Origin of the sequence: Microbacterium sp. As-52 (genome assembly GCF_049949185.1) — a bacterium.
GTDB lineage: Bacteria > Actinomycetota > Actinomycetes > Actinomycetales > Microbacteriaceae > Microbacterium > Microbacterium maritypicum_A.
Map to the genome: position 1 here is coordinate 2,258,613 of NZ_CP188171.1, position 221,027 is coordinate 2,479,639.

General features: G+C 69.2%; 223 protein-coding genes, 1 tRNA gene and 1 riboswitch (2 of these 225 cut by a window edge). Of the genes, 125 read left to right on the plus strand and 99 right to left on the minus strand.

All coding sequences use genetic code 11. The features are described 5' to 3' along the window. Both ACLFA2_RS10785 and ACLFA2_RS10790 read left to right on the plus strand, forming a co-directional pair. Positions 1-553 carry the 3' portion of an MSCRAMM family protein gene (locus ACLFA2_RS10785; protein WP_426621279.1) on the plus strand. 1,475 nt of this gene lie to the left of the window's left edge, so only the last 553 of its 2,028 coding nucleotides appear in the window; the start codon falls outside the window, past its left edge; it ends in the stop codon at positions 551-553. A 141-nt stretch (positions 554-694) separates the two neighbouring features. After that, positions 695-1,129 carry a hypothetical protein gene (locus tag ACLFA2_RS10790; RefSeq protein ID WP_021198213.1) on the plus strand — a complete coding sequence of 145 codons (435 nt, stop codon included), beginning with the start codon at positions 695-697 and terminating at the stop codon, positions 1,127-1,129. 92 nt (positions 1,130-1,221) lie between these two features. On the opposite strand, the gene ACLFA2_RS10795 is transcribed toward ACLFA2_RS10790, so the two are convergent. Next, positions 1,222-2,031 carry a Cof-type HAD-IIB family hydrolase gene (locus tag ACLFA2_RS10795; RefSeq protein WP_426621280.1) on the minus strand — a complete coding sequence of 270 codons (810 nt, stop codon included), beginning with the start codon at positions 2,029-2,031 and terminating at the stop codon, positions 1,222-1,224. 11 nt (positions 2,032-2,042) lie between these two features. Beyond that, positions 2,043-2,903, minus strand: a complete 861-nt coding sequence (locus ACLFA2_RS10800; RefSeq protein ID WP_426621281.1) for an exodeoxyribonuclease III — start codon at positions 2,901-2,903, stop codon at positions 2,043-2,045. 182 nt (positions 2,904-3,085) lie between these two features. On the opposite strand from ACLFA2_RS10800, the gene pyrE reads away from it, so the two are divergent. Further along, positions 3,086-3,646: an orotate phosphoribosyltransferase gene (gene pyrE, locus ACLFA2_RS10805; protein ID WP_021198216.1), complete on the plus strand. Its 561-nt coding sequence runs from the start codon at positions 3,086-3,088 to the stop codon at positions 3,644-3,646. Further along, complete coding sequence (locus ACLFA2_RS10810; RefSeq protein ID WP_426621282.1) at positions 3,643-4,545, plus strand: ROK family protein; 903 nt, start codon at positions 3,643-3,645, stop codon at positions 4,543-4,545. Before pyrE ends, ACLFA2_RS10810 begins: the two co-directional genes overlap by 4 nt. 23 nt (positions 4,546-4,568) lie before the next feature. Here the strand turns inward: ACLFA2_RS10810 and ACLFA2_RS10815 are convergent, their stop codons facing one another. From ACLFA2_RS10815 to ACLFA2_RS10830, 4 genes are all read right to left on the minus strand, one after another. Next, the gene (locus tag ACLFA2_RS10815; protein WP_021198218.1) at positions 4,569-4,904 is read right to left on the minus strand and encodes a hypothetical protein; all 336 of its coding nucleotides are present in this window, start codon (positions 4,902-4,904) and stop codon (positions 4,569-4,571) included. A gap of 4 nt (positions 4,905-4,908) precedes the next feature. After that, complete coding sequence (locus tag ACLFA2_RS10820; RefSeq protein WP_426621283.1) at positions 4,909-5,148, minus strand: hypothetical protein; 240 nt, start codon at positions 5,146-5,148, stop codon at positions 4,909-4,911. Between the two features lie 136 nt (positions 5,149-5,284). After that, on the minus strand, positions 5,285-6,433 hold the full coding sequence (locus ACLFA2_RS10825; RefSeq protein WP_426621284.1) for an MFS transporter: 1,149 nt from the start codon (positions 6,431-6,433) through the stop codon (positions 5,285-5,287). Further along, positions 6,430-7,332 (minus strand): MurR/RpiR family transcriptional regulator, encoded by a 903-nt coding sequence (locus ACLFA2_RS10830; protein ID WP_029259436.1) that lies wholly within the window; start codon positions 7,330-7,332, stop codon positions 6,430-6,432. The genes ACLFA2_RS10825 and ACLFA2_RS10830 overlap by 4 nt, the downstream gene beginning before the upstream one ends. Before the next feature lie 165 nt (positions 7,333-7,497). Here ACLFA2_RS10830 and ACLFA2_RS10835 point away from each other — a divergent pair, with 165 nt between their 5' ends. The 9 genes from ACLFA2_RS10835 to ACLFA2_RS10875 all read left to right on the plus strand — a co-directional run bounded on the left by ACLFA2_RS10835 (position 7,498) and on the right by ACLFA2_RS10875 (position 17,431). Beyond that, positions 7,498-9,045 carry an ABC transporter substrate-binding protein gene (locus ACLFA2_RS10835; protein ID WP_021198222.1) on the plus strand — a complete coding sequence of 516 codons (1,548 nt, stop codon included), beginning with the start codon at positions 7,498-7,500 and terminating at the stop codon, positions 9,043-9,045. Between the two features lie 66 nt (positions 9,046-9,111). Further along, positions 9,112-10,083, plus strand: a complete 972-nt coding sequence (locus ACLFA2_RS10840; protein ID WP_021198223.1) for an ABC transporter permease — start codon at positions 9,112-9,114, stop codon at positions 10,081-10,083. Beyond that, positions 10,080-10,967 carry an ABC transporter permease gene (locus ACLFA2_RS10845; RefSeq protein ID WP_021198224.1) on the plus strand — a complete coding sequence of 296 codons (888 nt, stop codon included), beginning with the start codon at positions 10,080-10,082 and terminating at the stop codon, positions 10,965-10,967. The genes ACLFA2_RS10840 and ACLFA2_RS10845 overlap by 4 nt, the downstream gene beginning before the upstream one ends. Further along, positions 10,964-11,887, plus strand: coding sequence for an N-acetylmuramic acid 6-phosphate etherase (gene murQ / locus ACLFA2_RS10850; protein WP_426621285.1), 924 nt, complete (start codon positions 10,964-10,966; stop codon positions 11,885-11,887). The genes ACLFA2_RS10845 and murQ overlap by 4 nt, the downstream gene beginning before the upstream one ends. Further along, positions 11,869-13,059 carry an anhydro-N-acetylmuramic acid kinase gene (locus tag ACLFA2_RS10855; RefSeq protein ID WP_029259438.1) on the plus strand — a complete coding sequence of 397 codons (1,191 nt, stop codon included), beginning with the start codon at positions 11,869-11,871 and terminating at the stop codon, positions 13,057-13,059. Before murQ ends, ACLFA2_RS10855 begins: the two co-directional genes overlap by 19 nt. Further along, positions 13,056-13,559, plus strand: a complete 504-nt coding sequence (locus ACLFA2_RS10860) for an N-acetyltransferase family protein (RefSeq protein ID WP_426621286.1) — start codon at positions 13,056-13,058, stop codon at positions 13,557-13,559. The genes ACLFA2_RS10855 and ACLFA2_RS10860 overlap by 4 nt, the downstream gene beginning before the upstream one ends. A gap of 13 nt (positions 13,560-13,572) precedes the next feature. Then, positions 13,573-14,706, plus strand: coding sequence for a dipeptide epimerase (locus ACLFA2_RS10865; RefSeq protein ID WP_426621287.1), 1,134 nt, complete (start codon positions 13,573-13,575; stop codon positions 14,704-14,706). Further along, entirely contained in the window at positions 14,703-15,806 is a 1,104-nt protein-coding gene (locus ACLFA2_RS10870) for a serine hydrolase domain-containing protein (protein ID WP_167255315.1), read from the plus strand. Before ACLFA2_RS10865 ends, ACLFA2_RS10870 begins: the two co-directional genes overlap by 4 nt. Further along, positions 15,803-17,431, plus strand: coding sequence for an ABC transporter ATP-binding protein (locus ACLFA2_RS10875; protein ID WP_029266335.1), 1,629 nt, complete (start codon positions 15,803-15,805; stop codon positions 17,429-17,431). The genes ACLFA2_RS10870 and ACLFA2_RS10875 overlap by 4 nt, the downstream gene beginning before the upstream one ends. Positions 17,432-17,471: 40 nt before the next feature. Here ACLFA2_RS10875 and ACLFA2_RS10880 read toward each other — a convergent pair whose 3' ends face one another. From ACLFA2_RS10880 to ACLFA2_RS10900, 5 genes are read right to left on the minus strand one after another with little or no spacing between them, the layout of a single operon-like run. Next, positions 17,472-17,639 (minus strand): hypothetical protein, encoded by a 168-nt coding sequence (locus ACLFA2_RS10880; protein ID WP_021198231.1) that lies wholly within the window; start codon positions 17,637-17,639, stop codon positions 17,472-17,474. After that, entirely contained in the window at positions 17,636-18,214 is a 579-nt protein-coding gene (locus ACLFA2_RS10885; RefSeq protein WP_347123766.1) for a YdeI/OmpD-associated family protein, read from the minus strand. Before ACLFA2_RS10885 ends, ACLFA2_RS10880 begins: the two co-directional genes overlap by 4 nt. A 3-nt stretch (positions 18,215-18,217) precedes the next feature. Then, complete coding sequence (locus tag ACLFA2_RS10890; RefSeq protein ID WP_021198233.1) at positions 18,218-19,030, minus strand: HAD-IIA family hydrolase; 813 nt, start codon at positions 19,028-19,030, stop codon at positions 18,218-18,220. A gap of 54 nt (positions 19,031-19,084) precedes the next feature. After that, on the minus strand, positions 19,085-19,717 hold the full coding sequence (locus ACLFA2_RS10895) for a metal-dependent transcriptional regulator (protein ID WP_029259444.1): 633 nt from the start codon (positions 19,715-19,717) through the stop codon (positions 19,085-19,087). A gap of 9 nt (positions 19,718-19,726) precedes the next feature. Further along, entirely contained in the window at positions 19,727-20,383 is a 657-nt protein-coding gene (locus ACLFA2_RS10900) for a TetR/AcrR family transcriptional regulator (RefSeq protein WP_021198235.1), read from the minus strand. Positions 20,384-20,466: 83 nt separating this feature from the next. On the opposite strand from ACLFA2_RS10900, the gene ACLFA2_RS10905 reads away from it, so the two are divergent. Both ACLFA2_RS10905 and ACLFA2_RS10910 read left to right on the plus strand, forming a co-directional pair. Continuing rightward, the gene (locus tag ACLFA2_RS10905; RefSeq protein ID WP_426621288.1) at positions 20,467-22,080 is read left to right on the plus strand and encodes an amidohydrolase; all 1,614 of its coding nucleotides are present in this window, start codon (positions 20,467-20,469) and stop codon (positions 22,078-22,080) included. An 82-nt stretch (positions 22,081-22,162) separates the two neighbouring features. Further along, positions 22,163-23,608, plus strand: coding sequence for a Na+/H+ antiporter NhaC family protein (locus ACLFA2_RS10910; protein WP_292776722.1), 1,446 nt, complete (start codon positions 22,163-22,165; stop codon positions 23,606-23,608). A gap of 31 nt (positions 23,609-23,639) precedes the next feature. Here ACLFA2_RS10910 and ACLFA2_RS10915 read toward each other — a convergent pair whose 3' ends face one another. Continuing rightward, complete coding sequence (locus tag ACLFA2_RS10915) at positions 23,640-23,939, minus strand: hypothetical protein (RefSeq protein WP_021198238.1); 300 nt, start codon at positions 23,937-23,939, stop codon at positions 23,640-23,642. A 19-nt stretch (positions 23,940-23,958) separates the two neighbouring features. Beyond that, entirely contained in the window at positions 23,959-25,227 is a 1,269-nt protein-coding gene (locus ACLFA2_RS10920; protein ID WP_167256177.1) for an Nramp family divalent metal transporter, read from the minus strand. Positions 25,228-25,379: 152 nt separating this feature from the next. Between ACLFA2_RS10920 and ACLFA2_RS10925 the strand changes: the two genes are divergently transcribed. Then, complete coding sequence (locus ACLFA2_RS10925) at positions 25,380-26,060, plus strand: TrmH family RNA methyltransferase (protein WP_426621289.1); 681 nt, start codon at positions 25,380-25,382, stop codon at positions 26,058-26,060. Between the two features lie 27 nt (positions 26,061-26,087). Here ACLFA2_RS10925 and ACLFA2_RS10930 read toward each other — a convergent pair whose 3' ends face one another. Together ACLFA2_RS10930 and ACLFA2_RS10935 are read right to left on the minus strand one after the other, a co-directional pair. Next, positions 26,088-26,465, minus strand: a complete 378-nt coding sequence (locus ACLFA2_RS10930) for a hypothetical protein (protein ID WP_031206665.1) — start codon at positions 26,463-26,465, stop codon at positions 26,088-26,090. 140 nt (positions 26,466-26,605) lie between these two features. Continuing rightward, entirely contained in the window at positions 26,606-27,928 is a 1,323-nt protein-coding gene (locus tag ACLFA2_RS10935) for an MATE family efflux transporter (RefSeq protein WP_426621290.1), read from the minus strand. A gap of 106 nt (positions 27,929-28,034) precedes the next feature. On the opposite strand from ACLFA2_RS10935, the gene ACLFA2_RS10940 reads away from it, so the two are divergent. The 4 genes from ACLFA2_RS10940 to ACLFA2_RS10955 all read left to right on the plus strand — a co-directional run bounded on the left by ACLFA2_RS10940 (position 28,035) and on the right by ACLFA2_RS10955 (position 32,140). Then, positions 28,035-28,586, plus strand: a complete 552-nt coding sequence (locus ACLFA2_RS10940; RefSeq protein ID WP_426621291.1) for a DUF1992 domain-containing protein — start codon at positions 28,035-28,037, stop codon at positions 28,584-28,586. A gap of 82 nt (positions 28,587-28,668) precedes the next feature. Continuing rightward, positions 28,669-30,633 carry a M13 family metallopeptidase gene (locus tag ACLFA2_RS10945; protein WP_426621292.1) on the plus strand — a complete coding sequence of 655 codons (1,965 nt, stop codon included), beginning with the start codon at positions 28,669-28,671 and terminating at the stop codon, positions 30,631-30,633. A gap of 110 nt (positions 30,634-30,743) precedes the next feature. Further along, positions 30,744-31,709: a serine hydrolase gene (locus ACLFA2_RS10950; protein ID WP_136024119.1), complete on the plus strand. Its 966-nt coding sequence runs from the start codon at positions 30,744-30,746 to the stop codon at positions 31,707-31,709. 29 nt (positions 31,710-31,738) lie between these two features. Then, the gene (locus ACLFA2_RS10955) at positions 31,739-32,140 is read left to right on the plus strand and encodes a hypothetical protein (protein WP_426621293.1); all 402 of its coding nucleotides are present in this window, start codon (positions 31,739-31,741) and stop codon (positions 32,138-32,140) included. An 18-nt stretch (positions 32,141-32,158) separates the two neighbouring features. On the opposite strand, the gene ACLFA2_RS10960 is transcribed toward ACLFA2_RS10955, so the two are convergent. After that, the gene (locus tag ACLFA2_RS10960; protein ID WP_081859788.1) at positions 32,159-33,598 is read right to left on the minus strand and encodes an MFS transporter; all 1,440 of its coding nucleotides are present in this window, start codon (positions 33,596-33,598) and stop codon (positions 32,159-32,161) included. Between the two features lie 100 nt (positions 33,599-33,698). Between ACLFA2_RS10960 and ACLFA2_RS10965 the strand changes: the two genes are divergently transcribed. Further along, entirely contained in the window at positions 33,699-34,388 is a 690-nt protein-coding gene (locus ACLFA2_RS10965; RefSeq protein WP_029258551.1) for a GNAT family N-acetyltransferase, read from the plus strand. A gap of 40 nt (positions 34,389-34,428) precedes the next feature. Here the strand turns inward: ACLFA2_RS10965 and ACLFA2_RS10970 are convergent, their stop codons facing one another. Next, complete coding sequence (locus tag ACLFA2_RS10970) at positions 34,429-35,898, minus strand: peptide MFS transporter (protein ID WP_426621294.1); 1,470 nt, start codon at positions 35,896-35,898, stop codon at positions 34,429-34,431. A 115-nt stretch (positions 35,899-36,013) separates the two neighbouring features. On the opposite strand from ACLFA2_RS10970, the gene ACLFA2_RS10975 reads away from it, so the two are divergent. Beyond that, a complete protein-coding gene (locus ACLFA2_RS10975; RefSeq protein ID WP_029258549.1) occupies positions 36,014-37,399 on the plus strand; it encodes a glycine--tRNA ligase in 1,386 nt (461 codons plus the stop codon). A gap of 49 nt (positions 37,400-37,448) precedes the next feature. On the opposite strand, the gene ACLFA2_RS10980 is transcribed toward ACLFA2_RS10975, so the two are convergent. Continuing rightward, the gene (locus ACLFA2_RS10980; protein WP_426621295.1) at positions 37,449-38,408 is read right to left on the minus strand and encodes a helix-turn-helix transcriptional regulator; all 960 of its coding nucleotides are present in this window, start codon (positions 38,406-38,408) and stop codon (positions 37,449-37,451) included. A gap of 68 nt (positions 38,409-38,476) precedes the next feature. Between ACLFA2_RS10980 and ACLFA2_RS10985 the strand changes: the two genes are divergently transcribed. Continuing rightward, entirely contained in the window at positions 38,477-39,625 is a 1,149-nt protein-coding gene (locus tag ACLFA2_RS10985) for an epoxide hydrolase family protein (RefSeq protein WP_426621296.1), read from the plus strand. 129 nt (positions 39,626-39,754) lie between these two features. Here ACLFA2_RS10985 and ACLFA2_RS10990 read toward each other — a convergent pair whose 3' ends face one another. From ACLFA2_RS10990 to ACLFA2_RS11005, 4 genes are all read right to left on the minus strand, one after another. Beyond that, on the minus strand, positions 39,755-40,180 hold the full coding sequence (locus ACLFA2_RS10990; protein ID WP_426621297.1) for a DUF1801 domain-containing protein: 426 nt from the start codon (positions 40,178-40,180) through the stop codon (positions 39,755-39,757). Next, positions 40,177-40,749 (minus strand): HhH-GPD-type base excision DNA repair protein, encoded by a 573-nt coding sequence (locus ACLFA2_RS10995; protein WP_426621298.1) that lies wholly within the window; start codon positions 40,747-40,749, stop codon positions 40,177-40,179. The genes ACLFA2_RS10990 and ACLFA2_RS10995 overlap by 4 nt, the downstream gene beginning before the upstream one ends. A gap of 14 nt (positions 40,750-40,763) precedes the next feature. Then, positions 40,764-41,540, minus strand: a complete 777-nt coding sequence (locus ACLFA2_RS11000; protein WP_426621299.1) for a class I SAM-dependent DNA methyltransferase — start codon at positions 41,538-41,540, stop codon at positions 40,764-40,766. 66 nt (positions 41,541-41,606) lie between these two features. Further along, the gene (locus ACLFA2_RS11005; protein ID WP_426621300.1) at positions 41,607-42,902 is read right to left on the minus strand and encodes a glutamyl-tRNA reductase; all 1,296 of its coding nucleotides are present in this window, start codon (positions 42,900-42,902) and stop codon (positions 41,607-41,609) included. A gap of 87 nt (positions 42,903-42,989) precedes the next feature. Here ACLFA2_RS11005 and hemE point away from each other — a divergent pair, with 87 nt between their 5' ends. Further along, a complete protein-coding gene (gene hemE / locus ACLFA2_RS11010) occupies positions 42,990-44,012 on the plus strand; it encodes a uroporphyrinogen decarboxylase (RefSeq protein WP_029267869.1) in 1,023 nt (340 codons plus the stop codon). Positions 44,013-44,014: 2 nt separating this feature from the next. Here hemE and ACLFA2_RS11015 read toward each other — a convergent pair whose 3' ends face one another. Next, a complete protein-coding gene (locus ACLFA2_RS11015; RefSeq protein ID WP_426621301.1) occupies positions 44,015-44,917 on the minus strand; it encodes an NAD(P)H-binding protein in 903 nt (300 codons plus the stop codon). A 67-nt stretch (positions 44,918-44,984) separates the two neighbouring features. On the opposite strand from ACLFA2_RS11015, the gene ACLFA2_RS11020 reads away from it, so the two are divergent. The 10 genes from ACLFA2_RS11020 to hemL all read left to right on the plus strand — a co-directional run bounded on the left by ACLFA2_RS11020 (position 44,985) and on the right by hemL (position 53,127). Beyond that, positions 44,985-45,317 carry a metalloregulator ArsR/SmtB family transcription factor gene (locus ACLFA2_RS11020; protein ID WP_426621302.1) on the plus strand — a complete coding sequence of 111 codons (333 nt, stop codon included), beginning with the start codon at positions 44,985-44,987 and terminating at the stop codon, positions 45,315-45,317. A 46-nt stretch (positions 45,318-45,363) separates the two neighbouring features. Continuing rightward, positions 45,364-46,965: a protoporphyrinogen/coproporphyrinogen oxidase gene (locus ACLFA2_RS11025; protein WP_426621303.1), complete on the plus strand. Its 1,602-nt coding sequence runs from the start codon at positions 45,364-45,366 to the stop codon at positions 46,963-46,965. Between the two features lie 162 nt (positions 46,966-47,127). Beyond that, entirely contained in the window at positions 47,128-47,586 is a 459-nt protein-coding gene (locus tag ACLFA2_RS11030) for a hypothetical protein (protein WP_426621304.1), read from the plus strand. Position 47,587: 1 nt separating this feature from the next. Further along, the gene (locus ACLFA2_RS11035; RefSeq protein ID WP_021198266.1) at positions 47,588-47,995 is read left to right on the plus strand and encodes a phage holin family protein; all 408 of its coding nucleotides are present in this window, start codon (positions 47,588-47,590) and stop codon (positions 47,993-47,995) included. After that, positions 47,982-48,254: a hypothetical protein gene (locus ACLFA2_RS11040; protein WP_021198267.1), complete on the plus strand. Its 273-nt coding sequence runs from the start codon at positions 47,982-47,984 to the stop codon at positions 48,252-48,254. The genes ACLFA2_RS11035 and ACLFA2_RS11040 overlap by 14 nt, the downstream gene beginning before the upstream one ends. 79 nt (positions 48,255-48,333) lie before the next feature. Beyond that, positions 48,334-49,014 carry a hydrogen peroxide-dependent heme synthase gene (gene hemQ / locus ACLFA2_RS11045; RefSeq protein WP_021198268.1) on the plus strand — a complete coding sequence of 227 codons (681 nt, stop codon included), beginning with the start codon at positions 48,334-48,336 and terminating at the stop codon, positions 49,012-49,014. A 4-nt stretch (positions 49,015-49,018) separates the two neighbouring features. After that, positions 49,019-50,014 (plus strand): hydroxymethylbilane synthase, encoded by a 996-nt coding sequence (gene hemC / locus ACLFA2_RS11050; RefSeq protein ID WP_426621305.1) that lies wholly within the window; start codon positions 49,019-49,021, stop codon positions 50,012-50,014. Beyond that, positions 50,011-50,808: a uroporphyrinogen-III synthase gene (locus ACLFA2_RS11055; protein ID WP_021198270.1), complete on the plus strand. Its 798-nt coding sequence runs from the start codon at positions 50,011-50,013 to the stop codon at positions 50,806-50,808. The genes hemC and ACLFA2_RS11055 overlap by 4 nt, the downstream gene beginning before the upstream one ends. Further along, a complete protein-coding gene (gene hemB, locus ACLFA2_RS11060) occupies positions 50,805-51,782 on the plus strand; it encodes a porphobilinogen synthase (protein WP_426621306.1) in 978 nt (325 codons plus the stop codon). The genes ACLFA2_RS11055 and hemB overlap by 4 nt, the downstream gene beginning before the upstream one ends. A gap of 22 nt (positions 51,783-51,804) precedes the next feature. Next, a complete protein-coding gene (gene hemL / locus ACLFA2_RS11065; RefSeq protein ID WP_167255348.1) occupies positions 51,805-53,127 on the plus strand; it encodes a glutamate-1-semialdehyde 2,1-aminomutase in 1,323 nt (440 codons plus the stop codon). Between the two features lie 12 nt (positions 53,128-53,139). Here the strand turns inward: hemL and ACLFA2_RS11070 are convergent, their stop codons facing one another. Next, the gene (locus ACLFA2_RS11070) at positions 53,140-54,609 is read right to left on the minus strand and encodes a DUF222 domain-containing protein (protein ID WP_426621307.1); all 1,470 of its coding nucleotides are present in this window, start codon (positions 54,607-54,609) and stop codon (positions 53,140-53,142) included. Between the two features lie 134 nt (positions 54,610-54,743). On the opposite strand from ACLFA2_RS11070, the gene ACLFA2_RS11075 reads away from it, so the two are divergent. Further along, positions 54,744-55,193 carry a hypothetical protein gene (locus ACLFA2_RS11075; protein WP_021198274.1) on the plus strand — a complete coding sequence of 150 codons (450 nt, stop codon included), beginning with the start codon at positions 54,744-54,746 and terminating at the stop codon, positions 55,191-55,193. A gap of 103 nt (positions 55,194-55,296) precedes the next feature. Here the strand turns inward: ACLFA2_RS11075 and ACLFA2_RS11080 are convergent, their stop codons facing one another. After that, entirely contained in the window at positions 55,297-57,351 is a 2,055-nt protein-coding gene (locus tag ACLFA2_RS11080) for an ATP-binding cassette domain-containing protein (protein WP_426621308.1), read from the minus strand. 113 nt (positions 57,352-57,464) lie between these two features. Between ACLFA2_RS11080 and ACLFA2_RS11085 the strand changes: the two genes are divergently transcribed. From ACLFA2_RS11085 to ACLFA2_RS11095, 3 genes are all read left to right on the plus strand, one after another. Further along, the gene (locus tag ACLFA2_RS11085; RefSeq protein WP_426621309.1) at positions 57,465-58,526 is read left to right on the plus strand and encodes an enoyl-CoA hydratase/isomerase family protein; all 1,062 of its coding nucleotides are present in this window, start codon (positions 57,465-57,467) and stop codon (positions 58,524-58,526) included. Positions 58,527-58,733: 207 nt separating this feature from the next. After that, positions 58,734-60,461 carry an ABC transporter ATP-binding protein gene (locus ACLFA2_RS11090; protein WP_426621310.1) on the plus strand — a complete coding sequence of 576 codons (1,728 nt, stop codon included), beginning with the start codon at positions 58,734-58,736 and terminating at the stop codon, positions 60,459-60,461. Then, positions 60,458-62,722: an ABC transporter ATP-binding protein gene (locus ACLFA2_RS11095; protein ID WP_426621311.1), complete on the plus strand. Its 2,265-nt coding sequence runs from the start codon at positions 60,458-60,460 to the stop codon at positions 62,720-62,722. The genes ACLFA2_RS11090 and ACLFA2_RS11095 overlap by 4 nt, the downstream gene beginning before the upstream one ends. Before the next feature lie 117 nt (positions 62,723-62,839). Here the strand turns inward: ACLFA2_RS11095 and ACLFA2_RS11100 are convergent, their stop codons facing one another. Continuing rightward, on the minus strand, positions 62,840-64,471 hold the full coding sequence (locus ACLFA2_RS11100) for a D-alanyl-D-alanine carboxypeptidase family protein (RefSeq protein ID WP_426621312.1): 1,632 nt from the start codon (positions 64,469-64,471) through the stop codon (positions 62,840-62,842). A gap of 82 nt (positions 64,472-64,553) precedes the next feature. Further along, a riboswitch (TPP riboswitch) is annotated at positions 64,554-64,663 on the plus strand. On the opposite strand from ACLFA2_RS11100, the gene ACLFA2_RS11105 reads away from it, so the two are divergent. From ACLFA2_RS11105 to ACLFA2_RS11115, 3 genes are all read left to right on the plus strand, one after another. Next, positions 64,656-65,312, plus strand: a complete 657-nt coding sequence (locus tag ACLFA2_RS11105) for an ECF transporter S component (protein WP_021198280.1) — start codon at positions 64,656-64,658, stop codon at positions 65,310-65,312. It overlaps the preceding riboswitch by 8 nt. Continuing rightward, on the plus strand, positions 65,309-66,778 hold the full coding sequence (locus ACLFA2_RS11110; protein WP_399553084.1) for an ABC transporter ATP-binding protein: 1,470 nt from the start codon (positions 65,309-65,311) through the stop codon (positions 66,776-66,778). The genes ACLFA2_RS11105 and ACLFA2_RS11110 overlap by 4 nt, the downstream gene beginning before the upstream one ends. Further along, complete coding sequence (locus ACLFA2_RS11115) at positions 66,775-67,554, plus strand: energy-coupling factor transporter transmembrane component T family protein (protein ID WP_136024085.1); 780 nt, start codon at positions 66,775-66,777, stop codon at positions 67,552-67,554. Before ACLFA2_RS11110 ends, ACLFA2_RS11115 begins: the two co-directional genes overlap by 4 nt. Positions 67,555-67,560: 6 nt before the next feature. On the opposite strand, the gene ACLFA2_RS11120 is transcribed toward ACLFA2_RS11115, so the two are convergent. The 6 genes from ACLFA2_RS11120 to ACLFA2_RS11145 all read right to left on the minus strand — a co-directional run bounded on the left by ACLFA2_RS11120 (position 67,561) and on the right by ACLFA2_RS11145 (position 71,253). Next, positions 67,561-67,911 (minus strand): CHY zinc finger protein, encoded by a 351-nt coding sequence (locus ACLFA2_RS11120; protein ID WP_136024083.1) that lies wholly within the window; start codon positions 67,909-67,911, stop codon positions 67,561-67,563. Further along, entirely contained in the window at positions 67,908-68,633 is a 726-nt protein-coding gene (locus ACLFA2_RS11125) for a phosphotransferase (RefSeq protein WP_401123355.1), read from the minus strand. Before ACLFA2_RS11125 ends, ACLFA2_RS11120 begins: the two co-directional genes overlap by 4 nt. Before the next feature lie 65 nt (positions 68,634-68,698). Then, positions 68,699-69,637 (minus strand): cytochrome c oxidase assembly protein, encoded by a 939-nt coding sequence (locus tag ACLFA2_RS11130; protein WP_426621313.1) that lies wholly within the window; start codon positions 69,635-69,637, stop codon positions 68,699-68,701. Beyond that, positions 69,634-70,170 carry a signal peptidase II gene (locus ACLFA2_RS11135; protein WP_401123353.1) on the minus strand — a complete coding sequence of 179 codons (537 nt, stop codon included), beginning with the start codon at positions 70,168-70,170 and terminating at the stop codon, positions 69,634-69,636. Before ACLFA2_RS11135 ends, ACLFA2_RS11130 begins: the two co-directional genes overlap by 4 nt. After that, entirely contained in the window at positions 70,160-70,615 is a 456-nt protein-coding gene (locus ACLFA2_RS11140; RefSeq protein ID WP_426621314.1) for a hypothetical protein, read from the minus strand. The genes ACLFA2_RS11135 and ACLFA2_RS11140 overlap by 11 nt, the downstream gene beginning before the upstream one ends. Before the next feature lie 245 nt (positions 70,616-70,860). Next, positions 70,861-71,253: a hypothetical protein gene (locus tag ACLFA2_RS11145; RefSeq protein ID WP_426621315.1), complete on the minus strand. Its 393-nt coding sequence runs from the start codon at positions 71,251-71,253 to the stop codon at positions 70,861-70,863. Between the two features lie 226 nt (positions 71,254-71,479). Here ACLFA2_RS11145 and ACLFA2_RS11150 point away from each other — a divergent pair, with 226 nt between their 5' ends. Together ACLFA2_RS11150 and ACLFA2_RS11155 are read left to right on the plus strand one after the other, a co-directional pair. After that, on the plus strand, positions 71,480-72,238 hold the full coding sequence (locus ACLFA2_RS11150) for an SDR family NAD(P)-dependent oxidoreductase (RefSeq protein ID WP_021198289.1): 759 nt from the start codon (positions 71,480-71,482) through the stop codon (positions 72,236-72,238). A gap of 46 nt (positions 72,239-72,284) precedes the next feature. Continuing rightward, positions 72,285-73,115 (plus strand): SDR family oxidoreductase, encoded by an 831-nt coding sequence (locus tag ACLFA2_RS11155; protein ID WP_021198290.1) that lies wholly within the window; start codon positions 72,285-72,287, stop codon positions 73,113-73,115. Positions 73,116-73,286: 171 nt separating this feature from the next. Here ACLFA2_RS11155 and ACLFA2_RS11160 read toward each other — a convergent pair whose 3' ends face one another. The 4 genes from ACLFA2_RS11160 to ACLFA2_RS11175 all read right to left on the minus strand — a co-directional run bounded on the left by ACLFA2_RS11160 (position 73,287) and on the right by ACLFA2_RS11175 (position 76,070). After that, positions 73,287-74,045, minus strand: coding sequence for a sulfite exporter TauE/SafE family protein (locus ACLFA2_RS11160; RefSeq protein WP_426621316.1), 759 nt, complete (start codon positions 74,043-74,045; stop codon positions 73,287-73,289). Next, complete coding sequence (locus tag ACLFA2_RS11165; RefSeq protein ID WP_426621317.1) at positions 74,042-74,629, minus strand: ankyrin repeat domain-containing protein; 588 nt, start codon at positions 74,627-74,629, stop codon at positions 74,042-74,044. Before ACLFA2_RS11165 ends, ACLFA2_RS11160 begins: the two co-directional genes overlap by 4 nt. Before the next feature lie 179 nt (positions 74,630-74,808). After that, entirely contained in the window at positions 74,809-75,447 is a 639-nt protein-coding gene (locus ACLFA2_RS11170; RefSeq protein ID WP_021198293.1) for a bifunctional 4-hydroxy-2-oxoglutarate aldolase/2-dehydro-3-deoxy-phosphogluconate aldolase, read from the minus strand. Positions 75,448-75,509: 62 nt separating this feature from the next. Then, positions 75,510-76,070 carry a ribosomal protein L7/L12 gene (locus ACLFA2_RS11175; protein ID WP_426621318.1) on the minus strand — a complete coding sequence of 187 codons (561 nt, stop codon included), beginning with the start codon at positions 76,068-76,070 and terminating at the stop codon, positions 75,510-75,512. 71 nt (positions 76,071-76,141) lie between these two features. Between ACLFA2_RS11175 and rlmN the strand changes: the two genes are divergently transcribed. Then, complete coding sequence (gene rlmN / locus ACLFA2_RS11180) at positions 76,142-77,443, plus strand: 23S rRNA (adenine(2503)-C(2))-methyltransferase RlmN (RefSeq protein WP_029267826.1); 1,302 nt, start codon at positions 76,142-76,144, stop codon at positions 77,441-77,443. Here rlmN and ACLFA2_RS11185 read toward each other — a convergent pair. Next, complete coding sequence (locus tag ACLFA2_RS11185; protein ID WP_021198296.1) at positions 77,392-78,015, minus strand: NAD(P)H-dependent oxidoreductase; 624 nt, start codon at positions 78,013-78,015, stop codon at positions 77,392-77,394. The genes rlmN and ACLFA2_RS11185 overlap by 52 nt on opposite strands. Positions 78,016-78,080: 65 nt before the next feature. On the opposite strand from ACLFA2_RS11185, the gene ACLFA2_RS11190 reads away from it, so the two are divergent. Further along, positions 78,081-78,653: a TetR/AcrR family transcriptional regulator gene (locus ACLFA2_RS11190; protein WP_021198297.1), complete on the plus strand. Its 573-nt coding sequence runs from the start codon at positions 78,081-78,083 to the stop codon at positions 78,651-78,653. An 86-nt stretch (positions 78,654-78,739) separates the two neighbouring features. Continuing rightward, positions 78,740-80,380 (plus strand): DUF4407 domain-containing protein, encoded by a 1,641-nt coding sequence (locus ACLFA2_RS11195; RefSeq protein WP_021198298.1) that lies wholly within the window; start codon positions 78,740-78,742, stop codon positions 80,378-80,380. 40 nt (positions 80,381-80,420) lie between these two features. On the opposite strand, the gene ACLFA2_RS11200 is transcribed toward ACLFA2_RS11195, so the two are convergent. Beyond that, on the minus strand, positions 80,421-80,729 hold the full coding sequence (locus ACLFA2_RS11200) for a hypothetical protein (RefSeq protein ID WP_426621319.1): 309 nt from the start codon (positions 80,727-80,729) through the stop codon (positions 80,421-80,423). Positions 80,730-80,841: 112 nt separating this feature from the next. Between ACLFA2_RS11200 and ACLFA2_RS11205 the strand changes: the two genes are divergently transcribed. From ACLFA2_RS11205 to ACLFA2_RS11215, 3 genes are read left to right on the plus strand one after another with little or no spacing between them, the layout of a single operon-like run. Then, entirely contained in the window at positions 80,842-82,254 is a 1,413-nt protein-coding gene (locus ACLFA2_RS11205) for a PLP-dependent aminotransferase family protein (protein ID WP_029258515.1), read from the plus strand. Between the two features lie 10 nt (positions 82,255-82,264). After that, positions 82,265-82,774 carry a hypothetical protein gene (locus ACLFA2_RS11210; protein ID WP_401123334.1) on the plus strand — a complete coding sequence of 170 codons (510 nt, stop codon included), beginning with the start codon at positions 82,265-82,267 and terminating at the stop codon, positions 82,772-82,774. 52 nt (positions 82,775-82,826) lie between these two features. Further along, positions 82,827-83,840 (plus strand): aldo/keto reductase family protein, encoded by a 1,014-nt coding sequence (locus tag ACLFA2_RS11215; RefSeq protein WP_029267814.1) that lies wholly within the window; start codon positions 82,827-82,829, stop codon positions 83,838-83,840. A 102-nt stretch (positions 83,841-83,942) separates the two neighbouring features. On the opposite strand, the gene ACLFA2_RS11220 is transcribed toward ACLFA2_RS11215, so the two are convergent. From ACLFA2_RS11220 to ACLFA2_RS11235, 4 genes are all read right to left on the minus strand, one after another. After that, the gene (locus tag ACLFA2_RS11220) at positions 83,943-84,863 is read right to left on the minus strand and encodes a carbohydrate ABC transporter permease (protein ID WP_021198303.1); all 921 of its coding nucleotides are present in this window, start codon (positions 84,861-84,863) and stop codon (positions 83,943-83,945) included. Then, a complete protein-coding gene (locus ACLFA2_RS11225; RefSeq protein WP_021198304.1) occupies positions 84,860-85,822 on the minus strand; it encodes a carbohydrate ABC transporter permease in 963 nt (320 codons plus the stop codon). The genes ACLFA2_RS11220 and ACLFA2_RS11225 overlap by 4 nt, the downstream gene beginning before the upstream one ends. Before the next feature lie 3 nt (positions 85,823-85,825). Further along, a complete protein-coding gene (locus ACLFA2_RS11230; RefSeq protein ID WP_036331671.1) occupies positions 85,826-87,136 on the minus strand; it encodes an ABC transporter substrate-binding protein in 1,311 nt (436 codons plus the stop codon). A 71-nt stretch (positions 87,137-87,207) separates the two neighbouring features. Then, positions 87,208-88,443, minus strand: a complete 1,236-nt coding sequence (locus ACLFA2_RS11235) for an aminotransferase class V-fold PLP-dependent enzyme (protein WP_426621320.1) — start codon at positions 88,441-88,443, stop codon at positions 87,208-87,210. 165 nt (positions 88,444-88,608) lie between these two features. Here ACLFA2_RS11235 and ACLFA2_RS11240 point away from each other — a divergent pair, with 165 nt between their 5' ends. Next, positions 88,609-89,292 (plus strand): FadR/GntR family transcriptional regulator, encoded by a 684-nt coding sequence (locus tag ACLFA2_RS11240; RefSeq protein WP_021198307.1) that lies wholly within the window; start codon positions 88,609-88,611, stop codon positions 89,290-89,292. Between the two features lie 19 nt (positions 89,293-89,311). Here the strand turns inward: ACLFA2_RS11240 and ACLFA2_RS11245 are convergent, their stop codons facing one another. The 7 genes from ACLFA2_RS11245 to ACLFA2_RS11275 form a co-directional block, all read right to left on the minus strand. Further along, complete coding sequence (locus ACLFA2_RS11245) at positions 89,312-89,827, minus strand: glycine cleavage system protein R (protein ID WP_426621321.1); 516 nt, start codon at positions 89,825-89,827, stop codon at positions 89,312-89,314. A 31-nt stretch (positions 89,828-89,858) separates the two neighbouring features. Further along, positions 89,859-90,935, minus strand: coding sequence for a hypothetical protein (locus ACLFA2_RS11250; RefSeq protein WP_322955201.1), 1,077 nt, complete (start codon positions 90,933-90,935; stop codon positions 89,859-89,861). Between the two features lie 71 nt (positions 90,936-91,006). Beyond that, the gene (locus ACLFA2_RS11255; protein ID WP_426621322.1) at positions 91,007-92,065 is read right to left on the minus strand and encodes a PLP-dependent cysteine synthase family protein; all 1,059 of its coding nucleotides are present in this window, start codon (positions 92,063-92,065) and stop codon (positions 91,007-91,009) included. A gap of 42 nt (positions 92,066-92,107) precedes the next feature. After that, positions 92,108-92,464, minus strand: a complete 357-nt coding sequence (locus ACLFA2_RS11260; protein ID WP_029267801.1) for a cupin domain-containing protein — start codon at positions 92,462-92,464, stop codon at positions 92,108-92,110. Between the two features lie 43 nt (positions 92,465-92,507). Next, complete coding sequence (locus ACLFA2_RS11265) at positions 92,508-93,320, minus strand: GntR family transcriptional regulator (RefSeq protein WP_426621323.1); 813 nt, start codon at positions 93,318-93,320, stop codon at positions 92,508-92,510. Next, positions 93,320-93,724 carry a D-ribose pyranase gene (gene rbsD / locus ACLFA2_RS11270; protein WP_021198313.1) on the minus strand — a complete coding sequence of 135 codons (405 nt, stop codon included), beginning with the start codon at positions 93,722-93,724 and terminating at the stop codon, positions 93,320-93,322. The genes ACLFA2_RS11265 and rbsD overlap by 1 nt, the downstream gene beginning before the upstream one ends. A gap of 37 nt (positions 93,725-93,761) precedes the next feature. Next, positions 93,762-94,736, minus strand: a complete 975-nt coding sequence (locus ACLFA2_RS11275; protein ID WP_021198314.1) for a ribokinase — start codon at positions 94,734-94,736, stop codon at positions 93,762-93,764. Between the two features lie 118 nt (positions 94,737-94,854). Here ACLFA2_RS11275 and ACLFA2_RS11280 point away from each other — a divergent pair, with 118 nt between their 5' ends. Then, entirely contained in the window at positions 94,855-95,517 is a 663-nt protein-coding gene (locus tag ACLFA2_RS11280; protein WP_426621324.1) for a transaldolase family protein, read from the plus strand. Between the two features lie 28 nt (positions 95,518-95,545). Here the strand turns inward: ACLFA2_RS11280 and ACLFA2_RS11285 are convergent, their stop codons facing one another. Continuing rightward, the gene (locus ACLFA2_RS11285; RefSeq protein WP_021198316.1) at positions 95,546-96,223 is read right to left on the minus strand and encodes a FadR/GntR family transcriptional regulator; all 678 of its coding nucleotides are present in this window, start codon (positions 96,221-96,223) and stop codon (positions 95,546-95,548) included. Positions 96,224-96,269: 46 nt separating this feature from the next. Here ACLFA2_RS11285 and ACLFA2_RS11290 point away from each other — a divergent pair, with 46 nt between their 5' ends. After that, positions 96,270-97,244: an amidohydrolase family protein gene (locus ACLFA2_RS11290; RefSeq protein ID WP_426621325.1), complete on the plus strand. Its 975-nt coding sequence runs from the start codon at positions 96,270-96,272 to the stop codon at positions 97,242-97,244. Between the two features lie 169 nt (positions 97,245-97,413). Here ACLFA2_RS11290 and ACLFA2_RS11295 read toward each other — a convergent pair whose 3' ends face one another. Further along, entirely contained in the window at positions 97,414-98,178 is a 765-nt protein-coding gene (locus ACLFA2_RS11295) for an SDR family NAD(P)-dependent oxidoreductase (RefSeq protein ID WP_426621326.1), read from the minus strand. Then, positions 98,160-99,020, minus strand: coding sequence for a fumarylacetoacetate hydrolase family protein (locus tag ACLFA2_RS11300; protein WP_426621327.1), 861 nt, complete (start codon positions 99,018-99,020; stop codon positions 98,160-98,162). The genes ACLFA2_RS11295 and ACLFA2_RS11300 overlap by 19 nt, the downstream gene beginning before the upstream one ends. A 124-nt stretch (positions 99,021-99,144) precedes the next feature. Here ACLFA2_RS11300 and ACLFA2_RS11305 point away from each other — a divergent pair, with 124 nt between their 5' ends. Genes ACLFA2_RS11305 through ACLFA2_RS11315 form a run of 3 tightly spaced genes read left to right on the plus strand, consistent with a single transcriptional unit; the run spans position 99,145 to position 101,880 of the window. Then, entirely contained in the window at positions 99,145-100,440 is a 1,296-nt protein-coding gene (locus tag ACLFA2_RS11305; protein ID WP_029258499.1) for an L-fuconate dehydratase, read from the plus strand. Beyond that, the gene (locus ACLFA2_RS11310; protein ID WP_426621328.1) at positions 100,427-101,413 is read left to right on the plus strand and encodes an aldo/keto reductase; all 987 of its coding nucleotides are present in this window, start codon (positions 100,427-100,429) and stop codon (positions 101,411-101,413) included. Before ACLFA2_RS11305 ends, ACLFA2_RS11310 begins: the two co-directional genes overlap by 14 nt. Positions 101,414-101,460: 47 nt before the next feature. Beyond that, a complete protein-coding gene (locus ACLFA2_RS11315) occupies positions 101,461-101,880 on the plus strand; it encodes an RbsD/FucU family protein (protein WP_021198322.1) in 420 nt (139 codons plus the stop codon). A gap of 129 nt (positions 101,881-102,009) precedes the next feature. Here the strand turns inward: ACLFA2_RS11315 and ACLFA2_RS11320 are convergent, their stop codons facing one another. Beyond that, the gene (locus ACLFA2_RS11320; RefSeq protein ID WP_426621329.1) at positions 102,010-103,011 is read right to left on the minus strand and encodes a LacI family DNA-binding transcriptional regulator; all 1,002 of its coding nucleotides are present in this window, start codon (positions 103,009-103,011) and stop codon (positions 102,010-102,012) included. Between the two features lie 211 nt (positions 103,012-103,222). Here ACLFA2_RS11320 and ACLFA2_RS11325 point away from each other — a divergent pair, with 211 nt between their 5' ends. From ACLFA2_RS11325 to ACLFA2_RS11340, 4 genes are all read left to right on the plus strand, one after another. Beyond that, complete coding sequence (locus ACLFA2_RS11325) at positions 103,223-104,092, plus strand: sugar phosphate isomerase/epimerase family protein (protein WP_021198324.1); 870 nt, start codon at positions 103,223-103,225, stop codon at positions 104,090-104,092. Between the two features lie 188 nt (positions 104,093-104,280). Beyond that, positions 104,281-105,783 carry a sugar ABC transporter ATP-binding protein gene (locus ACLFA2_RS11330; RefSeq protein WP_021198325.1) on the plus strand — a complete coding sequence of 501 codons (1,503 nt, stop codon included), beginning with the start codon at positions 104,281-104,283 and terminating at the stop codon, positions 105,781-105,783. Beyond that, positions 105,783-106,817 (plus strand): ABC transporter permease, encoded by a 1,035-nt coding sequence (locus tag ACLFA2_RS11335; RefSeq protein WP_029258495.1) that lies wholly within the window; start codon positions 105,783-105,785, stop codon positions 106,815-106,817. Before ACLFA2_RS11330 ends, ACLFA2_RS11335 begins: the two co-directional genes overlap by 1 nt. A gap of 155 nt (positions 106,818-106,972) precedes the next feature. Beyond that, a complete protein-coding gene (locus ACLFA2_RS11340; protein ID WP_021198327.1) occupies positions 106,973-107,974 on the plus strand; it encodes an ABC transporter substrate-binding protein in 1,002 nt (333 codons plus the stop codon). 292 nt (positions 107,975-108,266) lie between these two features. Here the strand turns inward: ACLFA2_RS11340 and ACLFA2_RS11345 are convergent, their stop codons facing one another. From ACLFA2_RS11345 to ACLFA2_RS11375, 7 genes are all read right to left on the minus strand, one after another. Continuing rightward, positions 108,267-108,563: a putative quinol monooxygenase gene (locus tag ACLFA2_RS11345; RefSeq protein ID WP_426621330.1), complete on the minus strand. Its 297-nt coding sequence runs from the start codon at positions 108,561-108,563 to the stop codon at positions 108,267-108,269. 82 nt (positions 108,564-108,645) lie between these two features. Beyond that, a complete protein-coding gene (locus ACLFA2_RS11350) occupies positions 108,646-109,617 on the minus strand; it encodes a phosphotriesterase family protein (protein WP_426621331.1) in 972 nt (323 codons plus the stop codon). After that, entirely contained in the window at positions 109,617-110,576 is a 960-nt protein-coding gene (locus ACLFA2_RS11355; protein ID WP_136024036.1) for a shikimate dehydrogenase family protein, read from the minus strand. The genes ACLFA2_RS11350 and ACLFA2_RS11355 overlap by 1 nt, the downstream gene beginning before the upstream one ends. After that, positions 110,573-111,580: a phosphoglycerate dehydrogenase gene (locus ACLFA2_RS11360; protein ID WP_167255386.1), complete on the minus strand. Its 1,008-nt coding sequence runs from the start codon at positions 111,578-111,580 to the stop codon at positions 110,573-110,575. Before ACLFA2_RS11360 ends, ACLFA2_RS11355 begins: the two co-directional genes overlap by 4 nt. Continuing rightward, positions 111,556-113,046 (minus strand): xylulokinase, encoded by a 1,491-nt coding sequence (gene xylB / locus ACLFA2_RS11365; protein ID WP_426621332.1) that lies wholly within the window; start codon positions 113,044-113,046, stop codon positions 111,556-111,558. The genes ACLFA2_RS11360 and xylB overlap by 25 nt, the downstream gene beginning before the upstream one ends. A 9-nt stretch (positions 113,047-113,055) precedes the next feature. Beyond that, a complete protein-coding gene (locus ACLFA2_RS11370; RefSeq protein WP_021200322.1) occupies positions 113,056-113,631 on the minus strand; it encodes a glucose-6-phosphate isomerase family protein in 576 nt (191 codons plus the stop codon). A 331-nt stretch (positions 113,632-113,962) separates the two neighbouring features. Beyond that, on the minus strand, positions 113,963-114,499 hold the full coding sequence (locus ACLFA2_RS11375) for a CGNR zinc finger domain-containing protein (RefSeq protein ID WP_021200323.1): 537 nt from the start codon (positions 114,497-114,499) through the stop codon (positions 113,963-113,965). A gap of 39 nt (positions 114,500-114,538) precedes the next feature. Here ACLFA2_RS11375 and ACLFA2_RS11380 point away from each other — a divergent pair, with 39 nt between their 5' ends. From ACLFA2_RS11380 to ACLFA2_RS11405, 6 genes are all read left to right on the plus strand, one after another. Beyond that, the gene (locus ACLFA2_RS11380; protein WP_426621333.1) at positions 114,539-115,591 is read left to right on the plus strand and encodes an EamA family transporter; all 1,053 of its coding nucleotides are present in this window, start codon (positions 114,539-114,541) and stop codon (positions 115,589-115,591) included. 34 nt (positions 115,592-115,625) lie between these two features. Further along, positions 115,626-116,333 (plus strand): GntR family transcriptional regulator, encoded by a 708-nt coding sequence (locus ACLFA2_RS11385; RefSeq protein ID WP_426621334.1) that lies wholly within the window; start codon positions 115,626-115,628, stop codon positions 116,331-116,333. Continuing rightward, positions 116,330-117,856, plus strand: a complete 1,527-nt coding sequence (locus tag ACLFA2_RS11390; RefSeq protein WP_426621335.1) for an MmgE/PrpD family protein — start codon at positions 116,330-116,332, stop codon at positions 117,854-117,856. The genes ACLFA2_RS11385 and ACLFA2_RS11390 overlap by 4 nt, the downstream gene beginning before the upstream one ends. Then, positions 117,856-118,758: a methylisocitrate lyase gene (prpB, locus tag ACLFA2_RS11395; RefSeq protein ID WP_029267764.1), complete on the plus strand. Its 903-nt coding sequence runs from the start codon at positions 117,856-117,858 to the stop codon at positions 118,756-118,758. Before ACLFA2_RS11390 ends, prpB begins: the two co-directional genes overlap by 1 nt. A gap of 2 nt (positions 118,759-118,760) precedes the next feature. Beyond that, positions 118,761-119,894: a bifunctional 2-methylcitrate synthase/citrate synthase gene (locus tag ACLFA2_RS11400; protein WP_021200328.1), complete on the plus strand. Its 1,134-nt coding sequence runs from the start codon at positions 118,761-118,763 to the stop codon at positions 119,892-119,894. Positions 119,895-120,065: 171 nt separating this feature from the next. Next, positions 120,066-121,553 carry an MFS transporter gene (locus ACLFA2_RS11405; RefSeq protein ID WP_347123656.1) on the plus strand — a complete coding sequence of 496 codons (1,488 nt, stop codon included), beginning with the start codon at positions 120,066-120,068 and terminating at the stop codon, positions 121,551-121,553. Positions 121,554-121,593: 40 nt separating this feature from the next. Here ACLFA2_RS11405 and ACLFA2_RS11410 read toward each other — a convergent pair whose 3' ends face one another. Beyond that, positions 121,594-122,259, minus strand: a complete 666-nt coding sequence (locus tag ACLFA2_RS11410) for a type 1 glutamine amidotransferase domain-containing protein (RefSeq protein ID WP_021200330.1) — start codon at positions 122,257-122,259, stop codon at positions 121,594-121,596. A 95-nt stretch (positions 122,260-122,354) separates the two neighbouring features. Between ACLFA2_RS11410 and ACLFA2_RS11415 the strand changes: the two genes are divergently transcribed. Continuing rightward, positions 122,355-123,248 carry a LysR family transcriptional regulator gene (locus ACLFA2_RS11415; protein ID WP_029259508.1) on the plus strand — a complete coding sequence of 298 codons (894 nt, stop codon included), beginning with the start codon at positions 122,355-122,357 and terminating at the stop codon, positions 123,246-123,248. Between the two features lie 24 nt (positions 123,249-123,272). Here ACLFA2_RS11415 and ACLFA2_RS11420 read toward each other — a convergent pair whose 3' ends face one another. Continuing rightward, complete coding sequence (locus ACLFA2_RS11420; RefSeq protein ID WP_031207567.1) at positions 123,273-123,857, minus strand: antibiotic biosynthesis monooxygenase; 585 nt, start codon at positions 123,855-123,857, stop codon at positions 123,273-123,275. A 417-nt stretch (positions 123,858-124,274) separates the two neighbouring features. On the opposite strand from ACLFA2_RS11420, the gene ACLFA2_RS11425 reads away from it, so the two are divergent. From ACLFA2_RS11425 to ACLFA2_RS11440, 4 genes are read left to right on the plus strand one after another with little or no spacing between them, the layout of a single operon-like run. Further along, positions 124,275-125,777 (plus strand): CoA-acylating methylmalonate-semialdehyde dehydrogenase, encoded by a 1,503-nt coding sequence (locus ACLFA2_RS11425; RefSeq protein ID WP_029259510.1) that lies wholly within the window; start codon positions 124,275-124,277, stop codon positions 125,775-125,777. 28 nt (positions 125,778-125,805) lie between these two features. Further along, the gene (locus ACLFA2_RS11430; RefSeq protein ID WP_029259511.1) at positions 125,806-127,011 is read left to right on the plus strand and encodes an acyl-CoA dehydrogenase family protein; all 1,206 of its coding nucleotides are present in this window, start codon (positions 125,806-125,808) and stop codon (positions 127,009-127,011) included. Further along, positions 127,008-127,913, plus strand: a complete 906-nt coding sequence (mmsB, locus tag ACLFA2_RS11435; protein WP_426621336.1) for a 3-hydroxyisobutyrate dehydrogenase — start codon at positions 127,008-127,010, stop codon at positions 127,911-127,913. The genes ACLFA2_RS11430 and mmsB overlap by 4 nt, the downstream gene beginning before the upstream one ends. A gap of 28 nt (positions 127,914-127,941) precedes the next feature. Then, a complete protein-coding gene (locus ACLFA2_RS11440) occupies positions 127,942-128,718 on the plus strand; it encodes an enoyl-CoA hydratase-related protein (protein WP_292764835.1) in 777 nt (258 codons plus the stop codon). A 100-nt stretch (positions 128,719-128,818) separates the two neighbouring features. Here the strand turns inward: ACLFA2_RS11440 and ACLFA2_RS11445 are convergent, their stop codons facing one another. The 3 genes from ACLFA2_RS11445 to ACLFA2_RS11455 are packed head-to-tail and all read right to left on the minus strand — an operon-like array spanning position 128,819 to position 130,267. Beyond that, a complete protein-coding gene (locus tag ACLFA2_RS11445; protein WP_426621337.1) occupies positions 128,819-129,262 on the minus strand; it encodes a YdeI/OmpD-associated family protein in 444 nt (147 codons plus the stop codon). Further along, complete coding sequence (locus ACLFA2_RS11450) at positions 129,259-129,729, minus strand: SRPBCC family protein (protein ID WP_426621338.1); 471 nt, start codon at positions 129,727-129,729, stop codon at positions 129,259-129,261. Before ACLFA2_RS11450 ends, ACLFA2_RS11445 begins: the two co-directional genes overlap by 4 nt. A 1-nt stretch (position 129,730) precedes the next feature. After that, the gene (locus tag ACLFA2_RS11455; protein ID WP_029267750.1) at positions 129,731-130,267 is read right to left on the minus strand and encodes a MarR family winged helix-turn-helix transcriptional regulator; all 537 of its coding nucleotides are present in this window, start codon (positions 130,265-130,267) and stop codon (positions 129,731-129,733) included. A 139-nt stretch (positions 130,268-130,406) separates the two neighbouring features. Between ACLFA2_RS11455 and ACLFA2_RS11460 the strand changes: the two genes are divergently transcribed. From ACLFA2_RS11460 to ACLFA2_RS11475, 4 genes are read left to right on the plus strand one after another with little or no spacing between them, the layout of a single operon-like run. Beyond that, on the plus strand, positions 130,407-131,183 hold the full coding sequence (locus ACLFA2_RS11460; RefSeq protein ID WP_021200340.1) for an electron transfer flavoprotein subunit beta/FixA family protein: 777 nt from the start codon (positions 130,407-130,409) through the stop codon (positions 131,181-131,183). Between the two features lies 1 nt (position 131,184). Next, on the plus strand, positions 131,185-132,156 hold the full coding sequence (locus tag ACLFA2_RS11465) for an electron transfer flavoprotein subunit alpha/FixB family protein (protein ID WP_029267748.1): 972 nt from the start codon (positions 131,185-131,187) through the stop codon (positions 132,154-132,156). 2 nt (positions 132,157-132,158) lie between these two features. Then, positions 132,159-133,853: a cytochrome b/b6 domain-containing protein gene (locus ACLFA2_RS11470; RefSeq protein WP_426621339.1), complete on the plus strand. Its 1,695-nt coding sequence runs from the start codon at positions 132,159-132,161 to the stop codon at positions 133,851-133,853. Positions 133,854-133,886: 33 nt separating this feature from the next. After that, on the plus strand, positions 133,887-135,038 hold the full coding sequence (locus ACLFA2_RS11475) for an acetyl-CoA C-acetyltransferase (protein WP_426621340.1): 1,152 nt from the start codon (positions 133,887-133,889) through the stop codon (positions 135,036-135,038). 82 nt (positions 135,039-135,120) lie between these two features. Here ACLFA2_RS11475 and ACLFA2_RS11480 read toward each other — a convergent pair whose 3' ends face one another. Then, positions 135,121-135,630 carry a GNAT family N-acetyltransferase gene (locus ACLFA2_RS11480; RefSeq protein ID WP_029267742.1) on the minus strand — a complete coding sequence of 170 codons (510 nt, stop codon included), beginning with the start codon at positions 135,628-135,630 and terminating at the stop codon, positions 135,121-135,123. Positions 135,631-135,761: 131 nt separating this feature from the next. On the opposite strand from ACLFA2_RS11480, the gene ACLFA2_RS11485 reads away from it, so the two are divergent. From ACLFA2_RS11485 to rocD, 10 genes are all read left to right on the plus strand, one after another. Beyond that, positions 135,762-136,322: an acyl-CoA thioesterase gene (locus tag ACLFA2_RS11485; protein WP_021200345.1), complete on the plus strand. Its 561-nt coding sequence runs from the start codon at positions 135,762-135,764 to the stop codon at positions 136,320-136,322. 133 nt (positions 136,323-136,455) lie between these two features. Next, positions 136,456-136,836, plus strand: coding sequence for a hypothetical protein (locus ACLFA2_RS11490; protein WP_426621341.1), 381 nt, complete (start codon positions 136,456-136,458; stop codon positions 136,834-136,836). Positions 136,837-137,034: 198 nt separating this feature from the next. Beyond that, on the plus strand, positions 137,035-138,588 hold the full coding sequence (locus tag ACLFA2_RS11495; protein ID WP_426621342.1) for a Re/Si-specific NAD(P)(+) transhydrogenase subunit alpha: 1,554 nt from the start codon (positions 137,035-137,037) through the stop codon (positions 138,586-138,588). Then, positions 138,585-139,982 (plus strand): Re/Si-specific NAD(P)(+) transhydrogenase subunit beta, encoded by a 1,398-nt coding sequence (gene pntB, locus ACLFA2_RS11500; RefSeq protein WP_021200348.1) that lies wholly within the window; start codon positions 138,585-138,587, stop codon positions 139,980-139,982. Before ACLFA2_RS11495 ends, pntB begins: the two co-directional genes overlap by 4 nt. A gap of 103 nt (positions 139,983-140,085) precedes the next feature. After that, positions 140,086-143,736, plus strand: a complete 3,651-nt coding sequence (locus ACLFA2_RS11505) for a proline dehydrogenase family protein (RefSeq protein WP_426621343.1) — start codon at positions 140,086-140,088, stop codon at positions 143,734-143,736. An 81-nt stretch (positions 143,737-143,817) separates the two neighbouring features. After that, entirely contained in the window at positions 143,818-144,252 is a 435-nt protein-coding gene (locus tag ACLFA2_RS11510) for a hypothetical protein (protein WP_347123640.1), read from the plus strand. Next, a complete protein-coding gene (locus tag ACLFA2_RS11515) occupies positions 144,252-144,482 on the plus strand; it encodes a helix-turn-helix transcriptional regulator (protein WP_021200351.1) in 231 nt (76 codons plus the stop codon). Before ACLFA2_RS11510 ends, ACLFA2_RS11515 begins: the two co-directional genes overlap by 1 nt. Further along, complete coding sequence (locus tag ACLFA2_RS11520) at positions 144,479-145,492, plus strand: NAD(P)-dependent alcohol dehydrogenase (RefSeq protein WP_347123638.1); 1,014 nt, start codon at positions 144,479-144,481, stop codon at positions 145,490-145,492. The genes ACLFA2_RS11515 and ACLFA2_RS11520 overlap by 4 nt, the downstream gene beginning before the upstream one ends. 401 nt (positions 145,493-145,893) lie before the next feature. Then, positions 145,894-146,772, plus strand: a complete 879-nt coding sequence (ddaH, locus tag ACLFA2_RS11525) for a dimethylargininase (protein ID WP_021200304.1) — start codon at positions 145,894-145,896, stop codon at positions 146,770-146,772. Next, positions 146,769-148,010, plus strand: a complete 1,242-nt coding sequence (rocD, locus tag ACLFA2_RS11530) for an ornithine--oxo-acid transaminase (RefSeq protein WP_021200303.1) — start codon at positions 146,769-146,771, stop codon at positions 148,008-148,010. The genes ddaH and rocD overlap by 4 nt, the downstream gene beginning before the upstream one ends. A 114-nt stretch (positions 148,011-148,124) precedes the next feature. On the opposite strand, the gene ACLFA2_RS11535 is transcribed toward rocD, so the two are convergent. From ACLFA2_RS11535 to ACLFA2_RS11545, 3 genes are all read right to left on the minus strand, one after another. Then, complete coding sequence (locus tag ACLFA2_RS11535) at positions 148,125-148,412, minus strand: hypothetical protein (RefSeq protein WP_021200302.1); 288 nt, start codon at positions 148,410-148,412, stop codon at positions 148,125-148,127. Between the two features lie 63 nt (positions 148,413-148,475). Beyond that, complete coding sequence (locus tag ACLFA2_RS11540) at positions 148,476-149,810, minus strand: MFS transporter (protein ID WP_031207541.1); 1,335 nt, start codon at positions 149,808-149,810, stop codon at positions 148,476-148,478. A 5-nt stretch (positions 149,811-149,815) separates the two neighbouring features. Further along, on the minus strand, positions 149,816-150,256 hold the full coding sequence (locus ACLFA2_RS11545) for a MarR family winged helix-turn-helix transcriptional regulator (RefSeq protein WP_021200300.1): 441 nt from the start codon (positions 150,254-150,256) through the stop codon (positions 149,816-149,818). Positions 150,257-150,315: 59 nt separating this feature from the next. Here ACLFA2_RS11545 and ACLFA2_RS11550 point away from each other — a divergent pair, with 59 nt between their 5' ends. From ACLFA2_RS11550 to ACLFA2_RS11570, 5 genes are all read left to right on the plus strand, one after another. Further along, a complete protein-coding gene (locus ACLFA2_RS11550; RefSeq protein ID WP_021200299.1) occupies positions 150,316-151,053 on the plus strand; it encodes a copper homeostasis protein CutC in 738 nt (245 codons plus the stop codon). A gap of 55 nt (positions 151,054-151,108) precedes the next feature. Further along, positions 151,109-151,960 (plus strand): alpha/beta fold hydrolase, encoded by an 852-nt coding sequence (locus ACLFA2_RS11555; protein WP_021200298.1) that lies wholly within the window; start codon positions 151,109-151,111, stop codon positions 151,958-151,960. Between the two features lie 212 nt (positions 151,961-152,172). Next, positions 152,173-152,964 (plus strand): DUF1684 domain-containing protein, encoded by a 792-nt coding sequence (locus tag ACLFA2_RS11560; RefSeq protein ID WP_231494475.1) that lies wholly within the window; start codon positions 152,173-152,175, stop codon positions 152,962-152,964. Positions 152,965-153,001: 37 nt separating this feature from the next. Continuing rightward, the gene (locus ACLFA2_RS11565; RefSeq protein WP_029259853.1) at positions 153,002-154,051 is read left to right on the plus strand and encodes a lipoate--protein ligase family protein; all 1,050 of its coding nucleotides are present in this window, start codon (positions 153,002-153,004) and stop codon (positions 154,049-154,051) included. A 59-nt stretch (positions 154,052-154,110) separates the two neighbouring features. Next, a complete protein-coding gene (locus tag ACLFA2_RS11570) occupies positions 154,111-155,076 on the plus strand; it encodes a DNA-methyltransferase (RefSeq protein WP_040569761.1) in 966 nt (321 codons plus the stop codon). A 9-nt stretch (positions 155,077-155,085) separates the two neighbouring features. On the opposite strand, the gene ACLFA2_RS11575 is transcribed toward ACLFA2_RS11570, so the two are convergent. Next, positions 155,086-155,655 carry a TetR/AcrR family transcriptional regulator gene (locus ACLFA2_RS11575; protein WP_021200294.1) on the minus strand — a complete coding sequence of 190 codons (570 nt, stop codon included), beginning with the start codon at positions 155,653-155,655 and terminating at the stop codon, positions 155,086-155,088. A gap of 171 nt (positions 155,656-155,826) precedes the next feature. Here ACLFA2_RS11575 and ACLFA2_RS11580 point away from each other — a divergent pair, with 171 nt between their 5' ends. The 3 genes from ACLFA2_RS11580 to ACLFA2_RS11590 are packed head-to-tail and all read left to right on the plus strand — an operon-like array spanning position 155,827 to position 159,409. Continuing rightward, positions 155,827-157,134: an MFS transporter gene (locus ACLFA2_RS11580; RefSeq protein WP_021200293.1), complete on the plus strand. Its 1,308-nt coding sequence runs from the start codon at positions 155,827-155,829 to the stop codon at positions 157,132-157,134. Positions 157,135-157,163: 29 nt separating this feature from the next. Next, a complete protein-coding gene (locus tag ACLFA2_RS11585; RefSeq protein ID WP_031207538.1) occupies positions 157,164-158,675 on the plus strand; it encodes a carboxylesterase/lipase family protein in 1,512 nt (503 codons plus the stop codon). Continuing rightward, the gene (locus tag ACLFA2_RS11590) at positions 158,672-159,409 is read left to right on the plus strand and encodes a phosphatase PAP2 family protein (protein WP_426621344.1); all 738 of its coding nucleotides are present in this window, start codon (positions 158,672-158,674) and stop codon (positions 159,407-159,409) included. The genes ACLFA2_RS11585 and ACLFA2_RS11590 overlap by 4 nt, the downstream gene beginning before the upstream one ends. Positions 159,410-159,482: 73 nt before the next feature. Here the strand turns inward: ACLFA2_RS11590 and ACLFA2_RS11595 are convergent, their stop codons facing one another. From ACLFA2_RS11595 to ACLFA2_RS11605, 3 genes are read right to left on the minus strand one after another with little or no spacing between them, the layout of a single operon-like run. Further along, positions 159,483-159,830: a cupin domain-containing protein gene (locus ACLFA2_RS11595; RefSeq protein ID WP_315071851.1), complete on the minus strand. Its 348-nt coding sequence runs from the start codon at positions 159,828-159,830 to the stop codon at positions 159,483-159,485. Beyond that, positions 159,827-161,230 carry an NAD(P)/FAD-dependent oxidoreductase gene (locus tag ACLFA2_RS11600; RefSeq protein ID WP_426621345.1) on the minus strand — a complete coding sequence of 468 codons (1,404 nt, stop codon included), beginning with the start codon at positions 161,228-161,230 and terminating at the stop codon, positions 159,827-159,829. Before ACLFA2_RS11600 ends, ACLFA2_RS11595 begins: the two co-directional genes overlap by 4 nt. Before the next feature lie 49 nt (positions 161,231-161,279). Beyond that, positions 161,280-161,747, minus strand: a complete 468-nt coding sequence (locus ACLFA2_RS11605; protein WP_021200288.1) for an Lrp/AsnC family transcriptional regulator — start codon at positions 161,745-161,747, stop codon at positions 161,280-161,282. Positions 161,748-161,846: 99 nt separating this feature from the next. Here ACLFA2_RS11605 and ACLFA2_RS11610 point away from each other — a divergent pair, with 99 nt between their 5' ends. Continuing rightward, a complete protein-coding gene (locus ACLFA2_RS11610) occupies positions 161,847-163,298 on the plus strand; it encodes a gamma-aminobutyraldehyde dehydrogenase (RefSeq protein WP_426621346.1) in 1,452 nt (483 codons plus the stop codon). Between the two features lie 80 nt (positions 163,299-163,378). On the opposite strand, the gene ACLFA2_RS11615 is transcribed toward ACLFA2_RS11610, so the two are convergent. After that, the gene (locus ACLFA2_RS11615) at positions 163,379-163,903 is read right to left on the minus strand and encodes a GNAT family N-acetyltransferase (protein WP_347123632.1); all 525 of its coding nucleotides are present in this window, start codon (positions 163,901-163,903) and stop codon (positions 163,379-163,381) included. 52 nt (positions 163,904-163,955) lie between these two features. After that, a complete protein-coding gene (locus tag ACLFA2_RS11620) occupies positions 163,956-164,735 on the minus strand; it encodes a M23 family metallopeptidase (RefSeq protein ID WP_136023991.1) in 780 nt (259 codons plus the stop codon). Positions 164,736-165,475: 740 nt separating this feature from the next. On the opposite strand from ACLFA2_RS11620, the gene ACLFA2_RS11625 reads away from it, so the two are divergent. From ACLFA2_RS11625 to ACLFA2_RS11640, 4 genes are all read left to right on the plus strand, one after another. Next, positions 165,476-167,008, plus strand: coding sequence for a DUF222 domain-containing protein (locus tag ACLFA2_RS11625; protein WP_426621347.1), 1,533 nt, complete (start codon positions 165,476-165,478; stop codon positions 167,006-167,008). Positions 167,009-167,263: 255 nt separating this feature from the next. Next, positions 167,264-168,412 carry an ROK family transcriptional regulator gene (locus tag ACLFA2_RS11630; RefSeq protein ID WP_021200282.1) on the plus strand — a complete coding sequence of 383 codons (1,149 nt, stop codon included), beginning with the start codon at positions 167,264-167,266 and terminating at the stop codon, positions 168,410-168,412. An 89-nt stretch (positions 168,413-168,501) separates the two neighbouring features. Further along, a complete protein-coding gene (locus ACLFA2_RS11635) occupies positions 168,502-169,449 on the plus strand; it encodes a polysaccharide deacetylase family protein (RefSeq protein ID WP_426621348.1) in 948 nt (315 codons plus the stop codon). Continuing rightward, a complete protein-coding gene (locus ACLFA2_RS11640) occupies positions 169,446-170,783 on the plus strand; it encodes an MFS transporter (RefSeq protein ID WP_426621349.1) in 1,338 nt (445 codons plus the stop codon). Before ACLFA2_RS11635 ends, ACLFA2_RS11640 begins: the two co-directional genes overlap by 4 nt. A 3-nt stretch (positions 170,784-170,786) precedes the next feature. Here the strand turns inward: ACLFA2_RS11640 and galE are convergent, their stop codons facing one another. The 3 genes from galE to galT are packed head-to-tail and all read right to left on the minus strand — an operon-like array spanning position 170,787 to position 174,209. Then, positions 170,787-171,767, minus strand: coding sequence for a UDP-glucose 4-epimerase GalE (galE, locus tag ACLFA2_RS11645; RefSeq protein ID WP_021200024.1), 981 nt, complete (start codon positions 171,765-171,767; stop codon positions 170,787-170,789). 49 nt (positions 171,768-171,816) lie between these two features. Then, positions 171,817-173,010, minus strand: coding sequence for a galactokinase (galK, locus tag ACLFA2_RS11650; RefSeq protein WP_021200023.1), 1,194 nt, complete (start codon positions 173,008-173,010; stop codon positions 171,817-171,819). After that, the gene (galT, locus tag ACLFA2_RS11655; RefSeq protein WP_426621350.1) at positions 173,007-174,209 is read right to left on the minus strand and encodes a galactose-1-phosphate uridylyltransferase; all 1,203 of its coding nucleotides are present in this window, start codon (positions 174,207-174,209) and stop codon (positions 173,007-173,009) included. The genes galK and galT overlap by 4 nt, the downstream gene beginning before the upstream one ends. A 185-nt stretch (positions 174,210-174,394) precedes the next feature. Between galT and ACLFA2_RS11660 the strand changes: the two genes are divergently transcribed. The 5 genes from ACLFA2_RS11660 (at position 174,395) to ACLFA2_RS11680 (ending at position 180,142) form a co-directional block, all read left to right on the plus strand. Then, on the plus strand, positions 174,395-175,351 hold the full coding sequence (locus ACLFA2_RS11660; protein WP_426621351.1) for a LacI family DNA-binding transcriptional regulator: 957 nt from the start codon (positions 174,395-174,397) through the stop codon (positions 175,349-175,351). A gap of 241 nt (positions 175,352-175,592) precedes the next feature. Beyond that, positions 175,593-176,870: a dihydrodipicolinate synthase family protein gene (locus tag ACLFA2_RS11665; protein ID WP_426621352.1), complete on the plus strand. Its 1,278-nt coding sequence runs from the start codon at positions 175,593-175,595 to the stop codon at positions 176,868-176,870. Beyond that, complete coding sequence (locus tag ACLFA2_RS11670) at positions 176,867-177,799, plus strand: sugar phosphate isomerase/epimerase family protein (protein ID WP_426621353.1); 933 nt, start codon at positions 176,867-176,869, stop codon at positions 177,797-177,799. Before ACLFA2_RS11665 ends, ACLFA2_RS11670 begins: the two co-directional genes overlap by 4 nt. Before the next feature lie 142 nt (positions 177,800-177,941). Next, positions 177,942-179,012, plus strand: coding sequence for a LacI family DNA-binding transcriptional regulator (locus ACLFA2_RS11675; protein ID WP_084487349.1), 1,071 nt, complete (start codon positions 177,942-177,944; stop codon positions 179,010-179,012). Beyond that, entirely contained in the window at positions 179,009-180,142 is a 1,134-nt protein-coding gene (locus ACLFA2_RS11680) for a glycerate kinase (RefSeq protein ID WP_021200017.1), read from the plus strand. The genes ACLFA2_RS11675 and ACLFA2_RS11680 overlap by 4 nt, the downstream gene beginning before the upstream one ends. 81 nt (positions 180,143-180,223) lie before the next feature. On the opposite strand, the gene pgm is transcribed toward ACLFA2_RS11680, so the two are convergent. After that, positions 180,224-181,867, minus strand: coding sequence for a phosphoglucomutase (alpha-D-glucose-1,6-bisphosphate-dependent) (gene pgm, locus ACLFA2_RS11685; protein WP_426621354.1), 1,644 nt, complete (start codon positions 181,865-181,867; stop codon positions 180,224-180,226). Between the two features lie 79 nt (positions 181,868-181,946). On the opposite strand from pgm, the gene pheA reads away from it, so the two are divergent. Beyond that, positions 181,947-182,897, plus strand: coding sequence for a prephenate dehydratase (pheA, locus tag ACLFA2_RS11690; RefSeq protein ID WP_029259873.1), 951 nt, complete (start codon positions 181,947-181,949; stop codon positions 182,895-182,897). An 83-nt stretch (positions 182,898-182,980) separates the two neighbouring features. Here the strand turns inward: pheA and ACLFA2_RS11695 are convergent, their stop codons facing one another. Together ACLFA2_RS11695 and ACLFA2_RS11700 are read right to left on the minus strand one after the other, a co-directional pair. Then, positions 182,981-183,190, minus strand: a complete 210-nt coding sequence (locus ACLFA2_RS11695) for a hypothetical protein (protein WP_021200014.1) — start codon at positions 183,188-183,190, stop codon at positions 182,981-182,983. Positions 183,191-183,315: 125 nt separating this feature from the next. Further along, the gene (locus ACLFA2_RS11700; RefSeq protein WP_426621355.1) at positions 183,316-184,362 is read right to left on the minus strand and encodes an LLM class flavin-dependent oxidoreductase; all 1,047 of its coding nucleotides are present in this window, start codon (positions 184,360-184,362) and stop codon (positions 183,316-183,318) included. A 53-nt stretch (positions 184,363-184,415) separates the two neighbouring features. On the opposite strand from ACLFA2_RS11700, the gene ACLFA2_RS11705 reads away from it, so the two are divergent. After that, complete coding sequence (locus ACLFA2_RS11705) at positions 184,416-186,146, plus strand: cation:proton antiporter (RefSeq protein ID WP_426621356.1); 1,731 nt, start codon at positions 184,416-184,418, stop codon at positions 186,144-186,146. Between the two features lie 82 nt (positions 186,147-186,228). Here ACLFA2_RS11705 and ACLFA2_RS11710 read toward each other — a convergent pair whose 3' ends face one another. The 5 genes from ACLFA2_RS11710 to ACLFA2_RS11730 all read right to left on the minus strand — a co-directional run bounded on the left by ACLFA2_RS11710 (position 186,229) and on the right by ACLFA2_RS11730 (position 190,138). Next, positions 186,229-187,653: a dicarboxylate/amino acid:cation symporter gene (locus ACLFA2_RS11710; RefSeq protein ID WP_021201319.1), complete on the minus strand. Its 1,425-nt coding sequence runs from the start codon at positions 187,651-187,653 to the stop codon at positions 186,229-186,231. Between the two features lie 214 nt (positions 187,654-187,867). After that, positions 187,868-188,104, minus strand: a complete 237-nt coding sequence (locus ACLFA2_RS11715; RefSeq protein WP_021201318.1) for a helix-turn-helix domain-containing protein — start codon at positions 188,102-188,104, stop codon at positions 187,868-187,870. Beyond that, the gene (locus ACLFA2_RS11720; RefSeq protein ID WP_029259877.1) at positions 188,101-188,874 is read right to left on the minus strand and encodes a hypothetical protein; all 774 of its coding nucleotides are present in this window, start codon (positions 188,872-188,874) and stop codon (positions 188,101-188,103) included. Before ACLFA2_RS11720 ends, ACLFA2_RS11715 begins: the two co-directional genes overlap by 4 nt. Continuing rightward, the gene (locus ACLFA2_RS11725) at positions 188,874-189,521 is read right to left on the minus strand and encodes a hypothetical protein (protein WP_029259878.1); all 648 of its coding nucleotides are present in this window, start codon (positions 189,519-189,521) and stop codon (positions 188,874-188,876) included. Before ACLFA2_RS11725 ends, ACLFA2_RS11720 begins: the two co-directional genes overlap by 1 nt. Beyond that, a complete protein-coding gene (locus ACLFA2_RS11730) occupies positions 189,521-190,138 on the minus strand; it encodes a hypothetical protein (protein WP_426621357.1) in 618 nt (205 codons plus the stop codon). Before ACLFA2_RS11730 ends, ACLFA2_RS11725 begins: the two co-directional genes overlap by 1 nt. Before the next feature lie 232 nt (positions 190,139-190,370). On the opposite strand from ACLFA2_RS11730, the gene ACLFA2_RS11735 reads away from it, so the two are divergent. From ACLFA2_RS11735 to ACLFA2_RS11750, 4 genes are all read left to right on the plus strand, one after another. Continuing rightward, positions 190,371-192,905, plus strand: coding sequence for an ATP-dependent Clp protease ATP-binding subunit (locus ACLFA2_RS11735; protein WP_021201314.1), 2,535 nt, complete (start codon positions 190,371-190,373; stop codon positions 192,903-192,905). 98 nt (positions 192,906-193,003) lie between these two features. After that, on the plus strand, positions 193,004-193,504 hold the full coding sequence (locus tag ACLFA2_RS11740) for an amino-acid N-acetyltransferase (protein WP_021201313.1): 501 nt from the start codon (positions 193,004-193,006) through the stop codon (positions 193,502-193,504). A 68-nt stretch (positions 193,505-193,572) separates the two neighbouring features. Next, on the plus strand, positions 193,573-194,223 hold the full coding sequence (locus tag ACLFA2_RS11745; protein ID WP_021201312.1) for a hypothetical protein: 651 nt from the start codon (positions 193,573-193,575) through the stop codon (positions 194,221-194,223). A gap of 352 nt (positions 194,224-194,575) precedes the next feature. Continuing rightward, positions 194,576-194,986 carry a hypothetical protein gene (locus tag ACLFA2_RS11750; RefSeq protein WP_021201311.1) on the plus strand — a complete coding sequence of 137 codons (411 nt, stop codon included), beginning with the start codon at positions 194,576-194,578 and terminating at the stop codon, positions 194,984-194,986. A 28-nt stretch (positions 194,987-195,014) separates the two neighbouring features. Here ACLFA2_RS11750 and radA read toward each other — a convergent pair whose 3' ends face one another. Beyond that, positions 195,015-196,382 (minus strand): DNA repair protein RadA, encoded by a 1,368-nt coding sequence (gene radA, locus ACLFA2_RS11755; protein ID WP_021201310.1) that lies wholly within the window; start codon positions 196,380-196,382, stop codon positions 195,015-195,017. A gap of 100 nt (positions 196,383-196,482) precedes the next feature. Between radA and ACLFA2_RS11760 the strand changes: the two genes are divergently transcribed. Genes ACLFA2_RS11760 through cydC form a run of 5 tightly spaced genes read left to right on the plus strand, consistent with a single transcriptional unit; the run spans position 196,483 to position 202,987 of the window. Further along, positions 196,483-197,202 carry a helix-turn-helix transcriptional regulator gene (locus tag ACLFA2_RS11760; protein ID WP_021201309.1) on the plus strand — a complete coding sequence of 240 codons (720 nt, stop codon included), beginning with the start codon at positions 196,483-196,485 and terminating at the stop codon, positions 197,200-197,202. After that, positions 197,189-198,604: a cytochrome ubiquinol oxidase subunit I gene (locus ACLFA2_RS11765; protein ID WP_021201308.1), complete on the plus strand. Its 1,416-nt coding sequence runs from the start codon at positions 197,189-197,191 to the stop codon at positions 198,602-198,604. Before ACLFA2_RS11760 ends, ACLFA2_RS11765 begins: the two co-directional genes overlap by 14 nt. A 14-nt stretch (positions 198,605-198,618) precedes the next feature. Next, entirely contained in the window at positions 198,619-199,647 is a 1,029-nt protein-coding gene (gene cydB / locus ACLFA2_RS11770; RefSeq protein WP_029267678.1) for a cytochrome d ubiquinol oxidase subunit II, read from the plus strand. After that, entirely contained in the window at positions 199,644-201,302 is a 1,659-nt protein-coding gene (gene cydD, locus ACLFA2_RS11775; protein WP_426621358.1) for a thiol reductant ABC exporter subunit CydD, read from the plus strand. Before cydB ends, cydD begins: the two co-directional genes overlap by 4 nt. Next, on the plus strand, positions 201,299-202,987 hold the full coding sequence (cydC, locus tag ACLFA2_RS11780; protein WP_021201305.1) for a thiol reductant ABC exporter subunit CydC: 1,689 nt from the start codon (positions 201,299-201,301) through the stop codon (positions 202,985-202,987). Before cydD ends, cydC begins: the two co-directional genes overlap by 4 nt. Positions 202,988-203,032: 45 nt before the next feature. On the opposite strand, the gene ACLFA2_RS11785 is transcribed toward cydC, so the two are convergent. Next, positions 203,033-203,809: a hypothetical protein gene (locus tag ACLFA2_RS11785; RefSeq protein WP_021201304.1), complete on the minus strand. Its 777-nt coding sequence runs from the start codon at positions 203,807-203,809 to the stop codon at positions 203,033-203,035. Between the two features lie 132 nt (positions 203,810-203,941). On the opposite strand from ACLFA2_RS11785, the gene ACLFA2_RS11790 reads away from it, so the two are divergent. Both ACLFA2_RS11790 and ACLFA2_RS11795 read left to right on the plus strand, forming a co-directional pair. Continuing rightward, on the plus strand, positions 203,942-204,988 hold the full coding sequence (locus tag ACLFA2_RS11790) for a hypothetical protein (protein WP_021201303.1): 1,047 nt from the start codon (positions 203,942-203,944) through the stop codon (positions 204,986-204,988). 63 nt (positions 204,989-205,051) lie between these two features. Next, positions 205,052-205,142 (plus strand) — tRNA-Ser (locus ACLFA2_RS11795). 111 nt (positions 205,143-205,253) lie between these two features. Here the strand turns inward: ACLFA2_RS11795 and ACLFA2_RS11800 are convergent. From ACLFA2_RS11800 to ACLFA2_RS11810, 3 genes are all read right to left on the minus strand, one after another. Next, positions 205,254-205,658, minus strand: a complete 405-nt coding sequence (locus ACLFA2_RS11800) for a PIN domain-containing protein (RefSeq protein WP_021201302.1) — start codon at positions 205,656-205,658, stop codon at positions 205,254-205,256. Next, entirely contained in the window at positions 205,655-205,909 is a 255-nt protein-coding gene (locus ACLFA2_RS11805) for a type II toxin-antitoxin system VapB family antitoxin (protein WP_021201301.1), read from the minus strand. The genes ACLFA2_RS11800 and ACLFA2_RS11805 overlap by 4 nt, the downstream gene beginning before the upstream one ends. Positions 205,910-206,024: 115 nt before the next feature. Then, positions 206,025-206,966, minus strand: coding sequence for a LysR family transcriptional regulator (locus tag ACLFA2_RS11810; RefSeq protein ID WP_021201300.1), 942 nt, complete (start codon positions 206,964-206,966; stop codon positions 206,025-206,027). 122 nt (positions 206,967-207,088) lie between these two features. Here ACLFA2_RS11810 and ACLFA2_RS11815 point away from each other — a divergent pair, with 122 nt between their 5' ends. Both ACLFA2_RS11815 and ACLFA2_RS11820 read left to right on the plus strand, forming a co-directional pair. Continuing rightward, positions 207,089-208,093, plus strand: coding sequence for a DUF1852 domain-containing protein (locus ACLFA2_RS11815; RefSeq protein ID WP_021201299.1), 1,005 nt, complete (start codon positions 207,089-207,091; stop codon positions 208,091-208,093). Between the two features lie 20 nt (positions 208,094-208,113). Continuing rightward, positions 208,114-209,151, plus strand: coding sequence for a methionine synthase (locus ACLFA2_RS11820; RefSeq protein ID WP_426622471.1), 1,038 nt, complete (start codon positions 208,114-208,116; stop codon positions 209,149-209,151). Positions 209,152-209,185: 34 nt separating this feature from the next. On the opposite strand, the gene ACLFA2_RS11825 is transcribed toward ACLFA2_RS11820, so the two are convergent. Further along, positions 209,186-209,347, minus strand: a complete 162-nt coding sequence (locus ACLFA2_RS11825) for a hypothetical protein (protein ID WP_167255440.1) — start codon at positions 209,345-209,347, stop codon at positions 209,186-209,188. Positions 209,348-209,560: 213 nt separating this feature from the next. After that, a complete protein-coding gene (locus ACLFA2_RS11830) occupies positions 209,561-210,505 on the minus strand; it encodes an NAD-dependent epimerase/dehydratase family protein (RefSeq protein ID WP_426621359.1) in 945 nt (314 codons plus the stop codon). An 80-nt stretch (positions 210,506-210,585) separates the two neighbouring features. On the opposite strand from ACLFA2_RS11830, the gene ACLFA2_RS11835 reads away from it, so the two are divergent. The 3 genes from ACLFA2_RS11835 (at position 210,586) to ACLFA2_RS11845 (ending at position 212,974) form a co-directional block, all read left to right on the plus strand. Continuing rightward, positions 210,586-211,218, plus strand: a complete 633-nt coding sequence (locus ACLFA2_RS11835) for a TetR/AcrR family transcriptional regulator (RefSeq protein WP_297555572.1) — start codon at positions 210,586-210,588, stop codon at positions 211,216-211,218. Beyond that, a complete protein-coding gene (locus ACLFA2_RS11840) occupies positions 211,215-211,898 on the plus strand; it encodes a type 1 glutamine amidotransferase domain-containing protein (RefSeq protein ID WP_426621360.1) in 684 nt (227 codons plus the stop codon). The genes ACLFA2_RS11835 and ACLFA2_RS11840 overlap by 4 nt, the downstream gene beginning before the upstream one ends. A gap of 65 nt (positions 211,899-211,963) precedes the next feature. Beyond that, positions 211,964-212,974, plus strand: a complete 1,011-nt coding sequence (locus ACLFA2_RS11845) for an alpha/beta fold hydrolase (RefSeq protein ID WP_426621361.1) — start codon at positions 211,964-211,966, stop codon at positions 212,972-212,974. Positions 212,975-213,005: 31 nt separating this feature from the next. Here ACLFA2_RS11845 and ACLFA2_RS11850 read toward each other — a convergent pair whose 3' ends face one another. Continuing rightward, a complete protein-coding gene (locus tag ACLFA2_RS11850) occupies positions 213,006-214,049 on the minus strand; it encodes a hypothetical protein (protein WP_426621362.1) in 1,044 nt (347 codons plus the stop codon). A gap of 59 nt (positions 214,050-214,108) precedes the next feature. Here ACLFA2_RS11850 and ACLFA2_RS11855 point away from each other — a divergent pair, with 59 nt between their 5' ends. Further along, entirely contained in the window at positions 214,109-214,633 is a 525-nt protein-coding gene (locus ACLFA2_RS11855) for a hypothetical protein (RefSeq protein ID WP_426621363.1), read from the plus strand. 87 nt (positions 214,634-214,720) lie between these two features. Continuing rightward, positions 214,721-215,017 carry a hypothetical protein gene (locus ACLFA2_RS11860; RefSeq protein ID WP_021201290.1) on the plus strand — a complete coding sequence of 99 codons (297 nt, stop codon included), beginning with the start codon at positions 214,721-214,723 and terminating at the stop codon, positions 215,015-215,017. 141 nt (positions 215,018-215,158) lie between these two features. On the opposite strand, the gene ACLFA2_RS11865 is transcribed toward ACLFA2_RS11860, so the two are convergent. From ACLFA2_RS11865 to ACLFA2_RS11875, 3 genes are all read right to left on the minus strand, one after another. Next, a complete protein-coding gene (locus tag ACLFA2_RS11865; protein ID WP_426621364.1) occupies positions 215,159-215,389 on the minus strand; it encodes a hypothetical protein in 231 nt (76 codons plus the stop codon). A gap of 126 nt (positions 215,390-215,515) precedes the next feature. Further along, a complete protein-coding gene (locus ACLFA2_RS11870; protein ID WP_240750580.1) occupies positions 215,516-215,791 on the minus strand; it encodes a hypothetical protein in 276 nt (91 codons plus the stop codon). 291 nt (positions 215,792-216,082) lie between these two features. Then, positions 216,083-217,483, minus strand: a complete 1,401-nt coding sequence (locus tag ACLFA2_RS11875; protein WP_029259899.1) for a threonine/serine ThrE exporter family protein — start codon at positions 217,481-217,483, stop codon at positions 216,083-216,085. A 138-nt stretch (positions 217,484-217,621) separates the two neighbouring features. Between ACLFA2_RS11875 and ACLFA2_RS11880 the strand changes: the two genes are divergently transcribed. The 3 genes from ACLFA2_RS11880 (at position 217,622) to ACLFA2_RS11890 (ending at position 218,811) form a co-directional block, all read left to right on the plus strand. Further along, positions 217,622-217,972 (plus strand): hypothetical protein, encoded by a 351-nt coding sequence (locus tag ACLFA2_RS11880; RefSeq protein WP_021201286.1) that lies wholly within the window; start codon positions 217,622-217,624, stop codon positions 217,970-217,972. 63 nt (positions 217,973-218,035) lie between these two features. After that, on the plus strand, positions 218,036-218,290 hold the full coding sequence (locus tag ACLFA2_RS11885) for a hypothetical protein (RefSeq protein WP_021201285.1): 255 nt from the start codon (positions 218,036-218,038) through the stop codon (positions 218,288-218,290). Between the two features lie 32 nt (positions 218,291-218,322). Then, positions 218,323-218,811: a BLUF domain-containing protein gene (locus ACLFA2_RS11890; protein ID WP_240750582.1), complete on the plus strand. Its 489-nt coding sequence runs from the start codon at positions 218,323-218,325 to the stop codon at positions 218,809-218,811. 126 nt (positions 218,812-218,937) lie between these two features. Here the strand turns inward: ACLFA2_RS11890 and ACLFA2_RS11895 are convergent, their stop codons facing one another. Further along, on the minus strand, positions 218,938-219,555 hold the full coding sequence (locus tag ACLFA2_RS11895; protein WP_021201283.1) for a TetR/AcrR family transcriptional regulator: 618 nt from the start codon (positions 219,553-219,555) through the stop codon (positions 218,938-218,940). Positions 219,556-219,580: 25 nt separating this feature from the next. Beyond that, on the minus strand, positions 219,581-221,027 hold the 3' portion of the coding sequence (locus ACLFA2_RS11900) for a YhgE/Pip family protein (RefSeq protein ID WP_426621365.1). Its footprint extends 734 nt past the window's final position; 1,447 of the gene's 2,181 nt are visible here — the last part of the coding sequence; its start codon lies off the right edge, out of view; the stop codon is at positions 219,581-219,583.

A 221,027-nucleotide genomic window follows, 5' to 3' on the forward strand; every position in this document is an offset into this window, starting at 1 on the left:
GACCGCGCAGCCTCAGTTCTACGACGGCGTCGCCACGGCGGCGCAGGCGACTCCCGTCGTCGTGACCGTGGGCGCTCCCGTGTCGGGGATCGACTTCACCCTCGTCGCGGTCGCGAATCCTGAGCCGCAGCCGGGGCCCGCCCTCGCGCTCGGCGCAGGATCGATCCGCGCCGGGAATGACATCACCATCTCGGGCACGGGGTTCACGCCGGGAGCGACGATCGCATTCGAGCTGCACTCCGACCCGATCGCGCTCGGGACGCTGACTGCCGACGCGGACGGTGCACTTCAGGGCACGTTGCGTATTCCTGCGAACGTACCGGCCGGTGCGCACACCTTGGTGGCGCTGTCAGGCACGACGGTGATCTCCCGCACGGCGCTGACCGTCACCGCGGCAGCGGGGACGGGTGGTCAGGCCGGAGGAGCCGCGGCGGCACCGGGCGCAGGGCTGGCCACCACCGGTCTCGAGGCTCCGATCGCGATCGTGGTGATCGGCGTCGTCCTGGCCATGATGGGTGGGCTGCTCGTGCGGCGTCGCCGCGTCGAGAGCTGAGACTCAGCCGGGAACCGTCTCGATCACCGGTGATCCGAGAGCGGCACCACCGGCACTCGGACAGCGTGGAGGCGCGATGATTCGCGGGACGGGGCATTCCTTGTGAACGAGCAACGTGTGTCTGAATGGGTAGCACAAAGCGTGGCGAGGATCGACCCGGCGACACGTCTGTTCGTGGTCGACCACCTGGACGAGATCCTCGGCGAGACCCCCGATGGTGGGTTCGATATCCAAGCGAGCCTTGAGGTGTTGTCGTCGTGCGACCGGAGGCTGCCGTCGGGAATGGAAGCACGTCTCGCTCTTCCCTGGGGAGACAGCGTCACGCTGGAAACGGAGCTGCCGTCGCTGGACAGGGTTCCGGTTCTGGACCCGTACGAGCCGCCGTCCCTCTATGTTTTCTCCCGTGAATACTGGGCCATGCCGAACGACCGAGAAGAGCATCGGTGCCCGTATGACGGAAACCCGTGGGGAGATGCCTACGCGGTCGAGTATGTGTGCGGTCGTTCGCCTCGAGAGCGAGATCTCGATTGGGAGTTCACGAGAACGGTCTGGGTGCGCCCGAGAGAAACACCCTGAGCCTCGAGATCGAGAAGTGATCCGTCGCCATGGATCTCGGCGGCCAGGCTCAGGCACGGGCCCGAGGCGATGACCAGTCGGGCAACATCGTGTCAGTCGAGCAGCCGCTCGATCACTCGTGCCACACCGTCGTCGTCGTTCGAGGTGGTCGTCTCGTCGGCTGCGTCCTTCACCGGAGGTTCGGCGTCGGCCATCGCGACCCCGTGACCTGCCCAGCGGAGCATCTCGACGTCGTTGAGCGCATCGCCGAAGGCCACCACGTCGGCGCGGTCGATGCCGAGGTGGTCGCAGAGCCGGGCGAGGCCCGTCGCCTTGGTGACGCCCTCGGCCATGACCTCGACGAACGGGGCTCCGGAGAGCGTGGCCTCGAAGCCGGTGAGTCCGAGTGAGCGCACCACGTCGAACAGCGCGTCGGGCGCGAGCTCGGGGTGTCGGATCACGAACTTCAGGCTGGGAGCGGCGAGCACCTGCTCCAGAGGCACGCCGCCCATGGTCGCAGGGTCGCGTTTGTGGTCGGCGAGAGCGGCGATCGCGGCGTAGCCGTCTTGTGCCACGAACGTCTCGCCGGCGTCGCGCACGCTTGCGAACAGCAGGCCGGGGATGCTCGCGCGCAGAGCCTCGGCCAGCGTGCGGATCGTGTCAGCGGGAAGCTCTTCGGCGAACAGCATCCGCCCGTCGTCGAGGCGCACCGCGTACGCGCCGTTGCTGCACAGCGCCCAGCCGTCGAACCCGGCATCCGCCGCGATGGCCCGCAGCCCGATCGGCTGACGGGCGGTGACCGGCACGACGTGGATGCCACGGGCGCGCGCGGCGTCGAGAGCCGCGCGGGTGCGTGGGGTGACGGTCGATGTCGAATCGAGAAGGGTGCCGTCGAGATCGGTGGCGATCAGGCGCACACTCATGGGGTCGACATTCAGGAGAAGATCATCGGCATGTCGTCGTCGTCATCGGCGCCGCCGGTTCCGAGACGGCGGCTATCGAGGTCGACGACGACGGGAACGTGATCACTGGGCTGCTCGCCCTTGCGCTCGTCGCGGTGGATGGACGCGCCCTGCACGGCCTCGGCCAGCGTGCGCGAGCCGAGCACGAAGTCGATGCGCACGCCCTCGTTGCGCGGGAACTTCAGGCGCTGATAGTCCCAATAGGTGAAGCCTTCGGGGATCAGCGGGCGCACGACGTCGGTCACCCCGGCATCCTGGAACGCGAAGAACGCGTCGCGCTCCTGCGGAGAGACATGGGTGGACCGGCCGATCACGATGTCGGGATCGCCGTTGTCGACGTCGAACGGAATGATGTTGAAGTCGCCGACCAGGGCCAGCGGCAGGTCGGGGTTCGCCGACAGCTCGGCGGCCGTCGACTTCTTCAGCTGCTCCAACCAATGCAGCTTGTAGAGATAGTGCGGGTCTTCGAGGGAGCGGCCGTTGGGCACGTACAGGCTCCACACCCGAACCCCGTCGACCATCACGCCGAGCGCGCGGGCCTCGAGCGGAGCATCCGGCCCCTCATGCCCCTTCGCGAAGCCCGGCATGCCCTCGAACGACGTGCGCACATCGGTGACGGGCAGGCGGCTCGCGATCGCGACGCCGTTCCACTGATTCAGGCCGTGCACCTCGACGTGGTAGCCGGCCTCTTCGAACGGCCCGTAGGGGAACTGCTCGGGCTTGCACTTGATCTCCTGCATCGCCAGCACATCGATGTCTTCTCGGACGGCGAACTCGACGGTGCGGGTGACGCGGGCGCGGATGGAGTTGACGTTCCAGGTGGCCAAGCGCATGCCTCCAGCCTAGTTGCGAGATCCGACACACGAGCCCGCGCTGGGTCCGTCGCCCGCGACCTGTATGGCGGTCACCTGCATGACCGCCGGACGGATGCATGAGCCGCAAGGCCGGGAGTTCATGCATCCGGTCAAACCTCATGCCTCCGCGCAGTGCGTCCCAGGCTTCTACACTGGATGCCGTGACCGCACTCGACGCAGACCGCCAGACACTCCTCGACCTCATCAAGGACGAGGCGGTGTTCCACGGCGACTTCACCCTCTCCAGCGGCAAGAAGGCGACGTACTACGTCGACATGCGCAAGCTCACGCTGGACCACCGTGCCGCTCCCGCGATCGGCCGCATCATGCTCGACCTGATCGGCGACCTCGATGTCGTGGCCGTCGGCGGGCTCACGCTCGGCGCCGACCCGATCGCGAACTCGGTGCTGCACGCCTCGGTCGCTGCCGGCACTCCGCTCGACGCGTTCGTCGTGCGCAAGGAGCCGAAGGACCACGGCCGCGGCCGCCAGATCGAAGGCGCCGATGTCAAGGGCAAGCGCGTCGTCGTGCTCGAAGACACTTCGACCACCGGGCAGTCGGCGCTCAAGGCCGTCGAAGCCCTGCGCAAGGAAGGCGCCGAGATCGTCGCCGTCGCCGTGATCGTCGACCGCAAGACCGGTGCGCAGGCGGCGATCGAAGCCGAGGGCCTCGAGTGGCGCGCGGCCTTCGACCTCGACGATCTCGGACTCGACCCGCAGTGACCCGCTACGCCCTGGCCGTCGACGTCGGCGGCACCAAGATGGAGGCCGCGCTCGTCGCGGAGGACGGCGTGCTCGTCGAGGGCAGCCGGAGCCGGCAGGCGACCGGCCGCGAAGCGACACTCGCGTCGCTCGACGCCTCGGTGGTCGCGATCGTCGAACATGCTCTCGCGGCTCTGCCCGCGGACGCCCTGCTCGTCGGAGCGGGAGTCGGCAGCGCCGGCCCCATCGACCGCACCGCCGGCGCGATCATGCCCGTGAACATGCCTCTGGCGCGTGGTTTCAGGCTCGAGGAGTCGGTCCGTGCGGCGGCATCCACGGTCATGGGGAGCGACGTGCCCACCGTGCTCGGTCACGACGGTGGTGCACTCGCGCTCGCCGAGTCGTGGCTCGGGGCCACGCAGGGGGCCGGTGCCTCGCTGTCGATCGTCGTCTCGACGGGGGTCGGCGGGGGATTCGTTGCGAACGGCGCATATATTCCCGGCGCGACCGGCAATGCCGGCCACCTCGGTCAGGTGCGCCGCGAGGGCGGTCTGACGCTCGAGGAGATCGCCTCGGGGCCGGCGAGCGCAGCCTGGGCGCAGCGGCAGGGATGGACAGGCGCCACGGGTGAAGACCTCGCACGGGATGCGGCTGCCGGTGACCTCGTCGCGCGGGCGGCGATCGAACGTTCGGCGCGCGAGGTGGGAGAGGCTCTCGCGGATGCCGCCACCCTCGTCGACCTCGACGTGGTCGCCATCGGCGGCGGATTCTCGCGGGTGTCGGCGGACTACATCGACCTCGTGCAGCAGGCTCTGACCGGCAGCGCGGCGCATGAGTACTCGCGTCGCACCCGGGTCGTGCGCTCGGGGCTCGGTGACGAGGGGCCGCTCATCGGCGCCGCCGCCCTCGTGCTGCGGTAGGGAGGTCCGTCCGCACGCGCTGATCAGCCGCGCGCCGCGAGCAGATGTCGTGGTGGTCCTTCGAGGCGGGCGACGGAGATCTTGAGGTCGGTGACGTCGGCGGCCACAGCGTCGATGCGGGCACTGAGCTTCTCATCGACGGCGTCGATGCGAGCCGTCAGCTTCTCGTCGACGGCATCGATGCGTGCGCTGAGCTTCTCGTCGACGGCGTCGATGCGGTCGGTCAGCTTCTGCTCCACCGTGTCGAAGCGGTCGTCGACCCGGCGGACCATCCAGGCGCCGGCGGCGAAGAGGCTGGTGCCGAGGGTGAGCACGATGCCGATGGCGCTGAGGACGATCGTGAGGGTCTCGGTGGTCACGGTCTCATCCTCTTCCCGTGGTGAGCAGGTGTCGTGGGGGTCCTTCGAGGCGGGCGACGGAGATCTTGAGGTCGGTGACGTCGGCGGCCACAGCGTCGATGCGGGCACTGAGCTTCTCGTCGACCGCGTCGATCCTGTCGTCGATGCGGCGGACCATCCAGGTGCCGGCGGCGAAGAGGCCCGTGGTGATCGTCAGCGCGACGCCGATCGCGCTGAGGACGATCGTGAGGACCTCGGTGGACACGCGCGCTCTCCTTTACTGCCGATGGGTGTGCTGCGGATAGGTATGTCAGCGAGGTTACGCCGCAGTCGCCCCTGTGTGCGCCGGTATTCCAGCATCTGTGAAGAGGCTGCCGGCGCCGCGAGATGTGGAGAGGAGGTCAGTCCGCAGCAGGTGTCGGCCGGGGCGATCGTGCGGCGACCAGCACGAGCATCGGGACGAGCGCGCACAGGGCGGCGGACACGAGGAACGTCGTGCTCGATGCCGGGTCTCGACCGATCAGGAGGATCAGGGCGGGCACGAAGGTGCCGCCCACGGCTCCGCACGCGACGAGGGCGCCGGTCACCGCGGCGCTGCGAGCGGGGTCGAGGTGGTCGAGCGCGAGGCCCAGGATGAGCCCGTAGCTCGGGGCGAGGAGCACGACCACGGCGGCCAATGCGACGAGTGCCCCCGCGGGTGCGGACGCCACCAGCAGTCCTGCGACCGCCATCAGGATCGCGGCGGCGCCCGTGGCGGTGATGAGGATCGCGATCGGTGACACGGAGAGACGGCGCAGGGCCGCCGCGCCGAAGCGACCGACGGCCATCAGCGTCCAGAACGCCGAGGTCCCCAGCGCGGCGAGGCCTGGGTCGACCCCGAGGATCCGCTCGGGGATCACGGCCGACCAGCCGGAGAGCACGGTCTCGACGCCGACGTAGAGGGGGAGGGCGACGGCGAACGGCAGGAGCACGAGCAGCCCGCGGACGTCGCGGCGCGCGGGAGCCGCGGTGCGGGCATCCGGCGACACCGACCCCGTGAGCATCGCGATCGTGAGCAGCGGAACGATCGCCAGGATGCCGAGCGTCGCACGCACACCCGAGCCGGCGGCGACGATCAGCGGGGTGACGGCGGCGCAGACGGCCACCGTGCCGAGCAGTGCGCTGAGCAGACCCGTCGCGCTGCCGACCGACAGGGACTTCGCGGCGACCGACCCGGAGGCCTCGACCAACCCGAACCCGAACCCGGCGACGACAGCCGCGGCGATGAACACGGCGGGCGTGCCGGCCAGGGCCACGGCCACGATCGCGGCGGCCTGGAGGGCGCTGCCGAGCATCAACGCGGTGCGCGGAGGCCGGCGCATCAGGAGCGGACTCGACGCCAGCACCCCGACCAGGAGCCCGGCGAACAGCGCGGGCACGGCGGCGCTGAGGTCGGCCGCGATCGTCCGCTCGGCGGAGGGGAGGATGGCGGGAACGAACGCGGCCGTGACCCCGAGACCCGCGAAGGCGGTGAACAGTCCCGTCCGCGCGCGTAGGATCCCGTCGGTCACGCCCCCGCCGTCCGCACGCGGTGCACGGCGGCGAACGTGTCGCGCAGCGCCTCCATCGAGCGGTCGTAGTTCGACTGGGCGACGCCGATGAAGATGCAGTCGACGACCATGAGCTGGGCGATGCGGCTGCCCAGGGCGCCGGAGCGGAAGCCGGTCTCGCGGGCGGCCGTCGTCAGCACGATGTCGGCCTGATCGGCCAGCGGGGCGCCGGCATGGTTCGTGATCGCGATGGTGGTCGCCCCGGCCTGCCGGGCGAGGAGCAGGAACTCGATCGTGTCGGTGGTGGCGCCGGTGTGCGACACCGCGATCGCGACATTGCCGGGGCCGAGCGTCGCCGCCGAGGTCCATGCCGCGTGCGGGTCCGACCACTCCAGCGCCGTGCGTCCGATACGGGTGAGCTTGCGCTGCAGGTCGAGTCCGACGATGGAGCTCGCGCCCACACCGAAGATGTCGACCCTGGTCGACGAGGTGATGGCGTCGACCGAGGCCCGCAGCGAGTCGGTGTCGAGCACCTTGGCGGTGTCGGCGAGGGAGAGCGTCTCGGCGAGCGACACCTTCGCGACGATGTCGGTCAGGGTGTCGTTGCGGTCGATGTCGCCGGAGACGGCGGGGAGCGCGGCCGTGTCGAAGGTCTCGCGCTCGACGTCGCGCAGCACGTGGTTGCGCAGCTCGCGCACGTGCTCGTATCCGAGGCGTTTGCAGAACCGCACGACCGAGGTGGTCGAGGTGTCGCAGCGCTGGGCGAGCTCGGCGACGGAGAGGCCGGCGGTGCCCGCGGGGTCGGCGAGGAACAGATCGGCGATGCGCTGTTCACTCGGACGCAGTTCGGGGCGGAGCGCGCGCATGCGGACGAGGACGGGGTGTGCGCCGGCATCGTCGCGGGCGGCTTCATGAGGCATGGGATCTCCGATCGCTGTTCATAACAGTAGAGGAACTTCTGTTACATCTGTAGTGACCTTCGTGTACTTTTGGTACCAACCACGACCGACGACGTTCACGGGGCGGCAGGCAACAGCGCCTGACCCGACGCCACGGCGGCGCGTCACATTCAGGAGGATCCAGCAATGAGCACAGCACGCTGGGCGTCACTCGGCGCTCTCACGGCGACGGGCCTCGCCTTCGCCCTCGTCATCACCGGGTGTTCCGCACCCGCATCCGACCCGAAGCCCTCCGAGGGCGCGGCGGGCGGCGACCTCGTCATCGGCGTCACCAGCGACCCGGACACCCTGTTCCCCTGGAAGGCCACCCAGTTCCAGGCCGTCAATGTGCTGCAGAACCTGTACGGCACGCTGACCGAGTTCGACGAGGACCTCAACGTGGTCCCCGGCCTCGCCGAGTCGTGGGACGTCTCCGAAGACGGCCTCACCCTGACCTTCCACCTGCGCGAGGGCGTCACGTTCGCCGACGGGAGCACGTTCGGCTCCGAAGACGTGAAGTACTCGCTCGACGCGATCGCGGCCGAGGCCACCGCAGCCGTCGCGCGCAGCTCGCTCGCCTCCGTCACCGCGGTCGAGGCCACCGACGAGAAGACCGTCACCCTCACCCTCAGCGCTCCCGACGCCGCGCTCCCCGCGAACCTCGCCGTGATCAACATGGCGATGCTGTCCTCGGACGACACCGAAGAGGGGCTGAACACCACGCCGAACGGCACCGGTCCCTTCATCCTCGACGACCGCAAGGCGAGCCAGTCGATCACGCTCGCCAAGAACGAGGACTACTGGGGAGACACCGCGCTGCTCGACACGGTCGAGTTCCGCGTGATCCCCGACGAGTCGTCGATCGTCTCGGCGATGCAGTCCGGCAACGTGCAGCTGGCCGTGTTCGACGACCCGCTGGTCGCGCAGACCGCCGAGGGTGCCAATGTGGAGGTCGCCACGACCCCGCAGCTGAGCTACCACGCGCTGCAGCTGAACGCCACGCGCGGCGACCTCACCGACGTCAACGTGCGCCTCGCGATCCAGTGCGCGATCGACCGTCAGGAGGTGCTCGACACCGCTGCCCTCGGCGAGGGCGAGGTCACCGGCCCGATCACGTCGCCCGCGTACAAGTCGGACCCGGATGCCCGTCCGTGCCCCGAGCGCGACCTCGACAAGGCCGCCGAGTACCTGAAGAAGGCGGGCAAGGAAGACGGCGTCACCATCAAGACGATCGTCTCGCAGGGGGAGTACGCCACCTCGGTCAACGAGGCGCAGAACCTCAAGGCCCAGCTGGCGGACGCGAACATCACGCTCGACCTCGAGGTGCTCGAGTCCGGCGCGTTCGTCGACCGCTGGATCGCGGCCGACTTCGACGCGGCGGTCGCGCTCAACGGCGGTCGCCCCGACCCCGACGGCATGTACGGCCGGTATTTCACGAGCACCGGAAACCTGAACAAGGTCGCCGGCTACTCCTCGCCCGAGCTCGACGCACTGTTCGCCGAGGGCCGCCAGACGGCCGACCCGGACAAGCGGAAGGACATCTACGCGCAGGTCTCGGAGAACCTCGAGGACAACGCCGCGTGGATCTGGCTGTTCACGAGCTACACCTACACGGCGACCGCGTCGACCGTCGACGGCTTCGTCCCGATGGTGAACGGCTCGCTGCAGTACCTGCGGACCACCTCCATCAAGTAGCGGATCGAGGGGGCGCGGCCACCCCGCGCCCCCTCCCTCCCCGACGACAGGCACCCACACACGCGCATGTTCAGACAGCTCCTCCGCAACAGCGTGCTGCGACGCATCCTCGCAGCCCTCGGCACGCTCCTCGGCGTCGCCATCTTCGTCTTCCTGATGCTGCGCGCCATCCCCGGCGACCAGATCAGCTCCGGCCTCGGCACCGAGGCGGCCGCTCTCACGCCCTCGCAGCGCGCCGCCCTCGAGTCCTACTACGGCCTCGACCAGCCGCTCGTCGTGCAGTTCTTCTCGTGGCTGGGCAACATCTTCACCGGCAACCTCGGCTTCTCGTCCCGGGCGCAGACGAGCGTCCTCGACCTCACCGCCGCCGCCCTCCCCGTGACGTTCGAGCTGGCGATCTTCTCGATCGTGATCGCGCTGGCCATCGGCATCCCGCTCGGCATGCTCTCCGCCTCGAAGCCCGACTCGTTCCGCGACGGCGTCGGACAGGTCGTCGGCCTCGCCGGTCTCTCCATCCCCGCGTTCCTGCTCGGCACGGCACTCCTGGCGATCCTCGCCTCGTCGTTCGGCTTCAACCCGAACGGCCAGGCCTACGCCACGCTGTTCGAGGATCCGCTGCTGAACCTCCAGCAGATGCTGCTGCCCTCGATCGTGCTCGGCTTCGGCATCGCCGCACCGATCATGCGCACCACCCGCACGGCCGTGCTCGAGATCCGCTCCAACGACTTCATCCGCACCGCCAGGGCGAAGGGCGTCCCTCCGCGTCGCCTGCAGGTGCGCCACGTGCTCGGCAACGCTCTCGTGCCCATCGTCACGATGACCGGCCTGCAGTTCGGCTACCTCCTCGGCGGTGCCGTCGTGGTCGAGCAGATCTTCTCGCTCCCCGGCATCGGACGCCAGGTGCTGCTCGGCATCCAGCAGAAGGAGTACGCGCTCGTGCAGAGCACCGTGCTCGTGATCGCGCTCGCCTTCGTCATCGTCAACCTGCTCACCGACCTGCTGTACCGGGTCATCGATCCTCGGGTGCGTGCCGCATGACCGACATCTCTCAGACCCCGGCCCTCGCCCCCGGCGGCGGGCGCACCATGGAGCGCGTGCGTCTCCTGCTGCGCAGCCGCAGCGGACTCACCGGCCTCATCATCGTGGTCCTGCTCGCCGTGCTCAGCCTCGTCTCGGCGTTCGGCCTGCTGCCCTTCGACCCGCTCGCGCAGGACCCGCCGTCCCGCCTGCAGCCGCCGTCGGCCGTGCACTGGTTCGGCACCGATCAGTTCGGGCGCGACGTGTTCTCCCGCGTCGCCGCCGGCGTCGCCAACTCGGCGTTGATCTCGGTCGTCGCCGTGGCCTTTGCGACCGTGGTCGGCACCGTCTGCGGACTCATCGCCGGGTTCTACCGCGGCTTCTCCGACGGGGCGATCACCGCGGTCACGAACGTGCTGTTCGCCTTCCCACCGCTGCTGCTCGCGCTCTCGCTGGCTTCGGTGTTCGAGCGCAACTGGTTCACCATCGCCGTGGCCATCGCGATCGTCTACGTGCCGATCTTCATCCGCGTCACCCGCGGGCCCGTGCTGTCGCTGCGCGAGGTCGAGTACGTCAAGGCCGCCAAGAGCACCGGCCAGAGCCGCATGGCGACCATGTTCCGCCACGTGCTGCCGAACATCACGTCGATCATCATCGTGCAGGTCACGCTCTCGCTCTCGTGGGCTGTGCTCACCGAGGCCTCGCTGAGCTTCCTCGGACTCGGCACGCCGCCGCCCGCACCCTCGCTCGGTTCGATGATCTTCGAGGCGCGCACGCTCGTCACGATCGCCCCGTGGACCATGATCGCGCCCGGCGTGATCGTGGTGCTGCTCGTCGTCGGACTGAACCTGCTCGGCGACGGGCTGCGCGACAGCCTCGATCCCCGGAACAGAGGAAAGCGATGACCATGGAGGATCTCGGCGGACTGGCCACGGAGGCCAGCGATCCCCGCTATGCGGAGCTCGACCTCATGAGCGTCGCCGAACTCGCGCAGACCATGAACGAGGCGGATGCCACGGTGCCCGCCGCGGTGCAGCGCGCCCTCCCGCAGATCGTGCCCGCGATCGAGGCGACGGCCGATCGCATGGCGCAGGGCGGACGCCTGGTCTACGTCGGCGCGGGCACCCCCGGCCGCATCGGCGTGCTCGACGCCTCGGAGTGCCCGCCCACCTTCAGCACTCCGCCCGAGCTGGTGTTCGCGATCATGGCCGGAGGGCCGGGCGCGATCGTGAACCCCGTCGAGGGAGCAGAGGACGACGCGGAAGCGGGCGCAGCGGCCATCGATGCCGCGGGCATCGGTCCGCTCGACACCGTGATCGGGATCGCCTCGAGCGGACGCACGCCCTACGTGATCGCCGCCGTCCGTCGGGCGCGCGAACGCGGTGCCCTCAGCATCGGTCTCTCCTGCAACGTCGGGACCGCCCTGAGCGCGGCGGCGGAGCACGGGATCGAGGTCGAGGTCGGCCCCGAGGTGCTCTCCGGCTCCACGCGGCTCAAGTCGGGTACGGCCCAGAAGCTCGTGCTCAACATGTTCTCGACCATCTCGATGGTGCGGAACGGCAAGGCCTACGGCAACCTGATGGTGGACGTGAAGGCCACCAACCACAAGCTCCGCGAGCGGGCGATCCGAATGGTGCAGACCATCGCGGATGTCGATCGGGGCGCGGCGAAGGCGGCACTGGAGGCGACCTCATACGACGTGAAGCTCGCGTCGATCATGATCCGCCGCGGCGAGGACCTCGCTGCGGCCACCGCACGACTGGACGCGGCCGACGGTCGGCTGCGCACTGCACTGGAGGAGAACAGATGCGCGTCCTCGGACTGATCTCCGGCACCTCGCACGACGGGATCGATGCCGCCGTCGTCGACTTCACGACCAGTGGCGGCTTCACTGCCCACGGCGTGGATCTGCACGGCACGGTGCTCGCGGCGACGAGCGTGCCCTACGCCCCCGAGCTGCGGGCGCGCCTGATCGCTGCGCTGCCACCGGCGCAGACCACGCTCGCCGAGGTGGCGGAGCTCGACACCCTCATCGGGCAGGCGTTCGCCGCGGTCGCGGCCGACATCGCGGCAGAGGTCGGTGGTGTCGATGCCGTGTGCTCGCACGGGCAGACCGTCTACCACTGGGTCGACGGCGCGCACGCGCTGGGCACCCTGCAGATCGGGCAGCCGGCCTGGATCGCCGAGAAGGTCGGCGCCCCCGTGGTCTCCGACATCCGCATCCGCGACATCACGGTCGGCGGCCACGGCGCCCCGCTGGTGTCGTTCCTCGACGAGCTGCTGCTGCGTTCGCGCGCCGGGGTCTCTGCAGCCCTCAACCTGGGCGGCATCTCGAACATGACCGTGGTGCGGCAGGACGGCCTGGTCGCGTACGACATCGGCCCCGCGAACGCACTGGTCGACGCGGTCATCGTCGAGCACGACCTCAACCCGCTCGGCTACGACGACGACGCCGCGATCGCCCGCACCGGTCAGGTCGACGAGGCGCTGCTGGCTGCTCTGCTCGACGACCCGTACTACGCTCTCACCCCGCCCAAGAGCACGGGCAAGGAGCACTTCCACCTCGGCTACGTGCACGAGCACCTCGCCGCGCAGAACCGGGAGATCCCGGTCGCCGATGTGGTGCGCACCCTCACCGAGCTCACGGTCCGCACGGTCGCGCGGGACGTGGAGGCCGCCGGCATCGGGTTCCTCGCCGTGTCGGGCGGCGGATGCCGCAACCCGCTGATCCTCGACGGACTGCGCGCCGCGCTGCCGGACACCGAGGTCGTGCTGGCCGACGAGCTGGGCGCCGCGGCCGACAGCAAGGAGGCGATCCTCCTCGCTCTCATCGGCTGGTCCACGATGCACGGCGTCCCCGCGATCGTCCCCGGCGGCACCGGAGCGCGCGAGCCGCGCATCCTCGGCACCATCACGCCCGGTGTCGGACCGCTGCAGATGCCCGAACCCGTCGCCTCCATCGACTCCCTCGTGCTCACGGAGGCCGCGGCATCGTGAGCCTCCAGGTGCGCCCCGCCACCCCGGACGACCTGTCCGGGGTGCTCGAGGTGTTCCTCGCGTGCTGGCGGGAGAGCTACCGGGGTGTTCTCCCCGACGCGGGGATCGACGCGATGACCGATGAGCGTGCCGAGGCCCTGTGGCGCCGGGTGCTCGCCGAACCGGTCGGCGTCGTGCTCGTGGCCGTCCGCGACGGCGGGATCGTCGGGATCACCCGGTACGCCGCGACCACTGCCGACGACGGGCGGATCGACGGGGCCGTGCACTCCCTGTACGTCTCGTCACGCGCCCATGGCGGTGGGATCGGCGGTGCGCTACTGGCGCAGGCGACCGCAGACCTGCGGGACGCCGGCGCCGAGGCCGCAACGCTGTGGGTGTTCGCGGCGAACGCGCCGTCGATCGGCTTCTACGAGGCGAAGGGCTGGCACCCCGACGGCGCCACCCGCACGCAGCCGGAGTTCGGTGAGCCCGAACAGCGCATGCGCAAGGAGTGGGCATGAGCGGAGTCCTGAGATGAGTGCCGTGGAGCGCATCCGCGTGCTCCGCGTCCCGTCGCCCCTGGTGCGTCCGTTCGTCACGGCGGTGCGGCAGACGGAGCACCTCGACGTCGTGCTCGTCGAGGTGAGCGACGTCGACGGTCGTCGAGGATACGGCGAAGCCGCCGTGAGCTGGCGCGTGACGGGGGAGAGTCCGCCGAGCGTTGCCGCCGTGGTGGCAGGGCCCCTCGCCGAGGTCGTGCTCGGACGGAACGCCGGTGACCCCGGGATCGCCGCCGACATCGCCCGTGCGGTGTGGGGCAATGCCGCGGCCCGCAGCGCGGTCGAGTGCGCCGTCGCCGACCTCGCCGCCCAGCAGCGCGGACTCCCGCTTGCGCAGAGCCTCGCGAGCGCACCGGCGCCCGCGCGCATCGGCACCGACATGACCCTGTCCGCGGGCGAGCCGTCCGCGCTGGCAGCCGTTTCCGAGGAGCACGTCGCCGCGGGCTTCGGATGCCTCAAGATCAAGGCGTCCGCTGCGCACGACACGATCGCCGGGCTCCGGGCCGTGCGTGCCGCGGTCGGGCCTGGCATCACGCTGCGCGTCGACGCCAACCAGGCCTGGGATGTCGAGACCGCGATCCGGGTGATCCGGTCCGCCGAAGACGAGGGGCTCGGGCTCGAACTCGTCGAGCAGCCGGTCGCGGCGCACGACCTCGACGCGCTCGCCGCGGTCACGGCCGCCGTCGGCACGCCGATCATGGCCGACGAGTCGGTGCGCACGGCGCGGGATGTCCGGGTCGTCGCCGACCGTGGTGCCGCAGACCTCGTGAACATCAAGCTCGCCAAGACCGGCGGCCTGGCCGAGGCCTTCGTTGCGGCAGAAGTCGCCCGCACAGCGGGTCTGGGCGTGGTGATCGGCTGCATGATGGAATCGCACGTCGGCGTGACGGCCGCCGCCCACCTGGCCGCCGCTGTCGCCCCCGACGTGGTGCACGACCTGGATGCCGCGTTGTGGCTGCGGAGCTCGCCCGTGGTGGGTGGCGTGGCGCTGTCCGGAGACATGCTGGAACCCGGATCGGGCACCGGACTGGGCATCACCACCCTCGCATCCGATACCCGGCCCGACACCCTCGTCGACCTCGTCGACCGCTCGGAGGTGCGCGCATGACCGCCGCCGTTGCCGTCACCGCTGTTCTGGCGACGGATGCCGCGCCGCGGGGCGCCGTCGCCGGTGTCGTGACCGATGCGGGCCGTGACGTCGCCGCGGGTGGTCTGGCGGACCTCGCCGGAACCCCGATGACCACCGAGACCGCCTTCGACATCGCCTCGGTGTCGAAGGTCGCCGCGACGACGACCGCGATCCTGCGACTGGTCAGCCGCGGTGACCTCGGCTTCGACGACCCGGTCGACCGTTTCGTGCCCGGCGCCGCCTGCGCCCCGGGCACGACCGTGCGCCATCTGCTCCAGCACCGTGCAGGACTCTGGGAGTGGCAGCCGCTCTACCTCGACCGCGAGCACGCCGGTGATGCCGCTGCGGCCGCCGACGCCCTCCCGCTGCGCTACGGCCTCGACGAAGGTCGTCATTACTCCGACCTCGGGTTCATGCTCCTCGGCCGCATCGTCGCGGCGGTCACCGGACTGCCCCTGGATGCCGCGGTGCGCGAACTGGTGACCGCGCCCCTCGGCCTCGATCACACCGGGTACGGACCCGTCGACCGCCCCGTCGCCTCGTCCGCCGTGGGCGACGCCGCCGAGCGTCGCATGGTCGCGACCGGAGAGCCGTATCCGATCCTCACCGTCGACAAGGACTTCGCCTGGCGTGACGGCGAGATCGCCGGCGTCGCGAACGACGGCAACTGCTTCCATGCGTTCGGGGGCGTCTCCGGTCACGCCGGGCTGTTCAGCACCGTCGATGACCTGCTGACCCTGGGGGCGGCGCTCGCCGCTCCGGAGCGGCATCCGGAGCTGTGGGGGCCGGATGCGGTCGCCGAACTGTTCCGGGACGGACCGGATGCCGCGCAGGCGCTGGGCTGGCGCAGCGAGACGATCGCCGTCTCCGGGCGGCCGACCCGCATGGTCTGGCACCCGGGATTCACAGGCTGCGCCCTCGGGCTCGTTCCGGGAACGGGAGCAGCCGCCGTGCTGCTGACCAACCGCCTGTTCGCGGTCACACCCGCACCGACCGATCTGCTGTGGCGCGCCGCGCTTCCCGCACTCCTCGACGACCACGAACCTCTCCGCGAAAACGAAGGAACGAGAACACCATGAGCACCACCGAGCCCGTGCTGAGCATCAGCGGCCTCGCCGTCGCCTTCCGGACCGGTTCCGAGCTGGTCACCGCGATCAGCGACGTGAACATCGACATCGCCGCCGGTGAGACGGTCGCGATCGTGGGCGAGTCGGGGTCGGGCAAGTCGACCACCGCGGCTGCGGTCAACCGTCTGCTCCCCGAGAACGGGGTGATCACGGCCGGCAGCATCCGCTTCGACGGGCGCGAGCTGACCGACCTGCCCGAGAACGCGATGATCTCCCTGCGCGGCGCCGGGATCGGCCTCGTGCCGCAGGACCCGATGTCGAACCTCAATCCGCTCATGCGCGTGGGCGAGCAGATCGGCGAGGCGCTCGAGGTGCACGGCCACACACACGGCGATGCCACGAAGGCGCGGGTCGTCGAGCTGCTCGAGATGGTGGGGATCGCGGATGCCGCGCAGCGCGCCCACCAGTACCCGCACGAGTTCTCCGGCGGCATGCGCCAGCGCGTGCTGATCGCGATGGGTCTGGCCTGCAAGCCGCGCCTGCTGATCGCGGACGAGCCCACCTCCGCCCTCGATGTGACCGTGCAGCGACGCATCCTGGACCAGCTCGACACGCTCACCGACGAGCTCGGCACCGCGGTGTTCCTGATCACGCACGACCTGGCCCTCGCCGCCGAGCGCGCCGACCGCATCGTCGTGATGTTCCGCGGCCGCGTCGTCGAGGAGGGCACCTCGGCGCAGGTGCTCGGCGCCCCGCAGCACGAGTACACCCGGCAGCTGCTCGCCGCGGCCCCGAGCCTCGCCTCGCGCCGGGATGCGCTGCCGCAGCGCGAGGCCGCCACGGGCACGCCCTTCGTCGAGATCCGGAACCTCCGCAAGGAGTTCGCCCTCCGCGCGCCCAAGGCCGGGGAGCCGCAGACCTTCACGGCCGTCGACGGCGTCAGCTTCGAGATCCGCCGCGGCACCACGGTGTCGATCGTGGGAGAGTCGGGCTCCGGCAAGTCCACCACCGCGAACATGGTGCTCGGGCTCGAAGACGCCACGTCCGGCTCGATCCTGTTCGACGGGCTCGACCTCACCACGCTCCGCCGCAAGGAGCTGTTCGCCCTGCGTCGTCGTGTGCAGCCGGTGTTCCAGAATCCCTACGCCTCGCTCGACCCGCGCTACACGATCGAGCAGTCGATCGCCGAGCCGTTGCGCGTGCACCGCATCGGCACCACGGCCTCGCGTCACGCGCGCGTGCTCGAGCTGTTGGAGCAGGTCGCGCTGCCGGCCGCCATGGCCGAGCGCCTGCCGCACGAGCTCTCGGGCGGACAGCGTCAGCGTGTGGCGATCGCCCGGGCCCTGGCGCTCGAACCCGAGCTCGTGGTGCTCGACGAGGCGGTGTCGGCGCTCGACGTGCTGGTGCAGGCGCAGATCCTCGACCTGCTCGCCGATCTGCAGAAGCGCCTGGGCCTGAGCTACCTCTTCATCAGCCATGACCTCGCCGTGGTGCGGATGATCTCCGACGACGTGCACGTCATGCAGCGCGGTGTCGTGGTCGAGAGCGGCACGCCCGAGCGCATCTTCGACGCCCCGCAGCACCCGTACACGCGCGAGCTGCTGGCCGCGATCCCCGGGGCTTCGCTGGCGTCCTGACAGAGTTCCGATCCCGCGAGGTTCTCCGGCGGCCGCAGGCTCAGCGTCTGCGGTCGTCGTCGTCCCAGGGGCCTTCCCACCAGCCGGCGCGCCCGTCGTCCGAGCCGCCGCGTCCTCGACGCGAGCGCACGAACTGCACGATGAACACCGTCAGCGAGCTGAGCAGGATGAGGAAGACGACGAGGAACAGCAGGTCGTTCTGGTTCACGGGCGTTTCCCCTCCGCGGCATCCGCCACGATCTTCGCGATGCGGGCCGACCGGGTCTCCGGGCGTTTGGCCATCGCGATGTGCGTGAGGCCGAACTTCTTGACCGACTTCGGGAACGCGTCCCAGTTTTCGCGCGCGGCGGGGACGGCATCGAGCGCGGCGGCGAACTCCTCGGGTTCGATCCCGGCCTCCGGTCCGTCGAGAACCGTCCAGGAGCCGTTCGCCTTCGCCACCTCGAGCACACGGATGCCAGCGGGAGCCAGCAGCCCCTCGGCCTCGAGCTCCGCGATGCGCGCCTTGTTCGTGGCCGCCCAGCCGCTGCCGGGACGACGAGGAGAGAACCACTGACCGTTGGCGCGGTCGCCCGTGCCGTCGTCGAACACGCGCACCGGGCCGTCGATCCATCCGAAGCAGAGTGCCTGCCGCACGGCGTCCTCGTAGCCGACGCCGTCGGACGATCCGCGCACGCTGAGCAGCCAGACGCCCGCCGTGCGCTCATGGTTCTCCGCGAGCCAGGCGCGCCAGGCCGCGGCATCAGCCGCTCTGAGCCGTTCGCCGTCGTCGAGCGCGCCCATGGGCTACTTCTTGGTCTTCACCGTCGTGATCGTCTCGGTGATCCGCGGCAGCAGGTCGGCCACCGACTGCACGATCTCGTCGGGGCGGAACGGGTACTTCTCGATCTCGGCCTGATCGCTGATGCCGGTGAGTACCAGCACCGTGTGCAGGCCGGCCTCGATGCCGGCGACCACGTCGGTGTCCATGCGGTCGCCGATCATGCCGGTGCGCTTCGAGTGCGCGCCGATCTTGTTCAACGCCGAACGGAACATCATCGGGTTCGGCTTGCCGACGACGTACGGCTCCTTGCCGGTGGCCTTGGTGATGAGGGCGGCGATCGCTCCGGTGGCGGGGAGCGGTCCGTCGGTGCTCGGGCCCGTGGCATCGGGGTTCGTGACGATGAAGCGCGCGCCGCCGATGATGAGGCGGATGGCCTTGGTGATCGCCTCGAACGAGTAGTTGCGCGTCTCGCCGACGACCACGAAATCGGGGTTCGTCTCGGTCATGATGAAGCCGGCATCGTGCAGGGCGGTGAGGATGCCGGCCTCGCCGATCACGAACGCCGAGCCGCCGGGGAGCTGCTGCTTCAGGAAGTCGGCGGTCGCGAGCGCCGAGGTCCAGATGCGCTCCTCGGGCACGTGCAGCCCGCTGATGCGCAGGCGTGCCGACAGGTCGCGCGCGGTGAAGATCGAGTTGTTCGTGAGCACCAGGTACGGGATGCCCGCGCTCTCCCAGCCGGCGAGCAGTTCGGAGGCTCCGGGGATGGCGTCGTTCTCATGGACGAGCACGCCGTCCATGTCGGTCAGCCAGCATTCGATGTCGTCACGTTGTGCCATGAGCACAGCCTAGAGGCCGGAGGTGACGCGCACCTGACCGTGTTGCGGCGGTGGCTAGGCGCTCAGCCAGACCACCTGGGCCGCGCCATCGGGCAACGCCGCTTCCGTGCCGTCGATCTCGGCCCCGGATGCCGTGACCGTCACGGTCGACGCGACCGCCAGTCCGAGTGCTTCGAGGGCTCGGAGCAGCTCGGGGTCGCGGTCGTCGACCCGCAGCACCTGTCCCGTGTGCCCGACCGGCGCGTCGGCGAGCAGCACGAACGGTACGCGCTCGATGCGACCGTCGGCGTCGGGGATCGCGTCGCCGTGCGGATCGAAGCGGGGGCGTCCCAGGCGCGCGTCGATGCCTTCGAGCAGTCGGTCGCTGATGGTGTGCTCGAGCACCTCGGCCTCGTCGTGCACCTCGTCCCAGCCGTAGTCGAACTCCTGCACCAGCCAGGTCTCGATCAGGCGGTGTCGGCGCACCATCGCGAGGGCGCGCGCCGTGCCCGTGTCCGTCAGCCGCACCGCGCCGTAGGGCACGTGCGAGACGAGGCCGGCGGCGGCGAGCTTCTTCACCATCTCGGTGACGGACGACGGCGCGATGCCGAGCTTCGCGGCGAGCACCGAGGGAGTGATCGGTGCGTCCTGCCACTCGGTGTGCGCGTAGACGGTCTTCAGATAATCGTCAGCTGCCGGGGATGCCACCGGTCCAGCCTACGTGGTGCTGTCGCGCGCCCACGCGGTGAGTCCGTGGATGAGTGCCCGCACCCCGATCTCGAACGTGCGGCGGGCGGGGTCCGTGCTGAGCTGCGCCCTGGCGGCCTCGGCCTCGGCGAACGTCGGGAAATCCGGCGCGAGTGCACCCGGGGCCATGTTGTCTGCGGGCGCGAGGGCATCCAGGGCGGAGCCGATGATGAACGACTCCAGCGCCACGATGGCGTCCACGATGGTGACGGTCGGCCAGCCGTCGTCCGCGAGCAGGCGTGCGATCTGCTCGTAGTCGGCGAACGAGCCCTCGTCGGCATCGATCGGTGAGGTCGCCAGCATCACCATGGCCTCGGGGGCGGCGATCGCGGCGTCGCGGTAGCTGTGGGCCCAGGTGAGCAGTGCCTCCTCGACGGACATCTCGTGTCGCACGGGGGAGATGAGCGCGCGGCTGACCTGCCCGCGCATGGCCCGGATCACGGCGTCGCGGTTCGCGAAGTGGTGGTAGAGCGCCGAGGTGCGAACGCCCAGGGATTCCGCGAGCGCGGTCATCGTGAACTGGCGCGGTGTGCGCTGCGCGCTGAGGGCGAACGCGGCCTTCAGGATGCGCTCCTCGGTGAGCACCCGGGTCGACGGTCGGCCGACGCTGCGCGGAGATTTCGTCATCGTGCTCGATTCTGCTCGGGCGTCTGGTATTTTATTGAAACTCTTTCAATACCGAAGGATCCAATACCGACGAAGGTACAGCCATGACCGGTTTCGACGCCGACACCATTGTCACCGGCGCGCACGTGGTGACGATGGACCCGCGCCGCCCGTACGCCACCGCCTTCGCGGTGCGCGACGGTCGCTTCCTCGCCGTGGGCGACGACGCCCTGGTCCGCGAGCTGCGCGGGCCGCGCACCGTCGTGCGCGACCTCGGCGGCGCGACCGTGACCCCTGGCCTCATCGACGCGCACCTGCATCCGATCCAGGGGATCGAGCTGACGGCCGGGATCGACCTGGGCGGTCTGACCACCGGCGCGGCGCTGCTGACGGCGCTGCGCGCCGAGGCCGATCGTGCGCTCGCCGAAGATGCCGACCCGTGGGTGCGCGGCTGGAATCTCGACTACGACGTGTTCCACGAGCTGCCCATGACGGCGGAGGCGATCCAGGATGCGGTGCGCGGACTCCCCGCGCTGTTGATCGTGTTCGACGGCCACACCGCCCTCGCCAGTCGTGCCGGACTCGAGCGTGCGGGCATCACCCGCGCACGCGAGTTCGAGGACTCGTCCTGCGTCGTCGTCGATGCCGACGGCCGCCCGACCGGGGAACTGCGCGAGCTCGGCGCCTATGAGCCCGTGCGACTGAGCGCCCCGGCACTGACCCGCGATCAGACCCTCGCGGTCGGCCATGATCTGCTGCGCGGCCTGCGCGACTCCGGCCTCACCGGCGGCACGATCATGGATGGCGGCTTCGCCACGCTCGCACTGCTCGACGCTCTGGAGCAGGGGCCGGGGCTGCCGATCCGCATCGTCTCGGCCATCGACCACGAGCCGGGCTTCGACGAGGATCGGACCGCCGCGAACCTCGCGATGCGCGACCGCCGTGGTGACCGGTGGCGCGGGGGCGTGGTCAAGCTCTACGCCGACGGCGTGGTCGAGACCGGCACCGCCTGGCTGCACGAACCCGACAGCGCGGGCGCGGGCCTGGAGCCGTTCTGGAAGGACGTGGCCGCCTATGCCCGCACCGTGCGCAGATACGCCGAGGCCGGATTCCAGGTGGCGACGCACGCGATCGGCGACCGGGCCGTCGGGGAAGTCGTCGACGCCTATCTCGCGGCCGGGGTGCGCGGCGCCGCAGGAGCTCCGCACCGCATCGAGCACCTCGAGACCACGACCGACCGCGACGTGGCCCGTATCGCCGCAGCCGGGATCACCGCCTCGATGCAGCCCCTGCACATGCAGTGGCGCAAGGCCGACGGCTCGGATGACTGGTCGAGCAGGCTCGGGCCCGTGCGTGCGGCTCGCGCCTGGCGTGTGCGCGACTACTGGGAGGCCGGGGCGCCCCTCGCCCTCGGGTCGGACTGGCCCATCGCGCAGAACGATGCCCGCATCGGCCTCGCGTGGTCGATGCTGCGCCGCCGCCCGGGCGACCCCGACGCCCCGGTCTTCGAGCCCGACCAGGTGCTCACCCCGTACCAGGCGCTGCACGGATACACCGTCGGCGCCGCCCGGGCCCAGGGAGATGCCGACCTCGGCTGCATCGCCCCCGGGTTCCGGGCCGACTACGCCGTGTGGGCGGAGAACCCGCTGCACGTCTCCCCGGACGACCTCCCCGACCTCCCCGTGCAGGGGACCGTCGTCGGTGGCACCGAGCCCTGACCCCGGGCTCGACCACACCCTCCCGCACCTTCCCGCGCTCTCCCTTCGGATTCGTACCCCCCTTCACACTGAGGTGACTCCCATGCCTGAATTCGGCGCTCTCGCGCTCCTCCCGATCGTGGTGATCCTGATCGTCGCGGTCGCCACCAGACGCACCCTCTTCGCCCTGTTCTGCGGCACCGTCGCCGGAGCACTGATCCTCGGCGGCTGGGGCGGCTTCGACGTCTGGGTCGAATACACCGGAAAAGCCCTCTCCAACGAGACGGCGCAGTGGCTGCTGCTGATCGTCGCGCTGTTCGGCATCCTGATGATGCTGTTCGAGAAGTCCGGCATCGTGACCGACTTCGCGAACTGGGCCGAGCGGTTCGTCACCTCCCGCCGCAAGTCGATGGTGCTGACGTTCCTGTTGTCGGTCGTGCTGTTCGTCGACGACTACCTGAACGTGCTCACCACGGGCACGTCGATGAAGCAGGTCACCGACCGCTACCGGGTGCCGCGCACGCAGCTCGGCGCGATCATGAAGATGACGGCCGCGCCGATCGCCGTCCTGATCCCGGTCTCGACGTGGGCGCTGTTCTTCTCCGGACTGTTCGAGGCGCAGGGGGTCACGGTCGGAGGCACCGGGTTCGGTGCCTACCTGCAGGCGATCCCCTTCATCTTCTTCGGCTGGGCGGCTCTCGCCGTCGCGCTTCTCATGAGCATCGGCTGGCTACCGAAGCTCGGCGCGATCAAGCGTGACGCGATCCGGGCGGAGCGGGACGGCGACGTCTTCCCGCTCGGCACCACCGACGACGAGCGACGGGCCGAAGGCGCGGCGCTCCTGGCCGAGCTGAAGGTCGACGACCCCGACGGCTCGACCGCGCAGCGTGTCGCGACGGCGCTCGCGACCTCGACCGAGACCGACCGCAAGCCGCAGCCGTGGGGTTTCCTGATCGCCATGGCCGTGCTCGTCGGAGTGACGATCGCGACGAACGCCAACGTCGTCGCCGGCACCGCCGCGTCTCTCGCCGTGACGATCGTGATCGTGCTCGTGCAGCGCCGACTCCGCATCCGTGGGGTGCTGGATGCCGCGCTCGAGGGCATCGAGAGCATGCTGTTCGTGATGATCCTGACGGTCCTCGCGTTCATGGTGCAGGAGATGAACATCACCCTGCAGCTGGCCGAGTTCGTGATCCAGGTCACCGAGCCCGTGCTCACCCCGGCGCTGCTGCCGGCGATCGTGTTCGCGGTGTGCGGCATCTATGCGTACGCGACCGGGTCGTTCTGGGATCTCGCCGCGGTGATCACCCCGGTCGTGCTCCCGCTGGCGCTCGCGCTCGGTGCCGATCCGATCCTCGCGGGCGCCGCGGTGTTCTCCGGGGCGGCGTTGGGCAGCACCACCTGCCTCTACGGCGACGGCATCATCCTCGCGTCGCGATCGATCGGCATCAAGCCGATCAACCTCATGCTCGCGATCCTGCCCTATGCGGGCATCGCCGCGGGGCTGTCGTTCGTGCTCTACCTGGTGACGGGCTTCGTCACGGCGTAGACGGGGCGGCTCGGTTCGCGATGGCGACGAGTCAGTTCGCGACGGCGACGAGGATGCCGAACGCGGCCTGACCGGCGAAGAACAGGATGAGGAATCCGAGGAGGGCGGCGGCCAGCGAGAGCCGGCCGTCGAACCCTTCGATCTCGGTCATCCCGATCTTGCGTGCTCGGAACGCCAGGACGAGGGTGGCGACGCCGAGTGCGAGCTGGACCCACGGGCTGGCGAGGCCGATGACGTTCGGGAACGCGATCAGCACGCCGCCGATCACGCCCGTCGCGAAGCCGATCCAGGTGAGGATGCGGACGTTGCGACGGGCGTTCTCGGCAGACATGCTTCGAGCCTATCCGGGCTCACGCTCCCGTCAGCACCAGCCAGAGCAGGGCACCGTTGAGCGCGATCAGCAGCACGGAGGCGACGACCCCCGCAGCCGTCGTCCATCGCCGGTTGACCCAGGTCCCGAGCGTGCGCCGCTGCGCGGTGAGCACGACCAGGGGGATCAGCGCGAACGGGATGCCGAACGAGAGCACCACTTGGCTCAGGACCAGGGCGAGCGTGGGGTCGAAGCCGATGCCCAGGATCACGAGCGCGGGGATCAGCGTCACGAGTCGACGAGCAAGCAGAGGGATGCGCACGTGCAGCAGGCCGTGCATGATCTCCGCTCCTGCATAGGCGCCCACCGAGGTCGATGCCAGTCCCGAGGCGAGCAGTCCCACGGCGAAGAAGGTCGCCACGACCGGCCCGAGTCCGGCGGCGAGCGCGGCATGCGCGCCCTCCAGTGAGTCGGTCCCCTCGACGCCGGCGAGATTCGCGGCGGCGAGCAGCAGGATGCAGAGGTTCACGGACCCGGCGATCACCATGGCGATCGAGACGTCCCATCGGGTGGCCGTGAGCAGGCGGCGGATGCGCGAGGTCTCGGTGCGCACGGCCTCGTCGCCGGCATGGGAGGTCGTGGCGCCGAAGCGGTCACGGGCCAGCGAGGAGTGCGCGTAGATCGCGTGCGGCATGATCGTCGCGCCGAGGATCGACGCGGCCAGCAGGACCGACCCGGTGTCTTCGAAACGGGGGACCATTCCGCCGAGCACGCCTGCCGGGTCCGGCGGGGCCACGAAGACGCCGGCGACGAATCCGATCGTGATGATCGCCATGAGGCCGATGATCACGAACTCGAACGGGCGGGCGCCGCGCCGGCTCTGCACTGTGAGCAGGATCATCGAGACGGCACCGGTGATCAGGCCGCCGAGCAGCAGCGGCACATCGAACAACAGGTTCAGTGCCACGGCGCCGCCGATGACCTCGGCCAGGTCGGTGGCCATCGCGACGAGCTCGGCCTGCAGCCAGTACGCGCGGCGTGCCCACCGGTGCTTGAGTCGCGCCCCCAGCACCTCGGGAAGACTCTGCCCGGTGACGACGCCCAGTTTCGCGGAGAGGTACTGGATCAGCCACGCCATCACGTTGCCGGCGAGCACGACCCACACCAGCAGGTAGCCGTACTGGGCCCCCGCGGTCATGTTGCTGGCGACGTTGCCGGGGTCGAGATAGGCGACACCCGCGACGAGCGCGGGGCCGAGTAGCCACAGGCTGCGGGGGGCCCGACCCGGGGGTGCGGACGGTGTCGTCATCGAGGCGGCAGAATTTTTAGGCACACCGAAACCGTAGCGTATTTTTCGGCGTACCTAAATATCTTTCGAGTCGCGCGAATTGCCGCATATGTGGCCGGGATGGGGCCAGTTGCGCGATTCGAACGGGGATGCGACGGCGATAGCCTGGCGGGATGGATGACGCCGCCCCGCACAGCACGAGTCCCGATGCCCCCGTGGGCGCGGTGAGCACGGGTTCGATCGCTCAACCCGGCTACGGCGTCGGGCCCTGGCCCGGGGGCGAGGAGGCCTGGCCCGAAGGTGCGGAGTACGACCAGGAGCTGCTGGCTTCCGGCGACACCCGCAATGTGATCGACCGCTACCGCTACTGGCGCATGGAGGCGATCGTCGCCGACCTCGACACCCAGCGGCATCCGTTCCACGTCGCGATCGAGAACTGGCAGCACGACATGAACATCGGGTCGATCGTGCGCAGCGCCAACGCGTTCCTCGCCGACACCGTGCACATCATCGGCCGCCGCCGCTGGAACAAGCGCGGGGCGATGGTCACCGACCGCTACCAGCACGTCGTGCATCACGAAGACGTCGAGACGTTCGCCGCATGGGCCGCGGCCGAAGGGGTTCCGATCATCGCGGTCGACAACGTCGACGGCGCAGTGCCCGTCGACAAGGCCGACCTGCCACAGCGTTGCGTGCTGCTGTTCGGCCAGGAGGGCCCGGGGCTCTCCGCGGAAGCGCTCGCCGCCGCTTCCGCCCACATCGAGATCACGCAGTACGGCTCGACGCGCTCGATCAACGCCAGTGCCGCGGCGGCCGTCATCATGTACGAGTGGTGCCGGAGATACGCGCGCTGACGCTCGCCATCTCGACAGTGCCCGGCGTCACCCGCGGTCGATGCCGAAGAGATGACGGTAGATCGCGTTGACGTCGCGATCGAGGTGGTCCATGCGCTCATGCACCGTCCGGATCTCCGTGCGCACGCCGGCGAACTCGCTGCCGGTCTCCGTGCGTACGCTCGCGAACTCGTTCCGGAACTCGGTCCGCACGCTCGCGAACTCGTTTCCCATCTCTGTCCGCACGCTCGCGAACTCGTTTCGCATCTCGGTCCGCACGCTCGCGAACTCGTTCCGCATCTCCGTGCGCACGCCGTCGAACCCGTTCTGCATCGTGCGCAGGAACATCGTCGAGATCAGTGTGATGGTGCCGAACATCCCCGCGGCGAAGACGCCGATCAGTGTCCAGACCTGTGGTTCGGTCATCCCCAGCATCCCTTCAGTGTCCCCCGATCATCGTCGAGGGCGCCAGGGGCAGGGGACGTAGTATTCCGCGGATTCCGGCGGTTGTGAAGAAGTCGCGATCGTCGATGTCCGTGCAGGAAGAGCCGGACGCGGCGGCGGCGTCAGGCCGTGGCCGAGAGCCAGCGACCCGACCGCACCCGCCACCCCAAGGTGCCGAGCCGTGCGAGCAGATAGACGCCGAAGAAGGCGACCGCGAGCCAGACGAGCCCGGCGGTGCCATCCACCCCGGTGGCGGCGACGATCCACAGCGCGGGGAGGAACGGCACCAGGTTCAAGCCACCGGCGATCGCCAGGTATCGGGCGTCGTTGGCACCCATCAGCACCCCGTCGAGCACGAAGACGACACCGGCGATCGGCTGGGCCACGGCGAGCACGAGCAGCGCCGGCTGCACGAGCGCTGCGATCTCCGCCGATCCGGTGAAGACGATGCCGAGCACGCCCGAGAGTGCGGCGATCAGCCCGCCGACGGCCACGCCGAACCAGGCGCCCCACGCGACGGTGCGGGCCAGCACACGGTGCACCTGCTGCTCGTCCCCGGCTCCGAGTTCCTTGCCGATGAGGGCCTGGGCCGCGATCGCGAGTGCATCGAGGGCGAAGGCGGCCGCGGAGAAGATCGTGAAGACGATCTGCCACCCGGCCAGCTCGTCGGTGCCGATGCCGGTGGCGACCCCGACGGTCGCGAGCAGTGCGACGCGCAGGCTCACGGTGCGCAGGAACAGCCAGCCGCCCGACGTCGCGGTGTTGCGCATACCGGCTCCCTGTGCGCGCAGCGAGGCGCTGTGCCGGGTGGCGAGGCGGCGCACCACCAGCACGTAGGCGGCGACCATTCCCCACTGTGCGGTCACGGTTCCCGCCGCAGAACCCGCGATGCCCCAGCCGAGTCCGTAGATGAACAACCAGTTGAGCAGGGCGTTGGCCCCGAACCCGAGCCCCGCGATCCACAGCGGCGTCATCGTGTCCTGCATCCCGCGCAGCAGACCGGTCGCGGCGAACACGATGAGCATCGCCGGCAGGCCCCACATCGAGATCACGAGGTAATCGTTCGCCTGCGCGGAGACGGCTTCGCTCGCCCCGAACAGCGAGACCAGCCACGGCGAGGACACGGCGCCGATCACCGCGAGCACGGCGCCGAGACCGAGCGCCAGCCACATGCCGTTGACGCCGACGGAGACGGCCTCGCCGGGCTGTCCCGCGCCGAAGCGGCGAGCGACCGCCGGGGTCGTCGAGTAGGCCAGGAAGACCATCAGTCCGACGATCGTCTGGAGCACCGCCCCCGCGATGCCGAGCCCGGCGAGCGGAGTGGTCCCGAGGTGCCCGACGAGCGCGGCATCCACGATCAGGAAGGCGGGCTCCGCGATCAGAGCTCCGAGCGCGGGGACGGCCAGCCGCAGGATCTCTCGATTGAGGGAGGCGCGCGCGGTCATCCTCCGAGCCTATGACCTGGCTCCGACCTCGCCGGTTGCGGGCCCGATCCGGGCGGTGGCGGTCGTCGTAGGGTGGAGGGGAGCTCGGATGCCACGGAGGTGCATCATGACGGATCCCAGAGAAGCGGCCGCACGATATCTCGCGAGCAGGCAGCACGGCGAGAGCGTGGACGGCGACGAGGAGTCGGGCACGTCGCCCGGGATCGCCGCGGCGGTCGATCGTGCCGCATTCATCGAGACGGCCATCCAGGTGGCGATCCGCCGGGGGGAGTTCGACGACCTGCCCGGTGCGGGCAAGCCTCTCGAAGGACTCGGCACCCATCACGACCCGGATTGGTGGATCCGTCGCAAGATCGAGACCGAGAACCTCACCGGTCTCGGTCCGCCGGCGATCCTGCTGCGCACCGAGGATCGGGAGCTGGACGATCAGCTCGACCTGCTGGGGCGCGAGTCCGATGTGCGCGACGTCCTCGAGGACTTCAATCGGCGAGTGCGGGAAGCGCGCCGCCAGCTGCAGGGCGGCCCGCCCGTGGTCACCTCGCCGCGTGACGTCGACGCCGAGGTGGCCGCCTGGGCCGAGCGTCGGGCGGCGCGCCCGAAGGCCGCGCCCGCCGAGCAGCCGCGACGCCGCCGCTTCTCCCTGCGACGCCGCGGCTGATACGGATGCGACCGGGCCCCACCGAGGTCGTCGTGTGTCCGCGCTCGACAGGGTGGGGGAGGCGGGTCATAGGCTGGAGCGCATGACTGACGTTCTTCCCGTGGGCCTCGCCCTTGATGAGTTCAGCTCCGACATCCGCCCGCAGGACGACCTCTATCGTCACGTGAACGGGGCGTGGCTCGCCCGCACCGAGATCCCGGGCGACAAGGCGCGCTGGGGCTCGTTCCACCTCCTCGCCGAGCAGGCGGAGAAAGACGTGCGCGCGATCATCGAGGAGTCGCAGGACGCCGAGGAGGGTACCCTCGCCCGTAAGATCGGCGATCTGTTCGCGAGCTTCATGGACACCGAGCGCATCGATGCCGCCGGAGTGACGCCGCTGGCCGAGACCCTCGCCGAGATCGACGCGATCGACGGCATCCCCTCGTTCCTGCGCACCGTCGGCACCTACGACCGCGACGGCCGTGCATCGGTCATCGGCCTGTACGTCGACGGCGACCCGGGCAACCCCGAGCGCTACCTTCCGGTGCTCGTGCAGGCGGGTCTGTCGCTGCCGGACGAGAGCTACTTCCGCCTCGACACGTTCGCCGCCACCCGGACCGCCTACCGTGCACACCTCGAGCGGCTGCTCGGCCTGGCCGGCGTCGCCGACGCCGCGACGACCGCCGACCGTGCGATCGCGCTCGAGACCGAGCTCGCCGGGCACCACTGGGACAACGTGCGCAGCCGTGACGCGGTGGCCACCTACAACCTCAAGACGTGGGACGAACTGCAGGCGCTCGCCGGGGTGGACCTGACCCCGTGGCGCGAGGCGGTCTCGCCGTCGAACCCGGCGGCCTTCGATGAGGTCGTGGTCTCGCAGCCCAGCTTCTTCGAGGGGCTCGGCTCGCTCCTGACGCCCGAGCGCCTCGACGACTGGAAGGCGTGGCTGCGTGCCAAGGTCGTGCACGCGGCGGCTCCGTACCTGACCGATGATCTCGTGCAGGAGAATTTCTCGTTCTACGGCACCGAGCTCACCGGCGTTCCCACCATGCGCGAGCGCTGGAAGCGCGGCGTCTCGCTCACCGAGGGCGCGCTCGGCGAGGCGATCGGCAAGGTCTACGTCGAGCGGCACTACCCGCCGACGGCGAAGGCCGCGATGGACGAGCTGGTCGCGCACCTCATCGAGGCGTATCGCCAGAGCATCACCGAGCTCGAGTGGATGACGGCCGAGACCCGCGAGCGCGCGCTCGCCAAGCTCGACTCGTTCACCCCGAAGATCGGACACCCCGAGGTGTGGCGCGACTACTCCAGCCTCGAGATCGACCGGGCCGACCTGTTCGGCAACGTGCGTCGCGCATCGATCTTCGAGCACGACCGCAACGTCGACAAGGTCGGCAAGCCCATCGACCGCACCGAGTGGCACATGCCGCCGCAGATGGTCAACGCGTACTACAACCCGTCGATGAATGAGATCGTGTTCCCCGCAGCGATCCTGCAATACCCGTTCTTCGACGCCGGTCGCGACGCCGCCGCGAACTACGGGGGCATCGGGGCGGTCATCGGTCACGAGATCGGCCACGGATTCGACGACCAGGGCAGCCGCTACGACGGCGACGGCCGGTTGCAGGACTGGTGGACGGATGCCGACCGCTCGGCTTTCGAGGAACGCACGAAGGCCCTGATCGCGCAGTACGACGCGCTCGTCCCCGAGGGGCTGGATGCCGAGCACCACGTGAACGGCGCGCTCACGATCGGCGAGAACATCGGCGACCTCGGCGGACTCGGCATCGCGTTGAAGGCCTACGAGCTGTCGTTGGACGGCGCGGAGGCCCCGGTCATCGACGGGTACACGGGCGTGCAGCGCCTGCTGCTGTCGTGGGCGCAGGTGTGGCAGCAGAAGAGCCGGGATGCCGAGACGCTGCGCCTGCTGACGATCGACCCGCACTCGCCGAACGAGTTCCGCTGCAACCAGATCGTGCGCAACATCGACGCCTTCTACGAGGCGTTCGGAGTGAGCGAGACCGACGCTCTCTGGCTGCCCGCGGCATCGCGAGTGACCATCTGGTGACCAATCGTCGCACTCTGTGAAGCATCCCCCGGCGGTGGGGTTACGATAGCCCTGCCGCTGGGGAGCGTCTCCCCTCGGTATCCCGCACATCCACCCCCCTAAGGATCAGCGTGGGCGCTCTCGAGCCTGGTGAAGGCTTCCGCAACTCCTCGGCCCCCGAGTCCCTCGACGGCGCCCCGGAGGCATCCGGCGCGGGTCGCCGCTCCCAGCGCACCAGCCGTCGACTCCCGCGACGAGCCGCCGCCGGACGCCGGTCGTTCACGGCCACCCTCCGCTCGCTGGAGGGGCTCGTCGATTCCGGTGCGCAGGTCTCGGTGCACGTCGTCGACCTCGACAACCACGTGCACGTGCTTGCCGGCGACGACCACGTCACGATGCCGATCGCGGGCCTCGGAGTGGTGCCGCTCCTGATCGAGGTCGCTGCGGGCTTCCAGAGCGGTGCTCTCGATCCGTTCGAGATCGTCGAGCGCGAGAGTGTCGAGGCCGTGGAGACCTCGGGACTGTGGCGTCATCTGCATGCGCCGGCGCTGCCCCTCGAAGACCTCGCCGTGATGGCGGCGACCGCGGGAGATCCCATCGCGGTGAACGCGCTGCTGCAGCGGGTCGGACACGATCGGGTGCGCGAGCGCATCGAATCGCTCGGGCTGCGTCGCACCGCGCTGCTCGACCGCTTCCGCGACCGCCGCGGGCCCGACGACGCCCCGCAGGTCGCCGTGGGATCCGCGCGGGAGCTCGCCGGGCTCTTCTCCGCTCTGGTGAACTCGCAGGTGGTCGACGCCGCCGTCAGCGCGCAGGTGTCGGAATGGCTGAGCCTCAACCAGGATCTGAGCCTGGTCGCAGCCTCCACGGGTCTCGACCCGTTCGCGCACGATCACGATGCGCACGGCCTCCTGTTCGTGAACAAGACCGGTCGCGATCGTGGAGTGCGCGCCGAGGCGGGTGTGCTCGCCGGTCCTCGCGCCGGGGTCGCCTACTCGCTCATCGTGTGCTTCGACGACCTCTCGATCACGCATCGCCTGCGTGCGCACGACGCCTTCCGCGTGCTCGGCGTCGAGCTCATGGAGTACACGCACTGACCCAGGGGCCCCCTCGCTAGCATCGAGGGATGCCGCGATCTGACTGGACCCCGCACCGCCGTGAGGACGGCGAGCTGCTCGGATGGATCCACCCCGATGGGGACGAGTGGGTGCCCGTCGACGTTCTCGGGCGACCCGTCTCCGCTCCCGCGGAGTGGCTCGATGCCGAGGCTGCTCTCGAACAGCACGGCATCGCCTGGCTCGCCGATCCGTGGATGCTGGACGGCGAGGACGAGCGCCCGCTGCGGGTGCGCATCCTCGAGGTGACGCCCGACGAGCACGAAGCCCCGGGACGGATCGTGGTGAAGATCGACGACTTCGGCGATATGACCCGTCCAGCGACCACGCAGTTCATCCTGTCGTGGCCGATCCCGGACCGGCTGCGCCCACCGCGCGAGGACGACCCGGATCCGCGCACGATCGCGCGCTGAGGTGGATCGCTGACGGGCTCAGTCGGGCAGTGACGGATGCTGCTCCGCTGCGCGCTGCCTCGGGATGAAGAGCGACAGCACCACGGCGATCGCCCCCGCGGCGATCGCGAGCCAGAAGCACACCTCGAACGCGGCCCTGGTGGGAACGGCGACGCCGTCGATGTCCATGCTCATCGCGGCCAGGACGCCACCCATCACGGCTGAGGCTCCCGACGTTCCGATCGACCGGAACAGCGCGTTCAGCCCGTTCGACGCTCCGGTCTCGTTGGCGGGGACGGAACGCATGATGATCATCGGCATCGCGGCGAACGTGAAGCCGATCCCGACGCCGATCAGCAGGTTCGCGATGAGGACGTGCCACACCTCGCTCGACCACAGCAGCACGAACACGTAGGCGAGCACGATCGCGGTGGCGCCGACCGTGAACAGCGGGCGCGGACCGACCGTGCGCTCGAGCCAGCCCGAGAGCGGCGAGATCACCATCATCACCAGGCCTGCCGGCATGATCACGAGTGATGCGGCGACCATGTCGAGGCCGAAGCCGCCACCGGTGGCCGGCGCTTCGAGCATCTGCGGGAACGTCACGTTCGAGGCGAAGAGCGCGAAACCCATGCCGATCGCGGCGATGTTGGTGAACAGCACCGCCGGCCGCGCGGCGACGCGGAGATCGAGCAGAGGGTCCGTGGTGCGCAGCTGGTACCAGCCCCACACCAGGAGCACCGCGAGTCCGCCGATGATGCACGTGAGCGTCAGTGGTGAGGTCCAGCCCCACTGCGCGCCCCGCGAGACGAAGAGAAGGATGCCGGTGAGGCCGATCGCGAGGCCGATGGCGCCGATCACGTCGAGTCGGCCGGGGGAGCGCAGCACGTCCTCGGGGATCACCGCGATCACCAGCGCGAGGCCGACGGCACCGAGGGCGGCCGCGAGCCAGAAGAGCATGTGCCAGTCGGCGTTCTGGGCGAGGAGGGCGGCCACGGGCATGCCGATCGCCCCACCGACGCCCATCGTCGCGCTCATGAGGGCCACGGCGGTGCCGAGGCGCTCGGGTGGCAGCACGTCGCGCATGATCGCGATGCCGAGCGGCACGACGCCCGTGACTGCGCCTTGCAGAGCCCGGCCGATGATCACGCCGACGATCGAACCGGAGACCGCGGCGATCACGGAACCGAGGATCAGGATCGCGAGGAGCGCGATCACGACCCGGCGCTTGCCGTACATGTCTCCGAGGCGGCCCGAGATGGGGGTGGCGACCGCGGCGACGAGCAGGGTGATCGTGACGACCCAGGTCGTGTCCTCGCGCGAGGCGTTCAGCAGTTGCGGCAGCTCGGCCTGCAGCGGCACGACCAGCGTGAACATGAACGACGAGCAGAGACCCGCGAAGGCGAGCACGGCGACGATCGCCCACTTGGGAGGGGTGCGGGAGAGCCGCTTCCTGGCCCTGTCGTCACTCGCACCCACCGGCTCAGGCTATCGGCGATCGAGCGGTGCGGGGTCGATCAGCGGATGCGATCCGCGCCTCCGATTCCTCGAACGGGCCGAGGAGGGGCAGACTGGGTGCGTGCGAACCATCCGTGATCTCGACACCGTTGAACTCATCCTCGACGCGCAGGGCCTGCTCGACTCCATCCGGGGTCCGCAGCGCGTGGTGGATGCCGGAACCCTGCGTGCCCTGCAGCAGTCGGGCAACTACGTCGTCGGCTTCTTCGACGGTGAGGGCGACGACGAGCGCATGGTGGGCGCCTCCATCGCCTTCTTCGGCGAGCCCGCGCGCCGTGCGATGCACTCGCACATCACCGCCCTGCTCCCCGAATACCGCGGTCGCGGTTGGGGTCGCGAGCTCAAGGAGCACCAGCGCCAGTGGGCGTTCTCCCGCGACGTCGGCCGCATCACGTGGGTGTTCGATCCGCTCGTGGCACGCAACGCGCACTTCTTCTTCACCGTGCTCGGCGCACGCGCGACCGGCTACTCGGTCAACCGCTACGGCATCTTCGGCGGCGGCGACGCGGGCGATGAGAGCGACCGCCTCGATGTCGAGTGGGCGCTCGCCGACATCGCCAAGCCTCCGGCCGACGACACGGTCGTGGAGACCCTCGAGATCCCGGCCGACATCGAGGCGCTGCGCGTCTCCGATCCTGCGGCCGCTCACGAGTGGCGCCTGCGCCTGCGTGCGCAGATGGAGGGTCTGCTCGGCAGCGGCCTCCGGATCGCCGGGTACGACACCGCGCGCGGCTACCTCTTCACGGCCTGAGAGGATCCGCTTCACCGCGTGATCTGCGGACGCGGAGCGCTCAGCGCACCCCGCGCATGAGCTTCAGCACGGGCTTCACGCTGAGCAGCAGCCCGATGCCGACCACGATGGCGATGCCGCCGAGGATCGAGAAGAAGGGCACCTCGTTCTCCGGGTCGTAGAACTGCACGAGCCAGCCGGAGATCGCCGTGCCCAGCGCGATCGACAGGAAGAACAGCGCGACCATCTGCGTGCGGAACACGGTCGGCGCGAGCTTGGTCGCCGCCGACAGGCCGACCGGCGAGATGAGCAGCTCGGCCACGGTGAACACGAAGAGGATCCCGACGATCGCGAGCAGCGGCGTGGAGTTCGCTCCTCCGCCGGCGAACGGCAGGAAGAGCAGGAACGCCGATCCCATGATGATCGCGGCCAGCGCGAACTTGACCGGGGTCGAGGGCTGTCGCTTCCCGAGCTTGGTCCAGATCGCCGCGAAGACGCCGGACAGGATGATGATGAACACCGGATTGATGGACTGCACCCACGACACGGGCATCTCCCATCCGAAGAGATTCCGGTCCAGGCGCTGGTCGGAGTAGATCGTCAGCACGGTGAACTGCTGCTGGTACAGCGACCAGAATGCGACGCTCGTGATGAACAGCGGCAGGAACGCCCACACCCGGGAGCGTTCGGTGGCGTCGATGCGACGGCTGCCGAGGATCACCGAGAAGTAGGCGACGGCGGCGACGATCGTGACGCCGATCACGAGGGTGGCGAGGTTGTCGGGCCGGATCACGCCGGTCAGCACCAGGACGGCGACGAGTACGACCGCGCCACCGGCGATGAGCCCGACCAGGAGGTAGCGGGACTTCGGGAGCGGGTTCGGCACCTCCCGCGCCGAGGCGGGCAGCGACTTGCGGCCGAACGCGTACTGGATGAGTCCCAGCGTCATCCCGATGGCCGCGAGTCCGAAGCCGTAGTGGAAGCCGAGCGAGGACTGCAGGATGCCGGTGAGGATCGGACCCAGGAAGGCGCCGAGGTTGATGCCGAGGTAGAACAGCGAGAACCCGGCGTCCCGTCGCGGGTCGTCGGCGCTGTAGAGACTGCCCACGACCGACGTCGCATTGGCCTTGAGTCCACCGGAGCCGAGTGCGACGAGCACCAGGCCGACGCCGACACCCACCGCTCCGGGGAGCAGGGCGAGGGCGAGGTGTCCCGCCACGATCACCATCGCGCTGACGAACAGCACCCGCTCCGCGCCGAACAGGCGATCCGCGAGCCACGCGCCCAGGATCGTCGAGAGGTAGACCGATCCTCCGTACGCGCCCACGATGCCGCCCGCGATCGCCTTGGGGATGCCGAGGCCGCCTTCGGTCAGCGAGAAGTACAGGTAGATGAGCAGGATGCCCTGCATGCCGTAGAAGCTGAAGCGCTCCCACATCTCCACGCCGAAGATGTGCACCAGGGCCCACGGTTGCCCGAAGAACCGGGTGTCGTCGTCGCGGGTCCGCGGTGTTCGCGCTGCAGTGCTCATCCCCAGGACGCTACTCCGGCGCAGCCGCCGGGGCCAGGGAGCGCGCGGGAACCACGGATAGAATGAGGTGCCCGTGTTCACGGGTTTCCTCCCGCATCCGACCATTGGAGCCACCATGGCCGAACAGTCCCGCCTCGACAAGGTCATCGCCCTCGCCCGCCACCGCGGGTTCGTGTTCCAAGCGGGTGAGATCTACGGCGGTTCCCGGTCGGCCTGGGACTACGGCCCCCTCGGTACGGAGCTCAAGGAGAACATCCGCCGGCAGTGGTGGCAGACGTTCGTGCGCGGTCGTGGCGACATGGTCGGCCTCGACTCCAGCATCATCCTGCCCAAGCGCGTGTGGGAGGCGTCGGGTCACGTCGCGACCTTCACCGACCCGCTGGTCGAGTGCCTGCAGTGCCACAAGCGCTTCCGCGCCGATAACCTCATCGAGGACTTCGAGGCGCGCAAGGGTCGGAAGGCCGAGAACGGTCTCGCCGACATCCCCTGCCCGAACTGCGGCACCAAGGGGCAGTACACCGAGCCCAAGGCATTCTCCGGTCTGGTCAAGACCTACCTCGGCGTCGTCGACGACGAGTCGGGTCTCTACTACCTGCGCCCCGAGACTGCGCAGGGCATCTTCGTGAACTTCTCGAACGTGCTCACCGCGAGCCGCAAGAAGCCGCCGTTCGGCATCGGCCAGGTCGGCAAGGCGTTCCGCAACGAGATCACGCCCGGAAACTTCATCTTCCGCACTCGCGAGTTCGAGCAGATGGAGATCGAGTTCTTCACGCCGCCGGCTGAAGCGCAGGAGTGGTTCGAGCACTGGGTCGAGGCCTGCTGGAACTGGTTCATCGATCTCGGCATCGACCCCGAGAACATGCGTCAGTTCGACGTGCCGGAGGACGATCGCGCGCACTACTCCGCCGGCACGATCGACGTCGAGTACAAGTTCGGCTTCGCGGGCAAGGAGTGGGGCGAGCTCATGGGCGTCGCGAACCGCACCGACTACGACCTCTCCAGCCACAGCGAGGCGTCCGGCCAGAGCCTGACGTACTTCGACCAGGCAACGGGCGAGCGTTACACCCCCTACGTGATCGAGCCGTCCTTCGGCCTCACGCGCGCGATGATGGCGTTCCTCGTCGACGCCTACCGTGAGGAGCAGGTGCCCAACGCCAAGGGCGGCACCGATGTGCGCACCGTGCTCAAGCTCGACCCGCGCCTGGCTCCGGTCAAGGCCGCCGTGCTGCCGCTGAGCCGCAACGAGAACCTGTCGCCGCTCGCGCGCGAGGTCGCCGACACGCTCCGCAGCTCGTGGGCTGTCGACTTCGACGACGCCGGTGCGATCGGTCGCCGCTACCGTCGTCAGGATGAGATCGGCACCCCGTTCTGCGTCACGGTCGACTTCGACTCCCTCGACGACCGTGCCGTCACCGTGCGCGACCGCGACACCATGGCGCAGGAACGCGTCTCGATCGACGAGCTGCACGCGTACCTGGCCGAGCGCCTGCGCGGCGCCTGAGCACCCGGCATCCGGACCCCGTCGGCCTCATGCAGGCCGGCGGGGTCTTTCATGTGCTCCCGGCCACCGCGCGTGCGTAGCGCTCGGAGAGCAGCTGCAGGCGGGGGATCAGCTCGGGCGGGCTCTCGACCGTGAAGTCCATCATCAGCATGCCGATGTAGGCGGCGACGGTGTCGAGGCTGTCGGCGCCGGTGACGAGGATGCAGTGCTCATCGTCGACCGGCTCGACCACCCCGACTGCGGCGTGGATCCGATCGAGCACCGCCGCGGCCGGCGCATCGATGCGCAGCCGGGCGTGCACGATCCACCCGCTCACGGCGATGGTCCGCATCGCGAACGCCGTGTAGTCGCCGCCGGGCAGCGGCTGGGGATCGAAGCGGCGATGGGTCGGCATCCGCAGCTCCATCCAGTCGACACGGTACGTGCCCCACTCGTCGGTCGCGGGGTTGCGGGCGACCAGATACCAGCGGCGCACCCAGGTGAGCAGCCGATACGGCTCGACCAGCACGGGCGCGCCCTCGTAGTCGAAGCGCAGCCATTCCTCGTTGCGGATCGCGCTCGCGATGGCCTGCAGCGACGCGGCGTCGACCTCGGGGTCCGGTGCGTCGGTGTCGTTGTTCTCCGGGGCGCGGTCGACGCTCGAGCGCAGCGCATCCACCGTCGGGCGCAGGTGCGAGGGCAGCACCTGTTCGAGTTTGGCGAGTGCCCTGGCCCCCGACTCCGCCACCCCGGCGATGCCCGCTGCGGCGCGGAGTCCGACCGTGACCGCCACGGCCTCCTCGTCGTCGAGGAGCAGCGGGGGAAGCTTGCCGCCCGCGCCGAGACGGTATCCTCCGATGGATCCGCGCGCGGCGTCGACCGGGTATCCGAGGTCGCGCAGCCGCTCGATGTCGTGCCGCACGGTGCGGGAGGAGACACCGAGCCGGGCGGCGAGCTCGGTTCCGGAGCGCTCGGGTCCGGTCTGCAGCAGGGCCAGCAGGGCCAGCAGCCGCGCGGTGGGATCAGCCATGACAGCTCCTCGAAAGTTCTTCATCCATTAGGAACGGATCCAACCTAATGCCCTCGTACCTTCGAGATATGGAAAACACGACGCTCACGTTCCGCCCCTTCACCGTCTCGGTCCCCGCCGCCGAGGTCGCCGATCTCCAGGATCGCCTCGCCCGCACCCGTCTTCCGCAGCCGTCGCCGACGGATGACTGGGATGCCGGCACCCCCAACTCCTACCTGCGCGAGGCCATCGCCGCCTGGCGCGACTTCGACTGGGCTGCTGCTCAGGAGCAGATCAACGCCGTTCCGCACTTCGCCACCGAGATCGACGGCCAGACGATCCACTTCATCCACGTGCGGTCGGCTCACGAGAGCGCGACGCCGCTGCTGCTCGCGCACACCTACCCCGGTTCGGCGGTCGACTATCTCGACGTGATCGACCGTCTCGTCGACCCGGTGGCGCACGGCGGCCGCGCGGAAGACGCGTTCGACGTCGTCATCCCGGATGCGCCGGGGTACGGCTTCTCGCAGCCGCTCGCCTCTGCGGGGTGGACGACCGCCCGGGTCGCCCAGGCTTACGACCGGCTGATGCGCGGGCTCGGCTACGACAGCTACGGCATCCACGGCTCGGACAACGGCGCCATGGTGGCGCGCGAGCTGGGACTGCTGAACCCGGGGGGTTTCCTCGGACTGCATGTGCTGCAGCTGTTCTCGTTCCCCTCGGGTGACCCGGCGGAGTTCGAGAAGCTCGAACCCGCGGACTACGCCGGCCTCGAGCACATGCAGTGGTTCCAGTCGGTCGGCGGGTACAACGCCATGAACTCCTCGCGCCCGCAGACCGTGTCGGTGGGGATCAGCGACTCCCCGGTCGGGCTGCTCGCGTACAGCGAGCTGTTCAACTCGTTCGGCAACGGCACCTCCCTCGTGCCGCTGGCGAAGATCCTGCTCGAGGTCAGCGTGAACTGGTTCGCGAACGCGGCATCCGGCATGTCCCGCAGCTACCTGGAGAACGCCAGGGCCGACGCCGCGGCCGAAGGCGCCGAGCCGCGCATCAACGCCGCGCGCACCGGAGTCGCGGTCTTCGCCGACGACTTCCAGACGATCCGGGTCTTCGCCGAACGCGACAACTCCAACATCGTGCACTGGAGCCGCTTCGACGAGGGCGGGCACTTCGCCGCTCTGGAGCGCCCCGACCTGCTCGCCGGCGACATCCGCACCTTCTTCGCCGCGCAGGCCTGACTCCTGTCGCGTCGGGCCAGACCCACGCTCCTCGCCGAGACCCATCCGCGCAGACGCTGCTGCGGATGGGTCTCGGCGCGCAGCATGGGTCTCGAACCTCGAACCCTGCGAGCATGCTCGCGACGCGACTCAGCCCGTGACGGTGAGCTGCACCTCGGGGGTGCCGCCGGCCTCGACCCAGGCGAGTGAGCGCTCCAGGATGCCACGCAGCACGTCGAGGTCGATCTGCTCCAGGTCCTTGATATAGAGGCAGCCAATGCCGGTGGTGTGCGGGCCGAGCTTCGCGAGGGCCTCGCTGTGCGCGGCGACGCCGTCGAACAGGTAGATCGTGGTGGCGGCCTTGCGCGGGGCGAAGCCGAGCAGTCCGCTGTCGCCCTCGGTGCCGGTGGGGTAGCGGTAGTGGCAGGATCCGAACCCGATGATCGTGCCCCACGACTGCGGTTCGCGTCCGGTGATCTCCTGCATGAGCGCGGTCAGGGTCTCGGCGTCCCGGCGGCGGACCGCGGGGGAGGAGCGGGCGATGAGCCCTGCGACGTCGTCCCCCGTGGGTTTCACTTCGAGGCCTTCGCCGCGGCCTTCATGGCCTTCTTGTGCTCGCGCACCTTCGCGAGCGAGTCCGGCGAGACGATGTCGGCGACGCTGCGGTACGACCCGTCCTCACCATAGGGAGCGGAGGCCTCGCGCCACCCCTCGCCCGTGAACCCGTACTGCTTGCCGAGGAGGGCGAGGAAGATCTTGGCCTTCTGCTCGCCGAAGCCGGGAAGGGCTTTCAGGCGCTTCAGCACCTCGGGCCCCGACGGGTCCCCCTCGGTCCACAGGGCCGCGGCATCACCGTCCCAGTCGTCGACGAGGGTCTGGCACAGCGTCTGCACGCGCGTCGCCATGGACCCGGGGAAACGGTGCACGGCGGGCGTCTGCTTGAACGCCTCGAGGAACTCGTCCGGTGCCATGTGAGCGATCGTCGCGGCGTCGGCGGCTCCGGTGCGCTGCTCGATCTTGAGCGGACCGGCGAACGCGGTCTCCATCGGAACCTGCTGGTCGAGCAGCATCCCCACGAGAAGGGCGAGCGGATTGTCGGTCAGCAGCTCATCGGCGGCGGTGTCTCCGGTGATGTGAAGGGCCATGAGTCCATCCTCTCTTACGACAAGTCGGCGGATTCGCAGATGCAGAGCTGGGTTGAGGAGTCCGCCCCGAAGGGGCTGCCGTCCCAATCGCCCAGGCGCTCGACCAGACGGAGTCCAGCGTGCGCAAGGAGCACCGGCAGTTCCTGGGGGAAGATGCTTCGCACCTCGATTGACACCGTCTGGAAGTCGGGTTCGGAGTCCGTCGAGAAGTGCCAAGTTCCGCGTGTCACCTGCGCGGCAGCATCGTAGGTGTCGGCGACGTCGACGTGGACATCGCCGCGGCCTGGATCGGTGAATGATGTGCGCGGGCGCCGGACCCCGTCGGCGTCGGCCAGGAGCCGCACATCGGGATTGAAAATGTCGAACGCGAACCGTCCGCCGGGCGCGAGGTGCCGCCTGACTGCGCGGAAGCATTGCACGATGTCGTCAGCCTCGTGCAGGTGCAGCAGTGCGTTGCCCGCGATGAAGATGAGGTCGAACTCGTCGTCCAGATCGAAGTCGCGCATGTCGCCTTGCTGCCACTCGACAGACACGCCGCGCTCGTCAGCCTTCTGCCGCGCCGCAGTCAGCATGTCCTGCGACAGGTCGAGGCCGACGCTCGGGTGTCCATCGGCCGCGATAGGGATCAGCTTGTGACCTGTTCCGCATCCGAGTTCGAGCACATGCCCGCCCCTGCCGTCGGCCTCGGCGCGGTAGAAATCCACGGCTGCCTTGCTCGCCGGAAACAGCAGATCGTACAGCCTCGCGTCCGAGTACAGATCCTGTGTCATTCGCGCCTCCTCGTGCCCCACACTCTCATGGCGCGGGTCTCCAGTGTCGCCCCCGCGGCGAAGCGTGGCACCTGCAGCGTGCGCACGTCAGGCGGTGGCGGCGTCCTCCGACGACTCAGCCTCGGGTGCGATGCCGTACAGCGCGGCCAGTGCTGCGGTGAACTCGTCGGCACGACCCGCGGCGGCGAGCTCGTGAGCGCGCACGGTCGGAGTGTGCAGCAGCACGCCGGAGAGGTGACGCAGGGCCTGTTCGACCTTGCCGTCCTCGTCGCCGCGCGCCCGGGCACGATCGATCTCGCGTTCGAGCAGCTCGAAGATGTGCGAGCGGAAGGCCACGACCGACGGGGTCACGCTCTGACGCGCGCCCACGACATGGAAGGTCTCTGCGGCTTCGCGGACGACGCTGCGAGCGGCATCCGTCGCCTGCAGCTCTTCGAGAGGTGCGTGCAGGCGGATGGTCTCGAGGTCGAGCAGTGCGACCCCTTCGAGGGCAGCGATGGCCGGGTCGACGTTGCGCGGCATGCCGAGGTCGACCACGAGCTGGCTGTGCGCGCCGACGGGGCAGCCCGCGGCGCCGAGGCCGGTCGGCAGCTGCAGATGCTCGGGGCCGAGCACGGGCTCCGTGGCCGTGGTACAGGTGATGAGCAGGCTCGAGTGTGCGGCGGTACGGGCGTACTCGTCGGCGGTGATCGGACGGATGCCGTGCTTCGCGGCGAAGACCTCGGCGCGGCCGGAGGGCGAGTACACCGAGATGTTCACGGCGCCGCGCTCGCGGAGCGTGGCGAGAGTGACCGCGGCGTAGGCGCCGGTGCCGACCAGAAGCACGCGCTCGGCGGACCAGTCCGCGATGCGGCTGTCGGCGAGTTCGAGCGCGAGGCGCACGAGCGAGCGGCCGGCACGACCGAGGGCGGTGACGTTCTTGACCTTGCGCTGTGCCTGGCTGGCGCGCTGGAACAGGCGCTCGAGCTCGGGCGAGGTGGTGCCGTCCTTGCGGGCCGACTTGAGGGCGCGGCGCACCTGGCCGGCGATCTCGCCCTCGCCGGAGACGACGGATTCGAGGCCGGAGGCGACGGAGAAGAGGTGCTCGGCAACGCGTCGACCCGAGTGCACGGTGTAGGCGCCGTCGAGGTCGGCGGCGGAGATGCCGGTCGCGGACTCGACCGCCTCGATCACGGCCTCGACGCCGATGGCGCCGGCGGCGGTGACCGGTTCGTCCATTTCCACGTACGCCTCGAACCGGTTGCACGTCGCCAGGACGACCGCACCCTGCACGCACGGCGTCATGCCCACGATGGTGGGAGCGACGTCGTCGGGGGTGCGGCTCAGGCGTTCGAGCAATTCGAAGGAGGCGGTCTTGTGACTCGCCGTCACACACAGCAGCACAGATCGATTGTACCGGAGCGTCTGCGGGCGAGGGTCTGACCCTTCGAACTCGGCGGCTCCATAAGGCGCGGATGGGAGGATGGACGCATGGCCCTCTCCGACGCCCCGCTCCTGCGCGCCCTCGCCGGCGACCGTCCTGCCCACCCTCCGGTGTGGTTCATGCGACAGGCCGGCCGGTCGTTGCCCGAGTACCGCGAGCTGCGCGTCGGAACCAGGATGCTCGATGCCTGCCTCACCCCTGACCTCGCCGCCGAGATCACTCTGCAGCCGGTGCGTCGCCACGGGGTCGATGCGGCCGTGTTCTTCAGCGACATCGTGATCCCGCTGCGCCTCGCCGGCGTCGATGTCGAGATCGAGCCCGGTCGCGGCCCGGTGTTCGCGAACCCGGTGCGTACGGCAGCCGACGTCGAGCGCATCACCGCGATCGACCCGGACGACCTGGACGGCACGGCCATCGCCGAAGCGGTCCGTCTCGTCACGGCGGAACTGGGCGACACCCCGCTGATCGGGTTCGCGGGCGCGCCCTTCACGCTCGCGGCCTATCTCGTCGAGGGCGGTCCCTCCAAGGAGCACCTGCGGGCCAGGGCCATGATGCACTCCGACCCGGACTCGTGGAACCGTCTGGCTGGCTGGCTCGCCAAGGTCTCGCGCCGCTTCCTCGAGACGCAGCGCGACGCCGGAGCCTCGGTCGTCCAGCTCTTCGACAGCTGGGCAGGATCCCTCAGCACCGCCGACTACCGCGCCTTCGTCGCCCCGCATTCGCACGCGGCGCTTGCAGGCATCGGTCTGCCGACGATCCACTTCGGCGTCGGCACCGGCCCGTTCCTCGCCGATATGCGCCTCGACGGTGCGGCCGACGGGGTGGGAGTCGACTGGCGCCAGCCGCTCGACGAAGCGGCCGCGATCCTCGGACCGGATGTCACGGTGCAGGGCAACATCGACCCGGCGCTCCTCGCAGCCCCGTGGCCGGTGCTCGAGGCCCACGTGCGCGACGTCGTCGAGCGCGGCCGTGCGGCGCGAGCCCACATCCTCAACCTCGGCCACGGCGTTCCTCCGGAGACCGATCCCGACCAGCTCACCCGCATCGTCGAGCTGGCGCACACGATCTGACCTCAGGCCCTCCGTGCCGGCTGCAGGCGGTGCGTGATCCGCAGGTCGTCGAGGGTGAAGCGTCCCTGCGGAAGTGCTTCGCGGATGCGCGCATCGTCGAACGGGCGTGACGGCCGGATCCCGAGGGGTGCTCCCGGAGCGAATGGCGCGGGTTCGCTCACGCCTTCGGCGAGCATCCGCGCCTGGGCCTTCGCGACGAGCGGCACGACCATGGTCCACTCCGTCACCTGCGCCAGCGCGCGCACCATCCATGTCGGCACGGGGACGAAGGCGGGTCGGCGTCCGGCGACGCGGGCGATGCGGCGGATGGCCTCGCCGAGCGTGATCTCGTCGGCCCCCATGACGGCGATCGTCGGTTCCTCGATGCGGCCCTCGAGAGCGGCGACGAGTACATCGACCGCATCCTCGACCGGTACCGGCCGTGCCGTGCGCTCGCGATATCCGACGGTCCAGAAGAACGGCAGGGTCCGCACCGCCTTGGTCACGTGGTCGATCATGTGGTCGCCCGGGCCGTAGATCATGCCGGACTTGAGGATCGTGTGCGGGATGCCGGAGGCGCGCACGATCTCTTCCGCCTCCCACTTCGACTCGTGATAGCCGGACCCGCAGTCGGGGCGTGCCCGGAGGAAGCTGACGAGGACGATGCGCTGCACCCCCGCGCGGCGAGCGGCCTCCACGACGGCTCTCGTGCCGTCGACGTGCACGCGACGGAAGGTCTGCTCTCCGATCTCGCGGTTGATCCCGGCGCAGTGCGCGACGGCGTCGCACCCCTCGAACGCGGAGGCCAGCGCGTCGACGTCGGTGATGTCGACGCCGTTTCGACGGGAGACGACGACCGCATCGTCGAGACGTTCGGCGAGGTTCCTGCCGACGAAACCGGTACCGCCCGTGACGGCAACTCGCATGATGCCTCTCCTTCGCTCATTAGCTACGCGGCTAAACACTATCTAGCAAAGGTGCTATATTGCAACCATGGCAGACAGCGCGACCGACATCTTCGCAGCGCTGGCGCACCCTACCCGGCGCCAGATCCTGCAGGACCTGAAGGACGGTGAGCTCGCGGCCGGCGAGATCGCGTCGCGCTTCTCCGCGAGCGGCCCGACCATCTCCCGTCATCTGAGCGTTCTCCGCCAGGCCGGACTCATCAGCGAGCGCCGCGACGCCAATCGCATCCTCTACTCCCTCGTCGGCGAGCGCCTGGCTCTCTTGGTCGGCGACTTCCTCTCCACGGTGTGCCCTGAGCAGATCGTGCTGCGCGAGGTGCGCAAGCGCGGGCGCGGTGCGTCGGAGCCCGTCGAGGCGTGAACCGTCCGTCGCCGGGGCCCGACCGGCCCGGTGCGAGAATTGACGCATGAGCCCTGAGCCCTCCGCTGCCGAGCCGTCCGACCTCGCCGCCCGTGCGGCGGACAAGCATGTCATCGTGGTCGGAGGCGGCATCGGGGGCCTCGTCGCTGCGCGGGAGTGCGCCAAGGTCGGGATGCGCGTCACCGTGCTCGAAGCTGCCGACGATCTGGGTGGCGCGATCCGTCGAGTCGATCTGGATGGCGTGATCGTCGATGCCGGCGCCGAGAGCTACGCGACCAGGGGTGGCCTCGTGCGAGCGCTCGTCGAGGAGCTGGGACTGGCCGACCGCATCGTGGTCCCGCAGGCCGGCGGCGCATGGCTCGCCGGCATTCCCGGAGTGGGCGCGGCACCTCTCCCGGCTGGCGGCATCCTCGGCATCCCCGCCAACCCTTTCCAGCCCGACGTCCGCCGCATCATCGGGTGGTCCGGCGTCTGGCGCGCCTATCTGGATCGCGTGCGGCCGCCACTCACGATCGGCCACCAGCTCAGCCTCGGCAAGCTCGTCGCCTCGCGCATGGGGGCGAAGGTGCGGGATCGCCTCGTCGCTCCCGTGACGACCGGTGTCTACTCCGCCTCTCCCGACGACGTCGACATCGATGTCGCGGCGCCCGGACTCAATGCCGCCCTGACCCGGGTCGGCTCCCTCTCGGGGGCTGTGCAGACGCTCCGTGACGAGGCTGCGGCGAAAGCCTCTCACGCCGCGTCGGGGGCGAAGTCGCCAGCAGCGAAGACCCCCTCTACGACACCGGGAGCCGCCGTGGAGGGACTCTCCGGAGGTATGAGCACCCTCGTCGACGCGCTCGCCGCCGACCTGGTGCGGCTCGACGCCGACGTGCGCACGGGCGTGCGCGTGCGCCGTGTGCGCAAGGTGGGGGCGGCCTGGACTGTCGACGTCGAGGTCGCGCCTACCCGTGAGGTTCCCTCGAGCGTCGACGACGCAGACCCGCTCGTGGTCGAGCTGCAGGCGGCCGTCGAGGATTCCGCGCCGCCCGTGATCGAGGAGCTCGCCGCCGACGCCGTCATCATCGCGACCCCCGAATCCGCAGCGCGGGAACTCCTCGCCTCGGTGGTGCCCGACCTTCTGAAGACAGAGGCCGCAGCCTCTCCCGAGATCGAGATCGTCACCCTCCTGCTCGACGCGCCGGAACTCGCCACCCCGCCCCGCGGTACCGGCGTGCTCACCGTCCCGGGAAGCCACACCGCCAAGGCGCTCACCCACTCGACGGCGAAGTGGGGCTGGGTCCGCGAGGCCGCAGGTACTCGGCAGATCGTCCGGGTGTCGTTCGGCGCGCAGGGCGAGCCGGCGGCCACCGCGGGCCTGAGCGACGACGCGGCCGCAGACCTGGCGCGGCGAGAAGCGGCCGCCCTGCTCGGCGTCGCCATCGGCCCTGCGGCCGTCGTCGCCTCGCATCGTGGGCGCTTCGTGCAGTCGCAGCCGGCGTCGATCATCGGGTCCGGAGAGAGGCGCACAGCGGCGCGCGCAGCTGTCCAGGCGGTGCCCGGTGTGGCCGCGGTGGGGGCCTGGCTGGCGGGAACGGGGCTCGCTCAGGTGGTCCCGGATGCGCGGGACGAGGCCGACCGTCTGCGACGCGCCCTGTTGTGGGACTGATCGTCGGAGTGGGAGTGCCCTCCGTGTCAACCCTCTGACCCATAGATGCCGAAATCGGCATACGGGGTTACGCTGGGTACCTGGCCGCGGGGTGCGAAAGCCTGCGGCCGGTCCCAACCGGGCGAATCTGGCCGGACTACCGGAACAAGGTGAGGAGACCCCATGAAGGGGAAGATCGGACTCGTCGTCGGGCTCGGCGTGGGCTACGTCCTCGGCACCCGTGCCGGACGTGAGCGCTACGAGCAGATCAAGACGCAGTGGCTCAAGGTGTGGAACCTCGATCCCGTGCAGGAGCAGGTCACCAAGGTCAAGGGCTTCGTCGGCGACAAGGCCGCGGCCGTCCCCGGCGCTCTCTGGACCGGGGTCGTGAAGGTCGCGAAGTCGGTCAGCGGCAACGGCACGCCCGGTCAGCGGCTCGACTCCGCCATCGCCACCGGACGCGAGGCGGCGGAAGACCTCGCCGAGGCGACGGAAGAGGCGGTCGAAGCCGCGAGGGCCACCGCGTCGTCGAATGCCTCGTCGAGCAAGACGTCGACCAAGACCGCAGCCAAGCCCGCCGCGAAGAAGCCCGCGGCCAAGAAGCCGGCTGCGAAGTCCGCCCCCAAGAAGTCCGGCGCCTGACATGCCCCGCGGATACCGCGATCGCGCCGACGACAGCCTGCTGACTCTCCTCGGAGACCTGCCGGAACTCGTCACGAATCTGGTCAAGGCCGAGATCGACGCCGCGAAGGCGTGGATCTCGCGCACCTCGAAGGACGCCGGCATCGGTTCCGTGTGGTTCCTCGTCGCGCTGTTCTTCCTGTTCTGGGCCGTGCCGGTGATCCTCGTGTTCGCGATCGCCGGGCTGTCCTCCTGGTGGCCCGTGTGGCTCTCCGCGATCGCGGTGTTCGGCATCCTGATCCTCGCCGTGCTGCTGTTCGCGCTACTCGGGATCCTCAAGTTCCGCAAGGTGCTCGCGCGCCAGAACCCGGCGCAGGCCGTCGCCGAGGACATCCGACTCGTGAAGGAGGCCGGCGATGACGAATTCTGAGTCGCTGCCGCGCACCGCCGTTCCCGGCGGGATCGTCGACCCCGTCGCCTCGGCCCGCGCCGAGCTGAAGGCCGCCCTCGCGGCGATCGAGGTCAAGGGGAACATCCCACGCCGGGTCGAGAAGGCATCGACGCGTGCGGCGGCGAAGGCCCGCGTGTTCGCGGACCGCAACCCGATCGGGGCGATCGCCGCCGCGGTCGGCATCGCCGCGGCGGTGGGGGGCGCGGTCTGGGCGATCGCGCGCTTCCTCTCGCGCTGAGGTGCAGCATTCCAGGATGCCGTGAGCAGCCCTCGCGGGTGATTAGCGGCTCCTGCGCAAACGAGGCAGACTGGGGAGCATGATGTCCGAAGAGCGCGATGAGAACCCGTCCGGCTTCACCCTCTGGGCTGTCTGGCGACGAAACCCCGACGTCCCCGTGACGGAGACCGACTCGACCGAGCTCGAGACGATCGTCTCCTACATCGAGGACTCCGGAGTCACCGTCCGCGGCTTCTACGACGTCTCCGGCCTCAAGGCCGATGCCGACCTCATGGTGTGGCTGCACGGCGACACCGCCGAGGAGCTGCAGAAGGCGCTCCGCCGCCTTCGTCGCACCGAACTCCTGCGTGCGCTGCTCCCGGTGTGGAACGTGATGGGCGTGCACCGCGACGCCGAGTTCAACCGCTCGCACGTTCCGGGCTTCCTCCGCGGGGTCGACCCCAAGGAATGGCTGTGCCTGTACCCGTTCGTGCGCACGCCCGAGTGGTACCTCGCGCCGGAGGAGGAGCGTCGCAAGATGCTCGCCGACCACGGCCGCAAGGGTGCCGCCTTCAAGGGTGTGCTCGCGAACACCGTCGCGTCGTTCGCGCTCGGCGACTACGAGTGGCTGCTTCCGCTCGAGGCCGATGAGCTCACCGACCTCGTCGACATGATGCGCGACCTCCGCTACACCGACGCCCGCATGTATGTGAAGGAGGAGGTGCCCTTCTACACGGGGCGCAGGCTCCGGTTCGACGAGATCGCGGACGTCCTCCAGTAAGCCCATGAGCACCCCCATCCGTCTGGGTACCCGTCGCAGTGCGCTCGCGCAGGCGCAGTCGGGCCATGTCGCCACGGCCCTCGAGAAGCTCTCGGGGCGTCGGGTCGAACTCGTCCCGATCACCAGCGAGGGCGACACGAATCGTGCATCCCTCTCCGAGATCGGCGGCCAGGGCATCTTCGCCACGCGCCTTCGCGAGGCGCTGTTCGCGGGGGAGTGCGATTTCCTCGTGCACTCGTTGAAGGATCTGCCGACGGCGATCCCCGATGGCCTCGTGATCGCCGCGACGCCGAAGCGTGAGGATCCGCGCGACGTGGTCCTCACCCGCGACGGCAACGCACTGCACGAACTGCGCTCCGGCAGCACAGTCGGCACCGGTTCGCCGCGGCGTATCGCGCAGGTGCGTCGTCGGGCGCCGGGCGCCGAGGTGGTCGACATCCGCGGCAACGTCGACTCCCGTCTCGCCCGGGTCGCCTCCGGGGAGCTGGATGCGGTGATCCTCGCGGCGGCGGGCCTTTCGAGACTCGGAGCGAAGTCTCCGCTGCGACGGGAAGAGCTCGGTCTCGCCGAATGGCCGACCGCGCCCGGGCAGGGCTCGCTCGCCGTCGAGACCCGTGCCGATGCACCGGAAGAGCTGCTCGCGGCCCTCGCCGGTCTCGACGACGCCGACACCCGTCTGGCCATCACCGTCGAGCGCGCGATCCTGCAGGGACTGGATGCCGGATGCCAGGCGCCGATGGCCGCGCACGCCGTGGTGGACGGCTCCTCGATCCGGGTCAGGACGGTCGTCTACGCCGCTGACGGAGGGCGCCGGATCGGCCTCGACGTCACCGAAGACCTGAACGGGGAGTATATTCGTCGGAACGGCAGTGGCAATGGAGCGGATGCTGCCGATGGTGCAGACCCGATGCACGCAGCGCGCGAGCTCGGGTTCACTGTTGCCCGTCGGCTGCTCGATCAAGGGGCGGCCGGCCTCGTATCCCGAGAGCAATCCTCATGACCACTTCCGAAATCAAGCAGGACCGACCGCTGGACGGCTGGCGCATCCTCGTGCCCCGTGGCGGGCCGTGGGGCGACAGCGTCGCCGCGAGTCTGCGCGCGCTGGGCGCCGTGCCCGTCGTCGCGCCGCTCATCAACTTCGCGCCGACGACCGATCAGGCGACGCTCGACTCCGCGCTCGCGCAACTGGCCGCGGGGGAGTTCGACTGGCTGACCGTCACCAGCGCCACCACCGTCGACGTGCTCTTCGCGCACCGGGCCGTCGTGCCGCGTGCGACCAAGATCGCCGCCGTCGGTGAGACGACCGCCGCGGCTCTGCAGGCGGTCGGCTACGAGGTGACGCTGGTTCCCGAGCAGGACAACTCCGCCGAGGGGATGGCGCAGCAGCTCATCGCCCTCGAGAAGGAGCCGCGCCGTATCCTCGCCCTGCGCAGCGAGATCGCGAAGCCGGTGCTGAGCCGGTTGCTCTCCGAGGCTGGTCACGACGTGCACGGCGTCGTCGCCTATCGCACGGTGGGAGTGCCGGTGACGGAGCGCATCCGCCGCGACGTCGAGAACGGACGGATCAACGCGATCCTGATCACCAGTGGGTCGGTCGCCGAGCAGGTGCGCGAGCAGTTCCCGGAGATCCCGGACGAGACGCTGCTCGCCGCGATCGGACCGCGGACCGCGAAGGACGCGCAGCGTGCGGGCCTGCCCGTGTCGGTCGTCGCCGACCGCCAGACCGTCGACGCGCTCATCGATGCGGTCTCGCACTTCACTCTTCCGCACGCGGCCGACGAGTTCGCGCCGTGAGCTTTCCCGACGTTCGACTGAGGCGTCTGCGGCAGTCGCGGGCGGTGCGAGATCTCGTGCGTGAGACCTCGCTGCAGCCTCGACAGCTCGTGCTTCCGCTCTTCGTGCGCGAAGGCATCTCCGAGCCCGTGCAGATCGGCTCGATGCCCGGCGTCGCTCAGCACTCCCTGGATTCACTGCGCGCGGCGGCGGTCCAGGCGGCGGAGGCCGGTGTCGGCGGAGTGATGCTGTTCGGCGTGCCCGCCGTCCGCGACGCCGTCGGGTCGGGAGCCGACGATCCGCACGGCATCCTGAACGTCGCGACCGAGGCACTGGCCGCCGAGATCGGCGACGCGCTCGTCGTGCAGACCGACCTGTGCCTGGACGAGTTCACCGATCACGGCCACTGCGGCGTTCTGGCCGCCGATGGCTCCGTCGACAACGACGCGACTCTCGAGCGGTACACCTCGATGGCGCTCACACAGGCGCGCGCAGGTTCTCAGCTGCTGGGGCTCTCCGGGATGATGGACGGCCAGGTCGCGGTGATCCGCCGGGCGCTCGACGCCGAGGGGTTCACCGACACCCTCCTGCTCGCGTATGCCGCGAAGTACGCCAGCGCCTTCTACGGACCCTTCCGCGAGGCTGTCGACTCTCAGCTCACCGGCGATCGTCGCACGTACCAGCTCGACCCGGGCAACCGGCGCGAGGGTGTGCGCGAGGCCGTCGTCGATGAGGCCGAGGGGGCCGACATCGTCATGGTGAAGCCGGCGATGGCCTTCCTCGACGTGCTGCGCGAGGTGCGCGACACCGTGAGTATTCCAGTGTGGGCATATCAGGTCTCCGGCGAGTACGCCATGATCGAGGCCGCCGGTGCGAATGGGTGGATCGACCGTCGCGCGGCCATCCTCGAGTCCCTTCTCTCCATCCGCCGCGCCGGTGCGGATGCGGTGCTCACCTACTGGGCCACCGAAGCGGCCGGCTGGCTGCGCGACTGACTTCTGCGAGGAGCTCTCCTTCATGACCGACCGCAACGACGACCTGTTCTCCGCTGCCCGCGCGGTGATTCCCGGTGGGGTCAACTCGCCGGTGCGCGCCTACGGATCGGTCGGCGGCACGCCGCGGTTCCTCGCCTCGGCGAAGGGCGCGAGGGTCACCGATGCCGCCGGTCGCGAGTACGTCGATCTCGTCGCCTCGTGGGGTCCTGCGCTTCTCGGGCATGCGCACCCGGAGATCGTCGCCGCGGTGCAGGAAGCCGCGTCCCGTGGGCTCTCGTTCGGCGCTCCGACCGAGGGCGAGGTCGAACTTGCCGCGCTGATCGCCGACCGTGTGCGGTTCGGCGAGACCCGACCCATCGAGCGCGTGCGCCTGGTCTCCACGGGCACCGAGGCGACCATGACGGCCATCCGCCTCGCGCGCGGTGCCACCGGTCGCGACCTGCTCGTGAAGTTCGCCGGTCACTACCACGGCCACTCCGACGGCCTTCTCGCGGAAGCCGGTTCCGGCGTCGCGACGCTCGCGCTGCCGGGCTCCGCCGGGGTGCCCGCGCCGATCGCCGCCCAGACCCTCGTGATCGGCTACAACGACCCGGAGGCTCTGGCCGCCGTGTTCGCCGAGCACGGTCAGCGCATCGCCGCCGTCATCGTCGAGGCCTCGGCTGCGAACATGGGCGTGGTCGCTCCGCTGCCCGGATTCAACCGTCTGATCGCCGAGACCGCGCATGCTCATGGCGCACTGATGATCCTCGACGAGGTGCTCACCGGATTCCGGGTGCACCCGGCCGGATTCTGGGGGCTGCAGGCCGCCGCCGGCGAGGACTACCTGCCCGACATCTTCACGTTCGGCAAGGTCGTCGGCGGGGGCATGCCGCTGGCCGCGCTCGGTGGACGTGCCGAGGTCATGGACCTGCTGGCCCCGCTCGGGCCGGTCTACCAGGCGGGCACACTGTCCGGAAACCCGCTCTCGGTCGCTGCGGGTCTCGCGACGCTGCGGCTCGCGACCCCCGAGGTCTATGCGACCGTCGACGCCGCATCCGCTCGGGTGTCCACCGCGCTCGACGCCGCGCTCACGTCGGCCGGTGTCACGCACGCGGTGGCCACCGCCGGCAACCTGTTCAACGCTTCTTTCCGGGCCTCGGCGCCGCGCAACTATGCCGAAGCGCAGGCGCAGGAGTCGTTCCGCTACGCGCCGTTCTTCCACTCGCTGCGCGAGCAGGGCGTCGCTCTTCCGCCGAGCGTGTTCGAAGCCTGGTTCCTCACCGCCGCACACGGCGAGGAGGAACTGCAGCAGATCGAGGCCGCACTTCCAGTCGCTGCGGCTGCCGCGGCGGCCGCACGTCCGTAGGCGCGAGTCCGGTCAGACGAACATGACGCGGCGCGGTGACGCGTCTGTGTAGACGCGGCCGAGTGGGCTGGTCCACTCGATGTCGCCTCCGGGGAGCTGTCTCGCACGCCAACGGTGCTTCTCGGCGATGTCGGGGTGCTTCAGCGAGTGGTGTCCCACGCAGAAGTGGCTGAGGTTGTCGATCGACGTGCTTCCGCCCTTGGCATGGTCGTGATTGTGATCGACCTGACACCTGTGGACCGGTGTGCGGCACCCGGGGAATCGACAATGCTGATCGCGGGCCTGAAGGTGCCGCCGCATCGCCGTCGTCGGGGCGTAGGAGGCTGTGGCTGTCACGGTGCCCGCGCCGTCGAGGAAGAGGCGGGACCAGCCTCCGTTGCGACCGGCGAGATCGCGGGCGACGTCGGGATGCAGCGCCCCGATCCCATCGAGCTCGGCCGGCCGTTCGTCTCCTCCTGCCAGCGTCTCGGCAGCGATCGTGACCTGAATGCGCGCCCGGATGCTCTCCAGCGCGGTGCCCTCGGCCGTAGAGGGGTCGGTGGTCAGGAGTAGGTCGCTGAGCAGGTCGGCGCGCACCGCATCGATGCCGCGCTCGTCGGTCAGGAGGGGCGGGCCGCCGAGGGATGGATCGGTCGTGAAGGTGTCGCCCTCACCGAAGATGACGTGGGCATCGAATCGGGTGTCGTCGACGGGATACCTGTTGAGCACAGGGTCGTCTCGGCGGGAGTCGTCGGCGGCGAGATCCTGCAGGAAGACCTGGTCGGTGCCCGAGTCGAGCTCGTCCGGAGACAGCATCGGCACCTCGTCGGCGCGAGCGGCGCGATCACCCCGGGTGGCGATGACGTGCTGTGCGAGCCGCGTCAGGCGGTCGAGAATCGCGTGGGCGAGGTACTCCGGAAGCACGACCTGGAGCAGTGCGAGGCCGTCGTCGAGCGCCCTCAACGTGACCGATCGTTCGCCGTGGGCCCGTCGGTGACGCTCGACCACGGTCTCGCCGGCGAGGGAGGAGGCGATCTGGCGCACCATCGTGCGGGTGCGCGCGGGAGAGTCCTGTTCGGCCACGACGAGCGCCGCCGTGTCATAGACGGTGAGGGTCTCGGCGTCTACTCGACCCTCGCGGACCCCCTGCCGCACGATGATTCCCTCCCGCACGATCTCTCGGACATGGGCCGCACTGAGCGCACCGCGGCGGAACGCGTCTCGCACGATGGGGTGCTCGGCCTCGAGGAAGTGGGCGTCGCTGAAGGCGTACTCGATGCTGCCCTTCGACATGCGACCGGCCGCAGAGTACTCCGCGATCATCGACCGATGGATCGAATCGCGATGCTGCGGCTGCTCGCGGACATCGTCGTCGAGCAGCCGAAGTCGATCGGCGAGGAGGGCGGAGGCTTCAGCTTCGAGCGCCGCGATGCCTCGCCGCTTCTCCACCCAGGCATCAAGCAGGGCCTCGCGCTGATCGATGCTGTTCGCAGATGCCTTCATTCTTCGAGTATAGTACATATGTTCGAACGACGGAAGGGGAATCATGATGACTGGTGCTGATCGACAAGGGATCGTTGCGTTCCTGTGAGCAACTTCCAGACAACTGGCAGGGCCGCGCTGGCAGACTGGGGGACATGGTGACGTTGCTGCTGGACCAGACGCAACTGGAGGTCGTGCTCTCGCCGATCGAACGTGCCGCCACCTTCCACCGTGACAACCTCCGTATCGCGCGCGACACCATCACCAAGGTGCAGCTGACGGAAGACGCCTGGACCTGGCTCCGCGGCGTCCCGAACCCGGGGACGCACATTCCCGGTGTTCTCGCCGCAGGCAGCTGGAAGGCCGCGGGCAGCCTCGACTTCGTGCTGATCCGCCGGCGTCGCCCGAGCGTCGTGATCGATCTCGAAGGCGACCCGCAATACCGCCGACTGATCCTCACCACCAGCCACGGGCTCGCGCTCACTCAGGCACTCCGGCTCGATGTCTCGACCGAACCGGCGAACGTCGAGGAGATCGTGGCCACGGCACCGGTCCCGGTCTCGAAGGGACGACGACGCCCCGTCATCCGCCCCCGGCCCGCCTGACGCCGACGTCGGTAAGCCGTGCCTCGCGATGCACGGCCTCCCCTCAACGCAGAACGCCCTCCAGACCCGCAGGTCCGGAGGGCGTTCTCGTCAGCCGAGTCGCTCAGCCGTGCTGGTGATCCCCGTGCTGGTTCTCGCCGTCGTGGTTCTCGCCGTCGTGGTTCTCACCGTCGTGGTTCTCGCGAGTGCTCTCGTCAGAGTCATCGGGAGTCGTCTCGTCGCCTCCCGCGGAACCCTCGGCCAGGGGCACGGTGTCGATGACGCCCGTGGAGGCGACGCTCCAGTGTGCGTTCTCCGCGGGGGCCTCCGGCGTATCGACGTCCGCAACCTCGCCGTCCGCAACCTCGCCGTCCGCAGCCTCGCCGTCCGCAGCCTCGCTGTCCGCAGCCTCGCTGTCCGACGCCGCGCCCTGGGCGGGCTCGTCCTCTGCGCCCAGCGGGTAGTCCTTGGGCTCGTCCTCGTAGTACGCGCGGGCGGCGGCCGCGAGCATGGAACTCACCGCTGCAGAGCGCGGGTCCTCCTCGTCATCGTCGGAAGAGCTGGTGTCCTCGGTGTCGGCGGATGAGGGGCCATCGCTGGGGGAGGACAGCGCGCCCGATTCCGTGGCGACCGATGCGTCGTCGAGATCCGCGAAGATCTCGACCCCGCTGTGGTCCTCGTCACCGGAGGTCAGGTCGGACGGCGTCGTGTCTGCGGTGTCCGCCGGCACGGCGGCGCCGAACAGGATCTCATCGAAGGATCGAGCCGGAGCCTGTTCGTCTGTGGACTGTTCGCCGAGGGTCGGAGCGTCGCCCACCTCGAACGGACCCGAGGCGACGTCGCCGGACTCGCCGATCGATGCTTCTTCGCCCGGTGTTTCGTCGACAGAATCTTCTTCGTCCGGAGCGTCTTCGGCGGGAGTCTCCTCCTCGGACGTCGACTCTCCGGTCGCGATCGTATCGGTGGAATCCACGTCGGCGGAGGACTCGTCCGCAGCGCTCTCCGCGCTCTCTGCCACGGAGGCCTCGGATGCGTCGGACACGTCGGATGCGTCAGCGCCGACGGAGGCTGCCAGATTCGAGGCCACGGCCTCGCCTGCGGGAGCAGACGCAGCCTCGGCCGCCCAGGCGGCTGCTGCGGCCACCGGGATGGCGACCACGGAGTCGGCGGGTCCCGGAGATGCTTCTTCGGGAGCGGCCTCTGCGGGAGTCGACTCCTCGGATGCGGTCTCCGGGGTGTTCGGCGCGACGAGCGGGCTCGCCGTTGCGGGAGTGTTCGGCGCGAACCGGCCACCCCGCATCAGGTCGATGAAGACGTCTTCGAGAGTCGGCCCGCGCTGCACCAGGGTGCTCAGGGCGATGCCTGCGTCGGCCGCGACGGCTCCCACGGTCTCGGCGTCTCCGCCGCGCACGGTCAGACCCGAGCGCAGCACTTCGATGTCGAACCCGGCCGCAGCGAGCGCGGACGTCAGCCCGGCGCGATCCGCGGCGTCCACGATCACGGAGCCGCCCTTGGGGTCGGCGAGCGTCTCGATTCCGCTGGCCAGCACGAGCGTGCCCTTCGAGAGCACGAGCACGTTGTCGGCGACCTGTTCGACCTCGCTGAGGACGTGCGACGACACGAGGACCGTGCGTCCCTCGTCGGCGAGGCGACGCATCAGGAGTCGCATCCAGCGGATCCCCTCGGGGTCGAGTCCGTTGGCCGGCTCGTCGAAGACGAGGGCCCCGGGGTCGCCGAGGAGCGCGTTCGCGACGCTGAGCCGCTGACGCATGCCGAGCGAGAAGCCGCCGATGCGCGAGTCGCCCTCGCCCTCGAGGCCGACCAGGGAGAGCACTTCGCCGACGCGTGCCAGCGGGATGCCGTTCGCCTTGGCGGCGATGGTCAGCTGGCGCTCGGCGGTGCGACGGGGACGGTAGACGGTCTCTTCGAGCACCGCGCCGATCGTGCGCAGCGGCTGGCGGAGCTCGGCATACGTCGTGCCGCCGATCGTCGCCGTGCCGGATGTGGCGCGCACCTGGCCGAGCAGGATGCGCAACGTGGTGGTCTTGCCGGCTCCGTTCGGGCCGAGGAAGGCGGTGACGGCTCCGGGCTCGACGCGCGCGGAGAAGTCCGAGACGGCGGTCACCTCATTGAAGCGCTTCGTCACGTGCGTGAACTCGAGCACCTGTCCTTCAGGCATCCGTGACCTCTCGTCGCATTTGAACAGTTCCTCCCTATCCTGCCGGAAAACCCTGTCGGATCCCGCATTTCGCGCGGAATGACGCCCTTGCCGAAAGGGGTAGCCTGGCCAGCGTGACCGATTCTCACGCTGCATCCCGCGTCCTCGTCCGCACCGAAGGGGCGCTCGGGCGGCTCACGCTCAACCGCCCCGAGGCCATCAACGCCCTCGACGTCGGCATGATCGAGAGCCTCACCGCAGCGCTGAACGCCTGGCGCGACGACACCGACGTGCAGATCGTGCTGCTCGACGGAGCGGGGGATCGCGGCATGTGCGCCGGCGGCGACGTGCGGGCTCTGCACGGGCAGATCGTGGCGGGGAAGGCTGATCAGACCGCGGAGTTCTTCCGTGCCGAGTACGCGCTGAACGCGATGATCGCCGAATACCCCAAGCCGGTCGTGTCCTTCGCCGACGGCATCACGATGGGGGGAGGCATCGGCCTGGCCGGGCACGCGGCGATCCGCATCGTCACGGAGCGCTCGAAGCTCGCGATGCCGGAGACGCGCATCGGATTCACGCCCGACGTCGGCGGCACCTGGCTTCTCGGCCGTGCCCCCGGACGCTTCGGCGAGTACTTCGGCCTCACCGGAGCGACGATGAGCGGCGCGGATGCCGTGTACCTCGGCTTCGCCGATCACTTCGTGCCGTCGGACCGCCTCTACGCCTTGAGCGAGGCTCTCGCCTTCCGCGCCGATCCGACGGGGCCCAGCGAGATCGTCCTGCTGTTCGACGAGACACCGGAGCCCTCGCGGCTTCCGGCGTGGCGGGAGTGGATCGATGACGCCTTCTCCGCTCCGACCGTGATCGAGATCATCGATCGCCTGCAGGCCCAGGGCACGACGGAGGCCGCCGCGATCGCGGACCTTCTCGAGGGCCTCGCACCGACCGGCCTCGCTGTCACGCTCGATGCCGTGCGCGAGGCGCGTGAACTTTCGGGGCTTCGTGCCGCACTCGAGGGCGAGTACCGCCGCGTGCTGTGGTTCGTGAACGAGCACCCCGACCTCGTCGAGGGCATCCGCGCGCAGATCGTCGACAAGGACCGGGATCCGAAGTGGGACCCGCCCACGCTGGCCGAGCTCGCCCCGGACGCCGGCGCCCCTGCACGCGCATACGTCCCGCAGCCCGCCCTGTTCTGAGAAGGGGTTCGGCGACTTCCTTCGCCGTTGTTCGCCCGTGTGCAGAAACCGCTGATCGGGACGGGAAGCGGTTCGCTGTGAGCGAAGGTCCCCCATGAGGGGGATACGAATGTCCGCGGATCGTGGCACTCTGTCTTGTGGCCGATTGTCGGTCGGCATCCGTCTGCCGAGAAATCCGCCGCTTCATCCTTCCTAGAAAGTCCGCCTGTGCTGGGAAAAATCCTCCTCCGCTATCTCTCCCGATACCGATGGTTGCTGCTCGCGGTGCTGGTCTTCCAGCTCGCCAGCGTCGCAGCGACCCTCTACCTCCCGCGACTGAACGCCGACATCATCGACAAGGGCGTCGCCCGCGGTGACACCGGCTACATCTGGAGCACCGGTCTGTTCATGCTCGCGGTCTCGCTGGGGCAGATCATCGCCTCGGTCACCGCGACGTACTTCGCCGCGCGCGCAGCGATGGGCGCCGGCCGCGACATCCGCGCCGACGTCTTCGGCAAGGTCAGCGGCTTCTCCGAGCGTGAGGTCTCGCAGTTCGGCGCCGGCTCGCTCATCACCCGCAACACGAACGATGTGCAGCAGGTGCAGATGCTGGCGATGATGGGCGCGACCATGCTCGTCACGGCGCCGCTCCTCGCGATCGGCGGCATCATCTTCGCCGTGCAGACGAACGTCGGCCTCAGCTGGCTCATCGCCGTGTCTGTGCCGCTGCTGCTGATCCTGGCCGCCCTCGTGATCGGGCGCATGGTCCCGTTGTTCCGCAGCTACCAGGGCAAGCTCGACAACGTCAACCGCATCATGCGCGAACAGCTCACCGGCGTGCGCGTCGTGCGGGCATTCGTGCGCGAGCGCATCGAGGAAGACCGCTTCCGCGGCGCCAACACCGACATCATGGTCGTCGGCCGCAAGGTGGGCTCGCTCTTCGTGCTGCTGTTCCCGCTGTTCATGCTCATCCTGAACGTCACGGTCGTCTCGGTCATCTGGTTCGGCGGCATCGAGGTCAACAACGGCACGGTGCAGGTGGGCACACTGTTCGCCTTCATGCAGTACATCGGCCAGATCATGGGCGGCGTCATCATGGCGAGCTTCATGGCGATGATGATCCCGCGCGCCGCGGTGTCGGCCGAGCGCATCGGCGAGGTTCTCGACTCCGAATCCACGCTGGTCCGCCCCGAGAACGGCGTCACCGAGTTCCCGGTCCCCGGATCCGTGGCGCTCGACGACGTCGAGTTCACCTACCCCGGTGCCGATTCCCCTGTGCTCACCGGCATCAGCTTCGCCGCGCAGCCGGGTGAGACCGTCGCGATCGTCGGCTCCACCGGCTCCGGAAAGACGACCCTCGTGTCGCTCATCCCGCGCCTGTTCGACGTCTCGGGCGGCTCCGTGCACGTCGGGGGCACCGATGTGCGCGAGGCCGACGTCGAGTCGCTGTGGGACAGCATCGGCCTGGTGCCGCAGCGTCCGTTCCTCTTCACCGGCACCGTCGCGTCGAACCTGCGCTACGGCCGGGAAGAGGCCAGCGACGAAGAGCTGTGGCACGCGCTCGACATCGCACAGGGTCGCGACTTCGTCGAGGAGATGCCCGATGGTCTCGACTCCCGCATCGCCCAGGGCGGCACGAACGTCTCAGGTGGTCAGCGTCAGCGACTCGCGATCGCCCGCGCGATCGTGCACCAGCCGCAGATCCTGGTCTTCGACGACTCGTTCTCGGCCCTCGACCTCACGACGGACGCGCGATTGCGGCAGGCGTTGTGGCGGGAGCTCCCGCACGTGACGAAGATCGTGGTCGCCCAGCGCATCTCCACCATCACGGACGCGGACCGCATCGTCGTCCTCGACGGCGGAACCATGGTCGGCGTCGGCACGCACGAGGAACTGCTCGAGACGAGCGACACCTACCGAGAGATCGTCGAGTCGCAGCTGGGGGTGGACGCATGAGCGCGCAGGACAACAACGAGAAGCGCACGGCCAGACGCGGCCGCGGCAAGGCGGCAGCGCCCGTCGCCGAGGTCGAGCTGAGCGCCGAGGAGAAGTACGAGGCCGAGCTCGCCGAGCAAGCACGTCAGAACTCCGGCGACTGGGACAGCGTCGCGCCGGGCAAGGCCGACAACTTCGGTCCGAGTTTCGCGCGCATGATCGGGCTGCTCAAGCCGTCGGCCATCTGGTTCGTCTTCGTGTCGATCCTGGGTGCGATCGGCGTGGTCCTGACGGTCGCGGCGCCCAAGGTGCTCGCCGAGGCCACCAACCTCGTCTACAAGGGCTTCATCTCCATCCAGCTCGGACAGCCGACCGACGGGTTCCCCGGCTTCCCGGCCGGGACCTCGCAGGACGTCGTCGTCGAGGCGCTGCGGGCCGGTGGGCAGGACGACTTCGCGAACCAGGTCGGCGCGCTGGGCGACTTCACGGTCGGCCAGGGCATCGACTTCGACGCACTGCGTCTCGTCATCGCCGCGGTGCTCGGCATCTACGTGGCCGCGGCCTTCCTCACCTGGATCCAGGGCTACGTCATCAACGTGATCATGGTCCGCACCATGTGGCGGCTGCGCGAGTCGGTCGAGGCGAAGATCAACCGCCTGCCGCTGGCGTACTTCGACAAGGTGCAGCGCGGCGAGCTGATCTCACGCGTCACGAACGACATCGACAACATCACGCAGACGATGCAGCAGTCGCTCTCGGGAGCACTCACTTCGGTGCTCACCGTGATCGGCGTGCTCGTGATGATGTTCTCGATCTCGTGGCAGCTCGCGCTCGTCGCCCTCATCACGCTGCCGCTCATGGGCGTCATCTTCGGCATCATCGGACCGCGCTCGCAGAAGGCTTTCGGCACCCAGTGGCGCAAGGTCGGTCGCCTGAACGCCCGCGTCGAGGAGGCATTCTCCGGCCACGCGCTCGTGAAGGTCTTCGGCCGGGAGAAGGATGCGCTGGACAAGTTCCAGGTCGAGAACGAAGAGCTGTTCCAGGCGAGCTTCAAGGCACAGTTCCTCTCCGGCATCATCATGCCGGCGATGATGTTCGTCGGAAACCTCAGCTATGTGGGCATCGCGGTGCTCGGCGGTCTGATGGTCGCGAACGGTCAGCTCCGTCTCGGCGACGTGCAGGCGTTCATCCAGTACTCGCAGCAGTTCACGCAGCCCCTGTCCGAGCTGGGTGGCATGGCCGCGGTCGTGCAGTCCGGCACGGCCTCCGCCGAGCGGGTCTTCGAACTGCTCGACGCCGAGGAGCAGGAGGCGGACGACGCCGATGCCCCCGAGCTGGTCGAGGGCAAGGGCGTCATCGAGTTCGAGAACGTCGCGTTCTCGTACACACCCGAGCGTCCGCTCATCCGCGACCTGTCATTCCGGGTGGAGCCGGGGCAGACCGTCGCCATCGTCGGTCCGACCGGTGCGGGAAAGACGACCTTGGTCAACCTGATCATGCGCTTCTACGAGCTCAGCGGCGGGCGCATCATGCTCGACGGCCAGGACATCGCCGAGGTGACCCGCGACGAACTGCGGTCGCGCACCGGCATGGTGCTCCAGGACCCGTGGCTGTTCGCCGGCAGTATCCGCGAGAACATCCGCTACGGTCGCTCCACCGCGACCGATGACGAGGTTCTCGCCGCCGCCAAGGCGACCTATGTCGATCGCTTCGTGCACGCCCTCCCCGAGGGCTACGACACGGTGCTCGACGAGGATGCCGCGAACGTGTCGGCGGGCGAGCGTCAGCTCATCACCATCGCGCGGGCATTCGTCGCGCAGCCGTCGATCCTCATCCTCGATGAGGCCACGTCGGCCGTCGACACCCGCACCGAACTGCTGCTGCAGCACGCGATGGCCGCGCTTCGTGAAGGACGCACGTCGTTCGTGATCGCGCACCGACTGTCGACCATCCGCGACGCCGACCTCATCCTGGTGATGGAGCACGGTGACATCGTGGAGAAGGGCACGCACGACGAGCTCATCGCCGCGCAGGGCGCCTACTGGCGTCTGTACCAGTCGCAGTTCGAGCAGGCAGCGACCGACATCGACGCCGAAGACGCCCTCACCGGCACGACGCCCGTCGTCGTCTCGGGCGATGCGAGCGAAGCCGAAGGTACAGGAGAGGAGGCTGCGGCCGCCGTTGCCGGAGCCTCGATCGGTGCTCAGCTGCCCGCTGCCGAGACGGCGGCAGCCCAGGCCCTGCTGGAAGACGGGGCCGACGGTTCGAGCCACCGTTCCTGAGCGTTCCCGCCCTCCGGCATCCCCACGACGACGCCCCACTCCGCTCACGCGGGGTGGGGCGTCGTCGTACGCGGATCGCGTCGTCGCGGGCGCCGGCACGGCGCGCGTGACGAGGTGTCAGGAGCGGTCGGCCCTGATTCCGAGCAGCTCGAGCGGGTGGGTCAGACGCCACCACGGGCTCGGCCCCTCCACATCCTCGGCCAGCACCAGAGGCGTGGTGACGGTGTTGAGCGGACCGGTCGTCGTCAGCGTGCCCACGGCGTCGTCCTGTTCACGGTCTTCGCCGAGATCGAAGGCCGTCGCCGCGGTGGCGGTCGCCCCGTTCCACAGCACCACATCGGCATCGGTCTCGGTGATGACGTCGACCTTCTCCCCCCAGGGGGTCGTGACCTGACCGACCACGGTGTCCTTCGCGACGGCGGGCGGCTGCGCCTCCAGCGCCGCTTCCGCCTCCGCGAACAGGGAGCGGGTGAGAGCGAGTCGCTCATCGTTGCCGGCCTGGTTCAGCGCCGCGGCGAAGAGGTGCACGGTCGTGTCGCCGATGACGACGTCCTTCGCGGTGAGCAGGTTCCAGCCGACGAGTGTGCCGGTCTTGACGCCGACGACACCGGGATCGTCGAGCATCCCGTTCGTGTTGACGACGGTGCCGGCGCCCGGGAGGTCCACCGACTTGGTGCCGACGATCTCGGCGAACACCGGGTTCTGCATGGCACGCTCGCCGAGGGCGACCAGCGCCTCGGGGGTGGCCACATTGCGCTCGTCGAAGCCGGACGGCGTCACCACGGTGATGCCGGTGAGGCCTCGTTCGCGCAGCCACACCTCGGCGGCCCGGGCGAATTCGCGATCGGACCCCCAGATCTCGCTCGCGAGCCGGTCGATGTAGTTGTTCGCCGATCCCATCAGCGTGCCCTGCAGGAGTTGATATTCGGTCAGCACCCCGCCGATCGGCACATCGAGTGCGGACTGGTCGCTGCGCCGGTAGTCCCAGTACTTCACGCTGTCGGCCCGGGTGAACGAGAACTCGGGCCCCTGTTCGCCCACCGCCAGCGGCATACGGTCGAGCACCATCAGGCTGCTCACGACCTTGGTGATGCTCGCGATGCTCACCGCATCGGGGATCGAGGCCGCAGTGGTCATGCCGGAGATGCCGACGGCGCCCGCGCCCTCGGTGGGCCAGGTGACGGTGGCTGCGGCAGCGGGCGTCGTCGCGAACTCGACGGACTGCACTGTCGGAGGTACCTCGTGCAGCGGCCAGAGCAGCGTGGTGCCGGCATACGCGGCGACGAGGCCCACGAGCGTGGCCAGCGGAACGAGGATGCCGGGACGGGCGATGGCCGGGCGCAGGCGTGCCCCGCGGAGCAGGCCGTTCGTCCGCTCGGCTTCCGACGTCTCGTCGAGAGTCGCGGTGGCGGTGTGGTCGGCCACCGTCGCGGGGTCCACCCAGGTCAGAGCGGTGGCGGTGGTGGTCTCGTCCGCCCACTGGGGGGTGGTCGCGTCGAGCGCGGCGAGGGGATCGTCGGCGTCTCCCGCGGCAGTCTCACGCGGAACGAATGGCGGTTTCGTCAGAGCGGGCGTGGCCGGTTCCGGGGCGACCACCGATTCCGGTGCGAGCGCGCGCGTCGACGTCTGCTCGGCCGTGAGCACCGAACCGCCCGACGCGGCATCGACGGAGCCGGAGGGGGCGGTGGTCGCGGGGCCGTCGTCACGGACGACGCCCGTCGCCTCGTCGGCGGGATCTGTTGCGGTCACTCGTTCACGGTACCCAATCCCGGGCGGGTTCCGCGGCGCACAGCCTTGTCGCCACGCGGGTGTCGCCAGCGGGTAGGATCTTCAGCACAACCACGGGAGTCCGGCGAGCCGGGCTGAGAGGGAGCGAATCGCGCTTCGACCGTCGAACCTGATCTGGGTCATGCCAGCGCAGGGAGGAGTTCAGATGAGTACGCCTACGTCCACATCCGCACAGCAGGCATCCGCCGATGCGAACGGGCTGCACCGCCCATCGATCTGGCGCTGGCGCGTCGTCGACATCGTCGTCGCCGCTGTCCTCGGCGTCGCGATCGGTCTCGTGTTCTGGGGATGGAACACCATCGGATACGCGTGGTTCGGCGCGGCCGACGCCCTGACACCGGGCCTCGGTGGCATCGCCGTCGGCATCTGGCTGCTCGGCGGTGTCGTCGGCGGTCTCGTGATCCGCAAGCCGGGGGCCGCGCTCGTGGTCGAACTGGTCGCCGCGATCGTGTCGATGCTGATCGGCAACGTGTGGGGTGTCTCGACCGTGTTGTCGGGCATCGTGCAGGGCCTCGGTGCAGAGATCATCTTCGCCCTGTTCTTCTACCGTCGTTTCGGGATCGCAGTCGCTGCGCTCGCCGGCGTCGGAGCCGCCGTGGCCGCCTGGGTGTTCGAGCTGTTCTACGGCAGCTCGCCGAACATCCTGAAGTCGGTCGAGTTCAACACGATCTATCTGATCAGCGTGGTCGTCTCCGGGGCGATCCTGGCCGGCGTGGTCGGTTGGCTGCTCGTACGCGCCCTCGCCGTCACCGGCGCCCTCAACCGCTTCGCCGTCGGGCGAGAGCACGTGCGCGAGGTCTGAGCGTGACCTTCGCCTCCCCGGCCCGCGTGCAGGCTGCGGGCTGGGGCTGGCGGTACGCCGGTCGAAAGCGTCCCGCCGTCGCGGACGTCTCCTTCACGATCGAACCGGGCGAGCGGGTGCTCCTGCTCGGCGCCTCGGGTGCAGGGAAGTCGACGCTGCTCGCCGGCCTCGCCGGGGTCCTCGGCGATGACGACGAGGGGGAACGGACGGGGTCGTTGCGCATCGACGGTGCGGCCCCCGAGTCACGGCACGGTCAGGTCGGACTCGTCCTGCAGGACCCGGACGCCGGCATCGTGCTGTCGAAGGTCGGCGACGACGTCGCGTTCGGCTGCGAGAACCTGGGCGTCGCGGCGTCCGAGATCCCGGGTCGCGTCGCCGAGGCGCTCGACGCCGTCGGCCTCGATGTTCCGCTGCGACGCCCCACGAAGGCGCTCTCCGGCGGGCAGAAGCAGCGGCTGGTGCTGGCCGGTGTGCTCGCGATGCGACCGGGGCTGCTGCTGCTCGACGAGCCCACCGCGAACCTCGACCCGGAGGGGGTGCGGGAGGTGCGGGCGAGTGTCGAGCGCGCCGTCGAGACGACCGGCGCGACGCTCGTGGTCGTCGAGCACCGCACCCCGATCTGGGTCGATCTGATGACGCGCGTGATCGTGTTGGCGGCCGACGGAGGACTCCTCGCCGACGGTGCGCCCGCGCAGGTGTTCGCGGCCCACGGCGACGTGCTCGCCGATGCGGGGGTGTGGGTGCCCGACCGCGGCATCGACCTTCCGATGCTCGAACAGGTTCCTGCCTCCGATGCCCTCACGGCCTCCGCGCTCTCGATCGCGAGAGAGGCGGGCGTCGTCGTGCAGTCGGGGCTCGACCTGCGCGTGCCGCGTGCGAACGCGACCGTGATCACCGGGCCGAACGGCGCGGGCAAGTCGACGCTCGCACTCACCCTCGCCGGCCTCATCCCGGAGCAGGCCGGCGAAGTGCGTTCGGCGCCCGAGCTGGCGGGGCGCAAGGGCCCCCGCCCGATCCGCTGGTCCTCGCGTGAGCTGCTCACCCGCATCGGCATGGTCTTCCAGGAGCCGGAGCATCAGTTCCTCACGCAGACGCTGCGCGACGAGCTCGCCGTCGGCCCGCGAGCCCTCGGGTGGGACCGCGCGAAGACGGACGGCGTCGTCGAGGAACTGCTCGAGCGCCTCGGACTCGCATCTCTCGCGCTCGCCAACCCGTTCACGCTCTCCGGCGGGCAGAAGCGTCGACTGTCCGTCGCGACCGTGCTGGCGGGAGCACCCGAGGTGATCGTGCTCGACGAGCCGACCTTCGGGCAGGACCGGCGTGGATGGATCTCGCTCGTCGCGCTCCTGCAGGAGGAGATCGCGCGCGGTCGGTCGATCGTCGCGGTCACGCACGACGACGCCGTGATCCGACACCTGGGCGGGCATCGCATCGAACTGGGACGCGAAGGGGAGGCGACATCGTGACGGCGGTCGAGACCGTACGGACGGTATGGCTCGACGGTGTGAACCCGGTGACGAAGCTGGTGCTCGCCGTGCTGCTGTCGGTGCCGCTGTTCGCGTCGATCGACGTCACGAGCGCGCTGGCCGCGATCGTCCTGCAGCTGCTCTGCCTGCCCTTGACCGGACTGCGGCTGTCGACGGTGCTGAAGCGCCTGCTGCCGATCGCGATCTTCGCACCGATCGCCGGCGTGAGCATGCTGCTCTACGCCGAACCCGCAGGGCGGATCTACTGGACCTTCGGATTCGCCACGATCAGCGAGGATTCCATCACGCTCGCGATCGCGGTGAGCCTGCGCGTGATCGCGCTCGGACTGCCGACGATCCTGCTCTTCGGCGGCACCGACCCCACAGAGCTCGCCGATGCGCTGGCCCAGGTCGCGAAGCTCCCCAGTCGCTTCGTGCTCGGCATCCTCGCCGGCACCCGGATGCTGGGCCTGTTCCTCGACGACTGGCGCACCATGAGCCTGGCCCGTCGTGCACGGGGCGTGGGGGATCGGGGTGTGCTGCGACGATTCTTCTCGATGGCCTTCGTGCTGCTCGTGTTCGCGGTGCGGCGCGGGTCCACGCTGGCACTCGCGATGGAGGCGCGCGGCTTCGGCTCCGGCATCCCCCGCACCTGGTCGCGACCGTCCCGGTTGCACCCGCGCGATGCGGTGGCGCTGATCGGCGGCATCGCGATCATGGCCCTCGCCCTTGCCGCCGCCGTCCTCGTCGGGACCTTCCGATTCGTGTGGAGCTAGGGTCGGCTAGCTCCAACTCGGCTGGAAGTAGTGCTCCCGGTGCAGAGCACAGCGCTCGTTGAACGGGGCGGTGCAGCGAGGGCAGCCCGTCACCGCGAAGTACTCGGTGATCGTGAGCTCGTGTCCGCATGCGCCGCAGAGGATCGCCGCGGTGTCGTGCTGCTCGGGCGCCCACTGCTGCGCCGGATGCCCCGCGGACTCCTCGTGACAGCGATGGCACGGGTAGTGATCGCCGCAGCAGGCGAAGCGGATCGCAATGATGTCTGTCGGGCCCCGGTAGTGCACGCACCGGGTCATGTCGTCGACGACCGGGCCGAACACCGGCGGTCGACCGGCGGGCGGGGGCGCCACGCTCATGTCTCGTTCCAGAGCCGCCGGTAGTACTCGAGGCGCTCGCGGTCGGGCTCGACCCCGTAGGCCTCGATGAGCGTGTCCTCCCAGCCGGATCCGAAGTTCCACATCGTGCTCATCGATGCCACGGCGATGTCGGCCCAGCGGTCGGCGACTCCGAGAGCTGCGAGATCGACGAACGCGGCGGGACGGCCGGCGGCATCGAGAAGCGTGTTCGGCATGCAGGCATCGCCGTGGCACACCACCAGTCGGTCGATCGGCGGCGTCTGGAGCAGCTCGTCGGGCACGATCGTTCCGCGGTCGGCGGCGTTGGCGATCCGCCACTGCGTGCTCCACTCCCAGGGGCATTCGGCCACGGGCAGGGCGTCGTGCAGCGCCCGCAGGCCCGCGCCGACCGACCGTACCGCGGTCTCGGGCTGGTCGGCCCAGCGCGGGTCGACGGCACTGCTCGCGTCGAGCGCGACGGTGACGAGCCACTCGTGTGTCTCGTCCTGCCCCTGTTCGAGCACCTCGGGCACCGCGATCCAGGTGCGCGCCCACCTCATGCGCTCGGCTTCGTCGCGCATGTTCGCCTCGTCGTCGAGCGGCCCCCATTTGATGTAGCGGCCGTCGTCGGTGCGGAAGGTCAGCCCGCCGATCCCGTTGAGCCAGACCGGCACGAGCGCCGCACCGCGGGCGAGCTCGCGCACCCGCGTCGGCACGTCGAGGGAGGCGGAGGGGATGCTCATCCGTCCATCCTGCCCGACGGCGACGGGTGACGGCGGCGGTGGCGGGTGACGGCGACCGGTGCGGTTCATCGGCTCTCGTCGCGCAGGCCTTCGAGGTAGGCGTTGTAGGCGTCGAGCTCGGTCGTGCCGTGCGCATCGGCGTAGCGGTCATCGGCGGCGGCGCGGGCCGTGTCATCACGGAACCACCGATGCATCACGTACACGAGCATCAGCAGCGTCGGCGCCTCGCCGTAGGACCAGGCCAGACCGCCCGCCAGACGCTGGTCCTCGAGCGGATCCATCCCGAGGGCGAGGGTCGGGGCGACGAAGTGGTCGACGAGCATCGTCGTCGCCATCATCAGGAAGACCCCGAAGAACGCGTGCAGGGCGGCCTCGGCGAAGACGTCGAGTGCCCGCCCGCCGTGCCCGAGACGCACGGGGAGGGGATCGGAGCTCAGCACCGGGATCGCGAACAGGATGCCCACGATGAGGAACCCGACCTCCAGGGCGATGTGACCGCCGGAAGCAGCGAGGACGCGATCGGCGAGACCGGCCAGATACAGACCGTAGAACGCGATCAGGTACACCGGCAGGGCGATCCACGGGCTCAGGATCCATCGGGCGACGCGGCTGCGGAGTCCGCCGTGCGCGGCACGCAGCGCGGCGGCACCCAGCCCGTGGTGGGGCGTGGCACGCAGGAGCAGGGTGCCCGGTGATCCGAGCACCAGCAGGGGCGGGATCGCGATCATCAGCGTGAGCTGCTGGAACATGAACACCGACATCAGCGCGTAGCCGTATGCCTCGACCCCGAGACCGGTGACGGCCGCGAGCGCGAGGCAGCCCAGGAGGAACACGACCGTGCGCCAGACGGGCCACCGGCGGTGCTGCCGCCAGAGGCGGATCGCGCCGACGAGGTACGCCATGGCCAGCACGGCGGCGACCAGGGGCAGGAGGGGGAACGGGCCCGGTGCGGGCAGCACGAGGTCGGCGAAGGTCGGCGGCGCGTCCGGCATCCAGTTGTTCATCCGTTCGCGCCCTCTCGTTCGTCGTCCGGCCGGTCGCCGAGTGCCGCGTTCCGTGTCTGCGCACGGTGACGGACCCCGGCCCCGATGACGAGGACGACGCCTCCGATCGCGAGCGCGACGTCGGCGAGGTTCCCGATGAACCAGTTCCCGTACGCGAGGAAGTCGGTGACATGGCCGATGCCGAACCCGGGGGGAGCGAGCAGACGGTCCAGCACGTTCCCGATGGCACCCCCGAGGATGAAACCCACCCCCCAGGCCCGCCACGTCGTGCGTGCGCGGACCGCGGCGACGAACAGGGCGGCGACGGCGCCCACGCCGACCACGGTCAGCACCCAGGTCGCCCCGGAGCCCAGCGACAGCACCGCCCCGGGGTTGTAGGCGAGCTGCAGGCCGAGCGCATCACCCAGAACGGGTATCCGTTCCGTCTGGCTGAGCCCGGCGATCGCGGCCGCTTTGGTGCTCTGGTCGATCAGGACGACGAGGCCGGCGATCACGAAGGCGACGGCGTACTTCGGGACGCTCTCACGCTTCATCGGACGGTCCCGTCTCCGCTGCCCGATCGCGTCTCCGCCGCGCGCGCCCCGCCAAGACCACCCCGGTCGCTCCGAGGGCGAGGAGGAAGCCGATCCCGACGAGGAAGACGGTCCCCAGGAATCCGAGGTCGTCGCGCTGCACCCTCCGCTCGCCGTTCTGCTGCTCGTGCGTCGTGCTGCTGGTCGGTGTCGGTGTCGGTGTGGGTGTGGGTGTGGGTGCGGGGGTCTGAGTCGTCGCGAGCGTATCCGCCTCTGAGGCGCCGACGATGCTGTGGGGCACGTGCGCGGCTGCCGACTCCCCGCCGACGAGCAGGATCAGGACGCTGAGCACCGCCCCCACGACGGTCGTGCCCACCGCGCGCCGCATCGTCCAGCCGATCGGGTTCGTCTGCGGACTCGGGCGTTGGGGAGCGCGCCGATCGGCGTCGTCCACGGGGCTTTTCATGGGTCTCCTTCGAGGGGTGAGAGCAGATTGTTCGAGAGGGCGGAGCCTCGGATGGTGCCGCGCACACAACGCACGGCTTCAGGAGTCGGGGTCGCGCGGAGTGGACACCTGGAGTCGACGCACGGAGTCGACGCGAGATGTCGACGCGAGACGTCGACACAGGAGGTCGACAGGGACATCGAGGGGATGCCGCGGGGGAGGCCGGGTTGCGAGCGATGGATGCGGTCGCGCGGGTGGCCGGCGGATCAGGTTCGGGAGAGGCCGAGCTGGAGGAGGGAGAGCGTCGTCGCGCGTGGGCGCGGAGGAGATGCAGACGATCGACGCAGAGCCTCGGATCCGGCTCGGAGTCGCGTGACCAGTGCCCGGCGGTGCGCTGCGCGTGTTCGCAGGAGCATCACGGCGAGCCCGCACAGCACGCCCAGAGCGCAGAGCGCAGCTCCGACGAGAGCGCTCGTCCCGCTGTCGGGTGCGGCGGTGAGGACCTGCTCCTGGGCGGCTGCGGCCGCATGGTCGAACGCGTCGACGACTGCGGCGGTGAGGGAGGGGGCAGCGCCGTTCTCGTCCTGCGCTCCGTGGGTGGTCACGGCGAAGGCGAAGAGCAGCAGGAGCGCCAGGCTCGCCGTGGTAATGAGCCGCATTATCACCGGCGGGGCGACGGTGCCCGCGGATCGGAGGATCCCGGGCGAGCGGCGCATTCTCCGGATCCTACCCGCATCGGTTATCGGGTTCCTTCGCGCGCGAGGCGGTGTCGTAGGCTCGCTCTCGACGCCGTACCTCGGCTCGTGGTGAAACCAAGAACCACGTAGGCTGGGACTGCGTTCCATCAATGCATGTCGCACGACGACGTTCGAAGGAGAACATCAGATGCAGATCAGCGGACAGGGTGCACTCGTCACCGGCGGAGCCTCGGGTCTCGGACTCGCCACGGCGCGCCGGCTCGTCGCCGCGGGAGCGCACGTCACGATCATCGACCTCGCCTCGTCGAAGGGTGCCGAGATCGCGGACGAACTCGGTGGGCTGTTCGTCGCGGCCGACGTCACGAACGCGGATGAGGTGCAGGCGGCCGTCGCAGCCGCGCAGTCCGCCGCTCCGCTGCGGGTGGTCGTGAACTGCGCCGGCATCGCGCCGCCCGCCAAGGTGCTCGACCGCGAAGGCAACCCGGCTGTGCTCGCCGACTTCGAGCGCGTGATCCGCATCAACCTCGTCGGCACGTTCAACGTCATCTCGCAGGCATCCGCCGTGATCGCGAAGAACGAGCTGCACGACGAGGAGCGCGGCGTCATCGTGAACACCGCGAGCGTCGCCGCGTTCGACGGTCAGATCGGCCAACCCGCCTACTCCGCATCCAAGGGCGGTGTGCACGCCATGACCCTCCCGGTGGCGCGCGAGCTCGCCCGCTACGGCATCAGGGTGTGCACGATCGCTCCGGGCATCATGGAGACCCCGATGCTGATGGGTCTTCCGCAGGCGGCCCAGGACTCGCTCGGCCAGCAGGTGCCTTTCCCTTCGCGCCTCGGACGCCCCGACGAGTACGCCGCTCTCGTGCAGCAGATCGTCGAGAACGGCTACCTCAACGGCGAGACCATCCGCCTCGACGGTGCCATCCGCATGGCGCCGCGCTGACCCGCGGCACCCCTCAGAACCCGCGATCGAGAACACAGGAGAACCCATGTCCCTTGCAGGCAAGACCATCTTGATGTCGGGCGGCAGCCGCGGCATCGGCCTCGCGATCGCGCTGAGGGCGGCTGCCGACGGTGCGAACATCGCGATGCTCGCGAAGACCGACACCCCGCATCCGAAGCTCGAAGGCACGATCCACACCGCGGCCGAGCAGATCCGCGCGGCCGGCGGCCAGGCTCTGCCGATCGTCGGCGACGTGCGCGACGACGACGACATCACCGAAGCGGTCATGAAGACGCAGGGCGAGTTCGGCGGCATCGACATCGTGATCAACAACGCCAGCGTCATCGACCTCTCGCGCTCGCTCGACCTGAACGCCAAGAAGTACGACCTGATGCAGGACGTCAACGTACGCGGCACGTTCATGCTCTCGCGCGCCGCCGTGCCGATCCTGAAGGATGCCGAGAACCCGCACATCCTCTCGCTGTCGCCGCCCCTCAACCCGACCCCGAAGTGGTTGGGCGCGCACACCGGATACACGCTCGCGAAGTTCGGCATGACCATGGCGACCCTCGGCCTCGCCGCCGAGTTCGCACGCGACGGGATCGCCGCCAACACCCTGTGGCCGCGCACCACGATCGCGACGGCGGCCGTGCAGAACCTCCTCGGTGGTGACAAGGTCATGGCTGCGAGCCGCACGCCCGACATCTATGCGGACGCCGCGTATGCCGTGTTGCTCAAGCCCGCGGCGTCGTACACCGGTCAGACGCTCATCGTCGAGGACGTGCTCGAAGCCGACGGTGTGACCGACTTCTCCGGCTATGCCGCGATCCCCGGCACTCCCGACAGTGCGCTCTTCCCCGACATCTTCCTCGACTGAGGTTCCCGCGGCGCCGGAGACAGAGGCCGGAACGGGCGGCCGAAACAGAGACCGTCCGTCCGTAGCGCCGCGTGTTGGGGCGAGCCGCGCCGCGCGGAACCCCGTTCGTCTCCGTTCTCGCAGGGCCGGAGGGGGCGCCCCCGGAGTCATAGCGGGAGCAGATAGATGGGGTCAGATCAGCAGGTAGACCGCACCGACGATCGTGAGTGCGATCACGATGCGGTCGAACACACGCTGATTCATGCGACGGGCGACCCGCAACCCGAGGAGCGCGCCGACCACCACGAGCGGCGCGAGCACGGCATCCATCAGCAGTACCGGTGGCTCGAACAGCCCGAGGCCCGCGAGGAACGGCACCTTGATCACGTTGATGATGGCGAAGAACCACGCGGAGGTACCGAGGAACACCTGCACCGGGGTGCGGGTGGCCAGGAAGTACATCGACATGACGGGCCCGCCGGCGTTCGCGACCATGGTCGTGAAGCCGCCGAGCGTGCCGTAGGCGCCTGCGAGCAGGATGCCGCTGGAGGGCGGTGACACGGTATCCGCTCTGCTCTGCCGCCACCGGCGCCACCGGCGCCACAGCGTCACGGCGATCATGAGCAGCAGGATCACTCCGATCGCACGGCGCACCACACCATCGCCGGCGAGCGCGAGGAACGCGAATCCGACCAGCAGTCCCGCGATGACCGCGGGGGCGAGCCGCAGCAGCGTGGGCCAGTGCGCGTGCCGGCGGTAGGCGAACAGGGCGAACAGGTCGCCGACCATCAGGAGCAGCAGGGTCGCCGCGGTCGAGGTGCGGGCGGGCAGGACGGCCGCGAACAGCGCGATCGCCAGGATGCTCCCGCCCGGCAGTGCGGTCTTCGAGAGGCCGATGACCGCCGCCGCCACCGCGAGCGCCGCCCAGGCCCACGGGTCGAGGGCGATCACCGTTCGAGCTCGGCGACGATCGCGTCGTAGCCCCTGGCCTTCGCGAGGTCGACCGGGAGCACGCCGTCGCCGTCCGTGATGCCACTGTCGGCCCCGCCGTCGAGGAGGGCACGAACCACGTCGACGTAGGTCGAGGATCCGTCGCCGAGCACGATCGCCTCGTGCAGCGCCGTCCAGTTCAGGTTGTTGATGTGGTTCGGGTCGACGCCGGCCTCGAGCAGTATCTCGATCGTCGCGAGCAGTCCGCGCTCGGACGCCGGGATCAGGGCCGTGCCGCCGAAGCGGTTGGTGCTCGCGAGGTCGGCGCCGTTGTCGAGAGTCAGACGGAGGATCTCGTCATGTCCGCGCGCGCCCGCGTACAGGTAGGCGGAGTCCTGGATGTCGTCTTTGGTGTTCACGTCCGCCCCCGCCTCGATCAGGACCCGGGCCGCGTCGACGTGGTTCGCCTTGGTCGCCGCCACCAGGGCTGTCATCCCGCCGGATCCGCGCGCCTCGATGTCCGCGCCCTCGTCGATCGCCGTCTGCGCGGCGATCGCGTCTCCGTCCTCAGCGGCGGCGAGCAGATCGCGAGTGGCTTCGGTCATGGCAGCCTCCTGGGTCGACGGGGAAGGATGCGGCGCTGCTGTGCAGGCCGTCACGGTCAGCAGGGCAACTGTGACGGCGCCGACGGCCAACATCCTTCGCGCACGCATGCATCCGGTATACCAAAAGATGCCGGACATCGGGTGATCAACCTCGCGCGGTGATCAGTCCCGTGTGGCGGTCAGCTCCGCGCGGCGGTGAGTGCCGTGGCGAATCGCGCGGCGCGCTGCTCGATGTCGGCCCAGTCGCCGTTCGCGATCGAGGTTCCGTTCGCCAGGTCTCCGCCCGCACCGACCGCGACCGCGCCGGCGGTGAACCAGGCGGCCAGGTTGTCGGGGTTCACGCCGCCGGTGGGCATGAGCGGGGCGTCGGGGAACGGTCCTCGCAGGGCGCCGAGGTAGGACGGGCCGCCGAGCGACGCCGGGAAGATCTTCACGACGTCGACGCCGAGCTCGAGCGCGCCCATGACCTCGGTCGGCGTCATCGCGCCGGTCATCACGACGCGGCCCGTGTCGAGCATGCTGCGCGTGAGGTGCGGCAGTGTGCCGGGGCTGACCAGGAACTCGGCTCCGGCATCCGCTGCGTGCTCGGCCTGTGCAGCGGTGGTCACAGTGCCCGCGCCGACGTAGGCGGCGTCGCCGTGGCGGGCGATGAGTTCGCGGATGACCGCCGGAGCGTCCGGAGTGGAGAAGGTCACCTCGATGCCGGTGACACCGCCGCGGATGATCGCCTCCGAGGCCTCGATGGCCAGTTCAGGGGAGGGGGCGCGGAGGACGGCGAGGATGCCGGTCGTGCGGGCGCGGTCGAGACGGTCGGACATGGGGCTCCTTCATCGGGCGGGCACGTCCATTCTCCCGGGCGCAGCCTGTAATGACAAGTTGATCAGGACGCGTGGGTGTGCGGCCAGGCCTCGATCAGGTCCTTCGATTCCTTGAGTCCGAGTCCCGTGTGCTCGCGGAGCGCCTTGATCGCGGCGATGGCGGAACCCCCAGCGACCATCCGGTCGATCTCGGAGGCCACCGAAGCCGGCAGCGACGCACGCACAGACGAAGGGGTCGCGACCATCGGGGTGATCGACGAGCGCGTGGCCGTGGCGTTCGACACGGCGGCGAGGTGCGGCGCCGTGGTGCTGACCGACCAGTGGTCGATGCGGTCCTTCGCATCCTTGAGGCCGACGCCCGAGTGGTCGCGGTACAGCTTGATGGCGTGGATCTTCTGCCCGGCCCCGACGAGCCGGTCGATCTCGGCGATCACGCTCGGCGTCAAACCGGAGACGGCCGTCGACGCCGACGAAGCGGGAGCCGTGCGCGCGGTCGTCGGCGACGGGGTGAACACCTGCGGCTCTGGCAGCTTGGGGCGCATGCCGCGGACCGCGACGGCGAGGATCGCCACGACGACGATCAGGCCGACGACGATCGCGATGATCCACAGCACGGCATCCATGGGCTCAGTCTAGAGAGGTCACCGCCCGCGCCCCAGGGCCTTCCCATCCGCCACCGCGTACCCTGGAGGGTATGACCGAGACTCCCCGCACGCGCGAGACGCGCCCCGCAGCATCCGCGTCCGCCCCGCAGGGACGCCCCGCCCAGGGCAAGGTGCGCGAGACCAGGAAGCCACAGGTGCGCCCTGCCACCGAGGGATGGACCCAGCAGAAGGACGCCGAGGGGCGTCCACTGCTGCAGTTCGCGAGCCCCAAGCGCGGCAAGCCGCCGGTGCACCTGGCTGACCTCACGCCGGCCGAGCGCGTCGAGAAGGTGAAAGAGCTCGGCCTGCCCGGCTTCCGTGCCAAGCAGCTGTCGACGCACTACTTCCGTCACTACACGTCGGACCCCGAGCAGATGACCGACCTCCCGGCCGACACCCGCGAGCAGCTCGTCGCCGGGATGCTCCCGCCGCTGCTCACCGAGGTCCGCCGCCTCGAGACCGACCGCGGCGACACGATCAAGTTCCTGTGGCGCCTGCACGACGGCGCCCTGGTCGAGTCGGTTCTCATGCGCTACCCCGGCCGCATCACGCTGTGCGTGTCGAGCCAGGCCGGCTGCGGCATGAACTGCCCGTTCTGCGCGACCGGCCAGGCGGGCCTGACCCGCAACATGTCGACCGCCGAGATCATCGAACAGATCGTGCGCGCCAACCGGCTCATCGCCGAGGGCGGTCTGGGCGGCAAGAAGTCCGACGACCACAGCATGGAGCGCGTCTCGAACATCGTCTTCATGGGGATGGGCGAGCCGCTCGCCAACTACAAGCGCGTGATGGATGCGGTGCGCTCGATGGTCGCTCCGCAGCCGGACGGGCTCGGGATGAGCGCCCGCGGCATCACGGTCTCGACGGTGGGCCTGGTGCCCGCGATCAAGAAGCTCGCCGACGAGAACATCCCGGTGACCTTCGCGCTGTCGCTGCACGCCCCCGACGACCACCTGCGTGACGAGCTCATCCCGGTGAATTCGCGCTGGAAGGTCGACGAGGCCCTCGACGCCGCCTACGACTATTACGCCAAGACCGGTCGCCGCGTCTCGATCGAGTACGCCCTGATCAAGGACATGAACGATCACGCCTGGCGTGCCGATCTGCTGGCGGAGAAGCTCAACCAGCGTGGACGCGGCTGGGTGCACGTGAACCCGATCCCGCTGAATCCCACGCCGGGCTCGATCTGGACGGCGTCGGAGAAAGACGTCACGAACGAGTTCGTGCGCAGGCTCAACGACGCCGGCATCCCGACGACTCTCCGCGACACCCGCGGCAAGGAGATCGACGGCGCCTGCGGTCAGCTGGTCGCCACGACCGAGGATGAGGCCGCCTCCGCCGCGATGGCCTGAGGCCGGCCGGCACGGCGGGCGTCGACGGCGCCGAGGTGCTCGGCGCGGTCGAGCCACCGGGAGATCGTGGTCTCGCTCGCATCCTTCACGCCGAGCATGCAATGGGTGCGCACCGAGCGGATCCCGCAGAAGCGCATCGTGCCTCGGGCGACGTGGGTCTGGGCGGGCAGCCCCGTGAAGGGTGTGAAGTACCAGGGCGTGTCCGCGAGCAGCAGCAGCCTGCCCCGTCGCGCGGGCAGCAGTCCCTCGACGAGCCCGAGCTTCGTGTAGCGGTACTCCTGCTGCGGCAGCAGGGCGCGGTCGAAGAAGCCCTTGAGCAGCGCGGGCACCGACCCCCACCACAGCGGCGTCGCGATGACGATCGTGTCGGCGTCCTGCAGCGCGCGCTTCGCCTCGACGAGGTCGGGCTCGAGCGTCATGCGCTCGCGGTAGCCGAAGCGCAGGTTCGGGTCGAAGCCGAGGTCGCGGAGGGCGAGCACACGGGCGTCGCCGTGCCCTGCGGCGTAGCGCTGGGCGAGAGCGGCGGTCAGGGAGCGGGCGTCGGGGTGGCCGTCGATCACGAGAGCGGGCATTTCCGGTTCCTATCTGGACAGTGTCAAGCTGGTGGACACTGTCAAGATAGGAGAGGATGTTGCTCATGTCAAGTTCCAAGGACGGGTACCACCACGGCGATCTCGCCCGTGCTCTGGAAGACGCCGCCATGCAGCTGCTGGAGCGGATGCCCGCGGCGGAGATCAGCCTGCGCGAGGTCGCCAGGGCCGCGAACGTCAGCCACAACGCCCCGTACCATCACTTCTCCGACCGCCTGGGACTGCTCAAGGCGATCGCCGAGCGCAGCATGGCCGATCTCCTGGGCCAGGTGAGCACCGCTGCCGTGAAGGCCTCGACCCCGCGGGCCGCGCTCGCCGACGGGGGCTCGGCGTACATCCGCTTCGCCGTCGAGCACCCGCACGCGTTCGACGCCGTCTACGATCCGACGGTCTGCGTGCCCGGATCCCCGACTCCCACCATGGCGCCGTTGATCGACGGGCTCGAGGCGGTGCTCGCCGAGGGGGCGGCGGCAGTCGGCCTCGATCGACCGACAGATGTCGTCGCGCTGTGGGGACTGATCCACGGGCTCGGCACGCTCGCTGCGGCAGGCCACTTCACGCTCGAGGACGGACTGTCGGCCTACGCCGCGGCCCTCGATCGGCTGCTTCCCGCGGAGTGATCCGTCACGGTTGCGTCGTCCAACCTGTGAGTCGCTCAAAGCACTCTTCCACGCGATGCACAGGCGAGGTTTCGTAGATTGTTCGAATGCCCTATTCCGCCCATCGACCGGGTCGCTACGACTCGCAGGGTCGGATCATCCTCGACAGCGAACCCGACGCCGTCACGGATGACCTCGACTTCCTGCGTGAGTTCGAGCCCACCGGCACCGACCACGCCACCCGTGAGGTGCCCGAGTCCGTGCCCGCAGAGACGACCCCGATTGCCGACGCGATCGCCGCGGACGATTCCGCCGCCGAAGAACCCGCTCCGGTGAAGCCGCCGCGGGAGCCGCGCATCCGCCGTCCCCGCGCGAAGCGCGCACCGCGCACTCCCGGTTCGCGCGCGCGAACCCTCGCGATCCTCGGCGGTGCGGAGGGCGAGATCCTCGACCGTGTTCCCGGCGAGACCCCGCGCTTCGTGCAGATGTTCTTCGTGCTCGCCGGCACCGCGCTCGTCTCGGCGATCTCGATGCTCTTCGCGCTCACCACCGGGGTGCAGGCGGCCGTCTGGTTGGCCGTGCCCCTGGCGCTCGTCTGGGCGCTCATCATCTTCAACCTCGACCGATTCCTCACATCGACCATGAGCTCGACCAGGAACGTCTGGCGCCTCATCGGCCTTGCGATCCCGCGCGTGATCATGGCCGCGATCATCGGCTTCGTCGTGGCCGAGCCACTCGTGCTGCAGATCTTCCACAACGACATCGCCCGCGAGGTCGCCTCCACCAACATCACCCAGTCGCAGTCCGACCAGGAGGCGCTCGAGAACGGACCGGAGAAGATCGCACTCGACGCGGCATCCGCCAAGGTCGCCGAACTCGAGAACCAGGCGGCGACCGGCATCGTCGCCGGCACCGACTCCTCGTCGGCGACCGAGTCCGCGGCTCAGGCCACGGTCGACGACGTGACCGCGAAGATGACCGCCCAGCAGGCCGTGATCGACCAGGCGCGCGTGCTGTACCAGTGCGAGCTCACGGGTGAGGGTGCCGGCACCGTCCCCGGCTGCACCGGCGTCAACGGCCAGGGCGCCAGTTCGGACGCCGCCAAGGCGCAGCTCGCCGAGGCTCAGCAGACCTACGACGCCCTCGCCGCCCAGCTGCGCACCGCCAACGAGGAGCTCGCCGCGGCCGGCACTGCGGCGAAGGAGAACACCTCGTCGTCCGAGGCGCAGAACCGCGAGCAGGCGAAGTCGCAGCTGCCGACAGCTCGCGACTCCTACGATCAGGCGCTCGCCGCGTACAACGCACGCGCCGATGCGGTCGCGCAGGGCAACGCCGGAGCGGTCGGCCTGCTCAGTCAGATCAGCGGATTGAACCGGCTGAGCGAGAAGGAGCCCTCGATCCTGTGGGCGCACATCCTCATCGCCGCGCTGTTCTTCATGATCGAGCTGCTGCCGGTGCTGGTGAAGGTGCTCACGAGCTACGGTGATCCGAGCCTCTACGAGAAAGCCGCCGCGATCCGCAAGCAGGTCGCCCTCGACAAGGTGACGGCCGAGGGCTTCCGAGACCGTGCGCAGATCGTGACGGATCAGACCCAGGGGATACAGGCGGAGGCCGGCTCCGGTGAGCCGCAGACGCGTGCGGAACGCCGAGAGGCGGCCGAGGCGCAGGAGCGGGAACGGGCGGAGAAGCGCGCGCAGGCGCAGACGCTCGAGGAGCAGGAGCAGCTCGTTCGCCCGACGATCGGCTGAACCGGGCATCGCGGTGCGGCGAGGCTGCGCCAGGCTCCGGTCAGGCGGGTTGGGGAATCCGCTCCGGCATCCGTGGCGCCTGCTGCAGGGAGAGCTCGCCGACCCGGATGCTTCCCCGCACCGGTTCGTCGCGGACGGCGGCGGCGATCGAGCGGATCAACGCCACGGTCGACGGGGTGCGTGCCCAGCGCGCCCCGGTCATCAGTGCCTCGATGCGGGCGAGCGGATGCTGAAGCATGACATCGTGCTGGCGGACATCATCGCTGAGCCACTCCAGGAGCTGCGCGATGGTCCAATCGGGATTGATCGGTCCAGTCTCTGAAAGACGAGTGGCGAGATGTGTGTTCATTGGTCCAGAATCGGTTCTCATGAGCGTGATGGACAGGGCCAATAGCGGGCCAATGGATCAGGCATCGGCCATTCCTGCGGTACGAGCGGCATCTCTCGTCCACGCAGGTGACGTGTCCTCGGAGGCGCTCTCGGCGCGGCTCGGCCGCTGGACACAGGGAGACGGCACTCTCGCCGCCCGGCTCGCGCGAGGCATCGAGGGTCTGATCGCAAGTGGAGAGCTGCGCCCGGGGGACCGGCTGCCCGCGGAGCGCGCACTGGCAGCGGCAGGGTCCGTCTCGCGCGGCACGGTCGTCGCTGCGTACGGCGACCTCGCGGACCGCGGTCTCGTCGACCGGCGGCAGGGGAGCGGCACCCGCATCGCCGGGACAGCCGCAACCGCCGTGCCTGCCTCACGACCAGGACGCGGAGAGGCCCTCTTCTCGGCGCTGCCGAACGCGATCGATCTCCTGCGCACCGTGCCGCAGATCTCCGACCTCGGGGTGCAGCTCATTCGCGATCACAAGCCGCGGCTTGACCTCGCCCTGCTGCCGGAGACCGACCCTGCGGGCCTGCCTGCGCTGCGCACCCTCATCGCCGACATGTACGCCGCCGAGGGAACACCGACCACACCGGAGCAGATCCTCGTCACGCACGGCGCGCAGCAGGCCATCAGTCTCGTCGTCAACGCGCTCGTGGGCCCTGGCGACATCGTGCTCGCCGAGGAGATCACCTGGCCGGGCGTCACTGATTCGGTCGGCCTGCGCGGCGGTTCGGTGCACGGCGTCCCGATGGGCGACGACGGTCTCGACGTCGACGCGCTGGAGCAGGCCCTCGCTCGTCTGCGTCCGGTACTCGTCGCCCTCAACCCGCATCACCAGAACCCGACCGGGTCGCGCCTGCCTGCAGCTGCTCGGCATCGGGTGGCCGCGCTCGCCGCGCAGTACGGCGTTCCGGTCATCGAGGATCGCGTGCTCGCCGGTATCTCCTTCGACGGGGTGGTGCCGCCCACGCTCGCCGCCGAGCGCGCCGACGCGCCCGTCATCGTGGTCGAGTCGGTGTCGAAGTGGGTGTGGGCGGGCCTGCGGATCGGCTGGTTGCGGGCGGACCCCGTGCTCGTACGGCGGCTGCGTGGCGCGCGTCAGCTCGCCGACCAGTCCACCAGCGTGCCGGGTCAGCTGCTCGCTCTCGATCTGATCGCCCGCGCCGACGACCTGCGCCGCGCGAACAGCCGCATCCATCAGGAGCGGCTCCGGCTGCTGCAGCGACTGATGGCAGAGCACCTGCCCGACTGGACGGTCGAGCCGCCCCGTGGCGGGCTGTCGCTATGGGTGCGGGTGCCCGTGGGGTCAGCAGCAGCGCTCGCCCGAACGGCGGCCGCACACGGTGTCTCGATCGCCGGAAGTGCGGCGTTCGCCGTTTCCGCGTCGCCGGACGATCACATCCGCATCCCCTTCACCGCCCCCGACGATGTGCTCGCCGAGGGCATCCGCCGCCTCGGAGCGGCCTGGCGCGAGTATCGGGAGACTCTCGGGATGTCTTCCTAGGCTGACCCGCATGACTCGGATGCAGCGTCGGACCATGCGGATGCAGACGCTGTGGATCTCGATCGCCGGTGTGCTCGCCGTCACGATCTATGCTGCGCTCGCCGCGGTGCAGATCTTGGAGTGGACGCCGCTCGCGGCCGCTCCCGGGCTCACTCTCGACCAGATCCGAGCTGAGCTGAGCGGAGCGGGTGAGTCGCTCAACGCGCCGACGACTTTCATGATTCTCGGGGTGGGAGTCGTGCTCGCCCTCGCCCTCGGTGTGATCGCGATGACGTCGAGGGCCGCTCCGATGATCGCGGCTGCTGGCTTCCTGAGTCTGCTCATGCTCGGAGCCCCGGGCTTCTTCCTCGCCTCGTTCGCCCCGGGCATGGCGCTGGCCGATACCTTCATGATCTCGGCGGGCGTCTCCCTCCCCGGAGTGCGAGCGTTCTACATCATCAGCGCCTTCGCGGCAGCCCTGCTGATGCTCGGCGGGGTGGTCGCCGTGCTCCGGGCACGCGCCGCTCCTGCGTCGGCCTGACCTCTTCCTCGCGTCCGGCCCCGCTGACGGTGTCAGCCAGTAGCGTTGATCCATGGTCAACTATCGCTATCTCGGCAACAGCGGTCTCAAGGTCTCGGAGATCACCTACGGCAACTGGGTCACCCACGCCTCGCAGGTCGGCGACGACGCCGCCGTCAAGACCGTCCACGCCGCCCTCGACGCCGGAATCACCACCTTCGACACCGCCGACACGTACGCCAACACGGCGGCGGAGGTCGTGCTCGGCAAGGCCCTGGAGGGGCAGCGCCGCGAAGGCCTGGAGATCTTCACGAAGGTCTACTTCCCGACCGGTCCGAAGGGGCCGAACGACACCGGCCTGAGCCGCAAGCACATCTTCGAATCGATCAACGGTTCGCTCGCGCGCCTCGGCACCGACTACGTCGATCTGTACCAGGCACACCGCTTCGACTACGAGACCCCGCTGGAGGAGACGTTCCAGGCCTTCGCCGACGTCGTCCGCCAGGGCAAGGCGCTCTACATCGGCGTCTCGGAGTGGACCGCCGAGCAGCTGCGCGAAGGGCACGCCCTCGCGAAGCAGCTCGGCATCCAGCTCATCTCGAACCAGCCCCAGTACTCGATGCTGTGGCGTGTGATCGAGGGCAAGGTCGTCCCGGCGTCCGAAGAGCTCGGCATCTCGCAGATCGTCTGGTCGCCGATGGCGCAGGGCGTGCTCAGTGGCAAGTACCTGCCGGGTCAGCCGGTGCCGGAGGGCTCGCGCGCCACCGACCCGCACAGCGGCGCCGACTTCATCAAGAGCTTCCTGCAGGACGACATCCTCACCGCCGTCCAGCGCCTGAAGCCGATCGCCGAGCAGGCCGGCCTGTCGATGCCGCAGCTCGCGATCGCGTGGGTGCTGCAGAACCCGAACGTGGCGGCCGCACTGGTCGGCGCGTCCCGTCCGGAGCAGCTCGCCGAGACCGTCAAGGCCTCGGGCGTGACGCTCGACGCCGACACGATGGCGGCGATCGACGCGGCCCTCGGCGACACGGTCAACCGCGACGCCGAGAACACCTACTCGGTGTCGCCGAAGTCGCGCCTGGTCTGAGTGCCCTGATCTGACGCCGAGACCCATCGGTAACGTCGAGACCCACCCCCGCTGACGTACGCGCGGGTGGGTCTCGACGTTGGGCGTGGGTCTCGGCGACGGTCATTCCTTGACGGCACCCGCGGTCAGGCCCTGCACGATCCAGCGACTCGCGAGGGCGAACATCGCCATGGTCGGCAGGATCGTCAGGACCGCGGCGGCACTCATCGAACCCCAGTCGATGTTGAACGTCGAGATGAAGCCGTTCAGCGCCGACGGCACGGTGCGGTTCGCGTCGGTGTTCATGAGCACGACCGACAGGAACAGCTCGTTCCAGCAATTGACGAAGTTGAAGATGAACGCCGCGATGATGCCGGGGGTCATCACCGGGACGAGCACCCGGAACAGAGCGCCGAGGCGTGAGCATCCGTCGATCATCGCCGCCTCTTCGAGCGCGTCCGGCACGTTCTCGAAGAAGCCGCGGAGCATGACGGTCGAGAACGGGATGCAGATCGCGATGTAGACGAGGATCAGCCCGGGTTTGGTGTCGACCAGTCCCAGGTCGGTCATCATCGAATACAGCGGGCCGAGCGCGATGAACGCCGGAATCATCTGCGTGAGCAGGAACGCGATCAGGATCGTCCCCTTGCCGCGGAACTCGAACCGGGCCAGCACGTAGGCGCTCAACAGGGCGATGAGGGTGGCCACGGCACCGCCGACGACCGCGACCAGGGCGGAGTTGCCGAGGAAGACGCCGAACGAGCTCTTCTGGAAGAGGCTGATGTAGTTCTCGAGCGACGGCTCGCTCGGCCAGTACTCGATCGGGAACCGGTTGATCGTCCCCGGCGACTTGATCGACGTCAGCGCGATCCAGTACAGCGGGAACAGCGTGATCACGAGCCAGAGGCCGAGGCCCACGACGCGGATGACACCGCCGACCGTGACACGCGGCTTCGGTCGCGGGGCGGATGCCGGATCGGGGACGGTGATGCGCCGGGTCTCGGTGATCGAGGAACCTGTCCGCGAAGCGTCTGTCATGGTCATCGCTGCACTCTCCGCATCGCCATCAGGTAGAACGCGCAGAACACGAACAGGACCGCCATCACGATGAGGCCGATCGCGCTCGCGAAGCCGTAGTTGCCCTGCTGGGTGTAGTTGATCATCCAGGTCGTGATGATGTGCGTCTGGTTGGCGGGTCCGCCGTTGGTCATCGCGTAGATGATGTCGGGGAAGTTGAAGATCCAGATCACCCGCAGCAGGATCGTCAGCAGCAGCGTCATCGAGATGTACGGGATGATGATCGAGAACAGCTGCCGGAACTTGCCCGCGCCGTCGAGGCTCGCCGCCTCCAGCATCTCGTCGGGCACCGACTGCAGCGCCGCGAGGATCATGATCGCGAAGAACGTCACGCCGTACCAGACGTTGGCGACGATCACCGCGAACATCGCGAGCTTCGGATCAGCCAACCAGGGGAGCGGGGCGTCGATCAGCCCCGCCTTCATGAGCAGGTCGTTGACCACGCCGAACTCCGCGTTGAACATCCAGCGGAACAGCATGCCGATCAGGAAGCCCGACACCGCCCACGGGAAGAACACGAGCGCCTGGTAGAGGCCGCGGAAGCGGAACCTCTTGCGCAGGGCCAGGGCGATCAGGAATCCGATCACGAGCTGCGGCACGAGCGAGCCGACGACCCAGAGCACGGAGTTCCACGCCACGGTCGGGAAGGCAGGATCCCGGAACACCGCGAGGAAGTTGTCGAAGCCGACGAACGGCGTCGAGGTGAGGTCCCACAGGTTCCAGTCGTGGAAGGCCATGCGCGCGCCCTGCAGCATCGGCCAGTAGGTGAACCAGCAGACGAAGACGATCGCCGGCGCGAGGAAGGCCAGCAGCGTCCACGCCTGGCGGCCGCGGAACGGGCGTCGGCGGGATGCCGGGGAGGCCCCGGCGGCGGTCTGCTGCGAAGCAGTGCCGACGGAGCCTCCCTTCTGAGCGGTGCGGGCCACAGGTCAGCCCTTTTCCGCGGCGTACTTCTCGGTCCAGAACGCATCCCACGAGGCCAGCAGGTCGCTGGTCGACATGTTGCCCAGCAGCACGTTCTGCACGTCCTGGTCGGACTTCTGGATCCACTCGGTCCACCAGCTGACCCCGCGCGGCTGGCGCACGTTGACGTAGGTCTCCGGGTCTTCGGTCATGGTGACGTAGCTGGTCCACGGGCCGGACGAGTAGAACTCGTCGTCGGCGGCGGCCGTGATGATCGGCACCAGGCTGTTGGCCTGTGCGAACTCGGTGGCGGGCTCGGCGGACGACAGGAACTCGACGAGCTTGACGGCCGCCTCCTTGTTCTCGCTGTTTTCGGCGACGCCCCAGCCCGCGACGGCGAGTGGCTGCGCGGCCTTGCCCGAGGGGCCGACGAGCAGGGGAGCGGTGTCCCACTGGTCCTCGGTCAGCGAGGAGTCCTGCACGGTCGCGATGACCTCGGGGTCCTGCAGCAGGAACGCCGTGGTGCCGTTCGTGAAGCCGGCGACCATCTCGGGGTAGCCCCACGAGACCGCGGAGGGCGGGGAGGCTTCCTTGAACAGATCGAAGTAGTCGTCGACGGCGTCCTGTGCCTCGGGTGCGGCGAAGATGGTCGAGCCGTCCTCCATCAGGAACGCGTCGTCGACGTCGAGTCCGTCGATCGTGTACGCCTCGATCGCCGCGACCACGTTGCTGTTGGCGTTCTGACCGCCGCGGAAGGCGTAGCCGTAGATGTTGTTCGACGGGTCCTGGATCGTGCTCGCCTGCTCCAGAAGGTCCTTCCAGCTGTGCGGCGGACCGTCGAAGCCCGCGTCCTTCACCAGGTCGGTGCGGTAGAACAGCGACAGCCCGTAGAAGCCGTAGGGCACGAAATAGCTCTTGCCGTCGGCGGCGACCGAAGCGGACTGGGCGTTGTCGGTCAGCGCGTCCCAGCCGTCCCACTTCTCGAGGTTGGGGCCCAGGTCGTAGAGCCAGCCGTTGTTCGCGAACGGCCCGACCGTGATGTCACGCACCTCCAGCACGTCGACGCCCTTGCCGGACTGCAGCATCTGCTGGATCTTCGCGTCGGCCTGCTCGGTGGGAGGCGAGACGAGGTTGACCGTGATCTTCGGGTTCGCCTTCTCGAAGTCGTCGAGCAGCCCGCGCAGGAGCTCGGTGCGGGCGGGGTTGGTCAGGCTCTCGACCATCTGCAGGGTGACGGTGCCGTCGGTGGACGGGCCGGAGCTTGCGGAACAGCCGGTGAGAGCGAGGACGGCGACGGTGCCGAATCCCGCTGCGGTCGTCAAGATCTTGTTCTTCACGATGTGCCTCTCGGTGGGGTGGGGGTGGGTGTTGCGGTCGGGTGGGTGTTGCGGTCGGGTGGGTGTTGCGGTCAGGGGACGATGAGGGAGTCGGCGCGACGGATGCCGGCCCGGCTCAGGATCTGCGGCACGCAGCGCTCGACGAAGGTCTCGTAGTCGGCGGCCTCGTTGTAGAGGTGGGCCGAGAGCCGGAAGTAGCCGACCCCGCGGAAGCTCGTGAACGCCGTCTCGACGCCGACCTCGTCGAGCAGGTCCATCCGCAGGGCGTCGGCCTCTTCGCGGGTCGCGCCGAGCCCGAGCGGAAGACGCACCAGTCGCATCGACGGCACCGGAGAGGGGAGTGGCGTGAGCGGATCCTCGTCACCGTACGGGCGCAGGGCTTCGGCGATCAGCTCGGCCCCGGCATCCGCGATCTCCGCCATGGCCGTGCGCGCCGAGGCCCAGCCGAACTCGCTCTCGATGAAGTCGATCGCGGTCGGGGTGGCCAGGTACGTGGTGGCGTCGATCGTTCCCTGCGTGTCGAAACGGGAGGGGTACGCCTCCCGCGCGGCCCACGAGTCGATGAGCGGCCAGAGCTCGTCGCGGTCGGCGGCGGAGGTCACCAGCAGGGCGGAGCCGCGCGGGGCGCACGGCCATTTGTGCATGTTCCCGAACCACCAGTCGCCACCCGCGACGGTGGCCGCATCCGGGATGAGGCCGGGGGCGTGGGCGCCGTCGACGAGCGTGCGCACGCCGCGCTCGGCTGCCGCATCGGCGATGCGTCGGGTGGGCAGCACGCGGGCGGTCGGGGAGGTGATCTGGTCGACCACGATCAGACGCGTGCGGGGGGTGAGCTCATCGGCGAAGAGCTGAACGATCTCGTCGTCGGAGGAGAGCAGCGGCAGGGCGACGGTGCGCACGCGCGCCCCGAACCGGCGGGCGAGGCGCTCGGCTCCCATGGTGATGGCGCCGTAGCCCTGGTCGGTCACCAGGATCTCGTCGCCGGCTTCGAGCTGCAGGGCGTTGTAGACGACGGTCGCGGCGGCCGAGGCGTTGGGCACGAAGGCGCTGTCCTCGGCGCGCGCGCCCACGAACGGGGCGGTGCGCTCGCGGGCCGCCTGCACGCGCTCGGCGATGCGCGGGAACCACTCGACGGGGCTGAGGTCCGCGCGGCGGCGCAGGGCGTCCTGGTGCTCGACGACGACGGACGGGACCGCGCCGAAGGATCCGTGATTGAGGTGGATCACCGCCGGGTCGAGGGGCCAGGCGTCGCGCGCTCGCATGCCGGAGTTCAGCGTGAGCGGTGCGGGGAACAGCGGTGTGGGCATCAGTCCTCATCAATGAGTCGGGCGAGTTGTTGCACAACTTTGCCACATGCCGTGGAAAACTGCCATGAAAAGGTGAAGATGAAACATAGTTGTCATACGAGTTTCCTGCGAAGGGGAGTTCCGACAGACTTCACGAGGGGTGGGGGAGTGTCAGAGAGGATGACGATGAGCGCACTCGACACGGCGTTGCACGGGCTGCGGGCGCTGATCGCCGACGGTGCGCTGCGGCCCGGTGACCGACTGCCGAGCGAAGGCGAGCTCTGCGAACGTCTCGGCGTCTCCCGCGGGTCTCTCCGCGAAGCGATCCGGATGCTGGCCGCCCTCGGCGTGCTCGACACCCGTCACGGCTCGGGCAGCTACGTCAGCGAGCTGCGCGCGGCCGACCTGATCGGCAGTCTGTCGCTCACGGTCGGGCTGCTGCCGATGGCGGGAGTGCTCGAACTGACCGAACTCCGCCGCGTGCTCGAACCGCATGCGGCCGCGCTCGCCGCCGCCCGCATCGACGACGAGACCGTGGAGGCCCTGGACCGCGTGCTCGACGAGATCGAGGCGACCACCGACTTCGAGGCGCAGTCGCGGCTCGACCACGAGTTCCACATGGCGATCTCCGGCGTCGCGGGGAACGAAGCGCTGACCAGCCTGATCGACGTGCTGCGATCGCGGTCGCGGGCGTATCGCATCTCCGACCCCGAGGATGCGGCCGAGCTCAAGGTGCATTCCGATGCCGGGCACCGCGCGATCCTGCGCGGCCTGGCGGCGGCGGACCCGGTCGCCGCGAGTGCCGCGGCCTCCGCCCACGTCGCGTACACCGAGTACTGGGTGCGGCGGTACTCGGGGCTCGAGGACTGACGCGCGTCCTGCGGGCCGGTCAGCCGAGGGTGATGTCGACCTGGATCTCGGCGGCGATGCGCTCGAGGTCGGCACGCAGGGCGTCGAGGTCGACGGAGGCGGGGACCTTCGCGGTCACCGACGCTTCGAACAGACGCCCTCCGGCCATCGCGGCATCTCGAGTCTCGGTGGCGAGCTCCTCGATGCTCAGGGCGTGCGCACTCAGCACGCCGGAGACCTCGCGCACGATGCCGGGGCGGTCGTTGCCGAGCACCTGGATCTCGAGCAGCTGATCGTCGTCGGCAGCCGTATCCGGGGTGCCGGTGAGCACGGCGAGCGTGAGGAGTCCCTGACCCTGCAGGCCGCGCAGCGCGGACGACAGCTCGGCCTCCCGGTCATCCGCGACCGAGACCTCGATCACGCCGGCGAACGTGCCGGCAAGCTCGGCCAGCGAGCTGTTCTCCCAGTTGCCGCCGTGCGCATCCACGACATCGGCGACGGCGGCCACGAGGCCAGGACGGTCTGCACCCGCGACGGTGAGGATCAGAGTAGTCATGCGGCCAGCGTAGCCCGTAGCGCTCAAGCCCTCAGATGGAGGTCATGTGAGCGGCACTGGCGGCTGTTGCGCGTTCCCTGAGCCTCTTTGCATTCTTTCGTGATCTGCGTAAGGACCGAATCGTTGCCGAGTCCTCTGCGTCACGGATCCAGGGAACACGTCGTCGGATGGGTGTGAGGGTCAGGAAGGTCACCTGCGCGAGGACCAGCACGATCGCTCCAACACCCACACCAAACCAAGGAGCAGTGGATTCGTGCGCCAAGAACACGATGAGGGTGAGAAGTCCCCCGCAGGTGAGTGCAATCGCAACGAGCGGTGACGCGAGCAGCAAAGTTGTGTTTGCGGCGATGGACATGTCGCGTGTCAGCCACCACATGATCGAGATCGTGGCAATTGTGATTGTCGGGAGTGTCCAGTAGAGAGGCAGCGCGAACTCGCGCCAGGCGTCGGTGCTCTCTGCCGTCAGCACCGCGACGAAGGCTATGACGACGAGCCAAAGAACAGAAGGAGCGACGAGTACGAGGATCGCGCCTCGGTAAGGATGAGCGGGGGGATCGTCAGTGCGGCGGATGCCATAACTTTGAGCGCGTCGTCTCTGGCGTCGCCAGCGCTCAGTCTCTTGATCGGCTGCTGTTTGTGGTGATGTGCGACCTATCGCGAGACGCGCCGCCAGCGAGAGTATCCAGGTCAACACAAGAACGACGACTGTCTCCGGCCATCGTGTGCTGTCACCAGCGGCGATGCGCACACTGCAGGCCGCCATGAAGAGGAGCAGCAAGAACGTGACAAAGAGCACGGTGGTGAGAATCTGGTGGAGCTTCGGGTGAAGGGTTTCCGCGTCGAGCCCAAAGCGTGTCATCACGGCAATCGACACGATGATTGTGCCGACGACACCGAGGGCGGCGAGGGACTGATCCAGGACTGGAGTGAGATATGTGCCGATGGCGGCGTACTGGTCTCCATAGTCTCCGGGGAGGTTCGGAGGCGGAGCGAGGGCGAACACGCCTGCAGCGATGAGGCCGAACATCGCGGGCTCGAACCAGAGGGAGGCCTTCCACGGTTGCTGGCCGGTCGTATTTTCCAGGGCGGAGCGGTGCATCTTGGTCATCAAGCTGAGGTTAGCGACCTCTGTCAACCGGGCATGACTGGCACGCGACTCCGCCCTGGGTTCGACTGCCCTCAGTCCCCCCAGACCCCGGACTCCAGGAACGTATCGAGGCGCGCGCGGTGCGGGGCGAGGTCCCAGCCTTGGGCGGCGACCCACTCGTCGGAGTAGTAGGTGCCGGCGTAGCGGACGCCGCTGTCGCAGATCAGGGTCACGACACTGCCGGTCTCGCCCGCGGCCCGCATCCGGGCGATGAGCTGGAACGCACCGTAGAGGTTGGTGCCGGTCGACCCGCCGGCCCAGTGCAGGGTGCGTTCGCGCAGCAGGCGGATTGCGGCGATCGACCCGGCATCCGGCACCTGGATCATCTCGTCGATCACGGTCGGCACGAACGAGGCCTCGACCCGGGGGCGGCCGATGCCCTCGATGCGGCTCGGGCGCCCGGCCGGCGGATCCACGGTCCCTGCCCAGCCGTCGTAGAAGGCCGAGCCTTCGGGGTCGACGACCGCGACCTTCGTGTCATGTCGGCGGTACTTCATGTACCGGCCGAACGTGGCACTGGTTCCTCCGGTACCGGCACCCGTGACGATCCAGGTGGGGATCGGATGCCGCTCCTGAGCGAGCTGGCTGAACACGCTCTCGGCGATGTTGTTGTTGCCGCGCCAGTCGGTCGCGCGCTCGGCGAACGTGAACTGGTCGAGGTAATGGCCGGTGCAGTCGGAGGCCAGACGTTGGGCCTCGGGCGACATGTCCTCCGCACGGTCGACGAAATGGCAGGTCCCGCCGTAGAACTCGATGAGGTCGATCTTCTCCTGCACGGTCGAACGGGGAACGACCGTGATGAACGGCAACCCGAGCATGCGGGCGAAGTACGCCTCGGACACGGCGGTCGATCCGCTCGACGACTCCACGAGCGTGGTGTCTTCGCGGATGCGTCCGTTGACCAGGCCGTAGAGGATCAGCGAACGCGCGAGGCGGTGTTTGAGGGAGCCCGTCGGGTGCACGGACTCGTCCTTGAGGTACAGGTCGATGCCCCACTCGGGCGGCAGCGGGAAGAGGTGCAGGTGCGTGTCGGCGCTGCGGTTGGCATCGGCTTCCAGCAGGGCGATCGCGGTGCTGGTCCAGTCGCTCATGCCCTCGACACTACCTGCCACTCGGCCGGGCACCCTGGTCGATCACGCGGCGGCGGGACGCTCGGGGCCGAGGTGGGTGGAGGTCGGCTCGCCTGCCGCATCGCCCTTGAGCTCGATGAGGATGGTGTGCGTCGGCGTCGTTCCGGTGTTCTCGCCGGAATGACGCTGCGCGGGCAACCACACGGCCTGTCCCGCGGCGAGGACGGTGTCGAAGGAGCGGTCGCCCAGGCTGAGGCGGCGGGAGAAGCCGCTGAGGGTGACCAGAACGCTGTTCGGATGATCGTGCGGCGTCGTCTTGTCGCCGGGCTCATCGGTGTAGTCGAGCACGCGGACGTGCTCGTTTTCCCAGAGCGTGCGGTAGTGGTCGGGGTCGGTGAGGGTGGGATCGTCGGTGATCATGCGGTGACGGTACACCCGGCGCGGTACCGCCGACAGGGTCTCCTCAGCCGACCGTTCCGGCCGGGGAGGCCCCGCCGTCGCCGTCGACGTGCAGGAGCGATGCCTGAGACTGCTCCTGCTGCAACTGGAACTCGAAACGCGAACGGTCGCCGCGGTGATACGCGATGAAGTACTCGATGGGCGTGCCGTCGGCGCTGCGGCTGACGCTGCGCAGTCGCAGCAGGGCCGAGCCAGCGCTGACGCCCAGGTGCTGCGCCTGCTCGTGCGTGGCCACGGTCGCCTCTGCCGAGCGCACACCGTGCGTGGCGACGATGTCGTTCTCGGCGAGCAGTCGATAGAGCGAGCCCTCGGTGAGGTCGGCGCCGAGGGTGACGGATCCGACGGCCTCGGGCATCCAGGTCGTCGAGAGCGACCACGGTTCGCCGTCGACGTGGCGCAGACGCTCGAGCACGACGACCGGGGATCCGACCGGCACCTCCAGGGCGAGTGCGACCTCCTCGTCAGCCGTCGTCTGCTCGTGCCGCAGTACGTCGCTGTGCACATGTCCGCCGCGGCGCTCGACGTCGTCGTACAGACCGACGAGCGTGTGCACCAGGCTCTCACTGGTGCGGGGGCGGGAGACGAACGTGCCCTTGCCCTTCACCCGTTCGACGAGCCCCTCGTGCTCCAGCTGGGCGAGCGCCTGGCGCACGACGGTGCGCGAGATGCCGTAGCGCTCGCACAGGCGGTGCTCGCCGGGCAGCGGGTCGCCCGGCTGCAGGCCGTCGCGGGCGATGCCGTCGATGATCAGCTGGCGCAGCTGGTCGTACATGGGCGCGGCGGAGTGCCGGTCGATCGCGTCGTCGACGATGGCCATCAGTACGCCACCCCCGCGTGCAGGATCACGTTCGCGTAGGGGGTGAACTCGCCGGACCGCACGAACGCCCGTGCGCCGTGACTGAGCTTCTTGAACTCCACATGCGGCACGAGGTCGATCTCGAACCCCATGCCGGCGAACCGCTCGCGCAGTGCGGCCAGCACCTCCGGGCTCTTCTCGGCGACCTCGGCCGAGACCGTCGCCCCCTCGACCACCAGCTCGGCGAGCACGGTGTCGAGCACGTCGAGGAAGGCCGGAGCCCCCGGGCGATACGCCAGGTCGATGCGCTCGGATCCCGGGGGGATGGGCAGGCCTGCGTCGGTGACGACGATCAGATCGGTGTGCCCGGTCTCGCTGATCACGCGGGACAGCGCCGGATTGATCGTGGTGGCCGTCTTGCGCATGTGTCTCCTCGGTTCTCCGGATGCTCGGTTCGCAGGTTCAGCTCGCGACGGGTGCGGGGGCGTGCGCTGAGCTGCGCTCCGCCAGGAACGCGTCGACGTCGGCGCGGTGCGGAAGGCTCGGCGATGCCCCCTGCTTCGTGACCGCCAGCGCGCCGGCCGCGGTGGCCAGGCGCACGGCATCCGCCAGGGTGCTGCCGCTCGCGAGCGCCGCGCCGAGATAGCCGGCGTAGGCGTCGCCCGCGGCGGTCGTGTCGACCGCATCCACGGGGAACGGCGGGATCACGGAGGCGCCCTCGGCCGTCACGACGCACGAGCCCTGGCCCGCGAGGGTGATCACGGCGGCGCCGACCCCCTGGGCGAGGAACCAGCGTCCGGCCTGCTCGGCCGACGCGGCATCCGTCACCTCGATACCGCTGATCAGCGTCGCCTCGGTCTCGTTGGGGGTGACGATGTCGATGCTCCGCCAGATCTCGGCGTCGAGCTCGGCGGCCGGGGCGGGATCGAGGATCACGGTCATGCCGTGCTCGCGACCGCGCGCGGTGATGTGGGCGGTGAGCGCGGAGGGCGTCTCGAGCTGGGTGAGCAGCACCGAGGTCGTGGGGGCGAGGGCTGCGAGCGCCTCGTCGATCTGCGCGGCGCTGAGGGCGGCATTGGCGAGCGGAACCATGACGATGTCGTTCTGCGCCGACGAGTCGACGCGGATGTGCGCCACGCCTGTCGGGCCGGGGACCGTGCGCAGGTGCGCGAGGTCGACTCCGGCCGCGGTCAGCCCGTCGACGACCAGGTCGTGGAACAGGTCGTCTCCGACGCAGCCGACGAAGCTCGTGCGCGCACCGGAGCGCCCGGCGGCGACAGCCTGGTTCGCGCCCTTGCCGCCCAGCATGAGCGTGAACTCGTCCCCGAGAATCGTCTCGCCCCTGGCGGGCAGACGCCCGGAGAAGGTGGTCACATCGGCCGTGACGCTGCCGACGATGACGACGCCGGTACGGTCCTCGGGGTGTGCGGGGGTCATCTCGCTCCTGATCTTCCTTGACGGCAGGCGTAGCCGACGCTTTGACAGACCGCGGTGGCTGTCATTACATTAGCCGAAACCGCACCTGTAACGACAGGTTGTCCGCGAGGAGACCCTGATGAACCCGATCGCGCCACGCCTGTACGTCGACAGCGCCGACGTCGACCGTGTCTCCCGACTGCTCGCCGCCGGCGTGGTGCACGGTGTCACCACCAACCCGACCATCCTTGAACGGGGAGGCCGCACCGCCGCCGAGATCCCCGAGCTCTACGCCCGGTGGGAGTCGGAGGGGGCGCGCGAGATCTTCTTCCAGACCTGGGGCGGCGACAGCGCGTCCTTCCTCCGCAATGCCGAGGGCATCCGCGCACTGGGCGACCGCGTGGCCGTGAAGGTCCCGGCCACGGCGGCGGGCTTCGCCGCCGCATCCGCTCTCGTGCGCGACGGCGCCACCGTGCTCGTCACCGCCGTGTACGCGGTCGCGCAGGCCCTCGCGTGCGCCTCGATCGGTGCGCAGTACATCGCTCCGTACCTCGGACGGATGCGCGACGCGGGCCTCGACGGCGACGCGACGATCGCCCGCATGCAGGAGGTGTGCGCGGGGAGCGACTCGAACGTGCTCGCCGCATCGCTGCGCTCGCCGGACGACATCACCGGTCTGCGCCTTGCGGGAGTGCCGTACTTCACCGCTGCGCCGGACGTGCTCGACCGGGTGCTCTTCCATGAGGTGAGCGACAGCTCGGCCGCCGAGTTCGACGCCGCGATGGTGCGCCTGGGCGCGTGAGCGCGGTCTGCTGAAGTCCGCAGGCGGGTCAGCTCGCCGCGGCCTGGCGCAGCCAGCGCTCCACGCCCGCGATATGCGCGGTGGCGAGCGAGGTCGCGAGGGCGGAGTCGTGCTGGGCGATCGCATCGGCGATGGCCCGGTGCTCGGACAGGGTGCGCTCGACCGCGCCGCCCTCGGTGAGGCCGCGCCACACGCGGGCGCGCACGGTCTGGCTGCTCAGATGCTCGATCAGACTCGCGAGGTACGCGTTGCCGGACATCGCGACGATCTCGCGATGGAACCGGATGTCGTGGTCGACCAGAGACTCGATGGTCACGGCCGCGTCGACCGAATCGACCTCGTCCTGCAGCTCGGCGATCTGCTCCTCCGTGCCGAGGGTGGCCGCCAGCCCTGTCGCCTGCGACTCCAGCATGCGGCGCACCGCGAAGATCTCGAGCATCGAGTCGTCGTCGTGCATGTCGACGACGAACGCGATCGCCTCCAGCAGCAGATGCGGTTCGAGGCTCGTCACGTAGGTGCCGTCGCCGCGTCGCACGTCGAGGACCCGGATGACCTCCAGCGCCTTGACCGCCTCGCGCATCGAGCTGCGGGAGAGGCCGAGCCGCTCGGACAGCTCCTTCTCGGGGGGAAGGCGATCGCCGGGGGCGAGCTCGCCCGCCACGATCATCGCCTTGATCTTCTCGATCGCCTCGTCGGTGACTGCCATGGCGTCATCCTAGCGATTGATCGGATGTCTCCGGCAGGATGGAGCCATGCGCGTTCTCGATTCACACCTGCACCTCTGGGATCCGGAGGTGCTGACCTACACCTGGCTCGAGGGGCCGCTGGCGTACCGGTTCGCCGACCGGGAGCTGGGGCTCGCCCGCCTGTCCGCCGCGCACCCGGAGAAATCGGTGTTCGTGCAGGCGGAGACCATCGAAGACGACTTCCTCGACGAGGTGCAGTGGGTCGCGGGGCTGGCGCCTGCGCTCGGCATCGTCGGGATCGTCGCCGGCATCCGTCTCGACCGGGGAACCGACACGGTCGCGCACCTGGAGGGGCTCATGGCCGAGCCCCTCGTCGTCGGAGTGCGGCACAACCTGCAGGGCGAGCCGGACGGACTGGCCGTCTCGGCCGCGTTCGTGACCGGCGCGCGTGAGGTCGCCGCGCGCGATCTGACCTTCGACGCGTGCGTGCGCGCCGATCAGCTCCCGGAGATCGCCCGTTTCGCCGGTGCGATCCCGGAGCTGCGGATCGTGCTCGACCATCTCGGCAAGCCCGCCGTCGGCACGGCGGCCTCGCCGCTCCCGCCGTCGGCGGAGTGGGCTCGCGACCTCGCCGAACTCGCCCGTCATCCGCACACCTTCTGCAAGCTCTCCGGCCTGCCGGGAGAGGCAGGCGGAGACTGGAACGCCGAGCAGCTGGAGCCGTTCCTCGACGTGGCGGCGGATGCCTTCGGGATCGAGCGCCTGATGTGGGGGAGTGACTGGCCGGTCTCGGCCATCGGCCCCGCCGAGCCCGGCGACCCGCACGCGCCGGAGGACGGCTCCGCGACGTACCAGCCCACCGCGCGGTCGCGCTGGGCCGACACCGTCGTGGCGTGGGCGGAGTCGCGGGGCCACGACCTCGACGCCCTCCTGTGGGGCAACGCCGAGCGGTTCTATCGCACCGCTCAGCCGCGGCAGATCCCGTCTGATGCTGCTCCGCGATCGGGCCTCCGGGGTTGGCTCCGCGGTCACCGCGGGTGAGCGTCGGTCTCGGTGGTTCCGGTCGCGGCTGCTGCCGTCCGGCGTCGGTCTCTGCGGTTCCGGTCGCAGTTGCCGTCGTCCGGCGTCGTTCTCTGCGCTTCCGGTCGCAATTGTTGCCGCCCTCGCGCGATGGAGGCGGCGTCAACTGCGACCGGAACGCAGGCGGATGCTACTCCGCGCGCAGGCGCAGCTGGGCCATACCGCCGTCGACCTCGATGAAGGTGCCGGTGGTCGATCCCGCTGCGGGGCTCACGAGGTAGGCGACCGCAGCGGCGACCTCGTCGGGGCTGACCAGGCGTCCGTGCGGCTGGCGTGCTTCGAGGGCGGCGCGCTCGGCGGCGGGGTCGGCTGCCGAATCGAGCAGTCGGCCCACCCACGGGGTGTCGGCCGTGCCGGGGTTGACCGCGTTCACACGGATGCCCTCGCGCAGGTGGTCGGCCGCCATCGCGCGGGTGAGGGCTGCGACGGCTCCCTTCGACGCGCTGTAGAGCGCCCGTTGCGGCAACCCTGTCGTCGAGGCGATGGATGCCGTGTTGCAGACCGCGGCGGACGGAGACTTCCGCAGCCAGGGGAGGGCTGCCGAGGTGACGCGGGCGATGCCCGTGACGTTGACCGAGAGCACGCGCGCCCACTCGTCGTCGTCGTTCGCGGTGATGTCGCCCTGTGCGCCGATGCCGGCGTTGTTGACGACGATGTCGATGCGCCCGAACCGCTCGGCCACGGCGCTCACCGCCGCGTCGACACTCTTGCGGTCGGAGACATCGGCTGTGAAGGCGGCGAAGGCGGGGTCGGCCGCCGTGGTGTCCCGGTCGAGGACCGCGATGCGCGCTCCGTCGGCGTGCAGACGCTGGGCGATCGCCGCGCCGATCCCTGATGCTCCACCGGTGACGATCGCCACCAGTCCGTTCAATGCGCTCACTTCCGGGCCTCCCATGCCACGAACTCCTGCCGTTGACGGCCGAGGCCGTCGATCTCGATCTCGACCACGTCGCCCGCGGCGAGATAGGGGTACTTGCCCGACAGGGCGACGCCCTGCGGCGTGCCGGTGAGGATGAGGTCACCGGGCTCCAGCGTCACGTACTGCGAGAGGTGGTGCACGATGTGCTCGACGGTGAAGATCATGTCGCTCGTGTTCGAGTCCTGCCGCGGCTCGCCGTTCACGAAGCTGCGAAGACCGAGCGCGTGGTGATCCACCTCGTCGGGGGTGACGAGCCAGGGCCCGGTGGGGTTGAAGCCGGCCGCGATCTTGCCTTTCGACCACTGCCCGCCCGAGACGGCCATCTGGAAGTCGCGCTCGGAGACGTCGTTCGCGGCGACGAAGCCGGCCACGTGCGCCATCGACTCGTCGGGGGAGTCGAGGTAGGCGGTGCGGGTGCCGATCACGATGCCGAGCTCGACCTCCCAGTCGGTCTTCTCGCTGCCGCGGGGGATCGTGACCGCATCGTTCGGGCCCACGACTGTGTTCGGCGTCTTGAGGAAGAGGATCGGGATGGTGGGCGGCTCCGACCCCGACTCGGCGGCGTGAGCCGCGTAGTTCATGCCGATGCAGATCACGGCACTCGGGCGGGCGATCGGGGCGCCGACGCGCAGCGATGCGGCGTCCGCGAGTTCGGGGAGCTCGCCGGCATCGCGGGCGGCGGCGACGCGGGCGACGAAGTCATCCTCGAGGAAATCGCCGTTCACATCGGATGTTACGGGGCGGAGGTCGAGGTATCGGTCGCCCTCCACGAGGACGGGGATCTCATTCCCGGGGGTGCCGAGCCGCGCGAACTTCATGTTTCTCCTGATCGGTCGGGAGGCCGCGATGAGGCGGCCGGTCTCGTTGACAGTATAGACATCCGATGTTTACACTCCAAGAGATCCGCGCGGAAGAAATCAGCCGCGCATCGAGAGGAATCCCGTGAGCCGTATCGTCGCCCTCGACACCACCGACATCCGCTTCCCCACGTCCCTGAGCCTGGACGGGTCGGACGCGATGAACCCCGACCCCGACTACTCGGCCGCGTACGTCATCGTGCGCACCGACGCCGACGACGACATCGAGGGCCACGCGTTCGTCTTCACGATCGGCCGCGGCAACGACGTGCAGGTCGCGGCCATCGACGCGCTGGCAGGTCACCTGGTGGGTCGCGAGATCGAGCCCCTCCTCGACGACATGGGCGGCACGTTCCGCGACATCATCGGCGACTCGCAGCTGCGCTGGCTCGGGCCGGAGAAGGGCGTGATGCACATGGCCATCGGCGCGGTCATCAACGCGCTGTGGGACATCAAGGCCAAGCGCGCCGGCCTTCCGCTCTGGCAGCTGCTCGCCCGTATGACGCCGGAGGAGCTCGTCGACCTCGTCGACTTCCGGTACCTCACCAACGCCCTCACCCGCGACGACGCCCTCGAGATCCTGCGCGCCGCCGAGCCCGGTCGGGCCGAGAGGGAACAGCAACTGCTCGCCTCCGGATATCCCGGCTACACCACGAGCCCCGGATGGCTCGGCTACTCCGACGAGAAGCTCGAGCGCCTCGCCCGCGAAGCGATGGCCGACGGCTTCACCCAGATCAAGCTCAAGGTCGGCGCCGACCTCGACGACGACATCCGCCGCTTCCGCAAGGCGCGTGAGGTGTGCGGGCCCGACTTCCCGATCGCGATCGACGCGAACCAGCGCTGGGAGGTGTCGGAGGCCATCGAGTGGGTCAACGCCCTCGCCGAGTTCCACCCCGCCTGGATCGAGGAGCCCACCAGCCCCGACGACGTGCTCGGCCACGCCGAGATCGCTCGCGGCGTCGCACCGATCCGCGTCGCGACGGGCGAGCACGCCCAGAACCGCGTCATCTTCAAGCAGCTGCTGCAGGCCGAGGCGATCTCCGTCATGCAGATCGACGCCGTGCGCGTCGCCGGCGTGAACGAGAACATCGCCAACCTGCTGCTCGCCGCGAAGTTCGACGTGCCGGTCTGCCCGCACGCCGGCGGTGTGGGCCTGTGCGAGGCTGTGCAGCACCTGTCCATGTTCGACTTCGTCGCCGTCACCGGCACGCGCGAGGGCCGCATGATCGAGTTCGTCGACCACCTGCACGAGCACTTCGTCGTGCCCACCGACATCCAGGGCGGTTCGTACATGGCACCCACCGCGCCGGGAACGGGCATGGAGATGAAGGCCGACAGCATCGCGACCTACACCTGGAAGGGTGCACATGTCGGTGCCTGATCGCGCGGGAGCGCCTGACCGCCTGACCGTCCCGACGCTCGGCTACGGTGCCGCGAACGTGGGCAACCTGTTTCGGCCGCTGACCGATGACGAGGCCTGGGCCGTGCTGGATGCCGCGTGGGAGAGCGGCATCCGCTTCTACGACACGGCGCCGCATTACGGGCTCGGACTCTCCGAGCGTCGGCTCGGGGCCTTCCTGCAGACCAAGCCGCGTGACGAGTACCTGCTCTCGACCAAGGCCGGGCGCCTGCTGCGGCCGAACCCCGACCACGTCGGCGGCGGTCTCGACACCGCGAACGACTTCCACGTTCCCGATGACCTGCAGCGCGTGTGGGACTTCTCGGAAGCGGGTATCCGCACGAGCGTCGACGAGTCGCGCGAGCGCCTCGGCATCGAGCGCATCGACCTTCTCTACCTGCATGACCCTGAGCGGCACGACCTCGACCTCGCGCTCGCCGAGGCTCTGCCCGCGATGGAGGGGTTGCGCGCCGATGGCGAGGTGACCGCGATCGGCATCGGGTCGATGGTGTCGGATGCGCTCGCGGCGGCCGTGCGCGCGGCCGACCTCGACCTCGTCATGGTGGCCGGTCGCTACACGCTCCTCGAACAGCCGGCTGCGGTCGATGTGCTGCCCGCATGCCGCGAGACCGGGACCGGGATCGTGGCGGCATCCGTCTTCAACTCGGGTCTGCTCGCGTCGAGCGAACCGCGTCGCGACGGACGCTACGAGTACGGGCAGCTGCCGGACGAGCTGTGGGACCGGCTCGTGCGCATCGCCGCCGTGTGCGCCGACCACGGCGTGCCGCTCCCCGCGGCGGCGATCCAGTTCCCGCTGCAGTCCGACGTCGTGCGATCGGTCGTGGTGGGCGGCAGCCGCCCGGCGCAGCTGCGGCAGAATGCGGAGTACGCAGCGATCGAGATCCCGACGGCCCTGTGGGAGAACCTGGCGGCGGAAGACCTCATCCCCGCCTGATCGACCCGTCCCCGGAATCACCCGACGTCTCACCGAGAGGAGCACTCGTGCTCGAAGGAATCCATCCCCTGCTCACCGGAGAGCTGCTGCTGCACCTCGATCGCATGGGACACTCCGATGCCGTGGTCGTCGCCGACGCGCATTTCCCGGCATGGGGTCTGGGCGCACGGGTGATCGACCTCCCCGGCACGACGACGCCCGAGGTCGTGGCGGCCATCCGCACGGTGCTCCCTCTGGATGATGCGCCCGGTATCGACCTGATGACCTCGGCTGACGGCGAGGTGCTCGACGTGCAGAACGAGCTGATGGCCGCGGCGGGGACGGCCGTGGATACGACGGCTTTCGTCGAGCGGTTCGCCTACTACGAGGTCGCGAAGGCCGCGTACCTGCTCGTGCGCACGGGCGAGACCCGCAAGTACGGCAACGCGCTGCTGCGCAAGGGTGTCGTCGGGCACGCGTCGGCGTGACGCCGTTCACCACCCGGGAACGGCGTCGGCGGAGGCGGCCGGATCGGCCGTTTCGACTCTGAGCTGCTCTCTTCTCCGGAGTTGTGAACACCCGGGAGTTGTGAACACCGGGAGTTGTGAACGCCGAGTTCAGCGACCGACGGTCGACTCCCGCACGATGAGCTCGGCGGGGAACGGCGTCGTCGCGGGCGGGGGTGCCGAGGGATCGGCGAGCTGCTGCAGCAGGGCGGCCCCGGCGGCACGGCCGATCTCGTAGCCGGGCTGCCGCACGCTCGTGAGCGGTACGACGCTCTGATGGGCCTGCGCCACGTCGTCGAAGCCGACCAGCGCGATCTCCTCGGGCACGCGGATGCCGTGGCGCAGCAGCGTGGTGAGCACACCGAGCGCCACCATGTCGTTCGCCGCGAACACGGCGTCGGGTCGTTCGGAGGCGGGCATCGCGATGATCTGCGCGCCGGCCTGCAGGCCGTCCTCTGTCGCCAGGTGCGGTACCTCGCTCGTGGATACCGTCACGTCGGTGCCGGCCACCGCTTCGCGTAGCCCGGCCAGGCGGTCGTTCGACTGACTCACGGCCGGATTGCCGAGGAACAGGATGTGCTCTCGCCCGAGTCCGACGAGATGCTCGCCGGCGAGCCGCCCCCCGGCGCGGTCGTCGAACAGCACGGAGGCGATCTTCGACGAGTCGGGGATCGGGCCCACGACGACCGAACGGATGCCGCGATCGGCGAGCCCCTCCAGGCGCGGCACCACGTCGCCGAGCGGATAGATGACGATGCCCTGCACCCGGTGCGCCTCGAACATGTCGAGGTTGCGCCGCTCCTGCGCGTCGTCGCGATTGCTGTTGCTGAAGAACAGCGACCAGCCGCCCTCTCGCGCCACGTCTTCGACCCCACGCGAGAGGTCGTGGAAATAGGGCAGCCAGGCGTCGAGCAGGATGAGCGCGAGAGCCTTGCTCGATCCTGCACGCAGCTGCCGGGCGGATTCGTTCGGCACGAAGCCGAGTTGTTCGACCGCCGCGCGCACCCGCTCCCGCGTCGCGGCTCCGAGCACGTGCGGATGGTTGAGGTAGTTGGAGACAGTGGAAGAGGAGACTCCGGCGAGGGCGGCGACGTCCTTGACGCTCGCGGGCATGGGGCTCCTTCGTCATCTTTGTCTTCATCGTCGCCGCGTCGGTCGGGGCTCCTGACCACGTCGGCGGCCTCAGGATATCGGAGGAGTTGCAACGTGCCAAGAAAGTTCTTGACAGGCCTCGTCCGCCCGACGTAGCGTGACTCGCACACCGGGGTTGGCACGTGCCAACCCCGGACGGCGACGGTGCCGCACACCCGCTGGGAGAGGTCTCATGAACATCGGCTGCCACGGGCTCGTCTGGACGGGGAACTTCGATGCCGAGGGCATCCGTCTGGCGGTGCGCAAGACCAAGGAGGCGGGTTTCGACCTCATCGAGTTCCCGCTGATGGACCCGTTCTCGTTCGACGTCTCGGTCGCGAAGGATGCGTTGGAGGAATACGACCTCGCCGTCAGCGCCTCGCTCGGACTCTCCGAGGCGACCGACGTCACCAGCTCCGACCCCGCGATCGTCGCGGCCGGCGAAGCCCTGCTCCTGAAAGCCGTCGACGTGCTCGCGGATCTGGGGGGTCAGCACTTCTGCGGGGTGATCTACAGCGCCATGAAGAAGTACATGGCGCCGGTGACGGCCGAAGGGCTCGCGAGCAGCAAGGCCGCGATCGCGCGGGTCGCCGACCATGCCGCCGAACGGGGGGTCTCCGTCGCGCTCGAGGTCGTGAACCGCTACGAGACCAACGTGCTGAACACGGCGAGGCAGGCTCTGGAGTACGTCGCCGAGGTCGATCGGCCGAACCTCGGGATCCACATCGACACGTACCACATGAACATCGAGGAGTCGGATATGTTCGCGCCGGTCCTCGATGCCGCCCCTGCCCTGCGCTACGTGCACATCGGTGAGAGCCACCGTGGCTATCTCGGGACCGGGACGGTCGACTTCGACACGTTCTTCAAGGCGCTCAGCCGCATCGGCTACGACGGTCCGATCGTCTTCGAGTCGTTCTCGTCGGCGGTCGTCGCCCCCGACCTCAGCCGCATGCTCGGCATCTGGCGCAACCTCTGGAACGACAACGTCGAACTCGGCGCCCACGCGAACGCGTACATCCGCGACAAGCTCGTCGCGGTCGAGTCGATCCGCCTCCACTGAGTGGAATCCGGCCGGGGGAGCATCGGAAGATCAAGATGTCATTACAGGTCTTCCCCATCCGGCCGTCATTAGATACATTTAGATACAACTTGCGCTGCCCGTAGCGTAGGACGCAGAATTGATCCGATGTTTGCGACGGAATGATCCGTCGACGTCGAAGCAGAACCTTCAAGGAAGCAGGTGAGCGCATGAGTGGACCCATCCTCCGGGTCGAGGGGATCAGCAAAGGATTCCCCGGCGTGCAGGCGCTGAAAGACGTGCACCTCGAGGTGCACGCCGGCGAGGTGCTCGTGCTCGTGGGCGAGAACGGCGCGGGAAAGTCGACCCTGATGAAGATCCTCTCCGGGATCTACACCAAGGACGAGGGCACGATCACGTTCGAGGGTCAGGAGGTCGAGCTCACGAGCCCCCTCCAGGCGCAGGAGCTCGGCATCACGATCATCCATCAGGAGCTCAACCTGATGCCCGATCTGACCGTCGCGCAGAACATCTACGTGGGGCGAGAGCCCACCACGGGGCCGTTCCTGTCGGAGCGCAAGCTCAACGCGCAGACCGCCGACCTGCTGCAGCGCCTCGACATCCACCTGAACCCCCGTCAGCTCGTCGGCGAGCTCACGGTGGCCGAGCAGCAGATGGTCGAGATCGCCAAGGCGCTGTCCTTCAACGCCAAGGTCCTCATCATGGACGAGCCCACCTCGGCCCTCACCGACACCGAGGTCGAGACGCTCTTCGTGCTGATCGAGCAGCTCAAGGCGCGCGGCACCGGGATCGTCTACATCTCGCACCGCATGGACGAGCTGCGCCGTCTGGCCGACCGCGTGACCGTCCTGCGTGACGGCACATACATCGGATCACTCGACAAGTCCGAGATCACCATCCCGACGATCATCGAGATGATGGTCGGGCGTGTGATCGACGAGGGGACCCGCCCCCAGGCCCGCGAGCACGCGAACGACCCCGTGGTCCTCGAAGTGCAGGGTCTGTCGACCAAGAGCCTCTTGAAAGACGTCTCGTTCCAGTTGCACAAGGGCGAGATCCTCGGCTTCGCCGGGCTCATGGGCGCCGGTCGCACCGAGACCGCCCGTGCGGTCATCGGTGCCGACCACCGCGACAGCGGCACGATCGCCATCGACGGTCGCGCGGTGCGCATCGCCCAGCCGGCGGATGCCGTGCACCACGGTGTCGGATACCTCTCGGAGGACCGCAAGCTCCTCGGACTCATGCTCGAGCAGGACGTGACGTTCAACACCGTGCTCGCCTCGCTCGGCTCCTACGCCAATGCGATCGGCTGGATGGGCGACAGCAAGGCGAAGAACCGTACCAAGGAGTACGTGCAGCAACTGCGCGTGAAGACGCCATCGGTCAACCAGGTCGTCAAGCTCCTCTCCGGAGGGAACCAGCAGAAGGTCGTCATCGCCCGGTGGCTGATGCGCGACTGCGACATCCTCATCTTCGACGAGCCGACCAGAGGGATCGACGTCGGCGCGAAGGAGGAGATCTACCGCCTCATGCAGCAGCTCGCTGACGCAGGCAAATCCATCATCGTCATCTCATCCGAGCTCCCGGAGATCCTCCGTGTGGCGAACCGCATCGCGGTCTTCGCCAACGGTCGCATCACCGGGACGCTCCGCAACGAGGAAGCAAGCCAGGAGAAGATCATGCAACTCGCAGCCCACGGGGAGGAAGACTGATGAGCGCTCCGCAGCAGCCCGGATCGTCGACGACGACGATCATCCAGACCGCCGTGAACGAGAACACGGACAAGAGGGACGTCGGGGCGTTCCTGAAGCGTCAGTTCCAGCAGTCGCTGGCGTTCGGCACGCTCATCGTGCTGATCATCTTCTTCTCGATCGCCAGCCCCAACTTCTTCACCTTCAGCAACATCGCCACCGTGCTGCTGTCGACGGCCGTCATCGGCATCCTCGCCCTCGGCACCACCTTCGTCATCATCACCGGCGGCATCGACCTGTCGATCGGCACCGGGATGGCGCTCTGCGCCGTGATGACGGGTGTGTTCGTGACGAACATGGGGCTCCCGGTGTGGGTCGGCGTCATCGGCGGCATCCTGACCGGTGTGCTGATGGGACTCGTCAACGGCGTGAACATCACGTTCCTCCGGCTTCCTCCGTTCATCGCCACCCTCGCGATGATGATGATCGCCGGCGGCCTCGCCCTCGTGATCTCGGGGGTCGCACCGATCTACTTCTCCACCTCGGCCCCCGACTTCAAGAAGATCGCCCTCGGCGTGATCATCCCCGGCATCCCGAACGCCGTGCTCGTCACCGCCGTGCTCGCGATCATCGCCTACCTGGTGCTGTCGAAGACGCTGCTCGGCCGCTACACGTTCGCGATCGGATCGAACGAAGAGGCCACGCGCCTCTCGGGTGTCAACACGCGTCGCTGGACGATCCTGATCTACATGTTCGCCGGGGCGTTCACCGGCGTCGCGGGCATCGTCATCGCCTCCCGCCTCGACTCGGCCCAGCCGCAGATCGGCACCGGATACGAACTGCAGGCGATCGCCGCAGTCATCATCGGCGGCACCTCGCTGCTGGGCGGACGCGGATCGATCCTCGGCACCGTGATCGGCGCGCTCATCATGAGCGTGCTCGTGAACGGCCTGCGCATCATGTCGATCCAGCCCGAGTGGCAGAACATCGTCGTCGGCGTGGTCGTGCTGCTCGCGGTGTTCCTCGACTCGCTCCGCAACCGACAGCGCACCTGAGACCTGGGCGGCGGCGAAACCCGTGCCCGTCGTCGTCCTCCGGCTCCGGCCGGCTCCGCGGAGACATCCGCACAGGCACCTGGAATGTCCACAGCGCCGGCCCGTCCGGCATCCACACAGAACAAACCGAGCCGTACCCAAACAATGGAGTTTTCATGAAATTCGGGAAGAAGACCGCACTCGTGGCCCTCGTGGCCGCATCCGCACTGGTGTTCGCCGGCTGTGCCGGCGGTGGCGGCGACGTGATCGAGGAAGGCTCGAGCAGCGGCGGCAGCAACGACGGCGAGATGTACATCGCCATGGTCTCGAAGGGCTTCCAGCACCAGTTCTGGCAGGCCGTGAAGAAGGGTGCAGAGGACAAGGCGAAGGAGCTCGGCGTGAAGATCACGTTCGAGGGCCCCGCAGCCGAGACCGAGATCGCCGGCCAGCTCGAGATGCTGACCGCTGCGATCGACAAGAACCCGGACGCCATCGCCTACGCCGCCCTCGACCCCGAGGCGTGCGTCGCTCCGCTCGAGCAGGCCAAGGCGAAGGACATCCCCGTCGTCTACTTCGACGCCCCCTGCAACGGTGACGTCGGGCTCAGCCTGTCGGCCACCGACAGCAAGGTCGCCGGTGCGCTCGCTGCCGAGCACATGGCCGACCTGATCGGCGGCGAAGGACAGGTCGCGATCGTCGGCCACTCGCAGATCAACTCGACCGGTGTCGAGCGTCGCGACGGCTTCGTCGACAAGATCAAGGCGGACTACCCCGACATCGAGATCGTCGACATCCAGTACGGCGACGGCGACCACCTCAAGTCGGCTGACATCGCCAAGACCCTGATCGCGGCACACCCCGACCTCAAGGGCATCTACGGCACCAACGAGGGCTCGGCCATCGGCGTCGTGAACGCCGTGAACGAGCTGGGCCTCGAGAAGGGCAAGATCACCATCGTCGGCTTCGACTCCGGTGCCGCACAGATCAACGCCATCAAGGACGGCACCATGGCCGGTGCCATCACGCAGGACCCGATCGGCATCGGCGCCCAGGTCGTGCAGGCGGCCTACGACGCCGCCAACGGCAAGGACGTCGAGAAGTTCTACGACACCGGTTCGTACTGGTACGACAAGAGCAACATCGACGACCCGAAGATCGCCGCTGTGCTCTACGAGTGACACCGCATGCATGAAGAAGCCCCTCACCTTCGGGTGGGGGGCTTCTTCGTGTCCGGGGTGTGTGCGTGTGCTGTGTGCGTGTGGTGTGCACGTGTGCCGGATGTCGGAAGGTCTCCCGGATGCAGGAGCGGACGCCGGCGATTCCTCCGACATGCGTGCATTCCTCCGACAGGTGAACAGGGCGGAGAGGCCGGGAGCGCGCGCGGCGGTCCCACCCACACGGAGGTCTCACCCCGCATGGTCACGGACGGCGTGCCACGGCGACACGGCGCCGCGTGACGGCGTGGGGCCGTCAGAGGCGGCGGAGGAAGGTGAGCTGCGACGACGGCTCGACGATGAGCTCCTGCAACGCCGCGTTGAAGGGGACTCCGGCGGGGGCGGCGATGTGCGCCTGGAAGGCCGCCTCGTCGCGGTAGACCTCGTAGACGAAGAAGCGGTCGGGGTCGTCGACGAGCCGGGTCGCATCGAAGACGATGTTGCCCTCCTCGGCGCGCACGACCTCGGCGAAGTCACGCACCAGGGCGGCCACGCGATCGCCGGCTCCGGGCTGGGCGGTGAACGTGGCGTGCAGGATGGTCGGCTCGGACACGGTGTCTCCTCGGGGGTGTCGGGGGTGGAAGCGGATGCTCATGGCCATGCTCGTGCTCAGGGCGCGGATCAGGGCGGCAGGGTCAGGGCGAGAGGGTCAGCAACCGCGCCGGGGTGGACACGAGCATTCGATGCACGGCCTCGTCTCCCACGGCCGCGCGGAGGCGCGGGAGGTAGCGGTCGCCGAGGTAGGCGAGTCCGGGCATGCCGCCGTACGCGATGTACCTCGTGCGCCGGGCGACGTCGCCGCCGAGCACGATCCGGTCGCCGGCACCACGCTCGACCACCGCGACGGTCAGGGCGAGCAGTTCGGCGTCGGAGCGGGTGCGCGGACGCGCGAAGCCGTCGTACCCGAGGTGGGCACCGCGTTCGGCGAGCGACGCGTGCAGCCCGGGGTCGGGGTCGCGGTCGGCGTGCGCCAGCACGACACGGTCGGCGGACACGCCCTCGGCCCCGAGCAGGTCGAGCACCTCGTGGGCTGCCGTGCCGAACTCCAGATGCACCATGACCGGGGCGCCCGTCGCGCGGTGCGCCTCGGCCACGGCGATCAGGGTGGTGCGCTCGAACGGGCTGATGCGCCAGTAGTCGGCGCCGCCCTTGAGGAGACCTGCGCGCACGGGGCTGCCATCGGGTGCCGCGGCGAGGGGCGCCTCGGGTGTCTCGAAGATCTCCCCGTCGTCGGCGGGCATGCCGCGCATGATGTCGGCGATGAAGAGGGCGGCCAGACGGTCGGCGGTCCACACCTGCATCGGATGGTCCGCGCCGTAGTGGGCCTCCCGGTGTCGTCCGGTCGTCGCGACGATGTGCAGTCCGGTCGAGGCGCTGATCCGGGCGAGGGGTGCGGGGTCGCGCGCGAGACCGAACGGCGTGGCATCCACCATCGTCTCGAACCCGCTCGCCTGCAGCAGGGCGGCTTCTTCGCCCGAGGCCTTCTCGTCGTCGAGTTCGTCGCCCGGCAGCAGCGGAGTCACCTGGAACAGGTGCTCGTGATAGTCCACCCGCCCGAGGAGCGCAGGGGCGATGTCGCCGAGCACGGTTCGGACGACGGTGGGCATCAGCGCACCGACTCCGCGGCCTCGGCGAGCCGTTCGACGACGTCGGGCGTGAGGTCGAGCTCGAACACGTCGGCCACCACCTGCGACCAGCCATGGATGAAGTAGCGCCACCCGTCGACCACGTGCAGCCCGCGGGCGGATGCCTGAGCCTCGGCCTGGTGCAGGAACTCGAGCGAGCCGCGGTAGTTGAACTCCCATGCGTACGCCCCCTCGGGGAACACCACGGCGTCGGTCAGGGGCGAGCCGGGGCGGTCCTTGCCGAGACCGGTCGCGTTCGCGATCACCGATCCTGCGGGGGCCGCAGCCACCAGGGCATCGGCGTCTGCGGGGGTCGCCGTCACGACGTACTCGATCAGGCCCTCGCGGGTGCCGTGCTGACGGTGCACCTCGCGCAGGTGGTCGAGCTTGTCCTGTGTGCGGGCGGTGACCGTGATCTTCGACGGGGCGTCGGCCCGCTCGGCCAGTGCCCAGCTCAGCGCGGTGCCCGATCCACCGGCCCCGAGGATCACGACCGCACCGCCCGTTCGAGCGAAGTGATCGGCGGGAAGGAAGTCGTTCAGGGCCAGGTCGACGGTGATCGGATCCTTCGCCCGCCCTGACAGGACCGTGCCGCGCTTCGCGATGCTGGAGATCTCGGAGCACGACACCGCGAACGGGTCGAGCTCGTCGAACAGGTCGGATGCCGCGGCGTACACGTTCATCTTGTGCGTGGTGACGAGCGCGCCGCGGTGATGGGGGTCGTCGCGGATCTGCTCGACCATGGCGCGGTACTGCTCGGGCTCGGCATCCATCGGCAGGTCGTGGCCGACCAGGGTGCGCGTCGGCAGGTCCAGGATGTCGGCCCACAGGGGGAAGACCTTCATGATCGACGACGACGCGGTGGTCACCCCGACGAAGCCCATGTAGTCGGCGGATGCCGGAGCGTGTGCGGTGGCGACGACGTCGGCGGTGGTGGTCATCGGGTCTCCTCGGGGACGGCGACGGGGACGGGGCTGGGGACGGGGTGGGCGGGCTCGGCGCCGGAGAGGACCGCGATCACGTCAGCGAGCGACAGGGACCCCATGTTGTCGACCGCCTGCGTGGTCTGTGCGCCCAGGTGCGGGGTGACGATCACGCGGTCGGCGAGTTCCGGCGCGAGCAGCGGGCTGTCGTGCGCCGCGGTATCGCCGTCGAGGGTGTCGGCCGCGTAGCCGGCGAGGATGCGGTCGTGCAGCGCCTGTGCCACGGCGGCTTCGTCGATCAGGTCGCCGCGGGCGGTGTTGACCAGCACGGTTCCCGGTCGCATGCCGGCGAGGCGCTCGGCGTCGACGAGCCGCTGCCCGCCCGGAGCGTGCAGGGTGATCACGTCGGCCGCGCGGAACAGGTCGCCGAGCGAGACGGGCTCCGCACCCCGCTCCCGCACGACATCGTCGGGAAGGAACGGATCGGCCGCCAGCACGCGCGGTCCGAAGCCGCTCAGCCGTGCGGCGACGCCCTGGCCGATGCGCCCGAAGCCGACGATGCCGACCGTGGCGGCGCCGAGCTCGCGACCACGCCGCACACCCCAGTCGCCCGCGCGCACGCGGCGGTCGCCGTCGGGCACGAAGCGGAGGGCGGCGAGCATCAGTCCGACCGCATGGTCGGCGACCGCGTCGGCGTTGGCACCGGGGGTGTTGGTCACCGGGATGCCGCGGTCGCGCGCGGCGTCGAGATCGACGGACTCGGTGCCGACACCATAGCGGGCGACGACCTTGAGTTTCGGGGCCGCGGCGAGATGCGCGTCGGTGACGGACCCGGTGCCGGCTATCCAGGCGTCGGCACCGTGCAGCAGCGACCGCAGCTCGTCGAGGTCGTGGTGGGCAGGCCCGCGCAGGATGCGGTGACCCGCCTGCGCCGCGCGCTCGACCAGGTCGAGGTCGCCGTCGGAGAACGAGCGGCTGGTGACGAGGATGACGCCCATCAGCGCGGCCGTCCGGCGAACCACGGCGCGAGAGCCGTGTAGGCGTCGGCGAAGCGGGCGTGCCGCTCGGCATAGACGGCGTGACGTGCCGCATCCGGAATGAACTCGGCCGTGACCTCGCTCAGGGCGCGGGCGGCCGAGAAGTCGGTGAGGCGGAGCCCGACCGCGGCGGTCACCGCGGCGCCGAGGCTGTTCGCCTCTTCGACGATCGTCCGGCGGCGCACGGGCACACCCCACACGTCGGCGAGCACCGAGAGGTACACGTCGCTCTGGGCTCCGCCGCCGACCGCGTCGATGCGGTCGATCACGGCGCCGGCTTCGCGGAACGCCTGGATGCAGCTGAGCAGGTTGAACGCGGTGCCCTCCAGCACGGCCCGCACGAGGTGCGCCCTGGCGTGGTGGCGGGCGAGGCCGACGAATGCGCCCCGCGCCTCCGGATCCCACATCGGAGAGCGCTCGCCGAGCAGATAAGGGAGGAAGTAGAGATCGTCGGTGTCGACGTCGGCGGAGGCCTCGGCCGTCAGTCGTCCGGTCTCGGGGTGCGCCGGATCGGGGGAGAGGGCCTCGGCGATCCACTGCACCGAGGCGCCGCCGGCCTGCATGGTGGCGGTCGGCACGAACGAGCCTGGCACGACGTTGTCGAATGTGAAGGTACGCATCGCAGGGTCGTGCAGCGGGGCGTCGGCCGCGAACGAGATCCACGACGATGTGCCCAGGCAGACGTAGGGGCCGTCCTCCGGCGCGACGACACCCGAGCCGACGGCGGCCATCGGGCCGTCGCCGCCGCCCATCACCACACGCACGCTCGCGGGGAGGCCGAGGGCGTCGGCTGCGGCATCCGTCAACGTGCCGGCGATCTGCGTGGATTCCAGGATCTCGGGGAACAACGCCGGGTCGAGGCGCGCAGCCTGCAGCACCTCGTCCGACCACGTGCCCGTGGCCTGGTCGTAGGCGTTCGTGCCCGACGCGTCGGAGCGATCGGTCGCGAGGCGCCCGGTCAGGCGCAGCACGATGAAGTCCTTCGCGACGCAGACGCGTCGCACGCGCGCCCAGGTGTCGGGCTCGTTGTCGCGCACCCACATGACCTTCTCGACGGAGTAGGTGGGGTTGAGGCGGTGGCCCAGGATGCCATACGCGCGTTCGGCGCCGATCGCGGCCTCGAGCTCGCGCTGCTGCGCGCCGGCCCTGGTGTCGGCCCAGATGATCGCCGGGCGTGCGGGTTCACCATGGGCGTCGAGCAGCACGGCACCCATCATCTGGCCGCTCACCACGAGTCCGGCGATGTCGGTCGGGGCCGTGCCGGTGCGGGCGATCAGATCGCGCGTGGCGGCGACGACCGCATCCCACCAGTCGGCGGGATGCTGCTCGGCGACCCCGCCCGCGGCGAAGTGCGCGGGGTAGGGGACGGTGACCGAGGCGACGAGACGGCCGTCATCGTGGTGCAGCGACGCCTTGTTCCCGGTGGTGCCCAGGTCGTGCGCGATGATCATGGCCGGAGCCTATTCCGCGTAGGGACGCAGGTCGACGCCGGAGGCTCCGCGGTAGGCGCGCGAGCCCATGCCGTGCTCGAGCACCCAGCCGTAGTCGTGTCCTGCTCCTCCCGGGTACACCGCGAGGAAGGCGTAGGGCTCGTCGCCGGTGTTGACGGAACGGTGAGCCCAGCCCGGAGGGATGTAGCCGATCGTGCCAGGGAGCATGTCGAGCCACTCGGTGCGCTCGCCGTCGAACATCAGCAGTCCGCCCTGCCCCTTCAACGCCAGGTAGATCTCGCCCTGGTGGTCCGGGTGCTGGTGGCCCTTAGTCATCCAGAGCTCGCCGGAGGTGTCGCCGGGCATGATCGTGGTGATCGACTGCGGCAGCTCGCGGTCGATCTCGGGCACGGGGGAGCTGACGACCGTGTAGACCACGGGGTTCTCGCCGGCCGATGCCGCAGCCCAGGCATCTGCGTCGAGGAAGAGCCCCTCGAGGTCGGACATCCGCCGGGTGAGGGTCGGGCCCTCGGGGGAGAGCGTGAGCTTCTCGGCGTCGAAGGCGATCGCCATCGGAGAGATCGGCGGGGTATGGAACTCGGGCATCGGTGCTCCTCGTAACGGTGCTGCGGCGCTGCGCAACCTGTAATGACAGGTTCACTGTACCTGTTATGACAGGTGGCGTCCAGAGCGGATCGCTCCCGCGCGCGATCCGCGGCGCGCATCTGCGCGCGGTGCGGCGGTCGGCGGTGGTCTTCCGGTCGCAGTTGGTGCCGGCTGCTGGTCCTCCGGTCGCGGTTGGTGCCGGTTACTGCTGCTCCGGTCGCAGTTGGTGCCGCCTGATCGGGAAAAACCCGGCAGGAAGTGCGACCGGAACGCGGGGTCAGCCGGGGCCGGAGCGCGCAGCCGGGGGGAAGGCGTCGGAGTCAGTGCCGGGTCACTCGGCCGCGAGCCTCGCTCGGTAGGCGGCGACGGCGTTGCGGTTCGCGCACGTGGTCGAGCAGTACCGCTTCGAGCGGTTGCGCGAGAGGTCGAGGGCGATCGATCGGCAGGTGTCGTCCTCGCACACGGTGAGACGCGACCCCTCGTCGGCGCGGATGACGTCGATCAGCGCCATCGCGGTCTCGATCAGGATGCGCTCGGCGAAGGGCTGCTCGTCGGCGACGGCGTGCAGGTGCCAATCCACGCCGTCATGCCGGCGCAGAGCCGGGGTGAGGCGTGATTCCGCAAGGGCGTCGTTGACGTGCGCGGCCATCTCGTCGCGCGGTGCCAGCAGCATGGTGCGCAGGCGTGGACGCAGCTCGCGCAGCGACGCCACCTCGAGCTCGTCGCGGTCGAGGCGCCCGGTGTACGGGAACTCGCGGAGGAACGTGTCTTCATCGTCGAGGTCGGTCAGTGTGTCTGGCTGTTCGGCGGAGTTCACCAGCCAGACGGCGGACCGCAGCGCCTCCTCCGTGTCATCGGTGAAGATCATGTTGACATCTTACAGCGCGCGCGAGTAGCGTCATCGATCATGAGCACGGTGAGCAGTGACAGGGCGGTCGCCTCCGCCCGCGGGGTGCGCCTCGGGCTGCCGCTGGCGATCGCCGCGGCTTTCGCCTTCGGAATGTCGGGTGGATGGGCGCGCGGGCTCATCGATGCGGGATGGACGCCCGGTGCCGCGGTCACCGCGCGCATCTGGGTCGCCGCGCTCGTACTGCTGATCCCCGCGATCCTGTCCCTGCGCGGACGGTGGGGGCTGCTGCGGCGCAACGCGGGCATGATCCTCGCCTATGGACTGCTGGCAGTCGCCGCGACCCAGCTCTTCTACTTCCAGGCCGTCGCGGTCATGGATGTCGGACTGGCGCTGCTCATCGAGTACACCGCTCCGATCGCGGTGCTGCTGTGGCTCTGGTTGCGGCGGGGGGAGCGTCCGACACGACGGAGCATCATCGGTGCGGCCATCGCCTTCGTCGGACTGGTGCTCATGCTCGACATCCTCACCGGCGCCGACGTCAACGTGGCCGGTATCCTGTGGGCGCTCGGGGCCATGGTGGGGGCGGCGACGTACTTCGTGCTCTCGGCCAAAGCCGACACGGGGCTGCCGCCGATCGCTCTCGCCGGCAGCGGTCTGCTGCTCGGCGCGCTCGGGCTCACCGTGGCCGGCGCGATCGGTGTGCTGCCGATCCGGTGGACGACCGACGACATCGCCTACCGGTTCGGCAGTGTGCCCTGGTTCGTGCCGGTGCTGGCGATGGGCGTCGTCGCGACCGCGCTCGCGTACCTGCTCGGCATCGCCTCGACGCGGATGCTGGGGTCGCGACTCGCCTCGTTCGTGGCGCTCGCCGAGGTGGTCGCCGCGCTCCTGTTCGGCTGGCTGCTGCTCGGACAGCTCCCCGACCTGCTGCAGGCGCTCGGTGGCGTGCTGGTGCTCGTGGGTGTGGTGGTCGTCAAGCTGGGCGAACCCGCGGCGCCGGAGTTCGTGGAGCCGGTGCCTGTGGAGCCGGTGCCTGTGGGGCCGGTGCCTGTGGAGCCGATGTCCGCGGCCGATAATGTATACGGGAAGCGGGCCGAGGAAGAGTTCTGAGCCCGCAGCCTGGCTTTATGTATACACTGAGGGCATGACCATCGCCGTCGAACGCACCTCCGCGAGTGATCGTGCGTACGCGGCCCTGCTCGACGACATCCAGTCCGGCACGCTGGCAGCCGGCGTCGTGCTCGGCGAGGTCGAGCAGGCCGAGCGGCTGGGCGTCAGCCGCACGCCGATGCGCGAAGCGCTCCGGCGCCTCATCGCCGACGGGCTCGTCGTGCAGCAGTCGCCGCGGGTCACTGTGGTGGCGGGTCTCGATGCCGACGACATTCGTTCCCTCTTCGAGATCCGCCGCGCCCTCGAGGAGAGCTCCGCCCGTCTCGCCGCCGCCAGAGGAGACGCGCAGCTCTTCGCGGCACTCGCGGACGAGTTCGCACACGTCGATCTCGACGCCGTCGAGGGACGCGACGCGTACTACGCCCTGATCGCCCGCTTCGATGCCGCGCTCGATGCGGCCGTCGCCAACGACTACATCGCCTCGGCGCTGCGCACCGTGCGCACGCACCTCGTGCGCGTGCGTCGGATGGCCCGGGACAAGCCCGCCCGCCTCGCCGCCTCCGCCGCAGAGCACCGCACCATCGCCGAGGCGCTCGCCGCGCGCGACGGCGACCTCGCCGCCCACGCCACGCATGTGCACCTGCACAACGCGCTCGCCGGCATCCTCGATTCGCTCGACCCCGCACCACCGTCGACCCCCGCACCACCGTCGACCCCCGCACCAGTGAAGGATAAGAAATGACTGTCACCCACCACGTCCGCGTGCACCGCAGCGACGAGAACCTCGCCAGGGAAGACCAGCTCGCCTGGAAGATCGCCCAGGTCGCCGCCGATCAGGTCGAGGTCGAGCAGGACGTCGTCGACATGATCATCAACCGCATCATCGACAACGCCTCGGTGGCGGCGGCCTCCCTCACCCGCGCCCCGATCAACGCGGCCCGCGCGCAGGCGTTCAGCCATCCTGTCTCCACCGGCGGCGTCGGAGCGAACCTCTTCGGTGCCGCCCTCGACCACCGCACCAGCCCCGAGTGGGCGGCCTGGGCCAACGGTGTGGCCGTGCGCGAGCTCGACTATCACGACACCTTCCTCGCGGCGGAGTACTCGCACCCCGGCGACAACATTCCGCCGATCCTCGCGGTCGCACAGCACACCGGCAAGGACGGCCGGGCGCTCGTGCGCGGCATCGCCACCGGCTACGAGATCCAGATGGACCTGGTGCGCGCGATCTGCCTGCACAAGCACAAGATCGATCACGTCGCCCACCTCGGCCCGTCTGCCGCGGCCGGCATCGGCACCCTCCTCGGACTCGACGTCGAGACCATCTACCAGGCCGTCGGCCAGGCGCTGCACACCACGACCGCGACGCGTCAGAGCCGCAAGGGCGAGATCTCGACCTGGAAGGCGCACGCTCCGGCCTTCGCCGGCAAGATGGCCGTCGAAGCCGCCGACCGGGCGATGCGCGGACAGACCAGTCCCGCCCCGATCTATGAGGGCGAAGACGGTGTGATCGCCTGGATGCTCGACGGCAAGGACGCGGCGTACGACGTGTCGTTGCCCGCCGCCGGCGAGCCCAAGCGCGCGATCCTCGACTCGTACACGAAGGAGCACTCGGCCGAATACCAGGCGCAGGCGCTCATCGACCTCGCCCGCAAGCTCGGCATCGAGAACCCGGCGCTGCGCGACCCCGCGAACATCGATCAGATCGTGATCCACACCAGCCACCACACCCACAACGTGATCGGCTCCGGCGCGAACGACCCGCAGAAGTACGACCCGACCGCTTCGCGCGAGACGCTCGACCACTCGGTGCCGTACATCTTCGCGGTGGCGCTGCAGGATGGCGGGTGGCACCACGTCGACTCCTACGCCCCCGAGCGCGCGGGCCGCGCCGATACCGTCGCGCTGTGGCACAAGATCACCACCGCCGAAGACGCGGAGTGGACCCGCCGCTATCACTCGGAGGACCCGGCAGAGAAGGCGTTCGGCGGTCGCGTCGAGATCCGCCTGACCGACGGCTCGACAGTGGTCGACGAGATCGCCGTGGCCGACGCGCACCCGCTGGGAGCACGCCCGTTCGCCCGCGAGAACTACATCGCGAAGTTCCGTCTGCTGGCAGAGCCCGTGCTCGAGCCGGCCGAGATCGAGCGGTTCCTCGCCCTCGTGCAGCGTCTGCCCGAGCTGACGGCTGCCGAGGTCGGTGAGCTGTCGATCGTCGCGAAGCCCGGCCTGCTCGAGGCCGCACCCACGCCGGCAGGACTGTTCTGATGCTGTACTCCACCGTCACCCCCGCCGAGAAGCGGCGGCTGTTCCGTGAGCGGCTCGCGAGCGGTGAACTGCTGCGCTTCCCCGGCGCGTTCAACCCCCTGAGCGCCCGCCTGATCGAGCAGAAGGGCTTCGACGGCGTCTACATCTCCGGCGCCGTGCTCTCCGCCGACCTGGGACTGCCCGACATCGGTCTGACTACGCTGACCGAGGTCGCCGGACGCGCGAAGCAGATCGCCCGCATGACCGACCTCCCCGCGATCGTCGACGCCGACACCGGCTTCGGCGAGCCGATGAACGTCGCCCGCACGATCCAGGAGCTCGAGGACGCGGGCCTGGCCGGCACGCACATCGAGGACCAGATCAACCCGAAGCGCTGCGGCCACCTCGACGGCAAGGCCGTGGTCGACGAGAACACCGCGATCAAGCGCATCCGTGCCGCCGCCGACGCCCGTCGTGACGAGAACTTCCTCATCATGGCGCGCACCGACATCCGGGCGGTCGAGGGGCTGGACGCGGCGATCGACCGCGCGAAGGCCCTGGTGGATGCCGGTGCCGACGCGGTGTTCCCCGAGGCGATGCGCACGCTCGCCGAGTTCGAGGCCATGGCCGAGGCGCTCGACGTGCCGATCCTGGCGAACATGACCGAGTTCGGCAAGAGCGAGCTCTTCTCGGTCGACCAGCTGCGCGACGCGGGAGTGAACCTGGTCATCTGGCCGGTGTCGCTGCTGCGCATCTCGATGGGGGCTGCGGGCCGCGCACTGGATACTCTGAACGAGGAGGGGCATCTGACCTCGAAGCTCGGCGAGATGCAGCATCGCGCCGATCTCTACGATCTGATCGACTACGAGTCGTACAACCACTTCGACTCCGGCGTCTTCAACTTCACCATCACGAAGGAGTGACCATGACCGAGCCGGACATCAAGAAGGGCCTCGCGGGAGTCGTCGTCGACACGACCGCGATCTCGAAGGTCAACCCCGAGACGAACAGCCTGCTGTACCGCGGCTACCCGGTGCAGGAGCTGGCCGACACGCAGCCGTTCGAAGCCGTCGCGTACCTGTTGTGGAACGGTGAGCTGCCCACGCCCGAGGAGCTCGCGGCGTTCCGGTTGGAGGAGCGGAAGCACCGTGCGCTGGCCGACAACGTCAAGACCGCGATCGATCTGGTGCCGTTGGACGCGCACCCGATGGACGAAGTGCGCACCGCGGTCAGCCTGATCGGTGCCTCCGATCCCGGTGCCGGCGGCTCCGTGCTCGATGCAGGCGGCAGTCCGGAGCAGAACCTCGAGCGGAGCATCCGCCTGTTCGCCGCCCTCCCGGCGATCGTCGCCTACGGTCAGCGTCGCCGTCGTGGACAGGAGCTCATCGCGCCGCGCGACGACCTCGACTACTCGGCGAACTTCCTCTGGATGACCTTCGGCGAAGAAGCGGACGACGTGGTGGTCGACGCCTTCAACCGCTCTATGATCCTGTACGCCGAGCACTCCTTCAACGCCTCGACGTTCACCGCGCGCGTGATCACCTCGACCCTGAGCGACATCTACTCGGCGGTGGTCGGTGCGATCGGCGCTCTCAAGGGCCCGCTGCATGGTGGCGCCAACGAAGCCGTGCTGCACATCTTCGATGACATCGGCACGGCCGACAACGTGGTGCCGTGGCTCGACAAAGCGCTCGCCGAGAAGCGCAAGATCATGGGCTTCGGGCACCGCGTCTACAAGAAGGGCGACTCTCGGGTGCCGACCATGAAGGCCGCGCTCGACACCCTCGTGGAGCACTACGACCGCCCCGAGGTCGCCGCTCTCTACGATGTGCTCGAGTCGGAGTTCGTCGCGCGCAAGGGCATCTACCCGAACCTCGACTACCCCTCAGGGCCCGCGTACAACCTGATCGGCTTCGACACCCTGACCTTCACGCCGCTGTTCGTCGCGGCGCGGGTGACGGGGTGGACGGCTCACGTGATCGAGCAGGCCGGATCGAACGCGCTCATCCGTCCGCTGTCCTTCTACGACGGCCCGGACGAGCGGCACGTCTCCGCCTGAGCTCCGCGTTCCCATCGCCTGAATGGCTCCATCTCCACCCGGGATGGAGCCATTCGCGCGATTCGGGGCTGTAGCGTGCTGGCAGCCCGGGGTCAAGCGGATGCGCCGGGGAGCGCGACGGGAGTAAGACCGTATCCGGGACGAACGCGCGTCCCGGACGAAGGAGGGTCCATGTCCGCATCCGACACCACCGTCAAGGAGGTCCGCTCGCTCGTCCCCGCACGCATGGACCGGCTGCCCTGGTCTCGATTCCACTGGCTGATCGTCGTGGGACTCGGATTCTCGTGGATCCTCGACGGCCTCGAAGTGCAGATCGTCGCCGCCAACGGCTACGCCGCGACGCTCGGGATGGGACCGGCCGAGGTGGGACTCGCCGGTACGTGCTACCTGCTCGGGCAGGTGTTCGGAGCGCTCTTCTTCGGACGCCTCACCGATCGCCTCGGACGCAAGAAGCTGTTCCTCGTCTCGCTCGCGGTGTACCTCGTCGGATCCGCGGTGGCCGGTCTCGCCTTCGCGCCCTGGTTCTTCTACATCTGGCGGTTCGTCGCGGGTGCCGGCATCGGCGGCGAGTATGCGGCGATCAACTCGGCGATCGACGAGATCATCCCGGCGAAGTACCGGGGCCGCGTCGACATCGCGATCAACGGCACCTATTGGGGCGGCGCGGCGCTCGGCGCCGTGGCGAACGTGTTCTTCCTGAACACCGACATCCTCCCTGAGGACATCGGCTGGCGACTCAGCTTCTTCCTCGGTCCGGTTCTCGGGATTCTGCTCATCTGGATGCGCCGACACATCCCGGAGAGCCCGAGATGGCAGATGACCCACGGGCGCGAGGAAGCGGCGGAGCGCAATGTCGACGAGATCGAGGAGCGCATCCGCAAGGAGGGGAAGACGATCCCGCCGGTCGACGAGAGCAAGGCGATCACGGTCAAGGAGTACGGCCGTGTCCCGTTCCTCGTCATCGCGAAGGTGCTGTTCCGCAAATACCCGCGGCGCACCCTGGTGGGCATCACGATGATGGTGACGCAGTCGTTCCTCTACAACGCGATCTTCTTCACGTACGCGCTGGTGCTCGAGAACTTCTACGACACCCCGCCGGCGTCGGCATCGCAGTACTTCATCGTGTTCGCGGTCGGAAACCTCGCCGGCGCGCTCATCCTCGGGCACTTCTTCGACACCTGGGGTCGGCGGCGGATGCTGTTCGGCACGTACATGCTCGCCGGCCTCATCCTTCTCGTGAGCGCCTTCCTGTTCAACGCCGGAGTGCTCAACGCCGCGACGCACACGGCATTCTGGTGCGCCTCGTTCTTCTTCGCCTCGGCCGGCGCCTCCGCGGCCTACCTGACGGTCAGCGAGATCTTCCCGCTGGAGCTCCGGAGCCAGGTCATCTCGTACATCTTCTCGATCGGGCAGCTGGTCGGAGCGATCGCGCCGGTGCTCTACGGCGCCCTGATCGGTCAGAGCGCCGAGAGCGGGGACCGGGGTCCGCTGTTCTGGGGCTACGTGCTCGGCGCGGCGATCATGATGTTCGGAGGTATCGTCTGCGGGGTCTTCGGGGTCAGCGCCGCGGGGAAGTCGCTGGAAGACATCGCGGATCCGCTCTCGCTGGTGGAGTCCGGAGGGAAGGCGAAGACGAGCGGCAGGGAATCGGGGGCCTGAGCAGAACCGGCGCCGCGATGATCGCGGCGCCGGCGACGGCTCAGGAGAGCGCCGCGATGAGCGCGCGGGCGGCGGATGCCGATGACTGCGGGTTCTGACCGGTGATGAGCAGGCCGTCGATCACGGTGTTGTCGCTCCACGGGGCGGCGATGTCGAGCTCGGCGCCCCGTGCCCGCAGTTCGCTCTCGAGCAGGAAGGGTGCGCGGTCGGCGAGGCCGCCGATGCGCTCCTCCTCATCGGTGAACCCGGTGATGCGGCGTCCGGCCACGACCGATTCTCCGGCTGCGGTGCGGGCAGGAAGCAGGGCGGCCAGTCCGTGGCAGACGGCCGCGAGCGGGCGGCCGGCGGCGAGCGTCGCCGTGATCAGCGCGGCCGAGTCCTCGTCGACCGCGAGGTCCTGCATCGGACCGTGCCCGCCGGGGTAGTAGACGGCGTCGTAGTCCGCGGGGTCGACGTCGGCCAGGATCAGCGGGGCGGCGAGCTGATGGATCGCGGCGATCGCTTCGGCGTCGCCCTCGGAGAGGCTGGACGCATCGGCGACGGGGGCGACGCCGCCCGGGGTCGCGAACGACACCGAGTGACCCGCGTCGCGCAGCGCGCGATAGGGAGTGAGCAGCTCCTCGGCCCAGTAACCGGTCGGGTGCGCGGTGCCGTCGGTGAGGGTCCAGGTGCGGGCGGCGGTGACGACGAAGAGAACAGAGGACATGCGTGCTCCAGAGGGGTCGGACGGCAGACGCCGTGCAGGATGCGATATCGAGGACAACGGACAGCTCTCGCATCCGATTCCGATAGATTTCCGATATGAGTGATCGGAATGGCGATGGGTTGCGTGACCTCGCACTGTGGCGCACCTTCCTCGCCGCGCACCGCTCCGGGTCCGTGTCGGCGGCGGCGCGCACGCTGGGAGTCGCCCAGTCCTCGGTGACGACGCAGCTGCAGGCTCTGGAGCGGAGCATCGGGGAGCCTCTCTTCGTCCGTCACGCGCGGGGGATCCTCCCGACCCCTCGCGCCGATGACCTGGCTGCGCGCCTGTCCGGTCCGCTCGACGCGCTCGCCCTCGCCCTCGGAAGCCCGTCGCCGACCGAGGCGCCCCCGATGCGAATCGGCGGCGCAGCGGAGTTCGTCGAGCGGGTGCTGATGCCCGCGCTGGCGTCGATGATCGCGGAGGGGCAACGGATCACGGTCGCCGCGGGGCTCGCGGAAGACCTGCTCGATCAGCTCCGTGCCGGAAGCCTCGACCTCGTGATCTCCGCCGTCCGACCGAAGGGCCGCGCCCTTCCTTCTGCGGCCCTCGTCGATGAGGACTTCGTGCTCGTCGCGGCCCCTTCCCTCGGTCTCGCTCCTTCGTCCGCGCTCGCACCGGGCGACCTCGACACCGTCCCCCTTCTCGCCTACGCCCACGACGTACCGATCCTGCGGCGGTACTGGCGGCATGCGTTCGGCATTCGACTCGAGCGCGAGCCCGCGCTGATCGTGTCCGACCTCCGGGCGCTCGCCGCCGCAGCCGTCGCCGGAGCGGGAATCACGGTGCTGCCGACCTATCTGATCGCCGAGGAGCTCGCCGACGGTCGGCTGGTCGTGCTGCGCGAGACCGACGATCCGCCGATCAACACCCTCTACCTGGTGCGCCGGCCAGGTCCGCTCACGGCTGCGGTGGCCGAGATCGATCGGGCGCTGCGGGCAGCCGTCGCGTGACGGATGCGGAAGAGGTGCGGCGCCTCAGCGGGTGAGCCAGCTCCGCAGCGAACGGGTCACGAACGGCAGCACCCAGTAGGCCATGATCGGCGTGAGCACGAGAGTGGTGACGAGCACGCGCAGCCAGATCGGCAGCTCGTTCCAGCCCGGCACAGGGCTCATCGCGTAGGTGAAGGCCAGGTTCACGGGGAAGAAACCGAGCCAGATCGAGGTGGCCTGCTTCCAGCGCGGCGGAGCGGGCGCGACCGTGACGGTCTCGGTGCTGCCGTCGGACGCGGGGAGCGTGATCGTCCCGGTCGTCGGCTCGTCGAACCACCCCTCGATTCCGGTGCGACGCTTGGAGCGCTCGCTGCGCACGAAGCCCTCGCCCATCGACAACCACCATGCCCGCTCGGCCGACTGCTCCCAGGCGGTGAGCGAATCCTCGCTCGCGAAGCGGTAGAGCATGTGCCAGACCTGCGAGTCCTCGCCGGCGCGCACCCAGCCCGAGCCGAGGAAGCCCGGATACTTCGTCGCGAGGTTCACCCCCGTCTGCACCCAGGCGGTCGCCTCGACGATGCGCTCGGGGTCGACTTCGCGGCGGATGGACACGGTGAGGGGTTCGGACATGGTGCGGTCCTCGGGGGAACGGGCGTCCGGGGTGAGGACGCCGGAGCGGATGCGCCAGGGGTGGCAGCGCACCGTCGATTCTAATTCGGATGCGGCGTGGTCCAGGCCGTCGCCGCCCGAACGAGGAGGACCCCCGCCGACCCGATTCGGCGGGGGTCTCGCGGCGTGGGAGCCGCGACGGGAGCGAGAGCGCTCACCGTGCGCGCGGTAGACGTGACACCCGATCCGGTCTGAGTCTCTGTCCGCGCACCTGCAGTTGTACCCGGGCGAGATGACGCGGTGGTGAACGAGACGCGAACAACCTCGATCACGAGCCGAGCGGCGCGCATCGGCAGATACAAGGATGTCCTAGTAAATATCTGGTACTCCGAGTAAACTCTCCAATGTGCCAACGACGGCACGGAGGGATGTCACACAATGACTCGTACTATCCCGCACTTCGTGGGCGGATCGCTTCTCACTCCCGACTCGGGTCGCTTCGCCGACGTGTTCGATCCGAGCACCGGAGCAGTGCAGGCCCGTGTGCCCCTGGCCTCGGCCGACGAGGTGCGTCGCGTGATCGCGAACGCCGAAGAGGCGCAGGTCGCATGGGCGGCGACCAATCCGCAGAAGCGCGCTCGTGTGCTGTTGCGGTTCCTCGACCTGGTGCAGCAGGAGATGACGTCGCTGGCCGAGCTGCTCGCGAGCGAGCACGGCAAGACGGTCGACGACGCGAAGGGCGACATCCAGCGGGGTCTCGAGGTCATCGAATTCTCCGCCGGCGCTCCGCACCTGCTCAAGGGCGAGTACTCCACCGGCGCCGGAACCGGCATCGACGTCTACTCGATGCGCCAGCCGCTCGGGGTCGTCGCCGCGATCACCCCCTTCAACTTCCCCGCGATGATCCCGCTGTGGAAGGCGGGGCCCGCTCTCGCCGCCGGCAATGCGGTGGTGCTCAAGCCCAGCGAGCGCGATCCCTCGGTGCCGGTGCGCATCGCCGAGCTGTTCCTCGAGGCGGGCCTCCCCGCCGGCGTCCTCAACGTGGTCCACGGCGACAAGGAGGCCGTCGACACCCTGCTCACGGACGACCGCATCCGCGCGGTCGGCTTCGTCGGTTCGACCCCGATCGCCGAGTACATCTACGCGACGGCCGCAGCCCACGGCAAGCGGGCGCAGTGCTTCGGCGGAGCGAAGAACCACATGATCGTGATGCCCGATGCCGACCTCGACCAGGCTGTCGACGCACTGATCGGCTCCGGCTACGGCTCGGCGGGTGAGCGCTGCATGGCCATCTCGGTCGCGGTGCCGGTGGGGCAGGAGACGGCGGACGCCCTCGCGGCCAAGCTCACCGAACGTGTCGCCCAGCTCCGGGTCGGCCCCTCTCTCGCACCCGACGTCGACTACGGGCCCCTGGTCACGCGAGCCGCCGTCGAACGGGTCGAAGGCTACATCCAGCAGGGGGTCGACGAGGGGGCGACGCTCCTCGCCGACGGCCGGGGCTTCACGGTCGACGGGCATGAGGAGGGCTTCTACCTCGGCCCGACGCTGTTCGACCACGTCACCACCGACATGGCGATCTACCGCGAGGAGATCTTCGGCCCTGTCCTGGTGATCGCCCGCGCCGCCGACTACGAGGAGGCGCTGCGGATGGCCTCGGAGCACGAGTACGGCAACGGCGTCGCGATCTTCACGCGCGACGGTGACGCCGCCCGCGACTTCGCGGCCCGTGTCGAGGTCGGGATGGTCGGCGTGAACGTGCCGATCCCGGTCCCGATCGCGTACTACACGTTCGGCGGCTGGAAGCGCAGCGGATTCGGCGACCTTAACCAGCACGGAACCGACGCCTTCCGGTTCTACACGAAGACCAAGACGGTGACGAGCCGGTGGCCCGCGGCAGGCATCCGCGATGGAGCCAGCTTCGTCATCCCGACCATGCACTAGCCCCGGACACCTCCCACAAGGAATCACGATGACCATGACCACCGTCACCACCACCGCCGAGGAGCGCGAGGCGATCATCGGCGCCGTCCGCGAGTTCGCCGAGACCGAGCTCGCCCCCTACGCCGCCGAACGCGATGAGAAGCACCTGTTCCCGAGGGAGTCGCTGAACCGTGCCGGCGAGCTCGGCCTCGGCGGCATCTACGTCGACGAGGAGTTCGGTGGCAGCGGCCTCAGCCGCCTCGACACCGTGGCGATCTTCGAGGAGCTCGCGAAGGGCGACCCCGCCGTCGCGGCCTACATCTCCATCCACAACATGGTGGTCTGGATGATCGACACCTACGGCGACGACACACAGCGCGGCGAATGGCTGCCGAAGCTCACCGCCATGTCCGAGTTCGGCGGCTACTGCCTCACCGAGCCGGGCGCGGGGTCGGATGCCGCGAACATCGCGACCAGCGCGGTGCGCGACGGCGACCATTTCGTGCTCACCGGGGTGAAGCAGTTCATCTCCGGAGCCGGGGAGGCCGCCGTCTACGTCGTGATGGCGCGCACGGGGGAGCCGGGAGCACGCGGCATCAGCGCGTTCCTCGTCCCGGGCGATTCCGAAGCGCTGAGCTTCGGCGCACCGGAGAAGAAGATGGGCTGGCACGCTCAGCCCACCCGTCAGGTGATCCTCGACGGTGTCCGGGTTCCGGCGTCCGCCATGCTCGGTGATGAGGGCCGCGGCTTCGCGATCGCGATGTCGGCGCTCAACGGCGGACGGCTCAACATCGCCGCCTGCTCGCTGGGCGGCGCGCAGTGGGCGCTCGACAAGGCCGTGCAGTACGTGCACGAGCGGATGGCGTTCGGAGAGCCGTTGGCCGAGAAGCAGTCGATCCTGTTCGCGATCGCCGACATGCGCACCGACCTGCACGCCGCACGCCTCATGGTGCGTGACGGCGCGCAGGCGGTCGACGAGCACGCTCCCGATGCGACGATGCGCTGCGCCATGGCCAAGCGCTTCGCGACCGATGCCGGGTTCGACGTCGCCAACCGCGCCCTCCAGCTGCACGGCGGCTACGGCTACCTGCAGGACTACGGGATCGAGAAGGTGGTCCGCGATCTGCGCGTGCACCAGATCCTGGAAGGGACGAACGAGATCATGCGACTGATCGTCGGACGCGAGATGCTGCGACCTGCGGGTTCCGCGTCGGTCCAGCGCAGCGGCGGGGATCAGACGCGGAGCGCATCATGAACGCCTCCTCGTCGACGGCGGTCGTCGCGTTCCTCGGCCTGGGCCACATGGGACTGCCGATGGCGAAGAACCTCGTCGAAGCCGGTCACGAGGTGCACGGCTTCGACCTCGTCCCCGCCGCCGTCGAGGCGGCGCGGGTGGCCGGCATCCGCGTGGCCCCGAGCGGCGCGGACGCGGTGTCCGAGGCCGACGTCGTCATCACGATGTTCCCCGCCGGAAAGCACGTCATCGAGGCCTATCGCACGGAACTGCTGGCGGCGGCCCGACCCGGCACCCTCTTCATCGAATCCTCCACGATCGCCGTCGACGAAGCGCGCGCTGCACACGCTCTCGCGCTCGCCGCCGGTCACCGCAACGTCGACGCTCCGGTGTCGGGCGGCGTGGTCGGCGCGGAGAACGGCACGCTCGCGTTTATGGTCGGCGGCTCGGACGAGGACTTCGCCGCGGCGTTGCCGCTGCTCGAGCTCATGGGAAAGCGCATCGTGCACTGCGGCGGTCCCGGACTCGGACAGGCGGCCAAGGTCTGCAACAACATGGTGCTCGCGGTCTCGCAGATCGCGGTCGCCGAAGCGTTCGTGCTGGGGGAGCGGCTCGGACTCGAGCATCAGGCGCTCTTCGACGTCGTCTCGCAGGCCTCGGGCCAGTGCTGGTCGATCACCACAAACTGCCCCGTGCCGGGCCCGGTGCCCACGAGCCCGGCCAATCGCGACTACCAGCCGGGCTTCGCCGGCGCGCTGATGGCAAAGGATCTCGGGCTCGCGTTGCAGGCGATCGAGCAGACCTCGACCGATGCCCGCATGGGCCGGCTCGCCCAGGAGATCTACGCCGTCTTCGCGGCCGGCGACGGCGCGACGCGAGACTTCTCCGGCATCATCACCGACATCCGCGACGACCGCGTGTGATGATCGGTACTTCGACGGAGAGGGCGACATGACCGAGTACGAGACGATCCTGGTCGAGCAGCGCGGACGGGTGGGGTGGATCACCCTGAACCGCCCGGAAGCGCTGAACGCGTTGAATAGTCGGCTCGCGGAGGAGGTCACCGCAGCGGCGCTCGCCTTCGATGCGGACGAGGGCGTCGGTGCGATCGTCGTCACCGGCTCCGAGAAGGCCTTCGCCGCCGGTGCCGACATCAAGGAGATGGAGGGCATGTCCGCGGCGCAGATGCTGGAGACCGATCACTTCGGTGTCTGGCACGACTTCGCGGCCGTGCGCACACCCGTGATCGCTGCGGTCTCCGGCTTCGCCCTGGGCGGGGGATGCGAGCTGGCGATGATGTGCGACATCATCCTCGCGGCCGACAACGCCAAGTTCGGGCAGCCCGAGATCAACCTCGGAGTGATCCCCGGGATGGGCGGTACGCAGCGCCTGATCCGTGCGGTCGGATACTACAAGGCGGCCGAGCTGGTGCTGTCGGGGCGCTTCATGGGCGCAGAGGAGGCGGAGCGCTCCGGTCTCGTGTCGCGCGTGGTGCCGGCATCCGATCTCCTCGCCGAGGCGACGACGCTGGCCGACACGATCGCTTCCAAGTCGTTGCCGTCGGTGTACGCCGCGAAGGCCGCGCTCGATACCGCGATGGAGACGACCCTCGCCGAGGGGCTGGCTCACGAGAAGCAGGCGTTCGCCGCGCTGTTCGACACCGCGGACCAGAAGGAGGGCATGTCGGCCTTCCGGGAGAAGCGGGCGCCCGACTTCCAGAACCGCTGAGCGTGTGACGAGACGAGTGCCTGATGAGACGAGTGCCTGATGAGACGAGTGCCTGACGAGACGAGTGCCTGACGAGATGTCTGCCGGAATCGGGGAGCAGTCAGCCGCGGAGCGCGTCGACGATCTTCGTGATGCGACGTTCGCGAGTCGCCTCCTGCTTCGCTTCGGCCACGCTCCTCGCGTGCTCTTTGCGTGCGGTGTACGACAGGGCGTCGAAGGCGGTGCGCAGCGCGGGGTCGGCGTCCAGGGCCGCGGCGAGCTCGGCCGGAACGTCGACCGTGCGCTCGGCGGAGTCCACCCGGATCACGGCGTCGATCTCCTGGTCGATCTTGAGTCCGAGGTCGGCGCGCACGGCCTTGCTGAAACCGATCATGTTCTCGCTGCCCATCCGCGCCAGACGCAGGCGGGCGGTGCGTCCACCGATCGTGACGGCGACCGGGAACGCCTTGCCGGCGCCGAGAGAGGCCACCTGCTCGTCGCTGAGGAGGATCGCCGCAGCGGGGCCGCGGCCGGTGAGGACGGTGTGCAGGCGCAGTTCGCTCATGCCGAAAGGGTACGCCCGGGCTCCTCGAATTCCGCGGCGAGAATCGCGTTGCGCTCCATGATGAGGCGGCGCATGTACCCGCCGAGGAACATCGCGTCGACGATTCGGCCGAGCGGGCCGAACGGCGAGCGGAAGGTCACGGTGTCGTGCATGAGCGTGCCGGCCGGATGCTCCTCGAAACGGTGTTCGTGCAGGAATGCCGCGAACGGACCGGAGATCTGCCGATCCGAGAACGCGTGGGGAGGATCGATGTCGAAGACGATCGAGCGCAGGCGGAAGGGGATGCCGAAGTGGCGTGCCCGCCAGGTCGCGGTGGTCCCCTCGGTGAATACGCCGCCGGCCGGCGCCTCGACCATGGTCTCGCCGAACCGGGCCATGCTCTTCACGTGCAGTGACGGGTCGAGCGATGCGGCGAACACCTCGGCAGGAGGTGCGCTGATGATCGTCTCGAGCGCGAACCGGGGCATGTCAGAGGGCTTCGGGCTGCGGACGCGGATCGGCGAAGTCGCCGGCGTCCTTGCGCAGCCGGGCGACGATCGCGACGAGCTCGGCGGCGTCGTCGCGGCTCAGACCGGGCTCGGCGAACACGTCGGCGTTGAGAGCCTGTGTGGCGCGCTCGACCAGTTCCCGGCCGGACTCCGTCAGCACGAGCAGCGCCGCGCGTCCGTCATGGGGGTGCGGCTCACGCGCGATCAGACCGTCGCGCACCAGGCGCTCCGCCGTGCTCGTCACGGTGGTCGGGTGCACCTGGAGGCGGGCGACCACGCTCGACAGGGGCAGGCTGCCGGCGCGGCTGAAAGCCAGCAGACGCAGCACCTCGTAGCGGGCGAAGCTCAGAGCGAAGGGCTTCAGGGCCGCGTCGACACGGGCGAGCAGCAGCTGCTGGGCCCGCATGACCGAAGTGACCAGGGCCATGCCGTCCGCGGCATCCGTCCAGCCGTGCGCGAGCCACTGCCGCTTCGCCTCGGCGAGCGGATCGATGGGGAGCGGACGGGGTCGGGCCATTTCTCTACGGTAGCGGCGCGAGCGCGGGGGCGGCGACGGCGCGCGACGCATCCGCTGTGGACATCCATGAGTCTCAGTCGCAGGTGGGCTGGAACTCAGTATCGCGGTCTAGAATTGCAGCAGTCGTGAGGAGCAATCGATGAAGATCTTCGTCCTGGTCAAAGAGGTGCCGGACACCTATGGCGATCGCAAGCTGAATCTCGAGACCGGCCTCGCCGATCGTGCGGCGGGTGACGTGGTCCTCGACGAGATCACGGAGCGGGCGCTCGAAGTGGCGCTCAGCTACGCCGACAAGAACGACGGCACCGAGGTGGTGGCGGTCTCGATGGCTCCGGAGGGCTCGACCGCATCCGTGCGCCGGGCGCTCGCGATCGGTGCGGGCTCGGCCGTGCACATCGCCGACGAGCAGCTCGTCGGTGCCGACCTCGGTCTCACCGCCGAGGTCCTCGCCGCCGCGATCCGCCGCGGCGCCCCCGACCTCGTGATCACGGGCAACCTGTCGACCGACGGTTCCGGCGGCGTCATTCCCGCGATGTTGGCCGAACACCTCGGATTCGCGCAGGCCACCGCGCTCACGTCGGTCGAGATCACCGCCGACGGCGTCTCGGGCGTCCGTGGCTCGGATGCCGGCAGCCAGCCGGTCTCGGCGCCGCTGCCCGCCGTGATCTCGATCACCGAGGCGCTTCCCGACGCGCGGTTCCCCAACTTCAAGGGCATCATGGCGGCCAAGAAGAAGCCGCTCGAGGTGCTCGCGCTCGCCGACCTCGACGTTTCGGCGGATCCGTCCGTCGCTCCGCGCACCATCATGACCACTGTGTCGGAGAAGCCCCCGCGGGCGGCCGGCGTGAAGATCACCGATGAGGGTGACGCGGCCGACAAGCTCGTCGACTACCTCGTGCAGAACAGGCTGGTGTGAGATGACATCCTCCGAGAACCCGATCCTCGTCCTCGTCGACGTCGACCCCTCCGGCTACGTCGCGAGCAGCACGGCGGCGCTCATCGGCGCGGCTTCGACGATCGGCACGCCGGTCGCGCTGATCGTGGGCGGCAGTCCGGCCGCGGTGGATCAGGCCGCTGCGGCGGGTGCATCGGTGGTGCTGACCGCCGACGGTGAGCCGACGGCATTGACCGTGCCGATCGTGGACGCCCTGCAGGCGGCCGCCGCCCAGGTGCGCCCCGACGCCGTGCTGATCTCGAACTCGATCTCCGGACGCGACGTGGCCGGACGATTCGCGGTGCGCACGAAGAGCGCACTGTCGGTCGACGCGGTCGGAGTGTCGCGCGATGACGATGGTGTCGTCGCCCACCACTCGGTCTACGGCGGGGCCTACCTCGTCGATTCGGCACCCACGTTCGGCACTCCGGTGATCACGGTGCGCCAGGGCGCGGTGGACGCGCGCGCCGAGGCCGTGCCGTCGCACTCGGTCGAGGTGCTCGACGTCACCCCGTCCGGTGCGGTCGCGGCGACGGCCGGTCCGGTCGAGGCGGTCGAGGTCGCCTCCTCCCGTCCCGACCTGCGCGGAGCCACGCGTGTGGTCTCCGGCGGTCGAGGTCTCGCCTCGAAGGAGAAGTTCGTGCTCGTCGAAGAGCTCGCCGATGCGCTCGGTGCCGCGGTGGGTGCCTCCAGGGCCGCCGTCGACGCGGGGTACATCCCGCAGTCGCATCAGGTCGGCCAGACCGGTGTCTCGGTGTCGCCGCAGCTGTATGTCGCCCTCGGCATATCCGGCGCCATCCAGCATCGTGCCGGCATGCAGACGTCGAAGAACATCGTCGCGATCAACAAGGACCCCGAGGCGCCGATCTTCGACGTGGCGGACTTCGGGATCGTCGGCGACGTGTTCGCGGTGGTGCCGCAGGTGATCGCCGCCCTCGAGGCGCGGAAGAAGTAGCCATGGCGACGCGGATGCTGCGACGCGGTCTGCCGCGTGTACCGGGCGGGGAGTCCTGGCCCCCCGCTGATGCGGCGGCTGTGGAGGAGCCGGCGGTTGCCGTGGCACCCGAGGCTCCGACGTCGACAGAGGTCGAGCATGCGGCGACGCCGGATGTCGCCGCCGCCGATTCCGCCGTTGCGGTGGATCAGGCAGCCGTGGCCACCGCAGCGCCGACCGGGAGCCCTGCTCCCGCGGCGACCGCCGGAGCCGCGCGAATCCGTCGCGGCCTGCCACGCGTGCCGGGCGGAGAGCCCTGGCCGCCATCGGTCGCCGGCGCTCCCGCCGCCGCCGTGGCGACCCCCGCTCCGCAGGCGACGCAGCCGGTAGCGGCCGTCGCGGCAGCAGTTCCCGCATCTTCGGCGACCGGGAGCGCACCGGCGACGGCTGGTGCCTCGACCGCACCCTCGCCCGCACCCTCGCCCGCCGTCAGCGCACCCGAAGCGCCGATCGCTGCCGCAGGCGGTGTCCGTCGCGGCCTGCCCCGCGTGGTCGGCGGCGAGCCGTGGCCCCCCGCAGACACCGTCCCGCTCGCACCTGCTGTCGCGGCATCCGTCGAGCCCGTGGCTCCGGCGCCGGTCGCTCCTGAGAGCACCGGGCCGAGGAGCACCCCCGCCGTCGCGGCGCCCGTGACCGCGGTGGCCGTGGCCGAGACCGCACCCGCCATTGCCGACGTCGCGACCCCGCTGCCGTGGACGCGCACGGTCTGGAACGGGCGCGCGCCACGTCGCATCGCCGAGGCACCCGCCGCTGCGACCGGTCGACGCCGTCCGACGTGGCCCCAGGCCATCGCCGTGCTGTTCGGCGCCGCCGCGCTCGGAGTCCTCGCGGGCGCCGCCATCGCGTTCGTGCGCGCACTCCTGAGCCTCCCGTTCATGCAGGACTTCCTCGCAGCCTTCCCGGGCGAGTACGAGCCGGGGATCGCGGTCGAACCCGGATTCTCGCCCTGGGTCGGCTGGCAGCACTTCTTCAACATGTTCCTGATGGTGCTGATCATCCGTTCCGGGCTCCAGGTGCGTACCGAGAAGCGGCCGACCGTCTTCTGGACGCCCCGCGGCAACGCCAAGGGCAAGATCAGCCTGAACCTCTGGTTCCACCAGTCGCTCGACATCCTGTGGCTCGTGAACGGCGTGATCTTCGTGGTGCTGCTGTTCGTGACCGGTCACTGGGTGCGCATCGTGCCGACGAGCTGGGAGGTCTTCCCGAACGCGCTGTCGGCGGCCCTCCAGTACGTCTCGTTCGACTGGCCGCACGAGAACGGCTGGAACAACTACAACAGCCTGCAGCAGCTCGCCTACTTCGCGACCGTGTTCATCGCCGCACCGCTGGCGGCGATCACCGGATTCCGCATGTCGGGGCTCTGGCCGAAGAAGGCCGAGAAGCTGTCGAAGGCCTACCCGGTCGAGTGGGCGCGCGCGCTGCACTTCCCGATCATGCTCTACTTCGTGGCGTTCATCATCGCCCACGTCGCTCTCGTGATGCTCACCGGCTTCCTGCGCAACCTGAACCACATGTTCGCTTCGCAGGACGCGGTCACCTGGACCGGATTCTGGGTGTTCATCCTCTCGCTCGTGGTGATCGCGATCGGCTGGGTGGCCGCCCGGCCCCTCGTGCTCGCGCCCATCGCGAAGGCGTTCGGCAAGGTCTCGGGCCGCTGACGTCACCGCGTCTCCCGCGACGGAAGGAAGATCATGGTCGAGGCATACATCATCGACGCGGTCCGTTCCCCGGTGGGGCGGCGTGGGGGATCGCTCTCCGGCATCCATCCCGCTGATCTCGGGGCGCACAGTTTGCGGGCGCTGGTCGACCGCGTCGGTGTCGATCCCGCCGCGATCGACGACGTCGTGCTCGGCGCGATCGACGCGATCGGCGGGCAGTCGGGCAATGTCGCACGCACCGCCGCTCTGGTCGCCGGATTCCCCGAGCACGTGCCCGGCGTCACGATCGACCGTCAGTGCGGATCGAGCCAGCAGGCCGTGCACTTCGCGGCGCAGGCCGTGATGAGCGGTGTGAACGACCTCGTCATCGCGGGCGGTCTGCAGAACATGTCGCAGGTGCCTTTGACCGCGGCCGCGACCGTCGGGGAGCAGTACGGTTTCACGACCCCGTACGCGGAGTCTCCCGGCTGGCGCGAGCGCTACGGCGATCAGGAGATCTCGCAGTTCGCCGGTGCGGAGATGATCGCCGAGAAATGGGACATCTCCCGTGCGGAGATGGAGCAGTTCGCCCTGGAGAGCCACCGTCGCGCGGCCGTCGCGCAGGACGAGGGGCGTTTCGCGAACGAGATCGCGCCCCTGAACGGCCTCGCCAACGACGAGGGGGTGCGGCGGGACACGACCCTGGAGCGGATGGCCGGACTCGCACCGCTGCGGGAGGGGGGACGGATCACCGCTGCCGTGTCGTCGCAGATCAGCGATGCCTCCAGCGCCGTGCTCATCGCCAGCGAACGGGCGATGCGCGAGCACGGGTTCACGCCCCGCGCGCGCATCCATCGGATGACCGTTCGCGGTGCCAGTCCGGTGCTCATGCTCACCGCGCCCATCCCGGCGACCCGGCATGCTCTGGAGCGCGCGGGACTCGGTGTCGCCGACATCGATCTGTTCGAGGTGAACGAGGCCTTCGCGCCCGTCGTGCTCGCCTGGATGCGCGAACTCGATGCCCCGCACGAGAAGGTCAACGTCAACGGCGGGGCCATCGCCCTCGGGCACCCCATCGGTGCGACCGGCACCAGACTGCTCACGACCATGCTGAACGAACTCGAGCGCACCGGCGGCAGGTACGGCCTGCAGGCGATGTGCGAGGGTGGCGGCATCGCGAACGTGACCATCATCGAGCGCCTCTGAGCCGGAGCGACCGGAACCGACAGCGAGAACGGGCCGCCTCCGAGGGGAGACGGCCCGTTCTGCGTGCGTGCGCGGCGGTGTGTCAGGGGCGGACGAAGCGCACTTCGGTCAGCGTCTCGCCGAGGAACGGCTCCGTGTGCGATGCTCCGTCGAGGTGGAATCCGTTGCGCGTGTAGAAGCGGTGCGCGCGGGGGTTGTCCTCGGCCACCCACAGGTACAGAGGCTCGTCCTTCTCGACGGCCGCGTCGAACAGCTTCTGACCGATGCCGGTCGAGTGCCACGCGTCGAGCAGGTAGATGAAGTACAGCTCGCGGAACGCGGGGGCATCCTTGTCGCGGGCAGGACCGGAGCCGACGAAGCCGACGATCTCGCCGTCGACGAGCGCGGCGTTCATCTTGAACTCGGGGCCTTGCGAGGCCCAGTGCGTCCACAGCTCGGCCATGCGGCGGGGCGAGACCTTCTCCAGCGCCGCCTTGCTGATCAGGTGGTCGTAGGTCTCGTGCCAGCACTGCGCATGCACGCGACCGAGGGCTTCCGCATCCACATCACGGACCGGACGGACGATGACTTCAGGCTGGGCTTCGGCGCTCATGTTCGTGACTCTACGCGCGGCGTCCACGAAGAGGAAATCGAGGGGATGTTCGATGACACCCGATGCGTCGGCATGGAGGGTTCGCACAATGATGTTCGCGAATCGTGCACGCCTGGCTACGATCATTCTTCGTGAACGTGATCTGGCGGACCCTCCTGGTGATCCTCGGCGCTCGCCGCCGCGTGCGGCGGGGGAGGACTCTCGATGCGTCGTCGGTCAGCAGCATCCACCTGACCACGCTGCCGACCGACATCGACATCCTGCGCCACATGAACAACGGGCGCTATCTGTCGCTCTTCGACCTCGGACGCTGGGATCTGCTGATACGCACCGGGCTGTTCGACGCGATGAAGGACCGCGGCTGGTACGCGGTCGTCTCCAGCGAGACGGTCACGTTCCGCAAGTCGCTCCAGCTCTGGCAGCGGTTCGAGGTGCAGTCGCGCTTCATCGGGCACGACGACAAGGCGGTGTTCCTCGAGCACAGGGCCGTCGTCGACGGAGAGATCTACGCGCGGGTGATCGTGCGCTCGCGCATGTTGCGCCGTACCGGCGGCACCGTCAGCAACGAAGAGCTGTTCGCCGCCGTCGGCAAGCCCGAGGGCGTGCCGGAGATCGATGCGTGGGTGCACGACTGGGCCGCGGCATCCGCCCTCCCTCCCGTGCGGGTGAAGGCCCCGAGCGTCTGGGGCTGAGCAGCGGTTCTCGACACCCCGGGCGGGCGGACCTTAGGGTGGGTGTCGCGCGAGACGAGCACGGTTGAGCGCGATGACGTCGGGAGGATCCATGCCGCAGGAGCGCCCGCGAGCAGATCGGGAATGGATGCCCGTGACGATCGTCCTCCCGATGCTGCTCTCGGCGACTCTCGTCGCGGCGTGGATCGCGGCCGGGTTCATCCTGGTCTGGCTCTTCCGCGCCTTCCCCACGCCGGCGAACGGGACATCGTCGATTCTCTGGGGCGTCGTGGTGCTGCTCGGCCTTCTGGCGAACATGACGATCCTCATCGGGCTCGCCCGACGCACCGCGTGGATGCGGTGGGTCGTCGTGGTGCAGGCGCTGGCGATGATGGCGCTGCTGATCGCGACGCCGTTCGGACTCTGGGCGGTGCTGGTCTGCGGCGGTCAATCGGTGCTGCTGTTCCTTCCGCCATCGCGGAGGTGGTTTCGCGGCCGACCGATTCCGCAGGCCGCGCTCGTCGAAACCTCCTGATCCGAACACGATCGCTTCGCCGCCGGGGGAGCGCCCCGAGATCTTCCTCCTCCGCTTTCCGTAAGAACCCCGCTTCTTTCCCTGTCACAGAGCCGAAGGAGGGGCGCTTCCGGAGCGCTCCTCAGTACTCTGAGCGGGAAGTCAGGGGCGCAGACGCCCCGGTGATCCCGTCGACGCAGACGGGCGGAGGAGGAAGTAGTGGCAGTCATCGGCATCGTGCGGGAGCCTGCGGGCGAAGCGCGGGTCTCGGCCACCCCGGCGACGATCGCGTCGCTCGGGAAGCTGGGCCACACGGTCAGAGTCGAGCGGGGAGCGGGCGCTGCGGCCTCGTACCCCGACGCCGAGTACGCGGCGGCGGATGCGGCGCTGGTGGATCGCGCAGAGGCCTGGGGGAGCGAGATCGTCCTCGCGATCACAGCTCCCGGGGCGGAGGAGATCGCCCTCCTCTCCGATGACGCCACCCTCATCGCCCTGCTCTCACCGGCACTGCGCCCCGATCTCGTCCAGTCGCTCGCGCAGCGCGGCATCACGGCGCTCGCGCTCGATGCGGTGCCGCGCATCTCGCGGGCGCAGTCGATGGACGTGCTCAGCTCGATGGCGAACATCGCCGGGTACCGGGCCGTCGTCGAGGCCGCGCACGAGTTCGGCCGCTTCTTCACGGGGCAGGTGACCGCCGCGGGCAAGGTGCCGCCGGCGAAGGTGCTGGTCGCGGGAGCCGGAGTCGCGGGGCTTGCGGCCATCGGCGCGGCATCGAGTCTCGGTGCGATCGTCCGCGCCACGGATCCGCGCCCCGAGGTCGCCGACCAGGTCACCTCGATCGGTGGCAGCTACCTCCCGGTCGACGTCGAGGTCGCGGCCTCCACCGACGGCTATGCCAAGGCGACCAGCGCGGACTATGACCGCAGGGCCGCCGAGATCTACACCGAGCAGGCCGCCGACGTGGACATCATCATCACCACTGCGCTGATCCCCGGACGCGCGGCGCCGCGCCTGATCACGGCATCCGATGTCGCACAGATGAAGCCGGGCAGCGTGATCGTCGACATGGCCGCGGGCCAGGGCGGCAACGTCGAGGGCTCGGTCGCGGGCGAGCGCGTCGTCACGGACAACGGTGTGATCATCCTGGGCTACACCGACCTGGCCTCGCGTCTGGCCGCACAGGCCTCCCAGCTCTACGGCACGAACCTCGCCAACCTCGTGGCGCTGCTGACGCCTGCGAAGGACGGGCGGCTGGTGATCGACTTCGACGATGTCGTGCAGCGCTCGGTCACGGTCGTGCGCGACGGCGAGGTCACCTGGCCCCCGCCTGCCGTGCAGGTCGCCGCCGCTCCCGCCCCGAAGGCCGCGGCGGCGCCGGTCGAGGTCGCACCGCCGAAGAAGATGTCCGCCGCCCGCAAAGTCACGCTGATCGTGGTGGGCGTCGCCGCGCTGTTCGCCGTGAACGCGTTCGCCCCGGCCCCGCTGCCGCAGCACTTCACGGTGCTCGTGCTGTCGGTGGTGATCGGCTTCTACGTGATCGGCAAGGTGCATCACGCGCTGCACACCCCGCTCATGTCGGTGACCAACGCCATCTCGGGAGTGATCGTGGTCGGCGCGATGCTGCAGATCACGTCGCCGCTGCCGGTGGTGCAGGTGCTCGCCGCGATCGCGGTGCTGCTGGCCTCCATCAACATCTTCGGAGGGTTCGCGGTGACCCGACGAATGCTCGCGATGTTCACACTCGGGACATCGGCGAAGGGCGGCCGGAAATGACCGTCGACGCGCTCGCCGGGGCGGCCTACATCGTCGCCGCCCTGCTGTTCATCCTCAGCCTCGCCGGCCTCAGTCGCCATGAATCCGCCCGCTCCGGTGTGGTCTACGGCATCGCGGGCATGGCGATCGCGCTGGTCGCGACGGTCGCCCTCACCATGGCCGACGCATGGAGCACCGGTGCCTTCCTCGGGCTGGGCCTGCTCGTGGCCGCGGTGCTGATCGGGGCGGCCATCGGGCTCTGGCGAGCGCGGGTCGTGGAGATGACCGGCATGCCCGAGCTCATCGCGCTCCTGCACAGCTTCGTCGGCCTCGCCGCGGTGCTCGTCGGCTGGAACGGCTACCTCGCGCACCCGGAGATCGCCCCCGAGCTCGTCGGCATCCACAACGCCGAGGTGTTCATCGGGATCTTCATCGGCGGCGTCACCTTCACCGGGTCGATCGTGGCGTACCTCAAGCTCTCGGCGAAGATGTCGTCGAAGCCGCTCATGCTCCCGGGCAAGAACGGGCTCAACATCGGGGCTCTCATCGCGTTCGTCGCCCTGACCGTGTGGTTCGTGAACGACCAGCAGCTGTGGCTCCTGATCGCGGTCACCGTGCTCGCCTTCGCCCTGGGCTGGCACCTGGTCGCCTCGATCGGCGGCGGAGACATGCCGGTCGTCGTCTCGATGCTCAACAGCTATTCGGGTTGGGCCGCCGCCGCGGCGGGGTTCCTCCTGAACAACGACCTGCTGATCGTCACGGGCGCGCTCGTCGGATCGTCGGGTGCGTACCTCTCGTACGTGATGTGCAAGGCCATGAACCGCTCGTTCCTCTCCGTCATCGCCGGGGGATTCGGGGTCGCGGCGCCGACCTCCGACGACACCGAATACGGCGAGCACCGCGAGATCACCGCCGAGGGCGCGGCGGAGATGCTCGTCGCCGCCGACAGCGTCGTCATCACCCCTGGCTACGGCATGGCCGTCGCACAGGCGCAGTACCCCGTCGCCGATCTGGTCCGGCGGCTCCGCGAGCGGGGCGTCGATGTGCGGTTCGGCATCCATCCGGTCGCGGGACGGCTGCCCGGTCACATGAACGTGCTGCTGGCCGAAGCCAAGGTGCCGTACGACATCGTCCTGAGCATGGACGAGATCAACGACGACCTCGCCTCCACCTCGGTGGTGCTGGTCATCGGCGCGAACGACACCGTGAACCCGGCCGCCGCCGAGGACCCGGGGAGCCCGATCGCCGGGATGCCGGTGCTGAAGGTGTGGGAGGCCGAGAGCGTCATCGTGTTCAAGCGCTCGATGGCCGCCGGGTACGCAGGGGTGCAGAACCCGCTGTTCTTCCGCGACAACGCGTCGATGCTGTTCGGAGATGCGAAACAGCGGGTGGAGGACATCATCGCGGCGCTCTGAATCCGTTTCGAATCGCGCAGATGACTGCATCCGAGCGGGAAAAGCGACCATTTGCGCGATTCGAACGGCGGGAGGATCCTGCTCCAGACCTAGGCTGAAATCCATGGCAGACCTCCCGCCGGATGCCGTGGCATCCGCACCCCTCGCAGACCGTGCCGTCGAGCTGGCTCGGCGGTGGGCGATCGAGGCCGCGGCGATCGAACCCGACCCCGCGGCCGCACGGCTCGCGGGCGTGCTGCAGGACGCGAACGGGCTGCCGTTCACGCTCGGCTTCGTCGACGGCGTCATGCGCCCGGAGAGCCTGACCGCCGCAGCCTCGCAGCTGCACCGGATCGCCCCGATCGTGCCGGAGTTCCTGCCCTGGTACCTGCGCTCGGCCGTGCGTCTCGGCGGCGGTGTCGCGCAGGTTCTGCCGTCACCCGTCGTGCCGATCGCCCGTCGGGTGCTCCGTGACATGGTCGGGCATCTCGTGGTGGATGCGCGACCTGCGAAGCTCGGGGCGGCGATCGAGCGGATCCGGGAGAGCGGCTCCCGTCTCAACCTGAACCTGCTCGGCGAGGCCGTGCTCGGGGAGGCGGAGGCGCGGCGACGGCTCGACGGCATCCACGGGCTCATCCGGCGTCCCGATGTCGACTACGTCTCCGTCAAGGTCTCGGCGATCATCAGCCACCTCTCGATGTGGGCGTTCGACGAGGTCGTCGACGAGGTGGTCGAAAGGCTCCTCCCGCTGTACTTGACGGCGGCGGCCGACGGCACCTTCCTGAACCTCGACATGGAGGAGTACCGCGACCTCGACCTCACGATCGCGGTCTTCACGCGCATCCTCGAGGACCCGCGCCTGGCCGGGCTCGAAGCGGGCATCGTGCTGCAGGCCTACCTGCCGGACGCCCTGCCCGCCCTGCAGGAGCTCACCGCCTGGTCGCAGGACCGCGTCGCGCACGGCGGCGCCCGCATCAAGGTACGCCTCGTGAAGGGGGCGAACCTCGCGATGGAGAACGTCGAGGCCCGGATGCACGGGTGGACGCCTGCGACTTACGACACCAAGCTCGACACCGATGCGAACTACCTGCGCTGTCTGGATTGGGCTCTGCAGCCCGAGCACACCGCGGCCGTGAAGCTCGGCATCGCAGGGCACAACCTCTTCGGCATCGCGTATGCCTGGCTGCTCGCCGGAGAACGGGGGGTGCGCGAGGCCGTCGAGTTCGAGATGCTCCTGGGCATGGCGCAGGGGCAGGTGCAGGCGGTGTCGCGCGAGGTCGGCCCTGTGCTGCTTTACGTGCCGGTGGTCGAGCCCGCCGAGTTCGATGTGGCGATCAGCTATCTGGTGCGCCGGCTCGAGGAGAACGCCTCGTCGGACAACTTCCTCTCCGCCGCGTTCCGGCTCGGAGAGGACGAGGCGCTGTTCGTGCGCGAGCAGGATCGCTTCCTCGATGCGCTCGACAGGTCGGCCGACGCCACGCTCCGCATCGGCCCGCGTCGCACGCAGGACCGCAGCGCGCCCGTGCACGAGTCCGTGCGGACGGCACCCGCAGCCCCGGTGCCCGAGACCGACCTCACCAAGGCGGTGCTCGGCATCTCGCGCGGATCCGACGACGGCGGGCGCGAGGCGTTCCTCGAGACCGCCGTGTACTCGGCGCGCGAGCTGGACCAGGATGCCGGTGGCGCTCCGGGCTTCTCGAACACGGTCGACACCGATCCTGCTCTCCCCGCGAACCGGGAGTGGGCACGCGAGGTGCGCGAGCGCATCGCCGCCTCCGATCTGGGAGACGCCACGATCGCATCTGCCCGGGTGTCCGATCCCGAGGATCTCGAGCGGATCGTGCAGGGCGTGCGCCGGGCCGCTCCATCATGGGGTGGACGGCCGGCTGCCGAGCGGGCCGAGGTGCTGCTGCGTGCGGCGGCCGCACTCGAGTCGCGGCGAGGGGACCTCATCGAGGTCGCGGCCTCCGAGACGGGCAAGGTCTTGGCGGAAGCCGACGTCGAGGTCAGCGAAGCCGTCGACTTCGCCCGCTACTACGCCGCCAAGGCGCGCGAGCTCGACGCGATCGCCGGCGCCGTGTTCGTTCCGGCATCCGTCACCGTCGTCACGCCGCCCTGGAACTTCCCCCTCGCGATCCCCGCGGGTGGGGTGCTCGCCGCGCTCGCCGCAGGTTCGGGTGTCGTCTTCAAGCCCGCTCCGCAGGCCCGCCGCTGCGCCGCCGTCATCGCCGAGACCCTGTGGCAGGCGGGGGTGCCGCGCGACCTGCTCGCGCTCGTCGACATAGAGGAGGGGGAGCTCGGCCGCGAGCTCATCACGCACGACGCCGTCGACCGCGTGATCCTCACCGGCGCGTGGGACACGGCGGCGCTGTTCCGCTCCTGGCGCTCCGATCTGCCGCTTCTCGCGGAGACCAGCGGCAAGAACGCGATCATCATCACCCCCTCGGCGGATCTCGATCTCGCGGTCGGCGACCTCGTCAAGAGCGCCTTCGGCCACGCCGGGCAGAAGTGCTCGGCGGCCTCGCTCGCCATCCTCGTGGGACCGGTCGGACGCTCCGCCCGGTTCGCGCGCCAGCTGGCCGACGCTGTGCGGTCGCTGCACGTCGGGCAGCCCACCGATCCGCTGGCCGAGGTGGGCCCGGTGATCGACCAGCCGACCGGAAAGCTCGCGTGGGCGCTGAGCGAGCTGGAGGGCGACGAGCAATGGCTGATCGAACCGTCGCTCGCTGCGGGGGACGACGGCAGCCGACGCCTGTGGCGGCCCGGGGTGCGTGTCGGCGTCCAGCCGGGGTCGCGTTTCCACACCGAGGAGTTCTTCGGGCCGGTGCTCGGCGTGATGCATGCGCCGACGCTCGCGCGCGCCGTCGAGATGCAGAACGCCGTCGCCTACGGCCTCACTGCAGGACTCCACACCCAGGACCCGGAGGAGCTCGCGTTCTGGCTCGGCCGTGTGCAGGCGGGCAACCTCTACGTGAACCGCGGCATCACCGGAGCCATCGTGCAGCGCCAGCCGTTCGGAGGGTGGAAGCGCTCCTCCGTCGGCCCCGGTGCCAAGGCGGGCGGCCCGAACTACCTCATCGGTCTGGGGTCCTGGCGTTCCCTGCCGGGAGGACCGGCCTCCAGCACGCTGCATCTGCGGGGACTCGACTCCCGCATCACCGCCCTCATCGAGGCGGCCCAGTCGTCGCTCGCCTACGAGTCGTTCGAGTGGTTGCGGCGCTCGGCCTTGTCGGATGCGCTGGCCTGGGACCGCGAGTTCGGGCAGGTCCGTGATGTCTCGCGTCTCGGCGTCGAGCGCAACCTGTTCCGCTATCGCCCGGTGCCGGTCGAGGTCCGCGCGACCGACGATGCGGCACTGCAGGATCTGCTGCGCGTCGTGATCGCAGGTGTGCGGTCAGGGGCGAAGTTCGTCATCTCGACCCCGGTCGGGGTGCCCGGCGAGGTGCGTCGCGCTCTCGGTGACCTGGATGCCCCGGTGTTCCTGGAGAGCGACGACGAGTGGCTGCAGCGGCTGCTGCGACAGGACGATGCACCCGAGGGCGTCGCGCTGCCGGTGAGCGATCGGGTGCGGCTGGTCGGCGGGCGGGACGGTGTCGCCGCCCTTCGCGCGAAGCTCGCCACGGCTTCCGCCGGCGACCCCGACCTGGCGGTGTACGACGGCGAGGTGACGGCCGCCGCCCGCATCGAGCTGCTGCCGTTCGTGCACGAGCAGTCGATCTCGATCACCGCCCACCGCTACGGCAACCTCGACCCGTGGAGCAGCGACGTGATCTGAGCCTGGTGTAAAGAATTCTTGACACACCTCACCGATGGACGTACGCTGAGCGTGTCAATAATCTTTTACATCGGAGTCGTCATGGTCTACGAAGAGCGCAATGCCTGGGCGGGACTCATCGTCAGCCCGATCGTGATGGTCGTCTACGTCGTGCTGGTGCTCCAGCAGGCCGGGGGAGGGCCGCTCACCGCTGTCGACTGGTTCCCGCTCATGCTGTGGGTGATCGGCGGCGGCATCGTCGCGACGATCATCCTCAGCGTCGGGTGGGGCATCATCGCGGGGCTGAGAGACCCCGACGGTGTCGGCCGTTCCGACATCCGCGACCGCGACATCAGCCGCATGGGCGGCCGAGTGGAGCAGGCTTTCGTCGTGATCTCCGGTCTCGGGGTCATCGCGCTGTGCGCCGTCGGCGCCGATGTCTTCTGGATCGCGAACACCATGTTCGCGGGCTTCGCGGTGTCGGCGTTCATCGGCGGCATCGCCCGGGTGGTCGCCTACCGGCGGGGCCTCGTCTGATGGTCAAGCCCACCCGCGTCTCGAACACCATCCGCGCGCATCGCGAACAGGCCGGACTCACCCAGGCCGAGCTCGCGCGCACGGTCGGCGTGACGCGCCAGACCCTCATCGCGATCGAGCAGCAGAAGTACTCGCCGACACTCGAACTCGCCTTCCAGATCGCCCGCGCGTTCGGCGTGGGGCTCGACGACATCTTCGAATACCCCGACACGTCAGGAGCATCATCATGAGCCGTTCGATGAAGGCGTGGCGTCGGGAGACGTACGGTCCGGCCGACGGCGTCGCCCTCGAGCGCATCCCGGTTCCGACGCCCGGCCGCGGCGAGGTGCTGCTGCGGGTGCGCGCCACGGCGTTGAACGCGGGCGATGTGCGCCTCCTGCTCGGCGATCCGCTGCTCGTGCGTCCGGTGTTCGGCATGACCCGCCCGAAGCACCCGGTGCGCGGGATGGAGGTCGCGGGCACCGTGGTCGCCGTCGGACCCGACGTCGTGGGCGCGGAGATCGGCGAAGACGTGGTGGGTGAGCTCGTCGGCGGCGGAGGTCTCGGCGAGTACGTGAGCGTTCCCGCCGCGCGGCTCGTTCCCGTCCCGATCGATATCGTCCCGGAGACCGCCGCGTGCCTCCCGGTGGCCGGGGGAACCGCCTGGCAGGCGCTCGACCTCGCGGGCGTCGGCCTCACGCAACGTGCTCGCGCCGATGGCGCGCCGAGAGTGCTGATCATCGGTGCCTCCGGAGGGGTGGGCACGTTCGCGGTGCAGCTCGCAGCTCTTCGCGGCGCCGAGGTCTGGGCGTCCTGCCGTGACCGCAACGCACCGCTGATCGAGCAGCTGGGTGCCGTGCGCACCTTCGACCACCGGACGTCGCCCCTGAGTGCGCTGCCGGACGGCCGATTCGATGCGATCGTCGACATCGCCGGAGGGATGCCGTTGCGGGAGCTGAAGCGCCTCGTGGTGCCCGGCGGCACGGTCGTGCTCGTCACGGGCGACGGGGGACACGTGCTCGGCCCGATCCCGCGGATGCTCCGCGCGGTGTTCCTGTCGATCGGCTCGCGGAGCATCCGACCACTCGCCGCGACGCCGCGTCCCGAGGTGCTGGCGAAGCTCCTCGAACTCGTCGCCGATGGCCGCGTGGTTCCCGTGATCGAGCGGGAGTACCCCTTCGCCGAGGCATCCGCCGCTCTCGCCCGTCTCGAGGCGGGCCACACCGTCGGCAAGCTGGTGGTCACCGGCTCCGCCCTCTGATCCTCCGGTCGCACCCTCTGCGTGTTCCGGTCGCACCCTCTGCATTGTTCCGGTCGCACCCTCTGCGTTGTTCCGGTCGCACTTCCTGCCGCCTTCAGACGCTTTCGGCGGCAGAAAGTGCGACCGGAGCGGTCGGGGGACGGGGCCGGGAGATGGGACGGGGACGGAGATGGGACGGAGATGGGACGGAGATGGGACGGAGATGGGACGGGGATGGGGCAGGGGCGGGGGTGGAGGGGAACGGGCGGCGCTCTGGCGGCGTACAGGGGGCGGGTGACAGAATGGACCTCGGCGTGCCCGAGTCGCATCTTCCCCGACGCCCGCTCGATCGAGCGAAGGGTCGAAGGACCGCCGGGCCCCTGGACAGCGTCCGCCGCGCCCGTCCCACGAGGAGAGCACCCATGTCGACGCCTGAAGCCGCCGTCTCCACCGCCCCCGCCCGCACCGCGCACCACCGTCGCTATCTCATGTGCAAGCCGGAGCACTTCACGGTCAACTACTCCATCAACCCGTGGATGGAGCCGACCAAGCCCACCGACACCGCCAACGCGGTCGCGCAGTGGCAGAAGCTCCACGACCTGTACATCGAGCTGGGCCACGAGGTCGAGCTCATCGAGCCGCTTCCCGGCTACCCCGACATGGTCTACACGGCCAACGGCGGATTCCTCATCGACGGTCGCGCCTACGTGCCCGAGTTCCGTTTCGTCGAGCGTCAGGGCGAGTCGCCGGCCTTCGCCGACTGGTTCCGTGCTGCGGGCTACGACACGGTGATGCCGAAGGAGGTCAACGAGGGCGAGGGTGACTTCCTTCTCGTCGGCGACGTGATCCTGGCAGGAACCGGCTTCCGCTCCACGGGCGACAGCCACCGCGAGGTCGGCGAGGTCTTCGGGCGCGAGGTCGTGTCGCTCAACCTGGTCGACCCGCGTTTCTACCACCTCGACACCGCGATCGCCGTGCTCGATCCGGTGCAGGGTGTCGAGAACGGCGGCCCGGAGCGCGCGAACATCGCCTACCTCCCCGGTGCCTTCGACGACGCCAGCCGTGCGATCCTCGAGGAGCGCTTCCCCGACGCGATCCTGGTCTCTGACGAGGACGGTTCGGTGTTCGGCCTGAACTCGGCGAGCGACGGCTACAACGTGGTCATCTCGCCGCGGGCGAAGGGCTTCGAGAAGCAGCTGCGCGAGCGCGGCTACAACCCGATCATGGTGGACCTGTCCGAGCTGCTGCTCGGCGGCGGCGGCATCAAGTGCTGCACGCTCGAGCTGCGGGGTGCGAAGTGACCGCGGTCGACGAGACCACGGGAACAGCGACCCCGGGTACAGCGGCCACGGCGGGAGAGGCGGGCACCGAGCCGCACGTCGCCCACAACTACCACCCGCTGCCGGTGAACATCGCCCGCGCGGAGGGTGCGTGGGTGACCGACGTCGAGGGCAAGCGTTACCTCGACCTGCTCGCGGCGTACTCGGCCGTGAACTTCGGCCACCGGCATCCGGCCCTCGTCGCCGCGCTCACCGAGCAGCTCGGCCGGGTCACGCTCGTCAGCCGTGCGTTCCAGAGCGACCGGCTGGAGCCGTTCGCCGCGGCGCTCGCGGAGCTGGCGGGCAAGGATCTCGTGCTGCCGATGAACACCGGCGCCGAGGCCGTCGAGACCGGCATCAAGGTCGCCCGCGCCTGGGGCTATCGCGTCAAGGGCATCCCCGAGGGCAAGGCGCGCATCATCGTCGCGGCCGGCAACTTCCACGGCCGCACGACGACGATCGTCAGCTTCAGCGACGACGACACGGCGCGTGACGACTTCGGCCCCTACACGCCGGGCTTCGATGTGGTGCCGTACGGAGATGCGGATGCCATCGCCGCGGCCATCACCGACGACACGGCGGCCGTGCTGGTCGAGCCGATCCAGGGTGAGGCCGGTGTCGTGATCCCGCCGGAGGGCTACCTCCGCCGCATCCGCGAGATCTGCGACGAGAAGAACGTGCTGTTCATCGCCGACGAGATCCAGGCGGGGCTCGGCCGCGTGGGCGAGACCTTCGCGTGCGATCGTGAAGGCGTCGTGCCCGACCTGTACCTCCTGGGCAAGGCGCTCGGCGGCGGCATCCTCCCGGTATCCGCCGTGGTCGGCGACGCCGACGTGCTGGGCGTCATCCGACCGGGCGAGCACGGGTCGACGTTCGGCGGCAACCCGCTGGCCGCGGCCGTGGGCCTGCGCGTGGTCGAGATGCTGCAGACCGGTGAGTTCCAGGAGCGGGCGCGCGCACTCGGCGCCCACCTGGAGCAGGCGCTGCAGCCGCTGATCGGGCACGGCGTCACGGCCGTGCGCATCGCCGGGCTCTGGGCCGGCGTCGACATCGATCCCGCGAAGGGCACCGGGCGTCAGATCGCCGAGAAGCTGCTCGAACGGGGCGTGCTCGTCAAGGACACGCACGGACAGACGGTGCGCATCGCTCCGCCGCTCGTGATCCGCGCGACCGAGCTCGACTGGGCGGTGGAGCAGCTCAAGCTCGTGCTGGGCGCCTAGGCCCGATGCGCAGAACCCTACCCGCGCGGCTCGACGCGACACGAGCAACGCCACCGCAGGGGAGGGCCGTCTCTGGGGATGGACGGCTGGCGGTGGCGTTGCCCTCGTGCACGCTCAGGCGGGCGGGGAATCCGGATCGAGCGTCTTGAGGGTGTCCTCTTCGGCGGCGTTGTCCGCGTCGAGCTGATCCTCGGTGTGCTCGTCGCCACCGAGCGCTGCGCGATGGCCCTGGCCGGCGTCGCCCTGGATGGCGCCGCCCGTGGATTCGCCGCGCGAGCTGTCGCCCTGGATGGCGCCGCCGGTGCCGTCGCCCTGGCCGGAGTCTTCGTCCGGTGCTCCGACGCCGGGCGCGCCCTCTGCCGGATCCTGCGGATGGGGGGTGCGTTCCGTGTTCTCGTCCATGCACAGACGGTACGACCGGTCGCCCCGGGTCGTGCAGGGCGTTGACAAATCCCGCGACGAGGGTCAGTCTCCGAGGTCGCGCTTCTCGGCGGTGCGGATCGGCGTGGTCACGGCGGCCTCGTCGCTGAACTCGATCGGGTCGACCTCGATCACGCGAAGCGGGCGGGTCTCGTCGAGCGTGAGCAGGAACCGGCGGTTCTCGTCCCGGCGGAGTCGGCCGGAGGTCGCGACCCAGATCACCCCGATCGCGCAGGCCACGAACCCGGCCGTGCCACCGAGCATGATCGCGGCCCGCGGGCCGAACGTGTCGGCGACCCATCCCGCGATGGGGGCCCCGATGGGGGTCGAACCCATGATGACGGCCATATACAGGGCGAGCACGCGTCCGCGCAGAGCGGGGTCGGTCGTGATCTGCACGTAGCCGTTGGCGGTGGTGAGCAGCGTCACGATCATGAAGCCGGTGAAGGTCAAAGTGACGGCGTAGGAGGCATACGTGGGCATGGCCGACGACACGAACGCGGCGATGCCGAAACCTCCGGCAGCGAGGATCACCACGCGCACTCTGGCGCGATCGCGCCGGGCGGCGAGGAGCGCCCCGATGAGGGATCCGATCGCGAGCACCGAGCTGAGCACGCCGTAGCCGTCGGCGCCCGCGCCGAACTCGAGCGCCATGGTCGAGGCGAAGATCGGGAAGTTCATGCCGAAGGCGCCGATCAGGAAGACCGTCACGAACACCACGCGCAGGTCGCTGCGCCCCCACACATACCGGAACCCGTCGGCGAGCCCGCCGCGATTGCGGTTCTTCAGACGCGGGGCGAGCAGGCTGCGGCGCATGAGCAGCAGGGCGAGCAGCATCGCCAGGAACGTCGCCGCGTTCACGATGAACACCCAGCCCGAGCCGATCGCCACGATCAGCAGGCCGCCGACGGCGGGTCCGACCATACGGGCGAGGTTGAACGACGCGGAGTTGAGGGCCACCGCGTTGGAGGTGTCGCCGGTGGAGACCATGTCGGAGACGAACGCCTGTCGAGCCGGAGCGTCGAACGCGTTCACGATGCCGAATCCGAGGGCGAAGCCGAACATCATCGGCAGGGTCATGAGGCCGCCGAGCAGCAGCGCGCCGACCGCGATCGCGAGGGCGAGCAGCGCCGACTGGGTGGCGAACAGGATGTGCCGCCGGTCGAAGCGGTCGGCCACCCACCCGGTCAGGCTCACGAGCACGAGCGGGGGCCCGAACTGCAGGGCCATCGTGACGCCCATCGCGGTGGCGTCGTTGTCGGTGAGCTCGGTGAGCACCACCCAGTCCTGCGCCGTGGCCTGCATCCACCCGCCGACGTTGGAGATCAGGGCGCCCGCGAACCAGATCCGGTAGTTGATGTTCGCGAAGGAGCGGAACATGGCGCTCATCGCTCCACCACCCGCCTCATCAGGGCGCTGGCTTCACGCAGCGTGGTCAGCTCGGCCTCGGAGTAGTCGACCTCGCGCAGCATGTCGGCGAGCAGCTCGTCGCGACGGCGGATGGTCTCGACGACGATCTCGCTCCCGGCCTCGGTGATGTCGACCTGCACGCGGCGGCGATCGTCCTCATCGGGGGTGCGCACGACGAAGCCCTGCTCTTCGAGGCCGTTGATCGTGCTGGTCATCGACGGTGCGGTGACGCGCTCGCGCTGGGCGAGGGTCGAGATCGTACGGCGTCCGTTCATGCGCAGGTCGGCGAGCACCGCCAGCTGCGCGTCGCTCATCGAGTCGGCGGCGCGGGCGCAGCGAAGGCGGCGGGCCAGCCGGAACGTGGCCATGCGAAGGTCTGTGGCGGTGAGGTCGAGGGATTCATCAGACGCAGACATTACTTAGATAGCCTATCTAATTTTCCGGATGCCGGCAGGGGAGCGGGCACAATGGAGGGGTGACCCGATCGCTCGCCTTGGAAATCGCCGTGCAGGACCCCGCCGGAGTGCGGATCGCCAAGGAGGTCGGCGCTGCACGCGTCGAACTCGCCACCGCCCTCGCCCTCGGCGGACTGACCCCGTCGCCGGCGACGCTCGAACTCGCCGTCGAGGCGGCAGGAGCCGACGGCCCCGAGGTGCACGTGCTGATCCGCCCACGCGCGGGTGGATTCCACTACGACGACGACGAGCTGGCGGTCGCCGAGCTCGACGTGCGCCGTGCGATCGCCTCCGGTGCCTCCGGTGTGGTCATCGGTGCCCTGGATGCCGACGGGCGTCTCGACCTGTTCGCGATGGCGCGTCTGCGTGATGCGGCCGGGGGAGCGCCCGCCACGCTGCACCGTGCGATCGATGTGACGGCCGACCCTGTCGCGACACTGCAGAGCGCCCGCGAGCTGGGCCTGCGTCGTGTGCTCACGTCCGGGGGAGCGTCCGCGGCGATCGACGGCATCGACACGCTGCGTGCCCTCGTCGCCGCAGCCGAGGGCGAGATCGAGATCATGGCGGGCAGCGGCGTCGACGTGGCCAGCGCCCCGGTTCTGGCGGCGGCGGGGGTCGATGCGATCCACTTCTCCGCCAAGCGCGCCGTGACCCAGGACGGCGGCGTGCGCATGGGCTCCGCCTCCGACGGGGTCGGCGGATACGAGGTCACCGATCGCGACATCGCCTTCGCGATCCGGGATGCCCTCGCGCGGTAGCCGCCCGCCTCGCCCGGTAGCCGCCCTCTCGCGTGATGGGTAGGCTCGCACCGTGATGGATACCCGTGAGTTCACCGATGCCTATGGCGTCGACATCGTCTACGACGTCCATCCCGCCGAGGGGACTCCCCGCGGCGTGGTGCAGCTGCTGCACGGCGTCGGCGAGCATGCGGGGAGGTACGGCGCGCTGATCGCGGCGCTCACCGCTGCCGGTTTCCACGTCTACGCCGATGACCATCGTGGACACGGTCGCACCGGCATCCGTCAGCACGGCGGCCCGGAGAAGCTCGGCCGTCTGGGCAAGGGCGGGCTGCGCGCGGCCGAGGAGGCCGTCTGGCAGCTGACGGGCATCATCCGCGACGAGAACCCCGATCTGCCCCTCGTGCTGCTCGGTCATTCCTGGGGTTCGTTCCTGGCGCAGATGCTCGTCAACGACCACCCGGAAGCCTGGGACGCCGTCATCCTCTCCGGCTCGGCACTGCGGATGCCGGGGTCGCTCAACGCCGCGCCCCTGAACGCGCGCTGGGCAGGCGAGGGCGCGACCGGCCTCGAATGGCTCAGCCGCGACCCCGCCGTCTGGGCCGCGTTCGATGAGGATCCGCTGACCACCGACGTGCCGCTGCTCAAGCTCTTCGGCCCGATCGAGGCCGCGAAGCTCTACGGTCGTCCGGCCAAGGACCTGGGACACGACATCCCGATGCTGCTGCTCGTGGGTCGCGACGACCCGGTGGGTGGACCCCGCAGCGTGCACAAGCTCGCCGACGAGTACCGCAGCCGTTCCGGTCTCACCGACGTCACGACGCTCGTCTACCCGGATGCGCGGCACGAGATCTTCGCCGAGCTGCAGCAGGAAGAGGTGCGCGCCGACGTGCTCGCCTGGCTCGACACGCACATCCCCGCGCGCTGAGACTCACGTCGCCATCGGCGAGACCCACGGCCCGCGCCCATACCCACCGTGGCGCGCGTACGTGAACATGGGTGTCGGCGGAGAGCGTGGGTCTCGGTGTGAGATCTTTCCGACGATGCCGGTATGACGCGGCGTTACGCGCGGTGAAGGCGTGTGACACGACCGCCTCGCCGGCCGCGGAGCCCCCGTAGATTCGGGGCAATATTCCGCGCATGAGCGAGGAGAGCCCCCGCTGTGCGGTTCCCTCGCCGGGAGGGAGCGCTCCGTTGAGCTTCGTGAAGGACTGGCAGGACTGGCACGCGTCACGCGAACGCTATGCGGGCTCGGAGTACGGTCCGTCGGCGCTCGAGTCGACGAACTGGCTCATCACCGAAGCGGCGGCCGTCGACGGCATCCCCGGGCTCTGGGCGCTCACCGGCGACGGGGGTATCCGTGGCAGCGAGCTCGGCCAGGCGGGATCCACCGTCGTGCTGCGCGGAGGCGAGAGCATCCGTCTCGGCCGGCGTGAGCTGCGGGTGTTCGAGCGCCACGGCACGCTCGCCCTGCGTGTGCTGAATCCGGCGCGCCCGCAGCGCGAGTGGTTCACGGCGATCGACGCCTACGCCCCCGATGAGCGCTGGCGGCTGCCGGCCGTGTTCGAGGAGACCCCGGACGAGCGGATCGTGATCACCTCGGTCGACGGCGATGCGCGCGAGACTCCCGTCGCCGGGCGGCTGCGGTTCGAGCTGGCGGGGGCGCCGCAGACGCTCACCGTGACCAGGAGCGCTCAGGGCGCGTTGAGCGCGGTGTTCGCCGACGGGACGAACGGGCTCGAGACCTACCGCTTCCGCTTCCTCCCTGTCGACGAACCCGCCGCCGACGGCACGGCCGTGATCGACTTCAACCGCGCCTACCTGCCACCGTGTGCGTTCTCGGATCAGTTCGTGTGCCCGCTGCCGCCCGCCGGCAACAGGTATTCGACGCCGATCAGGGCGGGAGAGCGCGTGGTGGTGCTCGGAGGCTGACCGCCGGAACGAGGGCTGCGCGCCTTAAGCTGGAACCGTGCACGGTGAATACAAGGTCCCAGGGGGAAAGCTCGTCGTCGTCGACCTCGAGATCGAAGACGACCGGATCTCGCGCTTCCGCCTCGCCGGAGACTTCTTCCTCGAACCCGACTCGGCGCTCGACGACATCAACGCCGCGGTCGATGGGCTGCCCGTGGAGTCCGATGCGACCGCGATCGCGACCGCGGTGCGCGCAGCCCTCCCCGACGGGGCTCAGCTGCTCGGCTTCACACCCGAGGCCGTGGGCACCGCGGTGCGCCGCGCACTCGTGACCGCCCCGGGGTGGCGTGACTTCGACTGGGAGATCGTGCACGAGAAGGCGGTCTCGCCGCGCATGAACCTGGCCCTCGACGAGGTGCTCACCTCCCGCGTGGGCGAAGGGCGCCGCCGACCCACCCTGCGCATCTGGGAGTGGGACGAGTCGGCCGTGGTGATCGGCTCGTTCCAGTCGTACCGCAACGAGGTCGACCCCGAGGGTGCCGCGAAGCACGGATTCGACGTGGTCCGCCGCATCTCCGGCGGGGGTGCGATGCTCATGGCAGCCGGGCAGATCATCACATACTCGCTCTATGTGCCGGCATCCCTGGTCGCGGGGATGACCTTCGCCGACTCCTACGCCTTCCTCGACGACTGGGTGCTGCAGGCGCTGCGCTCGCTCGGCATCGACGCGGTCTACCAGCCGCTCAACGACATCGCGAGCCCGACCGGCAAGATCGGCGGTGCCGCCCAGAAGCGCCTCGCCAACGGCGGCGTCCTGCACCACGCCACCCTCTCGTACGACATCGACGGGCAGATGATGACCGAGGTGCTGCGCATCGGCCGCGAGAAGCTCAGCGACAAGGGCACTGCATCCGCCGCCAAGCGCGTCGATCCGCTGCGCAGCCAGACCGGACTCGAGCGCGCCGAGATCATCGAGCGCTTCAAGGACACCTTCCGCTCGCTGACCCATGCCGAGACCGGTTCGATCTCTGCGGACGAGTACGCCGACGCCGAGGCGCTCGTCGAGTCGAAGTTCGCCACCGAGGCGTGGCTGCATCGGGTGCCGTGACGGCGCCGGACCCGGTTGTTCCCGCCGCGGCGGACCCGCAGGGCGTGGCGCCTGACGTCATGCCGGTGATCGCGCCGGTCGTGCCGGGGGCGGTGACGATCGTCGAGGGCGACAACCTCGCCGTCGCGGCGACCCTGCCCTCCGGGTCCTTCAGCCTGGTGTACCTCGATCCGCCGTTCAACACCGGCCGCACGCAGGAGCGGCAGGTGGTCACTGCGCGGCGGACGTTCATGACTCAGGAGGAGAGCGCGGATTCAGGCACGGCAGCCGTCCGAACCGGGAACGCGGAGCCGGTCGTCCTGAGTTCTGCCCCGGGTGCCGGCGAGTCCGAGCCGGGGACCGAGGTGCGGCACGGCTTCCACGGCCATGCGTACGAGCGCGTACGCGGGATGCTGCGTGCCTATGACGACCGCTTCGACGACTACGGCGCCTTCCTGATGCCGCGGCTCGAGGAGGCCTGGCGGCTGCTCGCCGACGACGGCACTCTGTACCTGCACCTCGACTATCGCGAGGCGCACTACGCGAAGGTCATGCTCGACGCGGTCTTCGGACGGGACTGCTTCCTCAACGAGCTGATCTGGGCGTACGACTACGGTGCCAAGTCGCGCAGCCGCTGGCCGACCAAGCACGACACGATCCTGGTCTACGTGAAGAACCCACGGGAGTATGTCTTCAACTCCGACGAGGTCGACCGCGAGCCCTACATGGCGCCCGGGCTGGTCACGGCCGAGAAGGCCGCGCGCGGCAAACTCCCCACCGACGTCTGGTGGCACACCATCGTGCCGACGACCGGACGGGAGAAGACCGGCTACCCCACGCAGAAGCCTGAGGGGATCCTGCGGCGTATCATCACGGCGTCGAGTCGCCCCGGCGACCGGGTGCTCGATCTGTTCGCGGGGAGTGGCACGACGGGAGCTGTCGCCTCGGCGCTCGGCCGCGACGCTGTGCTCGTCGATGACAACCCCGAGGCTGTCCGGATCATGAGGGCCCGAATGCCGCACGCCGTCGCGACGACGCTCGACTGAGGCGGGTCGTCAGGCCGGACGCAGCAGCACCAGGAACTGCTCGATCTCGGCGGCCATGTCGAGGGACGGATCGAGCATCCACGCGGCCTGGAGCCCGTCGGCCAGGGCGTGCAGAGTGCGCACCACCCAGGCGGGGTCGAGGTCGTCGCGCATCCGTCCGGCCTTCTGGTCTTCGGCGACCTGCGCGCGGGTGAAGGCCTCGACCCGCTCGGTGCGCTCGCGGAAATAGGCGTGGGCGGGGTGGGAGGGGTCTCCGGCCTCGGCGGCCAGCTGTGCGTAGAGCTGCACGAGACCGGGTACCGAGGTGTTGTGGCGCATGACCGCGAGGAACGCGGAGGAGGCGTCTTCGCCCGCGTATTCCTGCTCGTCGCGGTCGTCTCTGGCGCGGAGGATCGCGACGAAGAGCTCTTCCTTGCTGCCGAAGTAGTGCAGGAGTCCCGCGGGGCTGAGTCCGGCGGCATCCGCGATCTCGCGTACGGAAGCCTTGCGGTATCCGTGCTCCGCGACGACGGCGAGGGCGGCCTCGAGGATCTCCTCGCGTTTGGCGACACCCTTCGCATACGCCCCTCGTGTCGCCATGGCTCCAGGGTAACCGTCACGACCAGATCACAAAAACCAAACAACGTTCGTGAATGACTTGCGAAGGGTGGAGACGATCTGTCAGCATGTCGGGTGAATACCGAATGCCGTTTGGTATTGATCAGATCCGCTCAACATTCCGCTCAACATTCCGCTCAACGAGGAGCCGACATGTCCGTGTCCCCGCTCGACCCCGCCGCCGAACTGGCGCCGACCGGCACCATCCGCGCCGTCCCGCCCGAAGCGGGGGAGCCGGCGGCGAGTCCGCCGGCGAACCGGCGGCTGTTGCCCAGCCTGCTGATCGCCTCCCTCACGCTGTTCGCCACTTACGGCGGACTCATCGCGATTCTTCTTCCCAGCCAGATCCTGATGATCGACGAGGCGAACAAGGTCGGCAACCTCGCCGTCGTGACCACGATCTCCTTCGTGTTCACGCTGTTCGCGCAGCCGATCGTGGGGGCGTTGAGCGACCGCACGCGCTCGCGCTTCGGACGCCGCGTGCCGTGGATGGTGCTCGGCGCGATCATCGGCGGCATCTTTCTGTTCGGGCTGGGCTCGCTGACCGACATCCTCTGGATCACGGTGTTCTGGGTGATCATCCAGGTGGCGCTGAACTTCTTCCAGGCGCCCCTGACCGCGATCACCGCCGATCGGTTCCCGCGTTCGAAGCGCGGCGGGGCGAGCGCGATGATCGGACTCGGCACGCAGGTCGGCATGACCGTCGGCATCATGCTCGCCGGTGCCTTCGCCGCGCAGATCGGCATCGGCTACGCGGTGTTCGGCGGTGCCGTGATCGTGGCGGCACTGCTGTTCGCACTCGTGAACCGCGACTGGTCGTCGAAGCACGCGGCCGTGGATGCGTTCCGCTGGGGTGCATTCTTCCGAGGATTCTGGATCGACCCGCGCCGTCACCCGGACTTCGCCTGGGCGTTCGCCGCGCGGTTCCTGCTGATCCTCGGTTACTTCGTCGTCAGCGCGTATCAGCTGTACATGCTCACCGACTACATCGGCCTGCCACTCGCGGATGCCCAGGGGGCCGTCGTCACCCTCACACTCGTGGCCTTCATCCCGACGCTCATCGCGATCGCCCTCTCCGGGTGGTGGAGCGACAGGGTCGGGCGCCGCAAGGTGTTCATCTACGCCGCCTCCGCCGTGATGGTCGCGGGCCTCGCGATGCCGCTGCTGCAGCCGAACATGACCGGCATGGTCCTGATGAGCATCATCAACGGCGTCGGTTTCGGCCTGTACATGTCGGTGGATGCGGCGCTCATGACCGAGGTGCTGCCGAACGAGGGCGTCTCGGCGGGCAAGGATCTCGGCATCCTCAACGTCGCGACCAATGTGCCGCAGGCGTTGAGTCCCGCCATCGGCGGTGTCATCATCACCTCCGTCGGCGGCTACGCGATGCTCTTCGTCTTCGCGATCGTGTTCGTGATCCTCGCCGCCGTCGCGACCGCGCCGATCAAGGGAGTGCGCTGATGACCGGGAATGAGCAGGAGAATGCTGTGATGACGGATACCGATTTCGACACGACCGCCGATTTCGTCGAGGTGGCCACGGCCGCCGGACGGGTGCGGGGCCGCTGGCGCCCGACGACGGGCGGGCGCGGGAATCCGCGGTCGGCAGCCTTCCTGGGCATCCCGTTCGCGGAGGCGCCGATCGGCGCGCTGCGTTTTCAGGCGCCCGTGCCGAAAGCGCCGTGGGAGGGAGTGCGCGATGCGCTCGAGTTCGCCGCCACCGCCCAGCGCGGCGACCCCGGGGTGACGCTCATCCCCGAACCGAGCGTCGAGGGCGACTCGACGCTCAACGTCAACGTCTTCACGCCGGACCCGACCCCTGCCGCGCAGGGCGCCGGTCTTCCGGTTCTCGTCTGGATCCACGGCGGCGGATACTTCGCCGGCTCGCCCGCGAGCCCCTGGTATGACGGCCGCAACTTCAACCGTGACGGCGTCGTGACCGTGTCGCTCTCCTACCGCCTGGGTTTCGACGGCTTCGGCTGGATCGAGGATGCCCCCTCGAACCGGGGCGTGCGCGACTGGCTGCTCGCCCTCGAGTGGGTGCAGCAGAACATCGCTGAGTTCGGCGGGGATCCGTCGCGCGTCACGATCGCCGGGCAATCCGCCGGCGGAGGAGCCGTGCTGACCCTGCTCGGCATGGAGAAGGCACAGCATCTGTTCCACGGCGTGTACGCGATCTCCGGTGCGCTCGCCGACGTGGCTCCGGCCCGCGCCGAGGCCTTCGGGCGCGGACTCGCCGCAGCGGCCGGGGTCGCGCCCACCGTGGCCGGGTTCTCGACGCTGTCCGAGGACCGCATCCTCGAGCTGCAGAAAAAGGCGACCGAGCTCGGTCCTGATTCGCTCGGGAGTGTGGTCGAAGAGGGCCTTCCGCTCGGTCCGGCCGTCGACGGCGACCTGCTGCCACGCCCGACGCGTGAGGCCCTCCGCGCCGGTGTCGGTGCCGACAAGCCGCTCGTGATCGGTGCGACCGACGACGAGTTCACGATGGTCTTCGCAGGCTCCGAGAAGAAGCTGCGCTGGGTGCCGAGGTCGCTGCTGTTGAACAAGCTCGGCTTGCCGAAGAGTGCGCGTCGGCAGTACCTCGCCGCCAACGCCGACATCACCGGACTCGGCAACGCCCGGGTGGGCGGTCGGCTGCTGACGGACCGGATGTTCCGCTCGGCGCTGCTGAAGATCGTCGCCGACCGCGGTGCCGCTCCCACCTGGCTGTACCGCTTCTCGTGGCCGTCCGGACACTTCGGCTTCGCCGAGCACTGCCTCGATGTGCCGTTCTTCTTCGACTGCCTCGACGGTCCGGCGATGGAGCCGCTCGCGGGTCCGAACCCGCCGCAGGAGCTGGCTGACGAGGTGCACGGCGCCGCTGTCGCGTTCATCGTCGGAGGAGACCCCGGTTGGCCGCGTCACCAGGGATCGAAGGGCATCGCGCGGGTCTACGACGTGCCGACCCGCGACATGTCCGATGCCTACGCCTCCGTGCGGCCGCTGCTGGGAACGCCGTCGTGACCACGGCTGTCGCGGTCGGGGATGCCACCCGACCGGTGGCCTCGCCGCGCCCTCGGTGGATGCTGTGGACCGCTCTCGGGCTGCTCGCGGTGTTCGTGGCTCTCGCGGTCGGCGTGCTCGCAGCGCCCGATGCGCCGTGGACGCAGGGCCTCGACGACCTGTGGCGCAGAGGTGTCGGGGTCGGGCCGGAATCGACGCTGCCCGGCTTCGTGCTGGCGCAGATGTTCCAGCATCTCGGTCAGCTCCCTGGGGCGGTGCTCATGATGATCCTCCTCCCGCTGGTGCTGTCGCTGATGGGGCGTTGGCGTTCCGCGCTGTTCGTGATCGCGGTGCAGCTCGCCGGCCCAGGGCTGCTGTCGCAGCTCACGAAGAACCTCGTCGACAGGCCGCGCCCGGCCGAAGACGTGGCCGGTGGACTCTTCGGCCCGCTCGTGCAGGTCGACCACGGTTCGTTCCCGTCCGGACATTCCGTGAGCATGGCCGCGATCATCATCACGGTGCTCGCACTGATCCCGGCATCCGCGGTCTGGGCGCGCCGCGTCTGGATCGTGCTCGGAGTGCTCCTGGCCGTCGGCATGGTGTGGCAGCGCACGCTCATCAACGCGCACTGGTTCACCGACACGTGCGCCGGACTGATCGGCGGGGCGGCGGTCGCGCTCCTGCTCTGGTGGGCGTTCCTGCCCTGGCTGCGGCGCGATCAGGAGCGCCGCGGCTGGTTCCTTCGGAAAGGCTGATCTCTCGCCTTCGAATCGCGCGAACGGCTCCATCTCGTCCCGGGATGCAGCCCTTCGCGCGATTCGAAGCGCGTCAGGTGATGTAGATCTTGCGGAGGGTCTCGGTGACGGTCCAGGTGGTGCGCATGCCCTCGGCGAGGCGCACCACCGAGCCGGGCCCGACCTCGAGGTCGGGCAGTCCGGACGAGGCGAACGCGATCGTGGCGCGGCCCGACAGCACGACGAACACCTCGTCGGCCTCGGTATCGGTCGCAGTGCCGGGGGTCATCTCCCAGACGCCGATCTCGATCCCGCCGAGGGCCGCCAGCTCGCGCACGGCGGCCGTCGGCGCCCCGGCGATCACCTCGTCCACGGGCAGAGGTTCATGCGAGAGCGCCAGGGCGCCCGCATCCACACCCGCCCCGGCGGCGAGACCGGTCACGAGTCGAAGCCCATTCCGATGGCGTCGAGCGTCTTGAGGAACAGGTTGCGCCTGCCCTCGTTGTGATCGGCCTGGTTCATCGCGGCGCGGACGAGGTTGACGCCGATCGAGGCGGCAGGCTCGGGCGGGAACGGGATGGGCTTCTCACGCACCATCCGCAGCGCGGTGCGCTCGGTCTCCTCACCGGACAGCTTGTCGAGCATGACGTCGGCCGCGAAGCGTGCGGCCCCGACGCCGAGCCCGGTGAAGCCGGTCGCGTAGGCCACGCGGCCCTTGCGGGCGGTGCCGAAGAACGCGCAGAAGCGGCTCGACGAGTCGATCGCTCCGGCCCAGCGGTGGGTGAAGCGCAGGCCCTCCAGCTGCGGGAAGGTCGTGAAGAAGTGCGAGGCGAGCTTGCGGTGGCTCTCCATGCGGTCCTCGTACTCCGCGCGCACCTTGCCGCCGAAGTGGTAGATGGCGTCGTAGCCGCCGAACAGGATGCGGTTGTCGCCCGTGAGCCGGTAGTAGTGGAACTGGTTCGCGCTGTCGGCGAGCCCCTGTCGGTTCGACCAGCCGATCGAGGCCAGTTGCTCGGAGGAGAGCGGCTCGGTCATCAGCACGTAGTCGTACACGGGCACGGTCATCAGGCGGTTGCGTTTGAGGAGCGAGGGGAAGACGTTCGTCCCGAGCGCCACGGCATCCGCGATCACGCGGCCGTTCGCAGTGACCAGCGTGATCGGTCCCGATCCGTCGCCCTCGATGGCGCGGACCAGACTGTGCTCGTAGATCTCGACGCCCAGGTCGGCGGCCACGCGGGCCAGCTCCACAGCCAGCTTGGCCGGATGCACCATCGCGCAGCCGTCGCGGTCCCAGTCGCCGGCGAGGAACGTCTCGGAGTGCACCTCGGCCTGCACCGCTGCGCGGTCGAGGAAGCCCGGCTCATCGCGGTACCACTCCACCTGGTGGGGCTCGATGGCGACGGCCAGCTGTCCGGTGCGCTCGAACTCCGCATCCATCCGGTAGTGCTCGACGGTCTCGCCGATGGCGTCGAGGTTCGCGTGTCCCAGCTCTTCGAGGCGGTCGATCTCCTCCGGCCAGCGGTTCACGCCGTTCTCGTGTCCGTGTGTGAGGCTCGACTCGCAGAAGCCGCCGTTGCGGCCGGAGGCCGCCCAGGCGATGCGCGAGGCCTCGAGCAGCACGACGCGGCGTTCGGGGTCGCGCTCCTTGGCGCGCACCGCCGTCCACAGTCCGGCGTACCCGCCGCCGACGATGGCGAGGTCGGCGCGGACCGTGCCGTTCAGCCGCGGATGTGCCGGCCGGTCGACATCGTCGAGCCAGAACACCCGCAGCGCGGTGTCGCGGAGGGAGTCGTCGATGACGGACGGCGACGGCTGCTGACGTTCGAAGACGGTGGTGCCCATGGTTTCTCTCCGTGGTGTGCGGGTGCGAGGTACGGGAGCGGGGTGCGCGTCAGCGCGTGCCCCAGTTGTAGAGGTCTTTGTAGAGACCGGCGTAGAGCATGCTCTCGGTGTGGGTGATGCCGGGGATGGTGCGGATGCGGGTCGCGATGAGGTCTATCAGGTGCTCGTCGTTCTCACACACGGCCTCGACGAGGATGTCGAACGTGCCGAGCGTGACGACGACGTACGCCAGCTCGGGGATCCGGGTGAGTTCTTCGGCGATCTCCCGCGGATCGCCCGAGACGCGGATTCCGATCATCGACATACGGTGGAAGCCGAGCTGCATCGGGTCGGTGACCGCGACGATCTGGATGATCCCGGCTTCGGTCATCCGCTGCACCCGCTGGCGCGCCGCAGCCTCGCTGAGGCCGACCTCGCGGGCGATCTCGGCGTAGGGGCGTCGCCCGTCCTCCTGCAGCAGCTCGACGATGCGCTTCGAGATGTCATCAAGGGCAGGCTGGGAAGACTTCGTACTCATGTGTCGATATTGTCAGTCATTCCCACCCTCTGCAACTGATTCAGTTGTTTCATATTGCTGGATCTTCAGATTCCGTACTGAAGTCGGTACGATGGCGCCATGCCCAGTCATCTTCTGAAGAACTCCGCGCCGCTGCAGAACTTCATCGGCGGCCGTTTCGTCGACGCGCGTGGTGCCGAGCGGATGCCGCTCCTCGATCCTGTCACCGAAGAGACGTACGGGGAACTCCCGGTGTCGGACGCCGTCGACGTCGATGCCGCCTACGCCGCCGCATCCGCCGCCTTCCCGATCTGGCGCGACACGACGCCCGCCGACCGCCAGCTGGCGCTGTTCCGCATCGCCGATGAGATGGAGGCGCGGGCGGAGGAGTTCGCCGACCTGGAATCGCAGGACACGGGTAAGCCGCGCGCGAGCCTGGTGGCCGACGAGATCATGCAGTCGGTCGACCAGTTGCGCTTCTTCGCGGGTGCGGCGCGCAGCCTCGAGGGTCGGGCGGCGGGGGAGTACCTCGCCGGGCATACCTCGTTCGTGCGGCGCGAGCCCGTCGGCGTGATCGGTCAGGTCACGCCGTGGAACTACCCGCTGAACATGGCCGTGTGGAAGATCGCCCCCGCGCTGGCCGCCGGCAACACCGTCGTGCTGAAGCCCGCGGAGTCCACGCCACTGACCACGCTGTTGCTCGCGGAGATCGTCGCGCTGCATACGCCGGCCGGGACGCTCAACGTCGTGCTCGGCGACCGTGACACCGGTGTCGCGCTGGTCGAGCACCCGACGCCGCAGATGGTGGCGATCACCGGTTCCGTGCGGGCCGGTATGGCCGTGGCTCGTTCGGCGGCGAACGACGTCAAGCGGGTGCACCTCGAGCTGGGCGGCAAGGCTCCGGCGATCGTGTTCTCGGATGCGTCGATCGAGAAGGCCGTCGAGGGCATCATCACCGGTGCCTTCTTCAACGGCGGACAGGACTGCACTGCCGCCACCAGGGTGCTGGTGCACGAATCGAAGCACGACGAGCTGGTCGCCGCTCTGGTCGCCCGGGCGAAGACGCACGCTCGCACCGGTGGCCGGCACGAGGAGGGGGTGCTGTACGGGCCCCTGAGCAGTGCGGCGCAGCTCTCGCAGGTGCAGGGATTCATCGACCGGCTCCCCGCGCACGCGACGATCGAGACCGGCGGACGCCGCCAGGGCGATCGAGGGTACTTCTGGGAGCCCACGATCGTGTCGGGAGTACGACAGGACGACGAGATCGTGCAGGGGGAGATCTTCGGACCCGTGCTCACGGTGCAGGCGTTCTCGGAGGACGACGAGGCTCTGCGGATGGCGAACGACGTGCCCTACGCGCTCGCCGCCTCGGTGTGGACCACGGATCATGCCCGGGCGATGCGGTTCTCTCGTGACCTCGACTTCGGCTGCGTGTGGATCAACACCCACATCCCGTTCGTGTCGGACATGCCCCACGGCGGGTTCAAGCACTCCGGCTACGGCAAGGACCTGTCGCAATACGGGTTCGACGACTACACCCGCATCAAGCACGTCATGAGCGCTCTCGACTGAGCGGTGCCGGAGGTTCCGGAAGGCGGGAAGTTCCGGAAGGCGCGAGGTCAGGCAGGACGGAGGTGCCGGAAGGTGCGAGGTCAGGTGCCGAGCAGCTTCACGCGACGATGCTCGCGCAGTGTGAGCTGGGGGCGTTCCTCGATCTTGATCGCGCCGTCTTCGATCCAGCCGTGGCGGGCGTAGAACGAATCGGCGCGTTCGTTGCCGTCGAGCACCCAGAGGTAGGCGCGGTTGTGGCCGGCCTCGGCGATCCGCTGTTCGGCGGCTTCCAACAGGGCGTGACCCGCGCCCGTAGACCAGGCGGCGGGATCGGCGTAAATGCCGTACACCTCGCCGTCGGCGACCCCGTCGGGGTCGCGTCCGGAGCCGAGTGAAGCCCATCCGACGATACGGTCGTCGCGCAGGGCGACGACGGTCCCGAGGCTCGTCGGCAACGGTTCGGCGAGGGTGCGACGCCAGCCCGCAGCTCTCTCGTCGATGGAGAGGCCGTCGAGCACGGCTTGGTCGATGAGCCCGCGATAGGCGACCTGCCACGAGCGGACATGCACCCCGGCGATGTCGTCGGCGTCCTCCGCGCGGGCGTTGCGGATCTCCAGGGAGCTCATCCATCCACCCTACGGTGAACCGCAGACGGGAGAAGGGGGCGGTCGACGCCGATCAGCTCACGTTCTTCTTGAGCCACGGCAGCGGGTCGACGGGCGCGGTGTTGATGTGCACCTCGAAGTGCAGGCAGGAGCCGAACACGTAGCCGGTCGATCCGACGTCGCCGATGTACTGCCCCTCGTCGACGCAATCACCGACCTCGACCGCACGGCTTCCGTACGTCATGTGCGAGTAGACCGTACTCACGGCCTGCCCGTCGACGATGCTCTCGATCTGGATCGTCACGCCGTAGCCCTGGTAGCTCTCCGTGGACCGTGAGACGCAGCCCTTCATGGCGGCATTGATCGGTGTGCCGACCGGGGCGGCGAAGTCCTGCCCGAGGTGCGAACGTCCCGGCCGCGAGGCGCCGAAGCCATCGGTGAACGAGTAGGTCCCATCGGCCATCGGCATCACGATGCGTCCGGCGAGGGGGATGTCCATCGCGCTCGAGAGCGGCATGCCGGCGGCGACTGCTGCGGCGGCGGCGCGCGAACGGGTCTCCTTGATCTCCTCGGGCGTGGTCGCGGAGAAGTTGCCCCGTGGGTCGATCACAGCGCGGATCTCGGACTTCGCCGTGTAGGACTGCGCGGTGCCGTCGGCGAGGGTCGAGACGCTGGAGCTGGCGGCGGCGGCAGGGCCACCCGCGGGGTTGAGGGCGGGAAGCGCTGCCCCGGTGATCATCACGCCGATCGCCAGCGTGGCGCCGAGTGCCTTGGTCTTCGCCCACTGGCGCTTCTGTCGCCGGGCCTCGCCGCGAGAGGTCGGGGCCGTCTTCGGCGTCGACTTCGGTGCCATGTGGCGGGGGCGCAGGCGAGGATCCCAGGTGCGAGGGGTGTGGGGTGCCTGTGCCTGTGCGCGAGGGGGAGCCGCGTCGGGTGCGGCCTGGTCTGTCTCCGGCGTGGGGGATGTGGGGGTTGCAGAGGATGCGGGTTCCGGGTCTGCTGCGTGCGTGGGCCCTGTGACTGCTGCGGAGGCAGCGGCCGGATCGGGTTCCGGGGTCGTCTCCGGTGCCGCAGCAGCATGGGCGGTGTTCGCCGGGCGGCGACTCTGCGAGTCCGCGGAAACGGAGCGTCGCAGGTCACGCCGCAAAAGCGGTCGGGATGAGTCAGGGACTTCGGTGGGAGCTTCCGAGGCGTCGTGATCGCGCTCGGGTGGCAGGGAATTCGTGACGGGATCCTTCCGGGAGGCTGGCGTGCGCGGCGGTCGATCCCCCCGGATGCCACCGTTACCGATCTGTAATTTAATTCGCGAAACCGCGAGCGTCAAATCGAGGGTGGATGATTCGACTCGCCTCTCGGCCATCGGTGCTCTTGCTCATGGGCTTCTGCGTGGGTCGTGTCGATGCGCATGTACCGATTCTGCTTCCGGCGTCGGACCTTCGGGGGTGGCAGCATCACGCCTCTACCTGAGATGTGGAAAGACGGATTCGGGGCGAGTTCGTGGAGGACGCATGAGGTCTACGCGTGTTCCGGAATATTGCTCTGATCGGGGTTTATCCGGGAAGGAATGTCGGTACCCCCGAGTTGACTCGACCCATGAACAACCCCGTGGAAGTGCTCGAACAGGTGGTGACCGACTTGGATGCCGTGTTGCGCTCTGACGCGATGGCGGTGATGTCCGATGCGGTGAAGATGGACCTGTTGCGTGTGGCGGGTGAGGTGCAGCGGCGGGCGGAGGCAGTCGTCGTGGAGGCGGTCGCGTCGGTCGATGGGCGTCCCGCCGGGTCGGGAGAGGTTGGATTCTGCGGGAGGTTCGGGTGCCGGACGATGAGCGAGTTGCTGCAGCGGGTGCTGCGGACGGACGGGCCCGGTGCAGGGCGGATGCTGAAGGCGGCGCGGGCGGTGCGCCGGGAGGTGGAGTTGTCATCCGGGTTCCGCTCGCCCGCGCGATGGCCCGAACTGCGGGCGGCGCTACTCGACGGGGCCCTCGGTGTGGCCGGGTTGTTGGCCGCGATCGGGCCGGTGGAACAGGCCGGGATCCGTGTCGGGACAGCAGACCGGTTGCTCGCGGACGGGGAGCTGGCGGCCTACTCGCGGGGGATCCCGGCCGCGGGTGCGGGAGCGCAAGACGTTCCAGGAGCGGATTCGGGGGCGGGCGTCGAAGGAGACTCTGCGCCGGCGGCGACGCCGGAGGACTTGAGGATTCTGGCGCAGGTCATCGTGCAGTACCTCGATCCTGATGGTGCCGAACCCGCGCACGACATCGCGATGCGCGCCCGCGGGATCGTCCTCGGGCGGGCCAAACAGGGGCTCATTCCGATCCGTGGCGGGCTCCTGCCCGAAGTCGCGGGACAACTGCAACGTATCTTCGACGCCTACCTGAATCCGAAAGTCGACGGGCCTCCCCTCCCGGGAGTGATGTTCCGACCCTCGGAAGAATCCCCCTGTCGCGATACCGAGCCCACGGGGATGGACGACGGTGACCTTCCATCCGGTGATCCGGGCCGAATGGTCGACACCCGATCTCGGGCGCAGAAGCAGCACGACATCCTCGCCGCCGCGCTCGGGATCGCCGCCCGCCATGACGACATGCCTCGCCTCGGAGGCGCCGCCCCGACCCTGGTCGTGACCGTCGCTGCCGACGACTACGCCACGGGAAACGGATGGGCCCACATCGACGGCATCGACACCCCCGTTCCCATCCGGGTCGCCGCGCACACCGCCTGCGCCGGCGGAATACAGCGCGTGATGTTCGACTCCGGCGGGCGCATCATCGGGATCGGCGCCACCGACCGGATCTTCACCGCCCATCAACGCCGCGCGATCGCCATCCGCGACGGGGAGTGCCTCATTCCCGGCTGTCATGTCCCCGCCACGTGGTGCGAGATCCACCACGTCCAAGAGCATGCGCGCGGCGGGCCCACCCACACCGACAACGGCGTCGCTCTCTGCTGGCACCACCACCGCACCCTCGGCACCAGCGGATGGGAGATCCGCATGCGCCACGGCATCCCGCACATCCGTGGCCCCGCCTGGTGGGACCCGACCCGGCAGTGGCGAACGCGGCGATCCCGAGGTGGCGGGCGCAGAGAGCCGGCCATCAGCCGCGCGGCACCACTCAGGGTGTGACGCCACCACTCAGGGTGTGAATTGTTGCCACCGAGCCGACTCGAGCCGAGCCGTGCCGTGCCGTTTCGAGCCGAGCCGCGCCGACTCGAGGCTCTGATCGTGACCGTGACCGTGACTTGCCCCACAGCACTCACCGGCACCGGAATCGGCGCGAAGTCTCGACTGGTGCGACGCGATGTGGCATGCTGGCGGGCACTGCGCCCGCCTCAGAAGCCGGGTGAAGTACGCGAAACGAGAGGCGCCTCCGGAACACCTATGTCCAGACCACTCGCGGGACCGCAGGGCCTGCTACGCACGCTCAACGGCCGCGCGATCCTGGAGGCCCTCGCCCGCAGCGGCCCGCAGACCCGCTCGGAGCTGATGTCCGCCACGGGGTTGTCGCGTACCGCTGTGACTCAGGTGCTGCGGATGCTCGAGAACGCCGGAGCAGTCGCGCCTGCGGGAGTGGACCGGGACACGGGGGGTCCCGCCGCCGGACGTGTGGCCCTGCATCCGCGCCTCGGATTCGCCGCGGCCGTGCACGTCGATCACCACGCGGCGCACGTCGTGCTGGTCGACGCGACCGGGATCGTGCGGGCGGAGGCGCACTCGCCGTTCCCCGACGCCGAGAACCGTGTCGCCCACATCGTCGGGCTCGTCGATGAGTGCCGCCGTTCGTTGAAGGCGGCGAAGGGCGCCGTGCACCTCGCGGTCGTCGGGGTGCCCGGCATCGTCACCGCTGACGGAGGCATCCGTGACGACCTCGGTCCCGACGGCGGCGCCTTCCGTGCGGCACTGGCCGCGGCCCTCGACTGTCCTGTCCGCATCGAGAACGACGTCAACCTCGCGGCCCTCGCCGAACTCACCGGCGGCGGCGGAGGAAGCCTCACCAGCTTCGCGCTGTTGCTCCTCGACGACGGACTCGGAGCGGGCATCGTGATCGACGGCGCGCTGCACCGTGGATTCTCCGGCGTCGCCGGTGAGGTCATGTACCTGCCGCAGACCCCCATCCCGATCGGTGCTCCCCTCGTGGGCGATGCAGTCGTCAGCGACCTCGCGCTCGGCGTCGGTCGCGATCCCGCCGCATCTCTCAGCGATCATCTGGAGGCCGCAGTCCACGGAGACGATGGAGCGCTCCAGATCATCTCCGAGGTCGCCCGCCGCATCGTTCTCGTGGCCGGAAGCGTGGGGCTGGTGCTCGACCCTGAGGCGTTCGTCCTCGGTGGCAAGGCGGCTCATCCCGTGCTCGTCGCTGCCATCGAGCGCGTCGCCGGCGAGTATGACGCGCAGCTCCCGCTGCGGTTCCTCGTCTCCTCCTTCGGGCCTGAGGCTCCGCTCATCGGCGCCGTCGACCAGGCCGCGGCCGCACTCCGAGGCGACCTCTTCACCCGGATCCTCACCCCCGCCCCCAAAAGCGCCCGCTGAACACCCCGCCCCCCAACGCCTGCTGAACACCACCCGCCGAACATCGCCCGCCCGAGCAGTGTCGCTCGAACCACCCGACAGGACTCCCGATGACCGCACCGTCCGATCTCGCCGACCGACTCGGCCTCCCGCCCGGCGCACGGGCGATCATCCTCAATGCGGACGACTTCGGCATGTGCCACGCGGCGAACACCGCGATCATGGATCTGCTCACATCCGGGAGCATCGACTCGTCGACCGTGATGGTCCCGTGCTCGTGGTCGCCGGAGGCGCTCGCCTTCGCCGCATCCCGCACCGATCTCGATATCGGCGTGCATCTCGTGCTCACCAGCGAATGGGCGCGCTACCGGTGGCGCCCGCTCACCGGCACCGCCACGACCCTTGTCGATGATGCGGGCTTCTTCCCGACCGATGTGCTCTCCGTCGAGCGGAACGCCGCCGACGACGACGTCGCTGCCGAACTCGCCGCTCAGGTGCAGGCCGCGCTCGATGCCGGCGTCGATGTGACGCATCTCGACAACCACATGGGTTCGGTCTACGGGCTCGTGACCGGACGCGGCTTCCTCCAGCCGGTGTTCGAGCTCGCTGCACGCCACGGCCTCCCGTTCCGGCTGCCCCGCAGTATGGACGGCGTGGGCGAGGACTCCGCGCTCCAGTCTCAACTCGATGCTGCGGCAACGGCCGCCGATGCTTCCGGCGTCGAGATCATCGACCGGCTCTGGTCGCACCCGTTCGAGCTGCTGCGCGAAGGCACGCCGGACGAGGAGACGTACGCGCAGACGCGCGACGGCTTCATCGCGCTGTTGCGCGCGGTGCCGGCAGGGGTCACCGAGATCTACCTCCATCCGATGGTCGACGACGATGAGCTCCGCGCCGCCGTGGACTTCAGCGCGACGAAGCGCGGATATGAGCTTCGTCTGCTGAAGGACCCCGCGGTCCGGCAGGCCATCGACGATGAGGGGCTCGTGCGCATCGGCTGGCGCGACCTGCGCGACCTGCAGCGGGGACGCGACCTGCAACGGGGAGACGCGCGGTGACCTCCCTGGGCGATCGGGTGCGCGACCGACGCCTCGACGCGGCCCCGAGCAGGTCGCAGGCGATCGCCTTCGGAGCCTCGGGCTTCCCGACGCAGCTGATGGCGCAGACGTTCTCGGCCTTCGTCGTCTACTTCTACGTCTCGCACCTCGCCGTACCGGCCACGTGGGTGGCGGTCGCGATGATCGCTCACGGCATCCTGAACGCCGTGCTCAACCCCGTCGTCGGCACGATCTCCGACCGACTGCGCACTCCGTGGGGCCGGCGCATCCCGTGGATCGGCCTGGGCATCGTGCCGCTGGTCGTCGCATTCGCGCTGGTCTGGATGCCGCCGGAGCTCCCCGTCGCCGGCCTCATCACCTGGTTCCTGGTCGTCGTGGCGGTGTACGACATCGCGTTCGTCGTGGTGGTGCTGAACATCTCGGCGCTGTTCCCCGAGATGTTCCGCACCACGGAGGAACGCGCCCGCGGCAACGTGCCGCGACAGATCTTCGCGATCTTCGGCATGGTCCTGGGCACCGCGGGCGCCCCTGCGCTGTACAGCGCGATCGGGTGGCCCGGAATGGCCCTGGTTCTCGCCGCCGTCTGCCTCGTGCTGCTCGTCTGGTCGTTCTTCGGCGGGATGATCGAGCGCCGGATTCCGGACGCGGAGTCGACGGCATCGTCGGAAGCGATGCGCTGGGCAGACCAGCTGAAGTACACGTTCCGCAACAGGGCGTTCGTTCCGTACGTGCTCGGCTCGCTGTTCGTGCAGACCTCGATCGCGGTGATCCTCGCCGCGATCCCCTTCTACGTGCGCTACTCCCTGCATGCGCCGGAGGGGCAGGGCAGCCTGCTGCTCGGTGCCATCTTCGTCACCGCGATCCCGTCGATCATGCTGTGGAGCGCGGTCGTCCGCCGGACCTCACCCCGCTCCGCTGTGCTGTGGAGCGTCGCGGTGTTCGGGGTCTCCGTGCTCGGCTACCTCGCGCCGTCGAACGTGATCGGCGCGGCTCTGGTCGGTGTCGCGGTCGGCGTGGGGGTCGGGGGCCTGCTGCAGTTGCTCGAGGTCATGCTCGCGCAGATCATCGACGACGATGCCGTGCGCACCGGTCACCGTCGCGAAGGCGCCTACTTCGGGGTGAACGGGTTCGTGGTGCGCGGCTCGGTGGTGCTGCAGGCGATCGTCGCTGCCGTGGTGCTCACGGCCTCCGGCTTCGACGCCGCCCTCGGTGACACGCAGCCCGACAGCGTCGACGGCGGCATCCGGCTGATGCTCGCAGTGATCCCGCTCGGGTTCACCGTCCTCGCCTGGCTCTGCTTCTGGGCGTACCCGATCCGCTCCCGCGACCTCTGACCGTCAGGGGCGGGCGGCCTGCCGCGCTTCCCACCCCGTGCGCACCATCTCGTCGACCGAGTACCGCATGGTCCAGTCGAGGTCGCGGGCTGCGAGCTCACCGGTCGCGACGATGCGGTCGGGGTCACCGGGGCGGCGCGGGCCGATCTCGGGCGTGAAGTCGATGCCGGTCACGCGGGCGACGGCATCCATGATCTGCTTCACACTCAGTCCGTCACCGGAGCCGAGGTTGTAGGCGGCTTCGATCGGGCGTCCGTCGGACAGACGCTGCGCGGCCGCGACGTGGGCGGCCGCGATGTCGCCGACGTGCACGTAGTCGCGCACGTTCGTCCCGTCTTCCGTCGCGTAGTCGTCGCCGTTGATGCGGGGCGTCTTCCCGGCCAGCAGCGCCTCGAACACGATCGGGAAGAGGTTGTGCGGGCTGACGTCGTAGACCGTCGGATCGGCGGAACCCACCACGTTGAAGTACCGCAGAGAGGTGTGTCGCAGGGGCCGCTCGGATTCCGCCGTCGCGATCGCCTGGTCGCGCAGCAGCCATTCGCCGATGAGCTTCGATTCGCCGTAAGGGCTGGCCGGCTTCTTGGCGGTGTCTTCCACGACGAGGGCCACATCGGGCGTGCCGAACACGGCGGCGGAGGAGGAGAACACGATGTTCGAGACTCCCGCGGCCTCCATGGCCTCGAGGATCACCCGCGTGCCCTCGACGTTCTGCGCGTAGGTGTGCAGGGGGCGGTGCATCGAGACGCCGGCGTACTTGAAGCCCGCGACGTGGATCACACCCTCGGCACCGTGGTCGCGCAGCGTCTTCTCGACCAGCTCACGGTCCAGGATGCTGCCCCGCACGAATGTCACGCCCTCGGGCACGAAGGACTCGACGCCGCTGGACAGGTCATCGAGCACGACCGGGGTGAGCCCGGCATCCGCGAGAGCGCGGACGACGTGGGCGCCGATGTAGCCGGCGCCTCCGGTGACTATCCAGGACATTGCATTCCTCTCCTGCCGCGGAGTCGTCGCGGCCCGATGGATCATTCTGTCAGGCGTCGCGGCGGGGGCCGGCCGACGGGGTGACCGTGAACAGGAGGGGTGGCGCGAACCGCGACTTCGCGAAGTCGGCGTTCACGGCATCCGACACCGATGCGACGGCAGCCTGCTCGACGAGGGCGATCGCGGCACCTCCGAACCCACCGCCGGTCATCCGTGCACCGAGGGCGCCGGCGCTCAGAGCGGTGTCGACAGCGGTGTCCAGTTCGGGGGTCGAGATCTCGAAGTCGTCGCGCATCGATGCGTGCGAGGCGACCAGGAGGTCGCCGATCGCTCGGACGCCCTGCTCGCGCAACACCCGCACGGTGTCGAGGACCCGCTGGTTCTCGGTCACGATGTGACGCACGCGCCGGAAGGTGACCTCGTCCATCAGCTTCTGAGCGCGCGGCAGGTCGTCGATCGAGATGTCGCGCAGCGCAGGCACTCCCATGATCGAGGCGCCGAGTTCGCACGAGGCCCGGCGTTCGCGGTAGCCGCCGGTGGAGTGGGCGTGCTTCACACGGGTGTCGATCACGAGGATCGCGAGGCCTGCCTCGGCGACGCCGAGAGGCACGAGCCGGGTCTCCAGTGTGCGGCAGTCGAGGAATATCGCGGTGTCGGGCCGGCCGAGCATCGACGCCATCTGGTCCATGATCCCTGTGGGGGCGCCGACGGCTTCGTTCTCGGCCCGTCGTCCGATGCGGGCGAGGGCCGTTCCGTCGAACCCGGTGCCCCACAGGTCGTTCAAGGCGGAGGATGTCGCCCCCTCGATCGCGGCCGAGGACGAGAGCCCGGCGCCCACGGGCACGTCGGAGGCGATGGCGATGTCCATCCCGCCGAACGGTCCGCGCTCGGCGGCCGCCTGACCGAGCGCCCAGGCGACCCCGAGCGGGTAGGCGGCCCACTCCGGGACGGCCGGATGCGAGCCGGGTGCAGTGGGGAAGAGCCGGTCGAGCTCGTCGAGGGCGACCTCGACCGGTTCTTCGGCGAATGTGGAGCCGACCAGGACGCGACCGCGGGCGTCATCGCGCCGACCGACCGCGGCCACCGTGCGCTGCGGGATGGCGAACGGCAGCACGAACCCGTCGTTGTAGTCGGTGTGCTCGCCGATGAGGTTCACGCGCCCGGGCGCCGACCAGACTCCGTCGGGTTCACGCCCGGTCAGGCGGGTGAAGAGGGCGAGGGCATCGTCGTGTGCGGCGGTCATGCAGAATCTCCGGTGTCGGGCTGGTCGTGCGAGGCGCGCTCGATCGCTTCGCGGAGGCGTGCGGCACCGACTTCCGGAGGCACTTCGGCGGCCCAGGCCCACATCGCCGCTTCCGAGCCGGCGAGGAATTTCAGCTTGTCGGCGGCACGGCGCGGGCTCGTGAGTTGAAGGTGCAGGCGCACGGTGTCGCGCCCGACGTGCACGGGGGCCTGGTGCCACGCGGCGATGTAGGGCGTCGGGGAGTCGTAGAGGGCATCGACGCCGCGCAGCAGCCGCAGGTAGAGCGGGGCGAGCTCGTCACGCTCGGCTTCAGTGGTCTCGGCGAAGTCGGGCACATGGCGGTGCGGCATCAGGTGCACCTCGAGTGGCCAGCGTGCGGCGAACGGCACGAAGGCGGTCCAGTGCTCGCCGCGGAACACCACGCGCTCGGACGCCTGCTCGGACTCGAGGATGTGCTGGAACAGGTCGGGGGCGGTGCGGCCGATCGCCTCCAGCACGCGGGTGGTGCGCGGGGTCACATACGGGTAGGCGTAGATCTGCCCGTGCGGGTGCGGCAGGGTCACGCCGATCGCCTCGCCCCGGTTCTCGAACGGGAAGATCTGCTCGATGCCGGGCAGCTGCGAGAGTGCGGCGGTGCGGTCGGCCCATGCCTCGATCACGGTACGCGCCCGGGTGACGGTCTGTGTACCGAAGGATCCGGCATGCTCGGGGCTGAAGCAGACGACCTCGCAGCGGCCGACGGCGGTGCGCGTGCGGCCGAGGCCGAGGGTCGCGAGGTCGTCGAGCCCGCGAGGAGCGTTCGACGCCCGGGGTGCGGCGCCCGTCGCTGCGGCCAGGGCGGGTCCGAACGCGGGCGAGCGGTTCTCGAACACGGCGACGTCGTACCGCGAGGGCACCTCGGAGGGGTTTCCGGGTGTCTGCGGGGCCAGCGGGTCGGCTTCTGCGCCGGGCATCATCACGCGGTTCTGTCGGTTCGCGGCGACCGTGATCCAGTCGCCGGTGAGCACGTCGAGACGCATCGTCGCGGTCTCCGGGCGGGGGTCGAGGGCGCGCGCGTCGACGGCTCGGTCGGCGCCCAGGGCGGTGCCGGGGTCGTCGTAGTAGATGAGGTCGCGGCCGTCGGCGAGGGTGGTGGCGTGTCTGACCACGCCGGCGCCGAGAGTCTCGGTACGCAACTCAGGAAGATCGTCCGTGTTCACGTCAACATGGTACGCACAGCGCCGTGGTAACGTCAACATGACGGAGTTGCGCGCACGCCTCTGAGATAGAAGGCGGGGCCCGCGCGACGTCGTAGCGGATGGAGGATGAGGTGGGGCAGAGCAGACGCGACCGCGTCGACGGATCGGGGTCGAACCGTCGGAATCCCCCGTCCGGACGTGTGTCCATGGCCATGGTCGCTGCCCGTGCCGGTGTCTCGGGACAGACTGTCTCGCGGGTCGTCAACGGCAGCCCCCGCGTCGACCCCGACACCCGTGCCCGCGTCGAGCACGCGATGGGGGAGCTCGGTTATCGCCCCCACCGCGCGGCCCGAGCCCTGCGCACCGGGCGCTCGCAGACGATCGGACTCGTCGTCACCACCCTCGCCACCGTCGGCAACTCCCGGATGTTGCAGGCCACGGCCGAAGCTGCGGCGGAACGGGGGTACGCGGTGACCCTCGTGACCGCCACCCGCGGCGTCGCTGACGCGTTCGATCGGCTCGCGGAGCAGGAGGTCGACGGTGCGATCGTCCTGAACGAGGCATCGGCCCTGGTCTCCGACGCGCAGCGGCCTGCCGGGCTGCACCTCGTGGTCGTCGACGCCCCGAGCGAGGACGGGTTCACGTCGGTGCACAGCGATCACGCGGGCGGCGCCGCCGCAGCCACACGCCGGCTTCTCGCCCTCGGGGGAGGCGGGGTGCATCATCTCGCCGGTCCAGCCGACTCCTTCGCGGCGGCCGAGAGGGAACGCGGATGGCGGGAGACGCTCGTCTCCGCCGGCGTCCGTCCGCCCGCCGTCGTCCGGGGTGACTGGAGCGCTGACTCGGGCTACGCCGCCGGCGCGGAACTGCGCATGGCATCCGCCGTCTTCTGCGCCAACGATCAGATGGCGCTCGGGCTGCTGCGGGCGCTGTCCGAGTACGGCCGTCGGGTGCCGGAAGACGTCGGCGTGATCGGTTTCGATGATGTGCCGGACGCCGCGAACTACCGCCCGCCGCTGACCACGATCCGGCAGGACTTCGCCGCGCTCGCCCAGCGTGCGGTGTCAGCGCTGGTGGACGCGATCGAAGGCGCTGCGCCCGCAGAGGGATCCGGAGTCATCCCGACGGCACTCGTCGAGCGCGCCAGTACCGCGTCGCGCTGATTCCCGTGCGGGCCGGCCGCCCCGCGCAGCGAACCGGTCGGCGGCCCTGCGCGTCGAATCGGTCGGCCGTCCTGTGCGTCGAATCGCACGACGCGGCTGCCGCGCACGCTGCAGCGTCCGCCGTGCGCAATCGTCTGCCTCCCGGCGGGCCGATCGTGGGATCCCCACACATGGTTGCGATCGTCGCTCGTCTCATGCCATTTTCTCGGAAAGCGCTTTCCCATCCGAGACTGAGGTGAGCATGAGCACCCTGCGCCTCCTCCGCGCGAACGGCGATGTCGCTGACGTCGCCCTCAACGACTCCGGCACCTACACGCGCCCGACCGGCCCGCTGCAGAGCCGCGTCGCGTATGCCGCCGCACACGTCGTGCCGAAGGTGCACGCCGACAACACTCCCGGGCAGCCGGCCGACATCGACTGGGACGCCACGCTCGCGTTCCGCCGCAACGTGTACTCGTGGGGTCTCGGCGTCGCCGATGCCATGGACACCGCGCAGCGGAACATGGGGTTGGACGCCGCTGCCACCCGCGAGCTGATCGCCCGCAGCGCCGAGGTCGCCCGTGAGGAGGGCGGATCCGTCGTGGTGGGTGTCAACACCGACCACATCGCCGAACCGCACATCTCGCTCGACCAGCTCATCTCCGCCTACCTCGAGCAACTGCACTTCACCGAGGAGCAGGGCGCCGGCCCCGTGCTCATGGCCTCCCGTCACCTGGCCCGTGCCGCGACGGACGCGGACGACTACCGGCGTGTGTATCGAGAGGTCCTCTCGCGTGCGACCACTCCGGTCGTGCTGCATTGGCTCGGTGCGGCGTTCGATCCCGAGCTCGCGGGCTACTTCGGCGCCGACGACTGGCAGGCGGCGTCGGACGTGCTCCTGGAGATCATCGCCGAGAATCCGGACAAGGTGGCGGGAGTCAAGATGAGCCTGTTGAACGCCGAGTCCGAGGTCTCGGTACGCGATCGTCTCCCCGAGGGCGTCCGGATGTTCACGGGCGACGACTTCAACTACGTGAACCTGATCGGAGGCGCCGCGGCGGGCTCGTCGACTGCACTCGATCTCGCCGAGCGGACGCCTCCTTCGCGTGAACAGGCCGTGCACTCGGCGACAGGTCGTGCACTCGGGGAAGACACGGGGGACGCGGCGGGCGTGCGCACGCACTCCGACGCCCTGCTCGGCGCCTTCGCTGCGATCACCCCGGTCGCGTCGGCGGCGATCCAGGCACTCGACGCCGGCGACCCGGAACGGTATCGGCGCATCCTCGGACCGACCGAGGAACTGAGCAGGCAGGTCTTCGCGACTCCCACGTTCTACTACAAGACGGGCGTCGCCTTCCTTTCGTGGATGAACGGCCATCAGCCCGGTTTTCAGATGGTGGGCGGGCTGCACTCCGCGCGCAGCCTGCCGCACCTGAGCCGGATCATCGAGCTCGCCAACGCCTCCCTGGCGCTGGAGCAGCCCGACCTCGCCCGCGAGCGGTGGCACGGCATGCTGCGTCTGAACGGTGTGGACGCATGAGCCTCCCCTCCCAGGCCCAGGCCCAGGCCCAGGCCCAGGCGCCGGTACAGGCCCAGGCCCAGGCCCCGGCCCCGGACCCGCGCCTGTCGATCAATCAGGCGACCATCAAGCATGCCGACCTCGCGACGGCCCTGCGGGTCACGACGGCCGCGGGTGTGGAGGCGATCGGACTCTGGCGTGAGCCGGTGAACGACGTCGGCCTCGACGTCGCGGCCCGCATGCTCGGCGACTCGGGCCTGCGCTTCTCGACGCACTGCCGTGGTGGGTTCTTCACGCTGCCGGACGGGGCGGAGCGGGCGGCGGCGCTGGACGACAACCGCCGGGCGATCGAGGAGACCGCGACGCTGGCCGCGGCCGGTGCCGAGGGCTCGACCGCTGTGCTCGTCCTGGTCGTGGGCGGCCTGCCCGCGGGATCGCGCGACCTGATCGGGGCTCGGCAGCGCGTGCGCGATGCGATCGGTGTGCTGGCTCCCGAGGCGAAGGCGGCTGGTGTGACGCTCGCGATCGAACCGCTGCACCCGATGTACGCGTCCGATCGCGCCGTCGTCTCGACGCTCGGCCAGGCGCTCGACATCGCCGGGGACTTCGATCCGGAGGTGGTCGGCGCCGCCGTCGACACCTTGCACATCTGGTGGGATCCGCAGGTGCTCGAGCAGATCGCGCGGGCCGGTCGTGAAGGACGCATCGCCACGTACCAGGTGTGCGACTGGAAGACGCCTCTCGCATCCGACGTGCTGCTCTCACGGCACTACACCGGCGAGGGCGTGATCGATTTCGGCACCCTCACCCGCGCAGTGGTCGCGACCGGGTACGACCGCGACATCGAGGTCGAGATCTTCAACGCCGAGATCTGGGCCGATGATCCCGAGAGCGTGGTGCGCCGCACCGCCGAGACGTTCGCCGCCGCGGTCTCCCCGCATCTCGCGTGAAGGTGTTCGGACACCGGTCTCGTACCGCCTCTTAGGAGGATGCACGGATGCAGGGAGAAGACCGCGGATCCGGGCCGACAGCCGTGCATCCACCCGACGTCCGTACCGGCGGGCGCACGTGTCGGGAAGTAGGATCTGGGTCATGACCAAGCCCGCAACGTCCGCGGAGCGGCCGTCGCCGACGCGGTCTCCGCGCCACGCCCGGGGGCCGGCGCCCACACTGCACGACGTCGCCCGAGAAGCCGGGGTCTCCCTGGCGACAGCTTCCCGGGTGCTCAACGGTTCCGAGCGCCGAGTCGCCGAGTCGTTCCGGGAACGCGTCGAATCAGCGGCGGAGAAGCTCGGATACACCGCGAACGTCTCGGCCCAGTCGATCGCCCGCGGCACATCACCGGTCGTCGCCCTCCTCGTCGCCGATATCGCCGACCCCTACTTCGGGTTGATCGCGTCGGGTGTGGCCCGCGGCGCCGACGAGGAGGGCCTGGTCGTGACGATCGCGATCACCGAGCGCGACCAGGCGCGTGAGGCACGGATCGTGCGTGCGCTTCGCGGGCAGCGGCCGCGAGGTCTGATCCTCGCCGCCTCGCGCACACAGGAGCCCACGGAGACCGAGACCGCGCAGGAACTCGCGGAGTTCGTCCGCCTGGGCGGCCGGGTCGTGGCGTTCGGGCCGGACGGCGAGGGCGAGCGTCGAATCGAGATCGACAACCGCGCCGGGGCGGAGGCGCTCGGCCGACGGATGGCCGAGCTCGGGTACCGTTCGGCGATCGCGCTCGGGGCGGCGGCCGGAGTCCGGACCTCGGATGATCGTCTGGCCGGCTTCCACGCCGGGTTCGAGGCGGCAGGCGGTGCGGTCGAGAGCGTGCGACGGGGTGACTTCCGCCGGGAGTCGGGGGCGGCCCAGATGAGAGAAGCTCTCGTCGACGGCATCGAACCCGGCACCCTGATCTTCGCGATCAGTGACGTGGTGGCCCTCGGTGCGATGTCCGCGATCCGTGAATCCGGGCGCGAGGTCGGCAGCGACATCGCGGTCTGCGGGTTCGACGACGTGCCGGCGAGCAGTGACGCCACCCCGCGGTTGACGACCGTGCGCGTGCCGTTGAGCGAGGTCGGATATCAGGCTTTCCGCGCGACGGTCGATGCGGAATGGGAGCAGGCGCCCCTGCCGCTCGAGATCATCGTGCGCGACAGCACCCCGGGGATCACCCGGTGACGCGGGTCGTGCTGGCCCCGGACAGCTTCAAGGGCACGATCACGGCGGCGGATGCCGCGACGGCCCTCGCCGACGGCTGGGCGACGGTCGATCCCACCGCCGAGTTCGTGCACCGGCCGATGGCGGACGGCGGCGAGGGCACGGTGGCTGCGTTCGAGGCGGCGGTGCCCGGCGCCGTGCGGATGCCGATCACGGTCGACGGACCGGCCGGCGAGAAGATCGACACCTCCTGGTTGCTGCTCCCGCCGACGCGCGATACCCCGGCGGGCACGGCCGTGATCGATCTCGGGTCGACCTCCGGGATCGAGTTGCTGCGCGAGCTGCGTCCGTGGGATGCCGACACGACCGGTCTGGGGCAGGCACTGGCCGCGGCTCTCGACCATGGCGTCTCGCGACTCGTCGTCGGCATCGGCTCCAGCGCCTCCACCGACGGTGGCACCGGGATGCTCTCGGCGCTCGGTGCAGTGTTCCTCGATGCCGCAGGGGCGCCGGTTCCCCGCGGCGCGCGGGGGCTCGACTCCATCGCATCCGCGGATCTGACCGCCCTGCGCCCGGCACCCGAGGTGCGCGTGCTCACCGACGTCACCAATCCGCTCACCGGTCCGCGCGGTGCCGCCGCGGTGTTCGGCCCGCAGAAGGGCCTGCGATCGCCGGACGACATCGCTCGCGTCGACGACGGGCTTCGTCGTCTCGCCGCGCTGCTCGGCGTCGATCCCGCGGGCGAGGGCAACGGTGCGGCCGGGGGCACGGGCGCTGCGCTCGTGGTCTGGGGAGGCGTGCTCGCTCCCGGTGCCGCCGAGGTGGCCGACCTCATCGGCCTCGACGCCGCGATCTCCGGCGCCGACGTGGTCATCACGGGGGAGGGTTCGTACGATGGGCAGTCGGGTGACGGCAAGGTCCCCTCGTTCCTCGCCGGGCTCGCCGCCGTCGCGGGGACCGACGCGATGCTCGCGGCCGGTCGGATCACCCCGGACGCCGACACCGCGCTGTTCGCGGCCACCGCCTCCCTCACCGGTCTGGCCGGATCGTCAGAGGCTGCGCGCGCCGAACCCGTGCGCTGGCTGCGCGTCGCAGGTGCCGATCTGGCACGGGCCGCGCAGGATCGAGCGCGCAGGAGCGTGCGGGGCTGAGCCGAGAAGCGTCCCGACCGTCGGCCCTCCGGACCGCCGGCCCGCCGACCGTCGGCCCTCCCTCCGACGGTCGGAGCCCGCTCAGCCTTCGAGGGCGGCGGAGACCACGGCGCGCGCCTCGGCCTGCACCTCGGCGAGGTGCTCCGGGCCGCGCAGGCTCTCGGCGTAGAGCTTGTAGACGTCTTCGGTGCCCGACGGGCGGGCGGCGAACCACGCATGCTCGGTCTGCACCTTGAGGCCGCCGATCGCCGCGCCGTTGCCGGGCGCATGCGAGAGCTTCGCGGTGATGTCCTCGCCCGCGAGCGTGGTCGCCGTCACGGCCTCGGGGGCGAGCTGGCCGAGCGTGGCCTTCTGCTCGGGCGTCGCCGGGGCATCCACCCGCTGGTACGCGGAGGCACCGAAGGCGGTCTCCAGCTCGCGGTACCGCTCCGACGGGGTCTTGCCGGTGACGGCGATGATCTCGGCGGCCAGCAGACACAGCAGGATGCCGTCCTTGTCGGTGGACCAGACCGAGCCGTCCTTGCGGAGGAACGAGGCCCCGGCCGACTCCTCGCCGCCGAAGGCGACCGAGCCGTCGAGGAGTCCCGGCACGAACCACTTGAACCCGACCGGAACCTCCAGCAGACGCCGTCCGAGCGACTCGGCGACCCGGTCGATGATCATCGACGAGACCAGGGTCTTGCCGATCGCGGCGTCGCGCGGCCAGCCGTCGCGGTGCGAGAACAGATAGTCGATGGCGACCGCGAGATAGTGGTTCGGGTTCATCAGTCCGGCGTCGGGGGTCACGATTCCGTGCCTGTCGGCGTCGGCGTCGTTCCCGGTGAGCACGTCGTACGACCCCTTCTTCGCGACCAGGGAGGCGATTGCCGACGGTGAGGACGGATCCATCCGGATCTTCTCGTCCCAGTCCAGCGTCATGAAGCGCCACGTCGGATCGACCTCGGGGTTCACGACGGTCAGGTCGAGGTCGTGCATCTCGGCGATGAGTGCCCAGTACTCGACGGAGGCTCCGCCGAGCGGGTCGGCGCCGATGCTCACCCCGGCGCTGCGGATGGCGTCGATGTCGATGATCGACGGCAGGTCGCGCACGTAGGCGTCTCGGAAGTCGTAGCCGGTGAGGGCATCCCAGTCGATGTCGGCGAAGCGCTCGAGCTTCACGCCGTCGAGTCCGGCGGCGATGAGGGCGTTCGCGCGGTCGGCGATCCAGCCCGTGGCGTCGGTGTCGGCGGGGCCGCCGTGCGGCGGGTTGTACTTGAAGCCGCCGTCGCGCGGAGGGTTGTGCGAGGGGGTGACGACGATGCCGTCCGCGCGGCTCGGGTCGTCGGCCGCCTTGCCGCGGTTGTAGGTGAGGATGGCGTGACTGAGCGCCGGAGTGGGCACCCACGAGTCGCGGGAGTCGACCCGCACGTCGATGCCGTTCGCCAGCAGCACCTCGATCGCGCTGCGCTCGGCGGGCAGCGACAACGCGTGCGTGTCGCGGCCGAGGAAGAGCGGGCCGGTGATGCCCTGCGCGTCGCGGTAGTCCACGATCGCCTGCGTCGTGGCGAGGATGTGATTCTCGTTGAAGCTGTTCGACAGCGAGGAACCGCGATGACCGCTGGTGCCGAACACGACGCGTTCCGCGGGAACCTCGGGGTTCGGCGTGCGGTCGTAGTAGGCGGCGATCAGTTCGTCGACATCGATCAGGTCACTTTCCTCCGCGGGGAGGCCGGCACGGCTGGTCATCCTCTCAGTCTGCCCCCTGTTCGGCGGGACCGCATCCGAGAAGTCGCCCGGACGAGCCGTCGGCCCGCCGAGGGCTAAGGTGAAACCCGTGACTGAACGCCGTACCTACAGCTATCTCGGCCCTGCCGGAACCTTCACGGAGGCGGCGCTCGATCAGGTGGCCGAGGCCCGCGGCCAGAACTGGCGCCCCGTGCACAACGTGGGCGAGGCTCTGGCCGACGTGCTCGAGGGTCGGAGCGACGCCGCGATGATCGCAATCGAGAACTCGATCGAGGGCGGGGTGTCCACCACGCAGGATGCTCTGGCCACGCTTCCGGGGCTGCGCATCATCGGCGAATATCTCGTGCGGGTGAACTTCGTGCTGGTCGCTCCGCGGGGGACGACGCTCGACCAGGTCGAGGTGATCGCGGCGCATCCGGTCGCCTACGCCCAGTGTCATGGGTGGCTCGGCGCGCACCTGCCGTCGCACTCGCACGTTCCCGCGTCGAGCAACGTCGCCTCCGCGATCGGCGTCCTCGACGGCACGCTGCCCGCGCAGGCGGCCATCGCGGCACCCGGCATCGTCAACCACTACGACGTCGAGGTGCTGGCAGACGGCATCGGCGACAACGCGCAGGCCGTGACCCGCTTCGTGCTGGTCACCCGCACGACCCGTTCGCCCGAGCCGACCGGTGCCGACAAGACCTCGCTGATCGTGGAGCTCCCGCACGACCACCCCGGTTCGCTCCTGGAGATGCTCGAGCAGTTCTCGACCCGCGGCATCAACCTGTCGCTCATCGAGTCGCGGCCGATCGGCGACGAACTCGGGCGCTACCGATTCGTGATCGACGCCGACGGACACATCGAGCACGAGCGCATGGCCGACGCGCTGCTCGGCATCCGTCGATTCAGCCCTCGTGTGGTCTTCCTCGGGTCGTATCCGCGCGCGGACCGGCAGATCGTGCAGTACCCCGACCGCTACTCCGATGACGTGTTCGTCGAGGCGCGCGACTGGCTGCGCGGCATCCTCTCCGGCGAGCCGGAAGCCTGACGTCACCCGCCCGCTGCGCGCCATCCCCGTGCGGGACCCGGGCGGATGCCGTGGTCCAGTGCGGGTGGTTCAGTGCGGGTGGTTCAGTGCTCCTGGAAGCGCGGCCAGTCGCTGCCCGGAGCCATATGGGAGTGCAGAGCACCCTTCGCGGAGGCCAGGCTCGGGTAGGTTCCGGTCGTCGCATCCGATCCGACCATCGTGACCGTGTAGCCGTCCTCGTCGTGGCGGATGCTGCCGACGACACCGTTGCGTCCGTAGGCGACCCAGAGGGCGAGAGTCTTGGTCGTGCTCATCGTCGAACTCCTTCTGCTGCTGCCGACAGTGCGTTCGCCGAAGGGGCCGCGCCCCTGTCGTCGGCACTGGTCGTGACGCTACGCCTGTGCCGCCGGGAAAGCCAGGGGTTGACAGGCGCGCGACGTCAGCTGCGAAGTGCGGCGGAGATCAGTTCCAGTGTCTGTGCGCGACCGGTCGGTGCATCGTTCGCCTCGGCGTCGTAGGCGCCGGCGACGGGGGAGAGCATGACCTCGTCGACGCCGTAGCGCTCGGCGAAGGAATGCAGCTCGGCGGCGACGCTCTCGCCGGTGCCGACGAACCAGCGCGAACGGGCGGCCCGCACGACCTCGTCGGTGGCGGCATCCGTCACGGCCGCCGCCGCCTGCTCGACGGTCTCGAGAGCGGCGAGCGGCTGGTTCAGCCGCAGCCGTGCCATCATCCGCAGCTGGGGGAGTGCACGGGCCTCCGCTTCCTCCTGCGTGGGCGCGGCGACCGCGTTCACGGTGAGGAACGTGCGCGGCTCCGGGTGCTCCTCACTCGGACGGTAGCCGGTGCGGTACAGGTCGAGCGCGCGCTCGAGGCCCTGCCCCGAGAAATGGTTGGCGAAGACATAGGGCAGCCCGTGCGAGGCGGCGAGCTGCGCGGAATAGTCGCTCGACCCGAGCAGCCACACCTCGGGGGTGCCGGTCGCGGCCGGCGTCGCACGCACCGTGTACTCCCCACCGGAGGTGAAACGCAGCGCAGCCCCGTCTGCCGACAGCAGGGCCGCGATGTCCTGCACGTGGCGGGGGAACTGCTCGACGTCGCTGGTGGTCCCCGAGCCGCGCAACAGCTGCGTGATCACCGGGTCGCTTCCCGGTGCCCGGCCGAGGCCCAGGTCGATGCGTCCCGGCGCGATCGCTTCGAGTGCCGCGAACTGCTCGGCGACGATGAGCGGTGCGTGGTTGGGCAGCATCACGCCGCCAGAGCCCAGACGCAGGCGCGAGGTGCGGGTGGCCGCAGCGGCGATCAGCACCGGGGGAGTGGTCGATGCCACCGACGGCATGTTGTGGTGCTCGGCGAACCAGTAGCGGCGATAGCCGAGACGGTCGGCAGTCTCCGCGAGCGCGAGGGAGGCGGCGATGGCCTCCGCGCTGGTCTGGCCGGTGCGCACCGGGACGAGGTCGAGGACGGAGAGAGCTGTATCGGACATCCCCAACCACAACGCGCACCTGAGCGCCTCCATTCCCCCGATACCGTGGGGGCATGGAAGCAGGCATCTTCTACGTCCTCGTCGGGTCCGTCGCGATCGCCGCGTTCGCACGCTGGCGAGGCTGGCCGGCCCCGCTGCTGGTGACGATCGTGGCGCTCGCCGCATCCTTCCTGCCCTTCGTGCCCGACCTCGACATCGATGGGCATGTGCTCCTGAGCCTCGTGCTGCCGCCGCTGCTGTACTCGGCCGCGCTCGATGTGTCGTTCGTCGGATTCAAGCGCAGCCTGCCGCAGATCCGCCGGCTCGGGATCTGGCTGGTGCTTCTCACCGCCGTGGCCGTCGGCTTCGTCGCATGGTGGATCCTGCCGTCCCTCACCCTCCCCGGCGCGCTGCTCCTGGGCGCGATCGTGGCTCCGCCGGACGCGGTCTCCGCGGCGGCGATCGGTCGTCGGCTCGGGCTGCCGCGACGCATCATGACCGTGCTCTCGGGCGAGAGCCTCATCAACGATGCGACCTCGCTCACGCTGTACCGCGTCTTCGCCGCGATCCTCGCGGGCGCCACCGTCTCGATCTGGGGCGGCATCTGGCAGTTCCTGGTGGCGGTCGGAGTGGGTGTGGCCGTCGGTCTGGTGTTCGGGATCGTCCTGCACCAGCTGCGCATGCGCATCAGCGATCCCGTGGTGATCGGCACGTTCGGACTCCTCGCGCCGTTCGGGGCTTATGCGATCGCCGAGCATCTGCTCGGATCGGGCGTCCTGGCGGTCGTGGCGATGGGGCTGTACGTCGGCTACAACTCGCCGCGCACCGACTACACCACCCGCCAGCAGGAGAAGCCGCTGTGGCTTTCGGCCGACCTGCTGCTGGAGAGCTTCGTGTTCGCCTACATCGGGCTGCAGTTCCCCCGTGTGCTCAGCGACCTGGGCAGCGAGTCGGTCGGGCAGATCCTGCTGCTCTCCGGGGCGGTGCTGCTCGTGGTCGTCATCGTGCGGCCGCTCTACATCTATCCGACCAGTGCGTGGGCGAACTTCCAGGACCGCCGCAAGCTCGAGCGCTGGGATCGTGGTGTCGAGTCCGGCGAGTTCGAGAAACGGCATCAGAAGTCGCGGCGCTGGGGCAATTACACCGCCGACGAGCTGCGCAGTCAGATCGTGCGCGACCGGATGACCGGACTCACGCTCACGTGGAAGGACAGTGCCGTCATCTCGTGGGCCGGCATGCGCGGCGTCGTGACGCTGGCGATCGCGGTGGCCGCCGCCGACCTCGCGACCCTCGACGCGCAGGCATCGCACGCCATCGTCGTGGTGGCCTTCATCGTCACCGTCGGAACGCTGCTGATCCAGGGTCTGACCCTGCCTCTTCTCATTCGCAGCCTCGGCATCGCCAGCGATGTCGACGAGGAGGAGGATGAGGCGGCGCTCGCCGAAGTGCGCGCGAAGAGCCGAGAGGCCGGCAAGAAGTTCCTCGCCGAGAAGCGGGTCGAGTGGGAGGCGAAGTACGGCGAGGTCGACCTCCGGGTGTTCGATGCCTTCACCAAGCGGATGACACGGGTCGAGAAGGACACCGACGAGGCGCAGAAGGTGGAGGATGCCGCGAGCCGACCCTCCTACGAAGACCTCGTTGCCCTGTCGAAGGGGTGGCTGCAGGTGCGTCGCGACATCCTCCTCGCGGAACGCGACGCGGGCAACCTCGATGAGGAGGTCATGCGCGAGCTGATCGCCGCGATGGACGCCGAGGAACTCGCTCTCGACACCCGCGGCGCCACGCGCCAGGAGGGCCGCGCCTGATCCCCTGACCGCTTCGATGCTCGAACGGCAGAGCGCCTCGCCCCACGAAGGGGCGAGGCGCTCTGCCGTTCGGCGGGAGCGGTCAGCGGGCGCTGACCGGTTCCTTGTCGGCGGAGGCATCCGCTTCGGGAGCGTCGTCGTCTCCGGAGTCGTCGGCGAAGGGCAGGCCCTCACGCGGCGCGTTGTAGAGCTCCTCGTTCAGGATGCCCTCGCGCTTGGCGACGATCGTCGGGATCAGCGCCTGGCCGGCGACGTTGACCGCGGTGCGGCCCATGTCGAGGATCGGGTCGATCGCGAGCAGCAGCCCGACGCCCTCGAGCGGCAGGCCCAGGGTCGACAGCGTCAGCGTGAGCATCACCACAGCACCCGTGGTGCCGGCGGTGGCGGCCGAGCCGACGACCGAGACGATGACGATCAGCAGGTACTGCACGAAGTTCAGCTCGATGCCGAAGAACTGCGCGACGAAGATCGCGGCGATGGCCGGGTAGATCGCGGCGCAGCCGTCCATCTTGGTCGTCGCGCCCAGCGGCACGGCGAACGAGGCGTACGAGCGGGGCACACCGAGGTTGCGCTCGGTCACGCGCTCGGTGAGCGGCAGGGTGCCGATCGAGGAGCGGCTGACGAAGGCCAGCTGCACGGCGGGCCAGACGCCCGAGAAGTACTGCTTGATCGAGAGGCCGTGCGTGCGCACGAGGATCGGGTAGACCACGAACAGCACGAGGGCCAGACCGATGTAGACGGCGGCGGCGAACCAGCCGAGGGAGGCGAGCTTCTCCCAGCCGTACTTGATGACCGCAGAGCCGATGAGGCCGAACGTGCCGAGCGGGGCGATGCGGATGATCCACCACAGCACGCGCTGGATGACCTTCAGCAGCGACTCGGTGAAGACGAGGAACGGCTCCGCCTTCTTGCCGGCCTTGAGTGCGGCGATGCCGACCACGGCCGCGACCACGATGACCTGCAGGATGTTGAAGCCGACGCTCGACGAGAAGGTGCCCTCAGCCGCTCCGGGGTTGGTGCTCACGGCGAGGCCGAGGAAGTTCTGCGGGATGAGCCCGAGCAGGAAGTTCCACCAGGTGCCCACGGTGTACGGGTCGCCCGGTTCGAGGCCCTCACCGGCGCGGTTGCCGGGCTGGATCACGAGGCCGAGGACGATGCCGATGATCACGGCGATGAACGCGGTGATCGCGAACCACAGGATCGTCTGGCCCGCCAGGCGTGCGGCGTTCTGCACGCGACGCAGGTTCGAGATGCTGGCGACGATCGCTGTGAAGATCAGGGGGACCACGGCGGCGCGCAGCAGCGTCACATACGAGTTGCCGATGGTGTCGAGTGTCGCGGACAGCCCGGTCGGGTTCTCGGCGGTCGCGCCGAGCTGGCGGCCGATCAGACCGGCGGCGATGCCGAGGACGAGAGCGGCGAGGATCTGGAAGCCGAACGAGGTCAGCAGCTTCCGGACCGGTCCGCGGGTATCAGGCGCCTTCTGGGCGCGTGCGGTGGTGCTCATGAGGGTGGGGACTCCAGAATCGCGGCGCACCGTGTGCGCGCCATGAGGCCCAACGCTATGACTCCCTGAGAATTCCCTGGGTGGATATGACGAAGGATGACGTTGTGAGCCGGAATCCGTTCGGTGCGGCGGGGAGGCCCGGTTCCGGTCGCACTTCCTGCCGCCTGAACGCGCCACGGGCGGCAGGAACTGCGACCGGGGAGAGCGTTCCCCGTCAGCGCGGGGCGAGCACCAGCAGCTCGCCGACCTCGCAGTCGAGGGCCTCGCAGATCGCGCGCAGCGTGGAGTAGCGGATGGCACGGGCGCGGTCGTTCTTCAGCACCGACAGGTTCACGATGCTCACCCCGACCGCGGCGCTCAGCTCGGTGAGCGTCATGCCGCGTTCGGCGAGCAGCTCGTCGAGTCGGCAGTGGATGCCGGTGAATTCGTCGTCGCTCTCCGCCGGGCTCACACCAGTCCCTCCGTGTCCTTCTCGAGAACCGCCTTCTCCTGCTGCAGTTGCGCCCTTTCCTGCTCGAGACGTGTGCCCTGACGGAACACGGCGGCGAGAGCGAGCAGCCCGAGCGCGCCGACGAAGGGGAGCGGCGTGACGGTCAGTTGGTAGAACGATGGGTACCACTCGCTGTCCGGTGAGAAGACCTCGCGAAGGCCGGCTGTGGCTGCGATACCGCTCAGGAGATCGGCCGCCACGCCGAACACGAGCACGGCGATCGCGCCGCCGGTGAGGCCACGCGTCACGGAGCGTGAGAACGCGCGGCCCCGCAACGTCTGGAAGCAGATGACCGCCACGATGACCGCGGGCATGGTGGCCAGAGCAAGGCTGCTCAGTTGTGCGGATGCCGCGAGCAACCGGAGCCCCAGCGACGCCTGGCCGACAGTGAACTCGGAGAGCTGCTCGCTGCCACAGGTCAGCATCGTCGTTGCGCTGTCACCGAACTCCGAGCACGCCAGACCGGCCGGCCAATCCAGATACACGTGGGTCTGACCGTCGAACTCCGCCCAGGGGACGGTGAACGCCTTGAAGATGTAGATCACAGCGCCCACCGCCGACATCAGGATCCACCACCCGGAGAGCGTGAGTGCCGCGTCGAGCGCGATCGTGCGGCTGCCCCTCCGGCGCCCTCTCCACACGACGACACCGAGGATGACCGCGATCACCGCGAGCGCGATCCCGATGTTGAGCAGGGACGGCCACACCTCGTCCGAACCGAAGCTGAGCATCAGACGAGTCCTTCCGTTTCCTTCTCGAGCGCGAGCTTCTCGTTCTGTAACCGGATGCCGCGGCGGAATGCCACCGCGATCAGACCCACCGTCACCCCGGTGGCGAAGATCGGCGCGACGCTCCAGAACTCGATCGGATGCACCGGTTCCCCGTCGCCGATGCCGAGAGCGGAGGTGACGCCGTTGCGGCCCATCGTCTCCAACATCACGATCAGGATCGGAGCGCCGACGAGCGTCCAACCGATCACGTCGAAGGCTCGCGCGTTCGGACGGACGAAGAAGCGTCCGCGGAGGAAGTTCCAGGCGACCAGCGTCACCGCCGCGATGACCGCGACGGCCGCGAGAGCCCACAGCGCGATGGCGGCGATGATGGCCGTGACCGAGGCCGCGTTCACCCCGTCGGCGATGACCATCGCCTCGTCCGCGAACCCCTCGATCGAGATGGCACCGGAGTCGGTCGTGGCGGAGATCGGCTGCTGGTCGATCGGGACCGTCCACGCGATCCCCGTTTCGCGGAAGGTGCCGGCGACGCGCAGGATCGTGGCGAATGCGACGGTGACGAGCGCCGCTGCAGCGTAGAGGATCACGGTGATGGCGTCAGCGGTCTCGGAGCGGGTGGCCGGGGAAGTCGTCTTCGTCGTGGTCATCAGACCAATCCTTCCGTCTCGCGCTGCAGTCGATCGCCGATCACGAACGTGGTGCCGATGACCGAGATGATGAACGCAGCCAGGATGAAGGTGAACGGCTCGATGCTGATCACCGCATTGTCGACAGCGTTCTCGGTGACCGCGGAGACGGCAGCGTTGGCCAGCATGTTGTCGAAGAACCGCACGGCCGCGAAGCCGAGCAGGCCGACGATGCCGGCGACCATCACGAGTCGCGTGTTGCGTCGGCTGAACACCGTGCCGCTCAGGATGCTGTGCGCCAGCAGCATCAGGCATCCGATCACGACGATGATCGCGACGATCTGGGCGAGCTGTCCGAGGACGCCCGCGCCGATCGCGATCCCCGGCAGGGTCGGGGCGGTGAGGATCGCCCTGTCCAGTTCGAGGGTGATGTTCGCACCACCTGCGCCGAGCGGAGCCTCGATCGGCTGATCCACGAACTCGACCATCACCGGGATCATCGTGCCGCTGAGCAGGGTGATGATGCGGATGATCGAGAAGACCGTGATGTACGCCGCGATCGCCACGCCGGCGACGCAGAAGGCGATGAGTGCAGCGGCGTCGCCGCGGGACAGAGTGCCCTGTTTCGTCGAGGTCATGATCGCTCCTTATCGATGATCGTTGTTAGCGATAAACGATAAGATAACGACAATCGATATGGTCGTCAATCCCCGTCGCTTTCGACACCTCGTCACACCGCCTGCCATAGCCCCGGTATGCCCACGGCGAACACGGGCATACGTGCCCCGCACGGTGGTTACTCTCGATGTACAGGCGCAGAGAACGCCACAGGTGTCAGCGCTTCGCCCCGTGCGAATAAGGAGTCACAGCATGTTCGAGAGATTCACGGACCGAGCCCGTCGAGTGGTCGTCCTCGCCCAAGAAGAGGCGAAGATGCTCAACCACAACTACATCGGGACCGAGCACATCCTGCTCGGCCTCATCCACGAGGGTGAAGGCGTCGCCGCCAAGGCCCTCGAGAGCCTCGGCATCTCCCTCGACGCCGTGCGCGAGCAGGTGCAGGACATCATCGGCCAGGGTCAGCAGCAGCCGACCGGGCACATCCCGTTCACCCCGCGCGCCAAGAAGGTGCTCGAGCTCAGCCTCCGCGAGGCCCTGCAGCTCGGCCACAACTACATCGGCACCGAGCACATCCTGCTCGGCCTCATCCGCGAGGGTGAGGGCGTCGCCGCCCAGGTGCTCGTCAAGCTCGGCGCCGACCTCAACAAGGTCCGCCAGCAGGTCATCCAGCTGCTCTCCGGAGCTCCCGGTCGCGAGCCGGCTTCCGTCGGTGCGCAGACCAACGACTCGCCGGCCGGCACCCAGGGCGGATCCGCCGTGCTCGACCAGTTCGGCCGCAACCTCACCCAGGCCGCGCGCGACAACAAGCTCGACCCGGTGATCGGGCGCGAGAAGGAGGCGGAGCGGGTCATGCAGATCCTCTCCCGCCGTTCCAAGAACAACCCCGTCCTGATCGGTGAGCCCGGTGTCGGCAAGACCGCCGTCGTCGAGGGGCTGGCCCAGGCGATCGTCAAGGGCGATGTGCCCGAGACGCTGAAGGACAAGCAGCTCTACTCGCTCGACCTCGGCTCGCTCATCGCCGGTTCCCGCTACCGCGGTGACTTCGAGGAGCGCCTGAAGAAGGTCACCAAGGAGATCCGCACGCGCGGCGACATCATCGTCTTCATCGACGAGATCCACACCCTCGTGGGTGCGGGTGCCGCCGAGGGCGCGATCGACGCGGCCAGCATCCTGAAGCCGCTCCTCGCCCGTGGCGAGCTGCAGACGATCGGTGCGACCACGCTCGACGAGTACCGCAAGCACTTCGAGAAGGATGCCGCGCTCGAGCGCCGCTTCCAGCCGGTGCAGGTCAACGAGCCCACGCTGCCGCACGCGATCAACATCCTCAAGGGACTCCGCGACCGTTACGAGGCGCACCACAAGGTGCAGATCACCGACGGCGCCATCGTGGCCGCGGCGAACCTCGCCGACCGCTACGTCTCCGACCGGTTCCTCCCGGACAAGGCCATCGACCTGATCGACGAGGCCGGCGCACGCCTGCGTCTGTCGATCCTGTCGAGCCCGCCCGAGCTGCGCGAATTCGACGAGAAGATCGCCGCCGTGCGCGAGCAGAAGGAGATCGCCTCCGAGGAGCAGGACTTCGAGAAGGCCGCCGCCCTCCGCGATGAGGAGAAGAGCCTCCTCGCCGAGCGTCTGCGTCTCGAGAAGCAGTGGCGTGCGGGCGACGTCGCGACCTCCGCGGTCGTCGACGAGGGTCTGATCGCCGAGGTGCTCGCACAGGCCACCGGCATCCCGGTCTTCAAGCTCACGGAAGAGGAGTCCAGCCGACTCGTCTTCATGGAGAAGGCCCTGCACCAGCGCGTCATCGGTCAGGAAGAGGCGATCGCCGCCCTCTCCAAGACGATCCGTCGCCAGCGTGCCGGCCTCAAGGACCCGAAGCGTCCCTCGGGCTCGTTCATCTTCGCCGGCCCCACGGGCGTCGGAAAGACCGAACTCGCCAAGGCTCTCGCCGAGTTCCTGTTCGACGACGAGGCTGCGCTGATCTCGCTCGACATGAGCGAGTTCGGTGAGAAGCACACCGTCTCGCGTCTGTTCGGTGCCCCTCCCGGATTCGTCGGATTCGAAGAGGGTGGCCAGCTCACCGAGAAGGTGCGGCGCAAGCCGTTCAGCGTGGTCCTCTTCGACGAGATCGAGAAGGCCCACCCGGACATCTTCAACTCGCTGCTGCAGATCCTCGAAGAGGGTCGACTCACCGACGGTCAGGGTCGGATCGTGGACTTCAAGAACACGGTCATCATCATGACCACCAACCTCGGTGCACGCGACATCGCGGGCGGTCCTGTCGGCTTCCAGATCGAGGGCAACGACTCGACCAGCTACGACCGCATGAAGGGCAAGGTGAACGAAGAGCTCAAGCGGCACTTCAAGCCCGAGTTCCTGAACCGTGTCGACGACATCATCGTGTTCCCGCAGCTCTCGAAGGAGGAGCTGGTGCAGATCGTGGATCTGTTCACCAAGCGCCTCGGCGAGCGTCTGCTGGACCGCGACATGACGATCGAGCTGTCGCAGGCCGCCAAGGAGCGCCTCATCGAGATCGGGTTCGACCCCGCGCTCGGTGCCCGACCGCTGCGTCGCGCGATGCAGCACGAGGTTGAGGACCGTCTCTCGGAGAAGATCCTGCACGGTGAGCTCAACTCTGGTGACCACGTGAAGGTCGACGCGAAGGACGGGCAGTTCCTCTTCGAGCACGGCCCGCGCGACGGCGGCCCCGTCGCGGTCGGCGTCAACACCGGCGGCGGCGCGATCGCCGGCACCCCCGATCTGGCGGTCGCCAGCGGGGAGTGACCTCAGTCGATTCATGAGAAGGGGCGGATGCTGCGGCATCCGCCCCTTTCCTGTGTCCGGTACAGGTGCCGCCGGGTCTCGGGTTCTAGGCTTGTGGTGTGAGCGAGTACATCGTCCGACCGGCGCGGAGCGCTGACATCGTCGGCATCCGCACCCTGCTGCAGCCGCTCGTCGAGCAGCGCATCCTGCTCGGCAAGGATCTGGCGGTGCTGTACGGCGCCGTGCAGGAGTTCGTCGTGGCAGAGGCCGACGGGGTGCTGATCGGGTGCGGTGCGCTGCACGTGATCTGGGAAGACCTCGGCGAGGTGCGCACCCTGCTCGTGCGCGACGACTGGCTGCACCACGGCGTCGGACGTGCGATCGTCGACCGCCTCGAGGAGAACGCCAGGATGCTCGGCCTGACCCGCCTGTTCTGCCTCACCTTCGAGGTGGAGTTCTTCGGACGACGCGGCTACACGCCGATCGGTGAGCAGGTCGTCGACCCCGACGTGTACTCGCAGCTGTTGCGCAGCGGTGACGCGGGTGTCGAGGAGTTCCTCGATCTCGCGCACGTGAAGCCGAACACCCTCGGCAACACCCGCATGCTCAAGGTGCTCTGACACTCCTTCGCCGGTCCGTGCCGAGGGGCCTCCCCGGGTCGTGGCAGAGGATCGCTTAGCCTGGAGACATGCCTCGTCCTTCCGCCGCCGTGTACCGTCGTCGGCGACTGGTCGTCCTGATCGCGCTCGTGCTGGCCGTCGCCGCCATCGGCATCGGAGCGTGGCTTCTGATCGCGCGACCGTGGGCTGCCGCAGGCACGGCGTCCACCCCGTCTCCGACGCCGTCGACATCTCCCTCGCCCTCCTCCAGCTCCACCGCTGACGGAGAGTCGCCGACCCCCGATCCGTCAGCCGAGCAGACTCCGGCGGTCGCGCCCTGCGAGGCGGCCGACATCGAGGTCGCGGCCGTGACCGACGCCGAGACGTACGCAGCCGGCGTGCTGCCGAAGCTCTCGATCTCGCTCACGAACAAGGGCACGAAGGACTGCACGATCGACGTGGGATCGACGACCCAGTCCTTCACCATCTCCAGCGGTGCCGACGTGTGGTGGCGTTCGACCGACTGCCAGGAGAACCCGAGCAGCATGATCGCCACGCTCACGGCCGGCACGACCGTCACGAGCAAGGACCCGGTCACCTGGGATCGCACGCGTTCGAGCGTCGAGACCTGCGCGCAGGAGAACCGACAGCGGGCACCGGGCGGGGGAGCCTCGTACCACGTCGAGGTCTCGATCGGCGGGTTCACGAGCCCGTCGAGCGCGCAGATCCTGCTCTACTGAGTCGTGCCGGATCGCGCTCCGCTGAGTTCGAAGGGATCCCGGTGAACCTCGTCGGAAATCGTTGCGAATCGGCGGATCTCGCACGAAACGGAGCGACATCGGCGGTCATCCCCCCGCGATGCTGACATCCGTGGGTCTTTGGGATACCATAGAAGCGACTCTCCGCATTAGCGGCACCAAGCCATCCCCAGTGGCGTCGAACTACAGCGTCCCCAGCGCTTCGACACCGCCGCCCGAGAGTCCGAGGGCCCTCTCGAGTACCCCAGTCCCCAATGTGGGACTCGAGAGGGCCCCAATCGTATCCACGGCCGAATCGGTGCTCTGCGCGTTGCGCCGTGAATAAGCTGGACACATGGCAGCGAAGAAGGCGAAGTCCGCGAAGAACAAGCCCGCACCCGAGGACTTCCGGTCGGATGCTCTGGCACAGGCCCTGGAGAAGCAGGACGTCGCCGCGGTCGCTCTCGCTCTCCGTCACGGCACCACCGTCGTGCCGCTGATCAAGCCCGGGGCGCGTGACAACCCGCTCGACAGCGGCGAGGTGTGGACATACCGTGACCCGAAGACCGGTGACCTCGCGCTGCTGCTGTTCAGTGACGCGAAGAACAAGCCGGCCAATCTGCCGCCGGGCGTGGGCATCTACAGCGCGGAGTGGCTGCGGAAGTTCCTGGCGGCGCATCCGATCACCACGGTCTTCCTCGACATCGCAGGGCCCCACCCGATGCAGGCGGACCCCGCCGAACTGCTCAAGGCGCTCGACGCCTGAGCCCAGCCTCCCGTCGGCGCGGTACCGGTCAGAACGGCGGGATGTCGCGGTCGGCGCGGCGTGAGGTGTTGCGCGCCCGCACATCGCCGAGCGCGGCGCGGAGCGTCTTCGAGCGATCGTCGACCACCTGCTCGTAGCCGAGACGCGCAGCCTCGGACCGCCGCTGTGCCGCCTGGGTCACCGGACGGATCTCGCCCGCGAGACTGAGCTCGCCCACCGCCGCGACGGTGCGCGGCACCGATATCTGTTGGATGGAACCGGCCACGGCGATGGCGATCGCAAGATCGGCTGCCGGTTCGGTGAAGCGCACGCCGCCGACCGTCGACACGTACACGTCGAGGCTGCCGGTGGGCACGCCTGCGCGCCGTTCGAGGATCGCCAGCACCATCGCCACCCGTGAGGAGTCGAGGCCGTGCACGATGCGGCGAGGATTCGGTGCGTTGCTGGGAACCGTCAGCGCCTGCACCTCGACAGGGAGCGCACGTCGTCCTTCGAGCGAGATCGCGACGCAGGTACCCGGCTCGGTGGCCCCTTGCGAGAGGAACAGCCCCGAGGGGTCGGGCACCTCGGCGATGCCGTCTCCGGTCATCTCGAAGCAGCCGACCTCGTCGGTGGGGCCGAAGCGGTTCTTGAGCGCGCGGATGAAGCGCAGCGAGGTCTGTCGGTCGCCCTCGAAGTGGCAGACGACGTCGACCAGGTGCTCGAGCACGCGGGGACCGGCGACCTGACCGTCTTTCGTGACGTGGCCGACGATGATGATCGGCAGATCGCGGTCCTTGGCGATGCGGATCAGGGTGGCCGCGACCTCGCGCACCTGGCTCGGCTGCCCGGCGGCACCGTCGATCAGCGACGACGAGACGGTCTGCACCGAGTCGACGATCACCAGCTGGGGCTTGACCTCGTCGATGTGGCCGAGGATCGTCGCCAGATCGGTCTCGCTGGCGAGGTAGAGCTCGTCGTGCAGGGCGCCGGTACGTTCGGCGCGCAGGCGCACCTGGCCAGGGGACTCCTCGGCGCTCGCGTAGAGCACGCGCCGCCCGCCGCGCGCGGCCTGGGCGGCGACCTCGAGCAGCAGCGTCGACTTGCCGACGCCCGGCTCTCCGCTGAGCAGGATGGCGGCGCCGGGCACGATGCCGCCACCGAGCACACGGTCGAACTCGCCGACGCCGCTCGAGCGCCGCGGAGCATCCTGCGTCGTGATCTGCGTGATGGGCCGAGCGGCACGGTCGGCCGTCGGGGCGACGGGGCCGACGCGACGGAGGATGCCGGTCTGCGCCGCCTGTTCCTGCACCGTTCCCCACTGCTGACACTCGCCGCAGCGGCCGACCCACTTCGCGGTCGTCCACCCGCATTCCGTGCACACGTACGCGGGAGGAGCGGGTTTCCGGGTGGCCATGCCCCCAGGCTATCGCCGGCATCAGACATCCCTATCGGCCAGGTGTTTATTCACGGCCATACCTCTCGGCAAACTCGCAGCGTCGCGGGATACTGGGTTCATGGCCAACGGCGGGCCCGTGTGCGGGCCGATCTCGAGCTACTCCCGGGTGCAGATCCTGCACTTGCTCTTCGAAGCGGGAAGTTCGCAGACCCGAGGAGAGCTCTCGATCACCGAACTGTGCGACGCCACGGGGCTCCACGCCAACACGGTTCGCGAGCACCTGCAGCGCCTGATCGAGGGCGGCTACGTGATCCCCACGATCGAGCACCGCACCACGAGAGGGCGGCCGCGCACGCTGTACAGCGCCGCCACCGGGGCGCCCGGAGCTTCCAGTCCGGTGGCGCGGGACAAGGCCAAGGCCGCCGCCCGCCGTGGGGACCTGATGCGGAGCATGCTCCCGGATGCCGTGGCGTCCGGACTCGGCCGAGAAGCCACCTATCAGCTCGACGCGCTCGTGGAGCACCTCGAGGAGAGCGGATTCGAGCCCGTCCTCGACGACCGTCGGCTCACCGTCGACCTCAGCCCGTGCCCGCATGCCGCCGGACGATCGGAAGACCGCCCGATGCTGTGCCGCGTGCACCTCGAACTCATGCAAGGCGTCCTGAACGAGGCAGGCGGACCACTCGAAGCCGAGTGCGTACGCGATGCTGTCCTCCCGTCGGACTGCACCGTGCAGCTGCGCGACACCACCGCGCCGCTGGTCGAGGGAACGGAGCCGCCGCGTCACCGCACGACGCAGCGGCACCACAGAACAGGAGTCGTGCATGGAATGGCTTGATCCGCTCGCTCTGGCCCGATGGCAATTCGGGCTGACGACCGTCTACCACTACCTCTTCGTGCCGCTGACGATCGGCATGGCGCTGGTCGCCGCGATCTTCCAGACGGCGTGGGTGCGCACCGCGAAGGTGCAGTACCTGCACCTGACCCGCTTCTTCGGCAAGATCTTCCTGATCAACTTCGCCATGGGCGTGGTCACCGGCATCGTGCAGGAGTTCCAGTTCGGCATGAACTGGTCGGACTACTCCCGCTTCGTCGGCGACGTCTTCGGTGCTCCGCTCGCATTCGAGGGACTGCTGGCCTTCTTCTTCGAGGCGACCTTCATCGGGTTGTGGATCTTCGGCTGGGACAAGCTCCCGCAGAAACTGCACCTCGCCACGATCTGGTGCGTCTCGATCGGCAGCATCCTTTCGGCGTACTTCATCATCGCCGCCAACGCCTTCATGCAGAACCCGGTGGGCTACACGTTCAACGAGGCGACCAACCGCGCGGAGCTGACCGACTTCTGGGCGCTCCTGACCAACCCGGTCGCGCTCGCCGCGTTCCCGCACACGATCTTCGGCGCGTTCATGTTCGCCGCCGGTGTCGTCATCTCGGTCTCGGCCTGGCACCTGTCCCGCGGTCAGCACTTCGACACCATGCGCATCTCGCTGAAGTTCGGGCTGTGGGCCATGATCGTCTCCACCGCGGGCGTCGTGCTCACGGGCGACCAGCTCGGCCTCGCGATGTACGCCGCGCAGCCGATGAAGATGGCCGCCGCCGAGGCGACCTTCAACACGGTGTGCGGGCCGGATGCCTCGTTCAGCATCTTCACGCTCGGCACACCGGACGGCAGCTCCGAGCTGTTCTCGATCCGCGTGCCGTATCTGCTCTCGCTGCTGTCGACGCACACGCTCGACGCGTGCGTGCACGGCATCAACGACCTCAACGCCGAGTACGCCCAGACGTACGCCTCCACCGGTCTGACTGACTTCGCCCCGATCCTGTGGATCACGTACTGGGCCTTCCGCTGGATGATCGGCCTGGGCATCGCCGCAGCGCTCGTCGCCGTCGCGGGCCTCTGGGTCACCCGCAAGGGCGCCAAGAAGCCGGTCGCACCGTGGATGTGGAAGGTCGCGATCTGGTCGTTCCCGCTCGCGCTGGCCGCCAACATCATGGGCTGGGTCTTCACCGAGATGGGAAGGCAACCCTGGATCGTGTTCGGGCTGATGACCACGCAGGACGGCGTCTCGCCGGGCGTCAGCGGCCTCGAAGTGCTGATATCGCTCATCGCGTTCACGGCGATCTACGCGGCGCTCGCCGTCGTCGAGATCCGCCTCATCATCCGGGCCGCCCAGAAGGGGCCCGACACCGAAGAGAAGCCGCATGACGAGACGGCCCAGCTGCCGTCGGTCGTCTACTGAGAGGGAGGAGCATCATGGATCTCGCAACACTCTGGTTCTTCATCGTCGCCTTCTTCTTCGTGGGCTACTTCGTGCTCGACGGCTTCGACTTCGGCGTCGGCATGTCCCTGCCATTCCTCGGCAAGAACGACGTCTCGCGCCGACAGGTCATCAACACGATCGGCCCGGTCTGGGATCTCAACGAGACCTGGGTCATCGTGGCCGGCGCCGTGCTGTTCGCGTCGTTCCCCGAGTGGTACGCCACGCTGTTCAGCGGCTTCTACCTGCCGCTGCTGCTGATCCTGCTCGCGCTGATCCTGCGCGGTGTCTCGTTCGAGTACCGACACCAGCGTGACAGCGCGAAGTGGAAGGCCGGCTTCGACCGGATGATCGTCATCGGCTCGGTCGTTCCCGCACTGCTGTGGGGCGTCGCGTTCGGCAACATCGTGCAGGGCGTGGCCATCGATGAGAACCACATCTACGTCGGCGGGTTCTTCGCCCTGCTGAACCCGTACGCACTGCTGGTCGGCGTCACCACGCTGCTGCTCTTCTTCCTGCACGGCGTGCTGTTCGTGGCGCTCAAGACCGATGGTCAGGTGCACGAGGACGCGCAGAAGCTCGCGAAGAAGGCCGCCATCCCGACGATCCTCGTCGCAGCCGCGACGGTGATCTGGACGGTCGCGATCGCGATGGGCCGTGAGGCTCCGCTGCTCTGGCTGGTCATCGGCGCCGGCGCGCTCGCGGCGGTCAGTCTGATCGCGGCTGTCGGGCTCTCCATGGTCCGTCGCGACGGGTGGGCGTTCTTCTCCGGGATGCTCACGGTGCTGTTCGCCGTGGTCATGCTCTTCTCCGCGCTGTTCCCGTACGTGATGCCGTCGACGATCGACCCGGCGTACAGCCTCACTATCGCCAACGCGTCGAGCACCCCGTACACACTGCAGATCATGAGCTGGACGGCCTTGATCGCGATGCCGCTCGTGCTCGCGTACCAGGCGTGGACCTACTGGGTCTTCCGCAAGCGGGTCACCCGGAAGTCGATCGAGGGGGCTCCGGCACACGCGTGAAACCCGTCGATCCGAGACTGCTGAGATACGCGGGTGCCGCGAGGGGTTTCCTCGCGGCATCCGCGTTGATCGGCGTCGTCCAGACCGCGGTCACGATCGCCTTCGCGTGGCTGTTGACCGATGCGATCACGGGGGCGCTCGCGGGGCGGGACGTCACCTCGTCGCTGCTCTGGCTGCTGCTCACGGCTCTGCTGCGAGGCCTGCTCATCGCGGCCTCTGATGCGGCGGGGACACGGGCGGCCGCCAAGACGGGGATGCAGCTGCGCACGGCGCTCGTGGCTGCGGTCGGGAGACTCGGGCCAGGGTGGCTCGCGCAACGCAACCAGACCGCGCTCGCGGTGACCGCGGGCCACGGACTCGAAGCGCTCGACGCCTACTTCGCGCGTTACATCCCGCAGCTCGTGCTGACCGTGATCGCGACGCCGGTGCTCGTCGCGGTCATGTGGTGGCAGGACTGGCCGAGCGGACTCACCGCGGTGATCACGCTGCCGCTGATCCCGCTGTTCCTCATCCTGATCGGCATGGCGACCCGCACCGTCCAGACGCGGCAGTGGCAGACGCTGCAGCGCCTCGCGGCACGCTTCGCCGACACGGTGCAGGGGCTGTCGACGCTGCGACTGTTCGGGCGTGATCGTCGGGCTGCCGACCGCATCGAGGTCACCGCGGACGAGTACCGCCGCGAGACCATGAAGGTGCTGCGGTTCTCGTTCCTGTCCGGCTTCGCGATGGAGCTGCTGGCCTCGATCGCGGTGGCTCTGATCGCGGTGTCGGTCGGCTTCCGGCTGCTGTCGGGTGATCTGACTCTCGAGGTCGGGCTGTTCGTGCTGCTGCTCGCTCCCGAGGCGTTCCTGCCCATCCGGCAGGTGGGGGTGCAGTTCCACGCTGCCGCCGAAGGGGTTGCGGCGACGGAGGACGTGTTCGAGGTGCTGGACGCGGCGGGGGAGCGTGCGCGGATGCAGGAGCTTTCGACGGATGCCGGAGGAATCGCCGTCGAAGCCCCCGGCATCCGGGAATCGGTCATGCAGGTGGAACCGGCGAAGGGCGGAAACCTCGTGGTAGACGGTCTGCGGGTGCGCGACCTGCCGCCCGTGTCGTTCGCTGCCGGGCCGGGGACCATCACGGTCCTTGAAGGGCCGAGCGGGTCGGGGAAGTCGTCGCTGCTGGCCGCGCTCCGGGGCGCGGCCGAGTTCGAGGGGACAGCGTCCTACGGCGGCGCGGACGTGAGGGGGATCGCGCCGTCGGTGTGGCTCGCCTGGGCGGGACAGGCACCTGGCCTCACGCGCGGGACCGTGGCGGCGAACGTCACCCTCGGTGATCCTGAGCCGGACGCCGACCGGGTGCGCGATGCGCTCGACGATGCCTGCGCCGAGGGCATCGACCCCGCGCTGGAGCTCGGCGTGCAGGGAGCGGGGCTGTCGGGTGGGCAGGCGCAGCGAGTGGCTGTCGCTCGAGCCCTGTATCGCCAGGCATCGGCGTCCGGACGCGTGCTCGCACTCGATGAGCCGTCGAGTGCACTCGACCCCGAGACCGAGGACCGGCTGTGGCGATCGCTGCGCGAGAAGGCGGATGCCGGTGCGACGATCCTCCTCGTCTCCCACCGTCGGACCGCACGGGAGATCGCGGATCAGATCGTGGAGCTGGGGGTGAACGCATGACTGCACCCCGCACAACCGACACAGTGCATTCCCGCGGTCACCGGGTCGGCGCCATCCTGCGACTCGCGCAACCGCCGCTCGGCCGCTTCGTGCCGGGTCTGATCTGGGGTCTGCTCTCGGCCGCCGCCGCCGTGAGCCTGCTCGCCGTCAGCGGGTGGCTGATCGTGAGCGCATCGATCGTCGACTCGCTGGTGCCGCTGTCGATCGCCGTCGTCGGTGTGCGCTTCTTCGCCGTCTCGCGCGCGGTCACCCGCTATCTGGAGCGCCTGAGCGGACACGATGCCGCGCTGCGTCAACTCGCCTCGACCCGCGCCGACATGGTGCGCCGACTCATCCCGCTGTCGCCAGCGGGACTCGGCGCGACGGATCGCGGTCGGGTTCTCGCAGCTCTCGTCGACGACGTCGAGAACCTGCAGAACCTGCCGCTGCGGGTGGTGCAGCCGCTCGGGGTCGCCGCTCTGGTCGCTATCGGGGCCGTCGGGTTCATCGCGTTCGTATCGCCCGCCGCCGCGCTCACGCTGGCCGTGTGCCTGCTCGTCGCTGCGGCAGCCGCGATCGGTTTGGGGTGGGTGTTCGGCTCACGCGCCGAAGCGCAGGTCTCGGAACGTCGGGCCGAGCTCTCGGCGGCCCTCGTCGACTACTTCGGCAGCCTCGACGTGCTCATCGCCTATAGCGCGGAGGAGCAGGCCCGTGCACGGATCACCGCAGCGGATGCCGCGCTGCGACGCGTTGTCGACCGTGCCTCGCTCGCGCAGGCCGTAGCCGCCGGCGTGGTCTCCGCGGTCGCCGGAGTCGCTTCGGTCTGGGCGCTCGCCGCGGCGGCTCCCGGCCTCTCGGACGGCTCGATCGACGGGCCGTGGCTGGCCGTGGCCGTGCTCGTGCCGATGGTGGTGTTCGAGATCTTCGGCGCGGTGCCGATCGCCGCCGCATCGTGGCGGAGCGTGCGTTCCAGCGCGGAGCGCATCGTCGACGTGCTGCCCGAGCGGATGCCGGACGAGCTGCGCGTCGACGCGGGTGATGACGTCGAGTTCGAAGGCACCCCGGCTGTAAGCCTGCGCGACGCGCGTGCGACCTGGCCTGGCGGGACGCCCGCTCTGAGAGGCGTGGATCTCGACCTCCGACCCGGCGAACGGGTGCTGGTCGCGGGGCCGAGCGGGGCGGGCAAGAGTTCGCTCGCGGCGACCCTGGTCGGCTTCCTGCGCGTGGAGGGCGAGTATCTGGTCGGTGGTCGCGATGCCGCGGAGCTCTCGGGTCCGGCGCTGCGACGCGTGATCGGGCTGTGCGAGCAGAGTCCTCAGCTGTTCGACGAGGACATCCGCCAGAACCTGCTCTTCGCGCGGGACTCCGCCTCGGACGAAGACCTGCAGGCGGTGCTCGAGCGGGTCGGCCTCGGTGACTGGGTGCGGGAGCGTGGGGGCCTCGATGCGCGGGTCGGCGACCGCGGCGCGCTGGTGTCCGGTGGCCAGGCGCAGCGGATCGCGCTCGCCAGGGCGCTGCTGCGCGGCTTCCCCGTGCTGGTCCTCGACGAGCCGACGGCGGGGGTCGATCCGGAAGCATCGAATGCCCTGCTGCGTGATCTGCTGCAGGCCGCGGGGGAGCAGTCGGTGCTGCTGATCTCGCACGTGGCGCCTCCCGAGGGGACGGTCGACCGCGTGGTGCGGATCCACGACGGCCGCACGATCTGAGGGGCAGCGAGAAGGAGCCTGTGGGGAGACCCGCGGGCCGTCGCCTCAGACGTTCATGTCGACGGGCGGTTCCATCACGATGCCTTGAGCCTCGAACGCGCGACGGCGCTCCTCGATGCGGCGGTGCAGCTCGACCTGCGCATCGTCGACGAACTGCGGGTCGAGGTCGACGGTCTTCGGGTGCGGGTCGCCGTGGTTGGCGGCGATGTAGGCGTCGAGCTCGGGGCCGCTGGTCCATGACGTGATGAGCGCGTACCGCGGGGCGGTGCCGCGGTGCCAGACCGCGTGCCAGAAGCGCTGGGTGTCGACGATGATGCGCGAGCCGGCGCGCAGCGGCAGGCGGATCTCGGTCGCCGGATCGAAACGGTCGGCGCGCAGGATCAGCATCGACTCGGTGTCGTCGGAGAGGTTGAAGAACCCGCGGACGACCCAGCCGGTGCCCTCTTCGTTGAGGCGGTTGTTGTCGTCCTGGTGCAGGTTGTAGATCGCGTCGGCGTACTCGTTCGGCTGCAGCTCGATCACGCGGCAGCGGCCGATGCCGGCGCCCGGCTCCTGTGCCCGGCGTTGGAGCGTCGGGGCGACCGCGACCTGCGAGGCGACCCAGACGCCATCCTTGTCGGTGCGCGGCGGGGTGTGGTTCCAGAAGCCGTTGCAGTCGACGTCGCCGGCATAGCTGGTGAGCGGGGCGAAGCGCGTGATGCCGGAGGAGCGCCAGCCGACATACTCCAGGCCCAACCATTCGGCGGGATCCGTGGCGGAGGTGTGGTCGTCGAGGACCACGTAGCCGGTCTCGGACAGCGCCTCGGACGTGATGAAGCCCATGATGAATACCTTCCCGTCATCGCTGCCCCCACAGGCGGCGGGTTCTTAGGCCATCCTAACTCGAATGCCCACCGCAGCGTGGGGGTCTCGCCGGGGAAAAGGCCCGACGGGAGCGTCGATATCCTGAGGGGTATGACTCAGCCGCAGGGTGCCCTCCTCGTGGGCAGCGTGAATTACGACGATGCCGAGACCACGATCCGCACCGCTGCGAAACTACTCGGCACCCGGCTCCGTCGCATTCCGGACGGCGAGGTCGGCAAGCGGTTCCACTGGATCATGTTCCAGCCCGACGTGATCGGTGAGGCCGAGGGCATCGAGCGCACAGGCGACGAACCCATCCCGTTCCCCGCCGGCATCGACGCCCGCGGCCTGCGCATCGCCGAGGGAGTGGATGCTGCGAGCATCAAGATGCCGCCGCTGGGGTATGCCGCCGCCGCGATCGAGTCGTATGCGGTGTTCGAGCGACTACGGGCCGAGGGCGCGGTGCCCGCCGGCGTGCGGTTCCAGGTGTCGCTGCCGACGCCCCTCGCCGTGATCTCCTCGTTCTTCCACGGCGATGACCGCGCGGCCATCGAGCCCGTCTACACCGCCGCGATCCTGCGCGAGCTCGACGAGATCCTCGAGGCCATCCCGCACGAGGACCTCGCGGTGCAGTGGGACGTCGCGAGCGAGATGGGCATCATCGAGCGCGCCGCGGGCTACGGAGCGGTCATGGAGGCGTGGTGGCCTGGCGACCCGTTCGACGGTCTGGTCTCGCGCCTGGCCGCACTGGTCGACGCGGTGCCCGCCGACGTCGAGGTGGGTGTGCACCTCTGCTACGGCGACGCGGGGGAGAAGCACTTCTTCGAGCCGCGCGACGCCGCGAACCTGGTCCGGTACGCGAACGCCGTGGTGGCGGCATCCGCCCGTCCGCTCACGTGGCTGCACCTGCCGGTGCCGATCGACCACGACGACGAGGCCTACTTCGCCCCGCTCACAGGCCTCGCCCCGGTCGGCGAGCTCTACCTGGGCCTCGTGCACCGCGAGGACGGGGTGGAGGGCGCCGCCCGTCGCGTCGCCGCCGCGACTCCGTTCGCCACCGAGTTCGGGGTCGCGACCGAGTGCGGCATCGGGCGCGCGCCCGCGGGATCGACCGAGGGCATCCTGCGCACGCACGCCGAGGTCGCCGCCGCCTGGTGACGTGCGCGGCGGCGTGCGGGTCTCGATTCGCGTGCGGGCCCCGCGTCGCGTAAGCTATTCCGCGGTGACGTGTCCGAGCGGCCGAAGGTGCAACTCTCGAAAAGTTGTGTAGGGTAACCCCCTACCGTGGGTTCAAATCCCACCGTCACCGCCATGGAAGCCCCCTCCGAGTGAGGGGGTTTTTCCGTATCATCACGGGGCTCTCCGAGAGCGAGCGCTCTTGCCTGGAAGTTCGATGGCGCCGCACGCTCACATGTGTCTGACCTCAGGCCGCGACGTACTCCTGGCGGACTCGTCCCTCAGTCGCCATCTCTATGTACCCGAAATCCTGGTCCGAGTTCAGGATCACTGCGTCGTTGGCGACCGCGTATGCGGCGATGAGGCAGTCGAAGGCTGCGGCTGCTCTCATGAGCCCTGTGTCCCACAGCGCCTGCTGAAGGTCGAGGGCGTCACGCTCGTCGGGGTGTTCCCACGCGGGGAGCAGCCCCTCCATGTCCGCACGCAACTCTGCGTACTCCTTTGCATTGCGCGCGGAGTGGCAGTACTCGAGGACCTGCGGCGGGCACGTGATGATCAGGTGATTCGGCGACAGGGCCCGGAGCCTGTCGCCGATCGCCGTGCTCCTGCCTGCCTTCTGCCAGATGCTGTTGTCGACGAGGTAAGTGGTCACCGAACGGTGCTCTTCTCCCGGGGAGCGCCCGTGTCGGGATCCGGACTCGTGTCCGGAGCGATCGTCGGCGCGTCGATCTGGTCAGTGTCGAAGTGGCGAGCGATGATGCGCTCCACGGCGGCGGGCTGGCGGCGCACCGCGATGAGCGTGCGCAGCGCGAGATCCACCGTCTCGCGGTTGGAGGTCGTGCCGGCAAGCTTCTTGGCCTGCTGAAGCTCGTCGGGGTCGATGTCAATCGATGTGACGGCCATGGCTCCTCCTTCGCGGAAGTTCTGTATAAGCCATTGTATAAGAATCTTTGGCGGGGTGCACGATCTCTCGGTGCCCTGTGGAGGCGGAGCTCCTCTCCCCCCGGAGGCGTACCCCTCAGCCGAGCAACTCCACCCCGAACTCGGAGACCACCGTGCGCAGTTCGGCGAGGTAGCGCTGTGCCTGCTCGGTGAGGGGGATCGCCGCATGCCCGATCCAGCCGATCTCGATGTTCTCGTCGACGTCGAGCGGGATGGCGACGATCTCGGGGTCGAGGTCGTCGCTGATGATGCCCGTCGAGATGGTGTAGCCGTCGAGGCCGATCATCAGGTTGAAGATGGTCGCGCGGTCGGAGACGCGGATGTCCTGGGGGCTGGAGAGGGTGGAGAGGATCTCCTCGGCGAAGTAGAAGGAGTTGTTCGCCCCCTGGTCGAAGGTGAGCCTCGGCACGTCGGCGAGATCGTCGAGGGTCACGCGATCTCGGGTGGCAAGGGGGTTCTTGCGGGAGATGAAGATGTGCGGCTGTGCGACGAAGAGCGGGTGGAAGGCGAGCCCGGAGTCGCGGAGCAGCTTGTCGATCACGTTGCGGTTGAAGTCGTTCCGGTAGAGGATCCCCAGCTCGCTGCGGAGCGTGCGGACGTCTTCGATGATGTCCCACGTCCGCGTCTCCCGCAGCGAGAACTCGTACTCGGCAGCCGAGGTCGCCTTCACCATCCGCACCAACGCGTCGACGGCGAACGAGTAGTGCTGGGTCGACACTCCGAGCAGGCGTCGCGACGGCGGACGACCGAGGTAGCGCTGTTCGAGGAGCGCGACCTGCTCGACGACCTGCCGGGCGTATCCGAGGAACTCCACACCGTCGGTCGTGAGCGTCACGCCGCGGGCGGAGCGGAGGAGGAGCACGCGCCCCACCCTGCTCTCCAGATCCTTCATCGCCGCCGACATGGTGGGCTGGGCGACGTAGAGCAGGTCGGCGGCGGCGCTGATCGATCCTTCCGCAGCGACCTCGATGTAGTAGGTGAGCTGTTGCAGGGTGATGCCGCTCGAACGCTTGGCCATAGATTCAGCCTATGTCACGGCATAGTTCGCGCGCATTACCCGATGGGCGCCCGCACTCGTCATCATGGAGAAACCCCCGATCGAGGCCGAGCCCGGCCGATCATCCCACCGATTGGCCGCTCATGGCATCCGAATTCACGTTCCGCATCACGACGACCCGTTTCGACGAGGACTACTCGCCCTCCGACGACTCCCGCATCACCACGAACTTCGCCAATCTGGCGCGCGGCGAGCACCGTCAGCAGAACCTCCGCAATGCCCTGACGATGATCGACCGGCGGTTCAACGATCTGGCGCACTGGGACAACCCGAGCCGTGACCGCTACACCCTCGAACTCGAGATCGTCTCGGTCGCGATCCAGTTCGCCACGGAGGGGGAGGATCGGGAGTTCCCTCTTCTCGAGGTGCTGGAGGTGACCATCGTCGACCGGTCGACGGGCACGCGCACCCAGGGGATCGTGGGCAACAACTTCTCGTCGTACATCCGCGACTTCGACTTCAGTGTGCGGTTGCCGGCGGCCAGCGAGGCCGCGGGGGGTTTCACCGTCCCCGACGACTTCGGCGATCTGCACGGCAAGCTCTTCCAGCACTTCCTCGATTCCGAGGCCTACCGGGAGCGCTTCTCGCTGTCGCCCGTCATCTGCATCAGCGTCTCGACGAGCAAGACGTACCGCCGCACCGAGAACCACCACCCCATCCTCGGTGTCGAGTACGAGCAGAAGGACGGCTCGCTGACCGACGAGTACTTCGGCAAGATGGGGCTCTCGGTCCGGTACTTCATGCCGCGAGGCAGCGTGGCCCCGCTGGCCTTCTACTTCCGCGGGGACCTGCTGAGCGACTACACCAACCTCCAGCTCATCGGCACGATCAGCACGATGGAGACGTTCCAGAAGATCTACCGTCCGGAGATCTACAATGCGAACTCCGAGGCCGCGAGCATCTACCGGCCGACTCTGGAACAGCAGGACTACTCGGTGACCAAGATCGCCTACGACCGCGAGGAGCGCAGCAGGCTCGCGGCCGAGCAGGGGCAGTACGCCGATGCGCACCTCATGACCCCGCACGGTGAGCTGCTCGAGCAGTGGGCCGCCGGCACCTCCGCCGCATCCCTGGTGGCCGTCGGATGACGAACCAGAGATCGCCGATCGTGCGCGGGCTGCTCCCCACCTCGATCGTCGGCAGTCTGCCGAAGCCCTCCTGGCTGGCCGAGCCGGAGACGCTCTGGTCTCCGTGGAAACTGCAGGGCGACGCCTTGATCGAGGGTACGCAGGATGCTCTGCGCATCGCCGTCCAAGAGCAGCGCGAGGCCGGCATCGACATCATCAGCGACGGGGAGCAGACCCGACAGCACTTCGTCACCACGTTCATCGAGCACCTCTCCGGCGTCGACTTCGACCAGCGGGAGACCGTGCGGATCCGCGACCGATACGACGCCAGCGTGCCGACGGTGGTCGGGGCCGTGAGCCGCGAGAAGTCCGTGTTCGTGGAGGATGCGAAGTTCCTGCGTCAGCAGACGGATCAGCCGATCAAGTGGGCGCTGCCCGGCCCGATGACGATGATCGACACTCTCTACGATCGTCACTACAAGAGCCGCGAGAAGCTGGCGTGGGAGTTCGCGACCATCCTCAACCAGGAGGCGAAGGAGCTCGAAGCAGCCGGGGTCGACATCATCCAGTTCGACGAGCCGGCGTTCAACGTCTTCTTCGACGATGTGCAGGACTGGGGCGTGGCGGTGCTCGAGCGAGCGGCGGAAGGACTGCGCGCGGAGACCGTGGTGCACATCTGCTACGGATACGGGATCAAGGCGAACACCGACTGGAAGGCGACCCTCGGCGCGGAATGGCGGCAGTACGAGAAGTCCTTCCCGCTTCTGCAGCGCTCGATCATCGACACCGTCTCACTGGAGAGCCACCACTCGCACGTTCCTCTGGACCTCATCGAGCTCATTCGAGGAAAGAACGTCATGCTCGGGGCCATCGACGTGGCCAGCCCGACCATCGAGACCCCGGACGAGGTCGCCGACACCCTCCGCAACGCCCTCCGATTCGTCGACGCCGACAAGCTCATCCCGAGCACGAACTGCGGCATGGCTCCGGTGTCGCGTGACGTCGCGCGTGGCAAGCTCCGAGCACTCAGCGCGGGAGCCGACATCCTTCGCGACGAGCTCGTGCCCGCAAGGGTCTGAGGCTCCGGCGAGGAGGCGGCTCCGGCCCGATCGGTCACCCCCCGGACGGGTTCTCGAGCGGCTTCCCGTTCTCGTCGGTCGTCTCCGCCTCGAGCACCTCTTCGGTGTCGGGCCCGTCGTCGGGAGCGCCGCCCGATGCGGTGTCAGCTTCTTCGTCGGGGCCCGGTGTGCCCTGCGTGTTCTTCGGGTCGCTCATATCCGTCTCCTTCGTTCGGTCTCGCGAAGCTACTCCTGACGGAGGGGGAACGTCAGGGGGTTGACCGCGGCGATGAATCGCTCTCGGATCGGTGAATCGTGATGGCGGACTCACCGTGTGAGTGCGATCGAGTTCCGGGATGAGGCGCGGTCGAACGCGTAGGGACGTCCACGAGCCCGTGGCACCGACGAGCGGGCGGTAAGCGTCGCCCCGTCAGAAGCTCGACGCGACCGCTTCTTCGCGGATGATGTCGACGCCGCGACGGTAGCTCGTGACCTCGAACTCCGGGAATCGCCCGACGAACTTCGATGAGTCGAACCTGTTGTCGTGCTCGTACCGCGGCAGGAGCTCTCTGATCTCACGCGCCTGGCGAGACGCGAGACCGGCCGCGCTCAGCGCCGACTTCGGGACGACGGTGTACCCGGACCCGGCTGGTCGACCGAAGGCGGACTCTGCCATGGCGACGAATTGCCGATAGGTGGGACGGTCGGAGTCTGTGGGGAGGTGCCACGTCTGGTGAAAGGTATCGGCGGCGTTGCCCAGCGTCGCGAGGGCACGACTCGCGTCCGGCGTCCAGATCAGAGTGCGCTGCCGGTCGTCGCGCACCGGTACGAGCGGACGTTTGCCGCTCTTGATCCTGTCGATGACGAGCGCGTTCGTGAAGCTCTGCGTCCGCCCGGGGCCGTAGAACTCCGGCGCGCGGGCGATCAGCACGGGGATGTCGCCGCGCGCCATCTCGTCGAGCACCATCGACGCCATCGCCGCACGCACCCTGCCCTTCGGGCCGACCGGTTCGAAGGGCGTGTCCTCGGTCTGCAGCCGGTCATCCTGCGGGTACATGTAGGTGTTGTCGAAGTAGGCGAAACTCGCGCCGGCGGCGCGGGCCGCGTCGAGGGCGTTCCTCACCATCGTCGGGAACTGCCGTTCCCACAGCTCGGTGTCTGCGGGCAGCCCGGCGGTGAAGTAGACGACGTCGCTGCCGTCGACCGCGGCGGCGGTCTGTGCGGCGTCGAGAAGATCCGCTCGTACGAGGGTGTCGGTGGCGTTGACCTTGCGGGGGTTGCGGCTGACGAGTCTGAGGTCGGACGTGTGGTTCCGGTTCAGCTCGCGTGCGAGTTCCACGGCGATCTGTCCGTTCGCGCCCAGTATGGTCTGCATTCCTCGACTCGACTTTCGATTGCGATATCCGACACGGTATGTTTACACTGCTTACATGATCGTACGAGGGGATGTTATCGGTGTCAACTTCTGAGAAGACCTACCATCACGGCGATCTCCGTGCAGCTCTTCTGGATGCGGCGATACAGGCTCTCGAGGCCGGGGAGCCGTTTTCGCTTCGCGCCGTCGCGCGTCGGGCGGGGGTCTCGCCGGCCGCCCCGTATCGGCACTTCGCCGACCGGGAGGCCTTGGACTCCGCCGTCGCGGTCGAAGGTTTCAAGGACCTGCAGGCCGACCTCGCCGCCGCTCTGGACCGAGTCCCCGCCGCCTCGCCGGCGCCCGCCGTCATCACGCAGCTCGGAATCGCCTATGTGACCTTCGCCTTGCGTCGTCCCGCGGTCTTCCGACTGATGTTCGGCAACGAATGCGACGAATCCGACAGCGACCGTGTGCGGGCGTCCCATGGGTTGCACGCCGTGTTGAACGACGCGATCGAAGAGCTGTTCCCCGGGGCTGACGTGCCGAGCCTGTCCACGGCGCTGTGGAGCATGGCCCACGGCCTCGCCTTCCTGCACCTCGACGGCAAGTTCCGTCCCGAACCCGCCGAAGCGGTGGCTGAGCGGGTGCGGTCGTCCGTTGCGGCGATCTTCGCGATCTCCACCCATGCGGCACCGCCATCGGCGGCCGATTCGATCCCCGGGAGACTCGCATGACCAGACGCATCCTGCACGTCGTCACCAACGTCGGACACTACGACGACCCCGACCACGCCACCGGGCTCTGGTTGTCGGAGCTCAGCCATGCATGGGAGGTTTTCGAGGAGCGAGGTTTCGAGCAGCGGATCGTCAGTCCGGCTGGCGGGCCCTCGCCGCTGGAGCCCCGGTCGCTGAAGTTCCCCAACTACGACAAGACCGCGAAGGCATGGCGTGCCGACCCCGCACGCATGGCGTTGCTGGCGACCACTCTGCGGCCCGACCAAGTCGATTCCGCCGACTACGACGCGATCTTCTTCACCGGGGGTCACGCGGTGATGTACGACTTCCCGGAGAGTGAAGGCCTGCAGCGGATCACACGGGAGATCTGGGAGCGGGGAGGGATCGTGTCCTCGGTCTGCCATGGCTACTGCGGTCTGCTCAACACGCGACTCTCGGACGGCTCTCTCCTGGTCGACGGTCGCAAGGTCACCGGCTTCGCCTGGCAAGAGGAGGTGCTGGCCCGTGTGGACAAGCTCGTGCCGTACAACGCGGAGGAGGAGATGAAGAAGCGCGGCGCCCTGTACGAGAAGGCGCTGCTGCCGTTCGTCTCCTATGCCGTCGTCGATGGGAATCTCGTCACGGGCCAGAACCCCGGCTCCGCGAAGGAGACGGCAGAGAAGGTCGCCGCACTGCTCTGAACGCGTCGGCGAGCGAGAGGGCGGCGAGAGGGAAGACCGTACCCACGTCTCGCTAGTGTGACGGCATGACCGACGAAAACGGCCCTGCAGTGATCGCCGATCTCTGCCGCCTCCCGAATCCCGAAGCGATCGATCGCACGACCTTCGTCGAGCTCGGCGGCGTCGAGCAGTTCGTCTCGATTCGAGGGCGCGACACCCGCAACCCTGTGCTCATCGTCTGCCACGGCGGCCCGGCCCTCCCTTCGCTGCCGTCATCGTGGATCTGGCAACGCGCGGTCGAGGACTACTTCACCGTCGTGAACTACGACCAGCGCGCCAGTGGGAGGTCTGCGGCGGGGGCGCACGACGGGATGGATCTGAGCGTCGAGCGGTACGTCGAAGACCTCGAGGAACTGATCGCCTGGCTCCGGCATGAACTCGGGGTGAGCACGGTCGGCGTGCTCGGGCACAGCTGGGGAACGATCGTCGGCCTCACCCTGGCGGAGCGGCGGCCCGACCTGCTCTGGGCCTACATCGGGGTCGGGCAGGTGATCTCCGGTCCGGAGAACGAGGCCGAGAGCTTCGGTTTCGCGATGCGCAGCGCACTCACGGACGGGAATGAGCAGGCCATCGCCGAACTGCAGTCGCTCGGCGAGTATCCCGGCACGCAGCCTCTCACGATCGAGCGCATCGTGACGTGCCGGAGATGGGCGCAGCACTACGGCGGACTCTCCGCCTACCGCTCGGACTTCGCCTACTTCACGGACGCGGCCGGGCTGTCGCCGTATTACACGGCTGATGAGCGGGCATTGATCGGCGTCGGACAACAGGTGACCATGCCCCACGTGCTTCCGGCGCTGCTGTCCTTCGACGCTCGTGCGAAGACCTCGTTCGCGGTGCCGATGCTGCAGTTCCTCGGACGCCATGACTGGACAACTCCGACGGCTCCGGTGGAACGCTGGATCGACGAAGTGTCGGCGCCGTCGGTGGACGTCGTCTGGTTCGAGAACTCCGCACACCTGTGCATGTTCGAGGAGCCGGGGAAGTTCGTCGTGAGCCTCGTGGATCTGGCGCTGCCCCATGCGCGTTCCGCCTGAACGGGCGGCGGGGTTCACGCGTGACGTCGACTCACAGGTCGGGCGTCTGCACCTCGGGGCTGTCGATGCCGTCGAACGTCGGAAGCAGGTAGCGCTCCGCGTCCTCCCGGCTCATCGGGTGCAGCGACGGGATCAGAGCGGCGATGTCCTCCGCGGTCGCAGCGTTCGATCCGCCGACACGTTCGGCGTCGTACCCGCCGAACGCCATGATCCACATCGTGGTGCCGGTGCCCGCGTCGTAGCTGTAGACGGCAGTACCGTCTGACCGCGACCACTGGTCGCCTGTGCGCACGCACCACGACGGCAGCTGGTCGGGACCCCGATCCCACTCCCGCCCGGGCCCGCCGATGAAGTTGCACGGCGCGAGGGGGTCGGGGTCGACCGCGTTCCACTGGATGATGATGCGAGCGACGGAGCCGGTGTCACTGCGCACCCAGGTGGCGGCATCCGTCCCGGTCGCTCTGACTTCGACGTTCGACCACCCGGCGAGGTCGGTCACGAGCGGGAACTTCCCCGACCTGATCCAGCTCGCCTTCACCTCGGCCGAACGGTCGGCCTCGGCATTCGCGCGATCGACGGCCGCGGTCTCGGTCGGTGTCGGGACGAGGGCCAGCACGGCCACCAGCGCCGCGGCGGACACCGCGCCCGCGACCCGCAGCGGCATCGGCCCGAGGAAGATTCCCAACGTGAGAGCCGCGAGAGCACACACCGCGACATGCAGCAGGGCATCGGTCTGAAGAGCCAGGGGACCGAGGATGCCGTGCACGAGGCCGAACGCCCCCGCGCACGTGAGCACCCCGGCAGCGACCACTCCGCCGAAGATCGCCGGCCGTCCCGTGAACGCCGTGCTCAGGAGAGCGATACCGCCTGCGAGCACGGCGAACGCGACGAGGATCGCCGCTATCAGGACGAACGGCAGACCGCCGAAGAGCGCGACGACCGTTGCGTAGGACACCGCGTAGTCGATCAGAAGCATGAGCGGGATCGTCAGTCCGATCACCGCCAGCGAACGTCCGGCCGTGGTCTGCGGAGCAGACCGGGCTTCGACGACCGCGTTGTCGCTGGGGCTCACCATGCGTCGAGGCTACGACATTCGACATGGGCCCGCGGGGGATGGCTGATAATCTGCGGCGCATGCAGTTTTCCGACGACGGGCGCACCCACGACGAGGAGGTGGGGGTGGACACCGCGTCGATCAAGGAGCGGGTCTATGCCACGTTCACGGGGCTCGCCATCGTGCTCGTCCAGAACTCGAACGTCGCCCACACCGACGCCGGTCGCGCGACCATCACGCTCCTCGTCGGAATCGTCGCGATCGCCATCGCTGGATTCGTCGCGGAGCTGCTGGCGCACCTGGCCGTGCATGCGACCTTCCCTGACCGCCGCGAGTTCGGCCGACTCCTTCGTCTGACCGGGACGGCGATGGCTTCAGCGGCGGTGCCTCTCCTCGTCCTTCTCCTCGCTGTACTGGGGTGGATCGATCTGGGAACCGCTCTCACGGTCGCATCGATCACCTACGTCGCGATCCTCGGACTGATCGGCTACGTGGCCGTACGCCGGACCGACGCTCCATGGTGGAAACAGGCCATCGCGCTCGGAATCCTCGTTGCGCTCGGCAGCGTTGTCGTTCTGATCCAACAGCTTGCGCACGGACACTGAGAGGCGGCTGCCTGGTGGTGGCCGTCCGGCCTCGATCACGCGTCGACATCGGGCTCGGAGACGCGCAGAGGCGCGTATTCTCGGAGCATGGGAACTCTCGAGTACAACAGTTCACGCCCTCCGATCGTGATCGACGATGCGACGTTGGCGCACCTGAAGATCGTGATCGGCACGAAGCTCCGTCGACACGAGAGCTTCATGATGACGTGGCTGCCGGAGGAGAAGAACCCTGCCGGTCGGCTCACCATCTGGATGCACCCCGCGATTCCGCTGGCGCTCGCTTTCGACGGCTCCAAGATGCCCGAGATCGACACCAAGCGCATCGAGCGGATGATGGAGAACCTCAACGCCCGCGGAGAACTCGTCCTCGATCAGCTCGGCTAAAAGTGATCGGCGAACAGTCGGAGATCGTTCCCGTCCCCGCCGTCCGCCATTCACTTCTCCGAGCCCGGCACCCATTTCCCCGAGCCCGAAGCCCGCGTCACCGTCCCTGGAGCGGGAGCATGCAACGGCGCTCCACTCCGGTCAGTCGCGTCGAGCATCCTCGGCGTGAACACCCTCGGAGCCACCGCCCGTGGGCGGCACCGTGGGAGGGGTGCCCTTGCCCTTCTCCGCACCGAGGTTGTCGTTCTCGTCCTCGTTCTCGTCGTCGTCCTCGTCTGTCTCGGGGCCGTCGTCGGTCGAGGGCATGTCGGGATCGATGCCTTGGGCTTCGACTGCGGGTGTGGCGTCCGTGTGGTCCTGCGGGTCTGACATCATGTTCTCCGTTCACCGAGGTGGATTGATCGCCCAGTCTTGCCTCTGTGAGGCGTGCACGTCTGCCCGTTGACAGGGGTGCGCGAGCGAGCGGAGAATCCCGCCTGCGTGAGCGTGATCGCCCGGTCAGGCGGTCGCGAGGGGCGGATGATGCGGGATCGGGATCGGTCGGCCGGCGCGGCGCGGCGCATGGAACCGCTGGACGTCTTCCCACACGTCGGCGGCAGTCATGTACGAACTCGCGAGCGGGAGGTCTCGCAGCCAGACGACCTCCACCTCCGCGGCATCGACCTCATAGATGCACGCGACCGTGCGTCGCGAGTCATTCTGGGCATAGCGGTGATCGAGGATCAGCCACTCGGTATCGGTGATCTTCCTCAGCTCGAATCGGGGATCGGGCATTGTGAACAACTCAACACTCCCATCGGTGGACCGGTATCGGCTGCCGAGGAGCGCACCACCCCGCGCGGCGCGGTGCATGCGTCCGCGCGGTCAACGGGCGCTCTTCAGCCCGCCAGAATTCACTGGAATTGTAATCCGAACCGATATATTGCTCAACTCGCGGTGCTCGCGGTGCACGCGGTGCACCGAGTGCACGGCGTGCGCGCGAGTGCACGGTCTGTCGACGCGAACACCCCGTGCACTCGGCGAGATCCCGTGCACTCGACGAGCAGGTAACACCGTGGGCGCCGATCAGCGGCGGACGCGGGCCCGCGTCTTCGCCACGCTCGCGAGAGTCGCCCGCACCGGGGTACCGAGATAGAGGCCGAGGGAGGCGCCGGAGGCCAGGCCGATGCCGATGACCGCCGCATCGATGAGCGATCCGCCCGCGAGCAGCATGCCCGTGGAGGTGCCGGCTGCGTGGACCATCTCGAGCAGCCCCTGGAACACCGCGACTCCGGGGACGAGCGGCACGATCGCGGCGGTGGTCACCGCGACCGAGGGCACGTGCAGGTTGCGTGCGATCAGCATCCCGAGGAAGCTCGCCAGCAGGGCACCGACCGCGCTCGCCGCCGCGGGGTGCAGGTTCAGTGCCACCGATGTCGAGTAGCCGGCGAGGGTGACAGCGCTGAGCAGTGCGCTGACGAGGATGATCCGGATGCCGGCACCGTTGAACACGGCTACGGCGACCGCGATGATGATCGCTCCGGCGAACTGGTTCACGAGCGGTCCGAACGGCGCAGGGTCGTCGGGGAGGTCCATGGTGAAGCCCAGGACGCCGCCGAGTTCCAGGCCGACGAGGATGCCGATCACCACGCCGAGGGTCTGCATGGTGAGATCGAGGATGCGTCCGCCGGCCGTGAGGGCGAAGCCGTCGATCGCGTCCTGCGCGGCGCCGACCACGGTCAGGCCGGCGAGCATCAGCACGATGCCGGAGGCGACGATGATCGACGGGCGGATGCCGACGAACGGTTCGATCCCGGCGGTACCGAGCGCGGAGACCACGACAGCCACGACCGTGGTCACGAATCCTCCGGCGATCTGGCTGAAGAACAGCGGCACCCGGAGTCGCGCGAGCCCCGCCTGTGTCAGTGCCGCGCACAGCGCCGCGACGAACGTGAGACCGACGATGATCGGGGCGGCGCCGAGCATGATGCTGACGCCGACGGCGAGCAGGGCGCGCGCGACGATCACGACCGGCTGCTGGTAGCGGAACGGCACCCGCCGGATGGCGCGGAACGTGGTGCGCGCGGATTCGAGGTCGAGGCCGCCGTCGATGTCGGCGACCAGGGCCTGCACGCGCTGCAGCTTCGCGTGATCGGGAGCGGTGACACGCACGACGCGCACGAGGGTCTCGGGCCAGACCTCGCCGCTCAGATGGAACGACACCGTGATCGAGTTGTAGGTGACGTCGACCTGCACGCCCCGCATCCCGTAGGCATCGCACACGCGGGTGATCGCGAGCGTGACCTCGTGTGCTGAGGCGCCGACGGCGAACATCGATTCACCGATGCGGGTCGCGAGATCGAGCACCCGGGGGACCGTGCGCTCGTCGATGACGGGCATCGCCTCGGTGTGCGCGACGGCCGAGGGATCGGTGTGCAGCAGACGGCGCACGGAGGAGAGCAGCGGCCGGCGGGATCTCGCGGACATATGCTCCATTCTCCCGCCCGGGCGCGTGATCGGGGGAAGGCTGTCCGGTCGTGGGCGCACTCGCTCGCGGTTAGCGCGTCGGACGTGGTCCGCACAACCCCCTTGGGGCCTGCCCCGCGTGATGGCACCGTCGAAGACATGAAACTCGTATCGTACGCAGGCCAACAGGTGGTCACGACGGACGACGTCGCCGAGGCGCTCGTCGCTCTCGCCGCCGCCCTCGCGAGTGAAGGGGAGTCGGCGGCTCTGCGGCTTCCCATCGTGGTGGACGGGAAGAAGGACTCCGCTGACCTGATCGTCGGCGTCGGCAACGATCTGCTCGTCGGTCCGCAGACCTCCGACGGCGATGACCCCGACTTCTCCGAAGACGCCGCCCAGATCCGCATGCACCCCCTGTTCCCGCAGCGGACCCCCGGCGACGACGAGGACGACGGCGGATTCGGGATTCCCGCGGTCGACATCGACATCGAGCACGGTACCCGCGCTTAGCGCACCCGCGGGGCCGCTGTAAAGGGGAGCGCGGTGAGCGCGCCGCACGCATATTCTGCTGGGGTGCCGCACTCTGCCCCACCTGATCATGACGTCCTCTGGGCGTGCGTCGAGGAGGGCTTCCACGTCGGGAGCCGCCGCGGCGACTTCCTCGGATATGTCGACAGGCAGGCGGGCGGCGCGTATCGCGCGTTCGACGCCCGGTCCCGTATGCTCGGCGACTTCGCGACGCTGGCAGCAGCCACGAACGCGGTGGAGCAGCTGACGGGGGAGCCCTCGCCGACGGTCCACGACGGTGAGCAGGGGGTGGCGCTGTGAACGGCGGCACGGCACCCGGGTTGATCTCCTTGGTGTACACGAGCACCGCGTCTCAGCCGCTTCGCGCGACGGCTCTCGAGCATCTGTTGACCGTGTGTCGACGTCTCAATCTTCGACGGGGCATCACCGGGATGCTCCTTCATCGGGAGGGGCGGTTCATTCAGGTGCTGGAAGGGAATCCGGACACCGTGGCGCGCGTGCTCGAGAGCATCCGAGGGGATTCCCGACACCATGATCTGCGGGTGCTCCTGGAGGAACCGATCCGCGAGCGTCGGTTCGCGGACTGGACCATGGGCTATCGGCCACTGCAGCGCCGCGCGAGTGCTCCCACCGGGTACCGGGACTCGTTCGCAGATCTGGATACGGGGTCGGATGTCGGCACAGCGGTGAGAGCGTTGACCGAGCTCACGCTCTGGTTCCGTGTGCGCGCGGATGATCGGTCCTCATCGTCGGTGGAGACTGACCCGGATGAGGTCCTGGATGAGGACGGGGTGCCGCGGCACGACGACGCGATCGTCTGAGCGGTCACGCGTCGGGGTCGGGCGGGCCGGGAACAGTCCTTCGGCCCTGCTCCAGAGCCCCGCACTGCGCGCAGATCTCGGTGTCGCAGATCTCGGTGTCGCAGCTCTCGGTGTGGGACGCAGGGTTCAGTCCTGCGCGAAGACCTCGGGGTGCGCGGCGATGAGCTCGGCCTGCTCGGTCCATGAGAGGCCCACGATGCTCAGCACCACGCGGACGACGGTCGAATCGGCGTCGGTCGTGGTGAGCCGCAGTTCGCGCAGCGTTGCTCTGGCGGTCTCCTCGATGAGGAAGGCGAGCAGATCGGCCGGCATGTCTCCCCGGAACGCCCCCGAGTCCACTCCGACGCTGGTCAGATCGCGGATGCGGCGACGCAGCGGCGCCAGGGCGAGCACGGTATCGGCCAGATGCGCATCGTCGAGGGCGATGTTGGCCGAGGCGCGCACGGCGGAGGCCTCCCGCCACAGCCGTGTCGCCATCCGTGCCAGGGTCACCCGGGGGTCGGACTCGTCGGTCGTCTCGGCGATCGCGTTGAACCGCTGCGCACCGACCGCGATCACCTCGCGGAGCAGGCTGTCGCGGTCGGCGAAGTGGCCGTAGACGGCGCGACGGGTGAGGCCTGCCGCCTGCGCGATGACATCGAGCGACGCCGTGGGGTTGGTCGCGAGCACCGACTGCGCCGCGCGCAGCAGGGCTTCCCGGTTGGCCAGGGCGTCGCGTCGACGCGGCGGGTTCGGTGCGGTCACTTCGGGTCCTTCGGGGGCGCGGGGATCAGGACATCAGCTTGGTCGACGCGAGCGCCTCGACCAGTTTGCGGTTGTAGGTCATCAACGGACGCCGCAGCACGAGTCCGAGGAGCAGCGCCGGAACGATGAACAGCGCGAGTGCGCCGAGCGCCCACCAGAAGTCGGCCTGGTAGACGCCGGCGATCGTCGATCTCACCATGTTCACGGCATAGGTCGCGGGGAGGAAGGGACTGACGCTCTGGAACCAGTCCGGAAGCAGCTGCAGGGGGTACGCACCGCCCGACCCGGAGATCTGGATCACGAGCAGCAGCACGGCGAGCGCCTTGCCCGCGTTGCCGAACGCGACCACCGCCGTGTACACGATGAGCGTGAACACGGTCGAGATCGCCCACCCGGCCAGGATCAGCAGAAGCGGATGCGCGGGTTCGATCTGGACGAAGAGGATCAGGCCGAGCGTCAGCAACGTGCTCTGCGCGAGACCGACCAGACCGAAGATGCCGTAGCGGCCGAGGTACTTCTGCGTCGGCGTGAGTTCGGGGCGGTCGGGGAGCGTCTCGGCGTTCACATCGACGCGGATCGTCACCGTCATCAGAAGGGCACCGACCCACAGGGCGAGGATCATGTACAGCGGGGCCATGGCCGCACCGAACCCGGCCACGGGGAAGACCGCGGTGCGATCGAGGCGCACGGGCTCGGCGAGCGACGTGGCCAGCACACCCGGATCGGCGCCGATCAGCGCGCTGAGATCGCCGGTGTCCGCGGCCTTCGCGATCGACTGCTGCACGGTGTCGAACCTGTCGGCCAGGGCGTTCAACGATGCGGACAGCTGCGTCGTGGCCTCCTGCGCTCGCGACAGCGTCGACAGCACGGAGTCGGATGCTCCGGACAGCCCGGAGGTGATGCCGGACAGGTCGGAGCGGATCGCCGACACATCGGACCCGATCTGCGTGAGCGTGGACGACAGGGCGTTCAGCTGCGCCTTCAGCCCGTCGTCGTAGGTGCTCCGGGCGTCGGCGATCGCCTTCTTGGCCTCGGCGATCGCCGCCGTGATCTCCTGGTGCGAGCTCTGTGCCGAGTCGTTGCCGGCCGCGATCTCGGTCGCCGCAGTCTGCAGGCGCTGCTGCAGCGCCTGCTGCCGCGCGATCGCCTCGTCGAGTCGGCTGATCACGGCGTCGAAGTCGGGCTGGGCGGATTCGGGAAGGTTCGGTCCGACCTGCGTCACCAGCGTGTTCTTCACCGCGGCATACTGATCGATCTGCTGCTGCACGCGCTCCGCGAGTGTGGTGATCGCCTGCACCTGGCTGCCGCTGAGCGAGGCGGCACCTGCGTAGAGCTCGTCGATGCGCTGGCCCACCGCGTCGTAGCTGTTCGATGTGGCCGCGAGGGCGTCCGCCAGCGACTGCGCCGCCGTCTGCAGGGTCGATTTCAGCGTGCTCGCCGCATCCACTCCGCTGCCGAGAGCGCCCGAGGTG

What these genes read in the sequence shown, in the direction of transcription:
- ACLFA2_RS10795 (WP_426621280.1), bottom strand. Translation starts at nt 2,031, where the DNA reads ATGAGTGTGCGCCTGATCGCCACCGATCTCGACGGCACCCTTCTCGAT.
- ACLFA2_RS10800 (WP_426621281.1), bottom strand. Translation starts at nt 2,903, where the DNA reads ATGCGCTTGGCCACCTGGAACGTCAACTCCATCCGCGCCCGCGTCACC.
- ACLFA2_RS10830 (WP_029259436.1), bottom strand. Translation starts at nt 7,332, where the DNA reads ATGCCTCATGAAGCCGCCCGCGACGATGCCGGCGCACACCCCGTCCTC.
- ACLFA2_RS10835 (WP_021198222.1), top strand. Translation starts at nt 7,498, where the DNA reads ATGAGCACAGCACGCTGGGCGTCACTCGGCGCTCTCACGGCGACGGGC.
- ACLFA2_RS10840 (WP_021198223.1), top strand. Translation starts at nt 9,112, where the DNA reads ATGTTCAGACAGCTCCTCCGCAACAGCGTGCTGCGACGCATCCTCGCA.
- ACLFA2_RS10845 (WP_021198224.1), top strand. Translation starts at nt 10,080, where the DNA reads ATGACCGACATCTCTCAGACCCCGGCCCTCGCCCCCGGCGGCGGGCGC.
- murQ (WP_426621285.1), top strand. Translation starts at nt 10,964, where the DNA reads ATGACCATGGAGGATCTCGGCGGACTGGCCACGGAGGCCAGCGATCCC.
- ACLFA2_RS10855 (WP_029259438.1), top strand. Translation starts at nt 11,869, where the DNA reads ATGCGCGTCCTCGGACTGATCTCCGGCACCTCGCACGACGGGATCGAT.
- ACLFA2_RS10865 (WP_426621287.1), top strand. Translation starts at nt 13,573, where the DNA reads ATGAGTGCCGTGGAGCGCATCCGCGTGCTCCGCGTCCCGTCGCCCCTG.
- ACLFA2_RS10870 (WP_167255315.1), top strand. Translation starts at nt 14,703, where the DNA reads ATGACCGCCGCCGTTGCCGTCACCGCTGTTCTGGCGACGGATGCCGCG.
- ACLFA2_RS10875 (WP_029266335.1), top strand. Translation starts at nt 15,803, where the DNA reads ATGAGCACCACCGAGCCCGTGCTGAGCATCAGCGGCCTCGCCGTCGCC.
- ACLFA2_RS10885 (WP_347123766.1), bottom strand. Translation starts at nt 18,214, where the DNA reads ATGGGCGCGCTCGACGACGGCGAACGGCTCAGAGCGGCTGATGCCGCG.
- ACLFA2_RS10890 (WP_021198233.1), bottom strand. Translation starts at nt 19,030, where the DNA reads ATGGCACAACGTGACGACATCGAATGCTGGCTGACCGACATGGACGGC.
- ACLFA2_RS10900 (WP_021198235.1), bottom strand. Translation starts at nt 20,383, where the DNA reads ATGACGAAATCTCCGCGCAGCGTCGGCCGACCGTCGACCCGGGTGCTC.
- ACLFA2_RS10905 (WP_426621288.1), top strand. Translation starts at nt 20,467, where the DNA reads ATGACCGGTTTCGACGCCGACACCATTGTCACCGGCGCGCACGTGGTG.
- ACLFA2_RS10910 (WP_292776722.1), top strand. Translation starts at nt 22,163, where the DNA reads ATGCCTGAATTCGGCGCTCTCGCGCTCCTCCCGATCGTGGTGATCCTG.
- ACLFA2_RS10915 (WP_021198238.1), bottom strand. Translation starts at nt 23,939, where the DNA reads ATGTCTGCCGAGAACGCCCGTCGCAACGTCCGCATCCTCACCTGGATC.
- ACLFA2_RS10920 (WP_167256177.1), bottom strand. Translation starts at nt 25,227, where the DNA reads ATGACGACACCGTCCGCACCCCCGGGTCGGGCCCCCCGCAGCCTGTGG.
- ACLFA2_RS10925 (WP_426621289.1), top strand. Translation starts at nt 25,380, where the DNA reads ATGGATGACGCCGCCCCGCACAGCACGAGTCCCGATGCCCCCGTGGGC.
- ACLFA2_RS10930 (WP_031206665.1), bottom strand. Translation starts at nt 26,465, where the DNA reads ATGACCGAACCACAGGTCTGGACACTGATCGGCGTCTTCGCCGCGGGG.
- ACLFA2_RS10935 (WP_426621290.1), bottom strand. Translation starts at nt 27,928, where the DNA reads ATGACCGCGCGCGCCTCCCTCAATCGAGAGATCCTGCGGCTGGCCGTC.
- ACLFA2_RS10940 (WP_426621291.1), top strand. Translation starts at nt 28,035, where the DNA reads ATGACGGATCCCAGAGAAGCGGCCGCACGATATCTCGCGAGCAGGCAG.
- ACLFA2_RS10945 (WP_426621292.1), top strand. Translation starts at nt 28,669, where the DNA reads ATGACTGACGTTCTTCCCGTGGGCCTCGCCCTTGATGAGTTCAGCTCC.
- ACLFA2_RS10955 (WP_426621293.1), top strand. Translation starts at nt 31,739, where the DNA reads ATGCCGCGATCTGACTGGACCCCGCACCGCCGTGAGGACGGCGAGCTG.
- ACLFA2_RS10970 (WP_426621294.1), bottom strand. Translation starts at nt 35,898, where the DNA reads ATGAGCACTGCAGCGCGAACACCGCGGACCCGCGACGACGACACCCGG.
- ACLFA2_RS10975 (WP_029258549.1), top strand. Translation starts at nt 36,014, where the DNA reads ATGGCCGAACAGTCCCGCCTCGACAAGGTCATCGCCCTCGCCCGCCAC.
- ACLFA2_RS10980 (WP_426621295.1), bottom strand. Translation starts at nt 38,408, where the DNA reads ATGGCTGATCCCACCGCGCGGCTGCTGGCCCTGCTGGCCCTGCTGCAG.
- ACLFA2_RS10985 (WP_426621296.1), top strand. Translation starts at nt 38,477, where the DNA reads ATGGAAAACACGACGCTCACGTTCCGCCCCTTCACCGTCTCGGTCCCC.
- ACLFA2_RS10995 (WP_426621298.1), bottom strand. Translation starts at nt 40,749, where the DNA reads ATGGCCCTTCACATCACCGGAGACACCGCCGCCGATGAGCTGCTGACC.
- hemE (WP_029267869.1), top strand. Translation starts at nt 42,990, where the DNA reads ATGGCCCTCTCCGACGCCCCGCTCCTGCGCGCCCTCGCCGGCGACCGT.
- ACLFA2_RS11015 (WP_426621301.1), bottom strand. Translation starts at nt 44,917, where the DNA reads ATGCGAGTTGCCGTCACGGGCGGTACCGGTTTCGTCGGCAGGAACCTC.
- ACLFA2_RS11020 (WP_426621302.1), top strand. Translation starts at nt 44,985, where the DNA reads ATGGCAGACAGCGCGACCGACATCTTCGCAGCGCTGGCGCACCCTACC.
- ACLFA2_RS11025 (WP_426621303.1), top strand. Translation starts at nt 45,364, where the DNA reads ATGAGCCCTGAGCCCTCCGCTGCCGAGCCGTCCGACCTCGCCGCCCGT.
- ACLFA2_RS11030 (WP_426621304.1), top strand. Translation starts at nt 47,128, where the DNA reads ATGAAGGGGAAGATCGGACTCGTCGTCGGGCTCGGCGTGGGCTACGTC.
- ACLFA2_RS11035 (WP_021198266.1), top strand. Translation starts at nt 47,588, where the DNA reads ATGCCCCGCGGATACCGCGATCGCGCCGACGACAGCCTGCTGACTCTC.
- ACLFA2_RS11040 (WP_021198267.1), top strand. Translation starts at nt 47,982, where the DNA reads ATGACGAATTCTGAGTCGCTGCCGCGCACCGCCGTTCCCGGCGGGATC.
- hemQ (WP_021198268.1), top strand. Translation starts at nt 48,334, where the DNA reads ATGATGTCCGAAGAGCGCGATGAGAACCCGTCCGGCTTCACCCTCTGG.
- hemC (WP_426621305.1), top strand. Translation starts at nt 49,019, where the DNA reads ATGAGCACCCCCATCCGTCTGGGTACCCGTCGCAGTGCGCTCGCGCAG.
- ACLFA2_RS11055 (WP_021198270.1), top strand. Translation starts at nt 50,011, where the DNA reads ATGACCACTTCCGAAATCAAGCAGGACCGACCGCTGGACGGCTGGCGC.
- hemL (WP_167255348.1), top strand. Translation starts at nt 51,805, where the DNA reads ATGACCGACCGCAACGACGACCTGTTCTCCGCTGCCCGCGCGGTGATT.
- ACLFA2_RS11070 (WP_426621307.1), bottom strand. Translation starts at nt 54,609, where the DNA reads ATGAAGGCATCTGCGAACAGCATCGATCAGCGCGAGGCCCTGCTTGAT.
- ACLFA2_RS11075 (WP_021198274.1), top strand. Translation starts at nt 54,744, where the DNA reads ATGGTGACGTTGCTGCTGGACCAGACGCAACTGGAGGTCGTGCTCTCG.
- ACLFA2_RS11080 (WP_426621308.1), bottom strand. Translation starts at nt 57,351, where the DNA reads ATGCCTGAAGGACAGGTGCTCGAGTTCACGCACGTGACGAAGCGCTTC.
- ACLFA2_RS11095 (WP_426621311.1), top strand. Translation starts at nt 60,458, where the DNA reads ATGAGCGCGCAGGACAACAACGAGAAGCGCACGGCCAGACGCGGCCGC.
- ACLFA2_RS11105 (WP_021198280.1), top strand. Translation starts at nt 64,656, where the DNA reads ATGAGTACGCCTACGTCCACATCCGCACAGCAGGCATCCGCCGATGCG.
- ACLFA2_RS11120 (WP_136024083.1), bottom strand. Translation starts at nt 67,911, where the DNA reads ATGAGCGTGGCGCCCCCGCCCGCCGGTCGACCGCCGGTGTTCGGCCCG.
- ACLFA2_RS11125 (WP_401123355.1), bottom strand. Translation starts at nt 68,633, where the DNA reads ATGAGCATCCCCTCCGCCTCCCTCGACGTGCCGACGCGGGTGCGCGAG.
- ACLFA2_RS11130 (WP_426621313.1), bottom strand. Translation starts at nt 69,637, where the DNA reads ATGAACAACTGGATGCCGGACGCGCCGCCGACCTTCGCCGACCTCGTG.
- ACLFA2_RS11135 (WP_401123353.1), bottom strand. Translation starts at nt 70,170, where the DNA reads ATGAAGCGTGAGAGCGTCCCGAAGTACGCCGTCGCCTTCGTGATCGCC.
- ACLFA2_RS11140 (WP_426621314.1), bottom strand. Translation starts at nt 70,615, where the DNA reads ATGAAAAGCCCCGTGGACGACGCCGATCGGCGCGCTCCCCAACGCCCG.
- ACLFA2_RS11145 (WP_426621315.1), bottom strand. Translation starts at nt 71,253, where the DNA reads ATGCGGCTCATTACCACGGCGAGCCTGGCGCTCCTGCTGCTCTTCGCC.
- ACLFA2_RS11150 (WP_021198289.1), top strand. Translation starts at nt 71,480, where the DNA reads ATGCAGATCAGCGGACAGGGTGCACTCGTCACCGGCGGAGCCTCGGGT.
- ACLFA2_RS11155 (WP_021198290.1), top strand. Translation starts at nt 72,285, where the DNA reads ATGTCCCTTGCAGGCAAGACCATCTTGATGTCGGGCGGCAGCCGCGGC.
- ACLFA2_RS11165 (WP_426621317.1), bottom strand. Translation starts at nt 74,629, where the DNA reads ATGACCGAAGCCACTCGCGATCTGCTCGCCGCCGCTGAGGACGGAGAC.
- ACLFA2_RS11170 (WP_021198293.1), bottom strand. Translation starts at nt 75,447, where the DNA reads ATGTCCGACCGTCTCGACCGCGCCCGCACGACCGGCATCCTCGCCGTC.
- ACLFA2_RS11175 (WP_426621318.1), bottom strand. Translation starts at nt 76,070, where the DNA reads ATGGATGCCGTGCTGTGGATCATCGCGATCGTCGTCGGCCTGATCGTC.
- rlmN (WP_029267826.1), top strand. Translation starts at nt 76,142, where the DNA reads ATGACCGAGACTCCCCGCACGCGCGAGACGCGCCCCGCAGCATCCGCG.
- ACLFA2_RS11185 (WP_021198296.1), bottom strand. Translation starts at nt 78,015, where the DNA reads ATGCCCGCTCTCGTGATCGACGGCCACCCCGACGCCCGCTCCCTGACC.
- ACLFA2_RS11190 (WP_021198297.1), top strand. Translation starts at nt 78,081, where the DNA reads ATGTCAAGTTCCAAGGACGGGTACCACCACGGCGATCTCGCCCGTGCT.
- ACLFA2_RS11195 (WP_021198298.1), top strand. Translation starts at nt 78,740, where the DNA reads ATGCCCTATTCCGCCCATCGACCGGGTCGCTACGACTCGCAGGGTCGG.
- ACLFA2_RS11200 (WP_426621319.1), bottom strand. Translation starts at nt 80,729, where the DNA reads ATGAACACACATCTCGCCACTCGTCTTTCAGAGACTGGACCGATCAAT.
- ACLFA2_RS11210 (WP_401123334.1), top strand. Translation starts at nt 82,265, where the DNA reads ATGACTCGGATGCAGCGTCGGACCATGCGGATGCAGACGCTGTGGATC.
- ACLFA2_RS11215 (WP_029267814.1), top strand. Translation starts at nt 82,827, where the DNA reads ATGGTCAACTATCGCTATCTCGGCAACAGCGGTCTCAAGGTCTCGGAG.
- ACLFA2_RS11220 (WP_021198303.1), bottom strand. Translation starts at nt 84,863, where the DNA reads ATGACCATGACAGACGCTTCGCGGACAGGTTCCTCGATCACCGAGACC.
- ACLFA2_RS11235 (WP_426621320.1), bottom strand. Translation starts at nt 88,443, where the DNA reads ATGCCCACACCGCTGTTCCCCGCACCGCTCACGCTGAACTCCGGCATG.
- ACLFA2_RS11240 (WP_021198307.1), top strand. Translation starts at nt 88,609, where the DNA reads ATGAGCGCACTCGACACGGCGTTGCACGGGCTGCGGGCGCTGATCGCC.
- ACLFA2_RS11245 (WP_426621321.1), bottom strand. Translation starts at nt 89,827, where the DNA reads ATGACTACTCTGATCCTCACCGTCGCGGGTGCAGACCGTCCTGGCCTC.
- ACLFA2_RS11250 (WP_322955201.1), bottom strand. Translation starts at nt 90,935, where the DNA reads ATGACCAAGATGCACCGCTCCGCCCTGGAAAATACGACCGGCCAGCAA.
- ACLFA2_RS11255 (WP_426621322.1), bottom strand. Translation starts at nt 92,065, where the DNA reads ATGAGCGACTGGACCAGCACCGCGATCGCCCTGCTGGAAGCCGATGCC.
- ACLFA2_RS11260 (WP_029267801.1), bottom strand. Translation starts at nt 92,464, where the DNA reads ATGATCACCGACGATCCCACCCTCACCGACCCCGACCACTACCGCACG.
- ACLFA2_RS11265 (WP_426621323.1), bottom strand. Translation starts at nt 93,320, where the DNA reads ATGGCCATCGTCGACGACGCGATCGACCGGCACTCCGCCGCGCCCATG.
- rbsD (WP_021198313.1), bottom strand. Translation starts at nt 93,724, where the DNA reads ATGCGCAAGACGGCCACCACGATCAATCCGGCGCTGTCCCGCGTGATC.
- ACLFA2_RS11275 (WP_021198314.1), bottom strand. Translation starts at nt 94,736, where the DNA reads ATGACCCCCGCACACCCCGAGGACCGTACCGGCGTCGTCATCGTCGGC.
- ACLFA2_RS11280 (WP_426621324.1), top strand. Translation starts at nt 94,855, where the DNA reads ATGAACCCGATCGCGCCACGCCTGTACGTCGACAGCGCCGACGTCGAC.
- ACLFA2_RS11285 (WP_021198316.1), bottom strand. Translation starts at nt 96,223, where the DNA reads ATGGCAGTCACCGACGAGGCGATCGAGAAGATCAAGGCGATGATCGTG.
- ACLFA2_RS11290 (WP_426621325.1), top strand. Translation starts at nt 96,270, where the DNA reads ATGCGCGTTCTCGATTCACACCTGCACCTCTGGGATCCGGAGGTGCTG.
- ACLFA2_RS11295 (WP_426621326.1), bottom strand. Translation starts at nt 98,178, where the DNA reads ATGGGAGGCCCGGAAGTGAGCGCATTGAACGGACTGGTGGCGATCGTC.
- ACLFA2_RS11300 (WP_426621327.1), bottom strand. Translation starts at nt 99,020, where the DNA reads ATGAAGTTCGCGCGGCTCGGCACCCCCGGGAATGAGATCCCCGTCCTC.
- ACLFA2_RS11310 (WP_426621328.1), top strand. Translation starts at nt 100,427, where the DNA reads ATGTCGGTGCCTGATCGCGCGGGAGCGCCTGACCGCCTGACCGTCCCG.
- ACLFA2_RS11320 (WP_426621329.1), bottom strand. Translation starts at nt 103,011, where the DNA reads ATGCCCGCGAGCGTCAAGGACGTCGCCGCCCTCGCCGGAGTCTCCTCT.
- ACLFA2_RS11325 (WP_021198324.1), top strand. Translation starts at nt 103,223, where the DNA reads ATGAACATCGGCTGCCACGGGCTCGTCTGGACGGGGAACTTCGATGCC.
- ACLFA2_RS11330 (WP_021198325.1), top strand. Translation starts at nt 104,281, where the DNA reads ATGAGTGGACCCATCCTCCGGGTCGAGGGGATCAGCAAAGGATTCCCC.
- ACLFA2_RS11335 (WP_029258495.1), top strand. Translation starts at nt 105,783, where the DNA reads ATGAGCGCTCCGCAGCAGCCCGGATCGTCGACGACGACGATCATCCAG.
- ACLFA2_RS11340 (WP_021198327.1), top strand. Translation starts at nt 106,973, where the DNA reads ATGAAATTCGGGAAGAAGACCGCACTCGTGGCCCTCGTGGCCGCATCC.
- ACLFA2_RS11350 (WP_426621331.1), bottom strand. Translation starts at nt 109,617, where the DNA reads ATGCCCACCGTCGTCCGAACCGTGCTCGGCGACATCGCCCCTGCGCTC.
- ACLFA2_RS11355 (WP_136024036.1), bottom strand. Translation starts at nt 110,576, where the DNA reads ATGACCACCACCGCCGACGTCGTCGCCACCGCACACGCTCCGGCATCC.
- xylB (WP_426621332.1), bottom strand. Translation starts at nt 113,046, where the DNA reads ATGATCATCGCGCACGACCTGGGCACCACCGGGAACAAGGCGTCGCTG.
- ACLFA2_RS11370 (WP_021200322.1), bottom strand. Translation starts at nt 113,631, where the DNA reads ATGCCCGAGTTCCATACCCCGCCGATCTCTCCGATGGCGATCGCCTTC.
- ACLFA2_RS11375 (WP_021200323.1), bottom strand. Translation starts at nt 114,499, where the DNA reads ATGATCTTCACCGATGACACGGAGGAGGCGCTGCGGTCCGCCGTCTGG.
- ACLFA2_RS11380 (WP_426621333.1), top strand. Translation starts at nt 114,539, where the DNA reads ATGAGCACGGTGAGCAGTGACAGGGCGGTCGCCTCCGCCCGCGGGGTG.
- ACLFA2_RS11385 (WP_426621334.1), top strand. Translation starts at nt 115,626, where the DNA reads ATGACCATCGCCGTCGAACGCACCTCCGCGAGTGATCGTGCGTACGCG.
- ACLFA2_RS11390 (WP_426621335.1), top strand. Translation starts at nt 116,330, where the DNA reads ATGACTGTCACCCACCACGTCCGCGTGCACCGCAGCGACGAGAACCTC.
- prpB (WP_029267764.1), top strand. Translation starts at nt 117,856, where the DNA reads ATGCTGTACTCCACCGTCACCCCCGCCGAGAAGCGGCGGCTGTTCCGT.
- ACLFA2_RS11400 (WP_021200328.1), top strand. Translation starts at nt 118,761, where the DNA reads ATGACCGAGCCGGACATCAAGAAGGGCCTCGCGGGAGTCGTCGTCGAC.
- ACLFA2_RS11405 (WP_347123656.1), top strand. Translation starts at nt 120,066, where the DNA reads ATGTCCGCATCCGACACCACCGTCAAGGAGGTCCGCTCGCTCGTCCCC.
- ACLFA2_RS11410 (WP_021200330.1), bottom strand. Translation starts at nt 122,259, where the DNA reads ATGTCCTCTGTTCTCTTCGTCGTCACCGCCGCCCGCACCTGGACCCTC.
- ACLFA2_RS11415 (WP_029259508.1), top strand. Translation starts at nt 122,355, where the DNA reads ATGAGTGATCGGAATGGCGATGGGTTGCGTGACCTCGCACTGTGGCGC.
- ACLFA2_RS11420 (WP_031207567.1), bottom strand. Translation starts at nt 123,857, where the DNA reads ATGTCCGAACCCCTCACCGTGTCCATCCGCCGCGAAGTCGACCCCGAG.
- ACLFA2_RS11425 (WP_029259510.1), top strand. Translation starts at nt 124,275, where the DNA reads ATGACTCGTACTATCCCGCACTTCGTGGGCGGATCGCTTCTCACTCCC.
- ACLFA2_RS11430 (WP_029259511.1), top strand. Translation starts at nt 125,806, where the DNA reads ATGACCATGACCACCGTCACCACCACCGCCGAGGAGCGCGAGGCGATC.
- mmsB (WP_426621336.1), top strand. Translation starts at nt 127,008, where the DNA reads ATGAACGCCTCCTCGTCGACGGCGGTCGTCGCGTTCCTCGGCCTGGGC.
- ACLFA2_RS11440 (WP_292764835.1), top strand. Translation starts at nt 127,942, where the DNA reads ATGACCGAGTACGAGACGATCCTGGTCGAGCAGCGCGGACGGGTGGGG.
- ACLFA2_RS11445 (WP_426621337.1), bottom strand. Translation starts at nt 129,262, where the DNA reads ATGAGCGAACTGCGCCTGCACACCGTCCTCACCGGCCGCGGCCCCGCT.
- ACLFA2_RS11450 (WP_426621338.1), bottom strand. Translation starts at nt 129,729, where the DNA reads ATGCCCCGGTTCGCGCTCGAGACGATCATCAGCGCACCTCCTGCCGAG.
- ACLFA2_RS11455 (WP_029267750.1), bottom strand. Translation starts at nt 130,267, where the DNA reads ATGGCCCGACCCCGTCCGCTCCCCATCGATCCGCTCGCCGAGGCGAAG.
- ACLFA2_RS11460 (WP_021200340.1), top strand. Translation starts at nt 130,407, where the DNA reads ATGAAGATCTTCGTCCTGGTCAAAGAGGTGCCGGACACCTATGGCGAT.
- ACLFA2_RS11465 (WP_029267748.1), top strand. Translation starts at nt 131,185, where the DNA reads ATGACATCCTCCGAGAACCCGATCCTCGTCCTCGTCGACGTCGACCCC.
- ACLFA2_RS11470 (WP_426621339.1), top strand. Translation starts at nt 132,159, where the DNA reads ATGGCGACGCGGATGCTGCGACGCGGTCTGCCGCGTGTACCGGGCGGG.
- ACLFA2_RS11475 (WP_426621340.1), top strand. Translation starts at nt 133,887, where the DNA reads ATGGTCGAGGCATACATCATCGACGCGGTCCGTTCCCCGGTGGGGCGG.
- ACLFA2_RS11480 (WP_029267742.1), bottom strand. Translation starts at nt 135,630, where the DNA reads ATGAGCGCCGAAGCCCAGCCTGAAGTCATCGTCCGTCCGGTCCGTGAT.
- pntB (WP_021200348.1), top strand. Translation starts at nt 138,585, where the DNA reads ATGACCGTCGACGCGCTCGCCGGGGCGGCCTACATCGTCGCCGCCCTG.
- ACLFA2_RS11505 (WP_426621343.1), top strand. Translation starts at nt 140,086, where the DNA reads ATGGCAGACCTCCCGCCGGATGCCGTGGCATCCGCACCCCTCGCAGAC.
- ACLFA2_RS11510 (WP_347123640.1), top strand. Translation starts at nt 143,818, where the DNA reads ATGGTCTACGAAGAGCGCAATGCCTGGGCGGGACTCATCGTCAGCCCG.
- ACLFA2_RS11515 (WP_021200351.1), top strand. Translation starts at nt 144,252, where the DNA reads ATGGTCAAGCCCACCCGCGTCTCGAACACCATCCGCGCGCATCGCGAA.
- ACLFA2_RS11520 (WP_347123638.1), top strand. Translation starts at nt 144,479, where the DNA reads ATGAGCCGTTCGATGAAGGCGTGGCGTCGGGAGACGTACGGTCCGGCC.
- ddaH (WP_021200304.1), top strand. Translation starts at nt 145,894, where the DNA reads ATGTCGACGCCTGAAGCCGCCGTCTCCACCGCCCCCGCCCGCACCGCG.
- ACLFA2_RS11535 (WP_021200302.1), bottom strand. Translation starts at nt 148,412, where the DNA reads ATGGACGAGAACACGGAACGCACCCCCCATCCGCAGGATCCGGCAGAG.
- ACLFA2_RS11540 (WP_031207541.1), bottom strand. Translation starts at nt 149,810, where the DNA reads ATGTTCCGCTCCTTCGCGAACATCAACTACCGGATCTGGTTCGCGGGC.
- ACLFA2_RS11545 (WP_021200300.1), bottom strand. Translation starts at nt 150,256, where the DNA reads ATGTCTGCGTCTGATGAATCCCTCGACCTCACCGCCACAGACCTTCGC.
- ACLFA2_RS11555 (WP_021200298.1), top strand. Translation starts at nt 151,109, where the DNA reads ATGGATACCCGTGAGTTCACCGATGCCTATGGCGTCGACATCGTCTAC.
- ACLFA2_RS11560 (WP_231494475.1), top strand. Translation starts at nt 152,173, where the DNA reads ATGAGCGAGGAGAGCCCCCGCTGTGCGGTTCCCTCGCCGGGAGGGAGC.
- ACLFA2_RS11570 (WP_040569761.1), top strand. Translation starts at nt 154,111, where the DNA reads ATGCCGGTGATCGCGCCGGTCGTGCCGGGGGCGGTGACGATCGTCGAG.
- ACLFA2_RS11575 (WP_021200294.1), bottom strand. Translation starts at nt 155,655, where the DNA reads ATGGCGACACGAGGGGCGTATGCGAAGGGTGTCGCCAAACGCGAGGAG.
- ACLFA2_RS11580 (WP_021200293.1), top strand. Translation starts at nt 155,827, where the DNA reads ATGTCCGTGTCCCCGCTCGACCCCGCCGCCGAACTGGCGCCGACCGGC.
- ACLFA2_RS11585 (WP_031207538.1), top strand. Translation starts at nt 157,164, where the DNA reads ATGACGGATACCGATTTCGACACGACCGCCGATTTCGTCGAGGTGGCC.
- ACLFA2_RS11600 (WP_426621345.1), bottom strand. Translation starts at nt 161,230, where the DNA reads ATGGGCACCACCGTCTTCGAACGTCAGCAGCCGTCGCCGTCCGTCATC.
- ACLFA2_RS11605 (WP_021200288.1), bottom strand. Translation starts at nt 161,747, where the DNA reads ATGAGTACGAAGTCTTCCCAGCCTGCCCTTGATGACATCTCGAAGCGC.
- ACLFA2_RS11610 (WP_426621346.1), top strand. Translation starts at nt 161,847, where the DNA reads ATGCCCAGTCATCTTCTGAAGAACTCCGCGCCGCTGCAGAACTTCATC.
- ACLFA2_RS11615 (WP_347123632.1), bottom strand. Translation starts at nt 163,903, where the DNA reads ATGAGCTCCCTGGAGATCCGCAACGCCCGCGCGGAGGACGCCGACGAC.
- ACLFA2_RS11620 (WP_136023991.1), bottom strand. Translation starts at nt 164,735, where the DNA reads ATGGCACCGAAGTCGACGCCGAAGACGGCCCCGACCTCTCGCGGCGAG.
- ACLFA2_RS11625 (WP_426621347.1), top strand. Translation starts at nt 165,476, where the DNA reads ATGAACAACCCCGTGGAAGTGCTCGAACAGGTGGTGACCGACTTGGAT.
- ACLFA2_RS11630 (WP_021200282.1), top strand. Translation starts at nt 167,264, where the DNA reads ATGTCCAGACCACTCGCGGGACCGCAGGGCCTGCTACGCACGCTCAAC.
- ACLFA2_RS11635 (WP_426621348.1), top strand. Translation starts at nt 168,502, where the DNA reads ATGACCGCACCGTCCGATCTCGCCGACCGACTCGGCCTCCCGCCCGGC.
- galE (WP_021200024.1), bottom strand. Translation starts at nt 171,767, where the DNA reads ATGTCCTGGATAGTCACCGGAGGCGCCGGCTACATCGGCGCCCACGTC.
- galK (WP_021200023.1), bottom strand. Translation starts at nt 173,010, where the DNA reads ATGACCGCCGCACACGACGATGCCCTCGCCCTCTTCACCCGCCTGACC.
- ACLFA2_RS11660 (WP_426621351.1), top strand. Translation starts at nt 174,395, where the DNA reads ATGGCCATGGTCGCTGCCCGTGCCGGTGTCTCGGGACAGACTGTCTCG.
- ACLFA2_RS11665 (WP_426621352.1), top strand. Translation starts at nt 175,593, where the DNA reads ATGAGCACCCTGCGCCTCCTCCGCGCGAACGGCGATGTCGCTGACGTC.
- ACLFA2_RS11670 (WP_426621353.1), top strand. Translation starts at nt 176,867, where the DNA reads ATGAGCCTCCCCTCCCAGGCCCAGGCCCAGGCCCAGGCCCAGGCGCCG.
- ACLFA2_RS11675 (WP_084487349.1), top strand. Translation starts at nt 177,942, where the DNA reads ATGACCAAGCCCGCAACGTCCGCGGAGCGGCCGTCGCCGACGCGGTCT.
- pgm (WP_426621354.1), bottom strand. Translation starts at nt 181,867, where the DNA reads ATGACCAGCCGTGCCGGCCTCCCCGCGGAGGAAAGTGACCTGATCGAT.
- ACLFA2_RS11695 (WP_021200014.1), bottom strand. Translation starts at nt 183,190, where the DNA reads ATGAGCACGACCAAGACTCTCGCCCTCTGGGTCGCCTACGGACGCAAC.
- ACLFA2_RS11700 (WP_426621355.1), bottom strand. Translation starts at nt 184,362, where the DNA reads ATGTCCGATACAGCTCTCTCCGTCCTCGACCTCGTCCCGGTGCGCACC.
- ACLFA2_RS11705 (WP_426621356.1), top strand. Translation starts at nt 184,416, where the DNA reads ATGGAAGCAGGCATCTTCTACGTCCTCGTCGGGTCCGTCGCGATCGCC.
- ACLFA2_RS11710 (WP_021201319.1), bottom strand. Translation starts at nt 187,653, where the DNA reads ATGAGCACCACCGCACGCGCCCAGAAGGCGCCTGATACCCGCGGACCG.
- ACLFA2_RS11720 (WP_029259877.1), bottom strand. Translation starts at nt 188,874, where the DNA reads ATGCTCAGCTTCGGTTCGGACGAGGTGTGGCCGTCCCTGCTCAACATC.
- ACLFA2_RS11725 (WP_029259878.1), bottom strand. Translation starts at nt 189,521, where the DNA reads ATGACCACGACGAAGACGACTTCCCCGGCCACCCGCTCCGAGACCGCT.
- ACLFA2_RS11730 (WP_426621357.1), bottom strand. Translation starts at nt 190,138, where the DNA reads ATGACCTCGACGAAACAGGGCACTCTGTCCCGCGGCGACGCCGCTGCA.
- ACLFA2_RS11735 (WP_021201314.1), top strand. Translation starts at nt 190,371, where the DNA reads ATGTTCGAGAGATTCACGGACCGAGCCCGTCGAGTGGTCGTCCTCGCC.
- ACLFA2_RS11745 (WP_021201312.1), top strand. Translation starts at nt 193,573, where the DNA reads ATGCCTCGTCCTTCCGCCGCCGTGTACCGTCGTCGGCGACTGGTCGTC.
- ACLFA2_RS11750 (WP_021201311.1), top strand. Translation starts at nt 194,576, where the DNA reads ATGGCAGCGAAGAAGGCGAAGTCCGCGAAGAACAAGCCCGCACCCGAG.
- radA (WP_021201310.1), bottom strand. Translation starts at nt 196,382, where the DNA reads ATGGCCACCCGGAAACCCGCTCCTCCCGCGTACGTGTGCACGGAATGC.
- ACLFA2_RS11760 (WP_021201309.1), top strand. Translation starts at nt 196,483, where the DNA reads ATGGCCAACGGCGGGCCCGTGTGCGGGCCGATCTCGAGCTACTCCCGG.
- ACLFA2_RS11765 (WP_021201308.1), top strand. Translation starts at nt 197,189, where the DNA reads ATGGAATGGCTTGATCCGCTCGCTCTGGCCCGATGGCAATTCGGGCTG.
- cydB (WP_029267678.1), top strand. Translation starts at nt 198,619, where the DNA reads ATGGATCTCGCAACACTCTGGTTCTTCATCGTCGCCTTCTTCTTCGTG.
- cydC (WP_021201305.1), top strand. Translation starts at nt 201,299, where the DNA reads ATGACTGCACCCCGCACAACCGACACAGTGCATTCCCGCGGTCACCGG.
- ACLFA2_RS11785 (WP_021201304.1), bottom strand. Translation starts at nt 203,809, where the DNA reads ATGGGCTTCATCACGTCCGAGGCGCTGTCCGAGACCGGCTACGTGGTC.
- ACLFA2_RS11790 (WP_021201303.1), top strand. Translation starts at nt 203,942, where the DNA reads ATGACTCAGCCGCAGGGTGCCCTCCTCGTGGGCAGCGTGAATTACGAC.
- ACLFA2_RS11805 (WP_021201301.1), bottom strand. Translation starts at nt 205,909, where the DNA reads ATGGCCGTCACATCGATTGACATCGACCCCGACGAGCTTCAGCAGGCC.
- ACLFA2_RS11810 (WP_021201300.1), bottom strand. Translation starts at nt 206,966, where the DNA reads ATGGCCAAGCGTTCGAGCGGCATCACCCTGCAACAGCTCACCTACTAC.
- ACLFA2_RS11815 (WP_021201299.1), top strand. Translation starts at nt 207,089, where the DNA reads ATGGCATCCGAATTCACGTTCCGCATCACGACGACCCGTTTCGACGAG.
- ACLFA2_RS11825 (WP_167255440.1), bottom strand. Translation starts at nt 209,347, where the DNA reads ATGAGCGACCCGAAGAACACGCAGGGCACACCGGGCCCCGACGAAGAA.
- ACLFA2_RS11830 (WP_426621359.1), bottom strand. Translation starts at nt 210,505, where the DNA reads ATGCAGACCATACTGGGCGCGAACGGACAGATCGCCGTGGAACTCGCA.
- ACLFA2_RS11840 (WP_426621360.1), top strand. Translation starts at nt 211,215, where the DNA reads ATGACCAGACGCATCCTGCACGTCGTCACCAACGTCGGACACTACGAC.
- ACLFA2_RS11845 (WP_426621361.1), top strand. Translation starts at nt 211,964, where the DNA reads ATGACCGACGAAAACGGCCCTGCAGTGATCGCCGATCTCTGCCGCCTC.
- ACLFA2_RS11850 (WP_426621362.1), bottom strand. Translation starts at nt 214,049, where the DNA reads ATGGTGAGCCCCAGCGACAACGCGGTCGTCGAAGCCCGGTCTGCTCCG.
- ACLFA2_RS11855 (WP_426621363.1), top strand. Translation starts at nt 214,109, where the DNA reads ATGCAGTTTTCCGACGACGGGCGCACCCACGACGAGGAGGTGGGGGTG.
- ACLFA2_RS11860 (WP_021201290.1), top strand. Translation starts at nt 214,721, where the DNA reads ATGGGAACTCTCGAGTACAACAGTTCACGCCCTCCGATCGTGATCGAC.
- ACLFA2_RS11865 (WP_426621364.1), bottom strand. Translation starts at nt 215,389, where the DNA reads ATGTCAGACCCGCAGGACCACACGGACGCCACACCCGCAGTCGAAGCC.
- ACLFA2_RS11870 (WP_240750580.1), bottom strand. Translation starts at nt 215,791, where the DNA reads ATGCCCGATCCCCGATTCGAGCTGAGGAAGATCACCGATACCGAGTGG.
- ACLFA2_RS11875 (WP_029259899.1), bottom strand. Translation starts at nt 217,483, where the DNA reads ATGTCCGCGAGATCCCGCCGGCCGCTGCTCTCCTCCGTGCGCCGTCTG.
- ACLFA2_RS11880 (WP_021201286.1), top strand. Translation starts at nt 217,622, where the DNA reads ATGAAACTCGTATCGTACGCAGGCCAACAGGTGGTCACGACGGACGAC.